Below are 227,471 nucleotides of genomic sequence, written 5' to 3' on the forward strand. Positions count from 1 at the left end.
TGCACCGGGAGCGCCTGGAGGAGCTGGCCCCCGCGGGCTTCTCGCTGGCCACCGACATCGCCGAGTGGCTGGTGAAGCAGGGCGTGCCGTTCCGGGTCGCGCACGAGGTCGCCGGCGCCTGCGTCAAGGCCTGCGAGCAGCAGGGCATCGAGCTCGGCGACCTGACGGACGAGCAGTTCGCCGCGATCTCCGCGCACCTGACGCCCGAGGTCCGCTCGGTGCTCAGCGTGCACGGCGCCATCGCCTCCCGCAACGGCCGCGGCGGCACCGCGCCGAGCGCCGTCGCCGTGCAGCTCGCCGAGGTCAAGGCCGACCTCGCGGTCCAGCAGGAGTGGGCGCAGGGCTGATCCGTCCCGGACGGACGGGGGCGCGCCGGGTGACCCGGCGCGCCCCGCGTCGTTGCGGCGGGTATGACCGACGTCCGTCCCGTCGCCGCACCCCCCGCGGCGGCCGGCCCCGCCGCCCGCCCGCTGCCCGTGGCCGCACCGCCGCCGGAGGGGCGGGCCGCCGCCCGGGCGGCCGTCGCCGGCCTGCCCGTGGCCGAGCTGCGCGGCGACCTCGTGCCCTTCGTGGCCGCCCTCGCCGGCGACCGGCTTGACGCCCAGGAGCTCGAACAGCAGGTCTGGCTGCACGCCGTCGAACGCGCCGCCGGGCCCGGCCTCCCGCCCGACCCGCGCGACTGGCTGCGCGGCGTCGCCGTCCGCGAGGCCAGGGCCGCCCGCCGCCGGGCCGCGCTGGAGACGCCCGTGCCGCGTCCCGGGCGCCCGCGGCGCGAGCCGTACGAGGAGCTGGCCGCCGCCGAGCTGGGCCGGGCGGTGCGGCGGGCCCTGGCGGAGCTGCCGGGCCGCTGCCCGGAGCTGCTGCGCTGCCTCGCGGAGTCGCCCGAGCTCACCTACACCGAGCTGGCCGCCCGGATGGGTGTGCCGCGCGGCAGCATCGGACCGACGCGGTCGCGCTGCCTGGCGGGCCTGCGGGCCCTGCTGGCGGCCCGCAGGGCGGACTGGACGGGCTCTCCCGGCCCGGCCGGCGGCGGCCCGCCGGGAACGTGACGCTCACCACGTCCGGGAGGCGGAAGGTTGAGAGCGGGCGACGCCTGGGTAGAGCGCTGGCGAACGTCTCTCCCGAAGGCGGCACGGCTGCCCGGAGCACCGGCGCGAGCGCAGGTGCGGCCGCGCCGTGCGCCGCGCCGCCCGACGGGTCGTTCGACCGTTCTCCCGGCCGGGCCGATCCCCGTCCGGGACCTCAGGCCGGGCACCGGTGCGCACCCTCGCACAGCACCGGGCACTAACGATGGGGAGACCCCGTACATGGGCATGAGTGTGATCATCTCGCCGGCCACGCCGGACGATGCCGAGCAGATTCTCAAGCTGCAGTACCTCGGCTACCAGCAGGAGGCGGAGCTCTACTCGGACTGGTCGCTGGCACCGCTGACCCAGACCCTGGAGAGCCTCCGCGCCGAGCTGGCCGAGCAGGAGTTCCTGGTGGCGCGCCTCGGCGACGAGGTCGTCGGCACCGTACGCGGCCGGGTCGATCCGGACGGCGTCGGCCGCATCGGCCGTCTGGTCGTCCATCCGCGGATGCAGCGTCACGGCCTCGGCGGCCGGCTGCTGGAGGCCGTGGAGGAACGCCTGGCCGAGCGGCAGCCGGTGTACGGCTTCGAGCTGTCCACCGGCCACCGCAGCCTCGGCAACCTGCGCCTCTACGCCCGGCTCGGCTACCGGCAGACCTCCGTCCGCGAGGTCTCCGGCCGGCTGTCCCTGGTGACCCTCGCCAAGACGGTCGCGGCCCCGCTGGCCGCCTCCGCCTGATCCGTCCCGCACGCCCGACGGCGCCCTTCCCGCACGGGGAGGGCGTCGTCGGGCTTGTGCGGCAAGGGTCGTGTCCGTATTTCGGACCAGGAGTCCTGATTATTGGGATCGTGTCCGATCTTCTGCTTAACTGGATCCCATGACTGCGACCACGCCATGCACCCCCACCGGCCTCATGCCGGGCGGCGCGCGCCGCATGTGCTGTCGCACGTGTCACCGCTGAGGGCCCTCGTCACCCTTCCTCGCGCCCCGAAGCGAGCACCCGCGCCGCCCCGCCGGCGCCCCTCCCCGGCCGTCCGTCGCCGATGACTCGTCAGGGCCACGCCCGCGGGCGTCACCGCCCCCCGGCGGCCATGATCGACCTACGGCACCGGTGACATCCCCTTCCTCAGGCGTGCCCCCGTGCGCCGCCGTCCCCACCGGCGCGCCGACGGCCCGCCGCGCCCCCGACCAACGGAAAGCAGCCGTGATCACCACCCAGGGCCTCACGAAGGTCTACCGCTCACGCGGCCGAGAGATCACCGCCCTCGACGGCGTCGACCTCCACGTCCGCCCGGGCGAGGTCTACGGAGTCGTCGGCACCAGCGGCGCCGGCAAGTCCACCCTCATCCGCTGCGTGAACATGCTGGAGCGGCCCACGGCCGGCAGCGTCACGGTGGACGGCGTCGACCTGACGGCCCTGACCGGCGGCGAGAACCGCGCCGGCCGCGAACTCCGCGAGGCGCGCCGCCGGATCGGCATGGTCTTCCAGCACTTCAACCTGCTCTCCTCGCGCACCGTGCAGCAGAACGTCGAGCTGCCCCTGGAGATCATCGGCCTCGACCGCACCGGGCGACGCCGCAAGGCCGCGGAACTGCTCGACCTCGTCGGCCTCGCCGACAAGGCCCGCGCCTACCCCGCCCAGCTCTCCGGCGGCCAGAAGCAGCGCGTCGGCATCGCCCGCGCCCTCGCCGGCGACCCCAAGGTGCTGCTCTCCGACGAGGCCACCAGCGCCCTCGACCCCGAGACCACCCGCTCGATCCTCGCCCTGCTGCGCGACCTCAACCAGCAGCTCGGCCTGACCGTCCTGCTGATCACGCACGAGATGGACGTCATCAAGTCGATCTGCGACTCCGCCGCCCTCATGCGCGACGGCCGGATCGTCGAGCAGGGCGTGCTCACCGAACTCCTCGCCACCGGAGGGTCGCAGCTCGCCCGCGACCTCTTCCCGCTCGGCGAGTTCGCCTCCGGCCACAGCGGCCACACCGTCGTCGAGATCACCTTCCAGGGCGACACCCCGGCGCAGCCGTTCGTCTCCCAGCTCGCGCGGACCTACCAGATCGACATCAACATCCTCGGCGCCGCCGTCGAGACCGTCTCCGGCCGCATGGTCGGCCGCATGCGCGTCGAACTCCCCGGCAGGCACGAGGACAACGTCGTACCGATCGGCTTCCTGCGCGAGCAGGGCCTCCAGGTCGACGTGCTCGACGGGGCGGGGGCCGCCGCATGACCTGGGACCAGATGCAGGAACTGCTGTGGCCCGCCACCTGGGAGACCCTCCAGATGGTCGGCGTCTCCTCGGTCGCCACCGTGCTGCTCGGCCTGCCGCTCGGCGTGCTGCTCGTCCTCACCGACAAGGGCGGGCTGCTGCACCACCCCGCCGTCAACCGGGTGCTCGGCGCCGCCGTGAACATCGGCCGCTCGCTGCCGTTCATCATCCTCATGGTGGCGCTGCAGGGCTTCACCAAGTCGATCGCCGGCACCACCATCGGCTGGCAGGCCGCGACCGTGCCGCTCACCATCGGCGCCATCCCGTTCTTCGCCCGGCTCGTCGAGACGGCCGTCCGCGAGGTCGACGGCGGACTCGTCGAGGCCGTCCAGTCGATGGGCGGCTCCACCGCCACCATCGTGCGCAAGACCCTGCTGCCCGAGTCGCTGCCCGCCCTCGTCGCCTCCGTGACGACCACCGTCATCACGCTCATCGGCTACTCCGCGATGGCCGGCGTCGTCGGCGGCGGCGGACTCGGCGACCTCGCCGTCCGCTACGGCTACCTGCGCTTCGAGACCGGCTTCATGTGGGTGATCATCGCCGAGCTGATCGTGATCGTCACGGCCATCCAGCTCCTCGGCGACTTCACCGCCCGCCGCCTCGGCCACCGCGGCACCACCGGCCGCCGGTTCCGCCCCGAGGCCGTCGACCTCCCCGGCGAGGAGAAAGCGGCGGAACCCGTCCGCTGACCCCCGCCCCACCAGCCCCGGCCGGAGCTCCCACCAGGACCCGGCCGATCCCACCGCACCACGGAGAAAGGCACTTTTCGTGCGTAACGTCCTGAAGTACACCAGCGTCCTCGTCACCGCCGGCCTCGCCCTCTCGGTCGCCGCCTGCTCCAGCAGCGGCTCCTCCACCACCGGGGCGAGCGCGGACCCGGACAAGGCCCTGGTCGTCATCGCCAGCCCCACCCCGCACGCGCAGATCCTCGACTACGTCAAGAAGAACCTCGCCGACAAGGCCGGGCTCAAGCTCGACGTCAAGGTGGTCACCGACTACGTGACCCCCAACACCGCGGTGCAGGACGGCTCGGCCGACGCCAACTACTTCCAGCACGTTCCGTACCTGGAGGACTTCAACAAGAAGAACGGCACCGACATCGTCTCCGTCGAGTCCGTCCACCTGGAGCCGCTCGGCGTCTACTCCAAGAAGGTCAAGTCGGTCGCCGAGCTCCAGGACGGCGCCGAGGTCGGCGTGCCCAACGACGCCACCAACGAGGGCCGCGCGCTCAAGCTGCTCGCCGACAACGGCGTCATCACCCTCAAGTCCGGCGCCGGCACCACCGCGACCGTCCAGGACATCGCCTCCAACCCCAAGAACCTCAAGTTCAAGGAGCTGGAGGCCGCCCAGCTGCCGCGCTCCCTCGGCGACCTCGACGCCGCCGTCGTCAACGGCAACTACGCCCTCGACTCCGGCCTCAAGCCCGCCACCGACGCCATCGTCCTGGAGAAGGCCGAGGGCAACCCGTACGCCAACATCCTCGCCGTCAAGAAGGGCGGCGAGGACGACCCGCGCGTCAAGAAGCTCGCCGAGCTCCTGCACTCCGCCGAGGTCAAGAAGTACATCGACGACACCTTCGACGGCTCGGTGATCCCGGCCTTCTGAGCCGCGCACCACGCCGCCCGGCCGGGCCCCGCCGCACCCCGCGGCGGGGCCCGGCCGCGCAGTATGCGCCGTGCGCACCCCTCCCGGCAGCCGAACTGACGGGCCGTCGCCGGAATGCCGGTACCCTGGCACGCCCGGAGAAAGGCGGGGCGTACGGTGTGTCCACGACCCGGCGAGGAGAGACGGCATGGCAGCGAGCTTCCCCGAGACAGCCATCAGCACCGAACGGCTGTTGCTGCGCCCGCTGGACGACGGCGACACCGCGGGCCTGGTCGCCCTCGCGGCCGACGAGCAGGTGCAGACCTGGACCGCCCTGCCCGTGCCGTTCACCGAGACGCACGCCCGCCACCTCGTCCGCGTCCTCGCCCCCGGCCGGCGCGCCGACGGCGGCGGCATCGTCTTCGCCGTCGCCGAACACCTCACCCAGCGCCTCGTCGGCCTCGTCGACCTGCGCGCCACCGACTGGCGGCTGCGCGCCACCGAGATCGGCTTCATCACCGCCGCCTGGGCCCGCGGCGAGGGCTACGCCCCCGAGGCCGTCCTCGGCGTCGCCCAGTGGCTCTTCGAGGACCGCGGCTTCCTCCGCCTCGAACTCCGCACCGCCGCGGGCAACATCGCCGCCCAGCAGGTCGCCCAGAAGACCGGCGCCATCAGCGAGGGCGTCCTGCGCAGCGCCGGCATAGTCCGCGGCGAGGAGACGGACCGACGCGGCGCACCCGACACCCGCACCGACCTCATCCTGTGGAGCCTCCTCCCCGAGGACCTCGACACCCCGCAGACCGACGGCTGGGCCGAGCAGCGCTACGTGCTCCACGACTGACCGCGCCCGCCCGCACCACCGCGGTGCCCGGCCCGCCGCCCCCACCGGGTACCCTCTGCACCGGGACGCGCGAGCCGCACGGCGCACGCCGTCCGACATCGGGGCGGACACGGGGCGTAGGGAGAACAGCCGCAGATGGCTGACCGGATCACGGTCATCGGGTGGGACGGCACGCCGCTGACCGAGGCGGCCGCGTCCGCGCTCGCCGGGGCCACCCTGGTGGCGGGCGCACCCTTCCAACTGGCCGCACTGCCGGTGCCGCCGGGCGCCGAGCGCATCGCGCTCGGGAGCGTCCGGGCCGCCGCCCGCCGCATCGTCGAACACCGCGGCACCGCCGTCGTCGTCGCCGAGGGCGACCCCGGCTTCTTCGGCGTCGTCCGCACCCTGCGCCGCCCCGAGTACGGGCTCGAACTCGAAGTCCTGCCGGCCGTCTCCTCCGTCGCCGCCGCGTTCGCGCGCGCCGGCATGGCCTGGGAGGACGCCCAGGTCGTCTCCGCCCACGGCGGACGGCTGCGCCGCGCCGCCAACGTCTGCCGCGCCCACACCAAGGTCGCGGTCCTCACCACCGCCGACGCCGGCCCCAGCGAACTCGCCCTCATGCTCCGCGGCGTCCACCGCACCTTCGTCGTCTGCGAGGCCCTCGGCACCCCCGAGGAGGACGTCACCGTCCTCACCTCCGACCGGGTGCCCGACCACGACTGGCGCGACCCCAGCGTCGTCCTCGTCATCGGCGGCACCCCGCCCGCCGTCGACGAGGCCGCCGGCTGGCTCGCCGGCCGGCCCGTGGCCTTCCCCGGCGGCGACCGCGGCTGGGCGCTGCCCGCCGACGCGTACGCGGGCGCCGGCACCCCCGCCGGCCCGGCCGACGGCGACACCGCGCTGCCCCCGCACGTCCGCGCCCTCGCCCTCGCGCGGCTCGGCCCCGTCCCCGGCGACCTCGTCTGGACGGTCGGGGCCGGCAGCGGCGCCCTCGCCGTGGAGACGGCCCGGTTCGGTGCCGCCGTGGTCGCCGTCGAGTCCGACCGCGCCGCCTGCGCCCGGATCGGCGTCAACGCGCGCCGGTACGGCGTCGAGGTCGACGTGGTGCACGGTGCCGTCCCCGACATCCTCGGCGGACTGCCCGAACCCGACGCCGTCGCCGTGGAGCGAGGGGGCGTACGGGTGGTGAGCGCGGTGCTCGCGCGCCGACCCGAGCGCCTGGTCGCCGTCGCGCACACCCTGGCGGAGGCCGAGGCGATCCACGGGGCCGTCGCCGCCGCCGGGTACCGCGTCGACGGCACGCTGCTCCAGTCCGCACCCCTGACCGCGGCACCCGGGGCGTCCTCCGGCCTCACCCTCGGACCGGGGGAGCACACCGCGGTGCTCTGGGGCGAACTCCCTTCCTGACGTTCCGTGCACCGGACACCGGCCCGGACCGGCACGGGTGATCCCCGTCCCATCCGGACACCGATTCGAGAGGCCGTCGGCGCCGAACGATAGGGTGGCGTCATGGTTGCGCACGGCGATCGGTGCACGTGCCCATCAGGCACGGACGCCCTTTCCGCCGCGCCGCAACCGCCAGGGGCGGATTCGCGGGCATTCGACGTGGCGCTCGCCGGGCCGGGAGAATGCCGAAGGGCCCGGAGCGGTCGTGCCGGATGCCCCGGCTAGTCGTTATTTCTGATGGCGTGCCACCCGGGACGGGTGGCACGCAGGGGTGGCTGCGGTCCGCGATCGCGTCGCCGAGGACGCGAAAGCGGCCTGGAAGGAGCTTTGGACATGACCGATGGTGGCCACCTCCCGAGCGATGGCTCCCTCGTACCTCCGGGCGGCCACGCCACGGGGGCACCGGAACACCTGACCGCGCCCGACCCGCTCACCGCGCCGTTCGAGGCCGTCGCGCCCGGCCTGGCCGCGGCCGCGCCCTTCACCGCCGAGCCCTGGCAGGGCGAGCGGCGTCCGGCGTACACCTTCCTCGACCAGCCGGACCCGCTGGACGAGGAGGAGGACGAGCTGCTCATGCCCGGCCCGCAGACCACCTGGGGCAACCCCGTGCACGGCGCCCTGGAGACCGTCCACGTGGACTCCGTCGAGGTGCCAGCCGCGCCCGCCGCGATGCCGCCCGTGGTCGACACCATGGCGCTGCGCACCCTCGACGAGCCCCAGGCCGCCGCCGCGGACGATGCGGAGCAGCCGCCCGGCGTGCCCGTCGAGCCGTCCTGGCCGCCGCTCACGCCGCCGCTGACGGCCCTCGGCACGGACGCGCCCGAGCCGTCCGCCGGAACGCAGGCCGCCGGGGTGCAGGCCGTCGAGGTCCGGTCCGTCGAGGTCCGGTCCGTCGAGGTGCAGTCCGGGTCCATCGGTCAGGTGCCCGTCCCGGAGGCCGCCCCGGCGCCGCAGGGCGTGCCGCAGCCGGCCCGCCGCCCGCTCCACGCGGGTCCGCCGATCCCCGACCCGTCCCTGATGACCGGTCAGGTGCCCGTGCGCTCGCTGGCCGACCGCGGCCCGTCCGGTGCCCCCGGCCAGGGCAGCACGCCCGCGCACGGTGTGCCGATCGCGGTCGCGCCCGTCGCGGCACCCGAGCCCGCGGCGCTCCGGACGGCCGTGCCTCAGCAGGCCGCCCCCCTGTCGGCCGCCGCCGAGCCGCAGGCGGTGCAGTCCGCCGTGGAGCAGTTCACCGTGGACCACGGCGTGCTGGAGGCGGAGCAGGCCGTCGTCGGCCTGCCCGTCCCGGCGCAGCACGAGCAGCAGCAGACCGTCCAGGGCGCCGCGCAGCCCGTGCAGCCGGTCGCACCGGCCGTGGCCGCACCGGTCGTCGTCGAGGTCCCCGCGCCCGAGCCGGTCCCGGCCGAGGCCGTCGCGGTGGGCACTGCCGGGCCCGCGGTGCCCGAGCAGGCCGTGGTGCCCGAGCAGGCCGTGGTGCCTGCGGAGCCCGCCGCCGAGCAGGTCCCGCAGTTCGCCGTTCCGGCCGAGGTCCCCGTGGAGGCCGTTCCGGTCGCCGTTCCCGCGCAACCCGTCGCGCAGCCGCGCCGGATCGCCGCGTTCCTCGCCGACCCGGCCCCGCAGCACGGTCTCCCGGTCATCCCGCGGGAGGAGCCCCTGGCTGCCCCCGCCGAGGTGCCGGTCCTCGCCGAGCCCGTCGTCGCCGAGCCGGCCGTGGTCGAGGCGATCGCGGTGGTCGCGCCGGTGGCGGAGCCCGCCGCCGAGCAGCCCACCGCAGAGCAGGCCGTTGCCGACCAGCCCGCCGCAGAGCAGGCCGTTGCCGAGCAGGCCGCCGTCGGAGTGCCGGCGGAGGAGCAGCCCGCCGTCGAGGTGCCGGTCGTGGAGCCGGAGGCCGCCGCGCAGCCGGTGACCGAGGCCGTGGCCGAGGCCGTGCCGGCCGCCGTCGAGGCGCCGGTCGCGGTGACGGACGTACCGGTTGCCGACGAGGCCCCCGCCGTCCCGCCGGTCGCCGCCGAGCCGGTCGCCGCCGACGTGCCGTCCGTGACGGCGTCCCCCGTCGAGCCGGTCGCGATCGAGCAGGCCGAGCCCGCCGTCGCAGAGCCGCCCACCGAGCCGCCCACCGAGCAGTCGGCCGAGCAGTCGGCCGAGCCCGTCCCTGCCGAGCCCGTCCTCGTCGAGCCGGCTGTCGCCGGGCAGCCGGCGGCGGAGGAGCCCGTCGTGGCCGGCGAAGCGGTGGAGGAGACGGCCGGGGAGCCCGTGGAGGAGCCCGAGCCCGTCGCCGTCGACCGTCCGGCTGCCGCGCCCGGGTTCGACGAGGTCGGCCGGGAGGCCGTCCACCAGGTCATCCGCGAGCGCCGCGACATCCGCAACGGCTTCCGCCCCGACCCGATCCCGCACGAGGTGCTGCTCCGGGTCCTGGAGGCCGCGCACACGGCGCCGAGCGTGGGCTACTCCCAGCCGTGGGACTTCGTCGTCATCCGCTCGCGCAAGACCCGCCGCACGATGCACGAGCTCGCCGAGCGCCAGCGCGACGCGTACGCGGCCTCGCTGCCGAAGGGCCGCGCCAAGCAGTTCAAGGAAATCAAGATCGAGGCCATCCTCGAAACGCCGGTCAACATCGTGGTGACCGCCGACCGCACCCGCGGCGGCCGGCACACCCTGGGCCGGCACACCCAGCCGCAGATGGCGCCGTACTCGGCCGCGCTGGCCGTCGAGAACCTCTGGCTCGCCGCCCGCGCGGAGGGCCTGGGCGTCGGCTGGGTGAGCTTCTTCGACGAGGACGAGATGGTCCGCGAGCTCGGCCTGCCCGAGCACCTGGAGGTCGTCGCCTACCTGTGCGTCGGGTACGTCGACGCGTTCCCCGACGAGCCCGAGCTGCAGCAGCAGGGCTGGGCGAAGAAGCGGCCGCTCTCCTGGGTCGTCCACGAGGAGCAGTACGGCAACCGCGCGCTGCCCGGCGAGGAGCCGCACAGCCTGCTCGCCGACACGCTGCGCGGCATCCGCCCGCTCGACGCGAAGTCGCTGGGCGACGCGTGGGACCGCCAGAAGCGGATGACCAAGCCGGCCGGTTCGCTGGGCATGCTGGAGATCATCGGGGCCCAGCTCAGCGGTCTGGCCCGCAAGTGCCCGCCGCCGATCCCGGAGCCGGCCTGCGTGGCGATCTTCGCCGGCGACCACGGCGTGCACGCCCAGGGCGTCACCCCGTGGCCGCAGGAGGTCACCGGCCAGATGGTGGCGAACTTCCTCGCCGGGGGCGCGGTGGTCAACGCCTTCGCCGCGCAGGTCGGCGCGGAGGTCTGCGTGGTCGACGTCGGGGTGAAGTCCGACCTGCCGGACGCCATCCAGCAGGGCCGCACCACCGGCCTGCTGCCGCGCAAGGTCAAGCCCGGCACCGACGACATGACGCAGGGCCCGGCGATGACCCGCGAGGAGGCCGTGCAGGCCGTCGAGGTCGGCATCGAGACCGCGCGCGACCTCGTCGCGGCCGGCAACAAGGTGCTGATCACCGGCGACATGGGCATCGCGAACACCACGGCGTCCGCCGCACTGATCTCGGTCTTCACCGGCGTCGACCCGGCCGAGGTCACCGGGCGCGGCACCGGCATCGACGACGCCACGCACGCCCGCAAGGTCGAGGTCGTCCGGGCGGCCCTGGCCCTGCACCAGCCCGACCCGGCCGACCCGATCGGCGTCCTCGCCGCCGTCGGCGGTCTGGAGCACGCGGCGATCGCCGGGTTCCTGCTCGGTGCGGCCTCGCTGCGCACCCCGGTCATCCTGGACGGCGTCATCGCGGGGTCGGCGGCGCTGGCGGCGAAGGCCGTGGCCCCGGAGGCGCTGGCCGCCTGCATCGCGGGCCACCGCTCGGCCGAGCCGGGCCACCAGGCCGCGCTCGCCAAGCTCGGTCTGCGGCCGCTGATCGACCTCGACCTGCGTCTCGGCGAGGGCACCGGCGCCCTGCTGGCGCTCCCGCTGGTGCAGAGCGCGGCCCGCGCGATGCACGATGTAGCCACCTTCGACTCCGCCGGGGTCACCGAGAAGGCCTGAGTCAACCCGGCCTCTCCCGTACCGGCCCGAGGGCGCGCCGGTACGGGAGAGGCGCGCGCCGATCCTGTTCCTCCCCACCCAGGAGCTCCGCCCATGAACGCGCCCGCACCCCACCCCACCACCGAGGGGCTGACCCCGTACCCGGTCGGACTGCTCCTCGCAGGCCGGCGTGTCGTCGTGGTCGGCGGCGGCCAGGTCGCGCAGCGCCGGCTGCCGGCGCTGATCGCCTCCGGCGCCGACATCCACCTGATATCCCCGCACACCACGCCCGCCGTGCACGCCATGGCGGACGCGGGCGAGATCACCTGGCACGAGCGCCCCTACGCCGAGGGCGACCTCGCCGACACCTGGTACGCGCTGGTGGCCACCGACTCCCCGGCCGTCAACACGGCCGTCTCCGCGGAGGCCGAGCGGCTGCGGGTCTTCTGCGCCCGCAGCGACGACGCGTCCGCGGCCACCGCCTGGACGCCCGCCAGCGGCCGTGACGGCGGTGCGACGGTGGCCGTGCTCACGGGCGACCCCCGGCACTCGGCGGGCCTGCGCAACGCCATCGTCGACGCCCTGCGGGACGGCTCCCTCACCGCCCGCCAGTACCGCGAGCGCACGCCGGGCGTGGCCCTGGTGGGCGGTGGCCCCGGCGACCCGGACCTGATCACCGTCCGCGGCCGCCGGCTGCTGGCCGACGCCGACGTGGTGGTCGCCGACCGGCTCGCCCCGCGCGAGCTGCTCGCCGAGCTGCCGCCGCACGTCGAGGTGATCGACGCCTCCAAGATCCCGTACGGCCGCTACATGGCGCAGGAGGCGATCAACCGGACGCTGATCGACCACGCCAAGGCCGGCAGGTTCGTGGTCCGTCTCAAGGGCGGCGACCCGTACGTCTTCGGGCGCGGCGGCGAGGAACTGCTGGCCTGCCTGGAGGCCGGGCTGCCGGTCACCGTCGTGCCGGGCATCTCCAGCTCGATCAGCGTCCCGGCGGCGGTGGGCATCCCGGTCACGCACCGCGGCATGACGCACGAGTTCACCGTGATCTCCGGCCACGTCGGCCCGGACGAGCGCTCCCTCACGAACTGGGACGCCGCGGCGCGGATGACCGGCACCCTGGTGCTGCTGATGGCCGTCGACAAGATCGGTGCCATCGCGGCGAAGCTGATCGAGTGCGGCCGCTCCGCGGACACCCCGGTCGCCGTCGTCCAGGAGGGCACGACCGCGGCCCAGCGCCGCGTCGACGCCACCCTCGCCACGGTCGGCGCGGTCGTGGCAGCCGAGCAGATCAAGCCCCCGGCCGTGATCGTCGTCGGCGACGTGGTGAACGTGCTCGCGCACGGCTGACCTGCGCCGCACCGTGCGGGGGGCGTCGGGCGGTCGGCCCGGCGCCCCCGGCACGTCCGGGTCCGTCCGGGTTTGGAGTCGCGGGCACCGACCGGGCAGGATCGACCCCGTGTCCGAACCGCGTACCGTCACCGACCCCGCCGACCCCCGGCTCGCCGACTACACCGGCCTGACCGACGTCGAGCTCCGCCGCCGCCGCGAGCCCGCCGAGGGCCTGTTCATCGCGGAGGGGGAGAAGGTCATCCGCCGCGCGGTCGACGCGGGCTACCGGATGCGGTCCATGCTCCTCACCCCGAAGTGGCTCGACGTGATGGGCGACGTCATCGCCGCCGCGGACGCCCCCGTGCACGTCGTCGAGCCCGCCCTCGCCGAGGAGGTCACCGGCTACCACGTGCACCGCGGCGCGCTCGCGTCGATGCAGCGCAGGCCGCTGCCCGGTGCGGCCGACCTGCTCCGGGGGAGCACGGTGCGGCGGGTCGCCGTCTTCGAGGACATCGTCGACCACGCCAACATCGGCGCCGCCTTCCGGAACGCGGCGGCCCTCGGCGTCGACGCCGTCCTCCTCACGCCCCGCTGCGCGGATCCCTTCTACCGGCGTGCGGTGAAGGTGTCGATGGGCGCCGTGTTCCAGGTGCCGTGGACCCGCCTGGAGTCCTGGCCCGCCGACATCGCGACCATCCGCGGGGCCGGGTTCACCGTCGCGGCACTGTGCCTGAGCGACCGGGCGATCACCCTCGACGCCCTGGCGGCACGGGAGGACGAGCGGCTCGCCCTGGTCTTCGGCACCGAGGGCGACGGCCTGGCCGCGCGCACCCTGGCGGCGGCGGACGAGCACGTCCGCATCCCGATGGACGGCGGCGTCGACTCCCTCAACGTGGCGGCGGCGTCGGCCGTCGCCTTCTACGCGACCCGGCCCCGGCCCGCCTGATCCGGCTCCCCGCGGCGGGCTGCCCGCGGCGTCGCCCCCGGAGGGCCCGCGGCGGTCTCAGCGGCCGCCGGAGACCCCGGCGCCCGGCCAGGACTCCTCCAGCCCGCCGTCGCTCCGCACCGTGTACCGGGTGGAGGAGACCGCGCCGGTCAGGGAGACCTTCTCCTCCCGGACGAGGGCGCCGCTCTCGACCCGCCAGACCGCGGCGGCCTGGGGGTCGGCGGCGGAGGCGCGCGAGGACACCGGCACGGCCGCGTCGCCGTCGAAGGCGAACAGCGAGACGAGGTCGACGGGCACGGCCCCCTCGGCCCGGCGCAGCACGACGAGCGCGGCCGGTGCGCCGCGGTAGCGGACGGGCAGCACGGTGCTGAGCGCGATCCGGGCGCCGTCGGCGCCGCCCCGGCCGTCGTGCAGCCGGATCGCGGGGCCGCCGGCCGGGTCGGTGTAGCCGCGGTTCGCCCAGTCGACGGCCGGCAGCGGTCCGTCGGCCGGTGCGAAACCGGTCGTGGCGGGGGCGGGGGCGGAGCCTGCGCCGGTGGTGGGCGCACCGTCCAGCGAGAGGCCGGGTGCGGACGCGGCGGGGGAGACGCGTGCGGGGCCGCGGCCGTCGGTGCTGCGGTTCTCGCAGCCCTGCGCGGCGGCGATGGCCAGGGCCACGCCGAGGGTGACGGTCACGAAGACCACCACCCGCTGGCGCAGCAGTCGCCGCCGGGGGCCGACGGCGGGGCGCCCGGGGGCGGGGGTGTGCTGGCGGTCGCGGGGCCGGCCCGGTGCGGGCGTGTGAGGGCGGTCCCGCAGGGTGTCGTGGGTGTCGGGGCGGGGCATCGCGCTGGTGGGCGGCTGCCCGGGGGCCCTCCGCGGGCGGGCGGCGGGCGGGCCGCCCGGGCGCGGCGCGTGGCCGGGGGCGGCCGGTGCGGGTGCGGCGGGCCGCCCGCGGACCGGGCCGCCGGCGCCTCGGGAGGCGAGTTCGGTCAGCCGCTCGTGCAGTGCGGCGGCCGCGGGCCGTTCGGCGGGTTCCTTGGCGAGGCAGGCCTTGATCAGCGGGGCGAGGACGGGCGGCACCGCCGAGATGTCCGGCTCCTCGTGCACGACGCGGTAGAGCATGACCTCGGAGGACGCGCCGGAGCCGAACGGCGAGTCGCCGGTGAGGGCGAAGGCGAGGGTGGCGCCGAAGGCGAAGACGTCCGTGGCCGGGGTCACCGCGGCGCCGCGCACCTGCTCGGGCGCGAGGAAGCCGGGCGAGCCGACGGCCGTGCCGACGTGGGTGAGCGTGGAGGCGCCGCGCGACCAGGCGATGCCGAAGTCGATGATCCGCGGGCCGCGGGGCGAGAGCAGGATGTTGGACGGCTTGAGGTCGCGGTGGACGACGCCGGCCTCGTGCACCTTGACGAGGCCGTCGGCGAGCGCGGCGCCGATCCGGGCCGCCTCCGGCCAGGGCAGCGAGCCCTCGTCGCTGACCCGCTTGTACAGCGAGGGGCCGGGGACGTACGCGGTGGCGAGCCACGGCCGGTCGGCCTCCAGGTCGGAGCCGACGACCCGGGCCGTGCAGCCGCCGCGGATCTTCGAGGCGGCGGCGACCTCGCGGGCGAAGCGGGTGCGGAACTCGACGTCCTCGGCGAGTTCGGAGCGGATCAGCTTGAGGGCGACCCGCTGGCCGCGCCGGTCGGAGCCGAGGTAGACCACGCCCATGCCGCCGGCGCCCAGCCGCCGGTGGAGCCGGAACGGTCCGACGATGCGGGGGTCCTCACGCCTCAGCCGCATCAACGCCATACCCGTTCCCGTCAGCCCGTGGGGTGAGGCCCCGTCCGGTGGGGCATCGTCAGATCCTGTCCGGGACAGCTTACGGACTGGTCGCAGTGGTGTGCTGACACGCAACACCTGAAGCGCCGGTCGGATTGTCCGATCTCCGTCGAACGCGCGGGCGGAGGCTGCCGCAGGGCCCCGGAACGGCCTTTCCGGAGTACCCCTGGGGGGCTTTCTCAGGGTTGCCTCGGGGATGCGATCGGTTCCTTCTCCCTCTCCGGTAGTACGCGGTGCCGCGTCCTCTCATCCTCGGGGAGGCCCACCGAACGGTACGCGGGCATGACGACCGGAAGGACGCCCGCACCTACCGTTGATCCCAGCGGCGGGCAGTACTCGTCCCCCGAGGTCACGGCCCGCCGCGCCCACCATCCACGCGCGGCCGCCCGGCGGCCGCGGGGCACGAGCAGGAGCGGACGACCATGGCCACGCACCTCACCGGTACCCGGCGCCGCCGCAGGCCGTTTGCGGGCACGTCGCCGACCGCGGACCGGCACCCGGCGGTGGCGCTCGCCATCGCGGTGCCGTGCGCGATCATCCTGCTCGCGCTGTTCGGAGGCTGGGAACAGCTGGCGACCCAGGCCGAGGCCGTCGCCGATCTGATCGGGCGCTGACCCCAGGGGAGGGGTCCGCGCCGGCCGGGGCACGACACCGCCGACCACGTGGACGGGCGAGGCGGTACGGGACCGGCAAGGAGAAGGGGCCGGGTATGCGACGTCGGTGAGGACGTCCGTACCCGGCGCCTGCTTCTCCGTCTCGAATCCGTGTCGAACTGCGCCGGGCTGCGTCGGACTGTGCCGGACTGCAGGCGGACGCACCGAGGGCCGTGATCCTGGTCGGATCACGGCCCTCGGTCTGCGGTGCGCGATACTGGGATTGAACCAGTGACCCCTACCGTGTCAAGGTAGTGCTCTCCCGCTGAGCTAATCGCGCCGGGTTGCCGATCCCCGAAGGGTTCGAGTGCGCGATACTGGGATTGAACCAGTGACCCCTACCGTGTCAAGGTAGTGCTCTCCCGCTGAGCTAATCGCGCTGGGATGCCGATCCCCGAAGGGTTCGAGTGCGCGATACTGGGATTGAACCAGTGACCCCTACCGTGTCAAGGTAGTGCTCTCCCGCTGAGCTAATCGCGCGGGGAGGGCTCCTGGCGAACCAGGGGCACCTCTTGGAGGTGGAGACGGGATTTGAACCCGTGTACACGGCTTTGCAGGCCGTTGCCTCGCCTCTCGGCCACTCCACCAGGCAACTTCGAAAGACGATCTTACCCTGTCTTCCATCGAGCGGACGACGAGATTCGAACTCGCGACCCTCACCTTGGCAAGGTGATGCTCTACCACTGAGCCACGTCCGCCTGTCTCCCGGCTGCTTCCCCGCTTTTCTTCGGCTCCGCGTCCCGGCGACGTGTTGAACTCTAGCGGATTCCCGGGCCAGCTAAAAATCCGTTCCCGCAGCGTGGCGCGGGGTGGCCGGAGGGTGCTGCTCCGTCAGCGCTCCGGCCCGGTCCCGGACGCCCCCGACCAGCGCCGCCGCAGCCTCCCCGGCCGCCGGGGCGCGGCGGCCAGGGAGCCGCGCCGACCTACACTTCTGGCACCGAGCCCGCCCCACCCGCGCCGCACCCGCGCGGCGCAGCACCTAGTCCGCGCAGGAGAACCGTGTCCGGCCGCACCACCCCCCTCCGTACCGACCAGCCGCTCGCCCGCTTCGGCGGACGGCTCGCGACCGGTCTGCGCGAGGTGTCCTCGGACCCGGCCGTGCTGCACACCGCCGGCTTCTGGGCCGTCGCCCACGACTTCGAGGGCCGCCTCACCTGCGCCCGCTTCGACGACGTGCGTCCGGACCCGGCACCGCCGGCCACCGGCGGCTGGTGCGGGCCCGACCCCGCGGCCTGGCGGAGCTCGCTCGACCGCGACGCGTACACCGCCGGCGTGCGGCGGATCCGGGAGCACATCGCGGCGGGCGAGGTCTACCAGGCCAACCTCTGCCGCGTGCTGAGCGCGCCGCTCCCCGACCCGTCCCGGTGCGACGTCGACGCCCTCACCGGGCTGCTCGCCCGGGGCAATCCCGCGCCGTACGCAGGAACGATTCGCCTTCCGGAGCACGGCGTGGAGATCGCGACGGCCTCCCCGGAGCTCTACCTGCGCCGCCGGGGACGGACGGTCTCCTCCGGCCCGATCAAGGGCACCGGCCGCACCGAGGCCGACCTGCTCGACAAGGACCACGCCGAGAACGTGATGATCGTCGACCTGGTCCGCAACGACCTCGGCCGGGTCTGCGACACCGGCACCGTCACCGTGCCCGACCTGTGCGCGGTGGAGAAGCACCCCGGCCTGGTCCACCTGGTCTCCACCGTCGAGGGCACCCTGCGGCCCGGCGCCGGATGGCCGGAGCTGCTCGCCGCGACCTTCCCGCCCGGCTCGGTGACCGGCGCCCCCAAGTCCAGCGCCCTGCGGATCATCGAGGCCCTGGAGACCGCCCCCCGCGGCCCCTACTGCGGCGCCGTCGGCTGGGTGGACGCCGACCGCGGCGAGGCCGAACTCGCCGTCGGCATCCGCACCTTCTGGATCCACCGGACCCCGGCCGGGCCCGAGCTGCGGTTCGGCACCGGCGCCGGCATCACCTGGGGCTCGGACCCGGACCGCGAATGGGACGAGACCGAACTCAAGGCCGCCCGCCTGATCGCGATAGCGTCGGGCCCGAGCACCCTCTGACCGCCAGGAGCAGCCCCGATGATCTGGGTCAACGGAAACCTCGTCGACGACGCCACGGCCGCCGTCTCCGTCCTCGACCACGGCCTCACGGTCGGCGACGGCGTCTTCGAGACGGTGAAGTCCGTCCACGGACAGGCCTTCGCCCTCACCCGCCACCTCGACCGGCTCACCCGCTCCGCCCGGGGGCTCGGCCTGCCGGACCCGGACCACGACGAGGTCCGCGCCGCCTGCGGGGCCGTCCTCGCGGCCAACCCGATGCCGCTCGGCCGCCTCCGCCTCACGTACACCGGCGGCACCTCGCCGCTCGGCTCCGAGCGCGGCGACGGCCGGCCCACCCTCGTCGCGGCCCTCGGCACCGCCGCGCGCCGCCCGGACACCACCGCCGTGGTGACCGTGCCCTGGCGCCGCAACGAGCACAGCGCCGTCGCCGGCCTCAAGACCACCTCGTACGCGGAGAACGTCGTCGCGCTCGCCGCCGCGCACCGGGCCGGCGCCTCCGAGGCGCTCTTCGCCAACACCGCGGGCCGGCTCTGCGAGGGCACCGGCTCCAACGTCTTCGTCGTCCTGGACGGCCGGCTGCTCACCCCGCGCCTGGAGTCCGGCTGCCTCGCGGGCATCACCCGGCAGCTGGTCGTCGACTGGAGCGGCGCCGAGGAGGCCGACCTGCCGCTCGACGCCCTGGAGCACGCCGAGGAGGTCTTCCTCACCTCCACCCTGCGCGACGTCCAGGCCGTCACCCGGGTCGACGGCCGCGACCTCGCGGGGCCGGGGCCCGTCACGCTCAAGGCCGCGCGGCAGTTCGCCGAGCGCGGCGCCGACGACCTCGACCCCTGAGCCCAGGCGTAGTTCCGCCGCTGCGGGGGCAGGGAGGCGGTATGACGACCACCCTGCGTCCCGAGAGTGCCGAGGAGACCCTGCCGGGCGGCGGGCGCACGCGGCGGTGGCAGATCCGCGTGAACGGCCGCCCGGTCGGCGGCCTGCGCACCCTCGCGTTCCCGCGGGGCGACGAGTGGTGGGGGGAGATCTCCGAGCTGGAGGTGCGCGAGGGGCACCGCCGCGGCCGGGCCACGGTCGGCGCCCTCGCCGCCGAGGAGGTGCTGCGCGGCTGGGGCTGTACGCGGGTCGACGTCACCGTCCCCGCGGAGTCGGAGGGCGGTCGGGCCCTCGCCCGGGCGCTCGGCTACACCGAGCGGATGCGCAACCTCGCCAAGCGGATCGGGGCGCCGGCCGCCCTGCCGCCCGGGCTGACGCTCCGCCCGCTCGGCGCGGACGCCTACCCGGCCTGGCTGGCCTCGGCGCGGGACGGCTACCTCCGCGACCTGCTCGGCTCCGGCCTCACGCCCCGGCAGGCGGAGGCCAGGGCGGACGCCGACCACCGGAACGTCCTCGCGCAGGGCCCGGCCACCCCGGGCGTCGCGCTGCGCCGGCTCACCGACGCGGACGACCGGGAGCTCGGCACCTTCTGGCTGAACCTGCGCCAGGAGGTCCTGCCGGACGGCAGCCCGCTCGCCTGGCTGATGGTGGTGGAGGTGGCCGAGGCGGAACGCGGGCACGGCCACGGCCGCACGCTGATGCACGCCGTGGAGCGCGAGTGCCTCGCCGCCGGGGTCCGCGACCTCGGCCTGAACGTGTTCAGCGGCAACACGGTGGCCGTCGCGCTGTACGCGTCGCTCGGCTACCGCGTCACGCGGCGCGTCCTCGGCAAGCCGCTGCTCTGACCGCGGGCGCGGGCGCGGCCGCCGGTGCGGGAGGGGTCAGCCGCGGTGCCGGTCGATCAGCGCGACGATCCGCTCGCGCAGCCCGTCCTGGCTCTGCCCGCCGTCCAGCCGCTGTCCGGCGACGACGTAGGTCGGCGTGCCCTTGATCCCGATGGCCTTGCCCTCGGCCTGGTCGGCGTCGACCAGCAGGGTGTGCCGGCCGTCGACCAGGGCGGTGTCGATCTCGTCGGCGTCCAGCCCGAGCCCGGCGGCGACCGCGAGCAGCACCTTCTCGCCGTCCCGGGCGAGGTCGGCGGTGCGCTCCAGCAGCGCCTCGACGTACGGCCAGCCCTGGCCCTGCGCGAAGGCCTCCTCGGCGGCCTGGGCCGCGGCGTACGCGTGCTTGTTCTTCTCCAGCGGGAAGTGCCGCAGCTCGACGGTGAGCGCGTCGCCGTACTGCGCCCGCAGGGCCCGGACGTCGTCGAGGGCGGTGCGGCAGTCGGGGCACTGGAGGTCGCACCAGTACTCGAGTCGGGGGAGGGAGGCGTCGGTCATGGCCCCCAGTGTTCCATCCGCGGGCGGGTCAGCCCGCCGTCACGGCCTCCGCGGACCGCTGGCGGGCCCGGTAGGCGGCCACGTGGAGGCGGTTGCCGCACGTCCGGCTGTCGCAGTACCGGCGGGAGCGGTTGCGGGAGAGGTCGACGAAGACCCGGGCGCAGTCCGGTGCCTCGCAGCGGCGCAGCCGCTCGCGCTCGCCGGCCATGACGATGAACGCCAGCGCCATGCCGAGCTCGGCCGCGAGGTGGTCGCCGATCGAGGCGTGCGGGGCGAAGTAGTGGATGTGCCAGCCGTGGTGGTCGTGGTTGGTGAGCCGGGGGGTGGTGCCGGCGGCGGCCACGACGGCGTTGACGAGCTCCGCGGCCCGTTCGGTGGAGTCCGCGGAGAACACCGCGCGCAGCCGGCCGCGGAGGTCCTGCACGGCGGTCAGGTCGGCGGCGGTGAGCGAGTCGATCTCGCTGATCTCCTGCCCGACGACGAAGGTGTCGAGCGCGGCCACGTCCGGCAGCTGTTCCGAGCCGCAGGCCTCGGGGGCCGTGTTGAGCAGCTCGACCAGAATGCTCAGCGCGCACTCGGTGTCATGGGTGATCAGCACGTCGGCTCCTCGCGCGGCGGGGGCGCACGGCGGGCCCCTCGTCGGTCGTCATCCGCGACTCTACCGGGACGGGCTCCCGTGCCGGGCGGAACGGGCGCGGCAGAACGGCCGGCCACCCCGTGGAGCGGGTGGCCGGCCGTCAGGCCGGGCGTCGCCGCCGGCGCGCCTCACCGGCGCGGCGGCGACCCCGGGACCGCCGGGCGTGCATGGCGGTGTGTGCGACCGTGCCCCCGAGTAGGACGGACGCGCTGGGGCGTGGACCGCCGTGGCGGACCAGCCGGTGCGGGGTCAGCTTTCGGCGAGGATGTGGGACAGCTCCCGATCGAGGTCGAAGTGACGGTGCTCGGTGCCGGGGGGAACGGCGGCGTCCGTGCGCTTGAGGAACGACTCGAGCGCGCGTGCCGGGGCCTCCAGCAGGGCTTCTCCTTCCGGAGAGCTCAGGGCGATGCAGACGACTCCCTGCCCGTGACTGCGCGAGGGCCACACCCGGACGTCGCCGGTTCCGGTGGGTCGGTGCAGCCCCTCCGCGAGGAGATCACGGGCGAACACCCACTCGACGGTCTCGTCGGCGCCGGTGTGGAACGTGGCATGCACGGCATAGGGGTCCGCAGTGTCGTAGCGCAGGCCCGCGGGGACGGGCAGTGAGGACTCGCTGGACACGATGAGGCGCAGGTGCAGCTCGCAGCTGACCGTGGTGTTCATAAGCGCCAGGGCCTTTCGCTCAGTGTGCGCTCGGGGATTCGCACGTCGGCGAACGGACCATCCCACCCGATAGCCCGGTGTAAACCCGTCTGTCCCGATTCGCCGTGCAGTCGTACCCCTTCCGGCGCATTGAAGAATCGGCGCGGAGGGGGCGTCGGGGCCCGTACGGGGCGGTATCTCCGGTACTTTTCCCGCATGGCTGTACGAAGCGACAATCCTGAGCAGGCCGAGGACGGTGCACCCATGGCGTCGGACGGTGACGGAGGCGGTCCGGGCACGGAGGGTGACGGGGGGCGCCCGCTGGGCTCGCGGGCCCCGCACTTCATCCGCCGCTCGCGCCCGCTGCACCTGAGCTGGCAGGTGGTGATCTTCCTGGCGGGTCTGGCCGTGGTCGGGCTCGGCGTGGTGCTGCTCCCGCTGCCCGGGCCGGGCTGGGTCGTCATCTTCCTGGGCATGGGCATCTGGGCGACCGAGTTCGTCTGGGCCCAGCTGGTGCTGCGGTGGACGCGGCGCAAGGTGACGGAGGCGGCCGAGCGGGCGCTCGACCCGCGGGTGCGCCGGCGCAACATCGCGCTCACCGTGATCGGCCTGGCGGTGATCGGCGGCGTCGCGGCCTGGTACCTGTGGCGGTACGGACTCGTCCTGCCGTGGAAGCTGCACTGACCCCGGGGGGTGGTCCGGGCGCCACCGCGGATGGGGTAATGTTTTCCCTGCAGCCGGGCGATTAGCTCAGCGGGAGAGCACTTCGTTCACACCGAAGGGGTCACTGGTTCGATCCCAGTATCGCCCACCGGAATGCATTGCAGGATATGAGGCCCGGACCATTACTGGTCCGGGCCTCATATCGTTTTGTCGGTGCATTCCTGGGGCTGACGGTCATTCACCGGGGTTGCGGGGCCGGTGATCTGAGGATCGGTGATCCGGGGGCCGTCCGGTCCGGCGGCCCGGAACGGATTAGGGCGGCCGGGCCACCTGGTGCTACTGTTCTTCTCGTTGCCCGGGCGATTAGCTCAGCGGGAGAGCACTTCGTTCACACCGAAGGGGTCACTGGTTCGATCCCAGTATCGCCCACCGAGCAGCAGGCCCCGGTCGCCAAGTGCGACCGGGGCTTCTGTCGTTGGCGGGACCTCCCGCGGGGGAGGGCGTCAGGCGGCCGCCTCGCAGCGGTGGTCGGCGGAGAGCCGGTGACCGCAGGTGCAGCGGACGGGGCGCAGCGGCCAGGAGAGGTCGACCCGCTCGGCGGTGCCCTCCCGGTCGAACCAGTGCTGCAGGCCCCGGGCCTGGGCGGCGTGCCAGACGGCCTGCCGGAGGTGGAGCTCGGCGCCGGTCAGCCCGCCGAGCCGCTCCGGGTGCCGGGCGCCCAGGGTCCGGACGAGGTCGAGCGCGGCGGTGGCGTCGGCGGTGGCGTCGTGCGCACCGGTGAGCCGCACCCCGTAGTGGGCGCAGAGGTCGGTGAGCGTGCGGCGGCCCTTCCGGTAGCGGTCGACATGCTTGTCGATCACGCGCGGGTCCAGCACCAGGAGTTCGGTGCCGCCGAGGGCGTCGGCGAGCGTGGTGCCCCGGTGCCGGCGCAGCTCGCGGTCGAGCAGGGTGAGGTCGTACGGGGCGTTCATGACGACCAGCGGCGTGCCGGCGTGGGCGTGTTCGGCCAGGGCGCGGGCGATCTCGCCGACCACGGTGCGCGGTGCGCGGCCGTACGTGCGGACCTGCTCGTCGCTGATGCCGTGCACCGCCCGGGCGCCGTCCGGGATGGGAACTCCCGGGTCGGCCAGCCAGGTTGTGGACCGCGTGGCCGTGCCGGGGGCCGGCTGGAGGACGAGGGCGGCGGAGACGATGCGGTCGTGCTCCACGTCCACGCCGGTGGTCTCGGTGTCGAAGGACGCCAGGGGGCCCTCGTACCAGGGCCGGAGCTTCTCCATGACTGCCCCCCTCGTGTGCCGTCGGGCCGTTGCCCGGCGCGCCGCCGAGGACCGGGGGCGCGCCGTGCTCTGCACTGGTGATACCGCAGTTGACGGGCGCTCAACCGTGGCCGCCGCGGTGCCGTGCGCGGGACGCCCGACGGGGTGTCCGGCGGGGGGCCCGGCCGGGTGTCCGGTGGCGGACTCCCCGCGCCGGAGGGGCCCGCGGGACGCACGGGGCGCGACGGTGAGCGCGGTGCGCATCCGGCCTGCCGCTCTCGGTACCATCGAGGGACGCAGCAGAGTGCCGCGGACCACAGATGTCAGGAGAGACCGGTGACCGACGTCCGGATCATCATCAACCGCGAACCCGATCGGGAAGAGCGCGTGGTGACCACGGGCACCACGGCCGCCGAGCTCTTCGCCGACGACCGTGCGATCATCGCCGCCCGTGTCGGCGGCGCGCTGAAGGACCTCGCCTACGCGGTGCAGGACGGCGACGAGGTCGAGCCGGTCGCGATCTCCAGCAAGGACGGCCTCGACATCCTGCGGCACTCGACCGCACACGTCATGGCGCAGGCCGTGCAGGAGGTCTTCCCCGACGCCAAGCTCGGCATCGGCCCGCCGATCAAGGACGGCTTCTACTACGACTTCGACGTCGAGAAGCCGTTCCACCCCGACGACCTCAAGGCCGTCGAGAAGAAGATGCAGGAGATCATCAAGCGGGGGCAGAAGTTCTCCCGCCGGGTGGTCACCGACGAGGCCGCCCGCGAGGAGCTGGCCGCGGAGCCGTTCAAGCTGGAGCTGATCGGCCTCAAGGGCTCCGCCGCCACCGCCGGCGAGGGCGCGAGCGTCGAGGTCGGTGCCGGCGAGCTCACCATCTACGACAACCTGGACGCCAAGACCGGCGACCACTGCTGGGGCGACCTCTGTCGCGGCCCGCACCTGCCGAGCACCCGGCACATCCCGGCGTTCAAGATCATGCGCTCGGCCGCCGCGTACTGGCGCGGCAGCGAGAAGAACCCGCAGCTGCAGCGGCTCTACGGCACCGCCTGGCCGACCCGGGACGAGCTGAAGGCGCACCTGGAGTTCCTGGAGGAGGCCGCCAAGCGCGACCACCGCAAGCTCGGCAGCGAGCTCGACCTCTTCTCCATCCCCGAGGAGATCGGCTCCGGCCTCGCCGTCTTCCACCCCAAGGGCGGCATCATGCGCCGGGTCATGGAGGACTACTCGCGCAAGCGCCACGAGGAGTCGGGCTACGAGTTCGTCTACTCGCCGCACGCCACCAAGGGCACGCTCTTCGAGCTCTCCGGGCACCTCGACTGGTACGCCGACGGCATGTACCCGCCCATGAAGCTCGACGGCGAGACGGATTACTACCTCAAGCCGATGAACTGCCCGATGCACAACCTGATCTACCGCTCCCGCGGCCGGTCGTACCGCGAACTTCCCCTGCGGCTCTTCGAGTTCGGCACGGTCTACCGGTACGAGAAGTCCGGCGTGGTGCACGGTCTGACCCGCGCCCGCGGCTTCACCCAGGACGACGCGCACATCTACTGCACCCGCGAGCAGATGGCGGACGAGCTCGACTCGCTGCTCACCTTCGTGCTCGACCTGCTGCGCGACTACGGCCTGAACGACTTCTACCTGGAGCTCTCCACCAAGGACCCGGAGAAGTTCATCGGCTCCGACGAGGACTGGGAGGAGGCGACCGAGACCCTGCGCGCCGCCGCCGAGAAGCAGGGCCTGGAGCTCGTCCTCGACCCGGCCGGTGCCGCCTTCTACGGCCCGAAGATCTCCGTGCAGGCGAAGGACGCCATCGGCCGCACCTGGCAGATGTCGACCATCCAGGTCGACTTCCAGCTGCCGCAGCGCTTCGAGCTGGAGTACCAGAGCGGCGACGGCAACCGCCAGCGCCCGGTCATGATCCACCGTGCGCTGTTCGGCTCGATCGAGCGGTTCTTCGCGGTGCTGCTGGAGCACTACGCCGGCGCCATGCCGCCGTGGCTCGCCCCGGTCACCGTGGTCGGCATCCCGATCACCGACGAGCACATCCCGTACCTGCGCGAGGTCGCGGCCGAGCTGAGGAAGCACGGCGTCCGCGTCGAGGTCGACTCCTCCGACGACCGCATGCAGAAGAAGATCCGCAACGCGCAGAAGCAGAAGATCCCCTTCATGCTGATCGCGGGCAACGACGACGTCGAGGCCGGCGCGGTGTCCTTCCGCTACCGCAGCGGCGAGCAGAAGAACGGCGTGCCGATCGCCGACGCGGTCGCCGAGATCGTCGACGCCGTGCAGCGCCGCATCCAGGTCTGATCCGGGGCTCGGCCGACCGGCACACCAGGGGCGGGCCCGGAAGAGCCCGCCCCTGGCTGCTTGGCACGCGCAGCAGGCCGAATATGCTGGCCGGCATGACGAGTGAGCCCGAAGTGCAGCGGGGCGTGGGTGAGCCGGACGGCTTCCGCCGCCTGTGGACCCCCCATCGGATGGCGTACATCCAGGGCGAGAACAAGCCCACCGGCCCGGCGCCCGACGACGGCTGCCCGTTCTGCAGCATCCCCTCGCTGAGCGACGAGGACGGCCTGGTCATCGCCCGCGGCAGCGCGGTCTTCGCGGTGCTCAACCTGTACCCGTACAACGGCGGCCACCTCATGGTCGTCCCGTACCGGCACGTCGCCGACTACACCGGGCTGGACGACGCCGAGACGGCCGAGCTCGCGGTCTTCACGAAGCGGGCGATGACCGCGCTGCGGGCCGCCTCGGGCGCCCACGGCTTCAACATCGGCATGAACCAGGGCGCCGCGGCCGGGGCCGGCATCGCCGCGCACCTGCACCAGCACGTGGTGCCGCGGTGGGGCGGCGACACCAACTTCATGCCGGTCGTCGGCCACACCAAGGTGCTGCCGCAGCTGCTCGCGGACACCCGCAAGATGCTGGCGGACGCCTGGCCGCAGGGCTGACCCGGAACGACGGCGAGGGCCCGCGCCCCCCGGTGGACGGGTGGCGCGGGCCCTCGCGTGCGCGTCCTAGCCGGCGTCGTAGGCGTCGGCCCGGAACGGGCGGACGGCCTGGTTCTCCGAACGGCTGATGTTGGACCGGTTGGTGAACCGGTCGACGTCCACGTCGTGGTCGGCGAGGAACTCGATGGTCGCCGCCTGCACCGCGTTGAAGAGCGGCTGCGCGGTGTAGAGCACCGAGTCCGACATCGCGCGGCGGTTCCAGGTCGGGTCCGTCCACGCCTGCCGCAGGCAGAAGGGCTCCGGCAGGGCGAGCGAGCCGCCGAGCCAGGTGAGCAGGCCGGGGATCCGCATCAGCGGAGCCCGTACCGCCTGGCGCACCACCTCGTCGTCGTCGACCAGCGGGTGGACGATCGTGCGCTCCTCCCAGAACTTGCCGGTCTTCGGGACCTTCGTCTCCCTGGGCTTCGGCTTGCCCGTGAAGAGGCCGTTGATCGGACCGAGCGCGTGCCCGTAGGCGGAGACCCGCAGGTTGCGGCCCAGGATGGTGATCTTGACGGTCACGGTGGCCACGACCTGGCCGTTGTGCAGCACGAGCTGGGCGGCGACCAGGGCGTCGGTGTCGGTGCCGATGGTCTGCCGGTTCGCTATCTGCTGGATGCCGAAGTCGCGCATCCGGTAGCCGTCCATCTCCGGCGTGCCGGGCCGGCCGATCTCGTCGGCGCCCTCCGGGAGGTCCTGCACCACCCAGTGGTGCACCGAGACATGGGGCATCGTGCCGCCCGGCACCTCGCTGGCCGCGACGCCGCCGAGCCGCTCGGCGATCTTCCGGGCGAGGTCCCAGCGGTGGAACGTGCGGAAGTCGGCCTGGCCGTCGGCCGGGCGCAGGTCCTCGTTCATCTCCACGGTGACCCAGCGCATCCCCGCCCCGAGGATGCCCTTCTTGCCCGCGTAGTGCTGGATGTTGGTCTCCTGCTCGGCCGTGAGCCGCTCCAGGCTCGCGCGCAGGTCGGTCGCCTTGCGGTCCAGGTCGTCCCGCGGGACGGCCTTCGGCACGGTGGCCGCGACCACGCCGCCGTCGAGCAGCCCGCCCCAGCGGGACCGCAGTTCGACGGTGCTGCGCAGGCAGATCCGCTTGGCGACGAACCAGCCCACCACCGGCGCCAGCATCATCAGCCGGAAGTACAGCGTCCACGGCCCGGCGAACGGCGGCCGCACCACGAAGAGCACCGCGAGCGCCGCCGCGGCCAGCAGCGCGAGCGTGCCGTAGAAGCCCTCCCGTGCCGGATGGCTCTTCTTCACCACCGCCCGCGCCTGGAACGCCGCCAGCCAGACCAGCGCACCGGGCAGGAAGAGCACGCCGCACACCAGGGTGACCAGGGTCAGCTGCCGGTCGCGGGCGTTGCGCAGCTCCTGCGCGGCCAGGCAGTGCTCGACGACCATGCGCACGTCGGTGCCGAACGACGGGACCAGCGGATTGCGCTTCGCCGGCAGCGTCCGGTCGATCACGGCCCGGCTGAACGCCTCGCCGACGCTCGGCCGGAACAGCTCGAACTTGCCGTTCTTGAGCGTGGCGCCGAGCTTGTCGCCGAGCTCGCGGAAACTGCCGTCGCGGTAGGCGGCCGAGGACAGCGCCTGGGTGGCGGCGGTCTGCGGGCCGACGTCCGTACGGGGTATCTGCGCGCCCGGGGTCATGTCGAGCTGGGTCACGGCGGCTGCCCCTCCATCCCCTGGTCTGCCCTTGTCAGCGGCAGGTTACCGTGCTGCGGAGCACGTTCGGGCGTGATCGTCCGAACAGGCGTCAGCACCGGTCCGCCGCACGTCACGGGGGATCATGCCCACTCCGCGGCCGGTTCGATCCTCCGGCGTGCGGCAGCCGCCGGACGCCCCCCGGATGAGGGAGGATTCCGGACATGGCCGACCGCACCGACCTCCCCGCGCACGACCCGCTGCTCGTCTTCGACGGCGACTGCGCCTTCTGCACCACCTGCGTCGACTGGGCCGCGCGCTACCCGCGGGCGAGCCTGTCCTCGGGCGGCTGGGAGGCGGTGCCGTACCAGCGCGCCGACCTTGCCGCGCTCGACCGCCGCGTCGGCGGCCGGGGCCTGGTGACCGCCGGCCGGACCGGGCAGGAGGTGCTCTGGCTGACGCCCGGCGGGCAGGTGTACGGCGGGGCGCAGGCGGTCGCCCGGCTCCTGATGCGCTCCGGCGGCGCCTGGGCGTACGCCGGTGCGCTCCTCGCGCTGCCGCCGGTGCGGCCGCTCGCCGCGGCCGTGTACCGGGCGGTGGCCCGCCACCGGCACCGGATGCCCGGCGGCACCCCGGCCTGTGCGCTGCCCGGCCGGCGGGCGGTGCCGTAGGCGGGCGCGCGGCGGCCGGTCAGGACGCGTGCTCGTACCGGGCGGCGAGGCCGGCCGGCATCGGGGCGTGCCGCAGGTAGCTGCGGGAGAACTGCCCCGTGCCGTGCGAGATCGACCGCAACTCGACCGGGTAGCGGGTGAGTTCGAGTTCCGGCACCTCGGCGCGCACCAGGCTGAGACCGGGGCCGCCCGGCTCGGTGCCGAGCACGTGCCCGCGGCGGGCGGACAGGTCGCTCAGGACGGCGCCCTGGTACTCGTCGGGCAGCAGCACGTGGACCTCGTCGACGGGTTCGAGCAGCTGGATGCGGCCCTGCGCCGCGGCCTCCCGCAGCGCCAGCGCGCCGGCGGTCTGGAACGCCGCGTCGGAGGAGTCGACCGAGTGCGCCTTGCCGTCGGTCAGCGTCACGCGGACGTCGACCAGCGGGTAGCCGGCGAGGACGCCGTGCGCGAGCTGCGCGCGCACGCCCTTCTCGACCGACGGGATGAAGTTGCGCGGCACCGACCCGCCGACCACCTTGTCGACGAACTCGAAGCCGCCGCCGGGCAGCGGCTCCACGGTGAGGTCGCAGATCGCGTACTGCCCGTGGCCGCCCGACTGCTTGACGTGCCGGCCGTGCCCGCTGGAGCTCGCGGCGAAGGTCTCGCGCAGTGCCACCCTGTAGTCGACCGTGTCGACGTGCACGCCGTACCGGCTGCGCAGCCGGTCGAGGACGACCGCCTGGTGGGCCTCGCCGGTGCACCACAGGACGAGCTGGTGGGTGTCGGGGTTCTGCTCGACCCGCAGCGCCGGGTCCTGCGCGGAGAGCCGGGCGAGGGCCTGGGAGAGCTTGTCCTCGTCGGCCTTGCTGTGGGCCTCCACGGCCGCCGGGAGCAGCGCCTCGGGCTGCGGCCACGGCGGCAGGGCCTCCAGGCCGTCCGCCGCCAGGGTGTCGCCGGTGCGGGCGGTGGTGAGCTTGGCCAGGCAGACGAGGTCGCCGGGCAGCGCGTGCGGCACCGGCCGCTGCTGTCTGCCGAACGGGCAGCTCAGGCCGGTGACCTTCTCGTCCGCGCCGCCGGGCACGTGCACGGCGGTGTCCGGGCGCAGCGTGCCGCCGAAGACGCGGGCGAGGCTGAGGCGGCCTACGTACGGGTCCTCGCCGGTGTGCACGATCTGCGCGACGAGCGGGGCGTCCGGGTCGCACGGCGGCAGGTCGTCACGGCGGTCGAGCGGGGAGGGGAAGGCGGCGGCGATCAGGTCGAGGAGCTCGGCGGCGCCCGGGGCGGTGCCGGTCGGCCCGTCCGGCGGCGCGGTCGCCACGACGGGGTGGACCGTGCCCGCGAGGAACTCGCGGCGGAGCGCCTCGGCGAGCGCGGGTGCGTCGAGCTCCTCGCCGGCGACGTAGCGCTCCAGCAGGGCGTCGTCCTCGCCGGCGATGGCCTCGACGAGGTGGCCGCGGTCCGCGTCGAGCTCCGGGAGGTCGCCGGGCTCGCCGTACCGGCGGCCGCTCAGGAGCTCGACGGAGCCCAGCAGCCGCCCGTTGCTCAGCGTGCTGTCGTGCAGTTGGAGGACGGTGTCGGGGTGGCCCTCGCCGAGGGCGTCCCGCAGGGCGGCGAGCACCTCGTCCAGGCGGACGCGGACGGCGTTGACGTGCGTCAGCACGATCGCCGTCGGCAGACCGGCCGCCCGGCACTCGCGCCACAGGGCGAGCGTGGGGGCGGAGACCGGGTCGGTGGCGGAGACCACCAGCAGGGCGGCCTCGGCCGCGCGGACGGCGGCCTGCCGCTCGCCGGCGAAGTCGGCGTAGCCGGGCGCGTCCAGCAGGTTGATCTTGCAGTCCTGCCAGGCCAGCGGGACGAGCGCCAGCTGGACGGAGCGCTGCTGCTGGTGCTCGATCTCCTCGTGGTCGGCGACGGTGGTGCCCTCGGGCACGCTGCCGACCCGGGTCAGGGCGCCGGCGGTGAGCGCCAGCGACTCGACGAGGGTGGTCTTGCCGGCTCCGGTGCCGCCGAGGAGGACGACGTTGCGGAGCCGGTCGGGTCGTTCGACGGTGGGGGCCGCGGTGTGGGTGGCTGCTCGGTCCGCCATGGCTGCTCTCCTGCGGTTCGCGGGTGGCTGCGGCGCGCTCGCGCGGGTGGCGTGCGGTGCCCGGTCACGGGCGGGGCTCTCCCGTGGGGTGCGTCACGTGCGGTGCTCACGGTCCGCGGCGGTGCCGCGGGGCGGTGCGTGGTGGGCCGGCCGGGCCGGCGGGGCGGTCGGCGGGCTCCCGGGACGCGGGCCGGAGGTGCGGGGAGGTGGCTCGGGGCGTGGGGCGGCGGAGCCCGCGATCAGCGTGGATACCATTGTCCAGCCGGGCGGGCCGATCCGCTCGGCCGCCCGGCGGCACAGGGGCCGCGGGCGGATGCCGGTGAGAGACGGAGCGGTCCGGAAGGCCATGCTCAACAAATACGCGCGTGCCTTCTTCACACGTGTCCTGACGCCGTTCGCCGCGATGCTCCTGCGCTGGGGCGTCAGCCCGGACGCGGTGACGCTGATCGGTACGGCAGGGTCGGTCGCCGGTGCCCTGGTGTTCTTCCCCCGCGGGGAGTTCTTCTGGGGCACGATCACGATCACCCTGTTCATCTTCTCCGACCTGGTCGACGGCAACATGGCCCGCCAGGCGGGACGCTCCTCGAAGTGGGGGGCGTTCCTGGACTCCACGCTGGACCGGGTCGCCGACGCGGCGATCTTCGGCGGCCTCGCGCTCTGGTACTCCGGGACGGGGAACAACGACCTGCTCTGCGCCGTTGCGGTCTTCTGCCTGGCGAGCGGCCAGGTGGTGTCGTACACGAAGGCGCGGGGCGAGAGCCTCGGATTCCCGGTGGACGTGTCCGGGCTGGTGGAGCGGGCCGAGCGGCTGGTGATCACGCTCGTCGCGGCGGGCGTCGCCGGCCTGCACGGCTTCGGACTGCCGTACGTGGAGTGGCTGCTGCCGTTCGCCCTCTGGGTGGTCGCGGCGGGCAGCCTGGTGACGGTGATGCAGCGCATCCTCACGGTGCGCCGGGAGGCCCGGGAGGCCGACCGCGAGACGGCGGGAGTCGAGGGGGCGGCGTGAAGGAGCGGTTGACCGACGGGCTGTACGCGTTCGGCTGGGCGGCGGTGAAGCTGCTGCCCGAGCGGGTGGCGCAGGCGCTGTTCCGCCGGATCGCGGACCGGGTGTGGCGCGGGCGGGGCAAGGGCGTGCTGCAGCTGGAGGCCAACCTGCGCCGGGTGCACCCGGAGGCGGACGAGGCGCGGCTGCGCGAGCTGTCCCGGGCGGGCATGCGGTCCTACCTGCGGTACTGGATGGAGTCGTTCCGGCTGCCCACCTGGAGCGCGGAGCGGATCGCCGACGCGATGACCCTCAAGGGCATCGAGCAGCTCAACGCGGCGATGGCGTCCGGTCGCGGCGCCGTGATGGCGCTGCCGCACATGGGCAACTGGGACCTCGCGGGCGCGTGGATCGCCTCCGCCGGCGGGTACCCGTTCACGACGGTCGCCGAGCGGCTGAAGCCGGAGTCGCTGTTCGACCGGTTCGTGGCGTACCGCGAGGGCCTGGGCATGGAGGTGCTGGCGCTGACCGGCTCCGACGTGTCGGTGGTCGGCACGCTCGCCCGGCGGCTGCGCCACGGCGGGATGGTCTGCCTGCTCGGCGACCGCGACCTGTCGGAGGCCGGCACCCCGGTGGACTTCTTCGGCGAGCCGACCCGGATGCCGGCCGGCCCCGCGGCGCTCGCCCTGCGCACCGGGGCGGCGCTGTTCCCGGTGACGCTCTGGTACGACGGCCCCGTGATGCGGGCCGAGATCCACCCGGAGATCCTCCCGCCCGCCGGGGGCGACCGCCGCGAGCAGGGCGCCGCGATGGTGCAGGCGCTCGCCGACGTGTGGGCGCAGGGCATCCGGGAGCACGCCGAGGACTGGCACATGCTGCAGAAGCTGTGGCTGTCCGACCTGACGAACGACCGGGGGACCGCAGCATGAAGATCGGCATCGTCTGCCCGTACGACTGGGACGTGCCCGGCGGGGTGCAGTTCCACATCCGCGACCTCGCCGAGCACCTGATCCGCACGGGCCACGAGGTGTCCGTGCTGGCGCCGGCCGAGGACGAGTCGGCGCTGCCGCCGTACGTCGTTTCGGCGGGCCGTGCCGTCGCGGTGCCCTACAACGGCTCGGTGGCGCGGCTCAGTTTCGGCATCCTGTCGGCGGCCCGGGTGCGGCGCTGGCTCAACGACGGCCGCTTCGACATCCTGCACGTCCACGAGCCGAACTCGCCGAGCCTGTCGATGCTGGCCGCGTGGTCGGCGTCGGGGCCGATGGTCGGCACCTTCCACACGTCCAACCCGCGGTCGCGGGCGATGATCGCGGCCTCGCCGATCCTGCAGCCGGGCCTGGAGAAGATGTCCGCGCGGATCGCCGTCAGCGAGTACGCCCGGCGCACCCTGGTCGAGCACCTGGGCGGGGACGCCGTGGTCATCCCGAACGGCGTCGACGTGCGGTTCTTCGCCGACGCCGAGCCGGACCCGCGCTGGCAGGGCGGGGCCGCCGAGGGCGGGGCCGGGACGATCGGCTTCATCGGCCGGATCAACGAGCCGCGCAAGGGCCTGCCGACGCTGCTGGCCGCCCTGCCGCGGATCCTCGCGGAGCGCCCGGGGGTGCGGCTGCTGGTCGCCGGCAAGGGCGACGAGGAGGAGGCCGTCGAGGGCCTGGCGCCGGAGGTGCGCGCGCAGGTGGAGTTCCTCGGCATGGTCAGCGACGCCGAGAAGGCGAGCCTGCTGCGGAGCGTCGACCTCTACGCCGCGCCCAACACCGGCGGCGAGAGCTTCGGCATCATCCTCGTCGAGGCGATGTCGGCCGGTGCGCCGGTGCTGGCGAGCGACCTCGACGCGTTCCGCCAGGTGCTGGACGGCGGCGCGGCGGGCGAGCTCTTCCCGGTCGAGGACGCCGACGCGCTGGCCGCGGCCGCCGTCAAGCTGCTCGGCAGCCCCGACCGGCTGCGCGAGCTCCGGGAGGCCGCCTCCCGGCACGTCCGGCGGTTCGACTGGGAGACGGTCGGCGCGGACATCCTTTCGGTGTACGAGACGGTCACGGACGGCATGCCGCCGGTGGCCGAGGACGAACGCATGGGGTGGCGGGAGCGCTTCGGCCTCGCCGCCCGGGACTAGGAGGCCTGTCGTGCCGCAGATTTTCGTCGACCACTCGTCCGGGACCGCCCTCGACCGGCGCGCTTTCGCCGCCGAGCTGCACCCGCTGGTGGCCGCTGTGATCAACACCACGGTGGAGGCGTGCAAGACCCGGTTCCGGGTCGCCGAGGAGGAGTTCCTCGGCGACGGCGGCGCCGGCCGCTCCGCCGTGTACGTGGAGCTGAAGGTGCTGGCCGGGCGCAGCCCGCAGACCCGCGCCGAGCTGAGCGAGGCGGTGCTGGGCCTGCTCAAGCGGTACGTCACCGGTGAGCGGGTGCACCTGGCCGTCAACGTGGTGGAGCTCGACCCGGCCGTCTACCGGGCGGCCTCCCTGTAGCGTTTCCGCCCGTGACTACCTGGATCTGGGCCGTTGCGGCCGTCGTCGTGTCCGCCGTCTACCTGAGCTGGACGGCCGGCCGGCTGGACCGGCTGCACGCGCGGATCGACGCGGCCCGGGCCTCGCTCGACGCCCAACTCCTGCGCCGGGCCTCGGTGGCGCAGGAGTTGGCGACCTCCGCGCTGCTGGACCCCGCGGCCTCCCTGCTGCTGTACGAGGCCTCGCACGCCGCCCGGCAGACCGAGGACGAGCACCGGGAGGTCGCGGAGAGCGAGTTGAGCCTCGCCCTGCGCGCGGTGTTCGCCGAGCCGGAGCAGGTGGAGGTGCTGCTGCGGGCACCCGGCGGCGAGGAGGCGGTGCGTGATCTGACCGCCGCGGTGCGGCGGGTGCCGATGGCGCGGCGGTTCCACAACGACGCGGTGCGCGCGGCCCGTGCGGTGCGCGAGCACCGTCTGGTGCGGTACTTCCGCCTGGCGGGGCGCGCGCCCTTCCCGATGGCGTTCGAGATGGACGACGAGCCCCCGGCGGTGTTCACCCCGGAGGGCGCCCCCGCCTGAACGGTTACTGTTTGTCGTACCCGGGCGTTCCGGCTGGACTGTATGGCGCATCGGTAAGGGGCGTCCCGGGCCTACGATTAGTCGATAGCACTGGTTCATCTTCGAGTGAGGTCTTACGTGTCCACCCTCCCCATCACCGCAGACCAGCCGCAGATCGGCACCGCCCGCGTCAAGCGCGGCATGGCCGAGCAGCTCAAGGGCGGTGTGATCATGGACGTGGTCAACGCCGAGCAGGCGAAGATCGCCGAGGACGCCGGTGCTGTCGCCGTCATGGCGCTGGAGCGGGTGCCCGCGGACATCCGCAAGGACGGCGGCGTCGCCCGCATGTCGGACCCGAACATGATCGAGGAGATCATCGCCGCGGTCTCCATCCCGGTCATGGCGAAGTCCCGCATCGGCCACTTCGTCGAGGCACAGGTCCTGCAGTCGCTCGGTGTCGACTACATCGACGAGTCCGAGGTGCTGACCCCGGCCGACGAGGTCAACCACTCCGACAAGTTCGCGTTCACCACGCCGTTCGTCTGCGGCGCCACCAACCTCGGTGAGGCGCTGCGCCGCATCGCCGAGGGCGCGGCGATGATCCGCTCGAAGGGCGAGGCCGGCACCGGCAACGTCGTCGAGGCCGTCCGCCACCTGCGCCAGATCAAGAACGAGATCGCCAAGCTGCGCGGCTTCGACAACAACGAGCTGTACGCCGCCGCCAAGGAGCTGCGCGCGCCGTACGAGCTCGTCAAGGAGGTCTCCGAGCTCGGCAAGCTGCCGGTCGTGCTGTTCTCCGCCGGCGGTGTGGCCACCCCGGCCGACGCCGCGCTCATGCGCCAGCTCGGCGCCGAGGGCGTCTTCGTCGGCTCCGGCATCTTCAAGTCCGGTGACCCGGCCAAGCGCGCCGCCGCCATCGTGAAGGCCACCACCTTCTTCGACGACCCGAAGATCATCGCCGACGCCTCCCGCAACCTGGGCGAGGCCATGGTCGGCATCAACTGCGACACCCTGCCGGAGACCGAGCGCTACGCCAACCGCGGCTGGTAACACCCGCGCCGGGCCGGTGCATGCCCCCCCCGAGCAACGACCGAAGAGGAAAAGACCGTGTCCAGCAGCACCCCCACCATCGGCGTCCTGGCCCTCCAGGGCGACGTCCGCGAGCACCTGATAGCGCTGGCCGCCGCCGACGCGGTGGCCCGCCCGGTGCGGCGTGCCGAGGAACTGGCCGAGGTGGACGCCCTGGTGATCCCCGGCGGCGAGTCCACCACGATGTCCAAGCTGGCGCTGCTCTTCGGCGTGATGGACCCGCTGCGCGCGCGCGTCGCGGCGGGCATGCCGGTCTACGGCACGTGCGCGGGCATGATCATGCTGGCCGACAAGATCCTCGACGGCCGGGACGACCAGGAGACGGTCGGCGGCATCGACATGACCGTGCGCCGCAACGCCTTCGGCCGGCAGAACGAGTCGTTCGAGTCGGGGGTCTCCTTCCGCGGCCTGGAGGGTGCGCCGGTCAACGGCGTGTTCATCCGCGCCCCCTGGGTGGAGGCGGTCGGCGAGGGCGTCGAGGTGCTGGCCGAGGTGCCCGCCGCCGACGGCCCGGACAGCCGGATCGTGGCCGTCCGGCAGGGCCACCTGCTGGCGACCTCGTTCCACCCCGAGCTCACCGGCGACCACCGGGTGCACGAGTACTTCGTGCGCATGGTCGAGGGTGCCTGAATCCCGCGCGGTGGCGCGCTGACCGTGTGCCACCCGCCGGTGACGGCACCGGTAGGATCTCCTCTGTTCATTTCTCTTCGGCGACGTAAAGGAGCTGGCGATGTCCGGCCACTCTAAGTGGGCTACCACCAAGCACAAGAAGGCCGTGATCGACGCCAAGCGCGGCAAGCTCTTCGCCAAGATGATCAAGAACATCGAGGTGGCGGCGCGCACCGGCGGCGGCGACCCGACCGGCAACCCCACGCTCTACGACGCCATCCAGAAGGCCAAGAAGAGCTCGGTCCCGATCGACAACATCAACCGCGCCGTCAAGCGCGGCTCGGGTGCCGAGGCCGGCGGCGCCGACTACTCGACGATCATGTACGAGGGCTACGGCCCCAACGGCGTGGCCGTCCTCATCGAGTGCCTCACCGACAACCGCAACCGCGCGGCCTCCGACGTGCGCGTCGCGATGACCCGCAACGGCGGCTCGATGGCCGACCCGAACTCGGTGTCGTACCTGTTCAACCGCAAGGGCGTCGTGATCGTCCCCAAGGCCGACGGCGTCGACGAGGACAAGGTCTTCGAGGTCGTCCTGGAGGCCGGCGCCGAGGAGGTCAACGACCTCGGCGAGTCCTTCGAGATCCTCTCCGAGGCCACGGACATGGTCGCGGTGCGCACCGCGCTGGTGGACGCCGGCATCGACTACGACTCGGCCGACGCCAACTTCGTCCCGAGCATGCAGGTCGAGCTGGACGTCGACGGCGCCCGCAAGATCCTCAAGCTCATCGACGCCCTGGAGGACAGCGACGACGTGCAGAACGTCTTCGCCAACTTCGACATCAGCGACGAGGTCGGTGCCCAGCTCGACGCCGAGTGAGCCGACACCCCTTCCGGCCCGGCGGTCCCCCACGGGACCGCCGGGCCGGTGTCGTCGGCGGCGCTGTCGGAGGCGACCGGTAGCCTTCGCAGGTCACCGGCCGCAGGCCGCCGGACCGGCCCACCGCCGGCCGGCACCCGCAGGACCCCCGGCCGGGCGGCGCAACACGGAGAGGCGGTGCCGTCAGGTGCGAGTGCTGGGCGTGGACCCTGGGCTGACCAGGTGCGGCGTGGGCGTGGTCGACGGCGCCCCGGGCCGCCCGCTGCGCATGGTCGGCGTCGGTGTCGTCCGCACCCCGGCCGACGCCGACATCGGCCACCGGCTGCTGCAGATCGAGCAGGGCCTGGAGCAGTGGCTGGACGAGCACCGGCCCGACCTGGTCGCCGTCGAGCGGGTCTTCGCCCAGCACAACGTCCGCACCGTGATGGGCACCGCGCAGGCCAGCGCGGTCGCCATGCTCTGCGCCACCCGGCGCGGCATCCCCGTCACCCTGCACACCCCGAGCGAGGTCAAGGCCGCCGTGACCGGCTCGGGCCGCGCCGACAAGGCGCAGGTCACCGCGATGGTGCAGCGCCTGCTGCGGCTGGACGCCCCGCCCAAGCCCGCCGACGCCGCCGACGCGCTGGCCCTGGCCATCTGCCACATCTGGCGCGGCGGCGCCCAGGACCGCATCGCCGCCGCCCTCGCCAAGGCACCCCGCGCACGTCAGGAGCACGTCCGATGATCGCGTTCGTCCAGGGGCCGGTGGCCCACATCGCGGCCGGCACCGCCGTCGTCGAGGTCGGCGGGGTGGGCATGGCCGTCCAGTGCACCCCCGCCACGCTCGCCGGGCTCCGCCTCGGCGAGAGCGCCCGGCTCGCCACCTCCCTCGTCGTGCGCGAGGACTCGCTCACCCTGTTCGGCTTCGCGGACGACGACGAGCGGGCGCTCTTCGAGGTCCTGCAGGCCGCCCCCGGTGTCGGCCCCCGGCTGGCGCAGGCCATGCTCGGCGTGCACAGCCCGGACGCGCTGCGCGCCGCCGTCGCCGGCGGCGACGAGAAGGCACTGATCGCGGTGCCCGGCATCGGCAAGGCCAAGGCGGCCAAGCTGCTCCTGGAGTACAAGGACAAGCTCGGGGCGCCGCGCGGCTCCGTCCCCGCGCAGAAGCCCGTCGCGACCGGCCCCGCACCGTGGCACGAACAGCTGCACGCCGCGCTCGTCGGCCTCGGTTACGCACCGCGCGAGGCGGACGACGCGGTGGCCGCCGTCACCCCGGAGGCCGAGGCGCAGACCACCCCGGACGTCGGCGCGCTGCTCCGCTCCGCACTGCGCGGCCTCAACCGCAGCCGCTGACGCCCCACCCGCCTGACGACCTGTCACCTTGTCGACATTGGAGCCCGCCCCGATGAGCCCGTACGACTCCGACCCCGCCGACCACCCGGCCGGCGACCGCCTGGTCGCGGCGGCCGCCGACGGCGAGGACCAGGCGGTCGAGGCGGCCCTGCGCCCCAAGCTGCTCGACGAGTTCATCGGCCAGGAGCGCGTCCGCGAGCAGCTCTCACTGGTGCTGCAGGCCGCCCGCAAGCGCGGCGCCGCCCCCGACCACGTGCTGCTCAGCGGCCCGCCCGGGCTCGGCAAGACCACCCTCTCCATGATCATCGCCGCCGAGCTGGGCGCCCCGATCCGCATCACCTCCGGCCCCGCCATCCAGCACGCCGGCGACCTCGCCGCCATCCTCTCCTCGCTCACCGAGGGCGAGGTGCTCTTCCTCGACGAGATCCACCGGATGTCCCGCCCCGCCGAGGAGATGCTCTACATGGCGATGGAGGACTTCCGGGTCGACGTGATCGTCGGCAAGGGCCCCGGCGCCACCGCGATCCCGCTGGAACTCCCGCCCTTCACCCTGGTCGGCGCCACCACCCGGGCCGGCCTCCTGCCCCCGCCGCTGCGCGACCGCTTCGGCTTCACCGGCCACATGGAGTTCTACGCCGCCGCCGAACTCGAACGGGTCGTGCACCGCTCCGCCTCGCTGCTCGACGTCACCATCGACCCGGCGGGCGCCGCCGAGATCGCCGGCCGCTCCCGGGGCACCCCCCGCATCGCCAACCGCCTCCTGCGCCGTGTCCGCGACTACGCGCAGGTCAGGCACGACGGCCGGGTCTCCCGGGAGATCGCCACCCGGGCGCTCGACGTCTACGAGGTCGACGCCCGCGGGCTCGACCGGCTCGACCGGGCCGTGCTGACCGCCCTGCTGCGCCTCTTCGGCGGCGGCCCGGTGGGCCTGTCGACCCTGGCCGTCGCGGTGGGGGAGGAGTCCGAGACGGTCGAGGAGGTCGCCGAGCCCTTCCTCGTCCGGGAGGGCCTGCTCGCCCGCACCCCGCGCGGGCGGATCGCCACCGCGGCGGCGTGGCAGCACCTCGGGATGACCCCGCCGATCGCGGGGGCCGGACCCGGGACGTCCGGACAGGCTTCTTTGTTCCCGGACGGCCGGTAGCCCGCAGCCGAAAAACGGGGGCATGCCAAGGGTCGCCACTTTCGGCGGCAGGATGCGATGCTTGGCGTTGTCCGATCAGTGCGGGTCGCCTAGACTCCGCCGGACCGCCCCTCTCGACCGACGGGCCGACGTATACCAGGCCGCCGGGCAAGGCGGCCCGCAAAGGACCCTGGCTGTGGCTAATCTCATCATCCTTCTCCTCCCGATCGTTGCGATCTTCCTGATGTTCCGCTCGCAGAAGAAGCGCCAGTCGCAGCAGCAGTCGATGCAGGCGACGCTCCAGCCCGGTGCCGGCGTGCGGACGATCGGTGGCCTGTACGCCCAGGTCAAGGCGGTCAACGAGGAGACCGTCGAGCTCGAGATCGCCCCCGGTGTGGTCACGTACTTCACCAAGGGCGCCATCGCCGCCGTGCTGGAGCCGCTCGAGTACGACGCGATCATCAACGGCCGCCCCGTCGAGGAGCCGGCCGACGAGACGCCCGCCGAGGACGCCGTCGAGGCCGAGGCCGGGTCGCTCAGCCTCACCAAGGACGACTCGGACAGCGTCACGGCCGACCGAGAGACCCCCGGGACCAAGTAGTACGGTCGGGCTCTGCCAGGCCGTGCGGCATCCGGCCGCCGGCCCCACATGATCTCAGGGCCGCCCAGCGCCGCCTTCCCCCTTCCCGTCGAGAGCCGGACCGGGGTGCGGCCCGCGGCGGCATGGACAGGGAGAAACGAGCAAGGTGGCAACACCCAAGTCGCGCCAGCGCGACGGTTACCCGGGGCGGGCGCTGGCCCTGATCCTGGTGGTCACCGTCGGACTGGTCGCCCTCATGTTCGGGACGGGCAGCAAGACGCCGCGTCTCGGGATCGATCTCGCCGGCGGCACCAGCGTCACCCTGACCGCGAAGTCGGACGACAAGGCCGCGATCAACAAGTCCAACATGGACATCGCGGTCGGCATCATCCAGAAGCGCGTCAACGGCATGGGCGTCTCCGAGGCGGAGGTCCAGACCCAGGGCGACAGCAACATCATCGTCAACATTCCCAACGGCGGTGACAAGCAGGCTGCGATCGCCCAGATCGGCACGACTGCCAAGCTCTACTTCCGTCCGGTGCTCGCCCTCGCGCCGACCGGGGTCAACCCGGCCGACGTGACCGGTTCGCCGAGCCCCTCCGGCAGCGCGAGCAGCAGCGCCAGCCCGTCGGCGACCGCCTCCGGTGCCGCGGCCGCTCCCGCCGGCAGCGCCTCCCCGTCCGGCAAGGCCACCGCCTCCGCGAGCGCCAGCAAGGCCGGTCGCGCGGTCAGCGACGCGCTGAAGGCCGACCCGTCGGCCTCGGCGTCGCCCTCCGCGAAGGCCTCCGGCTCCGCGTCGGCCGCCGCCGCCGCGAGCAGCAGCGCCACGCCGACCGCCGCCCCCAGCAGCATGAGCCCGGCCGAGCTGAGCGCCGCCCTCACCCAGGGCACCGTCCCGGCCGACCTGCAGGCGCAGTTCGCCGCGCTGGACTGCTCGGACCAGACCAAGCGCACCGACTACCAGTCGGACGCCGCCAAGAACGCCGTCGCGTGCTCCTACGACGACGAGCAGGGCGTCTGGTACAAGTTCGCCCTCGGCCCGGTCGCCGTGAACGGCTCGGACGTCTCCAAGGCGCAGGCCGGCTACGACACCCAGCGCGCCAACGGCTGGCAGGTCGACCTGACCTTCAGCGACGCCGGCTCCAAGGCGTTCGCCACCACCACCGCCGCCCTGGCCGCGCAGGCCTCCCCGGCGAACCAGTTCGCGATCGTGCTCGACGGCAAGGTGGTCTCCCACCCGTACGTCAGCCAGTCCATCACCGGCGGCTCCGCGACGATCTCCGGCAGCTTCTCGCAGGACGACGCCAAGAGCCTCGGCAACGTCCTGAGCTACGGCGCCCTGCCGCTGACCTTCGCCACCAGCGACGTCACGACCGTGTCGCCCCAGCTCGGCGGCGACCAGCTGCACGCCGGCCTGATCGCCGGTGCGATCGGCCTGATCCTGGTGATCATCTACTCGCTGGTCTACTACCGCGGCCTCGGCCTGGTCTCCATCGCCGGTCTGCTCGTCTCGGCGATCCTGACCTACGCCATCATGTGCCTCCTCGGCAACGGCATCGGCTTCGCGCTCAACCTGCCGGCGGTCTGCGGCGCCATCGTGGCGATCGGCATCACCGCGGACTCGTTCATCGTGTACTTCGAGCGCATCCGCGACGAGGTCCGCGACGGCGCCCCGCTGCGCCCGGCGGTCCAGCGCGCCTGGCCGCGCGCCCGGCGCACCATCCTGGTGTCCGACTTCGTGTCGTTCCTCTGTGCCGCCGTGCTCTACGTCGTGTCGGTGGGCAAGGTGCAGGGCTTCGCGTTCACCCTGGGCCTGACCACGCTGCTCGACATCGTGGTGATCTTCCTCTTCACCAAGCCGCTGATCACGCTGCTGGCGCGGCGGAAGTTCTTCTCGGACGGCCACCCGATGTCCGGTCTGGACCCGAAGCGCCTCGGCGCCCGTCCGCCGATCCGTGGCAGCCGTCGCCGTCCCGCCGCCCCCGCGGCCCCCAAGGAGGCCTGACGCCATGTCCCTTCGGAACATCGGCCACCGGCTGTACCAGGGCGAGGTCAGCTTCGACTTCGTCGGCAGGCGCAAGCTCTGGTACTCCATCTCCGGCGTCATCGTCCTCGTCGCGGCGGTCGGCCTCGCCATGGGCCTGCACCTGGGCATCGAGTTCAAGGGCGGCTCGGTCTACACCGTCCAGAAGCAGGGCCTGACCATCGAGCAGGCGCAGGGCGTCGCCAACGACATCACCGGCGGCACGACCGCGCAGGTGCAGCAGCTCGGCGACGGCAAGATCCGCATCCAGGTCAGCTCCGAGGAGAAGGTCAGCGGCCCGGCGTTCGTCGAGGAGCTCTCCAAGGACCTCGGCGTCCAGGCCAAGGACATCGACGCCCAGGTCATCGGCCCCTCCTGGGGCGAGCAGATCTCCGAGAAGGCCCTCCTCGGCCTGGTGATCTTCATGGTGCTCGTCACCGTGTACCTCGCCATCGCCTTCGAGTGGCGGATGGCGCTGGCCGCCCTGGTCGCGCTCATCCACGACCTCCTGATCACCATCGGCGTCTACGCCCTGGTCGGCTTCGAGGTCACCCCGGGCACCGTGATCGGCTTCCTGACGATCCTCGGCTACTCGCTCTACGACACGGTCGTCGTCTTCGACACCGTGAAGGAGAACACCCGGGGCATCACGAAGCAGAACCGGCGCACCTACAGCGAGGCCGCCAACCACGCGCTCAACCAGACGCTGGTCCGCTCGATCAACACCACCGTGGTGGCCCTTCTCCCGGTCGCGGCGCTGCTGTTCATCGGTGGCGGCCTGCTGGGCGCGGGCACCCTGAACGACATCTCGCTCGCCCTGTTCATCGGCCTCGCGGCCGGTGCCTACTCCTCCATCTGCGTCGCCACCCCGCTGCTCGCGCAGCTGAAGGAGCAGACGCCGGAGATGAAGGCGCTCGCCAAGCGGGTCGCCCAGCGCCGGGCCGCCGACGCCAAGGCCGCCGAGGCGGCCGAGGCGGCGGGGGAGACCCCGGAGGGCGCCGAGGGCGCAGAGGACGGCGAGGACGTGCCGGCGGGTATGGTCGGACAGCGCCACCAGCCGGTCAACCGGTCCCGCACCAAGGGCCGTCCGTCCGGCAAGCGCTGAGATCCGCAGACCGAAGGAACCCACGTGACCTCCCCCGACACCGCCCTCTCCGCGCTGCTCACCAGCCGGATCAAGGACGTACCGGACTACCCGAAGCCCGGCGTGCTGTTCAAGGACATCGCGCCGCTGCTCGCCGACGCCGAGGCCTTCGGCGCCCTCACCCGGGCGCTCGCCGACCGGGCGAAGGAGCTCGGGGCGACCAAGGTGGTCGGGCTGGAGGCACGCGGGTTCGTCCTCGCGGCGCCCGCGGCGTTCGCGGCCGGGCTCGGCTTCGTGCCGATCCGCAAGAAGGGCAAGCTGCCCGGCGACGTCTTCTCCCGGTCGTACGACCTGGAGTACGGCTCCGCCACGCTGGAGGTGCAGTGCGACGCCTTCACCCCGGGTGAGCGCGTCCTGGTCGTCGACGACGTCCTCGCCACCGGCGGCACCATCGGGGCCTCCCTGGACCTCGTCCAGGAGGCCGGTGCGGAGCTGGCCGGGGTGGTCGTGCTCATGGAGCTCGGCTTCCTCGACGGCCGGGCGCGGCTCGCCCCGCACCTGGACGGGGCACCGCTGGAGACCCTCGTCACCGTCTGAGACGGACGGATCGGAGCGGCGGCCGGGGTGACCCGGCCGCCGCTCCGTCGTCTCCGCACGCCGGGCGGCCGACCGGGCGGGCCGCACTCTCGGTACCATGAAGATTCATCCCCTTCCGGTTGTGCGACCGGCGGGTGCGACCGATGGCGCGACCGCCCGTCCGTGGGGAGAAGGCCCTGCCCCCCGAGGAGTGTCCTTGCCCGACGAGGTTGTGCCCACGGCCGAGGCCGCCGGTCCCGAGAGCCGCCCGACACCCGCCGGTGCCGGTCCGGCGCGTCCGGCCCCGCCGTCCTCCGCCCACCGCCCCTCGCCGGGCGGCATGCGCGCGCGCCTGGCCCGCCTCGGCGGCCAGCGCAGCACCGCGGTCAACCCCGTCCTGGAGCCGTTGTTCCGTACGATCCGGGCGCAGGACCCGAAGGCCGACCCCGCCCTGCTCAAGGACATCGAGCGGGCGTACGCCGTCGCCGAGAAGTGGCACCGCGGGCAGAAGCGCAAGAGCGGCGACCCGTACATCACCCACCCGCTGGCGGTGGCGACGATCCTGGCCGAGCTCGGCATGGACGCACCGACGCTGATGGCGGGCCTGCTGCACGACACCGTCGAGGACACCGACTACGGCCTGGAGACGCTCCGCCGCGACTTCGGCGACTCCGTGGCGCTGCTCGTCGACGGCGTCACCAAGCTCGACCGGGTCAAGTTCGGCGAGGCCGCGCAGGCCGAGACCGTGCGCAAGATGGTCGTCGCGATGGCCAAGGACCCGCGCGTCCTGGTGATCAAGCTCGCCGACCGGCTGCACAACATGCGCACCATGCGGTACCTCAAGCGGGAGAAGCAGGAGAAGAAGGCCCGCGAGACGCTGGAGATCTACGCCCCGCTGGCGCACCGGCTGGGCATGAACACCATCAAGTGGGAGCTGGAGGACCTCGCCTTCGCGATCCTCTACCCCAAGATGTACGACGAGATCGTGCGCCTGGTCGCCGAACGCGCGCCCAAGCGCGACGAGTACCTCGCCACCGTCATCGACCAGGTGCAGGGCGACCTGCGGGGCGCCCGGATCACCGCGCAGACCACCGGCCGGCCGAAGCACTACTACTCGGTCTACCAGAAGATGATCGTGCGGGGCCGCGACTTCGCCGAGATCTACGACCTGGTGGGCATCCGCGTCCTGGTCGACACCGTCCGCGACTGCTACGCGGCGCTGGGCACCATCCACGCACGGTGGAACCCGGTGCCGGGGCGGTTCAAGGACTACATCGCGATGCCCAAGTTCAACATGTACCAGTCGCTGCACACGACGGTCATCGGGCCCGGCGGCAAGCCGGTCGAGCTGCAGATCCGCACCTTCGACATGCACCGCCGCGCCGAGTACGGCATCGCCGCGCACTGGAAGTACAAGCAGCGCGCCGTGGCCGGCACCTCCAAGGTGCGCACCGACACCCCGGCGTCCGCCCGCAAGCACGACAAGGCCGACGCGGTCAACGAGATGGCCTGGCTGCGGCAGCTCCTCGACTGGCAGAAGGAGACCGAGGACCCGAGCGAGTTCCTGGAGTCGCTGCGCTTCGACCTCTCCAGCAACGAGGTCTTCGTCTTCACCCCCAAGGGCGACGTCATAGCGCTGCCCGCGAAGGCCACCCCGGTGGACTTCGCGTTCGCCGTGCACACGGAGGTCGGCTACCGCTGCATCGGCGCCCGGGTCAACGGGCGCCTCGTGCCGCTGGAGTCGGAGCTGGAGAACGGCGACGCCGTCGAGGTGTTCACCTCCAAGGCGGAGAACGCCGGGCCGTCCCGCGACTGGCTGACCTTCGTCAAGTCGCCCCGGGCCCGCAACAAGATCCGCGCGTGGTTCTCCAAGGAGCGCCGCGAGGAGGCCATCGAGCAGGGCAAGGAGGCCATCGCCCGCGCGATGCGCAAGCAGGGCCTGCCGATCCAGCGGATCCTCACCGGCGACTCCCTCGTCACGCTCGCGCACGAGATGCGCTACCCGGACATCTCCTCGCTGTACGCGGCGATCGGTGAGGGCCACGTCGCCGCGCAGTCGATCGTGCAGAAGCTCGTCCAGGCGCTGGGCGGCGAGGAGGGCGCCACCGAGGACCTCGCCGAGACGGCCACCCCGACCCACCAGAGCCGCTCGCTGCGCCGGCACGCCAAGGGCGACCCGGGCGTCATCGTCAAGGGCGTGGAGGACCTCTGGGTCAAGCTCGCCCGGTGCTGCACGCCCGTCCCGGGAGACCCGATCGTGGGCTTCGTGACCCGCGGCAACGGCGTCTCGATCCACCGGTCGGACTGCGTGAACGTCGAGGACCTCTCCCAGCAGCCCGAGCGCATGATCGAGGTGGAGTGGGCGGCGACGCAGTCGTCGGTCTTCCTGGTCGCGATCCAGGTCGAGGCGCTGGACCGCTCCCGGCTGCTCTCGGACGTCACCCGCGTGCTCTCCGACCAGCACGTCAACATCCTGTCGGCGGCGGTGCAGACCTCCCGCGACCGGGTGGCGATGAGCCGCTTCACCTTCGAGATGGGCGACCCGAAGCACCTGGGCCACGTCCTGAAGGCCGTCCGCGGCGTCGAGGGCGTGTACGACGTCTACCGGGTGACCTCCGCCAAGAAGTAGGCGGCGGGCCGGAGCACGCGGAAGGGCCCCCTCACCGAGGGGGCCCTTCCGTGCGTACCGGGGGAGAGGCGTCAGCCGCCGAACTCCTCCAGGCTCTTCTGCGCCTGGTCGAGCAGCGACTGACGGCCCGCCAGCTCGGCCTCCAGCTTGGCGACGCGGTTCGCGTTGCCGGCCGCCCGCGCCTTCGCGAGGTCACCCTCCAGGCGCTCGACGGCCTGCTGCAGCAGCCCCGTCATGCCGGCCGCGCGGGCCTTGGCCTCCGGGTTGGTGCGCTGCCACTCGGCCTCCTCCGCCTCGCGGACCGCCCGCTCGACGGTGTTCAGCCGGGCGTCGAGCCCGCCGCGAGAGGTCCGCGGCACGTGGCCGACGGCCTCCCACCGCTCGTTCACGTCCCGCAGCGCGGCCTTGGCCGCCCTGAGGTCGGTGATCGGGAGGATCGCCTCGGCCTCGACGAGGAGCGCCTCCTTGAGCTTCTGGTTCTCGCCCTGCTCGGCGTCGCGCTCGCTGAACGCGGCGGAACGCGCCTGGAAGAAGACGTCCTGGGCGCCGCGGAACCGCGCCCACAGCTCCTCCTCGGCATCCCGCTGGGCGCGCCCGGCGGACTTCCACTGCGTCATGAGATCGCGGTACGCGGCCGCGGTGTCACCCCACTCGGTGGAGCCGGACAGCGCCTCCGCCTCGGCGACGAGCTTCTCCTTGGCCGCCCGCGCGTGCTCACGCTCACTGTCGAGCGCCGCGAAGTGCGACTTGCGGTGCTTGGAGAACACCGAGCGGGCGTGCGAGAAGCGGTGCCACAACTCGTCGTCGCTCTTGCGGTCCAGCCGGGGCAGGCCCTTCCAGGTGTCGACCAGCGCGCGCAGCCGGTCCCCGGCCTCCCGCCACTGGGTCGACTCGGCGAGCTGCTCGGCCTCGGTGACCAGCGCCTCCTTCGCGGACCTGGTCTCCTCCTGGGCCTTCGCGCGGGCGGCCCGGCGCTCGGTCTGGCGGGTCTCGATCTCGCCGCTCAGGGTTTCGAGGCGCTTGTCGAGCGCGGCCAGGTCACCGACCGCGTGCGCCTCCGTCACCTGGGCCTTCAGGTGGTCCAGCGCGACCTGGGCCTCCTTGGCGGCGAGGTCGGTCTTGCGGACGCGGTGCTCCAGGAGGCCGATCTCGGCCTCCAGGCCCTGGTACTTGCGCTCGAAGTAGGCGAGGGCCTCCTCGGGCGAGCCCGCCTGCCAGGAACCGACGACGCGTTCGCCCTCCGCCGTCCTCACGTAGACGGTCCCCTGCTCGTCGACACGGCCCCACGGGTCGCTGCTCACAGCGCCTCCTCCACATGACGTCCCGCACCCGCCGCGGCGGGCCGGGACGTCGTCCACAGATGAATGTGCGGCGGACCGATGGAGCCCGCCGTTCTGCCGCCGTACGCTGCCGAGGGTGACGGCCGACGGTCAGGGCACCCTATACAACAGCAACATAGGCGACCAGTGTCGGTGCTGTCCGCATCCGGGGAGGGTGATTTCCCGGCGGCGCCGCGGCCCGGGCCGCGGTCGGCGGCCCGGGTCACGGAACGGGTCGGTCAACCCTTGGTCGTCGTCACCGAGTTGAGGACGATGTCGGCCACCGGGGCGCCGTCGCCGCCGCCACCCTGCACACCGCCGGCCGCGATGTTCTGGACGACGTCGAGGCCGGCCGTCACCTTGCCGAACGGCGTGTAGTTCGGCGGCAGCTGGGTGTCCTTGTAGACCAGGAAGAACTGGCTGCCGTTGGTGCCCGCGCCCGCGTTGGCCATCGCGACGGTGCCCGCGGGGTAGGTCGCCCCGGTCAGGTTCTCGTCCGCGAACTGGTAGCCCGGGCCGCCGGAGCCGGAGCCGGTCGGGTCGCCGCACTGGAGCACGAAGATGCCCTCGGTGGTGAGGCGGTGGCACTTGGTGTGGTCGAAGTACTTCTCGCCGGACAGGAAGGCGAAGGAGTTCACGGTGTGCGGGGCCTTGGCGGCGTCCAGCGCGATCGTGACCTTGCCGCAGCTGGTGTCCAGCGCCATGGTGTAGGCGGCCTTGGTGTCGACCGACATCGCCGGCTCGGTCTTGAACTGCTTGCCGTTCGGCTGGCCCGCGGCGGGCGTCGTGCAGCCCTTGACCGGAGCCGCCGCCGGGGTGGCACTGGCCTGCGGCGAAGCCGTGTCGGCCTTCTTCGGGTCGGAGTCGAACGCACCGCCCGTCCAGAGGCCGACGCCCGCGACCACGACGACCGCGACCGCGGCACCGACGATCGCGTTGCGGCGCTTGCGCGCCTTCCGGGACGCCTCGCGGCGCTCAATCTGCCGCTCGTACTTCTCGCGGGCGAGCTGCCGCCGCCGCTGTTCGCTGCTGACCACCGGCCGTGTCTCCTACTGCTGATGCGCGGGTTGGTGTGTTCCGGTGCGGATCATCGCATCCGCAGGCGGCCAAGTGTAAGGACCCCGTGCGTAAGTACGAGATCAAACGGTGCCGCGGCCGTGCTATCTGGTTCGCTCCCGGTGCCGTGGCGCCGGTAGGCTGCGGTGTGACCAGGCGGTGACATCACGGGCCCCGCCTCCTGAACCGACCGAAGGAATCACGTGTTCGTCGCCGGATTTCCCGCCGGAGCCTGGGGCACCAACTGCTACCTCGTCGCTCCGGCCGCCGGCGAGGAGTGCGTGATCGTCGACCCCGGCCACCAGGCCGCGCAGGGCGTCGAGGACCTGATCCGCGAGCACCGGCTGAAGCCCGTCGCCGTGCTGCTCACCCACGGCCACATCGACCACATCGCCTCCGTCGTGCCGGTCTGCGGCGCACAGGGCGTGCCGGCCTGGATCCACCCCGAGGACCGCTACATGATGGCCGACCCGGCCCGCGGCCTCGGCCGTGCGCTCGGGCAGCAGATCATGGGCTCCATCACCGTCGGCGAGCCGGACGACGTCCGCGAGCTGACCGACGGCGCCCTCCTGGAACTGGCGGGCCTGCAGCTCACCGTCGACCACGCGCCCGGCCATACCAAGGGGTCGGTGACCTTCCGGACGCCCTCAGCCGCCGACGTCCCGCCGGTGCTGTTCTCGGGCGACCTGCTGTTCGCCGGCTCCATCGGGCGCACGGACCTCCCCGGCGGCGACAGCAAGGCGATCATGGATTCGCTGGCCCGGGTGTGCCTGCCCCTCGACGACGCCACCGTGGTCCTCTCCGGCCACGGATCCCAGACCACCATCGGCCGTGAGCGCGCCACCAACCCCTACCTCCAGCAGGCGGCGGGCGCCGGCTCCGCCGGGAGCGCAGCCGCTCCGCGACGAGGAATGTGACGGAAGAGACGTTGAGCACCTTCTCCGCCCCCAAGGGCACCTACGACCTGCTGCCGCCCAGCTCCGCCACCTTCCTGGCGATCCGCGAGCGGCTCTCCGCGCCCGCCCGCCGGGCCGGCTACGGCTACATCGAGACCCCGGTCTTCGAGGACGTGAAGCTCTTCTCCCGCGGTGTCGGCGAGTCCACCGACATCGTCACCAAGGAGATGTACACCCTCACCACCAAGGGCGGCGACGAGCTCGCGCTGCGCCCCGAGGGCACCGCCTCGGTCGTGCGCGCCGCCCTCCAGGCCAACCTGCACAAGCAGGGCAACCTCCCCGTCAAGCTCTGGTACTCCGGCTCGTTCTACCGCTACGAGCGGGCGCAGAAGGGCCGCTACCGCCAGTTCGCCCAGGTCGGCGCCGAGGCGATCGGCGCGGAGGACCCGGCGCTGGACGCCGAGCTGATCATCCTGGCCGACGACGCCTTCCGCTCGCTCGGCCTGAGCAACTACACGCTGCTGCTCAACAGCCTCGGCGACAAGCAGTGCCGCCCGGTCTACCGCGCCGCCCTGGTCGAGTTCCTGGACGGCCTCGACCTCGACGAGGACACCCGTCGCCGCGCGGGGATCAACCCGCTGCGCGTCCTCGACGACAAGCGCGAGTCCGTGCAGGCCCAGCTCACCGACGCGCCCAAGCTGCGCGACTTCCTCTGCGAGGACTGCAAGGCGTACGACGAGGCCGTCCGCTCGCTGCTGACCGCCGCCGGCGTGTCCTTCACCGACGACCCCAAGCTCGTCCGCGGCCTCGACTACTACACCCGCACCACCTTCGAGTTCGTGCACGACGGCCTCGGCGCGCAGTCCGCGATCGGCGGCGGGGGCCGCTACGACGGCCTCTCCGAGATGCTCGGCGGCCCGGCGCTGCCCTCCGTCGGCTGGGGCCTCGGGGTGGACCGCACCTTCCTCGCGCTGGAGGCCGAGGGCGTCGTCCTCGACCTGCCCGCCGCGACCTCCGTCTACGCCGTCGCGCTCGGCGAGGAGGCCAAGAACGTGCTCTTCACCAAGGTGGTCGAGCTGCGCCGGGCCGGCGTCGCCACCGACCTCGCCTTCGGGGTGAAGGGGATCAAGAACGCCATGAAGTCCGCCGACCGCTCGGGCGCCCGCTTCGCCCTGGTCGCCGGGGACCGAGATCTCGCCGCCGGGGTCGTCCAGCTCAAGGACATGACCACCGGCGAGCAGGTCCCCGTCGCCCTGGAAGCACTCGTATCCACCCTGAAGGAGAAGCAGCTGTGATCCGCACGCACGACGCGGGCACGCTCCGCGCGGAGCACGCCGGAACGACCGTCACCCTGGCCGGCTGGGTCGCCCGCCGCCGCGACCACGGCGGCGTGGCCTTCATCGACCTGCGCGACGCCTCCGGCACCGTGCAGATCGTCGTCCGCGACCTCGACTCCGTGCACGGCCTGCGCGCCGAGTACTGCGTCAAGGTCACCGGCGACGTCCGCGTCCGCCCCGAGGGCAACGAGAACCCCGACATCGCCACCGGCGCCGTCGAGGTCGTCGTGAGCGCGATCGACGTGCTCTCCGAGGCCGCCCCCGTCCCGTTCCCGGTCGCCGAGTACGAGCCCGGCACGGTCAACGAGGAGGTGCGCCTGCGCTACCGCTACCTGGACCTCCGCCGCGAGGGCCCGGCCCGCGCGCTGCGCCTGCGCTCCAAGGTCAGCAACATCATCCGCCGGGTGATGGAGGAGAACGACTACCTCGACATCGAGACGCCGTACCTCACCCGCTCCACCCCCGAGGGCGCCCGCGACTTCCTCGTGCCCGTCCGCCTGCAGCCGGGCTCCTGGTACGCCCTGCCGCAGTCGCCGCAGCTCTTCAAGCAGCTGCTCATGGTCGCCGGCATGGAGCGCTACTACCAGATCGCCCGCTGCTTCCGCGACGAGGACTTCCGCGCCGACCGGCAGCCGGAGTTCACCCAGCTCGACATCGAGGCCTCGTTCGTCGACCAGGAGGACATCCTGGCCCTCGGCGAGAAGGTCGTCGGCGCGATCTGGCGCGAGGTGCACGGCTACGAGATCCCGAACCCGCTGCCGCGCATGAGCTACGCGGACGCGATGTCCCGCTACGGCTCGGACAAGCCGGACGTCCGCTTCGGCCAGGAGCTGACCGACCTCACCGAGTACTTCAAGGGCACCGAGTTCCGCGTGTTCCAGGCGCCCTACGTCGGCGCGGTCGTCATGCCCGGCGGCGCCTCGCAGCCGCGCAAGCAGCTCGACGCCTGGCAGGACTGGGCCAAGGCGCGCGGCGCCCGCGGTCTCGCGTACGTCCTCGTGGACGCCGAGACCGGCGAGCTGCGCGGCCCGGTCGCCAAGAACCTCTCCGAGGAGCACCTGGCGGGTCTCGCCGCCGCGGCCGGCGCCAAGCCGGGCGACGCGGTGTTCTTCGCGGCCGGCAAGAAGGCCCCCTCGCAGGAGCTGCTCGGCGCGGCCCGCCTGGAGATCGGCCGCCGCTGCGACCTGATCGACACGTCGAAGTGGGCGTTCCTCTGGGTCGTCGACTTCCCGATGTTCGAGCCGATCGAGGACGACAAGGGCGAGTTCCAGGGCTGGCACGCGGTGCACCACCCGTTCACCGCGCCCACCGCGGAGTCGCTCGCGACCTTCGACTCCGACCCGGGCGCCGCGCTCTCCAACGCGTACGACCTGGTGCTCAACGGCTCGGAGCTGGGCGGCGGTTCGATCCGTATCCACCAGCGGGACGTGCAGAAGCGGGCGTTCGACGCGATCGGCCTCTCCGAGGAGGAGGCGCAGTCGCAGTTCGGCTTCCTCCTGGACGCGTTCAACTACGGCCCGCCGCCGCACGGCGGTGTCGCGTTCGGCCTGGACCGCGTCGTGACGCTGCTCGGCGGGTACGACACGATCCGGGACGTCATCGCCTTCCCGAAGACCTCCACCGGCGGCGACCCGCTGACCGGCGCCCCGACGCCGATCACCCCGGCGCAGCGCCGCGAGGCCGGCGTGGACGCCAAGCCGAAGTCCGAGGCGAAGTCGGAGACCGAGCCCAAGGCCTGACCCCGGTCGGCTAACCTTTCACGGCCCCGGACGGTGCACCTGCACCGTCCGGGGCCGGTCCCACAACGGCGTGCGACGACAGAAGGGTCACCCTCAACCATGGCCGTGCGTACAAGAATCGAGCTGCCGTCGGATGCCCCGGCCACCAGGCGGGTGCACATGGCGGCGTTCCCCGGGCCCGACGAGGCCGACCTGGTGGACTCGCTCCGCCGCGACCCGTCCTGGCTGCCCGAGCTCTCCGTCGTCGCCGTCGAGGACGACGGGCGCGAACTCGTCCTCGCCCACGCACTCCTGACGCGCCTCCAGGTCGGCGACGGCTGGGCGCTCGCGCTCGCGCCGGTCGCCGTCGCCCCCGAATGGCAGGGCAAGGGCGTCGGCGCCCAGGTCGTCCGCGCCGCGCTCGCCGCCGCCGAACAGTCCGGCGAGCGGCTGGTGGTCGTCCTCGGCGACCCGGCGTACTACGGCCGGTTCGGCTTCACCCCGGCCTCCCGCCACGAGGTCACCGGCCCGTACGACGTCCCGGACGAGTGCTTCATGGCCCTGCCGCTGACCGGCTACGAGGGCGTGCCGCGCGGGCTGTGTCGCTACGCCGCGCCGTTCGACGCCCTCTGAGCCGCCGGGCCCCGGCGTTCCGGGGCCCGCACCCGCCCGCCTGCCGCCACCGTCTCCCGGCAGCTGCGCACGAACGCGGCGGCCGCCGGGCCGGGCGCCCGGTCGGCCCGCCAGTAGAGTCCGGCCCGGCTGGGCCCCAGCCCGCGGACCGGCCGGAAGACCACGTCGGAACGCCCCGCCAGCCCGCTCAGCGACGCCGGGGCGAAGCCGATGCCCTGACCGCAGGCGACGGCGGCGAGCCACTCGTCCGTGCTGTGCGCCACCAGACCGATCCGCACCGGCGCGCCCTGCCGTCCGTCGGTGCCGAGCCAGTGGTCGCGCCAGAGCCCGGCCGCGGCGGGGACGGCCACGACCTCCTCGTCCAGCAGCTCCGCGATGTCGAGCTCCGCGCGGTCCGCGAGCCGGTGGCCGGCCGGCAGCACCGCCCAGCGCTCGTCCAGGCCCAGCGGCGCGCAGCCGTAGCGGCCGTCCGGCGTCCGGTCGCCGACGTGCGGCGGGGCGTGCCAGAGGGCGAGGTCGAGCTCGCCGGAGTCCAGCCCGCCCGCGGAGTCGAACCACCGGTACTCCCGCAGCCGCACCTGCCAGCCGGGCATCCGGCGGGCGAACTCCTCCACCGTCGCCCGGCCGACCAGGTTGATGGTGCCGCCCTCGAACCCGACGTGGAGGGTGCCGGGGTCGGTGGTCGCGGCGCCCCGGACGGCCCGCAGCGCCGTCGACACGTCGGCGAGCAGAGCGGGCGCGCGGCCGGCGAGCTCCCGCCCGGCGGCGGTCGGCGCCATGCCGGCCCGGGAGCGGTCGAACAGCCGGACGCCCAGCTCGGCCTCCAGCTGCCGGATGCGCTTGGTCAGCGTCGGCTGCGAGAGCGACAGCCGCGATGCCGCGGCGGTCAGCTGGCCCTCCTCCACCACCGTCGTGAAGTAGCGCAGCAGCCGGGTGTCGATGTCCATGCAGAAAGGGTATGGATCGCGGAATTGGACCCGGAGGGCGGGGCTGCGGAAGAGTCGATCACTCACGGGGGAGCGGTACCGGCAGCACAGGGGAGTGCCGGTGCCGTCCCCCGTGGCCCGCCCGGCGGTCCTGCGGACGGCGCCGATCGGCCGTAGCGTGAGGGCTCGTCGGCGATCGGAGGGCACCCGTGGCCAGACCTGCACCCCGGCACGAACGGCTCGCGAAGAAGCCGTACGAGCGCGAGCTGCTGCGGCTGCAGCAGGAACTCGTCCGCCTCCAGGAGTGGGTGCGGGTCGAGGGCGTCCGGCTGGTGGTGGTGTTCGAGGGCCGGGACGCCGCCGGCAAGGGCGGGGCCGTCAAGCGGGTCACCGAGTACCTCAACCCCCGGATCGCCCGGATCGCGGCACTGCCCGCGCCGACCGAGCGCCAGCGCGGCCAGTGGTACTTCCAGCGCTACGTCGAGCAGCTCCCGGCCGCGGGCGAGATCGTGCTGTTCGACCGCAGCTGGTACAACCGCGCCGGGGTCGAGCGGGTGATGGGCTTCTGCACCGACGAGGAGTACCTGCAGTTCCTGCACCAGGCGCCGCTGTTCGAACGGATGCTGTCCGAGGCGGGCATCCTGCTGCGCAAGTACTGGTTCTCGGTGAGCGACACCGAGCAGGAGGCGCGCTTCCGGGCACGGCTGGCCGATCCGATGCGCCGGTGGAAGCTCTCGCCGATGGACGTCGAGTCGATCACCCGCTGGGAGGACTACTCCCGCGCCAAGGACGTGATGTTCACCCACACGGACACGCCCCACTCGCCCTGGAACGTCGTGGAGAGCGACGACAAGCGGCGCGCCCGGATCAACATGATCGCCCACCTGCTGTCCACCGTGCCGTACCTCGCGATCGAGCCGCCGCGGGTGGAGCTGCCGCCGCGACCGCCGTCCAGCGGCTACCGGCGGCCGCCGCGCGACCTGCAGAGGTACGTGCCGGACCACGCCGCGGGCCTGTGACCCGCGGCGCCGCCCGTCAGGTCGCGGAGCCGGCGGCCGCGCCGGTGGCGAGGTCCTGGCCCCAGCGGTCGATCGCGGCCTGCAGGTCGAGCGGGCCGGGGCGCAGGCCCGCCTCCGGGGCGGGCCAGTCGGCCCGCGGCACCCGCCACATCAGCTCGAACTCGTTGCCGTCCGGGTCCTTGGCGTAGTAGGACTTCGACACCAGGTGGTCGGTGGAGCCGACCAGGGCGTCCAGCTCGACCAGCCGGGCGCCGATCCCGGCGAGCTCGCCGAGCGTGCCGACCTCCCAGGCCAGGTGGTAGAGGCCGATCCGGCCCTGCTCGGGGCCGGGCGCGTCGGCGCCGACCGCGAACAGCCCGAGGTCGTGGTCGTTGCTGCTGCCGGGCGCGGACAGGAACGCCGCCCGGCCCGGGATCACGTGGTCGACCCGGAAGCCGAGCGCGTCGGCGTAGAACGCGACCGAGCGGTCGACGTCGCGGATCCAGAGCACCGCGTGGTTGAGACGGCGGACGGGCATGGCGGTACTCCTCGTAGGGGCGGGCAGGCGTCCAGCGTACGCGGAAGGTTCAAATTAGAACTATCCGGCCCCGGTGTCCGTCCGCTCGCATACCCTTGCGCCCGTGGACGAACCGGACCTCTTCACCGCAGCAGCCGAGGAACGCCAGGCCAGGGAGCCCGGCCGGGCCCCGCTCGCCGTACGGATGCGCCCCCGCACCCTGGACGAGGTCGCCGGGCAGCGCCGCCTCCTGCGCGACGGCTCGCCGCTGCGCCGCCTCGTCGCCGGCGCCAAGGGGCCCGCCGCCACCAGCTCGGTCATCCTCTGGGGCCCGCCCGGCACCGGCAAGACCACCCTGGCGCACGTCATCAGCCAGGCCGTGGAGGGCCGCTTCGTCGAACTCTCCGCCATCACGGCCGGCGTCAAGGAGGTCCGCGCGGTCATCGAGGGCGCCCGCCGGGCCGTCGGCATGAGCGGCCGCGAGACGGTGCTCTTCCTCGACGAGATCCACCGCTTCTCCAAGGCCCAGCAGGACTCGCTGCTGCCCGCCGTGGAGAACCGCTGGGTCACCCTCATCGCCGCCACCACCGAGAACCCGTACTTCTCGGTGATCTCCCCGCTGCTCTCCCGCTCGCTGCTGCTCACGCTGGAGTCGCTCACCGACGACGACCTGCGCTCCCTGCTGCGCCGCGCCGTCGTCGACGAGCGCGGCCTGCAGGGCGCCGTCGACCTCACCCCGGAGGCCGAGGACCACCTCGTGCGGCTCGCCGGGGGGGACGCCCGGCGGGCCCTGACGATCCTGGAGGCCGCCGCGGGCGCGGCGCTGGAGCAGGGGCACCGGGAGATCACGCCGGCGACCACCGAGACCGCCGTCGACCAGGCGGCCGTCCGCTACGACAAGGACGGCGACCAGCACTACGACGTCGCCAGCGCCCTGATCAAGTCGATCCGCGGCAGCGACGTCGACGCCGCGCTGCACTACCTGGCCCGGATGATCGAGGCGGGGGAGGACCCGCGGTTCATCGCCCGGCGGCTGATGATCTCCGCGAGCGAGGACGTCGGCCTGGCCGACCCGGCCGCCCTCGCCACCGCGGTCGCCGCCGCGCAGGCCGTCGCCATGATCGGCTTCCCCGAGGCCCGGATCATCCTGGCGGAGGCCGCCATCGCGCTGGCGCTCGCGCCCAAGTCCAACGCGGCCTACCTGGCGATCGACGCGGCCCTCGCCGACGTCCGGCAGGGCCTGGCCGGCAGCGTCCCCCCGCACCTGCGCGACGCCCACTACGGCGGCGCGGGCAAGCTCGGCCACGGCCAGGGCTACCAGTACCCGCACGACCGCCCCGAGGGCATCGCCGCCCAGCAGTACGCACCGGACACCGTGCACGGCCGGGAGTACTACAAGCCCACCCGGCGCGGCGGCGAGGCCCGCTACGCGGACACCGTGGAGTGGACCCGGGCCCGGCTCAGGGGCGAGTGATCGGGCGGTATACTCGTCCGGAGTGCCATGTCCCGGGCACGGCGGCGGGTGAGAGCCCACCGACCGTCCGCACCAGCGGGGCACCGGCCATGAGGCACCCCTCCGGGGGTCCTCCAGGAGCGTCGCGCACCGGTTCCGGTGTCGCGGGCAGCCCACCACCCCCGCGGTCGGTGGGCCACTCGTGTGCAAGCACACAGTGCCCGGCTCGGAGAGCGGCTGACCACCCCGGTGGTTATTCTCCGGGTCGCGACGAGCGGCCTCCGTCAACACCTGGTGAAGCCGTATTCGCACACCGAAAGAGGTAATGGTTCCATGGCGAACCAGAAGCGCCCCAAGGTCAAGATCGCTCGCGCCCTGGGCATCCCGCTGACCCCGAAGTCCGTCAAGTACTTCGAGGCCCGCCCGTACCCGCCCGGCCAGCACGGCCGCGGCCGCAAGCAGAACTCTGACTACAAGGTCCGTCTGACCGAGAAGCAGCGTCTGCGCGCCCAGTACGACCTGAGCGAGAAGCAGATGGCCCGCGCCTTCGACCGCGCCAAGAAGGTCGAGGGCAAGACCGGTGAGGCGCTCATCGCCGAGCTGGAGGTCCGTCTGGACGCCCTGGTCATGCGTTCGGGCATCGCCCGCACCATCTACCAGGCCCGTCAGATGGTCGTGCACGGCCACATCGAGGTCAACGGCGGCAAGGTCAACAAGCCGTCGTTCCAGATGAAGCCGGGCTACGTCGTCACGGTCAAGGAGAAGTCGAAGGAGAAGGTCCCCTTCCAGGTGGCTCGTGAGGGCGGCAACGCCGGCGAGGGCCAGACCCCGAAGTACCTCGAGGTCAACCTGAAGGCCCTGGCCTTCCGCCTGGACCGCACGCCGCAGCGTCGCGAGGTCCCGGTGATCTGCGACGAGCAGCTCGTCGTCGAGTACTACTCGCGCTGACCCGCGAGCAGTACCACCGCAGCACCCGAGCCCCCGCAGCCCCACCGGCCGCGGGGGCTCACCCCTTCTCCGGGCCCCAGCCCGCCGACACGGGGGACGGCGGCGCCGGGCACGGGTCGGGCGGCAGCCCCTCCGGACCCGCCGGCGCCTCCGCCGGGCCCCCGCCGCCGCCCAGCGCCCGCCGCACCGCCGCGTCGAGGTCGAGGCCCGCCCCGCGCACGAACGCCTCCGCGAACTCGTCCTCCGTCAGCCCCGACCGGGCCCGCTGCTCGCCCTCCCGGTGCGGACCGGTGAAGCTCCGGGAACCGAAGAACGGCCGGCCCACCCCCAGCCACATCCGGTGCGCCGCGCCCTGCAGCACCCGCGCCTCCCGCAGGTCCGCCTCCGGGCCCTCCGTCTCCAGCACCGCCAGCAGCTCCATCCCCAGCACCACGCCCAGCAGGTCGCGGAACCGGTGGTTGAGCCGCACGCACTCGCGCGCGTACGCCCGTGCCTGCCGCAGGTCGCCCGTCGTCCAGAGGACGTGCGCGTGGGCGTACAGCCCGTAGGCGTACGCCCACTGCTCGCCGTGCTCCTCGCAGATCTCCCGCACCCGGTCGATCCAGGCCGCGCCGCCGTCCGCGTCCCCCTGGAACAACTGCGCCAGGCCCAGCTCGAACATCGCCATCAGCACGTTGCTGTTCAGCTCGCCCAGCGCGTTGTAGTGCCAGAGCGCCTCCTCGAAGAGCTCCGCCGCCCGCACCGGGTCGTCGCCGATCAGCGCCGCGCAGCCCTGCCGGTGCACCGCGTACGCGAGCGCCCGGTCGTCGCCCGTCTCCAGCGCCTGGCGGCGGCACTCCTCCAGCGCGGGCTCGGCCCGCATCAGGTCGCCCTGGAGGGTGGCCATGTACCCGGTCACCCAGAGCGCCTTCGCGCGGGCCGCCGTCGCCTCCGGTGCGAGCGCCAGCGCCCGGTCGAGCCAGTGCCGCCCCTCGCCGAGGTGGCCGGAGCCGACCCAGTAGAACCAGAGCGTGCCCGCGAGCAGCAGGGCGAGCTGCTCCTCGCCCGGCTCGGCGAGGCAGAACTCCAGCGCCGCCCGCAGGTTGGGGTGGGCGAGCCGGGTGCGCTCGGCCGTCTCGGCCTGCCGGGGGCCGAACCACTCGACCTCGCCCCAGGTGGCGACGCCCAGGTACCAGTCGCGGTGGCGGCGCAGCAGCCGCTGGTCCTCGCCGGCGGAGTGCAGCCACCGGGCGCCGTACTCGCGCAGGGTGTCGAGCATCCGGAACCGCACGGCGTCACCGCCGTCGACGCGCAGCAGCACGGACTTGTCGACGAGCTCCCCGATCAGCTCCAGCACCGACTCCGGGTCGACGCCGTCGCCCGCGCAGACGTACTCGGCGGCCTCCAGGTCGAAGCCGCCGGCGAAGACGGAGAGCCGGGCCCAGAGCAAACGTTCCTGCGGCGTGCAGAGTTCATGGCTCCAGCCGATCGTCGTCCGGAGCGTCTGATGGCGCGGCGGTGCCGTCCTGGCACCCCCGGTGAGCAGCCGGAACCGGTCGTCCAGGCGCACGCCGATCTGCTCGACCGACAGCGTCCGCAGCCGGCCGGCCGCCAGCTCCACGGCCAGCGGGATGCCGTCCAGGCGGCGGCAGAGCACCGCCACGTCGGCGGAGTTGGCCGCGGTCAGTTCGAAGCCGGGCACCACCGCCGCCGCGCGCGCCGCGAACAGCCGCACCGCGTCCGGCCGGTGGCCCTCCGCCGCCTCGACCGGCAGCGGGGCCAGCGGCATCAGGTGCTCGCCGTCCACCCGCAGCGACTGCCGGCTCGTGGCCAGCACCCGCAGGCCCGGGGCCCCCCGCAGCAGGGTGTCGACGAGGTCGGCGCAGGCGTGGACCAGGTGCTCGCAGCCGTCGAGGACGAGCAGCATCCGGCGGTCGGCGAGCTGTTCCACCAGGACGTCCAGCGGGGGGCGCGCCGTCGAGTCGGTGAGCGCCAGCGCCTCCAGCACGGCGTGGCCGAGCAGCAGCGGATCCTGGACGGGGCCGATCTCGGCGAACCGCACGCCGTGCGGGAAGGCCCCGCCGCCCGTGGGGCCGTCCGCCGCCGCCGCGGCGGCGCGCAGCGCCAGCCGCGACTTGCCGACCCCGCCCGGCCCGGTCACCGTGACCAGCCGTGACGTGCGCAGCATCCGCGCCAGGGAGGAGAGTTCGGCGCGACGGCCGACGAAGCACGTGACCTCCGCGGGCAGCCGCCCGCCCGTCGGCCGGGCCGGGCCGACGCCCGGCCCCGGTTCGCTGGACACCCGAAGCCCCTGTCGTCGCCGGAACGTGCCGCACGGGCCGGTGCCCGCCTCCCGCCCAACGAGGTGACCGGCCGGTAGGTCACGCGCGCCGGCGCCCGGCGCGGGCCTTATCCGGTCGGGAAACCCCCCGTGGTCACGATAGGGTTCCCTCCTGGGGAAAGCCGCAAGCGAGGGAGCGCGCAAGGTGTCCGTGGGAGAGCTGGCCGGTCTGCTCGTGGCCGTGTTCTGGGCGGTCCTGGTCACCCTGCTCGCCGTGGTGCTCGTCCGCCTCTCCGCGGTGCTCCGGGAGGCCACCGGTCTCGTGTCGGCGGTGACCGAGCAGGCCGTGCCGCTGCTGGTCGACGCGGGCGCCGCCGTGCGCAGCGCCAACGAGCAGCTGGAGCGGGTCGACGAGATCACCGCCAACGTGCAGGACGCCGCCGCCAACGCCAACGCGCTCTCCTCCACCGTCGCCGCCACCATCGGCGGGCCGCTGGTCAAGGTCGCCGCGTTCAGCTACGGCGTCCGCAAGGCCGCGGGCCGTCGGCAGGCCGGCGTCACCGTCCCCGAGCAGGCGGCGGAGCGCGAGGCGCTCGCCCGGCTGGTCCGGGCCGAGGTACGGGCGGCGACCACGCCGCGCACCGGCGGGCTGCTGGCCCGCGTCCGGCGAGCGGTGAGGGGCTGACCGTCGTGGTGCGACGCATCTTCTGGATGGCGGTCGGCGCCGGCGCCGCCGTCTGGGCCATGGGCAAGGCGAACGAGGCCGTGCACCGGCTCACCCCCGACAGCCTCTCCGGCACGGCCGCCCGCGGCGCCCTCCACCTCGGTGACGCCGCCAAGCGCTTCGCCCTGGACGTGAAGGCCGGGATGGCCGAGCGCGAGGACCAGCTCCGCGCGGACCTCGGCCTGGACGGCACCGCCGTCGTCGAGCCCCCGCGCGCCCGCCGGGCGCTGCGCCCGGAGCCGGGCCACCGAGCTATCTCGGCGGCCCCGGGCTCCCCGGCCGCCGCCCTGCCCCCGACGCGCAGCACCACCACCCACCGCATTGCCGAGTCCCGCCAGCGCCGTGCGCTGCCGGGCAGCAACCAAACCGGAAGGACCCCTGATGGAGTCGGCTGAGATCCGCCGCCGCTGGCTGCGCTTCTTCGAGGAGCGCGGCCACACCGTCGTACCGTCGGCCTCGCTGGTCGCCGACGACCCCACCCTGCTGCTGGTCAACGCCGGCATGGTGCCGTTCAAGCCCTACTTCCTGGGCGAGGTCAAGCCGCCGTTCTCCCGCGCCACCTCCGTCCAGAAGTGCGTCCGCACGCTGGACATCGAGGAGGTCGGCAAGACCACCCGGCACGGCTCGTTCTTCCAGATGTGCGGCAACTTCTCCTTCGGTGACTACTTCAAGGAAGGAGCCATCAAGTCCGCGTGGGAGCTGCTCACCTCGCCCGTCGCGGACGGCGGCTACGGCCTGGAGAAGGAGAAGCTCTGGATCACCGTCTACAAGGACGACGACGAGGCCGAGCAGATCTGGCGCGACGTCATCGGCGTGCCGTCCGAGCGCATCCAGCGCCTCGGCATGAAGGACAACTTCTGGTCGATGGGCGTGCCCGGCCCGTGCGGCCCGTGCTCGGAGATCAACTACGACCGCGGTCCCGCCTACGGCGAGGAGGGCGGCCCGGCGGTCAACGGCGAGCGCTACCTGGAGATCTGGAACCTGGTCTTCATGCAGTACGAGCGCGGCCACGGCGACGGCAAGGACGGCTTCGAGATCCTCGGCGACCTGCCGAGCAAGAACATCGACACCGGCCTCGGCCTGGAGCGCCTCGCCGCGATCCTCCAGGGCGTCGACAACCTCTTCGAGATCGACACCAGCCGCCTCATCCTCGACCGCGCCGCCGAGCTGACCGGCCACACCTACGGCGCCGACCACAAGTCGGACGTCTCGCTGCGCGTGGTCACCGACCACTTCCGCACCGCGGTCATGCTGATCGGCGACGGCGTCACCCCCGGCAACGAGGGCCGCGGCTACGTGCTGCGCCGCATCCTGCGCCGCGCGATCCGCAACATGCGCCTGCTGGGCGCCACCGAGCCGGTGGCCAAGGAGCTGACGGACGTCACCATCAAGGCGATGGGGCCGCAGTACCCGGAGCTGGAGAGCGACCGCAAGCGCATCGAGACGGTCGCGGTCGCCGAGGAGACCTCCTTCCTCCAGACCCTGCGCACCGGCACCAACCTGCTGGACACCGCGGTCACCGAGACCAAGCAGGCCGGCTCCGCCGTCCTCTCGGGTGCGCAGGCCTTCAAGCTGCACGACACCTACGGCTTCCCGATCGACCTCACCCTGGAGATGGCCGAGGAGCAGGGCCTCCAGGTCGACGAGGCCGGCTTCCGCCGCCTGATGCAGGAGCAGCGCGACGCGGCGAAGGCCGACGCCCGGGCCAAGAAGATGGGCCACGCCGACGTCACCGCGTACCGCGAGGTCGCCGACAAGGCCGGCGCCAGCGTCTTCACCGGCTACGGCGCCACCGAGGGCGAGGCCACCGTCGTCGGCCTGCTCGTGGACGGCGTGCCCGCCCCGGCCGCGACCGAGGGCGACGAGGTCGAGATCATCCTCGACCGCACCCCGTTCTACGCCGAGGGCGGCGGCCAGCTCGCCGACCACGGCCGGATCCGCCTGGACTCGGGCGCGGTCGTGGAGATCCGCGACGTCCAGCAGCCGGTGCCGGGTGTCACCGTGCACTCCGGCGGCGTGCTGTTCGGCGAGGTCGTGCTCGGTGCCTCCGCGTACGCGAGCATCGACACCGACCGCCGCCGCGCGGTCTCCCGCGCGCACTCGGCGACCCACCTGACCCACCAGGCGCTGCGCGACGCGCTCGGCCCGACGGCCGCCCAGGCCGGCTCCGAGAACGCCCCGGGCCGCTTCCGCTTCGACTTCGGCTCGCCCGCCGCCGTGCCCGGCAGCGTGCTCGCCGACGTCGAGCAGAAGATCAACGAGGTGCTGGTCCGCGAGCTCGACGTCACCGCCGAGGTCATGACGATGGACCAGGCCCGCAAGGCCGGCGCCATCGCGATGTTCGGCGAGAAGTACGGCGACTCGGTGCGCGTCGTCACCATCGGCGACTTCTCCAAGGAGCTGTGCGGCGGTACGCACGTCGGCAACACCGCCCAGCTGGGCCTGGTGAAGCTGCTCGGCGAGTCGTCGATCGGCTCCGGCGTGCGCCGGGTCGAGGCGCTGGTCGGCGTCGACGCGTACAAGTTCCTGGCCCGTGAGCACACCGTGGTGTCCCAGCTGACCGACCTGGTCAAGGGCCGCCCGGAGGAGCTGCCGGAGAAGATCTCCGGGATGCTCGCCAAGCTCAAGGACGCCGAGAAGGAGATCGAGCGCTTCCGCGCGGAGAAGGTCCTCGCGGCCGCCGCGGGGCTGGCCGAGTCCGCCGAGGACGTCCGGGGCGTGGCGCTGGTCGCGGCCCGGGTCGCCGACGGCGTGGGCGCGGACGAGCTGCGCAAGCTCGTCCTCGACGTGCGGACGCGGCTCGGCTCGCGCCCGGCCGTGGTCGCGGCCTTCACCGTGGCCAACGACCGCCCGCTGACGGTCATCGCGACCAACGAGGACGCCCGCGCCCGCGGCGTCAAGGCCGGCGAGCTGGTCCGCACCGCGGCCAAGACGCTCGGCGGCGGCGGTGGCGGCAAGGACGACGTCGCGCAGGGCGGCGGCTCGAACCCGGCCGCGGTCGGCGAGGCGATCGACGCCGTCCGGGCGCTGGTCGCGGAGCGCGCGTCCTGATGCCGGACGTTTCCGGTCTGCCGGAGGAGAAGGTCTTCCGCCGTGGCCGGCGGATCGCCGTCGACGTCGGTGACGCCCGGATCGGGGTCGCCTCGTGCGACCCCGACGGGCTGATCGCCACGCCGGTGGAGACCGTGCCGGCGGGCGGCCGCTCGCAGGCACGGCTGAAGGCGATCGTCGAGGAGTACGACGCGATCGAGGTCGTCGTCGGCCTCCCCCGCTCGCTGAGCGGCAAGGAGGGCCCGGCGGCGGCCAAGGTCCGCGCGTACGCGGGCCGGCTGGCCGGGCTCGTGGCGCCGGTGGGCGTGCGGCTGGTCGACGAGCGGATGACGACGGTGACGGCGGCCCAGGGCCTGCGGGCCTCGGGGCGCTCCTCGAAGAAGGGCCGTTCGGTGATCGACCAGGCGGCGGCCGTGGTGATCCTCCAGGCCGCGCTGGAGACCGAACGGGTGAGCGGTCGGGCGCCCGGCGAGAGCGTCGAGCCGACGGGCTGAGCAGGTTGTATTAACGTCCCACAGGGGGTCCGCGCGGCGATGTCCGCACGGGCCCCCTGCCGTTGACCACGCAGCCCGGCCCCCGGCCGGCTGCCGGCGGAGGGGCTGCCGTGACCGACCCGTACACCGCGCCCGGCATGGCGCCCGGCGTCACCCCCGGCCACCTCGGAGCCCCCGCGCAGGAACCCGAGGGCCGGCCGCCGGGCAGCCCGTTCGCGGTGGAACCGCCCGACCCGGACAAGGTCCGCTCCGGCGCCGCCTGCTGCCTGAGCGTGCTGGCACTCTTCGGCGTGGCCTGCGCGCTCGCCCTCGTCGTGTACCTGGCCTGGCCCGACCCGGCGCCCAGGGCCGCCGACTACGCCGGCAACGGCACCGGCACCGTCGAGGTCTCCGTGCCCAGGGGCGCCACCCTCACCGTCATCGGCCAGGCCCTCGTCAAGAGCGGCGTCGTCGCCAGCACCAAGGCCTTCACCGACGCGGCCACCAGCCACCCCGCCGGCAACAGTATCCAGCCCGGCACCTACACCCTGCGCGAGAAGATGTCGGTCGCGGCCGCGCTCGGCGTCCTGCTCGACCCGGCCAACGCCAACGCGCTCACCGTGCCCGAGGGCCGCCGCGCCGAACAGGTCTACACGGCGATCGACGAACGCCTGAAACTGGCCGCGGGCACCACCAGGGGCATCGCCGAGGAGCACGCCGACGAGCTCGGCCTCCCCGAGGGCACCGACGGCAACCCGGAGGGCTACCTCTACCCCGCCACCTATCCCGTCACCGGGGAGACCACCCCGCTCGACCTGCTCAGGCAGATGGTCACCGAGGCCGGCCACGCCTTCGCCGACGACGGGCTGGACGCCGCCGCCACGGCATTCGCCAAAACCCCCTACGAGATCCTCACCGTCGCCAGCCTCGTCCAGGGCGAGGCCGACAACCCCGAGGACATGGCCAAGGTGGCCCGCGTCATCTACAACCGGCTCGCCAAGAACATGGCCCTGCAGCTCGACTCGTCCATCAACTACGCGCTCGGGCGCTCCACCCTCACCACCACCACCACCGACACCAAGCTGGACTCGCCGTTCAACACCTACCTGCACACCGGCCTGCCGCCCACGCCGATCTCCAACCCCGGTCGCGACGCCCTGAACGCCGCCGCCACCCCGGCCGAGGGTGACTGGCTGTACTTCGTCACCGTGCGCCCCGGTGACACCAGGTTCACCGACAGTTTCGAACAGCAGGAGAAGAACGTCGCGGAATTCAACGCAAACCAGGCGCAGGGGAGTTCGCCGCCTGCGGAGGGTGATCACTGATCGTGTGCATGCGGGGAATCGCCCTGGCTGCGGTACGGTAACGTCTCCCTCCGGATGATGCCGTAGCACGCCGGTTCGAGTTGGCGGGACGCATAAGGGGTTCGATGACCGATCCGGGTGGGGGCTACCGTCCTCAGGAAGACCAGCCGTGGCCCCCGGGCGATCCCGGGTACGGCATCCCGCAGCAGCAACAGCAGCCCGTCGACCAGACCGGCGCCTGGCAGCAGCAGAACGCGTACGGCCAGCAGCAGTACGGCCAGCAGGGCTACCCCCAGCAGCCGCAGGGCCAGCAGGGCTGGCAGCAGCAGCCCTCGTACGGCCAGCAGGGCTACCCGCAGCAGGCGCAGCAGCAGGCGTCGATGCCGCAGCAGCAGGGCTGGCAGCAGCAGCCCGGTTACGGCCAGCAGGCGCAGCCGCAGCAGCAGCACGGCTACGCCGGTCAGCAGACCGGGTCGTGGCAGCAGGTGCCGCAGGGCGGGCAGGGCTTCCCGCAGCAGGCGGCCCAGCAGCAGGGGCAGCAGATGCCCCAGCAGATGTCCCAGCAGGGATATCCGCAGCAGGCCCGGATGCCGCAGCAGGGCTTCCCGCAGCAGGCGCCCCAGCAGCAAGGCCAGCAGCAGGGTCAGCAGCAGTTCGGCCCGCAGGGCGGACAGCCGGGCGGTCCGCAGGCCGGACAGCAGGCAGGACAGCAGGCCGGACAGCCGGCGGGGCAGCAGCCCGGTCGGCCGTACCCGCCGCAGGCCCGGACGCCGCAGGCCGGCGCCCCCGTGCCGCCGCCCCGCCGTGCCCAGCCGCGGCCCGCGGGCCCCGGACCGGACGGCATCGACTGGGAGGCCGAAGCCGCCGCCCTCGACGGCCCCGCCGTGACCGAGCCCGAGGACGACTGGGCCGACGACTGGGCGGACGACGCCGCCGACGGCCGCGCCGGGGACGACCCCGAGCGGGACGGCTTCTTCGCCGACGAGGCGGACCCCTCCCGCGACGCCGAGCGCAAGCGCAAGGAGAAGGGCAAGAAGGCCGGCCGCCGCAACCGCGGCGCCTGCCTGGTCGTCGCCCTCGTGCTCCTCGGCGGCATGGGCGGCGCCGGCTGGTGGGGCTACGGCGTCTACCAGACCCACTTCGGCCCGCCCCCGGACTACGTGGGCGCGGGCGCCGGATCCGTGCACGTGGAGATCACGGCAGGCTCCAGCGGCGCCGCGATGGGCAGCACGCTGTTCAAGTCCGGCGTGGTGAAGAGCGTGGACGCCTTCGTGACGGCCTTCAACAAGAACGCGAAGGCCGGCACCATCCAGCCGGGCTTCTACACGATGGCCCGGCAGATGTCCGGCACGGAGGCCGTGAAGTTCCTGGTCGACTCGGCCGGCGGCAACTTCCTGATCCTGCCGGAGGGGCTCAGGGCGACCGACATCTACACCAGGATCGACACCAAGCTGAAGCTGGCGTCGGGCACCACGGCCACCGTCGCCAAGGACCAGCTCGGCAGCCTCGGCCTGCCCGCCTACGCCAACGGCAACGTCGAAGGCTTCCTCTTCCCGACCCGCTACCCGATCAGCAACGGGATGAAGCCCGAGGACCTGCTCAAGCAGATGGTCTCCACCGCCGTGAAGCGGTACGACGACCTCGGGCTGGAGGAGGGCGCCAAGAAGCTCAACCTCAAGAGCGCCTACGAGGTCATCACCGAGGCCAGCATCCTGCAGGCCGAGGGCAACAACGACGAGGACTTCGGCAAGATGGCGCGGGCGATGTACAACCGCCTCAACACCAACGCCACCCAGCACCGGCTCGGCCTGGACACCACGCTGCAGTACCAGCTGGGGCGCAAGCAGCTGTCCGAGAAGGAGATCCGGGACGGATCGCTGAAGTACAACTCGTACATCAACCCCGGCCTGCCGCCGACCCCGATCGGCAACCCGGGCGAAGGGGCGATCAGGGCCGTCCTGGACCCGCCCCCCGGCGACTGGGTCTTCTGGCTCGCGATCTCGCCCCAGGAGACCAAGTTCGCGGCCACCGGCGCGGAGCACGCGGAGAACACCAAGGAGTGGTGCATCTCGCGCGGGCTTGGATTCAACGCGGCGAACGTCACCTGCAAGTAGCACCACTCCCGCGCCCGGTCGGCCCGCCCCCCCGCACGGGGGCGTCGCGGACCGGGCGCGGTCGTGTCCCGTCCCGCGGGCCCGGTGAGCGGTGCGGGGCGGGCGGGTCGTGCGGATCCGGCGGGTCAGGCAGGCGGGTCCTGTGCGGATCCGGCGGGTCAGGTGGGCGGTGCGGATCCGGCGGGTCGTGCGGGTCCGGCGGTCCGGGAGGTCCGGTCGCTGGGCAGGCGGCCGTACTGCGGACGGCCGCGGCGGACCGGCCCCGGCGTGCGTACGATGCGGGCACCGGCACGCCCCCGCGGGCGGTGGGACCGGACCCGGGGTCCCGGCGTCCCCCGCCCACGGCGGCGTGGCCCGGCCTGTCTGGTGGACGACTCGGATGGTGGGACTCACGTGACGACCCAACTGCGTGCGGCCGTGCTCGGCTCGCCGATCGCGCACTCGCTCTCGCCGGTGCTGCACCGCGCCGCCTACGCGGCGCTCGGCATGACGGAACGGCGCTACGACCGGTTCGACGTGGACGAGGCGGGGCTGCCGGAGTTCATCGAAAGGATCGATCCCGCCGAGTGGGCCGGCCTGTCGCTGACGATGCCGCTGAAGCGCGCGATCATCCCGCTGGTGGACGAGGTGAGCGAGACCGCGCTCGCCGTCGACGCCGTCAACACGGTGGTCTTCCGGGCGGACGGGCACCGCAGCGGTGACAACACGGACGTCCCCGGACTGGTCAACGCCCTGCGCGAGCGCGGGATCGGGCGGGTCCGGGCCGCGTCCGTGCTGGGCGCGGGGGCGACCGCCTCGTCCGCACTCGCCGCACTCGCCCAGATCTGCGACGGCGAGGTCACGGTGTACGTGCGCAGCGCCGGGCGGGCGGCGGAGATGCAGGCGCTCGGGGAGCGGCTGGGGCTGCGGCTCCGCACCGCGGCGTGGGACCGGGGGGTGGAGGCGCTGGCCGCGCCGTTGACGATCTCGACCACCCCGGTCGGTGCCACGGACGGCTTCGCGGGTGCCCTGACGGACGCGCCGGGGGCGCTGTTCGACGTGCTGTACCACCCGTGGCCGACGAAGCTCGCCGAGGCGTGCGCCGAGCGCGGCGCGACGGTGCTGGGCGGGCTCGACCTGCTGCTGCACCAGGCGGTGCTGCAGTTCGAGGCGTTCACCGGCGCGGAGGCCGCGCCGCTCGCGGCGATGCGCGAAGCGGGCGAGGCGGCGCTGGCCGGGAGCTGAGGAGGCTACCCGCGAGGCCCTCCGGCAAAACATCGGCCCTCCCCGAACATGTCCATCAGATGTCCGGTCGGCGGACCCCGCTCCGGACGGTGCCCTCGGCATGAAAGGATCGGGAGCAGAGCGGGCCCCAGGGCCTGTCGCCCGAGGGCGGGTCCGCCGGACGAGAATCCCGGCCGGTCCGTGCCGCGCGGGCCGGGCCGCTGACGAAGGAGCTCCGTTGGGTACGTTGCGCTGGCTGACGGCGGGGGAGTCCCACGGCCCCGCACTGGTCGCGACGCTGGAGGGCCTGCCGGCCGGTGTGCCGGTCACCACCGCGATGGTGGCCGACGCGCTGGCCAGGCGCCGGCTGGGCTACGGCCGCGGGGCCCGGATGAAGTTCGAGCAGGACGAGGTCACGTTCCTCGGCGGCATCCGGCACGGCCTGTCGATGGGCAGCCCGGTCGCGGTCATGGTGGGGAACACCGAGTGGCCGAAGTGGGAACAGGTCATGTCGGCCGACCCGATCGACGAGGACATCCTCGCGGGCCTCGCCCGCAACGAGCCGCTGACCCGGCCTCGCCCCGGCCACGCCGACCTCGCCGGCATGCAGAAGTACTCCATCGAGGAGGCCCGCCCGATCCTGGAGCGCGCCTCCGCCCGTGAGACGGCCGCCCGCGTGGCGATCGGCACGGTCGCGCGCTCCTACCTGAAGGAGACCTGCGGCATCGAGCTGGTCTCGCACGTGATCGAGCTGGGCGCCGCCAAGGCCCCGCTCGGCGTGTACCCGCTGCCCGCCGACGAGGCGCGCCTCGACGAGGACCCGGTGCGCTGCCTGGACGCCGACGCCTCGAAGCGCATGGTCGCCGAGATCGACCAGGCCCACAAGGACGGCGACACGCTCGGCGGCGTCGTCGAGGTGCTGGCGTACGGCGTGCCCGTCGGCCTCGGCTCGCACGTGCACTGGGACCGCCGGCTGGACGCCCGCCTGGCCGCCGCCCTCATGGGCATCCAGGCGATCAAGGGCGTCGAGCTCGGCGACGGCTTCGACCTGGCCCGGGTGCCCGGTTCGCAGGCCCACGACGAGATCGTGCCGACCGCCGACGGCGTGAAGCGCACCTCCGGCCGCTCCGGCGGCACCGAGGGCGGCCTCTCCACCGGCGAGGTGCTGCGGGTGCGGGCCGCGATGAAGCCGATCGCGACCGTGCCGCGGGCGCTGCAGACGCTCGACGTGCGCACCGGCGAGCCGGCCAAGGCGCACCACCAGCGTTCCGACGTCTGCGCCGTGCCGGCCGCCGGCATCGTCGCCGAGGCGATGGTGGCGCTGGTGCTGGCGGACGCGGTGGCGGAGAAGTTCGGCGGCGACCACGTCGCGGAGACCCGCCGCAACGTGCAGTCCTACCTCGATCACCTGATCGTCCGATGAGCGACCGCAACGGGTCGGCCGTCAGGGGGCGCGCGCTGCGGTCGCTCCCGACGGACACGGCGAGGAGGGCCGCATGAGCGCGCCGGCCGTCGTGCTCGTGGGCCCGCCCGGAGCCGGCAAGTCCACGGTCGGCCGGCTGCTCGCCGAGCGGCTCGGCGTCTCCTTCCGGGACACCGACGCCGACATCGAGGAGCAGGCCGGCAAGCCGATCCCGGAGATCTTCATCGACGAGGGCGAGCCGCACTTCCGAGCCCTGGAGGTGCAGGCCGTCCGTGCGGCCGCCGAGAGCCACACCGGCGTGCTCGCCCTCGGCGGCGGCGCCGTCATGGCCGCGGAGACCCGGGCCGTGCTCGCCGGCCTGCCCGTGGTGTTCCTGGAGGTCGCCCTCGGCGACGCGGTCAAGCGGGTCGGCCTGGACGCGCCGCGCCCGCTGCTCGCCGTCAACCCGCGCGCCCGCTGGCGCGAGCTGATGGACGCCCGCCGCCCCCTCTACCTGGAGGTGGCCAAGGCCGTCGTCGACACCGAGGGACGCGCCCCCGAGCAGGTCGCGGACGCCGTACTGGAAGCACTGGAGCTGAAGCAGGCATGACCGACACCGTCACCATCCACGTCGGCGGCAGCGCCGGCCACGACCCGTACGACGTGCTGATCGGGCACCGTCTGCTCGGCGAACTCGCACCGCTCATCGGCCCGAAGGCCAAGCGGGTGGCGATCATCCACCCCGAGGCGCTCTCCGCGACCGGCGACGCGATCCGCGAGGACCTCGCCGCCGAGGGCTACGAGGCGATCGCCCTCCAGGTGCCCAACGCCGAGGACGCCAAGAGCGCCGAGGTCGCGGCCTACTGCTGGTCGGTGCTCGGCCAGACCGGCTTCACCCGCAGCGACGTCGTCGTCGGACTCGGCGGCGGCGCCACCACCGACCTCGCGGGCTTCGTCGCGGCCACCTGGCTGCGCGGCGTGCGCTGGATCTCCATGCCCACCACGCTCCTCGGCATGGTCGACGCGGCGGTCGGCGGAAAGACCGGCATCAACATCGCCGAGGGCAAGAACATGGTCGGCGCCTTCCACCCGCCGGTCGGCGTGCTCGCCGACCTCGCGACGCTGGAGACCGTGCCGAAGCACGACTACATCTCCGGCCTGGCCGAGGTGATCAAGGCCGGATTCATCGCCGACCCCGTCATCCTCGACCTCATCGAGTCCGACCCGGAAGGCGCGGCGACCCCCGCAGGACCGCACACCCTGGAGCTCATCCGGCGGGCCATCCAGGTCAAGGCCGACGTCGTCTCCGGTGACCTCAAGGAAGCCGGCCGCCGCGAGATCCTCAACTACGGCCACACCCTCGGCCACGCCATCGAGCGCAACGAGCGCTACAAGTGGCGGCACGGCGCGGCGATCTCCATCGGCATGGTCTTCGCCGCGGAACTCGGCCGCCTCGCCGGTAGGCTGGACGACGAGACGGCCGACCGCCACCGCTCGGTGCTGGCCTCCGTGGGCCTCCCGCTGACGTACCGCGCCGACGCCTGGCCCAAGCTGCTCGACGCCATGAAGATCGACAAGAAGTCCCGCGGCGACCTGCTGCGCTTCGTCGTCCTGGACGGCCTCGCCAAGACCGCCATCCTGGAAGGACCCGACCCGTCCCTGCTGGTCGCCGCCTACGCGGAGGTGTCCGGATGACCACACGGGTGCTCGTCCTCAACGGGCCCAACCTCGGACGGCTCGGCAGCCGCGAGCCCGACGTCTACGGCGCCACCTCCTACACGGGGCTCGTCGACCGCTGCACCAAGCTCGGCGCCGAACTCGGCCTCGACGTCGAGGTGCGGGAGACCAACTCCGAGCTGCAGATGGTCGAGTGGCTCCACCAGGCGGCCGACGCGAAGACGCCGATCGTCATCAACCCCGGCGCCTTCACGCACTACTCGTACGCGATGCGCGACGCCGCGGCCCAGCGCACCGCACCGCTCATCGAGGTGCACATCTCCAACCCGTACGCCCGCGAGACGTTCCGGCACAACTCGGTGATCGCCTCGATCGCCTCCGGCACCATCGCAGGCTTCGGGCTCGGCTCGTACGAGCTCGCGCTGCGCGCCCTCGCCGAGCAGCTCACCTCGCGCTGACGCGTGATCACCAGGCCCGGTGGCGGACTGTGCCCGCCACCGGGCCTGCGTGTAGTGTCCCGGTCGGGAGGTGGCGATGTCGCAGTACACAGGGGGAGGACCGGTGCCTCCGCGACCCCTGCCGCCCCGTCCCGCCGCGCCGCCGCACCCGATGCGGCCCGGCGGCGTGCAGCAGCCCCCCTACCCGCAGCCCCCCTCCAGGCAGCCGCACCCGCAGCCCGCTGCGCCGGGGCCGCAGCCGACGATGCCGGGCTCGCCGCCGGCCCGGCCGGGTCCGGCCGGTGCGCCGGGTGGACCTGGCGTTCCTGGTGTGCCCGGTGTGCCCGGTACGTCGCCGCGACCGGGCCAGCCCGGCCGACCCGCCCATCCCGTCCATCCCGCTGGTCAGGGCGGCCAGCCCGGTCAGCACGCGATGGCGGTGCCGCCCGGTGCCACCGGCCACTTCGTCCTGCCGGCCGGAGCGCCCGTCCAGTTGCCGGCGCACCCTCCGCAGCAGCAGATGCCGAGCGGGCCGATAGCCGTGCTGTTGATCGGCCCGGCGGGTGCGGGAAAGACCACGGTCGCCCGCCACTGGGCCGAGAGGCAGCCCATGCCGACCGCCCACATCAGCCTCGACGACGTCCGTGAATGGGTGCAGTCCGGATTCGCCAACCCGCAGTCCGGCTGGAACAACGCCTCCGAGGCACAGTACCGGCTCGCTCGCCGCACCTGCGGATTCGCGTGCCGCAACTACCTTGCCAACGGCATCTCCTGCATCATCGACGACGCCGTCTTCCCCGACCGGCCCGCCATCGGCCTCGGCGGCTGGAAGCGCCACATCGGCCCCGGCATGATCCCCGTCGTCCTGCTGCCCGGGCTCGACTCGGTGCTCGCCCGCAACGCCCGGCGCAGCGGCAACCGCCGTCTCAGCGACGAAGAGGTCGCCCGCATCCACGGCCGGATGGCCGGGTGGCGGACATCCGGACTGCCGATCATCGACAACTCCCAACTCGATGTCGACGCCACCGCCGCCGCTCTCGACCGGGCGATCATGTCCCGTCTCGCCGGGCGCCAGTAGCAGCCCGGCCCGGTCCGTCCATCGGATCACGCAGATCGACCCCGCGGGCCGTGATGGGCCGGGTGTCCGTCACCCGGTGTTCGCGAGCCGGGTGTCCGTCACCCGGTGTTCGCCGGCCGCCGTCGGGTGGAGTGGCCAGGCCGTACTGCCGCTGGTGGGACACGCGGTGACCGTGACCATGGCCATGGCCCGTGCCCTGCGGTTGTTCGGTACGTTCGCCCGGATCGCGCCCGGTGTCGAGGGACTGGTGCTGAGTGGCTGGTGCCGTGGGGTTGGTGTTCGGTGCGCTCGGCCTTGTGCGGGCTGCTTCCCGGGCGGCCGGTGGGAGGGGCGTGCGGGTCGTATCGGCGGTGTCAGGCTGCTGCTGCGCGGACGCCCAGACCGATCAGGATCAGCCCGGTGACACGGTTGAGGGCGGCTCGTGCCCCGGCGGCCCGGAGAGCTCGGGAAGCCGGGCCCAGCAGGGCCGTCCAGACCGCGAGCCAGCCCGTGACCAGGACCGCGTGGGCTCCGGCGAGGATCGCGATCTGTGGGACGACCGATCGGTGCGGGTCGATGAACTGGGGAAGGACGGTCAGGTAGATCGAGGCCGCCTTCGGGTTCAGGACGTTGCCCAGGAACGCCTGTCCGTAGGCGCTCCGGCCCATCCGGTGCGGGGGAGCAGGCCTTGTGCGGCGGTGGCCGGAGCGGAGGCACCACAGGCCGAGCCCCACCAGGTAGAGGGCCCCGGCCAGCCGGACGGCGGTGAAGGCCTCGGCGGAGTGCATCACGACGGCCGAGAGGCCGGCGACTGCGAGGGAGGCGTGGACGACGAGGCCGCCCGCCGTGCCGAGCATCACGTCGGCCGCCCGCCGCCGCCCGCCGACCGTGACGTGCCGCACGAGCAGGGCCAGGCTGGCTCCGGGCGTGGCCACCAGGGGAAGGACGGCGGCCAGGAAGCCGATGACGGAGGTGGTCACGGCACGACGCGGAAGTGCGTGGTGAGCGCACCGTTCTCGACGACGTGGAAGGCGAGACCGGGCGGCTGGCTCCGGTCGATCAGCTCCGTTCCCTGCCAGGGCAGTTGCAGTGTCCAGGTGGTTGCCGGCGCCACCACGAGCGGACGGCCGGCGAAGGCCGAGGCTGCCGCGGTGTGGGCGTGGCCGGTGAGGACGGCGATCACCTCGGGGTGGTTCTGCAGCAGTTCGTCGAGGCGCTCGCTCTGCTGCAGGCGGCTCGCGTCCGGCAGCGGGTGGTGCACGGCGACCGGTGGCTGATGAAAGGCGATGAGCGCATGCGTGCCGTCCGGCAGGTCGGTCAGGCGGTCGGCGATCCAGTGCAGGGTCTCGTCGTCGAGAAGGCCTTCGTCCCGCCCCGGAACGGTGGCGTCGCACATGAGGACGGCGAGTCCGTCGAGCAGGTGGAAGCTGTTGATCGGGCCGTCCGTGGGCGGTTCTCCGAGCAGGGCCTTGCGGTAGGCGGCGCGCGCGTCGTGGTTGCCGGGACAGGTGAGTACCGGGAAGGGGGCCGCCAGGATCCGCGCGGCCTCCTCGTACTCGGCGACGCTGCCATGGTCGGCGATGTCCCCGGTGACCAGGAGGGCGTCGACGGGGGTGGGCAGCGCGCGAAGGTGATCCATCACGCGGGTGGCGCGTTCCGCGGTGCGGTCGCTGCCGTCGAGGTGGAGATCGCTGATGTGTGCGAGCAGAGGCATGGCACGGCCTGTCCTAATGGATGTAACCGGTTTTGACGTTAGAAAGGTAGACTGTGTTGGACCGGGTGATCAAGAGCCCGGACCGGATACGGGGAGGAGGCGGTCGGCGTGGAGCATCTGCTCGCCCTTGAGTTCGCCGGCACGATTCGTCACGACGGGCACGGCGGAGTGGCAGACGACCTGACGACCCCGCAGGAGTTGTCCGTCTGGGTCGCGGAGCGGTGCGAACCCACGGTGGCCGACGGCTTCACCGCCGACCGGGCGGCCCTCGACGAGGTCCTGGCGCTGCGGGCCGCCGTCCGCGCACTGTTCGCGCGGGCCGTCCGTCCCGCTCCGCCGAGCCCCGCCGACGCTCACCGTCTGCTTCCGGACGCCGAGGCCCTGGCCCGCATCAACCGGGCGGCCGCCCGGCACCCGGTTGCCGACCTGCTCGACTGGCCTGCCGACGGTGACCCTTCGGCGCGTCCCCTGGGCGCCGACGCGGATCCGCTCGTCCGGCTGACGGCCGCTCTCGCCAGGGCGACCGTCGACTTCCTCACCGGCCCGCACCGGGAACAGCTTCGGGCCTGCACCGCTCCCCGCTGCGTCCGGTACTTCGTGAAGGGGCACGGCCGCCAGGAGTACTGCAAGCCGTCCTGCAGCAACCGGGCCCGCGTGGCCCGCCATTACGAGCGGACCAGGTCGGCGGCCGGGGCTGTCGGTGCCGACTGGAATGATGAACAGGTCGCCACAGACCCTACGAGGAGCTGACGCCTGTGCCCGAGGGCCACATCATCCATCGCCTCGCCGGCGAGAACCACCGCGCCTTCGGCGGGCGCCCCGTCCGGGTCGCGAGCCCGCAGGGCCGGTTCGCAGACGGTGCCGAGCGGCTCGACGGGCGGCCCCTCGACGAGGCCGAGGCCCATGGCAAACACCTCTTTCTGGGATTCGGTGAGGACTGGCTGCACATCCACCTCGGCCTCTACGGCGGCTTCACCTTCGGCACGGGGCGGGCTCCCGCGCCCACCGGCCTGGTCCGCCTGCGGATGGCCAACGACGAGGGATACGCCGACTTGCGCGGCCCCAACACCTGCGAGCTCCTCGGACCCGGCGAGAAGAAGGCCGTGCACGACCGCCTCGGCCCGGATCCGCTGCGCCCCGACGCCGACCCCGATGCCGCCTGGCGCCGGATCTCGCGGAGTTCCACCACCGTCGCAGCCCTGCTGATGGACCAGAAGGTGCTCGCCGGCGTGGGCAACGTCTACCGCGCCGAGGTGCTCTTCCGCCTCGGCATCAACCCCCACCGGGCCGGCCGTGACGTCACCCGCAGGGAGTGGGACGCCATCTGGTCCGACCTGGTGTCGCTCATGACGGACGGCGTCGGGGCCGGCCGCATCGACACCGTCCGCCCCGAGCACACCCCGGAGGCCATGGGGCGCCCGCCACGTGTCGACGACCACGGTGGCGAGGTGTACGTCTACCGGCGCACCGCGATGCCGTGCCTGGTCTGCAGGACCCCGGTGCGTACCGAGTCGCATGCTGCGCGGAACCTCTTCTGGTGTCCGTCCTGCCAGCAGCGGTGACTACTCCTTCACCAGCCACCATGCGGCGCCGGCACAGGCAGCGCAGAGCGGTGTGTACAGCAGCAGGTTGAGCAACCGGAACGCCGAGCCGTCGACCGTGCCGGCGCCGGTCGCCCAGATGAGCCCTGCCACGGCACGTATGGTCGTCCCGGATGCGACGGCTGCCGTCGCCAGCCTGGGGACCGTCGGCGGGAGCGGCAGCCTGATCGCCCCTCCGCGTGCCAGGAGCAGCAGAGCCGCGCCGACCAGCACCGCAGCGAGGGGGAGCACGACGACCGGCGTGAACGGCACCTGGGTGTTGAGCACGGCCATCGACAGGGATTCGGCATCCCGGGCGGGCCACGTGGTGCCGGTGGCCCAGTAGAGGTGCCATCCTGCGTCGACTCCGAGGACGCCGGCCAGGGCGACGGCGGTGGTGCGCCGCCGCGCGCTGCGGCTTGCGAGCGGGGTCGCCCGGGTGCTGCTGTCTGCGGCCGACGAGGCCTCCATCCGGGTCGTGCCGTGGCTCGTGCGATCGCTCATGGGGCTCTCCTCCTACGGTAGGTGACGGACCGACAGCATGAAGAGTCGCCGTTTCGGCCATTCGTTCCCGTGGCCGGTGTCACACGATCGAGTGGGGAACGTTCCGGCTTTCCGCGCCCTCTCCTCCCATGACCGGAAGGAGACCGCCGTGGAAGCATCGCCCGCCTGCACCGCCGAGCTGGTGCTCGCCGCCCAGCGCGGCGACCGGCTGGCGCTCGGCCGGCTGCTGGAACTGATCACCCCCTACGTCCGAAGGCTGTGCGGCCCGATCGCGCTCGACGACGGCGCCGATGCAACCCAGGAGGCGCTGATCGCGGTGTTCCGTAAGCTGCCGCAACTCCAGGAGCCGGCTGCGCTGTTCGGCTGGGTCAGAGCGATCGCCGTACGTGAGGCCGTGCGACACGTCCGCCGCCATGCGCGGTGCGAGCCTGCGGAACTGGCAGAACTGCCCGCCCCGGGCGATCCGCACCTGGCGGCTGACATCCAGGACGTCCTCGGTCGGCTCTCCCCGGAGCACCGCGCCGTCCTGGTCCTCCGTGACGTGGAGGGCCTCGATGAGCGGCAGACCGCCGAACTGCTCGGTGTGGCCGCAGGCACCGTGAAGTCCCGTCTCTCCCGCGCCCGGCTCGGCTTCCGAAAGGCATGGCAGTCATGAACGCAGAACCGCGTCCGCACCACGATGGCTGGCCGGTGGCCGATTTCGACTCCGTCCGGGCCCTGCGCGTACTCGCCACCACCGTGCCGGGTGCGGCGGTGCACGAGACGCTGCTGCCCACATCCCTGGAGGACGTGTGGGCGGTGGCGGCCGACCTGGCCGGCGCCATGCCCCAGTGGTTGCCCGACATCCGTACCGTCAGCGTCTCGCCGGACGGCGGCGAGGCGGTGGTCGTGGGCCATTCGCGGCTCCGGGCCCGCTTCGACATCGAGCTGCGGCCCGGATGGTGCCTGATGCAGAGCCGCTACCTGTTGGGCGGCATGGCTGCGGTCGAGGAGGCGGACGGCACCCGGTTCGCCTTTCTCGGCGCATTCCGGGTACCGGCCGCGGGTGTTCTCGGTGCCGCGCTGCGGCCACTGACCAGGCGGACGGCCAAGCGGTCGCTGAGCCGGTTCGAGGCGCTGGTCCAGGGTGCGCGGCCGCCAGAGGGCGGCGCGCCATGACGCGTACGATCCTGGCCGGGCTGCCAAGGCGCGGGCGGTGCGGGCCCCTTGCCGCTCCGCGGCCCGGTCGGCCCGGTCAGCCCGGCCCGGTGCGTCGCGATCACGGAGGGTCGGCTTTCGGCGCCTGATCACGATGGCTCCCGGTGCACGGGCGGAGTCCGAGCCGGGCCCTCGCGGGCCCGTGCGCCTTGCCCGTGCGCCTTGCCCGTGCGCCGGGAGGCTGTTGGTTGGGGCGTTGCTGTGTCAGCCCCGGGACAGCACGAGTGCCTGTACCTCGGGCAGGCTCCGCCAGTCGCTGGAGACGATGCTGGCGTGCGCGGCGGCGAGCTGGGTGACCCGGCTACGGGCCTGCTCTGCTGTCGGGCTGGTGGCGCTGATCGCGGGTGCGACGTTGTGGGCGTCGGTCATGACCAACAGATAGTGGCGGCTGTCGTACCAGGACGTGTCGATGCCACCGACGTAGGCGGACGCGTCGCCGTCGAAGACCACGAACCACGGCCGGATGCTGGTCTCGCTGTATGCGGAGCGCGGGTCGCCGGAGGCGGCTCCGTGGACGACCGGGAACACCTGCGCCTGGCCCACCTTGCCGGCAGCGGCGAGGTCCCGCAGGTAGCGCGCGTACTCGACGTCGGTGTGCAGGGTGTCGAAGGGGTTGCCCTCCTCGACGGTGCCGGGGATGACGTCCACGAGTACGCGACCGGACAGCGCGCTGCGCGTCGGCCAGTTGCCCGCCTTGGCGGCGTCGTCGAGGGTGGCGTAGGTGCCGCCGCCGGGCTTGGCGAGCAGGTCGGCCGGGCGGAAGACGGCACTGCCGAGGTGGGCGGCTATGAGGCTGTCGAGCTGGGCGGCACCCATGCCGCGGTTGCCCGCAAAGCCGCCCTTGAGCTCCAGCTTGACGACCAGCGGGCCACTGGAGGGGTGGGCGCCCAGCCAGATGCGGATGTCGTCGAGGCAGTACTCGAGGTTCTTGTTGGTGCCGCCGCTGTAGAGCTGCGCAGCGCTGGTCGCCGCCACACAGTTGTTGGCGTTGCCGAGCGGGTTGGAGTGGCTGACCTTCCACTCGGTGGTGACGGTGTCCGTCCAGACGTCCAGCTCGATCATGCCCGTGCCGGTGTCCAGGCCCTGGGCGAGGAAGGGGAAGGAAGCCGTGTCGTAGGTGTTGTGGATGCCGACTGCGGTGGCCGAGCCGAACGGCAGGCTGCCGCCGGTGGAGGCGCCGGACTGCTGGGCCGGAAGCAGGCAGGTGGCGGCGGCCAGCAGCGTGACGGCGAAGGTACGGCGAAGCTTCACGGTGTCTCCTCGTCAGGAGCATGAGGGCGGCGGCTCGGACGAGCCGCCTCCGGAAGCATGGGGTACCAGGACTGCTTCAAGGTGACATGACAAGAAAACTTGGCTGAAGGGATCTGCTCAATGACCATCCGTCAGGACATGCCGGTCATGTGCGTGTTCAGTCCGCGCGGCCGAGCACCCCGTGTTCGAGGAGCTCCGCGATCACGGCGTCGGTGAGCCGGTAGCGCACGATGCGTCCGTCCCGTTCGCCGGCCACCGTGCCCGCGGCCCGCAGGAGCCGCAGCGCCTGCGACACGGCGGGGTCACGCATGCCGGAGGCGACGGCCAGGTCGCTGACGGCCATCGGCCCGGTCTGGTGCAGGGCGAGCAGGAGGGCGAGGCGGCCGGGATCGGCGAGCAGCGCGAAGCGGTCGGCCCAGGCCCGGACATGGCCGGCGTCACCGATCGCGGCGATGGCTTCGCAGACCTGGTGTCCGTCGATGGTGCGGTGGTGTGCGCGGTCCGCGGGGACGAGGTGCATGCCGGGCATTCTCGCAGTCCGCCCTGCCGTGATCTTCGACACCTGCGCAGGTGTGCAGGCTTGCAGCTGTCGTGCCGTCACCCCTACGGTGGAGCCGCCGTGGTGTTCGGGAAGACCGGTGTCGGACCTCTGAGGTCCCAGTCCGGAGCGGCCCTCGCCACTGTGAACGGGGAGTCAATCCGTACCCCACGTGTGTCACTGGGCGCCTTGGCGCGCCCGGGAAGGCCGGGTACGGGCACCGTCGGATCCTCCCCGTGAGCCAGGAGACCGGCCACGGCATCTCACGACGACTTTCCACGAGGTGCTGGAGCGTGATCCGCAGATGACCCTGCCCGAAACCGGTACGGCCCCCGGGCCGACAGCCCCCGCTGCTGCGGCATTCCGCTGGCGGCGGGAGGACACGGTCCGTACCGCCGCCCTGATGGCGGTGATCCTGGCGATGCACGTGGTGGCGTTCGGCACGCTGTTCCTCCTCGTGGTGCCCGAGAAGTACGAGGTCGGCACGCAGGTGTTCGGTGCGGGCCTCGGCATCACCGCGTACACCCTCGGCATGCGGCACGCCTTCGACGCCGACCACATCGCCGTGATCGACAACACCACCCGCAAGCTCATGGCCGACGGTCGTCGGCCCGTCTCGGTGGGCTTCTGGTTCGCGCTGGGACATTCGTCGATGGTCGTGCTGATGGCGGCCCTGGTCGCCGGCGGTGCGCAGCTCGCGGGCACGTTGATGGACGACGGCTCCACCACGCACCAGGTGCTCGGCACCATCGGCACCACCGCGTCGGGCGCCTTCCTCTATCTCATCGCCGCGTTGAACCTCGTCGCCCTGCTCGGCATCCTGCGGGTCTTCCGCGCGATGCGGGCGGGGACGTTCGACGAGGCCGAGCTGGAGCGCCGACTCGCGTCGCGGGGCCTGATGAACCGGGTGCTCGGCCGTGCCACGCGTTCGATCACCCGGCCCGGGCAGATGTTCCCGGTCGGCCTGGTGCTCGGGCTCGGCTTCGACACGGCCACCGAGGTCGCGCTGATGGTGATGGCGGGCTCCGGCGCGGCCGCCGGGCTCCCCTGGTACGCGATCGTCTGCCTGCCGTTGCTCTTCGCCGCCGGCATGAGCCTGTTCGACACGCTGGACGGCACGTTCATGAACTTTGCGTACCAGTGGGCCTTCTCCAACCCGGTGCGGAAGGTCTTCTACAACCTGACCATCACGGGCCTGTCGATCGCGGTGGCGTTCGTCATCGGCACCATCGAGTTGGTGGCGGTCCTGCACGAGAAGTTGGACCTCGGCGACCCGCTGACCGGGTGGATCGCCGGGCTGAGCCTCGACAACGTCGGCTTCGTGATCGTCGGGCTCTTCGTGGTGGTCTGGGCCGCGGCGATCGGCTACTGGCGGTTCGCCAGGGTCGAGCAGCGCTGGGCTGCCGGGCCGACGGTCTGATCGTGGAGCGCGGGGGAGCGTGCGGTGCGCCGACCGGCTGCAGGGCTCCGGGCCCGGAGAGCCGTCCCGTTCCTGCGGGGGTCCGGGCGGCCGCGATCAGGTCAGCCCGCAGCCAGCAGCAGTGTGCCGGCCACGGCCAGGCCCGCGCCGATCACCTGCACCGGGCGCAGCCGCTCCTTCAGAACGCCACGCGCCATGAGTGCGGTGACCACGGGGTACAGCGAGGCGAGCACGGAGGCCACTGCCACGGATCCGCTGTGGGCGGCCGCCGCGTAGCTCGCGTTCGCCGCCACGTCCGCGATGCCGACGGCGGTGAGCGTGGGCAGGCTCCGTCGCAGTGCGCCGGTTTCGCCGGGCGCGGATGCCCGGGGGAGGGCCAGGAGTGCCGCGCCGCCCACCGCGACGTTGCACAGCCGCTGCACGCAGAGCGAGAGGAGCAGTCCGCCGTCGACGGTGGCCTGGGCGACGAGGGCCATGACGGCGCCGAAGCCGAAGGCCGCGCCGAGGGTGAGCAGCAGGACGGGCGCGCCGACGGCGCCGCCCCGTCGCTCGGGTCCGCCGGCGAGCGCGATACCCAGGACGGCGACGGCGATCCCGGCCAGTTGACCCGTCCCGGGACGGTCGCCGAGCAGCAGCCCGAGACCGACGGGGACCGCCACCCCGACGGTGGCGAGGGGCGAGACCACGCCCATCGGCCCGAGTGCGAGGGCGCGGTAGAAGGCGAGCATCGCGAACGGGCCGATGACGCCCGCGACGGCTGCGTACCAGAGCCCGGCGGAGGCCTCGGTCCAGCCTGCGGTGGCCGCCACGCAGACCACCAGCAGGGCTGCCGCGAGCGCTTGGGAGGCGACGACGACCCGCAGGGCGGATATGCGCTTCGTCAGCGCGCCGCCGCCGAAGTCGGCCATCCCCCAGAGGGCGCTGGCGGAGAGGGCGAGCAGGTGGGACACCACAGTGGACTCCGGAGTACAGTCGGGTGGATTTTGTGGGCTCGCGCAGCATAGATCAGTAAAACGAACTGAACGAATCAATTTATTGGACTGGCATGCCTGATCCCGAGCTCGTCACCCAGGCCCTCGCGCGCAACCTGAAGAGGCTGCGGAACGACCGCGGCCACACGCTCGACGCCCTCGCCGCCAGGTCGGGGGTGAGCCGCGGCATGATCGTCCAGATCGAGCAGGGGCGGACCAACCCCAGCGTGGGCACGGTCGTCCGGCTGGCCGACGCGCTGGGCGTGTCCATCGCCCGCCTCCTCGACTACGACGAGGTCTCGACGGTGCGGATCGTCTCCGGCGACGAGGCCGTCCAGCTGTGGGCCGGCGCCAAGGGCGGCAGTGGTGTGCTGCTCAACGGCATCGAGGCGCCCGGCCCGCTGGAACTGTGGGAGTGGGTCATCATGCCGGGCGAGGCGCACGGTTCCGATCCGCACCCGGCGGGCACCGTGGAGATCGCGCGGGTCGACGAGGGTGAACTCACCCTCACCCTCGACGGCCGTGACCACCTCGTCCGCGCCGGCTCGACCGCTTCCTACGAGGCGGGCTGGGCCCACGGCTACCGCAACGAGGGCGACGTCCCGGTCCGCCTCACCCTCGTGGTCTCCGTACCGCTACCCGCACGCTGACGCCGTGCCCGCACGCTGACGCCGTACCGGCAGGCGGCCGCCCGGCCCCGGTCGGCGGTCAGCGGCTTCTCCCGTCGGGGCGGCAACTCCCCTCGACGGGCGGCGACCGGCCGCCCTCCGTACGCTCGGAGCATGTCCGATGCGTATGCGGTCCGGCGTGAGCGCCTCAGGGAGCACTGCAGTGCGTCGGGGGTCGACGCGGTGCTGATCACCCGTGCAGCCAATGTCCGCTACCTCACCGGCTGCCCGCCCTGCGGTGCCAGCCTGTTGCTGACCCGGGAGCGGGCGCTGCTCGCGCTGCCGGAGGGCCTGCCGCCGGACGACACCGGCGAGCACTTCCTCGGGCCCGATGTCGCGCAGTTGATCGTGCCCTCCGAGACCGACACCGCCCTGGCGGCCGCCGAGGCGGCCGGCCGGCTGAAGGTCATGGACCTCGCGGTCGAGGAGCACGATCTCACCGTGCGCCGCCACCACGAGCTCGGTGCGGTCGCCGGGGGTGTGCGGCTGGCCGACCTCGGTTCGGCGGTCGAACGCATGCGGGTCGTCAAGGACGAGCACGAGATCGCGGATCTGCGGATCGCTGCGGAGATCGCCGACCAGGCGCTCAGCGAGCTGCTGGAGTCGATCCTCGTGGGCCGGACCGAGCGCCACCTGGCGATGGAGCTGGAGCGCCGGATGATCGACCACGGTGCCGACCGTGCCGCGTTCCCCGTCTCCGTCGGCACCGGCAGCCACTCAGGCCTGGAGTCGCACCAGCCGACCGACCGCCGGGTGGAGGAGGGCGACTTCCTCACCGTCGTGCTCGGTGCCCGCTACCGCGGCTACGGCGTCTCGACCGCGCGGACGTTCGTCATCGGGGCCGCCCCGGCGTCCTGGCAGGTCGACCTGCACCGGCTGGTCTTCCGGGCGCAGCGGGCGGGCCGGGAGGCGCTCGGTCCGGGGGTGTCCGAGTCCGCGCCCGACCTGGCTGCGCGGGAGGTGCTGCAGTCCGCGGGGCACACCGAGCACCCGGTGCACCCTCTCGGACACGGAATCGGTCTGGAGATCCGGGAGGCGCCGCGCCTGGGCCCCGCCGACATGGGTAAACTGGACAGTCGCGTGCCGGTCACCGTCGGCCCGGGGGTCCACCTCCCGGGGCGGGGCGGAGTCCGGATCGAGGACACGCTCGTGGTGCGCCCCCTTGAAGAGGGCGGGCCGGAGCTGCTCACCATCACCACCAAGGAGCTCCTCGCCCTGTAGCCGCCTCCGGCGGGTGCAGCATGCGGCCCTTGGTTCCTTGACAGCTATATCAGGAGTTAGTGCGCCCGTGGCTTCCACGAACGATCTCAAGAACGGCATGGTCCTCAAGCTGGACGGCGGCAAGCTGTGGTCCGTCGTCGAGTTCCAGCACGTGAAGCCCGGCAAGGGCCCGGCCTTCGTGCGCACCAAGCTCAAGGAGGTCCTGACCGGCAAGGTCGTCGAGAAGACCTTCAACGCCGGCATCAAGGTCGAGACGGCCAACGTCGACAAGCGGACCATGCAGTACTCCTACCGTGACGGTGACTCGTTCATCTTCATGGACATGGACACCTACGACCAGATCCCGGTCAGCTCGGCGGTCGTCGGCGACTCCGCCAAGTACCTGCTGGAGGGCTTCGAGGCCTTGGTGGCGCAGAACGACGGCGCCCCGCTGTACGTCGAGCTCCCGGCCGCGGTCGAGCTGGTCATCTCCGAGACCGAGCCGGGCCTGCAGGGTGACCGCTCGACCGGCGGCACCAAGCCGGCCACCCTGGAGACCGGCGCCGAGATCCAGGTCCCGCTCTTCGTCACCACCGGCGAGAAGGTCAAGGTCGACACCCGCGACGGCAGCTACCTCGGCCGGGTCAAGTAATCGTGTCCAACGCGCGCACCAAGGCCCGCACGCGGGCTTTCCAGATCCTGTTCGAGGCCGACCACCGAGGCGTTCCCCCGCAGCGGGTGCTCGCCGAGTGGGTGGGCCGGGCTCGGGAGGCCAAGCCGGGTGACACCACCCCGCAGGTCGCCGAGTACACGATGGAGCTGGTCGAGGGCTACAGCGAGTACGCCCGACGCATCGACGAGTTGATCTCCACGTACGCCGTGGGCTGGACGCTCGACCGCATGCCGATCGCGGACCGCAACGTGCTGCGGATCGGTGCCTACGAGCTGATCTGGGAGGACAGCGTCCCGGACGCGGTCGTCCTGGACGAGGCCGTGGAGATCGCCAAGGAGTACTCGACCGACGATTCCCCGGCGTTCGTCAACGGTCTGCTCGCCCGCTTCATGGAGCTCAAGCCGTCGATCCGTCGTAGCTGAGCGGCCCCGCACAACGCTGTGAAAGGCCGTCGGACCACTTGGTCCGGCGGCCTTCGCGCTGTCCGGCGGAGGCGTAGGCTACCCGTGAGTAGTGTCTGAGGCGAAGGGCGTACCCCCCATGACCACCGCGATACGCAGCGAGTTCGACCAGGGCATCGCCCTGACCCCGCATCCCGACGAGCCCGGCCGCTACGAGGCCGAGCTCGGTGCCGGCTGGCAGATCGGCGGCGGGGTCAACGGCGGTCTGCTGCTCGCCGTCGCCGGGCACGCGATCTCGCTCGCGAACAGCGCGGACAACGTGAACGGCACGGACAACGAGCGCAGCGCGGACGCCGCGAACGGCGCGGCCGCCCACCGCCACCCGCTCTCGATCACCGGCCACTACCTCTCCGCCTCCCGCCCCGGCCCCGCCTCCGTGCTCACCGGGACGGTCCGCCGCGGCCGCACGCTCACCACGGGCACCGCCTCGCTCGTGCAGGACGGTGAGGAGCGGCTGCGCGTCCTCGCCACCTACGGCGACCTGACCACCCTGGACGGCGAGGTCGCCACCAGCGCCGAGCCGCCGGTGATGCCGGTGCCCGATGCGTGCATCGGTGTCGAGCACGCCCCGCCGCAGCTCATCGAACAGGCCGCCCTGCTGGAGCGCTTCGACCTCCGCCTCGACCCGGCCACCGTGGGCTGGGCCCTCGGTCAGCCTTCGAGGAACGGCCGCATCCAGGGCTGGTTCCGGCTCGCCGACGGCCGCCAGCCCGATCCGCTGCTCCTCCTGCTCGTGGCCGACGCCCTGCCGCCGGTCACCTTCGACCTCGGCATGCCCGGCTGGGCGCCCACCATCGAACTGACCGTGCACCTGCGGGCCGTGCCCGCGCCGGGCTGGCTGCGCGTCAGCCACGCCACCCGCAATCTGGCCGGCGGGTACTTCGAGGAGGACTGCGAGATCTGGGACGAGGCCGGCCGCCTGGTCGCCCAGTCGCGCCAGCTCGCCCGCGCCCCGCGCCCCGCGTAGGACGGCCCGTCCCCCGTCCCCCGTCCCCCGTCCCCCGTCCCCTGCCTCCCGGCCCCTGCCTCCCGCGCCCTGCTCCCGACCCCAGCCTCGGCCCCGGCCACGGCCCCACCCCTGAGCAACCCCCCGCTCCCGGTGCCAGGCCTCCGCGGAGGCCCGGCGACCCTGACGCACCGTCACGCTGCGGCACCACCGGCTCCGGTGGTGCCGCTTCCGCGCGACTGCTGACGCTCGGTTACAAGGCTGTGACACCGGGTGCGTGTGCGCCCCGGGGAGGCGGGGATGAACCCCGGCAGCGGCAGAACCGCCGCCCACCGCACCACCCGCAGGAGCTCACGATGTCCCGCAACAGCCGCTCCCCCCGCCCTTCCCGCTGCACCGCCCACACCCCGGCAGGGCGTCCGCGCAGCGAGGAGACGTTCGTGACGGGCATCCTGACCAGCCCCGAGGACTTCGAGCTGGCCCGCCCGTGGCGGCTGGCCGACGCCGCCGACTGGGACAGCTACCTGCTCGACACCGCGGTCCTGCTGGCGGACGCGCGCCGCACCTACGGTGCCGTCCAGGCCCGGATGTTCCACCCCGAGGACTTCGTCGACTTCTGCCTCCTGCACCGCCTCGACCCGGCCGAGCCCGCCGCCCGCGACCGCTACCTCGTCAACCCGCCGCTGCAGACCCAGCTGCTTCCCTACCAGGGGGAGGACCTCTCCGGCGATTTCGTTCCCCGTCTCGTGCGGGCCCGCGAGAGCGGCCTGACGCTGCGCCACATCGAGCTGCTGCTCGACAACGGCGACCCGGCGGAGGACGTCGCGCCGCGGGTGCGGCGCGCCCACCAGCGAGGGTCCGAACTGTTCCGGCGGATGCTGGTGGGCGCCGGTTTCGGCGCGTACCGCTTCCTGTGCGCGGTGGAGGCGCCGGGCGGCCGGCTGGAGGCGGAGGCGCGGATCCTGCACTGGGAGGACGGCGTGGTGCGCGTCAACGACGAGGATCTCGACCTGGTCTGCGCGGTGCTCTGTGCGGGTCTCTACCGCGAGCTCCCCGGTGCGGCGCTGATGCACGGGTCGCAGGGGTCGGCGGGTGCCTGCGGCGAGTACCGGCAGGTGGCCTGGGCCTGGCAGAGCGACGGCCTGGGCTACGCCCCGGCGGCCGTCCGGCTGGACGACGTGGCGGCCGAGCCCGGTTTCAGCCTGGGCTCGGTGTGCTGACCGTAGGCGGTCGGGACACGCCGCGGCGGGGCCCGCAGCACCCGCTGCGCGCCCCGCCGTGACGTTTCTGCTGGGACCGGCTCAGCCGGCGTCCTCCTCGCGGACGGCGCGGCGCGCGTCCGGGTTCAGCACGCCCCAGCTGATGAGCTGCTCGGTGAGGATCGACGGTGACTGGTCGTAGATCACGGCCAGGGTGCGCAGGTCGTCCTGGCGGATCGAGAGCACCTTGCCGTTGTAGTCGCCGCGCTGGCTCTGGATGGTCGCCGCGTACCGCTGGAGCGGGCCGGCCTTCTCGGACGGCACCTGGGTCAGTCTCTCCAGGTCGAGGACCAGACGCGGCGGCGGCTCGGCCGCGCCGCCCGGGGTGCCGCCGGGCAGCAGCTCCTGCACCGGCACGCCGTAGAACTCGGCGAGCTCGGCGAGGCGCTGTACCGTCACCGCGCGGTCGCCGCGCTCGTACGAGCCGACGACGACGGCCTTCCAGCGACCCTGGGACTTCTCTTCGACGCCGTGCAGGGAGAGACCCTGCTGAGTGCGGATGGCCCGGAGCTTGGCCCCGAGCTGCTTCGCGTAGTCGCTGGACATTGATCTCCCCGGACAATATTGCTTCGCGTGCAGTGAAGAGCCACGAGAGCGCGGGTGGTGACCGCGGGCCGTTCGCCCGAACCGGTGGGTGAGGCGTCGGCCCCGTAACTCACTGTGAGGTTACGTAGAGTGAGGTAGTCGCGTCAAGCCGAATGGGGCAGTCGTGCGAATAGTGCGGGGCCGTGGCGCGCCCCGGCCGGCGGCGCGCGGGTTGACCTGCGGCGACGCCAAGCGGAGCGGCTGCTTCCCGGGGGCCGGTGATCGCACTGGTAGCATGGGTGCGGCCCCGGTGCGCCGGACGCCAATCCCAGACATCCTTTAAGACCCGTCCTGTGAGGCGGGGAAGGAGGTCCGCTTCGGCATGACCACAGACACGCATTCGACGCCGCGTCCCCCGCACCAGGTGCTGGACGCCACCGACATCGCCCGGGTCGTCACCCGGATCGCCCACGAGATCGTGGAACGCGCCAAGGGCGCGGAGGACGTCGTCCTGCTCGGCATCCACACCCGCGGTGTCCACCTGGCCCGCCGCCTGCACACCAGGCTCACCCAGATCACCGGGCGCGACATCCCGCTCGGCACCCTGGACATCACCATGTACCGGGACGACCTGCGGCTGAAGCCCGCCCGCGCCCTGGAGCACACCGAGATCCCCGCCGCCGGCATCGACGGCAAGCTGGTGATCCTGGTCGACGACGTGCTGTTCTCCGGCCGCACCATCCGCGCCGCACTCGACGCGCTCAGCGACATCGGCCGCCCGCGCGCCGTGCAGCTGGCCGTCCTGGTCGACCGCGGCCACCGGGAACTGCCCATCCGCGCCGACTACGTGGGGAAGAACCTGCCCACCTCGCTGCGCGAGGCCGTGCAGGTGCAGCTCGCCGACGCCGACGGCCGGGACGCCGTCCTGGTCGGCGACCGCGACTACGCGGCCCGTTCGTCCCAGGCCCTCGCCGCCGACCCGCACCTCCCGGAGTGACCGCGTGAAGCGCCATCTCGTCTCCACCGCCGGCCTGAGCCGCGACGACGCCCTGCTGATCCTGGACACCGCCGAGGAGCTCGCCCAGCTCTCCGGCCGTGCCGTCAAGAAGCTCCCCACCCTGCGCGGCCGCACCGTCGTCAACCTCTTCTTCGAGGACTCGACCCGCACCAAGACCTCCTTCGAGGTCGCGGAGAAGCGGCTCTCCGCCGACGTCATCAACTTCTCGGCCAAGGGCTCCTCGGTCTCCAAGGGCGAGAGCCTCAAGGACACCGCGCTGACCCTGCAGGCCATGGGCGCCGACGCGGTCGTCATCCGCCACCACGCCTCCGGCGCGCCCGCCCGGCTCGCCGACTCCGAGTGGCTGCACGGCAGCGTCATCAACGCGGGCGACGGCACCCACGAGCACCCCACCCAGGCCCTGCTCGACGCCTTCACGATGCGCCGCCACCTCAACCCCGGCCTCGGCCGCGACCTCGCGGGCCGCCGGATCACCATCGTCGGCGACATCCTGCACAGCCGGGTGGCCCGCTCCAACGTGCACCTGCTCACCACGCTGGGGGCGGAGGTCACGTTCGTCGCACCGCCCACGCTCGTCCCGATCGGCATCGAGAACTGGCCCTGCCAGGTGTCGTACGACCTCGACACCGTGCTGCCGAAGACGGACGCGCTGATGATGCTGCGGGTGCAGCGCGAGCGGATGAACGCCGCGTTCTTCCCGACCGAGCGGGAGTACTCGCGCCGGTACGGCATGGACGGCATCCGGATGGCGCAGCTGCCCGAGCACGCGATCGTCATGCACCCCGGCCCGATGGTCCGCGGGATGGAGATCACGGCCGAGGTCGCCGACTCGCCGCGCTGCACCGTGGTCGAGCAGGTCGCCAACGGCGTCTCCGTGCGGATGGCCGTGCTCTACCTCCTCCTCGGCGGAGCCACCCTCGCCGACGCACCTCGTACCGACTCCTCGGAGGCCGCCCTGTGACCAGCTACCTGATCCGCAACGCCCAGATCCTGGGCGGCGCCGCCAAGGACATCCACATCGCCGACGGCGTCATCGCGGCGATCGGCGACGACCTGACCGTCGAGGCGGACGTCGACCTCGACGCGCACGGCCTCATCGCGCTGCCCGGCCTGGTCGACCTGCACACCCACCTGCGCGAGCCCGGCCGGGAGGACGCCGAGACCGTCCTCACCGGCACCCAGGCCGCGGCCAAGGGCGGCTACACCACCGTCCACGCGATGGCGAACACCTTCCCGGTGGCCGACACCGCGGGCGTCGTCGAGCAGGTCTGGCGGCTCGGCCAGGAGTCCGGCTACTGCGACGTGCAGCCGGTCGGCGCCGTCACGGTGGGGCTGGAGGGCAAGAAGCTCGCCGAGCTCGGCGCCATGCACGACTCCGCCGCCGGCGTCCGGGTCTTCTCCGACGACGGCAAGTGCGTCGACGACGCGGTGATCATGCGCCGCGCCCTGGAGTACGTGAAGGCCTTCGACGGCGTCGTCGCCCAGCACGCCCAGGAGCCGCGCCTCACCGAGGGCGCCCAGATGAACGAGGGCCAGGTCTCCGGCGAGCTCGGGCTCGGCGGCTGGCCGGCCGTCGCCGAGGAGTCGATCATCGCCCGCGACGTGCTGCTCGCCGCGCACGTCGGCTCCCGCCTGCACGTCTGCCACGTCTCCACGGCCGGCTCGGTCGAGATCATCCGGTGGGCCAAGGCCAAGGGCTGGAACGTCACCGCCGAGGTCACCCCGCACCACCTGCTGCTCACCGACGAGCTCGTCCGCAGCTACGACCCGGTCTACAAGGTCAACCCGCCGCTGCGCACCGCCGCCGACGTGGAGGCGCTGCGCGCCGCGCTCGCCGACGGCACCATCGACGCCGTCGCCACCGACCACGCCCCCCATCCGGCGGAGGACAAGGACTGCGAGTGGGCCGTCGCCGCGATGGGCATGGTGGGCCTGGAGACCGCGCTGTCGGTCGTGCAGCAGACGATGGTCGACACGGGCCTGCTGAACTGGGAGGGCGTCGCCGACCGCATGTCGCACCGCCCGGCGCGGATCGGCCGTCTCACCGGGCAGGGACGGCCCGTCTCGGTCGGTGAGCCGGCGAACCTGGTGCTCTTCGATCCCGCGTACCGTGGTGCCGTGGATCCCGACACCTTCGCCACCCGCAGCCGCAACACCCCCTACCGCGGTCTCGACCTGCCCGGACGCGTCCACGCGACGTTCCTGCGCGGCCGGGCCACGGTGCTCGCCGGAGAGCTCGCCGACCGGGACGGGCTCGCGTGACGCCGCTCGCCACCGGGTACGCCGCGGGGCAGCTCGCCACCGAGAAGGCCAGGGTCACCGACTGGCCCGGGTACATCGGGTGGACCGTCGGCCTGCTGATCCTGATCGCGCTGGTGTACTGGCTGATGCGGCAGGGCTGGAACTGGCGCCGCACGCTGCAGTCCGACCTGCCGCCGCTGCCCGCCGTGCCGGACGACCCGGGCACGGCGCTCCTGGAGAGCAGCGGCCGCTACCACGGCTCCACGACCGCCGGGAACTGGCTGGACCGCGTCGTGGCCCACGGCCTCGGCACGCGCAGCCTCGCGGGGCTGACGCTCACCGAGCGGGGCCTGCTGGTCCGCCGTCCCGGCGACGCCGACCTGTGGATCCCCGCCGAGGCGCTCACCGCCGCGCGCCGCGACTCGGGGATCGCCGGCAAGGTCGTCCCCTCCGGGCTGCTGGTCGTGACCTGGGACCTCCGGGGCACCGCCCTGGACTCCGGGTTCCGGGCCGACCACCCCGACGAGCACACCGCCTGGGTCGAGGCGGTCGAGGCTCTTGTGACACGCACGAAGACGAAGAAGACGGAAGAGGCCGCCCCATGACCGCACCTGCCCCCACCACGCCTCGCACCAGGCGGGAGCGAGTGCCCGCCGTGCTCATCCTGGAGGACGGCCGGACGTTCCGCGGCCAGGCGTACGGCGCCGTCGGCGAGACCTTCGGCGAGGCGGTCTTCAACACCGGCATGTCCGGTTACCAGGAGACGCTGACCGACCCGTCGTACCACCGCCAGGTGGTCGTGATGACCGCCCCGCAGATCGGCAACACCGGCTGGAACGACGAGGACGACGAGTCCAAGCAGATCTGGGTCGCCGGGTACGTCGTCCGCGACCCCGCCCGGGTGCCGTCCAACTGGCGCTCGCGCCGCTCGCTCGACGACGAGCTCGTCGCGCAGGGCGTCGTCGGCATCAGCGGCATCGACACCCGCGCGCTCACCCGCCACCTGCGCGAGCGCGGTGCGATGCGCGTCGGCATCTTCTCCGGCCCGGCGCTCGCGGACGAGCAGGCGCTGCTCGCCCGGGTGCTGGAGGCGCCCGAGATGAAGGGCGCCGACCTGTGCGCCGAGGTGGCCACCACCGAGCCCTACGTGGTGCCGGCCGTCGGTGAGAAGCGCTTCACCGTCGCCGCCCTCGACCTCGGCATCAAGGCGATGACCCCGCAGCGGATGGCCGAGCGCGGGATCGAGGTGCACGTGCTGCCCGCGAACTCCACCCTGGAGGACGTCTACGCCGTGAACCCGGACGGCGTGTTCTTCTCCAACGGCCCCGGCGACCCGGCCACCGCCGACCACCAGGTGGCGGTCGCCCGCGGCGTGCTGGAGCGGAAGACCCCGTTCTTCGGCATCTGCTTCGGCAACCAGATCCTCGGCCGCGCCCTGGGCTTCGGCACCTACAAGCTCAAGTACGGCCACCGCGGCATCAACCAGCCGGTGCAGGACCGCACCACCGGCAAGGTCGAGGTGACCGCGCACAACCACGGCTTCGCCGTGAACGCGCCGCTGGACACGGTCAGCGAGACCCCGTTCGGCCGCGTCGAGGTCTCCCACGTCTGCCTCAACGACGACGTGGTCGAGGGCCTGCAGGCGCTGGACGTGCCCGCCTTCTCGGTGCAGTACCACCCGGAGGCGGCCGCCGGCCCGCACGACGCCGCGTACCTCTTCGACCGCTTTGTCGACCTGATGGCCGGCGCCCCGGCCCGCACCGCCACCGCAGGGAGCTGACCCGTGCCGAAGCGCACCGACATCAAGTCCGTCCTGGTCATCGGGTCCGGCCCGATCGTGATCGGCCAGGCGGCGGAGTTCGACTACTCGGGCACCCAGGCCTGCCGCGTGCTCAAGGCCGAGGGCCTGCGCGTGATCCTGGTCAACTCCAACCCGGCCACGATCATGACCGACCCGGAGATCGCCGACGCCACGTACGTCGAGCCGATCACCCCGGCCTTCGTCGAGAAGATCATCGCCAAGGAGCGCCCCGACGCGCTGCTGCCCACCCTCGGTGGCCAGACCGCGCTCAACACCGCGATCTCCCTGCACGCCGACGGCACGCTGGAGAAGTACGGCGTCGAGCTCATCGGCGCCGACGTCGAGGCGATCAACAAGGGCGAGGACCGCCAGCTCTTCAAGGGCGTCGTCGAGGCCGTCCACGCCAAGATCGGCCACGGCGAGTCCGCCCGCTCGGTGATCTGCCACTCGATGGACGACGTGCTCAAGGGCGTCGACGTCCTCGGCGGCTACCCGGTCGTCGTGCGCCCGTCCTTCACCATGGGCGGCGCCGGCTCCGGCTTCGCGCACGACGAGGAGGACCTGCGCCGCATCGCCGGTCAGGGCCTGACCCTCTCGCCGACCACCGAGGTGCTCCTGGAGGAGTCCATCCTCGGCTGGAAGGAGTACGAGCTGGAGCTGATGCGCGACAAGCACGACAACGTCGTGGTCGTCTGCTCCATCGAGAACTTCGACCCGATGGGCGTGCACACCGGCGACTCCATCACCGTCGCCCCGGCGATGACGCTGACCGACCGCGAGTACCAGATCCTGCGTGACATCGGCATCGCCGTCATCCGCGAGGTCGGCGTCGACACCGGTGGCTGCAACATCCAGTTCGCCGTCAACCCCGACGACGGCCGGATCATCGTCATCGAGATGAACCCGCGCGTCTCCCGCTCCTCGGCGCTCGCGTCGAAGGCCACCGGCTTCCCGATCGCCAAGATCGCCGCCAAGCTGGCCGTCGGCTACACGCTGGACGAGATCCCCAACGACATCACCGAGCAGACCCCGGCGTCCTTCGAGCCGACGCTCGACTACGTCGTCGTGAAGGTGCCGCGTTTCGCGTTCGAGAAGTTCCCGTCCGCCGACGCCACCCTCACCACGACCATGAAGTCGGTCGGCGAGGCCATGGCCATGGGCCGCAACTTCCCCGAGGCGCTCAACAAGGCGCTGCGCTCGCTGGAGAAGAAGGGCAGCCAGTTCACCTGGGCCGGCCCGGTCGGCGACAAGGCCGCGCTGCTGGAGAAGGCCGTCGTGCCGACCGACGGCCGGATCAACACCGTCATGGAGGCCATCCGCGCGGGCGCCACCCCCGAGGAGGTGTTCGACGCCACCAGGATCGACCCGTGGTTCGTCGACCAGCTCTTCCTGCTCGACGAGATCGCCGCCGAGCTGGCCGAGGCCGAGAAGCTCACCCCCGAGCTGCTCCGCCACGCCAAGCGGCACGGCTTCTCCGACCAGCAGGTCGGCGAGATCCGCGGCCTCAAGGCGGACGTCGTCCGTGAGGTCCGGCACGCACTCGGCATCCGTCCGGTCTTCAAGACCGTCGACACCTGCGCCGCCGAGTTCGCCGCCAAGACTCCGTACTTCTACTCGTCCTACGACGAGGAGAGCGAGGTCGCACCGCGGACCAAGCCCGCCGTGATCATCCTCGGCTCGGGCCCGAACCGCATCGGCCAAGGGATCGAGTTCGACTACTCCTGCGTGCACGCCTCCTTCGCGCTCGCCGACGCCGGGTACGAGACCGTCATGGTCAACTGCAACCCGGAGACCGTCTCCACCGACTACGACACCTCCGACCGGCTCTACTTCGAGCCGCTCACCCTGGAGGACGTCCTGGAGATCGTGCACGCCGAGCGGCAGGCGGGCCCGCTCGCCGGCGTCATCGTGCAGCTCGGCGGCCAGACCCCGCTCGGCCTCGCCCAGGCGCTCAAGGACAACGGCGTGCCGATCGTCGGCACCCAGCCCGAGGCGATCGACCTCGCCGAGGAGCGCGGCGCCTTCGGCCGCGTCCTGCGCGACGCCGGCCTGCCCGCGCCCAAGCACGGCACCGCCTTCTCCTTCGACGAGGCCAAGGCCATCGCCGACGAGATCGGCTACCCCGTGCTCGCCCGCCCGTCCTACGTGCTCGGCGGCCGCGGCATGGAGATCGTCTACGACGAGCCCTCGCTGGCCTCCTACCTGGAGCGGCACGCCGGCCTGATCTCCGAGCACCCCGTGCTCATCGACCGCTTCCTCGACGACGCGGTGGAGATCGACGTCGACGCGCTCTACGACGGCACCGAGCTCTACCTCGGCGGCGTCATGGAGCACATCGAGGAGGCCGGCATCCACTCCGGCGACTCCGCCTGCGCCCTGCCGCCGATCACCCTCGGCAACTCCGACGTCAAGCGGCTGCGCGCCTCCACCGAGGCGATCGCCAAGGGCGTCGGCGTGCGCGGCCTGATCAACATCCAGTTCGCGATGGCCGGCGACATCCTCTACGTGCTGGAGGCCAACCCGCGCGCCTCCCGCACGGTGCCCTTCACCTCCAAGGCGACGGCCGTGCCGCTGGCCAAGGCCGCCGCCCGGATCTCGCTCGGCGCGACCGTCGCCGAGCTGCGCCGCGAGGGCATGCTCCCGGCCGAGGGCGACGGCGGCACCCTGCCCGCCGACGCGCCGATCTCCGTCAAGGAGGCCGTCATGCCGTGGTCGCGCTTCCGCGACGTGCACGGCCGCGGCGTCGACACCGTGCTCGGCCCGGAGATGCGCTCCACCGGCGAGGTGATGGGCATCGACACGGTCTTCGGCACGGCGTACGCCAAGTCGCAGACCGGGGCCTACGGCGCCCTGCCCACCAAGGGCAAGGTCTTCGTCTCGGTGGCCAACCGCGACAAGCGCAACCTGGTCTTCCCGGCCCGCGCGCTCGCCGAGCTCGGCTTCGAGCTGCTCGCCACCGCGGGCACCGCCGAGGTGCTGCAGCGCGGCGGCATCCCCGCCACCGTCGTGCGCAAGCACAGCGAGGGCGAGGGCCCGAACGGCGAGCAGACGATCGTCCAGCTGATCCACGAGGGCGCCGTCGACCTGATCATCAACACCCCGTACGGCACCGGCGGCCGCCTCGACGGTTACGAGATCCGCACCGCCGCCGTCTCGCGCGGGGTGCCGTGCCTGACCACCGTCCAGGCGATGGGTGCGGCCGTGCAGGGCATCGACGCGCTGCTGCGCGGCGAGGTCGGCGTGCGGTCGCTGCAGGAGCACGCGGCCCAGATCAACGCCGGCCGCAAGTAGTCCGATCCCGTGGGGGGCACCGTACGACGGGTGCCCCCCACGGCCATGCTCAGGAAAGGGCGCACCCCGCCGTGTACAAGCTCCTGTTCGACCTGGTCTTCAAGAAGATGGACCCGGAGAAGGCCCACCACCTGGGCTTCTTCTGGATCCGGCTGGCCGCCTCCGTGCCCGGTCTGCGACAGCTCGTGCGGCGTGTCCTGGCCCCGCGCGACCCGGCGCTGCGGACGACGGCGCTCGGGCTCGACCTGCCGGGGCCGTTCGGGCTCGGCGCGGGCTTCGACAAGAACGGCATCGGCATCGACGGCCTGGCGATGATCGGCTTCGACTTCGTCGAGATCGGCACGATCACCGGTGAGCCGCAGCCGGGCAACCCGCAGCCGCGGCTGTTCCGGCTCGTCGAGGACCGCGCCCTGATCAACCGGATGGGCTTCAACAACCAGGGCTCCGCCCGGGTCGCGGCCCGCCTCGCCGGCCGGGTGCGCACCGGTTCCACCCCGGTCGTCGGCATCAACATCGGCAAGACCAAGGTCGTGGAGGAGGCCGACGCCACCGAGGACTACCTGAAGTCGACCCGGCGGCTCGCCCCGCACGCCGACTACCTCGTCGTCAACGTCTCCTCGCCGAACACCCCGGGCCTGCGCAACCTCCAGGCGGTGCAGATCCTCGGCCCGCTGCTGTGGGACGTCCGCAAGGCCGCCGACGAGGTCACCTCGCACCACGTGCCGCTCCTGGTGAAGATCGCACCCGACCTCGCCGACGAGGACATCGACGAGATCGCCGACATGGCCCTCACCCTGGGCCTCGACGGCATCATCGCCACCAACACCACCATCGGCCGCGAGGGCCTGGCCACCGACGCCGCCCGGGTCGGGGAGATCGGCATGGGCGGCCTCTCCGGCGCCCCGCTCAAGGCGCGCTCCCTGGCGGTCCTGCAGCGGCTGCGCGCCCGGACCGAGGGCCGGCTGACGATCGTGTCGGTCGGCGGCATCGAGACCGCCGAGGACGCCTGGCAGCGCATCGTGCACGGCGCCGACCTGGTGCAGGGCTACAGCGCCTTCATCTACGAGGGGCCGTTCTGGATGCGCCGGGTGCACAAGGGCCTGGCGGCCCGGCTGCGGGCCGGCGGCCACAGGAGCATCGCCGACGCCGTGGGCTCCGCCGCGCGCTGACCCGCAGGCCGTCCGGGCACCGCCGTGACCCGGACCCCGACCGGCCCGTTGCACACCGGGCGGCCGCGCCCCGGGGCGCGGCCGCGGACACCCAGAGAGGCGGACGAGAGATGGCCCATCCGGTCAGGTCCCGGGCGGAGGTGCTCTCCACCACCCCCGAGGGCACCCGCCACCGCCTCGTGCTGCGGGCCGCCCGGGCCGCACCCCGGGTGCGTCCGGGCCACCTCGCGTCCCTCGCGGCCGACGGCGGCGACGGGGTGCTGCGGGAGTGCGTGCCGATCGTGCGGGCGGACGCCGCCGCCGGCACGATCGAACTCGTCGTCGACCGGGCGCCGACCGGCGGCGCGGTCGACCTGATCGCGCCGCTGGGCACGCCCTTCCCGGTGCCCGAGCAGGCCGTCAGCGCCCTGCTGGTCGGCCACGCCGGGCATGCCGCGCCGCTGCCGGCGCTCGCCGGGGAGATCCGGGCCCGCGGCGGGCAGGTCGGCTTCCTCCTCGGCGCGCCGACCGCCGCCGCGCTGCACGGCGTCGAGCAGGCCCGTGCGCTCACCCAGGACGTGCTGGTGGTCACCGAGGACGGGTCGGCCGGGCTGCCCGGGCCGCTCGCCGACCCGGTGCCGCAGGCCGTCCGGGCGATCGGTGCCACGGTGGTCCACGCCGCCGGTCCGCCCGCCGTGCTGGCGGCGGTCGCACGTGCCGCGGCCGGCGCCGGTGCGCGCTGCTGGACGATGACGGACACCCCGATGCCCTGCGGCACGGGGCTGTGCGCGGCCTGTGTCCTGCCCGTGGACGGCGCCGACGGCGTCACCCGCTTCGCCCGGGCGTGCACCGAGGGCCCGGTGTTCGACGGGGCCCGGGTCCGCTGGGACGACCTCGGCGGTGTCCCGGACGGGCTGGTGGGCGGCTGATGGACCCCCAGGACGTCGACCTCACCGCGCCGTTCGGCCCGGTGCTGCTGCCCAACCCGCTGGTGACGGCGGCCGGCTGCGGCGGTACGGGCCGCGAGCTCGCCCGGTTCGTCCCGCTGGACGCGCTGGGCGCCGTCACCACCCGCACGGTCATGCCCGAGCCGCGGGCCGGCCACCCGGCCCCGCGCGCCGTCGCGGTGCCCGCGGGCGTGCTGACCGCGCTCGGCCTGCCCGGGCCCGGCATCGACGCCTTCGTCGAGCACGAGCTGCCCTGGCTCGCCGAGCGCGGCGCCCGGGTCGTGGTGTCCGTCGCCGGGCAGCGGATCGAGGAGTTCGCCACGCTCGCCGCCCGGCTCGGCGGCCTGCCCGGCGTCGTCGGCCTGGAGCTCAACATCGGCGGCCCCGCCCACGCCGACCTGGGCCTGGTCTTCGCCGCCAACCCGGCGATCTCCTACGACCTGGTGCGCGCGGTGCGCCGGGCCGCCCCCGCCGACCTGCCGGTCTACGCGAAGCTCGCACCGGACGTGCTGTCGATCACCGACATCGCCGCGGCCTGCGTCCAGGCCGGCGCGGACGGCCTCTCAATGATCAACACGCTGCCCGGCCTGGAGATCGACCCGGTGACCCTGCGTCCCGCGCTCGCCGCCGGGCCCGGCGGCCTCTCCGGACCCGCCGTCCGCCCGGTCGCGCTGCGGTGCGTGCACCAGGTGCGCGCGGCGATGCTCGCCGGCCGGGTGCCCGAGGTGCCCGTCCTCGGCATGGGCGGCATCCGCACCGGCCGCGACGCCCTCGCCTTCGCGGCGGCCGGCGCGAGCGCCTTCGCGGTCGGCTCCGCACTCCTGCACGACCCCACGGCGCCGCTGCGCATCCTCGACGAGCTGCGCACCGAGCTCGCCGCCCGCGGCCTCGCCGCCTTCACCGACGCGGTGGGCCTGGCCCACCGCACCGATCCACCGAGAGGACCCCGATGACCACCCTCGCCCCGTTCGGCGCCCGCCTGCGCGCATCCCTCGACAGCCGCGGGCAGCTCTGCGTCGGCATCGACCCGCACGCCTCGCTGCTGGCCGCGTGGGGCCTCGGCGACGACGTCGCCGGCCTGGAGTCGTTCTCCCGCACGGTCGTCGAGGCGCTCGCCGACCGGGTGGCCGTGCTCAAGCCGCAGGCCGCCTTCTTCGAGCGCTTCGGCTCCCGCGGCATCGCCGTGCTGGAGGCCTGCGTGGCGGAGGCCCGGGCCGCCGGTGCCCTCGTCGTGATGGACGCCAAGCGCGGCGACATCGGCTCGACCATGGCGGCGTACGCGGAGACCTTCCTCTCGCCGGGGAGCCCGCTCTTCTCGGACGCGCTCACCGTCAGCCCGTACCTCGGCTTCGGCTCGCTGCAGCCCGCCGTCGACCTGGCCCGCGCGAACGGCTGCGGCCTCTTCGCCCTGGCGCTCACCTCCAACCCGGAGGGGGCGGAGGTGCAGCGTGCGGTGGGCGCCGACGGCGTGACCGTGGCGCAGGGCGTGCTGAGCCGGCTCGCGGCGGAGAACGCGGGCGAGGAGCCGCTCGGTTCGTTCGGTGCGGTCGTCGGTGCGACGCTCGCCGAGGCGGGGGTCGATCTCGCGATCAACGGCCCGCTGCTCGCCCCCGGCGTGGGCGCCCAGGGTGCCACCGCCGCCGACCTGCCGAGGGTCTTCGGCGCCTCGGTGCGCAACGTGCTGCCGAGCGTGAGCCGTGACGTGCTGAAGCACGGGCCGTCCGTGCAGGCGCTGCGGGACGCCGCCCAGGTCTTCGCCGACGATGTGAGCGCCGTCACAAAGGGCTGACCGGCAGCCGCACGCAGCGGCGGGTTTGCCCGGAAAAGTCCTGTGTCCGCCCCGGCTGACCAGGACTTTTCGTGTTCTTTTCCTGACGTGGCGGCCTAAGTTGGGTAGTGTCCGGCGGTAGGTCACCGGAAGGCGGCGGAAAATCCGCCGCCGTGCAGGTCAGAGCCTGCTCTCCGGGGGCCGGGCACCACCAGTCATAGCTCATCCCTTCCATCCACACCTGAGGTGAACGGCGTGGCTCTTCCGCCCCTTACCCCCGAACAGCGCGCCGCTGCGCTCGCCAAGGCCGCCGAGGCTCGGCGGAAGCGCGCCGACGTGAAGAACAAGCTCAAGCACTCCGGTGCCTCGCTGCACGACGTGATCAAGGCCGGCAAGGCCGACGACGAGGTCATCGGCAAGATGAAGGTTTCTGCACTGCTGGAGAGCCTTCCCGGCGTCGGCAAGGTGCGGGCCAAGCAGATCATGGAGCGCCTCGGCATCTCCGAGAGCCGCCGCGTGCGCGGCCTCGGTACGAACCAGATCGCCTCGCTGGAGCGGGAGTTCGGCTCCGCCGCCTCCTGAACCGGGGTGCTGGTCCCCGGAACGTCCGCGATCCGGGATAATCGGTGCATGAGTGAGCGTCCGCGGCTGACCGTGCTCTCCGGCCCTTCGGGGGTCGGCAAGAGCACGGTCGTCGCTCATATGAGGAAGATGCATCCCGAGGTCTGGCTCTCGGTGTCGGCCACCACCCGGCACCCGAGGCCCGGCGAGCGTGACGGGGTCCAGTACCACTTCGTCGACCACGACCAGTTCGACAAGCTGGTCGCCAACGGCGAACTGCTGGAGTGGGCGGTGTTCGCGGGGAACCGCTACGGCACCCCCCGGCAGGCCGTCCAGGACAAGCTCGACCGCGGCGAGCCGGTCCTGCTGGAGATCGACCTGCAGGGCGCCCGGCAGGTGCGGGAGTCGATGCCCGAGGCCCAGCTCGTGTTCCTGGCTCCGCCGAGCTGGGACGAGCTGGTCCGCCGGCTCACGGGCCGGGGCACCGAGCCGCAGCACGTGATCGATCAGCGGCTCGATGCGGCCAAGGTCGAGCTGGCCGCCGAGAAGGAGTTCGACACGACCCTTGTCAACACCTCCGTCGAGCAGGTAGCAGCCGAACTGCTAGCCTTGCTCGGTGTAGTCTGACCGGATCGACCTGGTCGTACGGTCGGAAAATCCACTTTCGGAAGGTTTTCGCGTGTCCTCTTCGATGACAGCGCCCGAGGGCATCATCAACCCGCCGATCGACGAGCTGCTCGAGGCGACCGACTCCAAGTACAGCCTGGTGATCTACGCGGCCAAGCGCGCCCGCCAGATCAACGCGTACTACTCGCAGCTCGGTGAGGGCCTGCTGGAGTACGTCGGCCCGCTGGTCGACACCCACGTGCACGAGAAGCCGCTGTCGATCGCGCTGCGCGAGATCAACGCCGGCATGCTCACCGCGGAGCCGATCGAGGCCGCCTGAGCACCACGCACGACAGTCGTACGGAAGGGCCCGCCGGAGACGCTCCGGCGAGCCCTTCCGCTGTGCGCGGGGTCATGCTGCACGGGCCGTCGGAGGCGCCGTAGGGTGAGGCGAGCGTGAGGCCGGGCCCACCCGGCCGGCGGCCGTAGAAGGAGACACCCTCACCATGAACGCACCGCGCGTCGTCCTCGGCGTCAGCGGCGGCATCGCCGCGTACAAGGCCTGTGAGCTGCTGCGACGGTTCACCGAGTCGGGCCACCAGGTCACCGTGGTGCCGACCGCCGCGGCCCTGCACTTCGTCGGCGAGGCGACCTGGGCGGCGCTCTCCGGCCGGCCCGCCGCCACGGAGACCTGGGAGAGCGTCCACGAGGTGCCGCACGTGCGGATCGGCCAGCAGGCCGACCTCGTGGTGGTCGCCCCCGCCACCGCCGACCTCCTCGCCAAGGCCGCCCACGGGCTGGCCGACGACCTGCTCACCAACACCCTGCTCACCGCCCGGTGCCCGGTCGTGCTCGCCCCCGCGATGCACACCGAGATGTGGGAGCACCCGGCGACCCAGGAGAACGTCGCCACGCTGCGCCGCCGCGGCACGGTCGTGATCGAGCCCGCGGTGGGCCGCCTCACCGGCGCGGACACCGGCCGGGGCCGGCTGCCCGACCCCGGCGCGATCTTCGAGGCCTGCCGCCGGGTGCTCGCCCGCGGCACGGCGGCGCAGGACCTCGCCGGCCGGCACGTGGTGGTCTCCGCCGGCGGCACCCGTGAGCCGCTCGACCCGGTGCGCTTCCTCGGCAACCGCTCGTCCGGCAAGCAGGGCTACGCGCTGGCGGCCACCGCCGCGGCCCGCGGCGCCCGGGTCACCCTGCTGGCCGCCAACGTCGAGCTGCCCGACCCGGCCGGTGTCGACGTGGTGCGCGTCTCGACCGCGCTGGAGCTGCGCGAGGCGGTGCACGAGACCGTCGCCGGCGCGGACGCCGTGGTGATGGCGGCGGCCGTGGCGGACTTCCGCCCGGCGGAGTACGCCACCGGGAAGATCAAGAAGGTCGACGGCGTCGACCCGGCGCCGGTCGTGCTCGTCCGCAACCCCGACATCCTGGCCGAGCTGTCCGCGCAGCGGGCCCGCCCCGGGCAGCTGGTCGTCGGCTTCGCCGCCGAGACGGACGACGTGCTCGCGAACGGCCGGGCCAAGCTGGCCCGCAAGGGCTGCGACCTGCTCGTGGTGAACGAGGTCGGCGACGGCAAGGCGTTCGGCCGTGACACCAATGCCGCAACCGTGCTCGCCGCCGACGGCGGCGAGACCGTGGTGCCGGACGGGCCCAAGGAGGCCCTGGCGGACGCGGTGTGGGACGCCGTGGTGCCGCGTCTCGCAGTGTTGCCGCAATAGGACGGTCACACGACTGCCGTACCGGGGGAGTGCCGGGTGACGGTGCCTGGCCGTTACACTCCAGGAATCAGAGTCTTTCCGGATGCCCTGACCACCAGGGCATTCAGTCAGCAGCCGCTGCAACCCCAGGGAGCGCTGTGTCTCGCCGCCTGTTCACCTCGGAGTCCGTGACCGAGGGACACCCCGACAAGATCGCTGACCAGATCAGCGACACCATCCTGGACGCCCTCCTCAAGGAGGACCCCACCTCGCGCGTCGCCGTGGAGACGCTGATCACCACCGGCCTGGTCCACATCGCCGGTGAGGTCACCACGAAGGCCTACGTGCCGATCGCGCAGCTCGTCCGGGACAAGATCCTCGAGATCGGCTACGACAGCTCGAAGAAGGGCTTCGACGGCGCCTCCTGCGGCGTGTCGGTGTCCATCGGCTCGCAGTCCCCGGACATCGCCCAGGGCGTGGACACCGCGCACGAGCACCGGGTCGAGGGCGAGGACGACGAGCTCGACAAGCAGGGTGCCGGCGACCAGGGCCTGATGTTCGGTTACGCGTGCGACGACACGCCGGAGCTGATGCCGCTGCCGATCACCCTCGCGCACCGCCTCTCGCGCCGCCTGTCCGAGGTCCGCAAGAACGGCACGATCCCGTACCTGCGCCCCGACGGCAAGACCCAGGTCACCATCGAGTACGACGGTGACAAGGCCGTCCGCCTCGACACCGTGGTCGTCTCCTCGCAGCACGCGAGCGACATCGACCTGGAGTCGCTGCTCACCCCGGACATCCGCGAGTTCGTCGTGGAGCCCGAGCTCCGCGCGCTCGCCGACGAGGGCATCAAGCTCGTCACCGACGGCTACCGCCTGCTCGTCAACCCGACCGGCCGCTTCGAGATCGGCGGCCCGATGGGCGACGCCGGCCTGACCGGACGCAAGATCATCATCGACACCTACGGCGGCTACGCCCGCCACGGCGGCGGTGCCTTCTCCGGCAAGGACCCGTCCAAGGTCGACCGCTCCGCCGCGTACGCCATGCGATGGGTGGCGAAGAACATCGTCGCCGCGGGCCTCGCGACCCGCGCCGAGGTGCAGGTCGCGTACGCGATCGGCAAGGCCGAGCCGGTGGGCCTGTTCGTCGAGACCTTCGGCACCGAGACCGTCCCGGTCCTGAAGATCCAGGAAGCCGTCACCCAGGTCTTCGACCTGCGCCCGGCCGCGATCATCCGCGACCTGGACCTGCTGCGCCCGATCTACGGTCAGACCGCCGCGTACGGTCACTTCGGCCGTGAGCTGCCGGACTTCACCTGGGAGCGCACGGACCGCGTCGAGGCGCTGAAGAAGGCCGTCAGCGCCTGACCGGCTCCACCACCGGCACCGCCCAGGCGGCGGCCACCCCCACCGGGGGCGGCCGCCGCCTGCGGCGTTCTGTCGGCGCCGTCTGATAACAAGGGTGACGATGAGCAGCGCAGACGGGGCCGGCGAGCAGCTGGCCCTCATCCGGGAGACCGTCCGCCGGTCGAAGCCGAAGGCCGCCCAGGGCGTGAAACCGGCCGACGAGCTGCCGGTCGCCCGGGTGCTGGTCGACAAGGGCGTGCTCAGCCTCGACCAGTACTTCGACTACGCGGTGCCCGCCACGATGGCCGACGACGCGCAGCCGGGCGTCCGCGTGCGGGTGAGGTTCGGCGCCCGGGTCGGCCCGTCCGGGCGGCGGCAGGGCGGCGCCCTGCACGACGGGTACATCGTCGACCGGCTCGCCGCGTCCGACTACCCCGGGCCGCTCGCCCCGCTCGCACGGGTGCTCTCACCGGAGCGCGTGCTCACCCCCGCGCTCCTCAGGCTCTGCCGCGCCGTCGCCGACCGGTACGCCGGCACCCTCGCGGACGTCCTGCAGCTCGCGGTGCCGCCGCGGCACGCCCGCGCCGAGGCCGAGCCCTCACCCGCACCGCTGCCCCCGCCCGCAGCCCCCGGGCCGGGCACCTGGACCCGCTACCCGCAGGGGCCCGCCTTCCTCGCCTCGCTCGCCGCCGGACACGCCCCCCGGGCGGTCTGGACGGCCCTGCCCGGCCCCGACTGGCCGCACGAGATCGCCCGCGCGGTGGCCGCCACGCTCGCCGCCGGCCGCGGCGCGCTCGTCGTCCTGCCGGACGGCCGCGCCGTCGCCCGGGCCGACGCCGCCCTCACCGCACTGCTCGGCCCCGGCCTGCACACCGTGCTCGCCGCGGAGGCCGGCCCCGAGGAGCGGTACCGGCACTGGCTGGCCGTGAGCCGGGGCTCGGTACGGGCCGTGGTCGGCACCCGCGCCACCGTCTTCGCGCCCGTCCGCCCGCTCGGCCTGCTCGTCGTCTGGTCGGACGGCGACAGCAGCCACAGCGACCCCAACGCGCCCCACCCGCACGTCCGCGAGGTCGCGCTGCTGCGGGCCGCCGAGGAGGGCGCGGGCGTGCTGCTCGGCGGCCTGTCGACGACCGTCGAGGCCGCGCAGCTGCTCCGCACCGGATGGGCCAGACCGCTCGCCGCCGAACGCGCCACCGTCCGCGACCTCGCCCCGCGGGTGCGCACCGTCACCGACCTCGACCAGGCCAGGGACGCCGCCGCGCAGGCCGCCCGGCTGCCGTCCGTCGCCTGGGAGACCGCCCGCGACGCCCTCACCCGCGGCCCCGTCCTCGTGCAGGTGCCCCGGCGCGGCTACCTGCCACGGCTCGCCTGCGGCCGGTGCCGCACACCCGCCCGCTGCCGGCGGTGCGCAGGCCCCCTGGAGGCCGGCTCCGCCGCCGCCCCGCCCCTGTGCACGTGGTGCGGCACCACCGAGCCGGAGTGGCACTGCGTCGAGTGCGGCTCGTTCCGGCTGCGGGCCCAGATCGTCGGTGCCCGCCGCACCGCGGAGGAGCTCGGCAAGGCCTTCCCCCGCGTGCCGGTGCGCACCTCCGGCCGCGACGCGGTGCTCGCCACCGTGCCTCCGGGGCCGGGCCTCGTGATCGCCACCCCCGGCGCCGAACCGCTCGCCGAGGACGGCTACGCCGCCGCCCTGCTCCTGGACGGCTGGGCCCTGCTCACCCGCCCCGACCTGCGGGCCGGCGAGGAGGCGCTGCGCCGCTGGCTCACCGCCGCGGCCCTCGTCCGCCCGGCCGGGGAGGGCGGCACGGTGGTGGTGGTCGCCGAGCCGTCCGCGCGGCCCGTCCAGGCGCTGGTGCGCTGGGATCCGGCGGGCCACGCCGCCACCGAGCTCGACGAACGCGCCCAGCTGCACTTCCCGCCGGTCTCCCGGATGGCCTCCGTGACCGGGCCGCCGCAGGCCGTCGCCGACCTGCTCGGGCTCGTCCGGCTGCCCGAGGGCGCCGACGTGCTCGGCCCGGTGCCGGTGCCCGCCGCCCGCGGCGAGGAGATCGAGCGGGCCCTCCTGCGGGTCGCCCCCGGACAGGGGGCCGCCCTCGCCTCGGCGCTGAAGGCCGCGCAGATCGCCCGCATCGCGCTGCGCACCGGAGCGCCCGTCCGGATCAGGATCGACCCGCCCGACATCGGCTGAGCACCCGCGGCGCGGGGGCGGTGCCGCTCAGCGGATGAGCCGTGCCGTCTCCTGCGGGCTGCCGAGGCCGCCCTGCCGCGCCTGCGGCACCGTCCGCGCCAGCGCGGCGGCGGACGCGGGCTCGGGCCGGTCCGGGTGCTCCTCGGCGGCCCGCTCGTCCCGCAGGTCGCCCGGGACCGGTACCGACACCGCGGGGAGGAGCTCGCCGGCGGGCCGGCGCATGCCGTACCGGCGGTGCACCGCCTGCTTGGTCACCCCCAGCGCGGACCCCACCGAATCCCAGGAGAAGCCGAGCGCGCGGTCGAACTCGACCGCCGCCGCGACCAGCGTCTCCACGCTCTCCCGCAGCTCCTGTGCGAGGCGCACGGTGGGCGCGGGCGCCCGCCCGTACACGACGAAACCCGCGGAGGTGCTGGGCCGGCGGGGCCGGTAGACGTTGCCCAGCTGGGCGGTCAGCGTGCGGAGGGCGTCCACCTGGCGCCTGACCCGCTCGATGTCCCGGACCAGCAGGTGCAGGCTCGCCCGTGCCCGGGCATCGTGATTGATCTGCTCGGCCATGGCCTGGGTGCCACCTCTCCGTTCGGTCGGCTCGGACCGCGACGCGTGCGTCCGGTCAATTCCACTTGACCAACGCCCGACCCCTGGCCCGGGTAACGCGCCCGGTGGGGACGGGTTGTGCGGGAAACCGCGATCGGCACCGGCCGGGCGGGACCGTCCGGCACCCGGGCCGGGCCGCCGCCGCCGATTGCATAGACTCTCCGGGTACGTTTCCGACCGCCGCCGACCCCCAGGGAGCCCGCAGCCATGGCGATCCAGCCGATCAGGATCTTCGGCGACCCGGTGCTCCGCTCCACCGCGCGCCCCGTCACGACCTTCGACAAGGAGCTGCGGCGGCTCGTGAAGGACCTCACCGACACCATGCTCGACGCCCCCGGCGCCGGCCTGGCCGCCCCCCAGCTCGGCGTCTCGCTGCGGGTCTTCACCTACAACGTGGACGGCGTCGTCGGCCACCTCGTCAACCCCGACCTCACGCTCACCGACGAGGAGCAGGAGGGCCCCGAGGGCTGCCTCTCGCTGCCCGGCCTGCAGTACGACACCAGGCGCGCCCACGGCGTCGTCGCCAGGGGCCTCGACATGCACGGCGAACCGGTCGAGATCGAGGGCACCCGGCTGCTCGCCCGCTGCATCCAGCACGAGACCGACCACCTCGACGGCATCATCTTCATCGACCGCCTCGACCGCGAGGCGCGCAAGGCCGCGCTCAAGGCCATCCGCGAGGCCGAGTGGGGCGACGGGCCGGCACCGACCGTCCGGGTCTCCCCGCACTCGACCTTCGGCTCCGCGCGCTGACCCCGTCCCCTTCCCGAAAGGCACCCATGCGCCTCGTCTTCGCCGGCACCCCCGAGGTCGCCGTCCCCGCGCTCGACGCCCTGCTGACCTCCGACCGGCACGAGGTCGTCGCGGTGGTGACCCGCCCCGACGCCGTCGCCGGCCGCGGCCGCCGACTGGTCGCCAGCCCGGTCGCCCAGCGCGCCGAGGAGGCCGGCATCGAGGTGCTCAAGCCCGCGAAGCCGAGCGACCCGGACTTCCTCGCCCGCCTCACCGAACTCGCCCCGGACTGCTGCCCGGTCGTCGCGTACGGCGCACTGCTGCGCCCGGGCGCCCTGGAGGTGCCGAAGCACGGCTGGGTCAACCTGCACTTCTCGCTGCTGCCCGCCTGGCGCGGTGCGGCGCCCGTGCAGCACGCCGTGATGGCCGGCGACGAGGTCACCGGCGCCTCGACCTTCCTCATCGAGGAGGGCCTCGACTCCGGCCCGGTCTTCGGCGTCGTCACCGAGGAGATCCGCCCCGCCGACACCAGCGGCGACCTGCTCACCCGGCTCTCGCACTCCGGCGCCCGGCTGCTCGCCGCCACGATGGACGGCATCGCCGACGGCGCGCTGCACGCCGTGCCGCAGCCCGCCGACGGCATCACCCTCGCCCCCAAGATCAGCGTCGAGGACGCCCGCATCGACTGGAACCACCCCGCGCTGCGCGTCGACCGCCTCGTCCGCGGCTGCGCCCCCGCGCCCGGCGCCTGGACGGTCTTCCGCGGGGAGCGCCTCAAGCTCACCGGCCCGGTGAAGCTGCTGCCCGGCGAGACGGCCCTCGCCCCCGGCGAACTCGCCGTCGCCAAGAACAGCGTGCGCGCCGGTACCGGCAGCCACGACGTCGAACTCGGCGAGGTCCAGCCGCAGGGCAAGAAGCCGATGCGCGCGGCAGACTGGGCCCGAGGGGTCCGGATCGAGTCCGGCGAGCAGCTCGACGGCTAGGCCCGCCCCGGCCGGGCCACGACGCCCGGCCACCCACCACCGCCCTTCCCGTACGGATAACTCCGCAGCACCTTCGAGGCACCTGTGACCACCCCCAGCGCCCAGCGCGCCCCCCGCCCGCACCGCCGTCCCAAGAAGGACCCCGCACGGATCGTCGCGTTCCGCGCGCTGCGCGCCGTCGACGAGCGCGACGCCTACGCCAACCTGATCATGCCCTCGCTGCTCCGCGAGGCCGAGCAGAAGGGCATGGAACGCCGCGACGCCGCCCTCGCCACCGAGCTCGTCTACGGCACGCTGCGCCTCCGGGGCACCTACGACGCGATCATCGCCGCCTGCGTCGACCGCCCGCTGCGCGAGGTCGACCCGCCCGTGCTGGACGTCCTCTCCCTCGGCGCCCACCAGCTCCTCGCCACCCGCATCCCCACCCACGCCGCGGTCTCGGCCACCGTGGAGCTGGCCCGCGCCGTGCTCGGGGACGGCCGCGCGAAGTTCGTCAACGCCGTCCTGCGCCGCATCAGCGCCCAGGACCTCGACGCCTGGATCGCCCAGGTCGCCCCGCCCTACGACGAGGACGCCGAGGACCACCTCGCCGTCGTGCACTCCCACCCGCGCTGGGTGGTCTCCTCGCTGTGGGACGCCCTCGGCCGCTGGCAGCCGGACGCCGCCCGCCGCGCCGACGTCGAGGACCTCCTGCGCGCCGACAACGAGCGGCCCGAGGTCACCCTGGTGGCCCGTCCCGGCCGCGCCACGGTCGACGAGCTCCGCGAGGCCCTGCCCGAGGCCGGGGACGGCCGCTGGTCGCCGTACGCGCTGCGGCTCGCCGAGGGCGGCGACCCGGCCGGCGTCGCCGCCGTCCGCGAGAACCGCGCCGGCGTGCAGGACGAGGGCAGCCAGCTCGTGGCCCTCGCGCTGGCCGCGGCCCCCCTCGACGGCCCCGACCGCGTCTGGCTCGACGGCTGCGCGGGCCCCGGCGGCAAGGCCGCCCTGCTCGCCGCCCTCGCCGCCGACCGCGGCGCCGCGCTGGTCGCCTCCGAGAAGCAGCCGCACCGCGCCCGGCTGGTCGCCCGCACCCTGGCCGGCAACCCCGGCCCGTACACGGTGATCGCCGCCGACGGCACCCGGCCGGCCTGGCGGCCCGGCAGCTTCGACCGGGTGCTCGTCGACGTGCCGTGCTCCGGCCTCGGCGCGCTGCGCCGCCGCCCGGAGGCCCGCTGGCGCCGCCGCCCCGAGGACATCGCCGGCTTCGGCCCGCTCCAGCGCGACCTGCTGCGCGACGCGATCCAGGCCACCCGGGTGGGCGGCGTCATCGGGTACGCCACGTGCTCGCCCCACCTGGCCGAGACCCGCGCCGTCGTCGACGACGTGCTGCGCGGCGAGCAGGGCGTCGAGTGGATCGACGCCCGGCCGCTGCTGCCGGGCGTGCCCGCACTCGGCGACGGCCCCGACGTGCAACTCTTCCCGCACCTGCACGGCACCGACGCGATGTACCTCGCACTGCTGCGCCGTACCACCTGACGCGGCCCGGGCAGGTCGGCCTGTGGACGGATGGCACCCGGCGGGGGTTTGTCCACAGGCCGAGAGAAAAACTGGACAGCGAAGCCGGTCTGACGGAGGGTGGGCCGCATGGAGTTCACCCACCTCGGCCGCACCGGCCTCACCGTCTCCCGCCTCTGCCTCGGCACGATGAACTTCGGTCCGCACACCGAGGAGACCGACGCGCACGAGATCATGGACACGGCCCACGAGCTCGGCATCAACTTCTTCGACACCGCCGACGTCTACGGCTGGGGTGAGAACCGGGGCCGCACCGAGGAGATCATCGGCAACTGGTTCGCCCGGGGCGGCGGCCGCCGCGAGAAGACCGTGATCGCCACCAAGCTGTACGGCGACATGGGGGACTGGCCCAACGAGGGCAAGCTCTCGGCGCTCCACATCCGCCGCGCCGTCGACGCGAGCCTCAAGCGGCTGCAGACCGACCACATCGACCTCTACCAGATGCACCACGTCGACCGGGCCACTCCGTGGGAGGAGATCTGGCAGGCGATGGAGGTGCTGACCGCACAGGGCAAGATCGTCTACGTCGGCTCCAGCAACTTCGCCGGCTGGCACATCGCCCAGGCCCAGGAGACCGCGAAGGCCCGCAACTTCCTCGGCCTCACCAGCGAGCAGTCGCTCTACAACCTGCTGGAGCGCAGCGTCGAGCTGGAGGTCGCCCCGGCGGCCCAGCACTACGGCCTCGGGCTGATCCCGTGGTCCCCGCTGCACGGCGGCCTCCTCGGCGGCGTGCTGCGCAAGGAGCGCGAGGGCGTGCGGCGCACCGAGGGCCGCGCCGCGGAGACGCTCGCGAAGCACCGTGAGCAGATCGGGGACTTCGAGGACCTCGCCGCCGAACTCGGCCACGAGCCGGGCGACGTGGCCCTCGCGTGGCTGCTCACCCGTCCCGCGGTCACCGCCCCGATCGTCGGGCCGCGCACGCTGGAGCAACTGCACGCCGCCGTCCGGTCGTTCGACGTGACGCTGGACCGGAAGACGCTCGACCGGCTGGACGAGATCTTCCCCGGCCACCGCACCGCACCGGAGGACTACGCCTGGTAGGAGACCCGGGTCCTGCCCGGGCGCACGGCCCGGGCAGGACGGGCGGCGGGCCGTCCCGCCGCGTGAACGGGCCGGCGAGGGCGGCCGCGGGGTCGTCGGCGGCCCGGGCGCCGGCCCCGTGGGCGGTGCCCGCTGCCGGGGCCGGCGTTGCCGTCCGCCCGCCCGCCGGAAAGGCACTTGAGATGGAGTGCACTCCAACTCCTAGAGTGCGCACACGGCCTGACTCCGCAGGCCGCGCACCCGAAGGAGTACGACCATGCGCTACCGCGTCCTCGGCGGCACCGGCATCGAGGTGAGTGTCCACTGCCTGGGCACGATGATGTTCGGCGCCGTCGGCAACCCCGACCACGACGCGTGCGCCCGCATCGTGCACGCGGCGCTCGACGCGGGCGTCAACTTCGTGGACACCGCGGACATGTACTCCGCCGGGGAGTCCGAGGAGATCGTCGGCAAGGCCCTGGAAGGCCGGCGCGACGACGTCGTGCTCGCCACCAAGGTGCACTTCCCGATGGGGGCCGGCCCCAACCGCGGTGGCAACTCCCGGCGCTGGATCGTCCAGGAGGTCGAGGCGAGCCTCCGGCGGCTGCGGACCGATTGGATCGACCTCTACCAGGTGCACCGGCCCGACCCCCGCACCGACATCGAGGAGACGCTCGGCGTGCTGGGCGACCTCGTGCGGGAGGGCAAGATCCGCGCCTTCGGCTGCTCGACCTTCCCGGCGGAGGAGATCGTCGAGGCGCAGCACGTCGCGGAGCGCCGGGGCCTGCAGCGGTTCCGCACCGAGCAGCCGCCGTACTCGCTGCTGGCGCGCGGAGCCGAGACCTCGGTGCTGCCGGTCGCCCGGCGGTACGGCATGGGGGTGCTCACGTGGAGCCCGCTGGCGTCCGGCTTCCTCACCGGCCGGTACCGGAAGGACCGGCCGATCGACCTGTCGAGCGGCCGGGCGGCGCTGACCCCGGCCCGCTTCGACCTGGCGATCCCCGGGAACGCGGCGAAGCTCGACGCGGTGGAGGAGTTCGTCCGGCTCGCCGACGACCTGGGGTGCACGCTGCCGGAGCTCGCGGTGGCGTTCCCCGCGGCGCACCCGGCGGTCACCTCGGTGATCATCGGGCCGCGGACGTCCGATCAGCTGGAGTCGCTGCTGAAGGGTGCCTCGCTGGTGCTGGACGACGCGGCGCTCGACCGGATCGATGCCGTCGTGCCGCCCGGGACGGACCTCTACCGGGCGGACGGCGTCTGGCGGCCGCAGGCGCTCACCGATCCGGCGCTGCGCCGCCGCCCGGTCGGTGAGCGGGCCGCCGGGTAGGCGCCGGGGGAAGGGGGCCCGCCGGGTGCGGCGGCGGGCCCCCTTTCCGCCCATCTTATTGACGCGGCGTCTAATACCTTCTACGGTCTCGCCAGAGCCCCCACTCCGAGCGACCGAGGAGCCACCCTCATGGCGACGACCGCGCGCAAGGCCACCACCGCCGTCCTGGAAGAGCGCGACCGGCAGCGCCGCCGCACGGCCGAACGCCTGCTGGCGTCCTCCGTCAAGCTCTCCTTCGACCCCCTCACCGAGGTCGACTGGGACGCCGAACCCGTGCCCGGCGCCTACTACATCGCCCCGCGCCGCATCTCCCTCTACGGCACCGCGCTCTGGCAGGGCCTCACCGAGGAGCAGCGCATCGAGCTGAGCAAGCACGAGGTGGCGAGCGTCGCCAGCGTCGGCATCTGGTTCGAGGAGATCCTCATGCAGATGCTGCTGCGGCACGCCTTCGACCGTGACCCGACCACCGCCCACGTGCAGTACGCGCTCACCGAGATCGCCGACGAGTGCCGGCACTCCGTGATGTTCGCCCGCATGATCGCCAAGATGGGGGCGCCCGCGTACGGCGCCGGGCGGGTGGCGCACAACCTCGGCCGGGTGTTCAAGGCCGTCTCCACGCACAGCCAGACCTTCGGCGGCACGATGTACGTCGAGGAGATCCTCGACTCCTTCCAGCGCGAGATGATGAACGACGAGTCGCTGCAGCCGCTCGTCCGCCAGGTGTCCCGGATCCACGTGATCGAGGAGGCCCGGCACATCACGTACGCCCGCGAGGAACTGCAGCGCAAGGACCTCGGCCTCGTGCGACGGCGCGCCGAACAGCTCCTGATGGGCGTGGTCATCTACTTCGCGACCACCCGGCTGATCCACCCGCGGGTCTACGCCTCCGTCGGCATCGACCCGGCCGAGGGCAGCCGCGCGGCCCGGGCGAACCCGCACTGGCGGGCGGCGAAGGTCGAGATGGCGGCCAAGGTCGTCGGCGTCCTCGACCGGGCCGGGCTCGTCGGCCGCACCAACCGGTGGCTGCTGCGGGCGGCCGGCGTCGTGTGAGCGGGGGCCGCAGCGCGCGCCGCGCCGGCATGCGTCAGAATGATCATGTGCAGCCGATCAGCCACCCGGTTCCCTACTACGCGCAGTGGGAATCCCCCGAACTCGTCGCCGACATCATCGCGGGCACCGCCGAGGCGGAGGACGACCCGCGCTGGGAGCAGTCCGGCGCCCCCGACCCCGTCGAGTACGCCTTCTGGTCCTGGCGGGCCTGCGGCATGGCCTGCCTGCGGATGGCGCTCGACCACTGGTGGGGCGTCGCCCCGCCGATCGTCCGCCTCGCCCGGGAGAGCACGGAGGCCGGCGGCTACGTCCGGCACCCCGACGGACGGCTGGACGGCCTGGTCCACGCCCCCTTCGCCGCCTACGTCCGGAGCCGCTGGGGCCTGTACGCCGAGGCCAGGTCCCCCCTGCCCGCCGAGGAACTGCCCGGCCACCTCGCCGCCGGGCGGCTCGCCATGATCTCCGTCCACCCGTCGATCCGCACCCTCGAACCCGCCCCGCCGCGCACCGGCGGGCACCTCGTGCTCGCCGTCGGCGCGGACGACGACGGTCTCCTCGTGCACAACCCGTCGGGCTTCGCGGGGGAGTCCCAGCAGCACGCCAGGGTGCCCTGGGCCGACCTCGGGCGCTTCTACGCGGGGCGCGGCATCCTGCTCGGCCCGCCGCAGCTCGGACGCGGCGAGTAGCTCCCGGGCCGACCCGACCCGACCCGACCCGCCCCGGGGCGGTCCGGGGCGGTCCGGATCCCGAACGGGCCGGCCGACACCGCCGCGCGGGCTGTTAGCGTGGCCGTCGAGTGATCACCCGCACCCGCCCGGAGGCCGCCGTGACCCCGACCGAGCCCCTGCCGGACGAGGCGCTGCTGCGCACCGTCGGCGTCGACGTCGTCCGCGACGGCCGCTACCTCCTGCGCGACATCTCGCTCGCCGTCGGGCCCGGCCAGCACTGGGCCCTGCTCGGGGCGAACGGCGCCGGCAAGTCCACCCTGCTCGCGCTGCTCGGCGCCGTCTCCCACCCCACCCACGGCGAGGTGCACGTGCTCGGCCGGCAGCTCGGCCGGGTCGACATCCGCGAGCTGCGCGCCCACCTCGGGCACGTCAACCCGCGGCACCCGCTGCGCTCGCCGCTCGGCGTGCGTGACGTCGTGCTCACCGGCCTCACCAACAGCATCGAACCCGACCTGTGGCACAAGCCCGACGCGGACGCGGTCGCGCACGCCGACCACCTCCTCGACCTGATGGGCATGGCCGACCGGGCCGACGCCGTCTGGCCCAAGCTCTCCCAGGGCGAGCGCGGCCGCACGCTCATCGCCCGCGCCCTCATGCCCCGCCCCCGGCTGCTCCTGCTCGACGAGCCCGCCACGGGGCTCGACCTGACCGCCCGCGAGATCCTGCTCTCCGCGCTGGACGAGCTCCGCGCGGAGCACCCGCAGCTCGCCAGCGTGCTCGTCACCCACCACCTGGAGGAGCTCCCGGAGACCACCACCCACGCCCTGCTGCTGCGCGACGGCGAGACCGTCGCGGCCGGCCCGGTCGACGAGGTGCTGACCACCGACCTCGTCAGCGCCTGCTTCGGGCACCCCGTCAGCATTGCCCGCCACGACGGCCGCTGGACGGCGCGCGCGGCCCGGACGGCGCCGACCGCGCTCTGAGGTGCCGCCGGCGCGGCCGTGCGCCTGCCGTGCGCTGGACGCCCGCCCGCCGGACGCCCGCCCGCCGGAGGTCAGCCCGCACGCCCCCCGTACGGCGGCCTGACGTGCGGCCGCCGCGGGCCGGGGCCGGTCACCCGCCGTTCGGCAGGCCGATCGGGTTGTACTGCGGGAGTTCGGCGCGGCACGCCGTCGACAGCGGCCGCAGGGCGGCGGCGAGTTCGTCGAGCTCCTCGCGGTGGAAGTCGTCCCACACCCGGGCCGCCGCCAGGTCGGTGGCCGCCTCCAGCGCGCGGTGCCGCGAGCGGCCCTCGGCGGTGACGGCGCCGTCGGCGGTCAGCCAGCCGCGCCCGGTGAGGCGCCCGGTGGCGTCGTCCCACTCCGCGTCCGTCCAGCCGCGGTACGGCTGCAGCACCTCGCGGCGGGTGTCGAGCGCGCAGCGCAGCACGAGGGCCTCGCAGCCGTCGAGGCCCTCGGCGACCAGCGCCGCCACGTGGCCGTCGCCGCGGTGCTCGCGCAGCACGGTGGTGGCCTGCCAGAGCCGCGCCAGCCGGCCCTCCGGCCGCGGCAGTGCCGCGTTGGCGGCGGCCAGCACGCGGCCGCAACAGTCGAGGCCGTCCACGGCGCGCTCCAGCAGCTCCACCGAGCGGTCGATCAGGTGCGGCTTGACGGTCTCCAGCACCCGGGCCAGCGCCGCGGTCGCGCCCTCGACCCGGGCCGTCAGCGCGGCCTCCGGGGTGGCGCGCGACCAGACGTCCGGCAGGGCCCGTTCGACCATGGAGGGCGCGAAGTTGAAGAACGCGGCGACCACCGGTGCCGCGTCCACCGGGCCGAGCGGCGCCGAGCGCCCGCCGAAGTAGCCGCGCCAGTAGCCGCGCAGGCCGACCGCCTCGTACGCGGCCCGCCCCTCGGGGGAGAAGTAGGTGAGGGCGTGCACCGGCTCGAAGAGCCACCAGAGGGCACGGGCGGGATGGGCGAGTTCAGCCACGGGGGGACAGCCTCTCCGGAACCTTCGGCTCCCGGTACGGACCGGGGCGTCCACGGCGGTGGGGCGCCCCTGCTGTGATGCGGGTCACCCGTGGACGGCGGCGTTCACCCCCCGTCGCCGCTTCGCGCGATGATGGGAGAAGGTGGCCGCAGACGACCGCCCGCACCGAGCTGTGAAGGTACCCGGATATGGCGCAGATCAACCCCAGCATCCTCTCCGCCGACTTCGCCCGACTGGCGGCCGAGGCCGAGGCCGTCCGCGGCGCGGACTGGCTGCACGTCGATGTGATGGACAACCACTTCGTGCCCAACCTGACGCTGGGCGTGCCGGTCGTCGAGTCGCTCGCCCGTGCCACCGACACGCCGCTCGACTGCCACCTGATGATCGAACAGCCCGACCGCTGGGCCCCGCAGTACGTCGAGGCCGGCGCCGGCTCCGTCACCTTCCACGTGGAGGCCGCCGCCGCGCCCGTCCGGCTCGCCCGCGAGATCCGCGCCAAGGGCGCGCGCGCCTCGATGGCGCTGCGCCCGGCCACCCCGATCGAGCCGTACGAGGACCTGCTCCCCGAGCTCGACATGGTGCTCATCATGACCGTGGAGCCCGGCTTCGGCGGCCAGGCGTTCCTGGACATCATGCTGCCCAAGATCCGCCGTACCCGGGAGCTCATCTCCAAGCACGGGCTCGACCTGTGGCTGCAGGTCGACGGCGGCGTGTCGGCGTCCACCGTCGAGCGCTGCGCCGAGGCCGGCGCCGACGTGTTCGTGGCGGGGTCCGCCGTCTACTCCGCGGACGACCCGGCCGAGGCCGTCCGTGCCCTGCGCGCGCAGGCTGAGGCGGCCACCGCGGGCGCCGCGTGGGCCTGCCGGCACTGAGGCCCGCCCGTCAGGGGTGGTCCGCGCGGCGCATCTGACGGGCCGTAGAGTGTCTCCCCAAGATCGAACGGGGGAGTGGTCTTGGAACAGAGCGGAGAGCAGCGGGCACGGTCGGCGGGGGCCGGCCGGCGGACGTTCCTGCGGGCCCTGGCGGTCGCCGGGGCCGGTGCCGCGGTCGTCGGCACGGCGGTGGTCGAGGACGTCCTGCCGGGCGGTCCGCGGCTGCGCCGCGCCGTCGGCATGACCGGCCCGGACGGCACCGTGCCGGACGCGGTGCCCGGGACGGTCCGGACCTACCGGGTGTCCTCCGCCGCCCGCAGCAGCAGGGTGCAGCTCAGCATCATGACGCCGCCGCACGCCGCCCGTCCGTCGGAGCTGCCCGTCTGCCTGGTGCTGCACGGCCGCGGCGGGTCCGCGCAGGCCGTGCTCGACCTGGGCCTTCCGGAGTTCCTCGCGGACGCGACCGCCCGTGGCGTGCCGCCGCACCACCTGGTGGCGGTGGACGGCGGCGATGCCACGTACTGGCACCGCCGCAGCGCCGGGGACGACCCGATGGCGATGCTGCTGGACGAGCTGCCGGGCTGGCTCACCACCCGGGGCCTCGCCGTGCCCACCGGCGTGCTCGGCATATCGATGGGCGGTTCCGGGGCGCTGCAGTACGCCCGTGCCCGCAACGGCGGGCTCGGCGCCGTGGCCCTGCTCAGCCCGGCGCTGTTCCGCACCTGGAGCGACGCCCGGACGGTCGACGGTTACGAGGACGAGGCGGACTGGCTCGAACGCGAGCCGCTGCTCCACCTCGACCGGCCGCTGACCCGGCGGCTGGCGGTGTGGTGCGGCACGGAGGACCCGTTCTGCCCGGCCGCCCGGCGGCTCGCCGACCGCGCTGCCGAGATGCACCTGCCGCGGGGCGCGCACACCGACGGCTTCTGGCGGCGGGTGCTGCCGGACGCCACCGCGTTCCTCGGGCACGCGCTGGCCGCGCCCGCCTGACACCCGGCCGGCCACCGGACGCCGGTGGTCCGGTGGCCGGTGGCCGGTGGTGTCCAGGGCCGGGGGCGGGGCCGCCGTCCGCGGGTCACTCCGGGGCGTAGCCCGGTACGAGCTTCGCGGCCTCGGCGGCGACGGCGTCCAGGCCGGCGCGGGTGCTCTCCCCGCCGGAGAGGATCCGGTCGAGCCCTTCGCCGAGGGGGGTGTAGAGCAGGGTGTACTCCGGGAGTGCGGGCCGCGGCCGGCCGGCGGCCAGCACCTTGCGGAATCCGGCGATGCCGAGGTTGGTGGTGACGTCGGGGCTGTAGGCGTCGGAGCGGGTCGGCAGGGTGGAGTTCTTGATCGCGGTGTAGATCTGCGCGTTGGCGGAGGTCATGAAGGCCATGAACTTCTGGGCGGCGGCTCGGTGCGCGGCGTCCGAGCCCGCGTACGACACGAGGTTGTGGCCGCCCAGCGGTGCGCCGGGGTGTCCGGAGCTGCCCGCCGGGACGGTGGCGATCCCGAGGTTGGCGTTGTCGAGGAAGGCCTTGCCCGCAAAGACGTTCGCGTTCTCCCAGGGGCCCTGGATGATGGAGGCGACCCTGCCCTCGACGAAGTCCTGCATGATGTTGGCGTAGGCGTCCTTGCTGGTGTCCAGCGGTGCGACGCCCGGTGCGGCGAGGAGTTCCCTGATGGTGTCGATGCCCTTGACCGCGGCCGGGGAGTTGACGGTGATCCGCTTCTCGGCGGTGTCGACCATGTCGGTGTCCTCGCCGTAGAGGAACGGCATGGCGTAGTAGTCCTGCGGGTTGAAGGCGAAGCCGTGGGCGCCCGTCCGCTGCTTGATCCGGGCGGCGTCGGTCTTCAGCTCGCTCCAGGTGGTGGGGGCCTTGGAGATGCCGGCCTTCGCGAACAGCTCCTTGTTGTACATCAGGGCGAGCGTGTCGGTGACCTGCGGGAGGGCGTACAGCTTGCCGTCGTAGGTGGCCTGCTCGATGAGCTCGGGCTGGAACGCGGCGGTGTCGGCGGCGGCGGGGGTGCCGTCCAGTGGCGCGAGGTAGCCCGCCGCGGCGAAGCCCGGGGTCCAGCCGACGTCGGCGCGCAGGACGTCGGGGGCGCCCTTGTGGTCCGCCGCGGCGGCGCGGAACTTCTCCCGGGCCTCGGCGAACGGCACGTTGACGTACGTCACCGTGATGCCGGGGTTGGCCTTCTGGAAGTTGGAGGCCAGGACCTTGAAGGTGGAGGACTCGTTCGCCGCGTCCGAGGTGTCCCACCAGGTGATGGTGACGGGCCCGGCGGAGTCGGCGTCTCCGGGGCCGGCCGGGCCTTCGGAGCCGCAGGCGGTCATGGAGACGGTGATCGCGGCGGCCAGCGCGAGGGCCGCGGTGCCACGGCGCATGGTGACTCCTTGAAGCTGGTGGGGGTGCCCGGGCCGCCGCCGCCCGGGCAGGGTCGCGTGCGGCGCGGCGTGCGCCGGAGGCGGAGGGAGGCAGGCCGGGCAGGCCGGGCAGGCCGGTCCGGGGGGATCCGGCGGGTCCGGGGTGGAGGGCCGGCGTGGGTGGTGCCGACAGCTGAGGACGATGCCGTGGGAGCGGGGAGGCCGTCAAGGTTTCCGGGCGACCAACTGAAAATTTCTGCAAGATTTCTCAGGCCGGTCCGGTATCTGCGCCCGACGGTCCTGGCCTGGGACGGTTCCGGATGGCCTCTGCAGGGAGGGCGTGCGCCCGAAGGCCCGGTAAATGGGGCTTTCTCATGCATCGGACCCGGACTGCTTCGCTGACGGATCTTGCGGTAAGTTGCACCACCTCGGAGTTCTGCGGCCCCTCGGCCGGGTGCGGGCCGGGCCGCGGCACGCGGAAGGCCGCCGCCCCGGGACGGATCCCCGGGGCGGCGGCCTTCGTGCGGCGACCTCCGTGCAGCGGTCTTCGTACGGTGGCGTGCGGTGTGCGTGTCAGACGATGCTGCAGGTCGCGCCGTTGAGGGTGAAGGTGGACGGCACGCCGTTGGTGCCGGGCGTCGAGGAGGCGTTGAAGCCGAAGTTCACGCTGCCTCCGGCCGGGATGGTCTGGGTCCAGGCCTCGTTGGTGACGTGCACGGCCTGTCCGGTCTGGGTGCCCTTGGCGTTCCAGAGGGAGTTGATGTGCTGCGCGGCGGGGAAGGCGAAGTCCAGGCTCCAGCCGGAGACCGCGGCGGTGCCGAGGTTGCGGATGGTGACGTCGCCGTTGAACGAGGTGCCCCAGTCGCTGAGGCGGTAGGCGACCGAGCACGCCCCTGCGGGGGTGGCGCCGGTGGTCACCGCGACGGTGCCCGAGCGGGTGGAGCGGTTGCCCGCGGCGTCGCGGGCGTACACTGCGAAGTCGTAACGGGTGGAAGCGGTCAGCCCGGTGAGCGTGGCGGTCGTGCCGGCGACGGTGGTGACGGCGCTCTCGCCGGTGGAGGTGACGCGGACGACGTCGTACGCGGTGACGGCCGTGTTGTCGGTGGCGGCGGCCCATCCGAGCGTGGCGCCGGACGAGGTGACCGCGGTGGCGGCCGGGGTGCCGGGCGCCGTCGGGGCCTGCGTGTCGGCGGTCGTACCGCCGAACACCGCCGCCTCGCGCGAGGTGGCGCGGATGCCGTTGGCGCCGTCGATCAGGCGCGTGCCCCAGGCGCTGGGACGGGTCGCGTCGAAGCCCGTCACGAGGTCGAGGTACTCGACGCCGCCGCCGTTCCCGCTCCACGACCAGCCCATGTAGCCGATGCCCAGCTGCTGGGCGGTGGCCATGATGGCGTCCTCGTCGGGGTTGCCGTCGGAGTGCATGTTGCCGAACTCGCCGACCACGATCGGGAGCTTCGCCTGGACGAACCGGCCGAGGTAGTCGCTGACCTCGGCCGCGGTGTCGAAGACGCCGTACATGTGGATGGAGAAGACGGTGTTGCGCTGCGGGTCGCTCGCGAAGACGGCGGCCGCGTTGTCGCGCATGGTGAACGCCCAGTCCTGGCCCCAGTTGGGGGCGTCGGTCATCAGCGTGTGCTGGAACCCGGCGGTGCGCAGCCGCTGGATCGCCGCGGTGGTGTCGGCCGTCCAGGCGGCGTAACCGGTGTTGCCGTACGGCTCGTTGCCGATGTTCAGGACGACGTACTTCTCCTGGCCGGCGAGGGCGCTCTGCACGCTGATCCAGTAGTCGACCGCGCGGGAGAGCGAGACCGCGGCGCTCTGCTCGCCGTAGCCGGTCGTGTCGTGCGCCTCCAGCACGCAGACGAGGCGGTTGGCCTTGCACTGGCTCACGACGTTCGCCACGTCGGCGGTGTCGTTCTTCGTCCACTGGTCGCCGGTGGCGAGCACCACGCGGACCGTGTTCGAGCCGGTGGCCTTGATGTCCTTCAGGGCCTGCGTGGTGCGGGTGGGGTACCAGGCGTGCGCGTGGTTGATGCCGCGCATCACGAAGTCCTGTTCGCCGGCCTCCAGGAGGCGGCCGTTGCTGACGTGGAAGCCCGTCGTGGCGGCCTGGGCGGGCGGGGTGGCGGCGAACATCGAGGCGACGACCGCCGCGAGGCCCACTGCGGCGGTGGCGAGTCTGCTTCTCATCCCTTGCTCCAAACGTGGTGCGCGCACGGCGGATTGGCCGTCGGCGACGGGTCCGGTGCGGCTGCCGGGCAGTGCGTGCGGTCCCCGGGGGCGCGACCGCCCGCGGCCGGCCGCCGGGCGGCGGGGCGTGCGGTGCGGTGCGACGGGGGGCCGCGGCCCGGGGAGGGGAGCGGCGCGGCCCGGGCAGGGTGGAGCGGCCGCAGGCGGGTCGGACGGCGTCGCCGTCAGGGGTGACCGGGCGGCGCGCGTCCGGCGTGCTCCGTCGGCGGCGGCATCAGGTTAGGGGCGTGCGGATCCGGAACACAACCGTCAGGACAGAACCGGTTAAGTCTTCTTTCCCATGCCGGACTTGTGCGGATCCGAGCTGACTGCTCGTCGCTCTGGGTCGTCAACTCGGCTGAAACCGCAGGTCGGTAGTCGTTCCTGGGTGCCGTCGTCCGGGGCGTGAGGGGCGCCCGGCATGCTCATGGCCGAGGCTGCGCGGGTCTGCCCGGCTTGACCGGCTTGACCGGTTGAGTGCGGACTGTCCGGCTGCTCCGGTCGCGGCCCCGGCGGCCGCCGCAGGCCCGGCCGGCCGGTCGTCCCGGCGCGCGTTGTCGGGGTGCCCCCGGCACCGCTACGGTGTGCGCCATGGGGTTGGGATCTTGGTGGCGCGGCGGGTCCGCAGCCGACCGCAGGCAGCAGCAGAACGACGGCGCACCGCTCTCCGAGCAGGCCGTACTGGCCATCGTGGCACAACAGTTGACGGAGCTCGGCGGAGAACGCTGGACCGTCGAGGGTGCGCTCGCCAAGGGGCCGGGCAGCGCCGCGGTGGCGCTCGCCGCGCCGCACGGTGACGGGCCCTCCCACCTGGACCTTTCCTTCCTGCTGGACGCCGGGCGTCCGCAGGAGACGGCCGTCACCGACTGCGTGGCCGGTTTCGGCGCGGACTCCGAGGCGGCCGTGCGCCGCGCGGTGGAGATCTGGGCCTCCACCACCGGCGTCACCATGCTCGAACTCCTCGCCCACAACGGCCGGTTCGCCGGGCACATCCACCCGGCCGACGCCGATGCACTGCCGGGCTGGCACGCCATCCACGGCGGCATCGTCGCGTGGGGTGCCGGCGACCGCCACAACGCCGTCCAGGACTGGACCGTCGCCCACCCACTGCTGCCCCAGCTCGCCCCGGCGTTCGCCGACGGCTTCGGCAGGGATGCGCTGATCGGCGTCAAGGTCTTCCTCGGCGGCCGGGCCGGCGAGGAGACCGCCGAGGTGCGGGTCGACGGCGTGGTGCACGAGCAGGCGTCGAAGCTGCTGCTCGGCCTGGACTGGCCGCGCGTCACCGAAGGCACCGCCTACGCACGGACGTTCGTCCTGCTCGTGCACCCGGAGGGCTGAGCGCGCGTACCGGTCACGGGCCCCGGGGTCAGCGCACCACGGTGTACGCGTGGGCGCCGCCCGGCCCCGGGTAGCCGGGCAGCCAGCGGGCCAGGACCAGCCCGGACGGGTGGAACACCGGCGACGGCAGGGCGTCGACGGCGAAGCGTTCCCAGCCGCCGCAGCTGTGCGGCTCGGTGACGTACGCGGGGGCGTCGCAGGGCGGGGCGAGCACCGCGGCGGTCAGCCGGGGCCGGCCGAGTTCGTGGTCGAGCAGCACGGCCAGCACCCGCATCTCCGCGGCGGGGAGCACGATGCCGGTCTCCTCGGCGAGTTCGCGGGCGGCGGCCTCCTCGAAGGACTCGCCGGGCGCGTCGGCCTTGCCGCCGGGCAGGCTCCAGGTGGGGCTCTCCCCGGCGGTGGTCCGGCGGCCGAGCAGCACCCGGCCGTCGGCGGTGGGCACGATGACGCCCGCGCCGATGACGGGTGCGCCGGCCGCCGGGGCGGTCACCAGGCGGCCTTGGCGTAGTCCTTGAGGAAGCAGCCGTACAGGTCCTCGCCGAGTTCGCCGCGGACGATCGGGTCGTAGACCCGGGCCGCGCCGTCGACGAGGTCGAGGGGGGCGTGGAAACCCTCCTCGTGGAGGCGCATCTTGTCGGGGTGCGGCCGTTCGTCGGTGATCCAGCCGGTGTCGACGGCGGTCATGAGGATGCCGTCGGTCTCGAACATCTCGTCCGCGCTGGTGCGGGTGAGCATGTTGAGCGCGGCCTTGGCCATGTTGGTGTGGGGGTGGCCGGCGCCCTTGTACCCGCGGTTGAAGACGCCCTCCATCGCGGAGACGTTGACCACGTACTTGCGCCGGGCGGAGGAGGCGGCCATCGCCGGGCGGAGCCGGCTGATGAGGATGAACGGCGCCGTGGAGTTGCAGAGCTGCACCTCCAGCAGCTCCATCGGGCCGACCTCGCTCACGGTCTGCACCCAGCTGTTGGTGGGGGCGAGGTCGGGCACCAGGCCGCCGGCGTCGATGGCGGTGCCCGCCTCGATGCGGGCCGGGGTGGCGGAGCCGGTGACGAGGGCGAGGGAGGTGACCTCGGCGGCCGCGATGCGCTCGCTGCCGGACCCGGCCTGGCCGGGCAGGGCGGGCACGTCGACGCTGCCGCTGCCGAAGCGGCCGATCACGACGGCCGGGGGCAGCGCGCCCGCGGGCAGCGGCGCCGACTCGGCCGCGACGAGCTCGCGGTAGGACTCGGGGGAGCGGCGCACGGTCTGCGCGGCGTTGTTGATGAGGATGTCGAGCGGGCCGTCGGCGGCGACCTCGTCGGCGAGGGCGACCACCTGGGCGGGGTCGCGCAGGTCGATGCCGACGATCTTGAGCCGGTGGATCCACCGGTCGCTGTCGGGCATCGCGGTGAAGCGGCGGATCGCGTCGTTGGGGAAGCGCGTGGTGATGGTGGTGTGGGCGCCGTCCCGCAGCAGGCAGAGCGCGATGTACATGCCGATCTTCGCGCGGCCTCCGGTGAGCAGGGCGCGCTTGCCGGTGAGGTCGGCGCGGGCGGCGCGGCGGTCGCGGTTGAGGGCCGCGCAGGACCGGCAGAGCTGGTGGTAGAACGCGTCGACCTCGACGTACCGCTGCTTGCAGGTGTAGCAGGAACGCGGGCGCTCCAGGATGCCGGCGATCTCCGTGGTGGTCTCGGTCGAGAGGCCGAAGACGCCCGCGGTCTCGTCGTCGATCCGCCCGGGCGCGCCGGTGGCGGTGCGGGAGGTGACCGCGCGGTCGTTCGCCGTCTTGCGCGCGCGGGTCTCCTGGCGGCGGCGCTGCTTCAGCGTGCGGAAGAGGCCGCCGACGGCCAGCCGCACGGTGATCGCGTCCGGGTGGTCGACGTGCAGCGTGTCGAGCTCGGCGAGCACGTCGAGGCAGAGCGCGAGGCGCTCCGGGTCGAGGCCCGGTCCGTAGTCCGTCTGCTGCTCGTCCGTGATCTCGGTCTTGGTGTCCGGGCCCGCCGTCATGCCTGTTGCTGCTTCTCTCTTCGCGCCGCCTGTGTCCGCCGAATGGTACGGGAGCGGCGTGGAGCGATGCGAAGGTAAGTGTCTCTTATGTATATGGGCCATTACTGTGGGCCGATGGTGCAAGGTCGACGGCATCCGCACCCGCGCCGCGCCGTCGGTGACCCCCTCATCGCGGTGGTGCGCCGACCGGCAGCCGGGTCAGCGTGATGCCGAAGTGCACGCGGTACGCCGCGAGCGCCTCCTCCTCCGACAGCTGTTCCTCGGTGCGGGCGCCGTCCGGCCCGGTGCGGATCAGCCGGGTGCCGCTCAGCGTGATCCGGCCGTCCGCGGTGAGCCGTGAGCAGGTGGACGATCGGGTGAAGTGCGACTGCGGCGAGGTCGTCTGCCACCAGCACGTCGGCACGAAGTCGGCGAGCGCGTACGGGCGCGGGTCCAGCCGGTACTGCGGCTCGCCGTCCATCAGGACGTCCAGGGCCCCCATGCCCTCCGGGACCTCCGGGGCACCGGGGGCGGCCGGCCCGTCCTCCGCCGGGGTGACGCGGAACACCCCGCCCGGGTCGGACTGGTCGCCGCGGGCCGCCAGCCGCAGCGGGTGGTGGCCGAAGCGGCCGAAGCCGACGTCGACGAGCCACGGCTCGTCCAGCTCCACCCGCAGGGCCATGTGGTCGAAGGGCGGGCCCGGACGGCCGTCCGCGCCGAACGTCCGCGCGGCCAGCAGGTCGACCCGGTAGCCGAGCGCCCGCAGCAGGCCGGCGAACGCGCCGTTGAGCTCGTAGCAGAAGCCGCCGCGCCGCCGGTCGACGATCTTCGCCAGCAGTGCCTCCTCCTCCAGCACCACCGGTTCGCCCAGCCCGACGGCCAGGTTCTCGAACGGCACCGCCTCCAGGTGCGCCGACTGCAGGGCGCGCAGCCCCGCCGCGTCGGGCCGCTCCGGGCGCTCCGCACCGATCCGCCCGAGGTACGCCGCCGCCTGCTGCTCGTCCACCGCTGCTCCTGTTCTGTGCCCGTCCGCCGCCGTGCCCCGGACGGTCCGTCAGCCGACCCGTCCTGAGCTGGGGTGATGCCCTGTCCGAAGGGAACCTCGAAAAAATGTTTGGGATTCCTGTTATCCCCATCCGTCCCACAGATCTCCCATGTGTCGGCAGCAGCACACACCACCGAAGGCCGACGAGGGAGACAGCATGTCGTCGCACCGGAAGGCGTCGCACCGTCGGCGCAGCCGTCGTGGACTGATGTTCACCGCCACAGCAGTGACCGCGGGACTCATCGTCGGAGCCGTCACCATCGGCTCCGTGATGGAGGGGGAGCGGCCGGTCCGCACATCCGCGGACGCCGCGCTCGTCCAGGAGGTCGAGCTCAGCCCGGCCGCCGGTCCGCTCCACAAGGACGATCCCGCGCCGGTCACCTCCATACCGAAGGACGACCCCGCGCGCGGCCTCGTCTACGGCGGCCTGGTGCCCGCCGCGGGCGGCGACCGGTGCGTCGGCGTGTACAAGGTCGACGACAACGGCCTGTGCACGCACGGCCCGGACGCGCCGCCGAAGGGCGTCGACGTGCACAAGGACACCGCGCCGGTCGTCGCCGCGGCGGCCCGGCCCGCCGACCCCGCCGCCTCCGCGGCCGTCGCCCCGCCGTCCGCGACCGACCTGCTGAGCGACGCACCTGCCGTGCTCGACGCCGGCAACGGCCGCGCCCTCGGCGGCGGTTCGGCGCCCGCCGCCAGTCCGTCGGCCGGCGCGGGGGCCGCGGCCGCCGGGTCGAAGGTCGTCTGCGAGGGCGACGGGTCGACCGGCAACCGCGTCCAGGTGCTCTACGTGCACGCGCCCGGCAAGGACCGCTTCGGCGAGTACCTGCCGTCCTTCAAGAAGTGGGCGGCGGACACCGACGTCATCTACAACGCGAGTGCCCAGGAGACCGGCGGTGTCCGGCACATCCGCTTCGTCACCGAGGCCGACTGCACCGCCTCGGTGCTCGACGTGGAGCTCTCCGCGGCCTCGCTCCAGGAGTTCGGTGCGAGCAACAAGGCCTTGGCCGCGCAGGGCTTCAACCGCAAGGACCGCAAGTACATGATCTTCGCCGACGCGAACGTGTACTGCGGCATCGGTACGTTCAACGGTGACGAGCGCCCCGGGCAGGACAACCTCAGCAACTTCGGTCCGTCCTACGGACGCACCGACAACGGCTGCTGGAGCGGCTCCACCGCCGCCCACGAGCTCGGCCACAACCTCGGCGCCGTCAACAACAGCGCCCCGCACACCAGCAAGGGCGCGCACTGCGTCGACGAGTGGGACATCATGTGCTACTCCGACTCGCCGTACTACCCCAAGATGGAGGTCCGGTGCGCCAACCGGGCCGAGGACGAGCGGCTCGACTGCAACCACGACGACTACTTCAACACGGCTCCCTCGCCGGGTAGTTACCTGAGCACGCACTGGAACGTCGCCGACAACCGGTTCCTCTTCTCCGGCGGCGGCACCACGCCCGACCCGACGCCGACCCCCACCCCGAGCCCCACCCGGCCGACCCCGACCTCGTCGCCCAGCCCGAAGCCGCCGACGCCGACCCCCACCCCCACCCCCACACCGAGCCCCACCTCCAGCGGCAGCACCACCGGGCCCAAGGTGACCGCCGGGCAGATCACTCCGAACTCCGCGGTGCTGAGCTGGCCGGCCGTGTCCGGCGCGACCGGCTACGACCTCCGGCTGGGCGGCCGCTCCCTGGCGACCGTGACCTCCACCGTCGTGCGGCTCGTCAACCTGAAGGCCGACACCGAGTACCGGGTCGCGGTCGCCGCCCGTGACGCGGCCGGGCGGACGGGCACGCCCGGCCGCACCACCGCCTTCCGCACCGCCAAGGCCGCCGGTCCCGCGCCGACCACGCCCGGCACCCGGTACCTGATGCTCAACACCCTGACCGGCCAGGCGGCCGACATGTGGGGCGGCTCCACCGCCGACGGCGCCGTGCTGATCGGTTACCAGCGCCACGGCTACTCCAACCAGCAGTGGACCTTCGAGGACGCCGGCGACGGCTACCTGGCGATCCGCTCCGTGCGCTCCGGCAAGTGCCTGCAGACCGGCGGCCGTGCCGTCGCCGGCCAGTACGTGATGCAGCAGCCGTGCTCGGGCGCCGACACCCAGAAGTGGCGGACCGGCGCGACGGGCAGCGCGTACACGCTCACCGCGAAGGGCTCCTCGCTCGTGCTCGGCACCGGATCGCGCTCGTACTACGGCGGTCGCCTGCTCGAACTCCAGCAGCCCAACGGTCAGTCCTACCAGAGCTGGACGATCCAGCCCGCCTCCTGACGAGGCCGCCATGCCCCGGTGGGGCGGGAACCGACCCTCCCGCCCCACCGGGCTTTTCCGCCCCCGGGCCCGGACCCCGGCAGGCCGACGAGGAGCACCACCACCCATGCGCACCAGCACCAGCGTCCGTCCCCGCCGCCGTACCCGACGCCTCGGCGCCGCCGCCCTGCTGGCGGGCCTGGCCGTGCTCGGCGCGGCCGGCCCGGCGGGCGCCCACGGCGACACCATCGCGTTCGCGGTGTCCACCCTGGCCGACGGGCACCTCACCGCCGTCGCCACCTGGGAGAACGACCACGACCCGGTCACCGACAAGGTCGCCGGCACCCTCAGCGCCGTGGCCGCGGACGGCCGTTCGGTCGGCCCCTGGCCGCTCGTCGCCGTCGCCGACCGGCCCGGCACCTACACCACGGCGCTGCAACTCCCGCCCGGTCACTGGAAGGTGACCGTCGAGTCGGGCTTCCCGGCGCTCGGCCGGAGCGAGGCCGAGCTGGACGTCACGGCCGTGCCGGGCACGGCCCCGAGCGGGAGCGCCGGTCCGCCGGCCTCCGCCGGACCGTCGACCGCAGAGCCGACCGCCGGGCCCTCGGCGGCGCCGTCCGCCGCTGCGCCGTCCGCGTCCGCGTCCGCGGCCGACCCGGCCGGGCAGGGCTCCGGGCTGCCGGTGGTCCTGGCGGTGGCGGCGGTGGTGCTGGCCGCGGCCGCGGGCGCCGTTCTCGTCGTCCGCCGCCGCGCGGCCCGCTGAGGCGCGGGCCCTGCCGGTCTGCCGGCCCTGCCGCGGGCGCGACGATCACGGCGGGGCCGGGCCGGGCAGGCGGTGGTCCGCCGCCAAAAAGTGTCGTGAGCACGCCACTGGGACGGGTTGTGCTCCACCCGCCACCGTGGGCCACCATGAACCCATGGACATCGACACGGTCGTCCGCACCCGGAAGGCCCTGCACGCCGTCGCCGAGACGGTGCTCGCCGGGCCGCAGTACCGGGCCCGCGGCACCATCCGCCTGCGCGCCTACCCCGGCGGCTTCGCCACCAGCGCGGAGCCCTTCCTCCAGGTCATCGGGGACGAACTGATGGCACCCGGGCAGCGGCTCCTGCTGCACGGCACCACCTGCGCGGCCCTCGCCGCCGCGGTCGGTGTCGAGCCCGGACCGCCCGCCGGCCTCTACGCGGACGGCTCCGGCGCGGCTCCCGGCGACCCGGTCGACGCCGACCCGCAGGCCGCCCAGTGGATCGCCCACTGCCTCGGCGTCGGCGACACCGCGCTGCGCCGCCTCGCCCCGGACGCCGACCCCGTGCTCTGGCCGGAGCACTTCGACATCGGCATCACCCTGGACGGCGTCAACTACGGAGTCTCCGCAGGCGACGCGTACCAGCCGGAGCCGTACGCCTACATCGGCCCGCACACCCCGCGCAGCGGCCCGTTCTGGGACGCGCCGTTCGGCGCCGCCCGCACCGTGCGCGAACTAGGAGGGGCGGACGCCGTCACCCGCTACTTCGCCGAGGGGCGCCGGCTCGCCGCGGTGTGACCGGTGCGGACCTGCCGGCGGTAGCCGTCGAGGACGTCCTGCCGGAGCAGCAGCCCGAACCCGGCGGACTCCAGCCGCAGGCCCAGCCGGGCCTCGGTGGAACCGAGCGCCTCGGCCGCCCGTCCGAGGTGCCAGTCGTGCGCGGCGAGGGTGTCCAGCAGGTGGCCGCGCCGGATCTGCGCCTCCGACAGCCGGAAGGTCTTCAGGTAGGCGATCCGTCCGGCGCCGTCGGTGACGGTCTCGCCGATGTGGTTCTCCTCCCCGGGGCGGAACCGCGGGAGGAACCGGTCGAGGGTGAAGGGCCCCAGCCGTTGCACGGTGGAGGGCCGCACCTCGGCGGCGAGCAGGCCCGCCGCCATCGTCGAGTCGTGGAACTCCGCCCACGCCCGCTCCTGCCCGTCCGCCGCCGCCCGCAGGTCGGCGAGCGAACCGATGCCCGGTCCGGGGATCCTGGCGCGGAAGTCCGGCAGCGGCATCATCAGCGTCGCGGCGTGGTGGATCGGCTCGCCGAAGAGGTCGTGCACCAGGGTCGGGTGCAGCGCGCGGTAGTCGTCCGGGTGCGGTACGGCGAAGGCGGCCGCCAGGGTGTCCGCCACGTACAGCACCAGGCCGCACTGGCCGGGGTGGATCTCGAACACCTTCAGCGCGTCGGCCAGCCCGCGCACCGCGGCGCCGCTGTACGCCTCCTCGGCGCGCGGCGACAGCCCGGACCGGACCGCACGCTGCGACCACTGCTCCCACAGCACCGTGGGCCCGCCGAAGTGCAGGGAGAGGTAGCTCTCCAGCGCCAGGTGCAGCGGCAGGAAGCGCAGCCGGTCCCGCCCCTCGCGACGGGCCGTCCGCCGGTGCGCGCGGACGGGCATGCTGCGCGGCCGGTCCTCGCCTAGGGCGGTGCCGTACGCGGCGGCCGCCCCGTCGGCCGCCCCGTCGGCCGCCCACTCCGCGACGAGGCCGTGCGGGATGTACGAGACGTACGTGCGGCGGTCGCCGAGGTCGACGGTGCCGAGGGTCTCCTCGTACACGCGGCGGTGCAGGCGCAGGCCGTCGACGGGCTCCTCCCGGACGAGCGGGACCAGCCGCACCCCGCCCCACACCTGGGCCGGACGGGTGGCCAGGCCGGTCAGGTCGAGCCGGGTCACCGGTCCCCCTCCGGTGCGGCGGCCGGGCGCGGCCCGGTGCCGGCGGCCAGGAACGCCTCGGTGCGGGCGGCCAGATGGGCCGTCAGCTCGGCCGGGCCGGTGCGGCCCTCCGCGAACCGGGCGATCTCCGCCAGCGGGGCGAGGTCCTCGGCGTCGCGGATCCCGGCGGTCGGCACGCCGGGGGCGAGCCGCCGCACGTCGAAGCCGCCCGCGTCGTACACCGGGTTGAGGTGCACGACGCGGGTCGCGCCGTGCGGGTCGAGCCGGGTCCGCCAGACCTGCAGCACCTCCGCCGCGAGGCCGGGCGGCGCGTTGTCCCAGCCGTCCGAGACGATCACCAGCCGCTCGGGCCCGGTCTCCAGCGCGTCGACGATCCGGTGCCCGAGCGGCGTCGCCCCGTACGGGCGGACGAGCAGCGCGTCCGTCCGGCCGGACGTCCACAGCGCGGTGTACTCGCCCGCGAGCGCAGCGAGCAGGTGGTGGCAGGCGAGGGCGACGGCCAGCGGGCGGCGCCGCTTCGCCCCGGAGCCCACGGTCGAGAAGCTGTCGTCGAGCACGGCCGTCACCCGGCCCCAACAGCCCTGCTGCGCACCGGCGGTACGCCGGGCGGAGGCCTCCAGGGCGGCCGTCAGCTCGCCCCGGCGGGCGACCCGCTCGGTGACCGGCAGGCCGAGGACGTACCCGGCCAGCCGGGTCAGCGGCATCCGGGCCAGGTCGGCCCGCACGGCACCTGCCCCCGCCTCGCGCGCCGACTCCTGCGTGCGCAGCCGCTCCAGCCGGGTCATCCGCGGCGCGATGCGCTCCAGGAAGGCCTTCCGCGGGATGCCGTGCTTCGCCGCGAAACCCTCGGCCACCGTGTACGGGAGCTCGTAGACGGCGGCCCGCTCGTAGTGGGCGCGCCGCCAGGCGTCCAGCAGCGGCGTCCGGTAGGAGAGCCCGCGGGCCGCCGGTCCGTGGAACGCGAAGTCACCCACCTCGTCGGTGGGCGGGGCGAGATGGGCGTGCCGCAGGGCGGTGCGGAAGCCGCCGCGGTACTTGACGGCGTCCAGGGCGGGGTCCGGCCGGGCCGCGATCCAGTCGCGGATCAGCGCGCGGGTGCGGCGGTTGTTCACCCCGGCCCGGCGCAGCGCGTCGAACAGCCGGTACACCCGCTGCGGCGGCAGCAGCTCCAGCCGGCGGGCGATGAGCAGGCCCTCGGTGCGGCGCTGCGCACCGGTCGCCTCGCGTGAGGTCTCCAGCAGCCGCCGCACGATCAGCGCGGCGTTGTGGTCGTTGATGTCGAGCGCCAGCACCCCCGCGTACAGCTCGCGGTAGTTGCCGAGCATGTACGCGTGCAGGAAGTCGAGCGAGAGCTGCTGCTCGGCGGCGTCGGAGTGGAACTCGCGCTGCCCGGTCGCCGTCACGGCGGCGTTGACGAACAGCAGTACGTCCTCGGCGGCGACCAGATCGCCCAAGGATTCCATGGTCGGGCTCCCGGTCAGGTAGGGATGCCGGCCGGGGAATGGGGGCGCGAACTGCGAATCATCGCTTTAGAGGCACGTTCCGGAAGTCGCACCGGAGTCCCGCGGCCGGCCGGTCGACCGTAGCAGAGCCGCCCTGCCGCCCACCTCCGGGTTTCCGCCCGGCCCCGGCCGTGCGGCGCGGCGCCGGTGCAGTGCAGTGCAGTGCAGTGCAGTGCGGTTCGGCGGTGCTGCGCGGCGCCGGTCAGTCCGCGGCGCCGTTGCGCCCGCCGGCCCGGCCCGTCCAGGTCGGCTCGACCACCGCCCAGTCGTCCTGCCACTCGTCCTCGGCCCGGCACTCCAGCCGGCTGCGCCGCAGCCCGTACGCCACCGCGCAGACCAGGGCCGCCGTGGCCCAGCCGCCCAGGACGAGGAACCCCGTCGTCGCCACGATGTCCGCGGTGGAGCGCGGCCCGGCGGCGGCCCGGCCCGCGCCGTCCACCCACACCTGCACCCGGTCGCCGGCCGACGCCGTGCTCGGCACCGGGGCCTCGTCCGTCACGGTGTGCCCGGCCGGGTACGTCCACGTGGCCTGCGCCCGGTAGCCGCCCGCGGGGCTGCCCGCCGACGTCAGGTCCGCCTGGACGGGCTCGCTGCGCACCACCGCCGCCACGTGGTGCAGCCGCGTCGCCGTCCGCCCGGCCTCGGCCGCCGCGGAGCCGTACAGCAGCACCGCGGCCAGGCCCGCGCCGGCCGTGCAGAGCACCATCGCCAGCCAGGCCGCCACCAGGGCCCGGCTCCGGCAGCGGTCCACACGCCGCCTCAGCGGGCCGGCGTCCAGGCCGGCCGCGAGCCGTAGGTGCACCAGCATGCGCCGCCGACGGGATGACCCGCGACGGTCGGGGGAGTCGCTGCGCATGGTACGCCTCCTGCCGCCGGCCGAGACCTCCAGAATCCTCCCAACCGCCGGACCCGGCACCTCCTCGCGCCCGCCCGCGCCGGGCCGGGCCCGCCGGTGCATCCTGGAGGGATCGGGTCACCGCCGCGACCCCGGCCGGAAGCGGGCCCGCCCCGGAGGGGGTGCGCGGCGGCGTGCCGGTCCGCGCCGGCGTCCTCCGACGGGAACCGGGAGACCGTACGCACGCGTCCGAAGGTCCGTCACCCTTCTGTCGATCATGGGGAGCGGGCCGCGTGGTGGCTGTGCTGTGTGTGCTGGTGGTCGCCGTGCCGCTCGGCTGCTGGGCCGTGCTGGCCCGGACGGCCGTGGTGGGTGCGGTGGTCGGGCTGTTGCTGGCCGGTGGCGCGGGCGTGCTGCTCGCGGCCGGGGCGGGCCTGCTGGACCTCCGCGGGCTGTTCGAGCTCTTCCTTTGGTACCCGCTCGCCGCCGCCCTGCTGGTCGGTGCCGGGCTGCGGGTGGAGCGGCGGCTGCGAGGGGTGCAGCCGGATGCGCCGCGCGCGCCGCGGACGGTGCTGCGGGTGCACGCCGTGGTGGTGACGGCCGTGGCGCCGCTGTGCGCGCTCGTGGCCTTCACCGCGGCGGACGTCCCGCCGGCCGCGGCGGTGCCGTCGCTGCCGCCGGGGTTCACGCTGGGTGAGCAGACCGCGGGCTGCGGTTCGGGCGACTGCTGGCGGGAGATGTCCGTCGCGGGGCCGGAGGGCATGCCGTCGGAGGAGGTCGTCCGGCGGCTCGGCCTGCCGGACGACCACTGCCACGCGAACGGCTGGCTGCTCGACCGGCGCCCGCTCTGCACCCGTGCGGAGGTCAACGGCGGCAGCATCCGGCTGTACGTCTCGCTGGGCGACCTGATCGGCTGAAGGGCGGGGGAGGACCCTCCGGACGACCCCTGCCCCGCCCCGCCGCCGAACCCGCCCCCGCCCTCGCCCCCGCGCCCGGCCTTACCGGCAGCCGCCGACCGGCGACCGGCGACCGGCGACCGGCGACCGGCGACCGGCGGCCGGCGGCCGCCGGTCCGTCACCACCGGCCGGTCGTCCGGCAGGTCCCGTCCGCCGTCAGGAGCTCGTGAGCACCACGAGCTGACGGGTCGCCCGGGTCATCGCGACGTACCGGTCGACGGCGCCCTCGACGCCCGTGCCGAACGACTCCGGGTCGACGAGCACGACCAGGTCGAACTCCAGGCCCTTCGACAGCTCCGGGGTCAGCGACCGCACCCGGGACGTCGCCCGGAACGAGGGGTCGCCGATGACGCACGCGATCCCGTCGGTGTGCTCGGCGAGCCAGGTGTCGAGGATCGCGTCCAGGTCCCCGGTGGACCCGTGGACGACGGGCAGGCCGCTGCTGCGCACGGAGGTCGGCACGTTGGCGTCCGGGAGCACGGCGCGGACGACCGGTTCGGCCTCCGCCATGACCTCCTCCGGCGTCCGGTAGTTGATGCTCAGGGAGGCCACCTCGATCCGTCCGAGCCCGATCCGCCCGAGCCGTTCCCGCCACGACTCGGTGAACCCGTGCCGGGCCTGGGCGCGGTCGCCGACGATGGTGAAGCTGCGGGACGGGCAGCGGAGCAGCAGCATCTGCCACTCCGCGTCGGTCAGCTCCTGGGCCTCGTCCACCACGACGTGTGCGAACGGGCCGGCCAGCCGGTCCGGGTCGGCGGCGGGCAGCGCGGTGTCGTCGACCAGGCTGTCCTGCAGGTCCTGCCCGCGCAGCATGGTCACCGCGCCCTCGCCGTCGTCGTCGGCCTGGAGCAGCCGGTCGATGACGTCGGCCATGCGGTCGCGTTCCGCGGCGACGGCGGCCCTGTGCCGGACCTTCCGCCGGGCCGCCTCCGGGTCGCCGAGCCGCTGCCGTGCCGCGTCGAGGAGCGGCAGGTCGGACACCGTCCAGGCCCGGGGGTCCTCGCGCCGCAGCTTCCGCACCTCGTCGGGGCTCAGCCAGGGCGCGCACATCCGCAGGTAGGCGGGTACCTCCCAGAGGTCCCCGACGAGGTCGGCCGCGTCGAGCAGCGGCCACGCGCGCTTCAGCGTCGTGACCAGTTCCGCGTCCCGCCGCAGCGACCTCCGGAACTCCTCGGGCGAGTCGTCGCCGTCGTACCTGTCCTGCAGGATCGTGACCAGTTCCTCCCAGATCTGCTCGCGCGCCTCGTTGTGCGGGGTGCCCGGCTCCGGTGCGTCGAACGCCTCGGCCCAGTCGTCGGCGCTCAGCCTGATGTCGGACCGGTCCGTCGAGACCGTCATCCCCTTGGTGGGCGGCTCCTCGTAGATCCTGACGGCCGCCTCGATCGCCTTCACCATGGCCGCGGACGACTTCAGGCGGGCCACCTCCGGGTCGGTCTCGACCGCTGCTCCGGCGCCCTCGGCGACGAGGTCGCGCACGGTGCAGGTCTGCACGCCCTCCTCCCCGAGGCTCGGGAGGACGTCGGCGACGTACGCCAGGTAGGGCTGGTGCGGACCGACGAACAGCACGCCGCCCCGGCGGTGCCCGAGGCGCGGGTCGGAGTAGAGGAGGTAGGCGGAGCGGTGCAGGGCGACGACCGTCTTGCCCGTGCCCGGACCGCCGTCGACGACCAGGGCGCCGCGCGATCCGGCCCGGATGATGGCGTCCTGGTCGGCCTGGATGGTGCCGAGCACGTCCCGCATCCGGGACGACCGGGTGGTGCCCAGGCTCGCGATGAAGGCCGACTGGTCGTCGAGCGCGGCGTGGCCCGCGAGCGCGTCGGTGGTGAAGACTTCGTCCCAGTAGTCGCCGATCCGGCCGCGGGTCCAGCGGTACCTGCGGCGGCTCGTCAGGCCCATCGGGTCGGCGTGGGTCGCCGCGAAGAACGGCTCGGCGGCGGGCGAGCGCCAGTCGACGAGCAGCCGGCGGCCCGTGCTGTCGGTGAGGCCGAGCCGTCCGACGTACAGGGGCTCGGGGTCGTCCGCGCCGACGATGTGCCCGAGGCACAGGTCCAGGCCGAAGCGGTGCAGTGCGCGCAGCCGGGTGGTCAGCCGGTGGATCTCCACGTCCCGGTCCATCGCCGCCCGGCCGAGGCCGCCGGGTGTCCTGCGCACCTCGTCGAGGCGGTCGGACAGCTCGGCGATCGTCTGCTCCAGGCTCTCCGCGACGGCCGCGAAGTGCCGCTCGTCGCCGCCGATCAGCGCGGGGTCGGCCTTGGCGGCGAGACGGTCGGGCAGGTCGAACGCACTGGTGGTCAGGGGGTTCATGCCATCGGATCCGGACAGACGTGCATGCAATTCGTGAATCTCCCATTTCGGCTGCTGCTGGCCTCGGGCAGTGATTCTGGAGCACCACGGGGGCCTTGCCGCAAGCCCCCCGGTGCGCTATACCTTAGAAGTGGCAAGAGGTGGGTTCTTCCCTCATGCCCTCCCCCCGCCCGCTCAGGACACCCTCTCACGGGCCGGCGGGACGACACCGCCCCGGCCTCCGCGCCCCGCCTGCCGCACTCGATGCCGCCGTCCCGCCTGCCGGCCCGCGAGCGGCACTCCCTCGCGCCCCCACTCGTCCCCCCGCTCGCCCTCCGCTCATTCCTCCGCTCGTCCCCGTCCGTCCTCTCGCCGGGCGCCGCCGCGGCTCACCGGGGATGCCGCCCGCGAGCGGGTTTGGACGTTCCTCCAGGCCTCGCCGCGGCCCCGCGCCCCGGGCTTGTGCGGACCGTCAACAATGTGAGGCGGGCTGGCTTCCGTCGTGCGGATCGGTGAACATTGACGGTTGGGTGCGGGGCGCCCGACCTGAGCCCCGCGGCCTCGCCGCAACCACGCCCGAGGTGTACCCGCCGCCCAGCCAGAGAGCCCATTCCATGCGTTTCCTGAACGACCTCAAGCCCGCGTACGACCTCACGTACGACGACGTCTTCATGGTCCCCAGCCGCTCCGCCGTGGGCTCCCGGCAGGGCGTCGACCTGTCCTCGCAGGACGGCACCGGTACGACCGTGCCGCTGGTCGTGGCCAACATGACGGCCATCGCCGGGCGCCGGATGGCCGAGACGGTCGCCCGCCGCGGCGGCTTGGTGGCCATCCCGCAGGACATCCCGATCGACGTCGTCTCCGAGGTCGTCGGCTGGGTCAAGCAGCGCCACCTGGTGCACGACACCGCGCTCACCCTGAGCCCCGGCCACACCGTCGCCGACGCGCTGTCGCTGCTGCCCAAGCGCGCCCACGGCGCCCTCGTCGTGGTCGAGGACGGCCGCCCGGTCGGCGTCGTCACCGAGAGCGACTGCCACGCGGTCGACCGCTTCACGAGCCTCGCCGACGTGATGTCGCGCGACCTCCTGCTCCTCGACGAGGCCGTCGAGCCGCGCGCCGCCTTCGACAGGCTCAACGAGGCGCACCGCAAGCTCGCCCCGGTCGTCGCCGCGGACGGCTCGCTGGTCGGCATCCTGACCCGCCGCAACGCGCTGCGCGCCACGCTCTACACGCCGGCCGTCGACGCCGCGGGCCGTCTGCGGGTCGCGGCGACCGTCGGCATCAACGGCGACGTCGCCGGGCGCGCCAAGGCCCTGCTGGAGGCCGGTGCCGACGTCCTCGTCGTCGACACCGCGCACGGCCACCAGGAGTCGATGATCAGTGCCCTGCAGGCCGTCCGCGGTCTCGACCCGCAGGTGCCGATCGTGGCGGGCAACGTCGTCTCCGCCGCGGGCGTCCGCGACCTGGTCGCCGCCGGCGCGGACATCCTCAAGGTCGGTGTCGGCCCCGGCGCGATGTGTACCACCCGCATGATGACCGGCGTCGGCCGGCCGCAGTTCTCCGCCGTGCTGGAGTGCGCCGCCGAGGCGCGCCTGCTCGGGAAGCACGTCTGGGCCGACGGCGGGGTCCGGCACCCGCGCGACGTCGCGATGGCGCTCGCCGCCGGCGCGTCCAACGTGATGATCGGCTCCTGGTTCGCCGGCACCTACGAGTCGCCCGGCGACCTGCAGACCACCGCCGACGGGCGCCAGTACAAGGAGAGCTTCGGCATGGCCTCGGCGCGCGCCGTGCGCAACCGCACCTCCGAGGAGTCCGCGTACGACCGCGCCCGCAAGGCGCTCTTCGAGGAGGGCATCTCGACCTCGCGGATGTTCCTCGACCCGGCCCGCCCGGGCGTCGAGGACCTGATCGACTCGATCGTCGCGGGTGTCCGCAGCTCCTGCACCTACGCGGGCGCCTCCTCGCTGGAGGAGTTCCACGAGAAGGCCATCGTCGGCGTGCAGAGCGCGGCCGGCTACGCCGAGGGCAAGCCGCTGCACTCCAGCTGGTGACGGTGCGCGGCCCGCTGTCCGTCCGCCCGGTCCGCCCCCCGCCCGCGCCCCTGCGCGAGGGCGGGGGGCGGGTCCGTTCCGGCCGGGCGCCGGGTGCTCACCCCACCGGGGTGAGCAGGGCCCGGCTCACCATGCCGACCGACCGCGACAGCGCCGCGGCGACCGCGTCCTCCACCGCGGGTGCGTGCCGCAGCTCCCACAGGGCGAGCACGGAGGCCCAGGCGGCGTCGCGGGCGCGGTCGATGCTCCAGGAGCCGGCCATGTGCAGCAGCGGCTCGGCGGCGTCCACCGCGTCCGGGCAGGGCAGCAGCTCCTCCCGTACCTCGGCCTCCACCTGGGCGAGCAGGTCGTTGATCCGGTGGTAGTCGCCGCGGACGTCCTCCGGGGTGCGGCCGAGGAGGACGCAGGCGTCCAGCACGGCGAGCGGCAGGTCGTGCTCGATGTGGGCGTTCATCCCGGCGAGGGCGTACTGCAGCGGGTGGATGCCCGGGCGGCCGCGCAGCTCGAAGAGCGGGCGCCAGCAGTGCGCGGGGCGGCGGCCCTCGGCGACCGCCGCGACGGCGTCGAGGTAGCGGGCGGCGAAGACGGCGTCCAGCTCGGCCATGCCGTCCGGGTCGGCGAAGTGCCCCTCGGTGAGCCGCTCGCGGACGAGCAGGGTCACCCGCAGGTACATCCGGTTGAAGACGGCGACGCCGTCCGCGGGCGGGAGGGTGCCCTGCAGCGCCTCCATCCGGTCGATGACCTGGTCGACCGTCAGGGCCTCACTGATCGTCATGGGCGTACGCAGCCTTCCACGGCGGGCCGGGCGGATCGTCCGATGATAGGTCGGTATGCGGTTGATGCCGGCACGGCGCGCAGATGTCGTGGTGGTCGGCCCGGCCGGGCGTGCGGTGAGCGGCGGGCCGGCCCGCCCCGCGGCTCCGGCCCCTACGTCCCCGCCCCGCCCGTCGTACCGCCCCAGGAGCGGTAGGAGGCCACGGCCGCAGCCAGGGTGGGGAAGATCCGCTCCTCCCCGACGGAGGCGGTCAGCCCGTACGCGTCCAGCTCCGACCGCAGGTCCTGCTTGACCCTCGCCAGGGCGAACACGCAGCCGAGGCCGACCAGTTCGTCCCGCAGCGCCTCCACCGAGTCCAGTGCGGTGATGTCCACCTCGACGTTGGCCTCGGTGTTGAGGACGAACCAGCGCACCGGCTCCGGCTGCTCGGCCACCGCAGCCAGGGCCCGCCGGCGGAAGTCCTCGGCGTTCGCGAAGAACAGCGGCGAGTCGTAGCGGTAGATCAGTAGCCCGGGGATGGTCCGCGCCTCGGGGTAGTCGTCGACGTCGTGCATGCCGGGCACCCCCGGGACCAGGCCCAGCACCGCATCGTGCGGCCGGGCCACCCGGCTGAGCAGCTCGGCCACCGACAGCGCCACGGCCACCAGCACCCCGTAGAGGATGTCCAGGGCCAGGACGCCGACCAGGCACCCGAGCGCCAGCAGCAGCTCCCGGCGCCGGAACGACGAGAGCCGCCGGAAACCCGCGACGTCGATCATCCGGACGGCGGCGAAGACGACCAGGCATCCCAGGACCGCCGACGGCGTGAGCGCGAGCGCCGGGCCGAGGAACAGCAGCACGGCGACGACGAGCACGTCCGCCGTCAGCCCGTACACCTGGGTGTGCCCGCCGGCCGACTTCGCCAGCGTGGTGCGGCTGGCGCTGCTGCTCACCGGGAAGCCGTGCAGCACGCCGGCGCCGAGGTTGACCACGCCCAGCGCCAGCAGCTCCTGGTTGGCGTCCAGGCGTTCGCCGCTGTCGCGGGACTCGAAGGCGCGGGCCGTCAGGATCACGTCGGTGTATCCCACGAGGAGCACGCCGACGGCGGGCAGCACCAGCTCCCGGAAGTCGTCCAGCGACGGGAACGAGGGCCGCGGGAGCCCGGTGGGGATGTCCCCGATCACCAGGATGCCGTACTGCTCCAGGTCGAACACCGCGACGACCGCGGTGCCCAGGACCAGCGCGAGCAGGGTGACCGGCACGCTGCGCGGCAGGAACGCGGCCGCCACGAAGAGGAAGAGCAGCGTGCCCGCGCTCAGGACCACCGTGGCGACGTGCGCCTCCGGGAGGTTCCGGAAGAAGGAGACCAGCTGCGGGAAGAAACCCGAACCCTCCGTCTCGACACCGGTGAGCTTCGTCAGCTGGTCCACCCCCATGATCAGGGCGACCCCGGCGAGGTAGCCGATCAGGACGGGCTGGGACAGCAGATCGGCGACGAAGCCCAGCCGGGCGATCCGGGCGACCAGGAACATCATGCCGACCACGACCGCGAGCGCCGCCGTGAGCACGGCGTAGCGGTCCGCGTCCCCCGCCGCCAGCGGTCCCACCACGCCGGCCGTCATCAGCGCGGTCGTCGACTCCGGGCCGACCGACAGCAGGCGCGACGAACCGAGGAAGGCGTAGACGGCGAGCGCGGGCAGGATCGCCCAGAGCCCCGCGACGGGCTGCAGACCCGCCACGCTCGCGTACGCCATGACCTGCGGCACCAGGTAGGCGGCGACGGTGACGCCGGCCAGCAGGTCGCCGCGCACCCAGCTGCGGCGGTACGACCGGAGCACGCCGAGCCCCGGGACGAGCCCGGTGACGCGGCGCCGGAGACCGCCGGCCGGGTCGGTTGACTGTCCCATCGGTCTCCTTCCGCAGGGCCGACGGCAGCCGGAACCGGCCCACCGCGTCCGGCGGGATCGTGCCGGGAGCGGAACGCGGGGCCGTGCGGGACGTCGGATCCCATCGTCGGGGAGCCCCCGGGCCGCCGCCAGACGTCCCGGCCGAAAGGGTGAACCGAAGGACGGAGCCCCTGCGGCGGTCGCGTAGGGTGCGCCTCGGCCGCGACCGTCGACGCGGCCGGGAGGAGCCCCGTGGAACGTGACGGGGCCCGGGAGCGTATCCAGCTCCCGAGCCCCTGAAGTGCCACCCAATTGCGCACACCGGCACGTTGAAGGGTGCGGATCATTCTGAGATCGACGTGTTCTCCCGTTGAACTACCGTGCCGCGGTGAGAGGCACAGGCGGGACTTGAACCCGCATCCGTCGATGATCGTCCGCGCCCGGTCGATCCGGTGATCGGCGGCGGATACTGAGACTGGAGCGAGAATCTGAGATTCATGGGACGTGCCTCTGCCGCTTGGGCCACCCCGGCACGGTGTGGTGCCGGGGGAGGGATTCGAACCCCCACCGTCGTCCCGTGGTCAGCTTCAACATCAGTTTCAGCTTGCGCTCTTCAGCGCACCCCCCGCTCGCACGGGGGGCGATCATGGGGCTACCGGAACAGGTAGCCGAACACCGCGTCGCCGACCCGCTCGTCGGTGACCTCGGCGCTGTTGGCCTCCTCGCGGGCGAACTTGACGGCCTGCTGGAGCTTCTCCAGCCGCTCCGTCAGCTCGTTGACCCGCCGGGCGGGCAGTGCGCCGGAGAACTTCACGGTCGTCCAGTAGCCGACCGGGACGTCCTCGTAGTAGACCTCGACCTGGGCCGGGTGCTTCTCGGTGGCCTCGGCCTTCACGTGGTTGCGCGGCACCTTCTTGGTGCGGATGGTGCGGACCGCGTCGGTCTTCCAGGAGTCCGTGGACGGGTCCAGGTTCCACGACTCGGCGGCGTCCAGCACCGGCAGCTTGCGGACGAAGGTGTACAGGTCGGTGAGCTGCTTCTCCAGGAAGAGCAGGTACGGCACCGGGACGTCGGCCAGCAGGACGGTGCCGTCCACGACCACGTCCGCGGCAGCCGTCCGGTTAGCCCGGTCCTTGGTGGCGGTCACGTCGAACAGGCGGGTCAGCGTCGCGGCGGTGCTGCGCAGGATGTCCTCGGCCTTCACCTGCACCCGGGTGGACTCGGGCGGCAGCTGCTCGCCCTCCTCGTCCTTCGGCTGGTAGGTCCGGGAGATGCCCGCGAGCAGCGCGGGCTTCTGGAGGTCCTGGTGAGCCTGGGTCAGCTCCTGGAACGACTTGGACTTGACGCCCTTTTCGACGGCGATGATCTGGTTCAGCTTCGGCACGACACGGAAGCTACCAGCAATTGTTCGAACGTTCCGTCGATTATTCGCGACGGCCCGCCGCGGCCGTCGGCCGGGCACGGGCCTGCGGCCGCCGCCGCAGGCCCGCCCGTGCGCCCCGGCGGGTCAGTCCTCCTCGCCGTCGAAGCCGTCCAGGTCGTCCTCGTCGAGGCCGTGGTCGGCCATCACCGCGGCGGCCTCGTCGTCGGCGCCGCGGGCCTGCAGGGCGCGGACCAGCACCAGGGCCTCCTCCCAGGCCTCCTCGGGGTCGTCCAGCAGCGCGAGGCCGGCGCGGGCCGCCTCCTCGGCGGCCGCAGGGTCGCCGAGCCGCAGGTGCAGCAGGCCGAGTTGGGTGAGCACCTCGCCGAGCTGCGGGGCGACCTCGTCGGACTCCTGCTGCTCCAGCAGCGCGCGGGCGGTCAGCAGCCGTGCGACGGCGGCCCCGGCCTCGCCGGACGACCGCAGGTGGCTCGCGTAGCCGTGCAGGACGTCGGCGGTCGCCGTGCCGAGCGCACCCCTGCCGGACGGCAGCCCGGCCCCGAGGAGCTCGTCCAGGGCGCTGCGGGCCTCGGCCAGCAGGTCCGGGAGGACGTCGGCCGCGGCGGCGCCGTGCGCGGACGCGGCGCCGCCGCGAGGGTGGCGCCGCAGGGCCTGGCCGAGCGCGGACATCCGGTCGGCGGCCCGGCCCTCGGCGGCGAAACCGCGCGCCGCCGCGAGGTACCGGGCGGCCGCCTCGGGGCCGTGGCCGAGCCATCCGCCGAGGCGGGCCTCCAGTTCGGCGCGCGGCGGCAGCGACGCCGCGGGGGCGCCCGGCTTCCACGCCTCCAGCAGTTCGGCGAGGGCGGCGTTCGCGCGACGCCACTCGCCGTCCCCGCGGTAGGCGCGGGCCAGCACCCAGCGGGCGGTGGCGGCCTCCTCCTCCAGGCCGAGGCGGTCCAGCTCGCGGACCGCCTCCTCGGAGGCCTCCACCGCGTCGGCGAAGCGTTCGTCGGCCAGCAGTGCGTCGGCCGCCTCGGCCCGGCTGCGGGCCGCACCGGCCCGGTTGCCGGCCGCGGTCAGCGCCGCGACCCGGTCGACCAGCCGCCGCACCTGCTCGCCCGCGCGGGACTCCAGGTCGCGCTCGAACACCGACAGCGGGGCGGGCTCGCCGATCGGCCCCGCGCCCGACCACCCCCGCATCCGGGTGCTCTGGTAGGTGTTGCCGTTGCGCCCGTCGAAGCGGGCCGCGATGCCGAGCGCCCGTTCCCGCAGCTCCCGGGCGAGCCCGGCCACCCGGGCGTCCGGGCGGCGGACGCCGTCCGCGGCGGGGAAGCGGAGGAGCCGCTCGCCCTCGCCGCGGGCCTCCACCGCGGAGAGGACGGCCGCTGCGGCCGCGGCGAACTCCATCTCCGTCAGCGGGGTGCGCGGCCGGTCCAGCCACGACAGGTGCCGCTCGATCAGGTCGAGCCCGCGTCCGAGGTTGCCGCTGTGCACGCAGAACAGCAGGTTCGAGGCCAGCTCGCCCAGGTGGTGCGGGTTGTCGCGGATGCGGCGGTACGCGGCGCGGTGCGCCTCGACGGCCTGCTCGCCGCGGCCGGTCCGCACGTACGGCAGCAGCAGCTCGGAGTTGATCCACTGCGGCTGCTCGGTGCACCCGGAGCGCATCGCCGGCTCGCCGATCCGGATCGCCTCCTCGTCCCGGCCGAGCGCCACGAGCGTCCGCACCTGGCTGCTGGGGACGCAGCCGGAGCAGTCGGAGAGCCCGTCGCGGCGGGTGACGGCCATCTGCTCGTAGAAGTCCTGCGCCTGCTCCAGCTCGCCGGTGCTCTCGGCCACCAGGCCGCGGTGCTGGAGGACGGCGTGCAGGCTGTGGCCGCCGCGCCGGTAGCGGCGCTCCATGTCGGCCAGCAGGTCCGTCGCCCGCTGCAGCGGGATCTCCGGGAACTGGTAGACGCTGTAGATCATCCACTTGAACTGCCACAGCAGCGTGTGGTCGTGCCGGCCGCCGAAGCGGTCCGGTTCGCGGTCGTACGCGGCCAGGCACCAGGAGAAGGTGAGGAACGCCTTCGCCGGCACCCAGCTGTGCTGGAACACCGAGGTGGCCGACATCCGCACGTCGAAGGCGAACTCGACCAGCCCCAGGGCGTCGGCGTGGCGGATCACCTCCTCCAGGGCGGCGAACTTCGCCGGCCCCGACGGCATGCCGTGGCTGCTGCGGTAGAGGTCGCGGACCTCCTGCTCGGTACGGCTCACTGCGCGGCCCCGGAGACGGCCCGGCCGATCAGGCCGAGGAAGGACTGGTTGAGTGCGGCCGTGTCGGCCGGGCGGAGCGGGTGGTGGCCGAGCAGCAGGGCCTGGACGTAGAGGCCCTCCAGGCACGTCGCCTGCAGGTCGGGGTCGTCGAGGGAGAGCACCTGCCGGGCCAGCGGGTTGCGGTGGTTGAGCACCAGGCGGGGCCGGGGCTCGGCGGCGGCCTGGAAGCTGCCGAGGATCGCCGACCACGTGTCGTCCACCTGGTCGCGGGTGCCGCGGAGGTCGAGCTGGAAGGCGGTGTCGTCGTCCAGCAGGTACAGGGAGGGCAGCCCGGAGGGCTCGAAGGAGCGGACCAGCAGGTCGCAGCCCAGCCGCGCCAGCACCCGGTCGGCCACGGCCAGGAACGGTGCGAGCGCCAGCTCGTCGGCCGTCTCCAGCCGCTGGAGGTGGGTGGTGAGGTCCGCCGCGCGCAGCTGCTCGACCTCCAACTGCCGCTCCACCGTGGCGAACCGGTCGATCAGCTCGGCGTCGTAGACGTAACCCGCGTTGACGACGGCGAGTCCCTGCGCGGCGGCCACCGGCGCCAGTTGCCGGAACTCGTCGAGCAGCGGGGTGAACCTCAGCAGCCCGTAGCGGTCGGTGAACTCGGCGAGGGTGAGCGGTCCGACGTTGGTCTCCATCGGCCAGAAGTCGGCGACCAGCCGCAGCATGTCGTCGTCGTGCAGGGCCAGCGCCTTCACGCCCAGGTGGTGCACCCGCAGGAAGGCCCGCAGGCGGGCCGGATCCTGCACGCTCAACCGGACCAGCCAGCCGCGCAGCTGGTCGCCCAGGGCGTCGCGGGTCGCCTCCAGCAGCGAGTCCTCGTAGAGGGCCTCGCGGCTCGCGGTGGGGCGCAGCTCCGCGGTGTCCACGACGCAGCGCACGAAGAACGCCCACTCGGGCAGCAGCCGTTCGGCCCCTTCGGACAGCAGCATCTGCTTGAGGTAGACCCGGTGGGCCGCCGGGACGGCCGGGTTGGCCGGCATCGGCAGCACGAAGGCGACCCCGCGCAGGCCCGCCTCGGCGGTGGCGACGTCGACGACGTCGAACGGCGCGAAGCCGAACACCTCTTCGCAGTACGCCTCCAGGCGGGCCCGGCGCTCGGCCGCGCCCTCCCCGTCGGGGCGGTCCCACGGTGCGGGGCCGCCGGTGACGGGCTCGCCGTCCACGGTGACCGGGTGCGGCAGCCGGGCGCCGTAGTGGGTGACCAGGCCGGTCACCGCACGGCGGGTGAGGAGGTGTTCGCAGCCCGGGCGCGGGCGCAGGGTGACGGTGGTGCCGGTCTCCTCGCGCTGTGCGTCGGCGGGTGCGGGCTCCACCGTGTAGCTGCCGTCCGCGCGGCCGCGCCACAGCACGGTGGGCTCGCCGGCCCGGCGGGTGGTCACCTCGATGGCGTCGGAGACCATGAAGCAGGACAGCAGGCCGATGCCGAACTGGCCCATGAACTCGTGCCGGGCGAAGCCCAGGTCGTCGCGCTTCGAGCTGCGCCCGATGGTGGCCAGCAGCTCGTGGACCTGGGTCTCGCTCAGGCCGATCCCGTTGTCGCCGATGGTCAGCGAGCCGTCGCCGTTCGCCTCGCCCGAGGAGATCTCGATCCGCGGGGTGCGCGGCTCCGCCGCCCCGTCCTGGTGCAGCGCGGTGATCGCGTCGACCGCGTTCTGCAGCAGCTCGCGGGCGTACACCTGCGGGCTGGTGTACAGGTGATGGCTCAGCAGGTCGACGATGCCGCGCAGATCGACGCGGAAGGTTTGGTTCACGGGGTCTCCCAGATCGTGCATGGCAGGCACCCTAGAACGTGAGTCCGACACGTGGCGGTGAATATCGGCCGCAGGGCCCGCGGGCCGGGGCGGCAAGCCCGCCGCCGTCCGCCGTCCGCCCGCCGCCGTACGTCCGGGGGCGGAGGGCCGCAGCCGTAGGGCCGGCGCCGTAGGGCCAAGGGCCCCGTGCCGCACCGGCCGCAGGCCGATCCGCCGGGCCGGTGCGCGGCGCCAGGGTGGACCCATGGACACCACTCCGCAGCACCCCGGGGTCGCCGTCGTCACCGGCGCCTCCCGCGGCCTCGGCCTCGAACTCGCCCGCGCCCTCGCCCTGGAGGGCCGGCCCCTGGTGATCACCGCCCGCGACGCGGCCGGGCTCGCCGCCGCCGAGGCCGAACTCGCCGCGCTCACCACGGTCGCCGCACCCGCCGGTTCGGTGGTCGACGACGCGCACCGGGAGCGTCTCGCCGCGGCGGCCGCGGCCCTCGGCGGCGCCACCCTGCTCGTGCACAACGCCTCGACCCTCACCGGCTACGACCTGGCCGGCGCACCACTGCCCGCGCTCGCCGACTTCCCGTTGCCCGGCCTGCTGGAGACCTTCGAGGTCAACGTGCTCGCCCCGATCGCCCTCACCCAGCTCCTCCTGCCGCAGCTGCGGGCCCGCCGCGGCGCGGTCCTCGCCGTCAGCTCCGACGCCGCCGTCGAGGCGTACGCCGGCTGGGGCGGCTACGGCGCCTCGAAGGCCGCGCTCGACCACGCTGCCGCCGTCCTCGCCGCGGAGGAGCCGGACCTCGCCGTGTGGTCGGTCGACCCCGGCGACATGCGCACCCGCATGCACCAGGAGGCCTTCCCCGGCGAGGACATCTCCGACCGGCCGCTGCCCGCCACCGTCGTGCCGGCGCTCCTCGCCCTGCTGCACGACCGCCCCGCCTCCGGCCGCTACCGGGCCGCCGACCTGCAGGCCGCCGACCTGCGCGACGCCGCACGGGCGGGGGTCTGAGATGACGACGGCCGTGGACCCCGGCTACGACTTCACCGTGCCGCCCGAACTCTCCGCCCGTGCCCCGGCCGAGGCACGCGGCCTCGCCCGGGACGGCGTCCGCCTGCTCGTCGGCCACCGGGACGGTCCCACCGTCGCCCACCACCGGTTCACCGACCTGCCGGACCTGCTGGAGCCCGGCGACCTGCTGGTGGTCAACAACTCCGCCACCCTGCCCGCCGCGCTCACCGGCACCCTGCCCGACGGCGGCTCCGTGGCGGTGCACCTCTCCTCCGCGCAGCCCGACCCGCGCGGCCGGCACCTGGTGGAGCTGCGCCGCCCGGGCACGGGCGCGGCCGAGCCGTACCCGCCCGGGGCGTCGCCGGCCCGTGCAGGCCTGCGGGTGGCGCTGCCGGGCGGGGCGGCCGCCGAGCTGACCGCGGCGTTCACCCCCCGTCTGTGGCACGCCCGCCTCACCCTGCCGGAGGAGCTGACCGGGTACCTCGCCCGCCACGGCCGCGCGATCCGCTACGGCTACGTCGACCGGGACTGGCCGATCGAGGCCTACCGGACGGTCTTCGCCGCGGTGCCCGGCAGCAGCGAGATGCCCAGCGCCGCACGGCCGTTCACCGCCGAGACGGTGGCCCGGCTGGTCGCCCGCGGCGTGCTGCTGGCGCCGGTCACCCTGCACACCGGTGTGGCCTCGCCGGAGGCGCACGAGGCGCCCTACGCCGAGCGCTACCGGGTGCCCGGGGCGACCGCCCGGCTGGTCGGGCACGTGCGGGCGGGCGGGGGCCGGGTGATCGCGGTCGGCACGACCGTCGTCCGTGCGCTGGAGTCGGCGGCCGACGGGTCGGGCGGGGTGCACGCGGCCGACGGCTGGACGGACCTCGTCGTCACGCCCGGTCGCGGTGTGCGTGCCGTCGACGGCCTGCTCACCGGCTGGCACGAGCCGGAGGCCTCCCACCTGCTCATGCTGGAGGCCGTCGCGGGGCGTCCGCTGCTCGCCCGCTGCTACGCCGAGGCGCTCGAACACCGCTACCTGTGGCACGAGTTCGGCGACGTCAACCTGCTGCTGGCCCGCTGACCGCCGGGGTCCTCGGCGCCCGCCACCAGGGGTAGGGCAGGCCCGCCAGCCGGTTGACCAGGAGTCCCTGGGCCGCGAGCAGCGCCACCGCGAGCATCATCACGGCCAGTTGGCCGGGCGTGCGGAGCAGTCCCAGCGCGACGATGAGCGTGGTCGCCGCGGCGGGCGGGTGCGCGACGCCCAGCAGCGGCATCAGTCCGCAGGTCAGGCCGAGGGCGATCGCGGACGCGGCGAGGCGGGCCCAGGTGATGTCGGTGAGGTCCGGCGGGGCGTCGAGCAGGCCGGTGGCGGCGAGCGCCACGTAGCCGGAGACGCAGCCGACGAGGTGCCCGAGGACGGTGTTGCGCGGCGAGGCCGGCGCGGTGAGCGGCGTGTAGAACAGCAGGAAGGCGGTCGGTCCGAGGGACGGGAAGAGGAACGGCAGCCCGCTGAGGTGCGCGACCAGGGCCATCACGGCCAGGGAGACGAAGGAGTTGACGGCCGAGTACGCGGCCTTCACCAGGCTCGGGTCGTGCGTCTCGACCAGCTGCGGCAGCGCGACCCGGTCGAGGAGCCGGGTCACGGGCCTCACCGCACGTCCGAGGGCACGGTCACGACGGGGCATTCGGCGTGCCGCAGCAGCCCGTGCGGCACCGAGCCGAGCCGTAGCCCGGTGAACCCGCCCCGGCCGCGCCGCCCGACGACGACCGCCAGCGCCCCGGCCGAAGCCTGGGCCAGCTGTTCCACCGGGTGTCCGAGCACGACGTCGTGGGTGAGCGGCACGTCGGGGTGGCGCGCGGTGCGCCCGGCGGTGGCCTCGTGGAGCTGGCGGCGGACCTCCTGCACCGCGGTGTGTTCGTCGATCGGCAGGATCATCGGCGCCTGCCAGACCCACACGGCCCGCAGGGCGGCACCGCGCCGGTCGGCGGTGTCGAAGGCGTGGTCGACGGCGGCCACCGACCCGGCGCTGCCGTCCACGCCGACCACCACGTACGGCGGCCGGTCGGTGGCGGGTTCCTGCCGCCGCACGACCACGACCGGGCAGTCCGCCTGGGCGCTGACCGGCACGATCACCGAGTACGCGCTGAGCACCTCCTCCACGCGGGAGAGGTGGCGCGAGCCGAGCACGATCATCTCCGCACCGGCGCCGCGCCGGCACAGCACCTGCCCGGGGTGCCCGTCGGCGAGCACGAGCGTGGTCTCCAGCCCGGGATGGCGCTTCTCGACGGCGAGCCGGGCCTCGCCGAGGACGGCGTCACCGAGCTCGTGCAGGGAGGTCCGGTACCTGCCCTCGTCGAATCCGCGCAGGTCGCGGGCGGTGGGAGGGACGGCGTGCACCAGGCGCAGCGGCAGCCCGCGGCGGGCCGCCTCGTCGCCGGCCCAGGTGAGCGCGAGCGAGGCGGGATCCTGGGCGTCGATGCCGACCACGATGGCGCGGCGTCCGTCGGCTGACGTCATGGCTCCTCCACGGCGGCCCCGAACAGGGCCCTCGGCCCGGTCGCGGGCTCCGCGCCCTGCGGCGCGCCGGACCGGCAGGGTACGGACGTGCGGGGACGGGAAGGGGCTACCCGCTTCTCGCGGATCCTGATTGCGCGGTGCACGGTCCTGCGACCGCTGCTCCGCGTCTTCCTGGGGCCCTTCCCGTCCCCTCCAGCAGACCACCGCCGGCGTCGTTCCGCGAGCCGCCACGCCCGGTCCCGCAGGGGACGGCCGCGGCGTAGCCTCACGGGCATGGCGACGGAACGGGACGCGGAGCGTGACCGGCAGGACCCGGGGGAGAGCGGACCGCCGGCGGCGGGGCCGCCCGAGGAGGGCGGCGAGCCGGCCTGCCTGCTGGCGATGCTGTGCCCGTCCTGCGACGCGGTGCTCGGGGCGCGTGCTCCCGCACCGTGCCCGCGGTGCGGGGCCGCGCCGGAGGCCTAGCGGCCCCGTCGCGCGGGCCGGGGGCGGGCCGGGCGGGCCGGGGGCGAAAAGCGCTGGCCCGCGGGCGGTCGGGCCCCTAGGTTCGGTCCGGCCGGACACGGCCCGGCGTGCCGTCGGGCCGGCGGCACGAGGAGTCGGGCACGAGGAGTCCCGTCCGAGGACTTCGAGGGGGAGCGATGACGATCCATCTGGTGGGCGGCGGCCGCGACGCGACGGTCCACGCCGAGCTGTACGGCCCGTTCCTGGCGGAGGCCGGCCCCGATCCGGTGGTGGCCTGCCTGCTGCTCGACGAGGGCGAGCTGCCCGAGCAGTCCGAGCGCTGGACCTCCGCCCTGCGCGCGGCCGCGCCCTGCCGCCCGCGGGTGCTGCCGGTGGTGCCGGGGGAGGCCTTCGACCCGGCGGGGATCGACGGCGCGGACGCCGTCTTCGTCGGGGGCGGACTCACCCCCGCCTACGCCGCGGCCCTGGCCGGCCCGCTCGGCCGGCGGCTGGCGGAGCGGCCGCTGCCGTACGCGGGCTTCTCGGCGGGTGCGGCGATCGCCGCCGAACGGGCGCTGGTCGGCGGCTGGCTCTCCGAGGGCGTGCCGGTCTGCCCGGAGGACGCCGCCGAGGACCTCGACGAGCTCGGCGTCGTGCCCGGACTCGGACTGCTGGGCGCCGCGGTCGACGTGCACGCCGCCCAGTGGGGCACCCTGCCGCGGCTGGCCGAGGCGGTCGCGCGCGGCGCGGTGCCGTACGGGCTGGCGATCGACGAGAACACCGCGCTGGCCGTCGACGGGCGGACGGCGGCGGTGCGCGGCGCGGGCCGGGTGCACCTCGTCCGTCCGGACGGCGACGGGGTCGTGCTCCGCTCCTACCGGGCAGGTGCGGTGCTCACGCTGTGACGCACCTGCTGCACGGCACCCGAGCATCCGGCACCCCGGCGCCGGGGTGCGCGGGTGTCGTGCGGCGGGTTCAGGGGAGGGCGATGCGGCGTTCGTCCGCGGTGATCGCGAGGTCGTTGATGCTGGCGAAGCGGCGGCGCATCAGCCCGTACGCGTCGAACTCCCAGTTCTCGTTCCCGTAGGCGCGGAACCACCGGCCGTCCTCGTCGTGGTACTCGTACTCGAAGCGGACGGCGATCCGGTCGCCGGTGTAGGCCCAGAGCTCCTTGCGGAGGCGGTAGCCGAGCTCGCGGCGCCACTTGGCGGTGAGGAAGTCGACGATCGCGGGCCGGCCGGTGAGGAAGACGTCGCGGTTGCGCCACTCGGAGTCCTCCGTGTAGGCGAGGGCGACGCGGTGCGGGTCGCGGGTGTTCCAGGCGTCCTCGGCGGCCTGGACCTTCTGCCGGGCGGTCTCCTCGGTGAACGGCGGGACGGGCGGCCGGGTACCGGACATCGGGGCTCCTCGCGACAGATGGAGAACGGTCGTTCTCTGCTTGTCCGCTACGATAGGAGAACGATGGTTCTCGCGCAAGGAGGCAGCGTGCCCGTGGAAACCGACGAGGTGGCGCGCGTCCGTGCGCTGGACGCCGCCGAACAGCTCTTCTACGGCCACGGCGTGCAGGCCGTCGGCATGGACGCCGTCCGCACCGCCTCCGGGCTCCCGCTCAAACGCCTCTACCGGCTCTTCCCCTCCAAGGGGGAGCTCGTCGAGGCCTACCTCCGGCGCCGCGACACCCGCTGGCGCGCCGACCTCGCCGCGTACGTCGCGACGGCCACCACCGACCCCGAGGAACGCCTGCTCGCCGTCTTCGACTGGCTGCGGCAGTGGTTCGAGGAGCCCGGGTTCCGCGGCTGCGCCTTCGTCAACGCCTACGGCGAGCTGGGCGCGGACTCACCCGCCGTCGCCGCGGCCGCCCGCCACCACAAGGCCGAGTTCGGGCACTACCTGGCCGGCCTCACCGGCGCCGCACGGCTGCCCGCGCCGCTCGCCGGGCACCTGCTGCTGCTCGCCGAGGGGGCGATCACCACGGCCGCCGTCACCGGCGGCCCCGCCCCCGCCGACGGTGCCCGCGAGGCCGCCGCCGTCCTGCTCGCGGCGGCCGGCGGCCGGGCCGCTCACTCGTAGCGGTGCAGCAGCGACTCCCGCTCCGCCTGCTCGATGTGGGCGATCGTCAGCTCCGGGTCCTGCAGGTGCGAGAGGGTCACCTGGGCCGAGCTCGGCTGGGCGTCCCGGGCGAGCCACTGCTCGGGCTTCCACGCGCCGCCGCGCAGGAACGCCTTCGGGCAGTGCCCGTACACCTCGTCGACCTCGACCACGATCGCGCTGCGCGGCGGCTTGCCGACGGCGGTGAGCTGCTCCAGCAGGTGCTCGTCGGTGGAGATGCAGGCCCGACCGTTCACCCGCAGGGTCGTGTCGCGCCCGGGCACCACGAACAGCAGGCCGACGCGGCCCGTCTCGACGATGTTGTGCAGGCTGTCGAGCCGCTTGTTGCCGGTGGCGTCCGGGATCGCCAGCGTCAGCTCGTCCAGCACGGCCACGAAGCCGGGCGGCCCGCCGCGGGGTGAGACGTCGCACCGGCCGTCGGCCCCCGCGCTGGCGACGAGCACCAGCGACGAGCAGCCGATGAGCTGCCGTGCCACGTCGTGGATGCGGTCCACCTGCTTGCGGACGACGAGGTCCGAGGGCTGCTCGTAGAGCTCGCGCAACCCGGACACCTCCCGCACCGCGGTGGCGTTCAGGGCGTCGAAGAGGCGGCCGGGCGCCTCGGATGGGGTGATCACGTACCAGGAACCTAGCCCAGCCGGACGCCCGGCGGAACGCCTTTTCCCCGCCGCGTACGGGCCCCCGGGCGGGGCGGAGGGCCGCCGGGCGGGCCTGGACGGCGCCCGGTCCGCGGACGGTGCCGAACGGGCAAGCTTACGTCCCGCTCCGGAGGGTGGTGCTCCCGTGCAGGCTCCGTATCGTTCTCGGCACGGGACGGATGCGGACCCCGCCCGCCCGGGTCCGATCTCCTCCTCCCTCCCCTGCTGAGTCACCATCCGTGCATTGATTTGTTTTTTGCGTTACATGGTGGATTTCTTGCGCAACATTCGTATGCTTGGCAGCAATCGACGGTCGCCGTCGCTGATCGGAGTTACGTCATGACGCTGGGACTCACGCCTTTCGTTGCGGCCCCGGGTGCCGCGAAGCCCGCGCTGCCCGTACGGACCGGGCCCTCCGCGATGTCCACGAGGTCCGCGGTGCCGGGGCCGCCGGCGGGTGCAGCACCCCGTGCGGTCGCCGGGTTCGCCGCCTTCCCGCCCGTCGAGGCGCCCCTGTGGCTGGTGTCGGCCCCCACCGTCGCGCCCGACGGCCGCGCGGGCGAGCAGTCCTTCGTCGTCCCGGCCGTCACGCTCGGCGAGGCCCTCGCCACGGCCGGGCAGCGCGCGGCGACCCCGGCCGCCGCCGGTCGGCGCCGCGGGGCCCGCATCGACCTGGACCGCGCCACGGCCGTCCGTCACCGCTGAGCCGCCGGACCCGGGTCGGCGGGCCGCCTCCGGGCGGACGCGGGCGTACCGGAGCAGCACGACGCCGTTGCCGAAGGTGCGGTTCTCCACCGGCTCCGGCATCCCCCGCCGGATCCGGGCGAACTCCCGGACGGTGGCCGGGCTCGCCGGGTCGGCGTCGGCGGTCGGCCGGTGCGCCGCCATCGGCTCGTGAACGACCCGCCCCTCCAGGAACGCCCCGGCGGTGGCGAGGTGTTCGTCGGGGTGGTGGTGCAGCTCGTCGTCCACGAGATGCCGGCACGACCGGCGGTGACGTGGCGTCAGGCGCGGCCGGAGGTCTCCGCGCGGAGCCACTCCAGGTAGGCGGCGGATCCGGTGACCACGGGCACGGCGACGATCTCCGGGAGGTCGTAGCCGTGGCGTTCGCCGATGAAGGCGACGAGCCGCTCGGCCAGCGCGGCACGGGTCTTGAGGTCGACCCGCCACTCCGCGTCGGACCGCACCTCGCCCTCCCACCGGTACACCGAGCTGACGGGGTGGACCTGTGCGCACGCGGCGAGGCGCTCCCCGACGGCCGCCTCGGCGAGGGCGCGGGCCTGCTGCTCGTCGTCGTAGGTCGTCGTCACCACGAGGAATTCGGCGTGCGTCATGGGCGCCGAGCGTACGGGACCTCCGTCGGCCCCGGGGCGCAGTCGCCCCGGCCCGCCGCGGTGTTGTCGCCCTGATCCGTCACGGTGCCGTCGCGTCGCCCCGCGGTGTTGCCGTTCGCGCCGGCCGTCGGTGCGGCCCGTCCGGCCGTGCGCATGCGGAGTTCCGCTATTCCCCGTGATCGGCCGGTGGCGGAGTGAAACAGGCCACAGGGAGGCCCTCTGCTCAACGGCGGCCGATCATGGCAGAATGACGGCAGAAGTAGTGACGTTCAGCGCACTCCGGGGTCGGTGAAAATCCGAACCGGCGGTTACAGTCCGCGACCCGTCCGCAGCCAGCGGGCGGTTGACCAGGTGAAATTCCTGGACCGACGGTTAAAGTCCGGATGGGAGGCGTGCGCGGCGGACGAGCAGTTTCATGACCCGGTGACGGGTCGTGGTGTGCAGGCACAGGAGAACCCTCTTCGGCGACGGCGCCGGGGCGGGATCCCCCGGGCCGTGCTGTCCGCGTCATCTCCCCTGCCGCCCCGGAGTCCGCGCCCCAAGCGCGAGGAGAACCCGGGTGTTCACCGGCATCATCGAAGAGCTCGGCGAGGTCGTCTCCATCGAGGAGATCGGCGACTCGTCGCGGATGCGCCTGCGCGGCCCGGTGGTCTGTTCCGGTGCGAAGCACGGCGACTCCATCGCGGTCAACGGCGTCTGCCTGACCGTGGTCGACAGCCCCGAGGAACTCGCCGCCGACACGGGTGAGTTCAGCGCCGACGTGATGGCGGAGACACTGCACCGCTCCAGCCTCGGCGCGCTCGCGCCCGGCTCGACGGTCAACCTGGAACGCGCGATGGCGCTCGGCGCCCGCCTCGGCGGCCACCTCGTGCAGGGCCACGTCGACGCCACCGGTGAACTCCTCTCCCGCGAGCCCGGCGACCTCGACGCCGAGGGCCGGCCCCGCTGGGAGGTGCTGCGCTTCTCGCTCCCGCAGTCCATCACCCGCTACCTGGTGGAGAAGGGCTCGATCACGGTCGACGGCGTCAGCCTCACCGTCGTCGACGCCGCCCTCGACTCCTTCAGCGTCTCGCTGATCCCCGCGACGCTCGCCCTGACCACGCTCGGCGCCAAGACCGTCGGCGACCCGGTCAACCTGGAGGTCGACGTCCTCGCCAAGTACGTCGAGCGGCTGCTCGACACCCGCACCCTGCCCGACCACCTCACGAAGGACGTCTCGTGAACGCACTGACCGGGGTGGCCTTCACCGCCTTCGGCGAGCCGGTGAAGTGGGCCGACATGATCGGCAACCTGCTCGGCCTCACCGCCCTCGCCCTGGGCTGGCGGCGCTCGGTGCTCAGCTGGCCCGTCCAGCTCCTCTCCGGCGCCGTCCTCGTCACCGCCTACCTCGGCGGCCACGTGCCCGGCCTGATCGGCAAGCAGTTGATCGTGATCGTCGCCGCGGCCTGGGGCTGGACGCAGTGGCAGCGTGGCCGCCGCGCCACCGGCGGGATCACCGTCCGCTTCGCGACCTGGCCCGAGCGGGCCGTCCTCGTCGCGGCCACCGCCGCCGGCACCACCGCCCTCGCCCTGCTCTTCCGGGCCTACCCGGAACTCTCCTGGAGCCCCTGGTCGGACGCGTACATCTTCGTCGGCACGCTCGCCGCGATGTACGCCCAGGCCCGCGGCTGGCTGGAGTTCTGGTTCGCCTGGATCGCCGTCGACGTGGTCGGCGTGCCGCTCGCCTTCAACAGCGGCTACGCCTTCTCCGGCCTCACCTACAGCATCTACTTCGTGCTCGTGCTGCTCGGCCTGCGCTCCTGGTGGCTCAGTACCCGCACCGCCCGCCCCTCGCTCACCAAGAACCCCCAGGGAGTCACGGCATGACGATCCAGCACTCCGACACCGGCACCGACCTCGTCCTCGACCCGGTCGAGCGTGCCATCGCCGACATCGCCCTCGGCCGCGCCGTGATCGTGGTCGACGACGAGGACCGCGAGAACGAGGGCGACATCGTCTTCGCCGCGTCCGCCGCCACCCCCGAGCTGCTCGCCTTCACCATCCGCTACAGCTCCGGCGTGATCTGCGCCCCGCTGACCGGCGAGGAGCTCGACCGGCTCAAGCTGCCCCCGATGACCGCGATCAACGAGGACCGCAAGGGCACCGCGTACAGCATCTCGGTGGACGCCCGCGACGGCGTCGACACCGGCATCTCGGCCGCCGACCGCGCCCGCACCATCCGGCTGCTGGCCTCGGCGGGCACCGAGCCCGGCGACCTGACCCGCCCCGGCCACGTCTTCCCGCTGCGCGCCGTCGACGGGGGCGTCCTCGTGCGCCCCGGCCACACCGAGGCCGCCGTCGACCTGGCGCGGCTGGCCGGCCTCACCCCGGCCGGTGCCATCGCCGAGGTCGTCAACGACGACGGCACCATGGCCCGGCTGCCCGAGCTGGTCGCCTTCGCCCGCGAGCACGGCCTCGCGATCATCTCCATCGAGGACCTGATCGCCTACCGCCGCCGCACCGAGCTGCACGTCGGCCGCGCCGCCGTCACCGCGCTGCCCACGGAGTACGGCGACTTCACGGCGGTCGGCTACAAGGGCACCATCGACGGCGTCGAGCACCTCGCGCTGGTCGCCGGCGGCCTCGACGCGGACGGCCGCCTCCCCGAGGGCGAGGACGTCCTCGTGCGCCTGCACTCCGAGTGCCTCACCGGCGACGTCCTCGGCTCGCTGCGCTGCGACTGCGGCCCCCAGCTGCAGGCCTCGCTGCGGCAGGTCGCCGAGGCCGGCCGCGGTGTCGTCCTCTACCTGCGCGGGCACGAGGGCCGCGGCATCGGCCTCGCCCACAAGCTGCGCGCGTACGAGCTGCAGGAGCAGGGCCGCGACACCGTCGACGCCAACCTCGACCTCGGCCTGCCCGCGGACGCCCGCGACTACTCGATCGGCGCCCAGATGCTCGCCGACCTCGGTGTGCGCTCGCTGACGCTGCTCACCAACAACCCGCACAAGCAGGCCGCGCTCACCGAGCACGGCCTCAAGGTCAAGGGCCGCCTCCCCGTGGAGGTGCAGGTCGGCGAGCACAACGAGCGCTACCTGCGCACCAAGCGCGACCGGATGGGCCACGACCTGCCGTGGCTCGGCACCGACTCCTGACCACCACCCCCTTCCACCCGCACGACCCACCCGCACGACCCAGAGACGAAGGAAGTACGCACGTGAGCGGCCACGGAGCCCCCGAGCTGACCATCGAGACCCCCGCCGGCCTGAAGGTCGCGGTGATCGCCGCGCAGTGGCACGAGCAGGTGATGAACGGCCTCCTCGACGGCGCCGACCGCGCCCTCAAGGAGCTCGGCATCGACGGTGCCACCGTGCTGCGGGTGCCCGGCACCTTCGAGCTGCCGGTCGCGGCCAAGCGCCTCGCCGAGGCCGGCTACGACGCCGTCGTCGCCCTCGGCGTGGTCATCCGCGGCGGCACCCCGCACTTCGACTACGTGTGCCAGGCCGCCACCGTCGGCCTCACCCAGGTCAGCGTCGACACCGGTGTGCCGGTCGGCTTCGGCGTGCTCACCTGCGACGACGAGCAGCAGGCGCTCGACCGGGCCGGTCTGCCCGGCTCCGCCGAGGACAAGGGCCACGAGGCCGTCACCGCCGCGGTCGCGACCGCGGCCGTGCTGCGCGCCGTCGCCGGGGCCGGCGCCTGACGGTGTCCCACCGGACTGTCCACGGTCCGGAATCGTTTACCGCCGGTCAGCCCGCACACCGTAAGGTGAGGTCATCATGGCTTCGAAGACATTCGAGGAGCTGTTCACCGAGCTCCAGCAGAAGGCCGCCACCGGCGACCCCTCGTCCTCCCGCACCGCGCAGCTCGTCCAGCAGGGCGTCCATGCGATCGGCAAGAAGGTCGTCGAGGAGGCCGCCGAGGTCTGGATGGCCGCCGAGTTCCAGTCGGACGACCAGACGGCCGAGGAGATCTCGCAACTCCTCTACCACCTCCAGGTGATGATGATCGCCCGCGGGCTGACGCTCGACGACGTGTACGCGTACCTCTGACCGCCCGGCCGGCCGCCCCCGTGTCAGCCACCCCTCCCACAGCGAAGGAAACGTCCTCCATGCTCCGCATCGCCGTTCCCAACAAGGGTTCTCTCTCGGGTCCGGCGGCGGAGATGCTGCATGAGGCCGGCTACCGCCAGCGCAAGGACCCCAAGGAACTCGTGCTGGTCGACCCGGAGAACCAGGTCGAGTTCTTCTTCCTCCGCCCGCGCGACATCGCCGTCTACGTCGGCTCCGGCCGCCTCGACGTCGGCATCACCGGCCGTGACCTGCTGCTCGACTCCGGTGCGGACGCCGAGGAGGTGCTGGCCCTCGGATTCGGCGGCTCCACCTTCCGCTTCGCCCGTCCGGTCGGCGTCGGGGTCGACGACGTGCAGGGCCTCGAAGGCATGCGGATCGCCACCTCGTACACCGGTCTCGTCGAGCAGCACCTCGCCGAGCACGGCGTGAAGGCCACGGTCACCAAGCTCGACGGCGCCGTCGAGACGGCCGTCCAGCTCGGCGTCGCCGACGTGATCGCGGACGTCGTCGAGACCGGCACCAGCCTGCGCAACGCCGGCCTGGAGGTCTTCGGCGACCCGATCCTGGTCTCGGACTCGGTGGTCGTCCGTCCGAAGGGCGCCGGCGAGGACGCGCGGGTCGAGCAGTTCCTGCGCCGCCTCCAGGGCGTCCTGGTGGCCCGCCGGTACGTGCTGATGGACTACGACATCCGGGCCGAGCGGGTCGGCGACGCCGTGTCGCTCACCCCCGGCCTGGAGTCGCCGACCGTCTCGCCGCTGCACACCGAGGGCTGGGTCGCCGTCCGGGCGATGGTGCTCCGCAAGGAGGCCCAGCGGATCATGGACGACCTGTGGGGCATCGGCGCCCGCGCCATCCTGGTCACCAACATCCACGCCTGCCGCCTCTGACGCCTCCGGCGTCCCCGGCGGCACCTGCCGCGTACGACCGATCCCGAGGGCGGGGGCCTGCCGGCCCCCGCCCCCCGCACTGGAGCCACCCGTTGTCGACCTCCGCCCCGCCGCCGGCGCCCGTCCTGCCGCTCACCTGGTCGCCGCGCCGCAACCGGTACGTGCTGCTGCCGCTCTGCGGCGTGATGGTGATCGTCTTCACGGTGCTCGCGTTCGCGCTGCCGCCCAACTGGCACGCCAACGACCGGGCCGCGATGGTCGTCAGCGGTCTGGTCTTCGCGGGTCTCGCGCTGATGCTCGCCCGGCCGCGGGTGAGCGCCGACGAGACCGGCGTCACCGTCGTCAACTTCGTGCGCAGCCGCCGGCTCGCCTGGGCCGAGATCGTCCGGGTCAACCTGCGCGCGGGTGACCCCTGGGTGATCCTCGACCTCGCCGACGGCACCTCGCTCGCCGCGGTCGGCATCCAGCCCGGCGCCGGCCGCGCGCAGGCGGTCACCGCCGCGCGGGCGCTGCGCGACCTCGTCGACGAGCGTGGCACGGCGCGTCGCTGACCCCGCCGCCGGAGCAAGATCCCTACACTCGTTCGGTATCGTCTACGCTGGTGACGGCTGGTAAAGCCGGGGCAAAGGGCCCGAGAACCCCCGTACCGACCTGAGGAGTGACTCTCCCCGTCCATGGACGATCCGTCCGGTAGTACCTGCGCCGCCTCGCATCCGACCCTCGGAAGGCAGGCGGCACCGTGATCACCGCCTGGCTGCTGCTGCTTGCGGCCGTGCTTCTCATCCTCGCCAACGGCCTCTTCGTGGCCGCCGAGTTCGCCTTCGTGACCGTGGAGCGCGGCAGCGTCGAACGCGCCGCCAAGGCCGGTGACCGCCGCGCGGAGGGCCTGCTCACGGCACTGCGCCACCTCTCCTTCCAGCTCTCCGGTGCCCAGCTCGGCATCACGATCACCTCGCTGGTGGTCGGCATGCTCGCCGAGCCCGCCCTGTCGGTGCTGCTCGCCCCGCTCTTCGAAGCGGTCGGCCTCTCCGCCTCCGCCGCCCGCGGCACCGCCCTCATCACCGGCATGGTCGCCGCCACGGTGCTGCAGATGGTGATCGGCGAGCTCGTCCCCAAGAACTGGGCGATCTCCCGGCCGCTGCAGGTCGCGTACGCGGTCGTCGGACCGCAGCGGGCCTTCTCCGCCGCGTGCCGCCCGCTCATCAGCTTCCTCAACGGCTCCGCCGACCGCATGGTCCGCGCGCTGGGCATCGAACCGCAGGAGGAGCTGGGGCACGCCCGCACCCCCGCCGAACTCGTCTCGCTGGCCCGGCACTCCGCCCGCGAGGGCGCCATAGACCAGCAGTCCGCCGCGCTGTTCGTGCGGACCTTCGGCCTCGGCCGGCTCACCGCGGAGAGCGTCATGACGCCGCGGGTCGACGTCGTCGCCCTGCACCACGATGCCACCGCCGCGGACGTCCTCAACCTCGCCCGCGCCACCGGCCTCTCCCGCTTCCCGGTGTACGTGCACAACCTCGACGAGATCACCGGCACCGTCACGCTGAAGGACGCCCTCGCGGTGCCCGACGACCGGCGCGGCGGCACCCGGGTCGCCCGCCTCGCCGTCGACCCGCTGCTCGTGCCCGAGACCCTGCCCGCCGAACAGCTCCTCGACCGGCTCCGCCGGCAGCAGCCGATGGCCATCGTCGTCGACGAGTACGGCGGCACCGCCGGCGTCGTCACCGTCGAGGACATCGTCGAGGAGATCGTCGGCGAGGTGCAGGACGAGCACGACCCCGACGACGTGCCCGACCTGCGGCCCATGCCCCCGGAGCGCGGCCTCCCGGTGTGGGACGCCGACGGCCTCACCCGCATCGGCCAGCTGGAGGCCATCGGCCTCCAGGCCCCCGACGGCCCGTACGAGACCCTCGGCGGCCTGCTCGCCGACCTGCTCGGCAAGCTGCCCGCCGTGGGCGAGCAGGCCGAGCTGCCCGGCTGGCGCTTCACCGTGCTCGCGGTCGACCGCCACCGCACCGGCCGGGTCCGCATCCAGCGCACCGACCCCGGCCTGGCCGGCGACGAGGAGACCGGACCGATGACCACGGAGGAAGGCCGATGACCGCCCTCCAGCTCGCCGCCGCCGTCCTGCTGCTGCTCGGCAACGGCTTCTTCGTCGGCGCCGAGTTCGCCGTGATCTCCGTACGCCGCAGCCAGATCGAACCGCTCGCCGAGGCCGGCAACAAGCGGGCCCGCACCGTGCTCCACGCGCTGTCCAACGTGTCCGCGATGCTCGCCGCCGCGCAGCTCGGCATCACCGTCTGCTCGCTGCTGCTCGGCGCGCTCGCCGAGCCGACCATCGCCCACCTGCTGGAAGGCCCCTTCCACGCCCTCGGCGTGCCCGAGTCGCTGATGCACCTGCTCAGCTATGTGGTGGCGCTGGCCGTGGTGGTCTTCCTGCACATGGTGGTGGGCGAGATGGTGCCGAAGAACATCGCCCTGGCCGGCCCCGAGAAGGCCGCGCTCTGGCTGGGCCCGCCGCTGGACCGCCTCGCCCGCGTGCTCTCGCCGGTGATCGCCTTCCTCAACGCCTTCGCCAACGCCGTGCTGCGGCTCTTCAAGGTCGACGCCAAGGACGAGGTCGAGTCGGTCTTCGACAGCGAGCAACTGCTCCACCTGCTCGCCGACTCCGCCGACGCCGGACTGCTCGACGAGCAGCGCCAGGAGCGGCTGGAGGACGCGCTGGAGCTCGGCCGGCGCCCGGTCACCGAGGTCCTGCTGCCGCCCGAGCAGCTCGTCACCGTGCCCGCCGGGGTGACGGCCCGGGAGATCGAACGGCTCGCCGTCCGTACGGGCTTCTCGCGCTTCCCGGTGGTCGACGGGGAGGGCGTCGTCCAGTGCTACCTCCACGTCAAGGACATCCTCGACCTGGAGGACCAGGACGCGCCGATGCCGGAGCGGCTCCGCCGCCCGATCCCCGTGCTGCGCCCGGGCCTGCCGCTGGACGACGCGCTCGGGGCGATGCGCCGCGCGGCCGCCCACCTGGCGGCGGTGGCCGACGCCGACGGCCGCCAGCTCGGCCTGGTCGCCCTGGAGGACGTCCTGGAGGAACTGGTCGGCGAGGTGCACGACCCCGACCACCGGCGGGCCGCGCTGCAGTAGCCCGCCCGTCACGACGCCTGTCCGTCACGACGCCCGTCCGCACCGGCACCTGCTGCCGCCGCGGGCGGGCGTTCGCGCGTTCCCGGCCGCCCGCCCCTCCGCCGTCCGGCCCGTTCCCCGGCTGCGGCGGGGAGTCCGGGTGGCGGCGGTCCGTGCCCCGGCGGCTAGGGCCGGTGGTCGCCGTCGGGGCCCCGGGACACGGCGGGGCGGGCGGCCTCCCGCCGGAAGAGTTCCGCCGAGAGCAGTTCGGCCGCGGCCGCGACGAGCAGCGGCACGGCGGGCCGCAGGTGCAGCAGCAGGGCGCCGGCGATCGCCCCGGCGGTCATCGCCACTGCTGCGGCGAGCTGGCGTTCGCGGGAGTCGAGGGCGGCGTGCACCCTGAAGAGGCCGGTGAAGCCGCGGGTGAGCACCGTGGTGGGCAGGCCGGGCACGGCCAGCCGCAGGGTGGTGGCGTTGCGCCAGCCCATGGCGAGCGCCAGGACGGCGATCACGAGCAGGTCGCGGCCGGTGGGGGCGCCGTACTGCCGCGGCAGCCCGAGTGCGGTCAGCGCGGCGGCCAGCAGCAGGACGGCGACCCCGGCCACCGCGACGGGTGTCCAGCGCACGCCGTGCCGTTCGACGAGGCGGAGGTTGACGTGGTGCCCGCCGAGCGCGCCGAGCGCGAAGGCGACGACGGCGGTGCCCGACCCCACGACCGACAGGTCCTCGCCGGCGAGGCCGAAGCCGAGGAAGAGCACGTTCCCGGTCATCACGGCGGTGAAGACGTGGCCCAGCCCGAGGAGGCTCGCGGCCTCGACGATGCCGGTGACCACGGTCATGAGCAGCAGGGGGACCGTCTGCGGATCGGGCCGCCGGAAGGTGGGGGTCACCCTTGTTGGTAGCAGCCCGGGCGGGGCGGGTGCCCGCGACCGGGCCGTACGGCGGCCCGCCCCTCACCGGGACGGGTCAGCCGGTGCGTCCGTCGATGAGCTCGCCGTAGGCCTGCAGCAGGTCGGGCAGGCGGAGCGTGGCGAGGTCCTCGCGGCTGGGCGGCTCGCGGTGGGTGCTGAGGCGCAGGTCGCGGTAGGCGCAGGACTTCTCGTACAGGGTGCGGACGAAGCGGCCGTTGCCGAGGTCGTCTATCCAGCCCTCGGTGACGACGTGCCCGCAGATCGACGCGAGTTCGTCGCCGGCGTCGTCGTCCCAGCCGTCGCCGCCGGCGAGGGCCAGGCTGCGGCCGATCGCGGTGAGTTCGGCGGGCCGGTAGCTGGGGAAGTCGACGCGGGTGGTGAACCGCGAGTTGAGTCCGGGGTTGGCGGCCAGCAGCCGGTTCATGCCCTCGGGGTAGCCGGCGAGGATGACGACCAGCCGGTCGCGGTTGTCCTCGGCGCGTTTGAGCAGCACCTGCAGCGCCTCGTCGCCGTACGCGTCGCCCTTGCTGTAGCCGGAGTTGGAGAGGCTGTAGGCCTCGTCGATGAAGAGCACGCCGTCGAGGGCGGAGTCGATCAGCTCGTTCGCCTTGACGGCCGTCTGGCCGAGGAACTCGCCGACCAGGTCGGCCCGCTGGGCCTCCACCAGGTGGTCGCCGGAGAGCAGCCCGAGGGCGTGGAAGACCTGTCCGAGGATGCGGGCCACGGTGGTCTTGCCGGTGCCGGAGGGCCCGGAGAAGACGAAGTGCCGTTTCGGCGGCTGCAGCGGGAGGCCGCGCTCGGCCCGCAGCCGGGACATCCGCAGTTGCGCGGAGAGCGCCCTGACCTGCCGTTTGACCGGTTCGAGGCCGACCATGCGCTCCAGTTGGCCGAGAGCGGCGTCGAGTTCGTCCTGCAGGCCGGGGCCCGGCGGTGCGGGGGAGGGCGCGGTGCCGCCGGCCCCGGCGGCGGCGCGCGGGGGAGCGGCCGCGCCGGTCTCCCCGGCGGCGGAGCGCTCCGCGAGCGGTTCGGCGGGCGGCTGGGCGGCGGTGCCGGGCGTGCCCGCGGGTGCCGTCCGCCCGGTCGGCGCCGCGAAGTCGTAGGGCGCCGCCAGGTCGTACGGGCCGGGGAGCTCGCAGGAGCCGGGCAGGTCGTACGGCTCGGTGAGGTCGGCGAGGTCGTAGGGCTCGTCGGGGGCGGGCCCGGACGGCGGCTGGAGGGCGGGCGGACCGGGGTCCGCGCCGGGGGTGAGGTCGGGGGCGACGTCCGGCACCAGGTCGGCGAGGAGACCGGGGAGGGGGTCGCCGATCGGGCCCGGCAGGAGGTCGCCCGGCAGGAGGTCGCCCAGCAGGTCGGTCGTCGCCGGTCCGGTGAGGGCGGTGTCCTGCCGGGTGTCGCCGTCGAGGAGTTCGTCGAGCACGCCGTCCTCGGCGGTGATCGCGGCGAGCCGGGCGGCGGTGTCCATGAAGGCGGGGTCGGCCCGGTGCACGGAGCGGTAGAGCGGCAGGGCGGCGGCGGAGCGTCCGGCGCCCTCGTAGGCCCGGGCGAGCCAGTAGCGGAGCTCCTTGCGCTGGGGCTGCTCGGAGCGGCAGCGGGCGAGGGAGGCGGCGAGCGGGGCCTGGGCCTGGGCGCACATGTCGAGGCGCACCCGGGCCATGCCGCCGAACAGCCCGGCCTCGATGCCGAGCAGCGGGTCGTCGAGCAGCCGGTCGGTGTCGCGGATCAGCTGTTCCCAGTCCTTGACGAGGTAGGAGCGGCAGGCGTGCAGGAAGCGGACGGACGGGTCCTCGTCGGCGGGCGGGCAGGCGGCGAGGGCGCGGTCGAGCTCGGCGAGGTGGCGCCCGTCGAGCCAGTGCGAGGCGTGGGCGAGGGCGAGGTCGCGGGCGTCCTCCAGGACGGGCTGCACCCACCAGCCGAGCCAGTACCAGGAACTGAGGGGGCGTCGGTGACGCAGGCGCTGCTCGCCGAAGCGGTGGCGGTGCCGCTGCATGGCGAGCAGGGCGGCGGAGGTGTCGCAGCGCAGGGCGTGCAGGCCGAGCCAGGCGTCGGCCATGCCCGGGTCGAGCCGGACGGCGGCCCGGAACTCCTCCTCGGCGCCGCTGTAGGAGCCTGCCGCGTAGGCGTCCATCGCCCGCTGCCAGGCGCGGTCGGCCTGCCTGTGCGGTCCTGTGCTGCCGGAACCGTTGCCGCTGTCCACCGTCACCCCACGCCCCCCGCAGTGTGCATCGAGGCCCGGTCGGCCGACGGATCGCCGGACGGACCGTCCGTCAGTTCGCGCAGCCCCCGGGGCGCATATGCGCCTGCAAGGAATCGTACCGGGGAGGAGCTGATCCGGAAGGGTGCCGCGCCGGGTCAAATATCCGCGGGCGCCGGGGCGTTGGGCCGGGGCTCGGGCGGCGCGCGCGGCGGGGGAGGAGAGGCGGCATCTCCGGCTCACGGGGGAACAAGTCGGAGATGCCGCGTCTGTTGTTGCGTGATCAACAGATCTCGCGACGCCGAGAAACCTAAATCCTTGAGACACCCCAGGTCAAGAGCGTGGTGAGGGCTCACCGTGGGTGCTGCGGAGGATTCGTCCGGTGATCCCGTCGACGGCCAGATCCGCGTGCGGGCGGCTCGGATCGGCGGCGAAGTGCGCCCGCTCCGCACGGATCCAGCCCTGCCAGAAGGAGGCCAGTTCCGGGCCGTCGCGCAGGAGTCCGCGCTCGTTGGCCGACACGGCGTCGAGCTCCATCCACAGCAGGTGGGCGAGGACCGGGCGCACCGCCCGCCGCCCCGCGCCCACGCCCTCGACGAGCACCACGGGCGCGGCGGGCACCGTCCGCGGCGCGCCGAAGCGGTGGAGCGTCCAGTCGTAGACGCGGTAGGCGCCGTCCTCGCCGCGGGCGAACGGTGCCAGCACCTGGTCGTGCAGCCGGCCCGTCCAGCCGAACGGCTCCTCGTGGGTGGCCAGGTCGTCCAGGTGGACGACCGGCGCGCCCCCGAGTGCCGCCGCCAGCCGGTCGGCGAAGGTGGTCTTGCCGGAGCCGGCGTGCCCGTCCACGGCCACCAGCCGGACCGGCCCCACCGACGGCGGCAGCGCGGTGAGGAGCGCCGCCAGGTCGCCGAGTTCCGTCATGGCGACAGCCTACGGCCGTGCAGGTGGCGGTGACGGGAGGCCGCGTTTCGGGCATACTCGCATCGCCGGATGTGAACGGCCGTTCACCGAGACCCGGTGGCGACCTGCCCGACCGGCACTTTTCCCACGTGCCGCCCGCAGACCCGGGCCGGACCCGACCGAGGAGACGCCCGCCATGAGCCTTCCCGCCACCGAGCCGGTGGACCGCCAGCTGCCCAGCGACGAGGCGCGCGAGCTGCTGACCCTCACCCGCGACCTGGTGCAGCGCGAACTCCTGCCGCGCGCCGCCGCCGACGAGGCGGCCGACCGGTTCCCGCGCGAGGTCTTCACCACCCTCGGCAAGGCCGGGCTGCTCTCCCTCCCCTACGGCGAGCAGTACGGCGGCGGCGAGCAGCCGTACGAGGTCTACCTGCAGGTGCTGGAGGAACTCGCCGCCGGCTGGCTCGCCGTGGGCCTCGGCGTCAGCGTGCACACCCTCTCCTGCCACGCGCTCGCCTCCTTCGGCGCCGAGGAGCAGCGCGAGCGCTGGCTGCCCGCCATGCTCGGCGGCGACCAGCTCGGCGCGTACTGCCTCTCCGAGCCGCAGTCCGGCTCGGACGCCGCCGCCCTGCGCACCCGCGCCGACCTCGACGGCGACCGGTACGTCGTCAGCGGCACGAAGGCGTGGATCACCCACGGCGGGCACGCCGACTTCTACAGCGCCCTCGTGCGCACCGGCGAGGACGGCGCCCGCGGCATCAGCTGCCTGCTCGTCCCGGGGGACGCGGCGGGCCTGACCGCCGCGCCCGCCGAGCACAAGATGGGCATGCGCTCCTCGCCCACCGCCCAGCTGCACTTCGACGGGGTGCTGGTCGACGGCGACCGGCTGATCGGCCACGAGGGCCAGGGCTTCCAGATCGCGCTGTCCGCGCTCGACTCCGGCCGCCTCGGCATCGCCGCCTGCGCGATCGGCGTGGCCCGCGCCGCCCTCGACCTCGCGGTCGGGTACGCGGGCACCCGGCAGCAGTTCGGCCGCCCGATCGCCGACTTCCAGGGCCTGTCGTTCATGCTGGCCGACATGGCCACCCGGATCGAGGCCGGACGCGCCCTCTACCTGGCGGCGGCCCGCCGCCGCGACGCCGGGCTCGCCTTCTCGAAGGAGGCGGCGATGGCGAAGCTCTTCTGCACCGACACGGCGATGCAGGTCACCGTCGACGCCGTCCAGGTGCTCGGCGGCTACGGGTACACCCAGGACTTCCCCGCCGAGCGCTACATGCGGGAGGCGAAGGTGCTGCAGATCGTGGAGGGCACCAACCAGATCCAGCGGATGGTCATCGGACGCCACCTCACCGGGCGGTAGCGCCGGACCGGACCGTCCGGCGCTGCCCCTCCCCGGGCCGTCAGCGCCGGGCGGAGCGGGCGCGCTGCGCCGGGATCCGCGGGGCCTGCCCCTCGGCGGGGGCTCCGGCGTGCGAGAACGGCTGCCGGCGCCAGTCGAGCTCGGCGGGCAGGAAGAGCAGGGCCGCGAGGCCGGCCCCCGCGTCCTCGGCGGGCTCCTCGCACTCGGCGAGCTCGTCGGTCAGGGCGCCGGTGCCGGGGCACAGCGCCGCGGAGAAGGGGTGCCAGGCGGTGGGCAGCACCGCGTGCTGCGGCAGCCGCTCCTCGTCGCCGATCAGGGCGATCGGGCGGTCGCAGTCCGGGCAGTGCACCCGGACGATCTCCCACGTGTCGGCCTCGCCCGGGTCGGCCCCCAGGCTGTACTCGGGCTCGGTGCGTTCCTCGTCCTCGCTGCGCGGACGCCGGTCAGTAGCAGGCATGTGATCCCCCTCGGATCCGGCCCGGCCTTCGTCGGCCCGGCCAACAGCAGCACTTCCCTGCCCAGGGGGGTCATAACCCTGCGGACCGGCGCACAGTGATGCACGGACTGTGGCCTTCGCCACATTCCCCGGGCATGTGCCCGGCGGGCTGCGCCCGTGCGCCCTTGACGGCCCCGCCCGGAGCGCCCCCTGAGCCGGTGGCGCAGACGCCGCCCCGCGGATCGAGTAGGTTTGCGCGTTGTGGAGGATCTCGACCAGCGCATCGTCCAGCTGCTCCTTGAGGACGGCCGGATGAGCTACACGGACCTGGGCAAGGCCACCGGCCTGTCCACCTCGGCGGTGCACCAGCGCGTGCGCCGCCTCGAACAGCGCGGGGTGATCCGGGGCTACACCGCGATCGTCGACCCGGAGAGCGTCGACCTGGCGCTGACCGCGTTCATCTCGGTCAAGCCCTTCGACCCGAGCGCCCCCGACGACACCCCGGAGCGCCTGGTCGGCCTGCCCGAGATCGAGGCCTGCCACAGCGTCGCCGGCGACGAGAACTACATCCTCAAGGTGCGCGTCGGCGCCCCCGGCGACCTGGAGGACCTCCTCGCCCGGATCCGCACCGCCGCCGGAGTCTCCACCCGCACCACGGTCGTGCTGTCCACCCCCTACGAGGCGCGCCCCCCGAAGCTCTGACCTGCCCCTCCCGGGGTGCAGACTTGCCCCCATGACCGAACGCACCGACCGGACCGTGCTGCTCAGAGGCGGCAACGTCTACAGCCCCGCCGACCCCTTCGCCACCGCGATGCTGGTCGAGGGCGCCCACATCGCCTGGGTGGGCAGCGACGGCGCGGCGGAGGCGTACGCCGCCACCGCCGACGAGGTGGTCGACCTGAACGGCGCGCTGGTCACCCCGGCCTTCGTCGACGCCCACGCGCACGCCACCTCGGCCGGCCTCGCCCTGACCGGGCTCGACCTCACCGGCTGCCCCTCGCTGGCCGACGCGCTGGACCGCATCGCCGGGGCGGCCCGCACCGCCGACGGCGTGCTCATCGGCCACGGCTGGGACGAGACCGGCTGGCCCGAGGGCCGCCCGCCGACCCTCGCCGAGCTCGACACCGCCGCCGGCGGCGCCGCCGCCTACCTGTCCCGCACCGACGTGCACTCCGCGCTCGCCACGACCGCGCTGCGCACCCTCGCCGACGGGCTCGCCGCGCAGCCCGGCTTCGACCCCGACGGCCCGCTCTCCCAGGACGCCCACCACGCCGTACGCCGCGCCGCCCTCGCGCACCTGACGGCCGCCCAGCGCCGGGCCGCCCAGCAGGCGACCCTCGCCCGCGCCGCCGAGCTCGGCATCGGCGCGCTGCACGAGTGCGCGGGCCCCGCCATCTCCTCCGAGGAGGACCTCACCGAGCTGCTCGCCCTCGCCGCCGAGGGCACCGGCCCCGAGGTCTTCGGCTACTGGGGCGAACTCGGCGCGGTCGACACCGCGCTGCGGCTCGGCGCGGTCGGCGCCGGCGGCGACCTCTTCGCCGACGGGGCGCTCGGCTCGCACACCGCCTGCCTGCACGCCCCCTACGAGGACGCCGGGCACACCGGCGCCGCCTACCTGACGGCCGCGCAGATCGCCGACCACGTCGCCGCCTGCACCGAGGCCGGCCTCCAGGCCGGGTTCCACGCCATCGGCGACGCCGCGGTCGACGCCGTCGTCGAGGGCGTCCGCGCCGCCGCCGACCGGGTCGGCCTGCCGGCCGTCCGGGCGCTGCGCCACCGTGTCGAGCACGCCGAGGCCCTCGACGAGGAGTCGATCGCCGCCTTCGCGGAGCTCGGCCTCACCGCCTCCGTGCAGCCCGCGTTCGACGCCGCCTGGGGCGGCCCGGACGGCATGTACGTGCAGCGGCTCGGCGCGAAGCGGGCGGCCGCCCTGAACCCGTACGCCGCGCTGCTGCGCGCCGGCGTGCCGCTGGCCTTCGGCTCCGACGCCCCGGTCACCCCGCTCGACCCGTGGGGCACCGTGCGGGCGGCCGCCTTCCACCGCACCCCCGAGCACCGGATCTCGGTGCGGGCCGCGTTCACCGCCCACACCCGCGGAGGATGGCGCGCCCTCGGCCGCGACGCGGACGGCGTGCTCGTGCCCGGCGCGGTCGCCAGCTACGCCGTGTGGGCCGTCGAGGAGCTCGTCGTCCAGGCGCCGGACTCCCGGGTGGCCGGCTGGTCCACCGACCCGCGCTCGGGCACGCCCGGGCTGCCCGACCTCACCCCGGGGAACCCGCTGCCGGCCTGCCTGCGCACGGTCGTCCGCGGCCGCACCGTCCACCTGGCCTGACCGGGCGCGACCGCCCGTCGCGCCACCACCGGACCCCGGAACGGACGCACCTCCTCCGTTCCGGGGTCCGGTGCGTGCACGGCCGACGACCGGCGTAGTGTGCGTACGAAACCGTTTCGTTCAGCACCGTTCGCCGGGAGGTCGCCGCCATGACACCGGACACCGCACCCGCAGCCCGCCGCGGCAGGCTCACGGAGGACCGCGAGGCGCTCCTGCACGCCGCCGTCATCGACCTCCTCCGCGAAGCCGGCTACGACGCCCTCACCATGGACGCCATCGCGGCCCGCGCCCGCGCCAGCAAGGCCACCCTCTACCGGCAGTGGGGCGGCAAGGCCGAGCTCGTCGCCGCCGCCCTGCGCAGCAGCCGCCGCGGCGCGGCCGAGATCGACACCGGCACGCTCCGCGGCGACCTGCACGAACTCGTCCGCCGGCGGTGCGGCAGCTCCGTCCACGACGCCGGCCTGCTGCGCGCCCTCGGCCAGACCCTGCACAAGGACCCGGCGCTGATGCGGGCCTTCCGCACCCAGGTCGTCGAACCGGAGAACGCCGCGCTCGCCGCGATGATCCGGCGCGGCGCCGACCGCGGCGAGATCGACCCGGACCGCCCCGCCGCCCGCTTCGTGCCCCACATGGTGCTGGGCGCGCTGGTCGCCCGTCCACTGATGGAGGACGCCGAGGCCGACCCCGCGTACCTCACCACCTACGTCGACGCGGTGGTCCTCCCCGCCCTCGGCCTCTGAGCGCCCCGCGCCCCATGACCCCGCCCGACAGGACACCCATGCCCGCCGACCCGCCCGTCCCCGCGGCGCCCGCCGCGCCGGACGGATCCGCCGCCCGCCCGCCGCTGCTGCGCGAACTCCTCCTCGTGGGCGCGCTCTACACCGTCTACCGGCTCGGACGGACCGCCGCCGAGGGCCACGTGCCGCGGGCGTTCCGCAACGCCTCCGACGTGTGGCACCTCGAACGCCTCCTGCACCTGCCCTCGGAGGGCGACATCCAGCGGGTGCTCCTGCACAGCGACGTCCTGGTGCACGCCGCCAACGCGTTCTACGCGACCGTGCACTTCCCCGCCACCGTCGCCTTCCTGGTGTGGACGTACTGGCGCCGCCCGGCGCACTACGTGTGGATACGCCGCGTCCTGACCGCCCTCACCGGCGCCGGCCTCGCCCTCCACCTGCTGCTGCCGCTCGCGCCGCCCCGCATGCTGGAGGCCACCGGCCTCGTCGACACCGCCCGCGTCTACGGCCCCGCCGTCTACGGCGACCCGGCCACCGACAGCCTCTCCAACCAGTTCGCCGCGATGCCCTCCCTGCACGTCGGCTGGGCGCTCACCGTGGCCGTCGGCCTGATCGCCGCCACCCGGTCCCGCGGCCGGTGGCTCTGGCTGCTGCACCCCCTCGTGACCTTCCTCGTGGTCGTCGGCACCGCCAACCACTACTGGCTGGACGGCATCGTCGCGATCGCCCTCACCGGCGCGGCCCTGCTGCTGCTCCGCCCGCCGGCCCGCACCCCGGCGCCCCCGCAGGGCCGCCCGCCCGCCGTGCCGGGCCCGCGCAGCCCGCTGGGCGTGCAGGCGCCCGCCCACTGACCGGAGCCGCACCGGCAGAGGCCCCCCAGGCCCGCCGAGCAGGGCCGATCGCGGCCCGACCCCGTCGCCCGCCCGGCCGCCGATCCGGGGTACCGTCTTCGCACGGCACCCGAACACGGGCGGCCCGACGACGTGGGCGGCACAGCCAGAGAGATGGTGCGCAGGTGGCACTGCCGGTGGAACAGGAGCGGCCGGTGGCTGACGGGGCCCGGACGGAGGACCGCGCCAGGCCGGGACTCCCGGCCCGGATCAGGGCCGGTCTGCCGCGGACGGGACTCGCCCTGCTCGGCGGCCTCCTCATGGTCGCCGCCTTCCCCCCGTACGACCTGTGGCCGCTGTCGGTCGCCGGTGTCGCCGCCCTCTCCCTCCTCACCCGCGGACGCACCCTCCGGCAGGGCGCCTGGACGGGCTTCGCCTTCGGCCTGCCCTTCTTCCTGGGCCTGCTCGCCTGGCTGCGCGTGGTCGGCTGGGACGCCACCGTCGGGCTCTCCGTCGTCGAGGCGCTGTTCGTCGCCGCCCTCGGCGCCGGTCTCGCCGCGACCTCCCGGCTGCGGGCGTGGCCGCTGTGGGCGGCCTGCCTCTGGGTGACCCAGGAGTGGGCCCGCGACCGGCTGCCGCTCGGCGGCTTCCCGTGGGGGCGCCTCGCCTTCGCCAACACCGCCAGCCCCTTCACCCCGCTCGCCGCGCTCGGCGGGGCGCCGCTGGTGACGTTCGCCGTCGCGCTGTGCGGCACCCTGCTCGCGTGGGCGCTGCTGCGGCTGCGGCGGGGCCCCCGCCGCTCGCCGCGCGCCGCCGCCCTGGCCGGGCTGGCGGCGGTGGCCGCGCTGCTCGCCGGGCTGCTCGTGCCGGTGCCCACGAAGGGCGACGACACCGTGCAGGTCGCCCTCGTCCAGGGCAACGTGGCCCGGCCCGGGATGGACTTCCTCGGCCGCCCGATGCAGGTGCTCGACAACCACGCCCGCGTCACCGAGCAGCTCGCCGCCGACGTCGCGGCGGGCCGCGCCCCGAAGCCGGACGTCGTCATCTGGCCCGAGAACGCCTCCGACCTCGACCCCTTCACCGAGCCCGAGGCCTACGCCCGGATCGACCAGGCGGTCCGCGCCGTCGGCGTGCCCACCCTGGTCGGCGCGCTCGTCGACGGGCCGGACCCGCAGCACGTGCAGAACGAGGGCATCGTCTGGACCCCGGGGACGGGCCCCGGCGCCTCCTACACCAAGCAGCACCCGGTGCCCTTCGGCGAGTACGTGCCGTTCCGCGCCGAGCTCTCGAAGGTCGTCGAACGCCTCCAGCGGGTCGCCCGCGACTTCTACCCCGGCGACCACAACGGCGTGATGCAGCTCGGCCCGGCCCGCATCGGCGACGTGATCTGCTTCGAGGTGGCCTACGACGAGATCGTCCGCGACACGGTCAACGGCGGCGGGCGCGTCATCGTCGTCCAGACGAACAACGCCACCTACAACCGCACGGGCCAGACCGAGCAGCAGCTCGCGATGAGCCGGCTGCGGGCCGTCGAGCACGGCCGGGCCGTCCTGATCGCCGCGACCAGCGGCATCAGCGCCGTCGTCGCCCCCGACGGCTCGGTGGTCTCCCGCACGAAGGAGCTCACCCCCGCCGTGCTGAACGCCGCCGTGCCGCTGCGCGACGCCCGCACCGTCGCCGACCGGGCCGGTGCGGCCCCGGAGTGGGTGCTGGCCCTCGCGGGCCTCCTGGCCTGCGGTGCCGTCGCCGTGGGCGCCGTCCGCCGCCGCCGTCCCGGCGGAACACCGGCCGCCGCCGAACCGTTGGACCGTACGGTGCCGTAGTCGCGGCCGGAACGGCCGGCCGGCGGAGAGCACCCCTGGAGGCCCCCGCCGTGACCGAGCAAGCGACCCCGGCCCGACCCGCCCGCCGCAGCACGCTGCGCCGCGTGCTGCCCCTGCTGATCGCCGGCTGGCTGGTGCTGGAGATCTGGCTGCTGATCGTCGTCGCCGGGGCCGTCGGCTGGTTCGCCGTCCTGGTGCTGCTGCTGGCCGGCGTCCTCCTCGGCGGCTCGCTGGTCAAGCGCGCCGGGATGAAGGCCTTCTCGGCGGCGGTCGAGCAGAGCCGCGACCCGAAGCCGCAGCAGACCGGGACGGCCACCAGCCTGACCGTCCTCGCGGGCGTGCTGCTGATCCTCCCGGGCTTCCTCTCGGACGCCCTGGCCGTGACGCTGCTCCTCCCGCCGACCCGCGCGCTGTGGCGGGCCGGCGCCCGCCGGCTGACCGCGGGCGTGCTGCGGTCCACCGCGCCGGTGGGCGCGGACCCGTTCGCCGACGCCGCCCGCCTCCAGGAGCAGTTCCGCATCCACCGCCCGGACGGCAAGGTCATCCAGGGCGAGGTCGTGGAGCCCGGTGCGGGGCCGCGCCCCGACACCGGGTACCGGCCGCCGATCGGCGGCTGACAGGCCCGTAAGGCCCGCCGTACGGCGGGCCTTACGGGCACGGGCCTTACGGGCCTTGCGGGACGCGCCGGGAACGCCGAAGGGCCCGGGCGTGACGCCCGGGCCCTTTCGGTCACCGTCCCGGCCGCACCGGGGACGGTGTCACGCGCTCTTGCGGCTGTCCCGAGGGTGGACCGCCAGGTTCATCCCGCCGGATCGGAGCACGGCCAGTCGTTCGGCCAGCACCTCCTCCAGCTCCTCACGTGTCCGGCGCTCCATCAGCATGTCCCAATGGGTACGCGTCGGCTTGGTCTTCTTCTCCTCCGGCTCCTCGCCGTCGAGCAGCACGGCCTCCTGGCCGCAGAAGCGGCATTCCCACACCGAGGGGATCTCCGCCTCGACGGAGAAGGGAACCTCGAATCGGTGTCCGTTCTGACATGCGTACTCGACGGTCTGGCGGGGAGCCAGATCGATTCCACGGTCGGTCTCGTAGCTAGTGGCCCCGAGTCGCGTGCCGCGGAGAGCTCGCTCGCTCATGAATCGTGCCTCCCGGGCTTATGGCCCACAGGACTAGTGGTCGCTGTCTTCGTCGTCCGGTCAACGCTCGGCCGTCGACGATGATTCCCGTCCGAGGACATGCGTCGCCTGTCGTGCCGCCCATGTTTGTACCCATAGGCGCCCGATTTGTCACATCTGATCGGGGATGTCACCCTCCGTGCCACTCCTGGAGCGCACAGCGATCGGCCGAACGCCACATTCCGGGCACCCGTCCGGGTGTTCACCCCACCGGGCGCGGGCGGGCGCCGCCGGGCTCCTTGCTCAGCCGGTCGCCGAGTTCGGCGACCAGCTCCTCCGCGCGGTCGACGGGGGAGAGCGGCACGGCGGGCGCGGCCGCCTCCGTCCGGGTGTCGCGGTGCGGCAGCAGGGCGATCACGGCGTCGCGCAGCGGGGCCGGCGCGTCCTCGTCGAGCGGGTCGACCGTGGCGGGCACCTGCAGGCGGACGGGCGCGGCCGTGCCGATCCGGGCGTAGCCGCGTCCGGCCGGGGTGTGGGCGGCGGGCGTGATGTCCAGCGCGGCGCCGAGCGCGGCCCGGCCCAGGTCGGAGCTGGTGGGGCCGAGCACGACCTTCGCCCGGGCCGCGGCGCGCACGACGGGCCGGAGGCGGTCCAGCGCCTCGACGTCCTCGGCGACGACCACGGTCACCCGGGCGGCGCGGCCGTGGCGCAGCGGCACCTCCAGGAGGTCCTGCGGGTCGGTCCGGCCCTCGGCCTGGGCGAGCTCGCTCAGCTCGGTGGGGTGGTCGAGCAGCAGCCACAGCGGCCGGGTGGTGTCCTCGGGGGCGGCGATGCCGGACTGCCGGGCGGCCGTCAGCAGGGCCAGCCGCCGCTCGGTCTCCTTGGCCGCCCACTCCAGCGCGGCCACCGCGCCGTGCAGGCTGGTCTCGACGGTGTGCACGCCGGGCCGGTTCACCAGGCAGGCGTGCTCGCCGGTGCCGGCGCCGTCGATCACCACGAGGTCGCCCAGCTGCAGGGCCTGCAGGGCGATCGAGCGCAGCAGCGTGGAGGTGCCGGAGCCGCCGGAGCCGAGTGCGAGCAGGTGCGGCTCGGCCGAGCGCGGTCCGACCCGCCACACCACGGGCGGCTGCTGGGCGGTGCTGCCCGCCTGGGTGACCGGGATGGTGCGGCTGCTGCCGAGCGCGTCGGTGAAGCCGAGCACGATCTCGCCGGGCGCGGTGACGAAGAGCTGCGCGGCGATGTCGGTGGCCAGCGGGGCGAGGGCGGTGACCCGCAGGCGGTTCGACTCCTCGTCCCAGTCGAAGCGGTACTCGCGGGCGCGGCCGGCCTTGCCCTGCACGACCTGCTCGATCCGGGCGCGGGCGGCCGGCTCGGTGTCGGTGAAGTACGGCGGGTACGCGATCTCCAGGGCGGCCAGGCGGCCGTCGGCGTCGAACTCCCACCCGGCGAAGGCGGTCTTGTACTGCCCGTCGAAGCTGTAGAGCGGGCTCATGTCGTCCGGCCCGGCGAGGTAGGGCGTCAGGGCCGCGTAGAGCGCGGACAGCTTGACGTCGGCGACGTCCGGCTCGGGGTCGGCGGCGGCCTTGGTGCGGCGTCCCGCCCAGGCGGCGCTGGCCATCAGGGCGATCAGGGCGAACAGCAGGCCGTGCGGCAGCAGGAAGACCCCGAGGACGACGGCGGCGGTCAGGAAGAGCGTGGGGCCGCGCCGTTCCCGGGGGGTGGCGGCCCACTGCTTCCTGGCCCAGTCGGCGTGGTGCCGGAGCCCGCGCCCCAGGAGCGTGAGCGGGGCGAACATGTCGGCGGCGTGGTCGCCTGCGGTCCGGGCGAGGTCACGGCCGCGGCTGAGATGGCGGGTGAGGGACAAGGCGGGCTCCCCGAGCGTGGGACGGCGGGCGGTGGAGGGGGGGAAGGCCCGGGGGCGGTGGGATCCGCGCCCGGGCCGTGGAGGTGCGGGCGGATCAGAAGTTGATGCCTCCGATGAGTCCGGCGAGACTCGCGCCGCCCGCCGTGATGCTGGGGGCGATCGAGGAACCTGCGACGTAGAAGCCGAACAGTGCGCAGACCAGGGCGTGCGAGACCTTGAGTCCGTCCCGGCGGAAGAAGAGGAAGGCGATGGTGCCGAAGAGGACGATGCCGGAAATGGAGAGGATCACGTGGTCAGCTCCTCGTGGAGGGGTGCGGGGGACAGTGTGACGGAAAGCGTCATCATCGTGACAAAAAGTAAAAGATGATGGAGTGTGGCAAACGGGTGGATCTGCTCCGGACCGACACATCGGAGGTATGCGCACCGAGCCTCGGCCGTGCGCTCACAGGCGTCCCCCCACGGAGTGATCGCGTTCGGCGCACACGGGAAATTCGCTCGAACGGATGCGTGACCATCCGGCCCCGGCCTCGTCCGCTACCGTGCGTACGACACACCCGCGCAAGATCGGCACCCGCCGGTGACCCAGGGAGGCTGCTCATGGCCGACGACAGCAGGACGACGCCCGACGCCGGGGTCGTCGCCCTCGCGGGCAGGCTCTTCGACGCCGCGCGGGCCGGCGACGCCGGCCTGCTGGCCGCCTACCTCGACGCCGGGGCCCCCGCCGACCTCACCAACGACCGCGGCGACACCCTGCTCATGCTCGCCGCGTACCACGGCCACGCCCCGGCGGTGGAGGCCCTGCTGGCGCGCGGCGCCGAGGCGGACCGCGCCAACGACCGCGGCCAGACCCCGCTCGCCGGCGCGGTCTTCAAGGGCCACGACGACGTGTGCGCGGCCCTGCTGGCCGGCGGGGCCGACCCGGCCGCGGGCACCCCCTCGGCGCTCGACACCGCCCGGATGTTCGGCAAGGACGAGCTGGTGGCCCGGTTCGAGGAGCGCTGACCTGCACCCCGTACGCTTGGTGACCATGTCGAACATGTCGGGCATCGAGATACGGACCACCGGCTACGGGCACCCCGACGCCGCGAAGCTCGCTGCCGAGGTGCAGCAGGAGTACGTCCGCCGCTACGGGGACATCGACCACACGTCGATGCACGAGGACCACTTCGACCCGCCGTACGGCCTCTTCGTGGTGGGCTACCTCGACGACGGCCCGGTCGCGTGCGGCGGCTGGCGGGCCAAGGAGGGCGACGCGGACGGCCTGCGCGACGGCGACGCCGAACTGAAGCGGATGTACGTCGTCGAGCACGCCCGCGGGCGCGGCCTCGCCCGGGCGGTCCTGCGGCACCTGGAGTCGGCCGCCGTCGGGGCCGGCCGCACCCGGCTCGTCCTGGAGACCGGCACCGAGCAGCCCGAGGCGATCGCTCTCTACACGTCGGAGGGCTACCGGCCGATCACGAAGTTCGGCTACTACAAGGACTCCCCGCAGAGCGTCTGCCTGGGAAAGACGCTCGACGCCTGACGCCGCGGCGGTCCAGCACGGGCGGGTGACCGAGCCCCTCCCCGTGACGCCCGACATCCATCCCGCCGTCCGCGCCCTCGCCGGGCGGCTCGCCGCCGTCGACGGGCGCACCACGGGCCGGCCGGTCGGCGTCACCGAGCCCGGGGCCCGGTGCGCCCGAGCGCTTCGCCGGCCGGGCGCACGGACTCTTCCGCGCGGAGCCCGGCACCGCCCTGACGGACGCGGCCCGGCCGGCCGACGAAGCACTCGGGCCCGCGGTCACTTGAACCAGTAGCGGACGCCGCCGTGGTGCGAACAGGTGCCGGAGAAGCTCGTCGAGTACGAGACCGTGCCGTCCTTGCACTCGGCCATCTCGGAGGGGGACACCGGGGTGAGGCCCGCGTCCCAGCCGCAGGAGCCCACCGTGTGGTGCGCGCAGGAGCCCGCGGCCTTCGTCGTGACCGGGGCCGCGGGCCGGGTGGTGCGGGCCGGGGCCGTCGTCCTGGCCGGCGCCGTGGTGCGGGCGGGCGCGGCGGTGCGGGTCGCGGGAGGAGCGGTGGTGGGCGGCGGCGGGGCCGTGGACGGGGAGGCCGGGGCCGGCGAGGGCGACGCCTCCGCGGAGGACTCCGCCGGAGCCGGCGCGGAGGGGGTGGGCGTGGGGCTCGCCGCTGCCGCCGTCGTGGCGGTGCGGGCCGGGGCGGCGCCGGTGGTCGGGGCGGCGTTCGGGTCGCAGGCCGCGGTGAGGAGGGCGAGGGTCAGCAGGGCAGCAGCGGGCAGCAGTCGCCGGCCGGATCTGGGGGTGGTCACGGCCGGTCAACCTAGGGCACGCAAAGAGTGATACGGACGGGTAATCGGATATCCGTACCGAACTGCGATCCGGGTGCCGACCGCGGTCTCCCGTCGCGTCCCGTCGTCTCCCGGTGCCGCCGAACGGCGGAGATCCGCCCCCGGCCGGAGCGCCGTACGGACCGGGCCGCGGCCGGACCGGGCATGGTCGGCGGGTGCATCCCCTCCTCGGCCACCCCCTTTTCGGCCGCCTCCTCCGCGGCCTGGCCTGCGGGCTGGCCGCGTACGGCTGCAGCGCCGGGTTCGTCCCGCCGGCAGCCCCGGCCCCCGCGCCGCCGGACGGCCCCGGGCCCGGCCACCCCGAGCGGTTCCGCCCGGACGTACCGCTGACGGCCGTCGAGGCGGCGCTGGACCGCCGGCTGTCGGGCAGGTTGGCGAGGTCCGGGAGGTCCGGGAAGTCCGGGAGCAGAACGTGACATGACGGGACCACCGCCGAAACGGGGCCGGTCCGGAGGCAACCCGATCGGGTAGCGGATCGGCGGACCGCGCCACGCAGGACCGGCCGTCGGGAGATGATCCGTACGTGACAGACGACTGGTGGGCCGGACGGCGCAACGACCTCCTCGCCACCATCTCCGCCGAGCTCCGGTTATGGGGCGAGGACGACCTCGACGACCCTGGTACGAGTGAACTCGCCCGCCTCACCGCGGTCATCGGCGTCGAGGCCGCCGCCGACCACCGCTGCCCCGCCCTCGCCGAGGCGGGCCTGCTGATCACCGCGGCGTCCGCCGAACTCGGCTGCGCGGACCGCTTCCTGGGCACGTTCCTGCCGCAGGTCGTCCGCCACCTGCGGGCCGCGCACACGCTGCTCCGGCAGGCGCGCGACCGGCTGGCGGACCAGCCCGGCCCGCTGCCCGCGGCCCGGCGGGCGGAGCGCTGCCCGGCGCCGGACTGACCGCCGCGGTCCGGCTCCCGGAGCGACGCCAAGGGGCGCCACGGGACGCCACCGGTCAGTCCGTGGGCCGCAGTTGGGGGCGGCCGGCGTCCTGGTCGGCGTCACCGAGGGAGAGGTGCGAGACGATGCGGTAGCGGTCGCCGCGGTAGAGCGAGTGCACGTACTCGACCGGGCGGCCGGTGCGGTCGGTGGTGAGGCGTTCGACGTGGAGGGCGGGGGAGAGGACGGGCACGGTGAGCAGCCGGGCCTCCTTCTCGCTGACGACGGTCGGCTCCATGGACTGCTCGGCCTCGTGCACCCGCACGTCGTAGGCGTCGCGGAGGAGTTCGTAGAAGTCGCCGCTCTCCATGTCGGTGGACTGCAGCCCGCTGACGAGTGCGGCCGGGATGTGCAGGTACTCGATGGCCATCGGTTCGCCGTCGACGAGGCGCAGCCGGGCGATGTAGACGATCTCGACGGCGGGGGAGATGCGCAGCTTGCGGCCGACCCGGGCGCCGGCCTGCACCACGGAGAACTCCAGGACGCGGCTGGCCCAGATGCCCGCGGCGCGGGGGAGGACGAAGGTGTGGTCGTCGGTGGCCGCGGCGAGCTGCTGGGTGATCTTCGCGGGGGCGACGAACATGCCGCGGCCGTGCTCGCGGACGATCAGGCCGGTGGAGACGAGCTCGTCGACGGCGGAGCGCAACGTGGGCCGGGAGACGGCGAGTTGCTCGCAGAGGGTGCGTTCGGAGGGGATCGGGTCTCCGGGCGACCGGGCCTCGACCAGATCGCGCAGGTAGTCGCGGACCCGGGTGCGCTTGTACGCGGGACCGGCGGTCTCCCCAGCCATGTCCACCTCTTCCTGTACTGGTGCCGGCGGGGCTTGGCCAGCTGTTGACCAGTCTGCACCAATCTCCCCGTACGAAGCAAAGTATTCGCGTTACCAGGTGGTTTCGAGCCTTGACGGCCCGACTGGTCTATGCCACCTTCTCTTACCAGTAGCAGGCCAGTCCGCAAGTGGTAAGTTTTCGCTCCCTTCCCCGAGGTGACCCCCTCCGTGAGACCTCCCATGTCCTTCCGCGCATTCGCCGCCGTCGCCGCCCTCTCGCTCGCCGGGCTCACCGCGTGCAGCTCCTCCGACGGAACCACCACCGGCGGCGACGCCGCCGCCCCCGCCGAACTCACCGTCTGGATCATGCGCGACAGCGTCTCCGACGGCTTCCTCAAGCGCTTCGAGGCCGACTTCGAGGCCACCCACGCCGGCACCACCCTGAACATCCAGATCCAGGAGTGGGACGGCATCGGCCAGAAGATCACCAGCGCCCTGGCCAGCAAGGACGCCCCCGACGTCATCGAGGTCGGCAACACCCAGGTCGCCCAGTACGCGGCCAGCGGCGGCGTCAAGGACCTCAGCGACAAGGTCGCCGACCTCCAGGGCGCCGACTGGATCCCCGGCCTCGCCGAGCCCGGCAAGATCGACGGCAAGCAGTACGGCATCCCGTGGTACGCCGCCAACCGCGTCGTCATCTACCACAAGGACCTCTTCGCCCAGGCCGGCATCACCGCCCCGCCGAAGACCCGCGACGAGTGGCTCGCCGACACCGCCAAGCTCAACACCGGCGGCAACGACGGCATCTACCTCACCGGCCAGACCTGGTACGCCCTCGCGGGCTTCGTCTGGGACGAGGGCGGCGACCTCGCCACCAAGGGCGCCGACGGGAAGTGGGCCGGTGCCCTCGACACCCCGCAGGCGCAGGCCGGCATCGACTTCTACAAGAAGCTCCAGGCGCTCGGCAAGGGCCCCAAGGACTCCGACGAGGCCAAGCCGCTGCAGGCCGAGGTCTTCGCCAAGGGCCACAGCGCGCAGGTCATCTCCACCCCCGGCGGCGCCAACGCCATCATCAAGGCCAACCCGGCGCTCAAGGACAAGCTCGGCTTCTTCCCCATCCCCGGCAAGACCGCCGACAAGCCCGGCGCGGTCTTCACCGGCGGCTCCGACCTCGTCATCCCCGAGGCCTCGCAGCACCAGGCCGCGGCCTACGAGGTGGTCAAGGCGCTGGCCGGCGAGAAGTGGCAGAGCGACATGGCCAAGGAGATGAGCTACGTGCCCAACCGCACGTCGCTCGCCGGGGTGCTCGCCGGCAACGACGGTGCGGTCGCCATGGCCGCGGGCGCCGTCAACGGCCACGCCACCCCCAACTCGCCCAACTGGGCGGCGGTCGAGGCCAACAACCCGATCAAGCAGTACATGACCCAGGTGCTCACCGGCGCCGACCCGGCCACCGCCGGCAAGGCCGCCTCCGACGCCATCACCAAGGCCCTCAACAGCACGTCCTGACGGGAGTACCACGCCGTGCCCACCGCCCCCCTGGCCCCGCTGCGCCGGGTCTGGCCGTATCTGCTCGTCGCCCCCACCCTGGTGGGCGCGGCGTACCTCCTGGTCTACCCGCTCGTCCGCAACCTGCTGATGTCGTTCCAGCACTTCCGGCTCGCCGAACTCATCCGCGGCGGTGCGCCGTTCGTCGGCACCGACAACTACGCCGAGGTGCTGTCCGACCCCGAGTTCTGGACCGTGGTGCGCCGCACCCTCGTCTGGACGGCCCTCAACACCGTGCTGATCACCGGGATCGGCACCCTCATAGCCCTCATGCTCGTACGCCTCGGGCGGCGGATGCGGCTCGCGGTGATGAGCGCGCTCGTCCTCGCCTGGGCCACCCCGGTGATCGCCGCGACCACCATCTTCCAGTGGCTGTTCCAGTCCCGCTTCGGAGTGGTCAACTGGCTACTTGACCAGTTGGGGCTGCACGGGTACCGCGAGTACGCCTGGTTCGCCCACAGCAACGCGACCTTCGCCATCCTCGTGATGCTGATCGTCTGGCAGTCCGTGCCGTTCGCCGCCCTCACGCTCTACGGCGGGCTCACCACCATCCCCGGCGAGCTCTACGAGTCCGCCACCATCGACGGCGCCGGCCCCTGGCAGACGTTCCGGCTCGTCACCTTCCCCACCCTGCGGCCGCTCTTCGCCCTCGTCACCTCGCTGGAGGTGATCTGGACCTTCAAGTGCTTCGCCCAGATCTGGGTGGTCAGCCAGGGCGGCCCGTACGGCGCCACCACCACCCTGCCCGTGTACGCCTTCCAGATCGCCCAGTCGCTGCACAAGTACGACCTCGGGTCGGCGGTCTCCACGCTCACCGTGCTGATCCTGCTCGCCGCCCTCGTCTTCAACCTGCGCCGCATGTTCCGCCAGGAAGGGGAAGCCCTGTGACCGCGCCCGCCGTCCCGGCCGCTCCCGCCGCACCGCCCGCCCCGGCCCCGCGGCCCGCCCGCGAAGCCCGTACCGCCAGGACCTCCGCGACCGCCCGCACCGTGCGCCGCGCCCTGCGCAGGCTGCCGCTCAACCTCGCCGCCCTCGCGGTGCTCGCGGTCTCGGCCTTCCCGGTCTACTGGATGGTCACCACCGCGTTCAAGCCGACCGCGGAGATCCAGGCGGACACCCCGACCTTCCTGCCGCTCCACCCGACGGTCGCGCACTTCCGCACCGCCGTCGACGCCGAGGGCTTCGGCACCTTCTGGCGCAACAGCCTCGCCGTCACCCTCGGGGCCGTGCTGCTCGCCCTCGTGGTGGCGCTCCTCGCCGCGTTCGCCGTCGGCCGGATGCGCTGGCGCGGCCGCCGGGCCTTCATCCTGCTCGTCTTCACCGCCCAGATGGCGCCCTGGGAAGCCCTGCTCATCCCGATGTACGTCATCGCCCGCGACACCGACATGCTCGACAGCCTGAGCATGCTCACCCTCGTCTACTTCATGACGACCCTGCCCTTCACCATCGTCACGCTGCGCGGCTTCCTCGCCTCCATCCCCGCCGAACTGGAGGAGGCCGCACTCGTCGACGGCTGCACCCGGCCGACCGCCTTCCGCCGCGTCACGCTGCCGCTGCTCGCCCCCGGCCTGCTCGCCACCTCGCTCTTCGGCTTCATCACCGCCTGGAACGAGTTCGCCTTCGCCAACACGCTCATCATCAAGAACCAGGACGCCCGCACCCTGCCCGTCTGGCTCTCCTCCTTCGCCAACGTCTTCGGCACCGACTGGGGCGCCACCATGGCCGCCTCCTCGCTCTTCATGCTGCCCGTCCTGCTGGTCTTCCTCGTCCTGCAGAAGAACGTCACCACCGGAATGACCGCCGGCGCCGTCAAGGGCTGACCGCGTCCGAACCCTCCCGGAGAGACCCGAACCCGTGATCATTCCGACTCCCGTCCACCTCGCCGCCGGCACCGGCCGGCTCACCCTCGACGCCCGCACCACCCTGAGCGCCGACGCCGCCGCCGAGGACGCCGCCCGCCTGCTGCGCACCCTGCTCGCCCCCGCCACCGGCCTCCCGTTCGTCCCCGCGGTCGAGGGCACCGTCGACCTCGCCGTCGACCCGGCCCTCGCCCCGGAGTGCGGAGAGGAGGGCTACCGGCTCACCGTCACCCCCGAGCGGGCCGTCCTGCGGGCCGCCCGGCCCGGCGGGCTCCTCAACGCCGTCCAGACCCTGCGCCAGCTCCTCCCCGCCGAGGCGCTCGCCGACCACCCGGTCACCGGCACCGCCTGGACACTGCCCTGCGTCACGATCACCGACCGCCCCCGCTACCCGTGGCGCGGCCTCATGGTCGACGCCGCCCGCCACTTCCAGCCGCTCGCGCACCTCCTGCGCACCGTCGACCGGATGGCCCTGCACCGGCTCAACGTCCTGCACCTGCACCTGACGGACGACCAGGGCTGGCGGATGCCCGTCGACGCGTACCCGCTGCTCACCGAGGTCGGGTCCGTGCGGGCCCGGTCGATGATCGGCCACGCCGGCTCCACCCGCTACGACGACACCCCGCACGGCGGCGCCTACACCAAGGACGAGCTGCGCACCCTCGTGCGGTACGCCGCCGAACGCGGCGTCACCGTGATGCCCGAGATCGAGATGCCCGGCCACGCCCGCGCGGCCCTCGCCGCCTACCCGCACCTGGGCAACCGGCCCGAGCAGCGGCTCGACGTCTGGACGGAGTGGGGCGTCTGCCCCACCGTCCTCGGCGTGCACGACGCGGTGCTCGACTTCTGCCGCACCGTGCTCGACGAGGTGATGGAGATCTTCCCCTCCCCGTACGTGCACCTCGGCGGCGACGAGTGCCCCACCGAGGAGTGGGAGAACGGCCCCGCCGCCCTGGCGCGCACGGCCGAACTCGGCCTGCCCGCACCGAAGGCGCTGCACGGGTGGTTCCTCCGCCAGGTCGGCGCCCACCTGCTCGCCGCAGGGCGCCGCCCGGTCGTCTGGGCGGAGGACAGCACCTCCACCCTGCCGCCCGAGTTCACCGTGATGCCCTGGCGCGACGGCGACCACGGGCTGGCCGCCGCCCGCGCCGGCCACGACGTGGTGATGACCCCGCACCGCTCGACGTACCTCGACTACCCGCAGTCCGACCGTGCCGACGAACCGCTCGGGCAGGCCGGCGCCGTCGTCGACCTGCACACCGTGCACGCCAACGAGCCCGGCCCCGGGCACTGGACGGACGCCGAACGCGCCCGCGTGCTCGGCACCCAGGCCCAGCTGTGGAGCGAGTTCGTCGCCACCCCCGACCAGTTCGACTACCTGGCGTTCCCGCGGCTCCTGGCCCTCGCCGACCGCGCCTGGAACCCGGCCAGCGACTGGACCACCGACTTCCTGCCGACCCTGCGCGGCCACGCATCCCGCCTGGCCGCGCTGGGGATCCACCGCACCGCCCTGCTGTAAGCCCTGCACCGTGCAGCAGGTAGTCCCGTACCGCCCCCACAGGAAAGGGATCCACCGTGTCAGGAAAGCTCCGCATCCCGCGCCGCACCCGCGCTGCGCTGGCCGTCTGCACCGCCGCCGGCCTCGCCGGCGCGGCGCTGGTCACCGCCCCCACCGCGTCCGCGGCCGAGGCCCTGAGCGTGCAGTACCGCACCAGCGCCACCGGTGCCACCGCCGACCAGGTCGAGCCGTGGTTCGAGGTGGTCAACACCGGCTCCACCACCGTGCCGCTCTCCGACCTGAAGCTGCGCTACTACTTCAAGTCGGACGGTCCGTCGGTCTCCTACCGCTTCGCCTGCTCGTGGGCGGTCAAGGGTTGTGGGAACATCACCGGCACGTTCGGCACCCTGGCCAGCCCCACGGCCACCGCCGACCGCTACCTGGAGATCGGCTTCACCTCCGGCGCAGGCTCGCTCGCCCCCGGTCAGAACACCGGCGACATGCAGCTGCGCTTCTACCGCGCCGACTGGCAGACCCTGACCCAGTCGGACGACTACTCGTTCAGCGGCACGCAGACCGCGTACGCGAACTGGAACAAGGTCACGCTGCAGCGTGCGGGCGCGCTCGTCTGGGGCACCGCCCCGGCCGGGAACAACCCCACCACGCCGCCCACCACGCCCCCGACCAACCCGCCCACCACGCCGCCGACCGACCCCAACGCCCCGGCGCTGTTCGACGACTTCAGCTACACCAGCAGCACCGAGCCGGCCGTGCAGCAGCACGGCTGGACGGTGAAGTCGGGCCAGGGCGGCCCGGGTGTGCCCGGCGCGACGTGGTCGCCGGCCGACATCACCTTCAGCAACTCGATCATGAACCTGCGGCTCACCACCAACGGCACCGCGGCGGGTACCAAGGAGACCGAACTCCAGACCACCGCACAGAAGTTCAAGTTCGGCACGTACGCGGCCCGGGTGAAGTTCGACGACACCCCGACCGGCGGCCCCGACGGCGACCACGTCAACCAGACGTTCTTCGCCTTCACGCCGCTCAACGCGCCGATGGACCCCAACTACGGCGAGCAGGACTTCGAGTACCTGCCGAACGGCGGCTGGGGCGAGCAGGGCAACATCATGTACGCCACGTCCTGGGAGACCTACAACCCGGACCCGTGGAACGCCGTCAACGCCCACACCGAGAGCCGCATCTCCTACGACGGCTGGCACGACCTGCAGATCACCATCGACTCCAACGCCATCACCTACTACATCGACGGCCAGGTCTTCGGCACCCACGGCGAGCCGTACCTGCCCGAGACCGGGCAGTTCATCGACTTCAACCACTGGCTGATCGACCTCAACGGCCAGACCAGCACCACCGCACGGTCGTACGACCAGCAGGTCGACTACGTGTACTTCGTCAAGGACCAGGTGCTCACCCCCGCCCAGGTGGCGGCGAAGGTCACCGGCTACCGCACGGCCGGCACGACGTTCACCGACACCGTTCCCGGTAGCTGACCCCCCGGCGGCGCCGTGCCGCCGGCAGCAGCTCCCCCAGGCCCGCCCGGCCTCCCTGCACCGCCGGGCGGGCCCCGGTGCGTCCGGGGCCGGCTGCGTTCCGTGCGGGGCGGGTGCGGGGCCGGCGCGGGGTGGGGTTCAGGCGGCCCGGTGGTACGCGGCGCCGTCCCGGGTGCGGACGAGCAGACCCGCCTCCACCAGGTAGCGGCGCAGCGCCGGGTGGTCGTCGTGGACCGTGCGCAGCACCTCGTTGACCTCCGCCTCGCGGTACGTCCGGCCGGGCTCGAAGAGCGTCCCGGCGAGGTGGGCGAGCAACTGCTCCCGGCGGGCCGCCCGGCGGGGCACGGCCGTCAGGCGCCCGTGCGAGAAGAGGGCCGCGATCTGCGGAGGAGCGGTGGAGAGGTGGTCGGGCATGCCGCCGAGCGTGCCCCGGCCGCCCGCCCGTGGGCAAGGGGTTTTCCGCGGTCGGCGCGCCCGTGCGCCCGGCACGGGGCAGCCACCCGGGCGACACGCTCCGCACACGGGCCGGTAACGCTTCCGCAAACCGTTCGGTCTACCGGCAGGTACCTCGGTAGACCTGCTCCTCGTCCGCTCTGCCCGCAGAGGACCCCGCCGGCGCGGGTGGCAGGACGAGGACCCGCAGCCGCTTCCCTCCGGCCGTCCTGCCGCCGCGCCACCACCTACCCAGGAGCACCCGTGCGCCGCGCCCTCGCCCTCACCCTCGTCCTCCTCGCCGGTGCCACCGGCTGTGCCGGAGGCCCGGCCGGTGCCGCCGCGCCGGTCGCGGCGTCCCCCGCGCAGGGCGGGGCGGGCGGGGCGGGCGTGTCCCGTGCACCGGCGTCGGGCGGTGCGGTGGCACCGGGCATCCTGCCGGAGCCCGACGCCGCCACCGCGGCGGCGTACGTCGCCGCGCTGGACGCGATCGATCCGGAGATCGTCGGCGGTCAGGCCGGCAAGGCCGTCGACCGGGGGCTGAACCAGTGCAGTTCGATCAGGCAGTACCCCGGCAACCGTCCGCGGCTGGTGGAGCTCACGCAGGTGCGCTTCACCGGCCCCGCCCACCCGGACGGCTTCGGGCCGGACACCGCCGCCAGAATCCTGGACGTCGTGCACGCCGGCCTCTGTCCGGCCTTCTGACCGGGGACGGCCCGCCTGCGGGCTCGGGCGCGGGCGCGGCGGGTCAGCGGATCAGCCCGCCGGGCGGGGCGGCGGGTCAGGCCACCCAGCCGGCGGTCAGACCGGTGACCGCGGAGCCGTCGAGGTCGGCGAGCTTGAGGCCGGTGAAGGCGCGGGCCCGCTCCGAGGTCTGCACCCGCAGCGGCGGGCGGTCCGCGCCGAGCACGCCGACGATCACGGCCGCCGCGTCGGCCGCCGACTGGGCCGAGGCGAACGCCTCCGCCGTACGGGCCAGGTAGGCGCGCAGGGCGGGCCCGTACGGCCCGGACTGCTCGGCGCGCTCCTCCAGGCCGTCACCCGCCCCCGCGGTGCGGGCGAACTCGCTGGCGACGGCGCCGGGCTCGACGACGGTCACGGCCACGCCGAGTCCGGCGGCGACGGGGTGCAGCGACTCCATGAAGCCCTCGACGGCGAACTTCGCCGCGCAGTACGCCTCGTTGAACGGCTGGCCGACGACGCCGCCCACGCTCGTGACCGTGACGAGCCGCCCGCGGGCGGCCCGCAGGTGCGGCATCGCGGCCTCGGTGACGGTCAGCACGCCGAAGAAGTTGACCTCCATGACCTCGCGGGCCCGGGCGACACCGTCCAGCTCCAGGGTGCCGACCCGGCCGGCCCCGGCGTTGTTGACGACGGCGTCGAGCCGTCCGTGGTCGGCGGCGACGGCCGCGACGCACGCCCGCGCCGACGCCGCGTCGGTGACGTCCAGCGGCCGGACCTCGATCCGTCCGGCCACCCCGGCCTCCTCCGCGGCGCGGCGCAGGGCCGTGCCGCGGCCGGGGTCGCGCATCGTCGCGACGACGTGCAGGCCGGCGCGGGCGGCGCCGATCGCGGTCTCCAGGCCGATGCCGCTGGAGGTGCCGGTGATCAGGACGACAGGGAGGTCGGTGGTCATGGGTGTGCCGCTCCGTACGGTCGGTGCGGGCCGGTCCGGCGGGGGCGGCCACGCGGTTTCGGGGTGCCCTCATCGTCGGTGCTGGAGTGCACTTCATGGCAAGTCGTCGTGCCGTGGAGGCCACTGGTGCAGCCGTCCGGAGGTGCCTGCACCGGGCGGGACGGGCCGGGGGCTACGGCGTGAGCCGGGCGGCGAGGACGGTGACGTCGTCGCGCTGCCAGTCGATGCCGTGCCGGTCGACGGCGAGGTAGAGGCCGGTGATGGCGCTCGCCGGGTCGTCGGCCCCCGGATCCTGCAGCACCCGCGCCACCCGGTCGGCGCCGAACTCCTCGCCGCGCGGTCCGCGCGCCTCGGTCAGGCCGTCGGTGGCGAGCACCAGCAGGTCGCCGGCGCCGAGCGAGGTCCGGGCGGTCCGCCACGGGCGGTCCGCGGGGTCGACCACCGCGCCGACCAGCGGTCCGGTGCCCCCCAGGTACTCCACCGTGCCGTCGGCCCGCCGCAGCACGGGCGGCTCGTGGCCGGCGTTGACCCACTCGACCGTGCCCGCGGCCGGGTCGACCACGACGACGGCGAGCGTGACGAACCGCTCGGCCTCCTCCGCCACCGCTCCCCACGCGGACTCCACCGCGACCCGGGGCCCGTGGCCGAGGCGCAGCGCCGAGGAGGCCCTCGCCTTGGCGGCCGCCCCGAGCAGCCCCGCCTGCACGCCGTGACCGGAGACGTCGCCCTGGACGAGGCCGGTGGCGCCGCCCGGCAGCGGCAGGACGTCCCAGAAGTCGCCGGCGACGAGGCCCTCCGCCGCGACCAGGTGCCCGGCGGCGTCGACCCCGGGGCCGGGGCCGGTGTGCGAGACGAGGAACTCGAAGACGCCGAGCGCCGCCTCGCCGTGCTGCACGAGCGCCTCGCGGTGACGGCGGGCGTCCCACCGCAGTTCCTTCATCCGGGTGTGGACCTGCTCCACCTCGGCGAAGACGCCGCCGAACCAGCCCGCGTGGGCGTGCGACCCGCCGCCGGTGTCGCCGCGCGCCGCCTCCTGCACCCGCCGCTCCAGGGCGGTCAGCGGCGTCACGAACCGCCGGGAGCCCAGCACGAACAGCAGGGCCACCGCGGTCAGCAGCACGGCCGTCAGCAGGGTGACGACCAGCAGCATGCTGCGGTGCTCCGACGAGGTGGCCGACTGGAGGGACCGCTGCTCCTCGATCAGCCGTTCGGTCATGTGCCCGGTGGTCGCGAGCAGCCGGTGCGGATCCCCCGCGTGGAGGGCCGCCGCGCTCACCCGGTCCGGTCCGGCGTACGCCGCCGGTGCGCCGGCCGGGTCCAGGCCGCTCAGCCAGGTGGCCAGTTCGTGCTCCAGCTGCGCGAGGTCGAGGTGGAGGCCGGGTACGGCGGTGGCCCGGCTGTTGAGCTCGGCGAACGTCTCGGCGGCGTCCGCGGTGCCGGCGTTCAGCTCGGCGAGGTAGAGCGGGTCGCCGGTCAGCAGGTAGCCGCGCTGCGAGGCGGCCTGCCCGTTGACCAGGCTGCCGAGGTGCCGGGCCGCGGTGGTGGCCGGATCCAGGCGTTCCCGGATCACCTCCACCGTCCTGGCGCTGCTGGCGTGCAGGTCGGCGAAGACGAGGCTGCCCACGGCGGGCGGGACGGCCAGCACGGCTGCGCCGAGCACGATCGCGGCCCGTGGCGAGAGGCCCGCCGAGGGGTTTCCCGACGGGCTGCGGCCGATCCGCATGGCACTTCTCCTGTCCTGACCGGCCGGAGCTGCGTCCCTGTGCTCCGTCGGTGTGTCGATGCTCCTTCGTCCCTCCGCGTCCGGGCGGGGCCCTCTTCCACCATGCGGGGTGCCGCCCCGGCGGTGCAGGGGCCGAAGGTCACCTGTGCCCGGGCACCGCCGGTGGCCGCGGGCCGCGCCGGGCGTCCCTCAGCCGGCGGACTCCGGTGCGTGGCGGCCGAGGGCCAGGCCGACGACGGCGCGCCAGCCCGCGGCCGGGGCGGCCGCCCGGGTGCCCGGCCGGTGCACCGGGACCAGGACCCGCAGGGCCCCCGGCCGGACGGTGCACGTGACGGGCGTGGGCAGGTGCAGGGCCTCGCCGTCGACGGCCACCGGGATGGTGGGTGCGGCGGAGCCGACGGTGACCTCCGGGGCGGTGAGCACGTGCAGGCCGTCCGCGCGGGTGCCGAGCACGGCGAGCTCGGCCGCCGCGGCGGCGCTGCCGACCCGCACGCCCACGACGCCCAGGACGCCCAGGTCGAGCCGGAGTCGCCGCCCGCCCGCGCCCGTCGGGCCCGGCAGGGTGTACGGGTTGTTGCTGATCAGCAGCGCCTGCTGGGACTCCAGCCGGGTGGTGCCCGCCGAGGCGTCGAGCGGGTGGCCGGTGTAGCCGAGCAGGAGGTCGGGCAGGGCGGCCAGGATCGTGCCGGTCTTGGCCCCGCGGTACTCCGGGCGCTGCACGATCTGCGCGTAGACGCCGAACGAGACGGTGTTGACGAAGGCCCGCCCGCCGGCCGTGCCCAGGTCGACCCGGAGCTCCTCGCCCTCGGTCAGCGCCTTCAGGGCGCGGGAGGGGTCGTCCCGGTCGAGGCCGAGGTCCATGGCGAAGTGGTTCCGGGTGCCGGCCGGGAGGGCGAGGAACAGCAGGCCGTGCTCGGCCGCGACCTCGGCCACCTGCGCGATCGTGCCGTCGCCGCCCGCGACGCCGAGCAGGTCGGCGCCCCCGGCCACCGCCCGGCGGGCGAGTTCGGCGACGTCCGTCTCCACGGTGGTGTCCAGCAGGACCACCCGGGCACCCAGCGCCTCGGCCTTGCCCACCAGGCCGAAGCGGCCGACCTTGCCGCCGCCGGACTTCGGGTTCATGATCAGCACCGGATGCCGCGGCGGGGCGCACGCCCGTGCGGGCATGCCGGACGGTGCCTCCACCCGGCGCACCGCGGCCTGACCGCAGGCCGTCGCCGCCGCCAGGAGGAGCAGCGCCGCCAGCGAGACCGGCCACAGGCCCGCACGGGCGTAGAGCACCACCACGGCCAGCGGCGCGCCCACCGCGAGCACCCCGCCGGCCACGCGGACGGCACCGCGGTGCGCGAGCGCCCACCAGGCCCCGGCACCGGCGAGGGCCAGCGCCGCCAGACCGAGGGCGGCGATCAGCAGGCCGGCCGCACCGGACTCCGCGGCCAGCACCACCACGGCGGCGGCCGCGCAGACCAGGGCGAGCCGGGCGAGCCGCCGGGCGGGCGCCGGTGCACGGGAGGGGGAGGGTGCCATCGCGCTCCTTCGGTCCACCCCGATGATGACTCCTCGCCCGCCCCCGCGCGTGTCCACCACGCGGGCGGGGCCGCACGCCGCGGCCCCCCGCACCGGCCCGGGGCGGGGGGCCGCGGCGGGCCGGCCGGTCCCGGGCAGGAGTCCGCCGGGACGTGGCCGCGCATGCCGAGCTGCGCGCACAGGGCGGCGACCAGGCCGACCACCCCGCACAGCAGCCAGATGCCGTTGTGGAACGCACCCCAGGCGAGCACCCCCAGGGTCGGGCCGAGGGCCATGCCGAGACCGAAGGTGGCCTGGTGCGCGGCGACGTACCGGGCCCGGACCGGGGCCGGATGGGTGGACGGGTGGGCGAACATCGTCGGGCCGCTGACCATCACCCCGGACACGAAGACGGCGGTGCAGAGGATGAGCACCACGCCGGAGCCCGCCTCCAGCCCGTACCCGGCCGCGCCGAGCGCCATCAGCGCGGTGCCGACCGCGCCCGCCAGGTACGGCTTCCAGTGCCGCACGTAGCTGGTGATCTTCAGCTCGCAGGTGATGAGGATCAGGGAGGAGGCGGTGAGCACCATGCTGTACAGGCCGGTGGAGTGGCCGTCGGCGGTGATCTTCAGCGGCAGGGCGACGGTGCACTGCACGTAGATCACCGAACCCAGCAGCACCGACGCCAGGAAGAGCAGGTACTTGTGGTCCCGGGCGAGCACCGCGTACGCGGAGCCCCGGGACGGCACGGGCCTGGCGTCGGCCGGCTCGTCGGCGCCGCCGGCCGTGGCGGCCTCCGCCGGCGGCTCGGCGGGCAGCCGGGGCAGCAGGGCGAACGCCAGCGCGGCGTAGGCGATCGCGGTCGCCGCGTCCAGCCAGAACAGCAGGTCCCAGTCGACGAGGATCAGCCCGGCGGCGATCAGCGGGCTGATCGCCGCACCGATGTTGAGCGCGATCCGCAGCATGGAGAACGCCATCACCCGGAACTCCTGCGGCATCAGCTCGCTCAGCATGAGCGCCGCCGCCGGGCGGTACGCCTGGGTGGCCAGGCCCGCGGCGGCGACCGCGGCCAGCAGCAGCCCGAACATCGCGGGCCTGCTCAGGAAGGGGATGAGGCCGAGGATGGCCGCGGAGGCCGCCATCGCCCCGCCGATGGTGGTCCGCGGGCCCAGCCGGTGCGTCAGCTCGCCACCGAGCAGCGTGCCGAGCACCGCGCCCGCGCTGTACGCCGTGAGGGCCAGCCCGGCCCGGCCGAACGACATGCCGCGCGCCGTCAGGTACAGCACCAGGAAGGTCTGGACGAAGGCGCCCATCTGGTTCACGAGCACGCCGCCCAGCAGGTACCGGACCGGCGCGGGCGTCGCCCGGAGCGCCGCGAGGACGCCGGGCGGGCGGGCCTCCGGCTCGGTCTTCGTCGCAGTCGTCACACTCACAGCTCTGCCCTCGTCTCCTCGGATCCCGTATGCGGCCTCGCCTCTGACGGAGCGGCGCGGAGCGCCACCGGGCACCCCGCGCCGCCGTCCGTCCCATTGCAGCCCGCCGGCCGGTTGATCGACACCGCCGGGCGGAACCGCCGATCAATCAGTCCGCGAACACGCCGTTGAGGGTGCCGAAGTCCAGCGCGCCCTCCAGCGCGCCGTAGCCGCCCTCGGTGAGGAGCTCGACGGCAGCCCGGTGCACGGCGGAGTACGCGGCCTGGGTGACGGCCGTGCCCACGCTGACCCGGCGCACGCCGGCCGCGGCGAGCGCGGCGACCCCGGGCCCGCCCGGCCCCGCCATCGCGTTGACCGGCAGCGGCGACCGCCCGGCCAGCACGGCGAGGGTGTCGAGGTCGAGCAGGCCGGGCACGAACAGCGAGTCGGCGCCCGCCTCGGCGTACACCTTCGCCCGGGCCAGCACGTCGTCCAGCCGGCCCTCGGGCGCGCCGATCCCGAACAGGAACACGTCGGTCCGCACGTTGACCACCAGCTCCGGCAGGCCCGCACGGGCGGCCGCCTCGCGGGCCGCCCGCAGCCGCGCCGCCTGCTCCTCCGGGCCGAACAGCCCGCCACCGGGAGCCCCGGAGTCCTCCAGGTTCACCCCGACCGCGCCCGCCGCCACGACCGCCTCCACGGTCGCCGCGACATCCTCCGGCGCGGGGCCGTACCCGCCCTCGACGTCGGCGGTCACCGGCACGTCGACGGCGGCGGCGATCCGCCGCACCTGCTCGACCATCTCGTCCCGGGTCAGCCGCTCCCCGTCGGGGCGGCCGAGCGACCACGAGACACCGCCGCTGGTCGTGGCGACGGCCCTGGCCCCGGCCCGGGCGATCAGCACGGCGCTGCCCGCGTCCCACGCGTTGGGGAGGACGAGCACCCCGTCGGCGTGCAGGGCGCGGAGGGTGTCCGCCTTGGCCTTCTGGTTCTGCATTGCGTCAGTTCTCTCTTCTCGATGGTGTGTGTCCGCAGGCCCGCGCCGACCTGGGGCGGACCGCGTCCTGCGGACGATGGCATGCACAACGGCCCGGCACGGCGTCACGTGTCCGTCGGTTCGGTCATTCCGATGGGCGCTCGGCGGTCACCACCTTGATGGCGTTCAATGCCTCCTCGGCGACCGCCATCGCCGCACCGGAGGTCGCACCGCGGGCCGTCACCGAGCCGACCCTGTCCCAGGAGCTGCGGAACTCGCCCACGGTGTCGCCGGGCCCGTAGCCGACCGAGGCGTGCAGGACGCCCGGCAGCGCCCCGGCCGCCTCCACCCCCTCGACCCGGATCACCACGCCGGGGTCGGTCCGCAGGAAGCGCACCGCTGCGCCCCCCTCCGCCCGCTGCGGCAGCGGTGGGGGCTGCTCGCCCCGCATCACCGTGTAGTAGTGGGTCGCCAGGTCGACCGGGTACGCCTGCTCGATCAGCATCGGGATGCCGTCGCCGGGGAACCGCCCGGCGCACTCGACCAGGTACGGCAGGCCGTCGCTGACGATCCACTCGCAGTGCACGATGCCGCTGCCGAACCCGACCGCCCGCAGCACGGCGGCGGTGCCGTCGGTCAGCCGCCCGCCCAGCTCGTCGGAGACCTCGGCCGGGACGAGGTGCCCGAGCTCGATCGGCCGGGGGCCGGGGAACAGCACCTTGGCGGTGATGTTGGTGAACAGCGGGACGCCGTCGCGCACGAGCATCTCGACGCTGTACTCGTCGCCCCGCACGTACCGTTCGACCAGCATCCGCAGCTGGACGTCGCGGTCCGGCACGAGGTAGCCCTCGTCCTGGGCCACGCACTCCGCCCAGGCCAGGTCGGTCCCGGCCGGGTCGTGCAGGATCTTCGTGCCCACCGAGGCCTGCCGGTTGGCGGGCTTGAGCACGACGGAACCGGGGTGCTCGGCCATGAACGCCCGGACCTCCGCCGGGCCGTCCACGGCCCGGGACTCCGGGTTGCGGACGCCGGCGGCGGCGGTGACCCTGCGCAGCAGGGCCTTGTCGCGCAGGATCCGGGCGGCCCCGGCCCCCGCGCCCGGCACGCCGTACCGCTCGGCGAGGCGCGCCGCGAACGGTGTCGCGTACTCCAGCAGCGGGACCACCGAGAGCGGGTCGAGGTCCGGGTGGGTGTTGAAGAACTCGTCGGCCGAGCCGTCGAGCTGGTACTCCCAGGCGATGAGTTCGCGCAGCATCGGGGCGCCCTCCAGGGCGTCCGCGAGGTGGCGCTTGCGGATCACGTCGGGCTCGTCGACGAGGATCACCGAACCGGGCTCGAAGTGCGGCACCGAGCGCAGCACGTTCACGTACCCGACGATGATCAGTGGTCGTTGCGTCATGTCGTCACTCCGGTCGCGGGGGTGTCACGGGCGGTCGGCGGGCGCCGGACGCAGTTCGAGCGTGCAGCACTTGGCGCTGCCGCCGGCCTTCAGCAGTTCCGAGAGGTCGACGCCGACCGGTTCGAAGCCGCGCTCGCGCAGCTCGGCGGCCAGGCCGGTGGCGGCCTCCGGCAGGACGACGTGCAGGCCGTCCGAGACGGCGTTGAGGCCGAAGACCGCGGCGTCCCGGTCGTCGGCGAGGATCGCGTCGGGGAACAGGCCGAGCAGCACGGCCCGGCTCTCCGGCGTGAACGCCGCCGGGTGGTACATGATCTCGTCGTCGTCGAGCACGGCGAGGGCGGTGTCGAGGTGGTAGTAGCGGGGGTCGACCAGGTCGAGGCGGATCACCGGCCGGTCGAACAGCTCCTCGGCCTCGGCGTGCGCGCGCGGGTCGGAGCGGAAGCCGGTGCCGGCCAGGATCGCCCGGCGGGTGGTCAGGTAGTCGCCCTCGCCCTCGTTGGGCCAGGTGGCCTGGACGGCCGATTCGAAGCCGTTCGCGCGGAACCAGTCGAGGTAGTGGGCGGATTCGCCGTCCCGCTGGGGGTGGCGGAACCGGGCGACGAGCGCCTTGCCGTCGATCACGGTGGCGCCGTTGGCGGCGAAGACCATGTCGGGCAGGCCGGGGCCGGGAGCGATGACGTCGACCCGGTGGCCGAACGAGACCAGCAGGTCGTGCAGCACCTCCCACTGGGCCAGCGCGAGGGCGGTGGACGTCGGCTTGGCCGGGTCCATCCAGGGGTTGATGGAGTACCGCACGTCGTAGTGCGCGGGCGCGCACATCAGGTAGTGGCGGAGCCGGACCCGGCGCCGGGCTGCGACGGGGACGACCGGGACGAGGAGGTCGGTCATGGGGGTTTCTCCCTCTTCGGAGTGGTCGGGCGGACGGGACGGGTCAGCCGGTGATGCCGAGGCTCAGCGCGAACTCCGGCCTGCCGCCGAGGAGATGGGCACCGGCGGACTGCAGGATGCGGTCCTGGGCGACGATGTGCTGGCACATGGTGGTGGTGTCGCGCAGCCAGCGGTCCAGCGGCGACGGGCGGTAGACGGAGGCGGTCTGCATCAGGTCGTACAGGCGGGTGACGATCGAGCGGGCGGTGCGGAAGGCGTGCAGGCGCGACAGCGGGAGGGCGGCCCGCTCGTCCGGGGTCAGGTCGGCGAGGGTGCCGCCGGCGGCGAGCACCTCCCACTGGCGGTGCAGCGCCCCGTACACCGCGGCGCGGGTGGCGTTGAAGTCCGCCTCGCACGCGGCGAGGGTGGTCTGGGCGCGCCAGTCGTCGGTCCACCGGCCGCCCTCGGTGATGGCCGCGCGGACGTGGTCGAGGGCCGCGCGGGCCACGCCGAGCGGCACGCCCGGCATGTTGCGCATGTGCACCTCGGGCTGCGCGAGCGGCCCGGCCCCGCCGTGCACGGTGTCGAAGGTGAGCGCGTGCTCCTCGGGTACGAACACGTCGGTGATCCGGTAGTCGCAACTCCCGCTGCCGGCCAGGCCGGTGGTGTGCCAGGTGTCGAGGATCTCGACCTCGCCGCGGGGCACCATCAGCAGCCGGGAGTCCTGCGGGCCCTCGGCGGGCTCGGGCCGGCCGTCGGCGAAGATGAACGCGCCGGAGATGACCCAGTCGCTGTGGGTGATGCCGCTGCCGAACTGCCAGTGCCCGGTGAGCCGGTAGCCGCCGGGGACGCGGTCGGCCCGGCCGGACGGGAAGAGCAGCCCCGCCGTGATCATGTCGAGGTGGGGGAACATCTCCTTGGCGGTGGTCTCGTCCAGGAACGAGGCGTACAGCCCGGTGTCCATGCCGATCATCGCGCACCAGCCGGCCGAGGTGTCCCCGTACGCCAGGGCCTCGACCACGGCGGTCTGCTCCATCGAGGTGAGCTCGGGACCGCCCCAGCGGCGGCCGAAGCCCATCCGGAACACCCCGGTGGCGCGCAGGAGTTCGACCACGTCGGCGGGCAGCCGGCGCGCGCGTTCGATCTCCTCGGAGCGCTCGCGCAGCGCGGGGGCGAGCGCCCTGGCCCGGGCGAGGATCCCGGCTCCGTCCGGCGTACTGGTCATGTCGCTGTCCCTCTCTCGGGTTCGGGCGTGCGGGGGGTGCCGGGCTGTGGTGCCGGTGCTGTGGTGCCGGTCGTCCGGTGCCGGTGGGGCCGTTGGTGCCGGTGCCGTTGGGGCCGTTGGGCGGCGGCCCGGTCAGGGGGCCTGCGGGAAGTCGAAGAAGCGGTCCGGGTCGTAGCGGTGCTTGATCTCGCGCAGCCGCCGGAGGTTGGGGCCGTGGTAGGCCGGCCCCCAGTCCTGCAGGTCAGGGTCGGCGAAGTTGAGGTAGGCGCCGCTCCCGGCGAAGTCGCCCATGGAGTCGTAGAGTCCGGTCAGCCAGTCGAGGTTCGCGCGGACCGTCGAGGCGCTGTCGCCGACGCCCCAGGACGTGTCCATGGAGACCAGGAAGAGCACGTCCCGGTGCGGGAAGGCCGTTGCGGTGGCGGGCACGCGGTTCATCGCCCCGCCCCAGGTGAACAGCGCCACGCCGGCACCGTCCGGGTTGCTGCTGCCGGGCCACTTGTCGAGGGCGGTGAGGACCGCGCTGACCGCCTCGGCGCCGAGCGGTTCGGTGACCGTCCTGGTGCGGACCGCGAACGGGTCGCCGGAGGTGTTGTGGTGCAGGTAGTCCTTGGCCTCCCAGTACGTGCGGTCCTCGATGTCCGCCCTGTACGGGGCGGCGACGGCCAGGGCGGGGGCCAGCATCCGGCGCAGTTCGCCGGCCGGGCCGAGGTGCTGGCCGATCACCGAGACGACGGTGGGCCCGTCGGTGGTCCGGTTGACGCCGATCCGGGCGGAGAAGGCGTCCGGGGCGTCGCGCATGACCTCCTGCATCCGGGCGAGCACCGGGGCGGCGTCCTCGCCGTGCCACAGCAGCAGGCAGGTGGAGCTCGGCCGGGTCGGGCGGGTGCGGAAGGTGAAGGAGGTGTTGACGCCGAAGACACCGCCGCCGCCGCCCCGGCAGGCCCAGAACAGGTCGGCGTTGCGCTCCTCGTCGCAGGTGAGCACGGTGCCGTCGGCGAGCACGATCTCGGTCTCCACCAGGGAGTCGCAGGTCGCACCGAAGGCCCGGGAGACGGCCGCGACGCCGCCGCCGAGCGTCAGCCCGGCCACCGACACGTCGTCGGAGTTGCCCAGCGGGATCGCCAGGTCGTGTTCCTGGAGCACGGCGTACAGCGCGTTCATCCGGGTGCCGCCGCCGGCGGTGACCAGCCCGGTGGCGGGGTCGACCGTGATCGTGTCGAGCGCCCGCAGGTCCAGGACCAGGCCGGTGGTGACGGAGGTCCCGGCGTAGCCGTGCCCGCCGCCGCGGGCGACCAGCGGCACGCCGTGGGTACGGGCCCAGCCGATCGCGGCGACGACGTCGGCGGTGTCGGCGGCGGAGACGACGAGGGCGGGGGCGGTGGTGGCGAAACGCTTGTTGAAGGGGGCGCTGGCCTCGGCGAAGCCGTCCTCGCCGGGGCGGCGGACGCGGCCGCGGACACGGCTCTCCAGGTCGGCGGTCTGCCGGTCGGTCGGTGACATCTCAGCGCACTTCCTCGAGGTAGGAGACCCCGCTGGCCGTGTGGCGGCCGTAGCGCTCCCACTCCTCGCGGAGCACCAGCCGTCCGTCCGGGGCGGGTTCGGGGGTGTTGACCGTCGCGCCGGAGATCACCGCGCCGTCGGCCATGACCAGGGTGTAGGCGAGGTGGAGGCGGCCCTCGGGGTCGACGGTGCCGTTGACGGTGCCCCGGCGGACCGGTCCGCCGGTGAAGTCCGCCCAGACGAGGTCGCCCTCCTGGTGGTAGCAGGCGACGACGCCGTCGCCGCCGCCGGCCTTGCGGAAGCGCCGACCGTCGTAGTCGATGCTCATGCGTCCACGTCCAGGAGTCCGGCGGGCATCTCCAGGGCCGTGCCGGCCTGCTTGGCGGTCAGCGGCTCGGCGTCGAGGACGACGAGCGCGGCGGCGGCCTCCAGCTGCTCGGCGCACTCCTCCGGGGTGTCGGCCGCGCAGACGACGTACGAGTGGCGGGCGATGTAGCCGCCGGGCGGCAGCCGGAGTTCGGTGCCGGGCCCGGCCATGACGGCCGCGTCGACCAGCCCCGGCGCCTCGTCGGGCAGGGTGACCGAGCGGACGGTGGAGTCCTCGGCCGGGTAGCCGAAGCGGATGCCCGCGACGGTCTGCCGGAGCTGCTCGACCTCGGGCCGGCGGCCGAGGGCGAGGTCGACGAGGACCTCGCCCGGGTCGATGCCGGTGGCGGTGCGGCCGAGGAGGGGGATGAGGTCGCCGCCGAGGCGGCCGTTGATCTCGATGATGACCGGTCCGCGGTCGGTGAGCTTCACCTCGGTGTGGGTGATGCCGTTCTCGACCCCGATCACCCGGTGGGCGCGGGCGAGGGTGTCGATCAGCACGTCGTCGGCGAGCAGCGGGTCCGCGGCGTCGACGATGTGGCCGACCTCCTCGAAGTACGGGTGGTGGCCGGTCCGTTTGCGGGCGACGAACATCGGCAGGTACTCGCCCTTGAAGACGGCGGCGTCGACGCTGATCTCCGGTCCGTCGGCGAAGCCCTCCACGATGGCGCCGCCCCGGTAGGGCTCGTCGCCGACGAGGCTGGCGCCGGACGCCGTCCGGTAGGCCGCGTCGAGCGCGGCCGCGTCGGCGGCGAGGACGACGCCCATGCTGGCGCCGAGCGCCCGGGGCTTGACCACCACGGGGTAGCCGATCCGGGCGGCGGCGGCGCGGGCCTCGTCCGGGGTGGCGGTCATCGTGAACCCGGGCTGCGGGAGGCCGGCGGCGGTGAGCAGCGAGCGGGTGCGGTACTTGTCGCGGCAGCCCTGCACGCCGGCGGTGCCGAGGCCCGGCACGCCGAACTCGGCGGCGAGTTCGGCGGCGGGCATGACCAGCGGCTCGTCCCAGCAGAGCACGCCCGCGATGCTGCTGCGGGCGGCGATCTCCCGCGCGGTCGCGGCCAGCAGGCCGTGGTCGAAGACGTTGACCACGGTGATCTCGTCGACGTACTCCTGCTGCCAGGTCGGTCTGATGTTGTTGATCAGCACCAGGCGCAGTCCGGCCGCCCGGGCCCGGGCCGAGACCGATCTGACGAGGTATTCGCGGTAGACCCTCAGCCCGCTGCCGATGATCAGCAGCACGTTGTCGGTGTCGCTCATGGTGGATCTCCTCTCCGGTTCCAGGTGTTCAGTCGGGCAGTCCGTCGGCGGCCCGGACGATGCGGTCGGCGACCAGCGGGGCGGTGCGGAAGCCGTCGCCGCCGCTGGCGGACCGGGCCCACACGGCGGGGCCGATCTGCTTGAGGTGGGCCTCGCCGGTGCCGGCGTCGACCAGGTAGTGGCAGCGCCTGACGTCCATCACCCGGTAGCGCTCGGGGTCGGTCACCATGGACTCCGCCATGATCAGGTCGGCGAACGGCGCCTCCTCCTCGTCGGGCCGGTCGGTGAGGCCGTCGACCTCCCGGCAGACCGTGTGGGTGCTGACCTTCAGCAGGGCGCCCCCGCCGGGCGGGAGCAGCCAGCCGCGGCCCGCGGTGCCCATCTGGCCCGCGCTGGGGGCGTTGTTCCACCAGGAGGCCAGGTCGGGCGGCGGTTTGAGGTAGAGCATGGTCTGCCGGAGCATCACCATGGGCAGTTCGACGAGCTCCTTGGACCACGGCCCGGCGGCGACGAGCACCAGGTCGCCGCCCAGCACCTCGCCGTCGGCCAGCACCACCTTGGCGGCGTCGGCCTGGACCTCGGTCACCTCCTGCCAGGGCCGCAGGGTGACCCCGGGCTGGCGGACCAGCCACTGGGCGACCGCCCACAGCACGTGGTCGGCCAGCAGGACGCCCGCGTCGTGCTCCAGCACGCCCACCGAGTCGGCGGGGAACCGGATGTGCGGGAAGTCGGCCGGATCGACCACGGTGATCGGCAGGTTGGCGGTCGCGGCCACCCGGGTGACCGTCTCGGCGCGGGCGGCCGGCCATGCGGTGAGCGCGCCGACCCGGCGGTAGATGGTGCTGCCGAGCAGTTCCTCCAGTTCGAGCCAGCGCCAGTGGGCGCCGGCGAGCCGGCGGCTGGTGTCGAGGTCGTCCGGGTCGAGGGAGCGGATCGCCCGGTGCTGGTCGTACGAGGTGGACTCCGGGTTGGGGACGGCCCCGCGGTCCACCACCGTCACCCGGTGGCCGGCCCGGGCGCACCGGACCGCGGTGAGCAGTCCGGTGACGCCGGCGCCGACGATCAGAACGTGCCGTGGGTCGGCCTTCATGTCATCCTGCCCGGCCGATCAGTCGGGGCAGGCGACGGGGGACGATCGTGGCGGCCTCCGCCGCGGCCCGGAACGCGGTGTCCGGCAGGGCCTGTTCGGCGAGGTCGGGCAGGATCGGGGCGGCGCAGCGCAGGACGGCTTCCACCTGGTGGCAGTAGTCGCCGGCCTGGTCCGGCAGGGGCTCCCAGTCGGCGAGCCTGGCGAGCTGGTCGGCGAGCGTCTCGGTGGCCCGGACGAGGCTGAAGCCGGGCAGCTCGTACGTGGCGGCGAACCGTTCGGCGATCCGGGCGGCGGCCTTGCGGGAGCGTTCGGAGACCGGCAGTTCGCCGGCCTCCGCCCAGCGGTCGACGCGGGCGGCGATCCGGTTCCAGGGTTCGACGAGCCGGGTGCCGGTGACGCGTTCGAGTGCGCCGCGGCTGAAGTCGCTGCGCTGGAACTCGGGGCTGGTCGCGGCGAGATGGAAGCGGATGAGGTCGCGGGGCACCTCGGCGGCGAGTTCCCGGCCGCCGATCGTGTGGCCGCGGCTGGTGGAGAACTTGAGGTTGTCGAGCTCGTAGAACTCGTTGGTGACGAACCGGTCGGGCAGCCGGTAGCGGCCGTCGTACGCCAGCAGCATCGCGACCCCGGCCACCGCGAACGGGAAGGTGTTGTCGAAGCCGAGGAAGTAGACCACCTCGGAGTCGGCCGCGGGCAGCCAGAGTTCGTCGATCGAGCCGAGTACCGCCCCGCGGGCCTCGGCGGAGCGGGCGGTGACGTAGATGCTCCACGCCATCGTCTCGGCGTTGGAGTTGACGGTCTGTCCCGGCATGGCGGGGAAGGGGATCCCCCAGGCGATCGGGTAGGTGATCTGGAAGTCCGGCAGCGGCCGGGAGAGCAGGTCCTCGACGGCCTGGGCCATGTGCGGGCGCATCGCCGCCGCGTGCTGCGTGTAGTAGGCCCGCAGCCGGTCGCGGTACTCCTCCAGCGGCAGCACCAGGACGGTGGCCTCGCGCCGCTCCAGCACGTCGTCGGGGTGCAGGGTGGAGCGCGGGTCGATGAGTTCGCCGGCGGCGATGGGGTGCCCGCAGCTCTCGCACAGGCCGGCGCAGCCGTCGGCCAGGCAGTGCGGGCAGCCGCCGCGGACGTGGCCGTCGACGAGGTACTCGCCGGTGCGCGGCGAGTACGGCAGCTGCACGGTGCGCTCGGTGAGCCGGCCGGCCTCGTGCAGCCCGGTCATGAAGTCCACCACGAAGCCGGTGAACCGCGGCTCGTCGCCGGTGTACCCGTCGACCGCGATGCCGAGCGCCGCCAGCGACTTGTCGACGTCGCCCGCCGAACGCGCCGCCAGTTCCTGCGGGGTGATGCCCAGCCGGTGCGCGGTGGTGACCACGTACGTCTGGGTGTCCTGGACCCCGGTGCCGAAGAGCACCTCCCGGCCGACGGCGCGGGCGTAGCGGGTGTGCACGTCGGCAGCGAGGAACGGGCCGGCCAGGTGGCCCAGGTGGAGGTCGCCGTTGGCGGTGGGGGCGGGCGAGATCACCACGGTGCGCCTGCTCATGTCGTCTCCTCCTCGTGGCGGGCCAGGAACCGCTGCGACATGTCGGTGTCCCACCAGACGGAGTAGAACTCGAAGTCCTCGGCGGACTCGTTGACCACCTTGTGGTGGCTGCCGGGGAACAGGTGGGCGATGTCGCCGGCGGCGAACGGACGGGTCTCCCCGTCGCTGACGAGGACCGAGGTGCCCGTCATGGCGACGAAGATCTCGTACTCGTGGTGGGAGTGCGCGGTGGACTCCTCGCCGGGTGCCACCACGCACCACGCCCCCTCGAAGGGTGCGTTGAGGGCCGGCCAGGGCAGCAGCCGCTCCGAGGCGAGGCCGTACGCGCGGGTCAGCCCGGCGCGGTCGAGTCGGCGGATCTCCATCAGGCGGCCCTCGCCATGGTGACGGTCCGGCGGTCGAGCATGTCGGCGAGGATGTCGCCGGAGCGGTGCGCGAGGACGCTGAGCAGGGAGTCGGCGATGCCGTGGGTCGCCTCGTTGACGCCCTGGAGGTAGAGCGCGGCGTGCGCGGACTCGCCGAGGTCCACCCGGTAGCGGCGGTCGACGGCGATGTCGTCGAGGCCGAGGCGCCCGGCGAGGTCGCGCACCAGGGCGGGCATCGCCGGCTCGTAGCCGGTGCCGAGCAGGACGAGGTCGCAGCGGAGCGGCTCGGTCTTGCCCGTCCGGCGGTCGCGGAGCTCCAGCACGATCTCGTCGCCGTCGACGGCCGCCGCGAGGATCTCGGTCATCGGCCGGACGGAGGAGCGGTCGACGCCGTCGAGGCGCTGGCGGTAGAGCATGGAGTACAGCTCGTCGAGGAAGGGCGCGGCCAGGCCCGCGTAGTTGGTCTGCCGCATCTCCTCCAGGATCTGCGCCCGCTCCTCGGGGGCCGTGGAGTAGAACTCGTCGATGAAGGACGGGAAGAACAGCTCGTTGGTGAACTTGCTGGTCTGGTAGTTCTGCAGGCCGATGGAGCGGACCAGCAGGGTCGGCCGGCTGCGCGGCAGGTCGTGGTGGACGGCCATGAACATCTCGGCCGCGCTCTGCGCCCCGCCGATCACGACCACCCGGGTGTCCCGGTCGGTGGGCTGGCGGGCGATGCGCGAGGCGTACTGGGTGCTGTGGATCACCTTGTCGGCGGGCAGGCCCCGGAAGACCTCCGGCACCCGGGCGTCGCGTCCGGCGCCGACGACCAGGTCGCGGCAGCTGACGGTGTCACCGCCGGCCAGGGTGACCGTCCAGCCGGTGAGGGTGCCGTCGGCGGCGCGCCGGGGCTCGATCCGCTCGCTGCGGGCGTTGCACCGCACTCCCACGTGCTCCAGGGAGGCGGCCACCCAGGCGAGGTAGTCGGAGATCTCCTGCCGGTAGGGGTTGAAGGTGCCCTGGTTGACGAATTCGTCGAGCCGGCCCTTGCTGCCGAGATAGCTCAGGAAGGAGAAACGGCTCTGCGGGTTCCGCAGCGTCACCAGGTCCTTGAGGAAGGAGACCTGGCTGCGTGCCCAGGGCAGCAGCAGGTTGCGCTGCCATCTGATGTCCTCGTGCTGCTCCAGCACCAGCGTGTTCCTGGCCAGCCCGTGGGGGCCCGACTCCTCGATCGCCACCGCCAGCGCCAGATTCGACGGGCCGGCCCCGATCGCCAGGACCTCGACCTCGTGGTCGGTCATATCCACCCCGATTCTCGCGAACTGCTCCGGTATTTCCTATGACGAGAAGTCAATCCGACGGGATTGTTGATCGACAGGACCGGTCAACGGAGACAATCAAATGACCGGCACCATCTGGTCGGCGTAGCGCGTCCGGTGGTCCGCGGTGTGCCGCCGCCCGGCCCAGGACGGCCCGCCCGGCGCGGCCGGCAGCCGGTACGGCGCCGGGTCCGCCACCAGCGCCCGGACCAGCGGATCCATCCGGTACACCCCGGAGCCACGGCCCCGGCGCAGCATCCCGGCGTCGGCGAGCTCCTCCAGCAGCTCGTCCTCGACCAGCACCGCCGAACCGCCCGCCTGCGGCCCCGGACGCTCGGGGGCGGGCCCGGCCAGCCGGTCGAGCAGGTCCCTCGCCCGGTCGTCCAGCCCGAAGTACGCCGAGAGCAGCGAGTCACGCACCGACAGGTCGCCGATCCGCAGCCAGTCCAGCGCCGCGCCCGGCTCGCGCAGCCACCCGGTGACCAGGCGCAGCGGCAGACCGGGCCGGGCGGCGAGCCGGCGCGTCGCGATGTCCAGGGCCAGCGGGAGATCGCCGCAGAGGGCCGCGAGCCGGTCGCACTCCCCGGGCTCGGCCTCCGCCCGGTCCGGCACCCCCGCGGTGATCATGGCGATCGAGTCGGCCCTGGGCAGCACGTCCAGCCGCAGCCGCCGGACCCCGCGCAGCCCCAGCAGCGCGGCCCGGCCCACCACGACGGTGACACTGCTCCGCGCGTCGGCCAGCAGCGGCCGCACCTGCTGCTCGCAGCTCACGTTCTCCAGCAGCACCACCAGCCGGCGCTCGGCGAGCAGCGAACGGTACAGCCCCGCCCGCTGGTCCGCGCCGAACGGCAGCTGCCCGTCGGGCACGCCGAGCGCCCGCAGGAAGCCGTCGATCACCGTCCGGGCGGCCGAGCCGTCCGGGCCGAGCAGCCCGAAGTCCGCGTACAGCTGGCCGTCGGCCGCCGCCACGTCGTGCGCGTGGTGCAGGGCGAGTTCGCTCTTGCCGACCCCGGCCGGCCCGCTGATCACCACCGGGGCGGTGGACGCGGCGCCCAGCCGGCGCAGCTCCCCGGTGCGGCTCACGAACCCGAACGGCCGGATCGGCAGCTGCGCGGGCCGCGGCAGCGACGGCCGGACCACCGCCAGCGGCTTCGCCGTGCCGTGCTGTTCGCCGGCCACCTGCTGCCACCGCCGCTGCCAGCCCTCGCGGTCGCCGCCGCAGGCGGCCACGTAGGCGAGGGCGACCTGCAGGGTCGGCAGCCGGTGGCCGCTCGCCGCGCTCGACAGCACCGAGGCGGAGTACATCGCGGCCCTGGCCATGTCACGGTAGGTGGGGTTGCCCGCCCGCACCCTGAGCAGGCGGAGCTCGCTCGCGAATTCGGCGACCGCCCCGCCGGAGGCGTCGACAGGTCTCTCCGGTCTTCCCATGATGGGCCCCTCGAATCGATCGTCCGGGAACTGGGATGAAAGGCATCGGCACCACCGCGGGACTGCCGGCGGAGGGCGGGTGCGGCCGGGTCACGCACCCGGCAGGTGGTCGTCCTGAGGATCGAAGGGCGTGCACGCCGCGACCGTCCAGCCGGCCAGCAACGGCGCCGTGCGGCTCACGCGTTCACAGAGGCCGCGGGTCGCACGCAGCGCCTGCCGGCCGTCGGTCGAGGCGACGAACAGGACCAGCCCGATCCCCCGCGGGCCGACCCGGGCCCGCAGGTGCTCCAGCCGGTCCTCGCTGCGGGCCAGCGGCCAGAAGACCTCCTGGACGAGCGTGGCGGTGGGCCACGGCGCCGTGACCCCGGCCGTCGGCAGCAACTCGGCCTCGATGATGTACAACGCTCCTCCTCCCCGGGCACCTCGATCGGCCGGCGGTCGCCGGGGCCGGTCAGCCCCAGGAGAAGCCGTCGTTCGAGGACGGCGACGCCGAGACGGCCGGGGCGGCGGTCGCCGGGGCCTGCACGGGCACCGCGTCGCCGGCGTGCAGGCTGTGCGCCGGGCCGCCCGTGCCGGCGAGCGCCGCACCGAAGGTCAGGACGGCGGCGGCGAGACCGACGGCCGGGGCGATGCGAAAGGCACGGCTCATGACAGACTCCTTCTGCGGAACGGAAAACAGGGAATTCGGACGGGGTTTCTGCGGGGAATTCCCGGGACTTTCCCGGGACTTTCTCCGCCGGGTTCCTCGTACATCCCCATGATCTGTCCGCCCGACATCGGTGTCACCACGTCACGGGTGGCGCGAACCGTCCTGGCGCGATGGTGCACCGCCGCCGGACCCGCGGCACGCCCACGGCCTGCACGGACGCCGGGCTGGCACGGAGTGTCCAGGCACCCTCAGGCCAGCTCCGGCCGCGGCGCGGCCGCACCATGCACATCCGCGACCCGGTTATGGAAGGCCCGCGCCCGGACGCCCCGGGCCGCTTGTGGCGCCGTCGCACCGTCCGGCAAGATTTTCGGAGCGTGAGGCATCGCCCGCTCATCCCGTCGCAGACCCTGGAGGGACTCGGTGCTCGAAGCTCTGGGCCTGCAGCCCTCGACCGAGACCGTCTACCGTCTCGTGCTCGACGAACCCACCTGGGGCGTCGGACAACTGGCCGCCCACCTGTCCTGGACCGAGGAGGCCGTCCGCGAGGCCCTGGACGAGCTGGCCGACCTGCGCCTGCTCCGGCCCGGCCGGGAGAACCCGCCCCAGCTCCGGCCGGTCAGACCCGAGTTGGCACTCTCGGCCCTGCTCTCGCGCAGCGAGACCGAACTCCTCAGGCAGCAGCGGCAGATCGAGGCCACCCGCGCCGCCGTCGCCGAGTTCGCCGCCCGCTACGCCCCGCGCCGCGAGTACGTCGCCGACCTCGTCGAACGGCACGAGGGCCTGGAGGCCGTCCGCCGCCGCCTGGAGGAACTCGCCCAGTCGGCCTGCCGGGAATGCCTCTCCTTCCTGCCCGGCGGCGCCCAGAGCCCCGACACCATGGACGCCAGCAAACCGCTCGACCAGCAGGCCCTCGAACGCGGCGTCGTCCTGCGCAGCATCTACCAGGACAGCTTCCGCAACGACCCGTCCACCATGCAGTACGTGCAGTGGCTCGCCGGCCTCGGCGGCGAGACCCGCACCGTGCCCTCCCTGCCCATGCTGATGGTCGTCGTCGACCGGGAGGCCGCACTGATCCCCCTCGACCCCGCCGACGGCCGGGCGGGCGCGCTGGAGATGCGCAGCCCGGGCGCCGTCGCCGCGATGACCGCACTCTTCGAGCAGTTCTGGTCGATCGGCGTGCCCTGGGGCCGCACCATGCCCCGCAACGACCGCGGACTCTCCCCGCAGGAACAGGAACTGCTGCGCCTGCTGGCCGCCGGCAACACCGACGAGATCGCCAGCCGGCGGCTCGGGGTGTCGCTGCGCACCGTCCGCCGGATGGCCTCCGACCTGATGGCCCGGCTCGGCGCCCGCAGCCGCTTCGAGGCCGGCGTCCGCGCGGCCCGGCAGGGCTGGCTCTGAGCCCGGCCCCGGCTCCGGCTCCGGCTCCGGCCCCGGCTCCGGCTCCGGCCCCGGCTCCGGCTCCGGCCCTGGCTCCGGCACCTACGCACGCGGGCCGGTGCCGGTGCTCCCGGCCGCCCGGCGCCAGGACGGGACGGCCGGCGGGCAGAGCGTGACCAGGAGGTACGCCCCGCCGAGGACGACGAGGGCCGTCGTCAGCCCGGCCCGGTCCACCAGGTAGCCGCAGGCGAGGCCGCCGAGCGGCGCCGCCGTCAGCACGCCGGCTGCCAGGACACCCGTCACCCGGCTGCGCAGGGCGTCGGGCACGAGCTCGTACAGCACGGTCGAGACGATCGGGTTGAGGATCCCGGCGGCGACGCCCGCGACCGCCAGCGTCACGCCCAGGGGCAGCAGGCCGGGCGCGAACGCCGCGACCAGCATCCGTGGACATCCGCCGACGATCAGACAGCAGATGCAGAGCGGTCGTCGGGGAAGCCGCTCGCCCAGCGCCGCGTGCAGCAGCGCGCCGGTGAGCGCACCGGCCGCGAAGAGGCCGGCGAGCAGGCCCAGGTCGATCGGTCCTCCGAGATCGCGCTCGGCGTGCACGGGCAGCAGGACGGCGCTCCAGGCCTGGTCCAGGCCGTTGGTGACCATCAGCAGCACGGTGACGCCGAGCAGAAGCCGCTGACGGAGCAGGAAGACCAGGCCTTCGCGCAGTTCGTCGCGGTACGTCCGCAGGCTGGTCGGGAGCGCGTTCCGCCGGGGCGCGGCAGCGGGGACGCGCCGGACGCCGAGGGCGATCAGCAGCGCCGAGACGCCGAAGGTCGCCGTGTCCAGGAGCAGGACCGGCCCCGCCCCGAACAGCGAGATCAGCACGCCTGCGGCCGAGGCGCCGAGCAGCCTGGCGCCCCGGGAGGCGCCGGTGCACAGGCTCATGGCCCGGGAGAGCGGGACGCCGCCGTGGTCGGCGAGATCGGGGGCGAGGGCCTGACGCGCGGTCTCCCCTGGCGCCTGGCAGAACCCGTTGACCGCCATGATCAGACACAGCTGCCAGAACCGGAGGGCCCCGGCCCGGTGGAGCAGCGGGATCAGCCCGACGGCCGTCCCGCACAGCACGTCCGACAGCACCGATGCGCGCAGGCGTCCGATCCTGTCGATCGCCGGGCCGCAGGTGATCGCCGACACCGCCAGCGGCAGCATCCCGCAGAAGGCCACCACACCGGCCCGGGAGGCGCTGCCGGTGGTCTGCAGGACGAACCACGGCACGCCGATGCCGGCGAGGGCGTTACCGGTGATCGAGACCAGGTTCGCGGCCAGCAGGGCGCCCAGGGGCCGGCGGTCCGGGGTGGCGCGGGCCTTGCCGGAGAGGTCGGGGGCGGCGACGGTCACGGGCGTGCCTCCGGGCGGTTGTCGGGACGTCAGTTCTTCGGCAGGGGAAAGGCGTGCAGGTGGATGCGGACCGGGACGGCCTGTGCCTCGTCGGCGTCGGCGTCGGCGTCGTTGTCGGAGGCGGTCCGGTCGCGGAAGCTCTGCACGAGTTCGTGTGCCCGGCCGGCCAGCTCCCGTGCGAGTTCGGGCGTCAGCCGGACGGTGAAGTCGCTCATGTCCCAGCTGCGGCGCCACTCCTCGGGCCAGTCGCCGGTGCCGGCGAGCCAGCCGCTCAGCTCCCGCGCGTGGACGGCGGCCACCTCGTTCAGGAACACCCCCATGGCGCCGCGCACTTCGGGGTCGGGATGCTCCGTGAATTCCTCAAGGCTGTCGAACCGGTGGCCGCGGTGCTCGGCCCGCCACCACCGTTCACGGCGGGTGCCGCGGTCCGGATCCTCTGCGATGAAGCCGTGCACGCCGAGTTGTCGCAGGTGGTAGCTGACCGACGCGGACGACTCGCCGAGCCGGGCCGCCAGCTTCGTCGCCGTGGCCGGGCCGTGCTCCCGCAGCGCGGCGAGCAGACGCATCCGCAGGGGGTGGGCGAGACCGCGCAGCGAGCGCGCGTCCAGACTGCGTACCGCGGGCCGGGGTTCCGTCACGGCCGGCAGGCTAGCGGGTGCCACCGTTTCGTTGCAAAGAAGTCTTTGCACTCATGGAGGCCGCGTGGACCGCGCCACGCGGACGGCCCGGCCCGTCGCCCTCACGCACGAGCCCGGGGGAGCGACGGGCGGGTGCGGGCGGTGATCGGCGATGTACTGCGCGAGTTCCGCCCCACGCCCGCTCGTGGCCGTCCCGGGCGTGCACGACCGGCGGGGCCGGCGTGCCGACCCTCCGCGGATCACCGGCCCGGACCGCCGCCGATCAGATCAGCGTGCGCCAGCGGAACCAGGAGTGACACGCCGCCGACCTGATCGGCAGCGTCACAACCAGGAGCTGTGACGACCTGCGGAAACTCGTCGTCGACCGTCAAGGTCGAGTGCCGCCGAGCACCCTTGCGCGGCCCACAGGCGGCTCAGAGCGGGCGGCTTTACAGACCGCTTCACAATCCGAGCGAACACGTCGGCTGAGCTGCGACGCTGTGAACCTACGGGGTTGCACTCCCGCCCTCGGTCCGTGACTGGTCCGGATCTTGGCCAGCGAGACTGGCCCCCACTTGCAGCCTCGGCGCGCGGCGCAGCTCTCGCGCCTCTTCTTCCGTGCGGACAAAGCTCTGCACGGCATCATGGAGCGCACGCCCTGCCTCTTGAAGCGATCGCTGTCGCCTCGTCGCCCCCTCCCGGACCTCAGCGCTCCAACCCACAACGGGGCCGTTGGACCTGACAAAGCCGGCCATCGCAGCCTGAGCCTGGTAGGCCGATCGCTTAAGAGCCACGAGTTCGTCCGGCGCCTGCATGCCGGCATCGTGGCCGCACGGCATTCGGTTCCGCGCGCACTGGCCCCCTCGATGCGAGCTGCCAGCGAGGCGGTCGCTGGAGTCCGCATGCGCTAGTTAACGCGGTCAGGACATCTCTCCACGCGAACGTGACAGGCGTTCAGTCTCGTTCTGAACTAATCGCCAACCTGGCCCACCGGGGCGCTCAACCGCTATCGCCGGTAGCGGTTTTCCGTGTCACAACCTGACCTGTTACGAATACGCCGGCCACTCCAACTACATCGATCCCTGCAATTGCTGCCGCCCATGATGCTTGCCCGAGACTTGCCACATAGCCAGCCAAAACCATTACTAACAGGACTGCAAGAAAACCGAGATGCTGTCCTCTTCGAGCAGTGTCATCCGCCCGGCGTACAATTTCTATTCCGTCATTCTGCTCCTTCTCGGCCAAATTCATGAGCCGCGTCCGCAAATCGCCCTCTGCGGCTAGCGCAGCGTCTGCAAACTGCATGGCCGGAAGCTTTCGCGCCGGACTTGCGGGGCGCCTCCTTGGCGCGGCGGCTCCTACAGTCTTTCCGCTCGGGGAGGTCATTGCTCTCCCTCCGTGTCATCCCAGGTGTCATATCCTCGATCTGTATATAAATCTTCCGTATCGACCCCGCGTGCGCGATTGTACGCGTATGCCAAGCCCTGAGCCGTGGCACTGGCATGCAGATCCAGCAGTCCCCCAATTGCCAGAACGCCAGCCATCTTCCGCCAGTACCGCTGCCTGCGCTCACCGATTTGACTGGCCGAGGAGTCGGCATATGAATCGACCGACTCTTCGCCTTGAATTTCCCCGTCGCCCGCGCCGGGGAATTCTTCCGACTTGACTTTCCTTGATGGTTCCTGAGCGTGGAAGTCGGCCTGAAAACTTGCATCTACCGCAAGCCGTGAAACCACTTCAGTCAAAGCGTGGACGGTTGCGGAAAGCTGAGGCAATGTTTGACCAGGGGGCTCCCCTTCTCCAGTCAAAAGCCGACTCACGGCCTCCTCTGCATGATCTCTCATCAGTGAGTTTTCTGCCCGCGCTCGCGCCAATTGCAATTCAAGATCTTCAAGGCGCCGCTTAAGCCGTCCGGATTCAGCGGCAAGCGTGGCGTCGTAGCCGATCGAATATCCCGTAATCTCTCTCGGCATGGGTGGCATCTCCCATCTTCGGGGTCACGTTTATCTTGGCGTGGGAGTCTCTTGCGCCAGCAGGTTCGTATGCCAACTTCAAGCTTAGGATGCTTCGCCAGAGCCGTACAGTCAGCAGAAGAAACACTCAGAGTGATATGCCCGAAGGCCTGTGCCTGTCGCCTGACTGGAACATGGTGGAGACAGTGAACACGTCTGCCAGGACGGAGAAGGTGCGCATCGTCGCTGAGTTGTGGCCCGCCCCCAGCCACGCTCAGGTTTGGACAGGTCCTCCTCCTGCCTATCCGACGCCCGACGCGGCCGGCTGCCGCCGAAGCGAGGCGAAGGCAGGAGCGGCGGCGATCCTTTGATGAAGTAACGAAACTTGTAACAGCCCCGCTTGCCAAGGTCAGAGGTCGCCTGAGCACTCACAGCGGGTTCGCGCACCCCCGACGCTGGCCCTATTGGGGCTGTAAGTTGCAGCCTCGGCTGGAGCAGTCTGTGCGTTTCGGCGAGGACACCGGGACAGGACAGGACACCCGACCTGCCCGGGCCCTGTCCGGTTGACCTTCGAAGGTCAGGGCCCACGCCAGGACAGCCGGACAGCCCGGCCAGCAACCCCCTGCCATTGGCTGTCCGGGTTACTGGCCGGCCCCGCTCAGGGCGTTCAAGTGCTCCAGGGTGCACCCGCGTTCCGGGCTCGCTGCCGTACTGCTTGCTGACGAGGCCCGCCAGTTCACGGCTCACGGCCAGTAGCGACGGGAGTGGCTGCCGCTCGCCCCGCAGGGCCCATTCGCCGTAGTCCAGGGCGCTGTCCAGGTCGCCGTCCCGGGTAGCAACGACGCCCAGTGTCAGCCGTGCTTCCGCGATGCGCATGGGAGAGCGTTCCGTGCCGTCGTAGTCGGTGCTGGCCCGGATGACTTCCTCCGCGAGGGTGGTGGCGAGTCTGTTCTCACCGAGCATCCGGTAGCAGTCCATGGCGTAGAAGTCGTACTTCGGCGGGTCCACCACGAAGTGGTTGTCCAGGTTCTCGGGGTACGGCATGCCTTCGAGCAGGCGGCGCCCACGGTCGAGCGCGACCTCGGCCTGCCGGCGGTCGCCGAGGCGGGCCCACGCCTTGGCCTCCTGAGCGGCGAGCTGCACCGCGACGCCCTGGTGCGCCGCAACCTCGGCACCCGCCCTGGACGCGGCAATGACACCCCGGTAGTCGCCGGTCGTCAGCGCGAACCAGGCCCGCATCTCGTTCGCCCAGCCCTGGATACCGGCGTGCCCGGCTTCGGCCCCGAGCGAAAGCGCTGCCCGACGGGTGGACTCGGCCGCCCGCTTGTCACCCATGTCGTACTCGACACAGCCCACCAGCAGAGCCAGCCAACCGGACATGGCCAGCACCTCCCGGTGCTGCGCAAGCGTCAGCCGCTGCGCCTGGAGCCCGACCACCCGCTTGAGCCACTGCCGCCCTTCTACGGCGAGCTGCGCGCTCGGGAGCAGGGCGTACTCCGAGCAGAGCCGGTCGGTGGTGATGCGGAGCGCGTCCATCGTCGCGTTGTCCACGTCGGAGGCTTGCAGGCGGCTGATGATGTCGAGCGTCTCCATCCCGCTCGCCGCGGCGATCACCCTCCGGACCTGCGCACACCTCATGCCGAGCAGTCCGGGCAGGACCCGTCGGGCCGTGGACGCCCTCCACAGGAGCCCGGGCGATCGCCCGGACGGCCCGTAGACGGCCCGGCGGTGACGCCCTGATGGCTCCCACCTCGGAAACCGCAGGTGGGAGCCGTCAGGGATGGTGCGTCAGATCAGGGTGCGCCAGTAGAACCAGAAGCGGTTCAGCACCAGCAGGGTGATGCCGAGGTACCAGAGCGCCGGGCCCGACCAGGGGAAGCGGGCGGGCCCGGCCCACCGGCGCGGGGCCGGCAGCACGCCGGTGCGCAGGTTGTGCAGGGTGACGTACCAGGCCAGTGGTCCGACGACGGCCCACACCACCATGCAGTACGGGCAGAGCGCGCCGATCACGTACAGCGCCTGGCCGATCAGCCACACCACGAAGGCGAGTCCGGCGAGGCTGCCCGCCTGCAGGCCGAGCCAGAACCAGCGGCGGTAGCGGGCCCCGGCGAGCAGGCCCGCGCCGACGGCCGTCAGGGCACCGAAGGCGACCAGGCCGATCAGCGGGTTCGGGAAGCCGAACACCGCGGCCTGGCCGGTGCGCATCACCGAGCCGCAGCTGATCACCGGGTTGATGCTGCAGCTCGGCCGGTAGGCCGGGTTCTCCAGCAGGCGGAGCTTGTCGAACGTCAGGACGGCGGACGCGGCGAGGCCGATCAGGCCGCCGGCGAGGAGCAGCCGCGCGAGGCCGCGCCCGGCGCCGACCGGGGCGGTGGTGGTCACGGCTCAGCCCCCCGTGGCCTGGCGGACCAGGGTGGTGAAGCGGTCGCCGGTCACGGGGCTGCCGTCGCCGCCGATCACGTTCAGCGCCTTGCCGTCGAGCAGCACCGTCGGGGTGCCCTGCGCCCCGGAGGCGGAGAACGCCGCGTCGACCTTCGCGGCCCACGGCCGGTAGGTGCCCTCGGTGACGGCCTTGGTGAAGGCGGCGGTCCGCAGGCCGGGCACCCGGCCGGCGAGGTCGAGGATGCGGTTGACGTCACCGAAGCCGTCCGTGCTCTCCGCGGGCTGGGCGGCGTAGAGCACGTCGTGGAACTTCTTGAAGGCCTCGGGGCCGCCCTGGTCGAGCGCGGCGCCGGCGGCGGCCAGCGCGGTGTGCGAGCCGCTGCCGCCGAGGTTGCGGTCGAGGAACGCCGCGAGGTGGTACTCGATCCTGTACGTGCCGTCGTCGGCGAGCTGCTGCACGGCCCGGCCCGCCGAGGTCTCGAACGCCTTGCAGACCGGGCAGCGGAAGTCCTCGTAGACCTGCAGGGTGTGCGGGGCGTCGGCCCGGCCGTACACGACGACGGTGCCGCCGCCGCCCGAGGCGTGCGCCGGGGTGACGACCGCGGCGCCGGCCGCCGGGTCGGAGCCGGGCGCCGTGGCGATCGCCACGGCGGTGCCCGCCACCACGGCGACCGCGGCGACGACACCCACCGCCACGGCGGTGCGCCGCCGGGTGGTGGCGGCCTTCTGCTCGCGCCGGTGCGCCTCGCGCAGGCGCTCGCGGGCCGGGCCGGCGGAGGGCCGGGGGGACTGCTGGTGCGGAGTGGTCATGGTCGGGTGCGTCCTCGCATGCGGGCACGCCACCGGGCCGAAGGCCGCGCGGTGGCACACCGGAAGGAAAAGGGGTCCGTGCTCGGGCCCGCCGGCCGCCCGTGGGCGTCAGCGGGCGAGGGCGTACCCGGGCGGGCCCCGCCGCGGCGCGGGCGTGGGCACCACGGACACCGGCCGGGGCGGCACGCCCACCGCACCCGGCGACGGCGCCAGCACGGCCGGGCAGGCCGGCAGCGGCGCGAGGAGCAGCAGCAGGAGGCGGCGGCACGCGCTGCCCGCCACCGCACGGGCGGTGCGCAGCACCGCGGCGGCGCCGCCGACCGCGGCCTCGCCGAGCCGCAGCCAGAGTGCCGCGGCGAGGGCCAGGCCGAGATGGACGAGCAGCACGGTCACGCGTACCGTGCCGCCGCCGGGCCCGACCGGGCCGGACAGCAGCGGGCCGGACGGCACCGAGCCGCCCCCGCAGACCAGCAGGTCCATGCCGTGCGCGCGGGCGGAGGCCGGGGCGCAGCCCGCCTGCCCGAGGTTGAACGCGGTGGTGAGCAGCAGTTGCACCGGCAGCATGAGGGCGGCGGCACGCCACGGGCCGGGCCGCCCGTCGCACAGCGCGAGGCCGAGCAGCAGCACGGCGGCGGTGCAGCCGAGCAGCAGGAAGGCCGGCAGGGGACGCCCGGTCAGCACGACCTGGCCCAGGGCGGCGAGCGGCACGGCGAGCGCGGTGAACACCGCTGCCCGCAGGGCCCTCGTCGCCGGACTGCCGATCATGGGCACCGATTGTGGCAGGCCGCCGGTCGGTGCCGCGTAAGTGCCCGCGGCGGGCTGACGGCCCGTCTGCCGCGCCGCGACGGGCGGTCCCGGCCTACCCTGGGAGGTCCGGGGGACGTACGCCGGAGGAGGCTGGTCAGGGTGCCGCACACCGCCGACCCGCCCGGCCCCGCCACCACGCGGGCCGCCACCACGAAGGACGCCGTCCCGCGGGCCGCCACCACGAAGGCCGCCACCACACAGGCCGCCGTCGCGCGGCCCGGAGAGCCGGCCTCCCCGGGCCGGGACGGACCCGGCCCGACCGCGGCGGACGTGCTGGGCGCGTGGATCGCCGCGCAGACCGCCACCCTCGCCGGGCTCGCCGCCGACGTCCGCGCGGACCGGCCCGACGCGGTGCACCGGATGCGGGTCACCTGCCGGCGGCTGCGCAGCACCCTGCAGGCGTACCGGCCGCTGATCGGTGCCGACACCACCGCGCTGATCTCCGCCCTCCGGGCGCTGGCGGCCGCTCTCGGCACCGCCCGCGACACCGAGGTGATCGCCGAGCGGCTCACCACCGCGGCGCGCGCCCTGCCGCCCGAGTGCGGGCCGCAGGAGGTCGTCGCGGCGATGGAGCACTGGGCGGCCGGGCGGACGGCGCAGGCCCGGCCCGAGACGCTGGCGGCGCTGGACGGCCCGGCCTTCCCGGCCCTGCTGGCGGCGCTGCGCTCCCTCGCCGGGCAGCCGCGGTTCACGGCCCGCGCCGAGGGGCCGGCCCTCCCCGTCCTCGCCCGGACGGCCCGCCGCCAGCAGCGGCGGGTGGCGCGCCGGCTCGACGCGGCCGGCACGGCCGAGCCGGGGGAGGCCGTCGCGGCGGCCCTGCACGAGGCACGGAAGGCCGCCAAGCGGGCCCGGTACGCGGGCGAGCCGGCGGGCGTTGCCGCGGAGCGCTTCACCCGCGGCATGAAGGCGTTGCAGGACATCCTCGGCGCGCACCAGGACGCGGTCGTGGCCTGCGGCACGCTGCGCGGCCTGGCCGCGGACGACCCGGCGCACGCCTTCGCGTACGGGGTGCTCCACGGGGGGCAGTCCGACGCCGCGGCGCAGGAGCGGGCCCGGCTGCCGGAGGTGTGGCGGGAGGCGGGCCGGAAGCCCCGGTTCCGGGGGCCGGTGCCGGCCGCGGCGGTCACCGCAGGCCCGCGGACTCCGCGGCGGTCGCGAGGAGGTCGCGCAGCATCGCCGGGGTGAGCCGGCCGGTGTACGTGTTGCGCGGGCTCACGTGGTAGCAGCCGAGGAGTTCCAGCGGGGCACCGCCGTCGGCGGCCGGCAGGGTCACCCGGGCGCCGTGCCCGAAGACCGGCCGGGGACGCGGGATCCGCCAGTGGGCGGCCAGCACGGGCAGTGCGGCCTGCCAGGCGAAGCCGCCGAGTGCGACGACGGTGCGCACGGTGGGGCGCAGGTGGTCGAACTCGCGGGCGATCCACGGGCCGCAGGTGTCGCGCTCCTCCGGGGTGGGCCGGTTCTCCGGCGGGCAGCAGCGCACCGGGTCGGTGATGCGGACGCCGTGCAGCACCATGCCGTCGTCGCGCCACGTCGCGTGCGGCCGGGAGGCGAGGCCGAGCTCGTGCAGGGCGGCGTAGAGCAGGTCGCCGGAGGGGTCGCCGGTGAAGATCCGTCCGGTGCGGTTCGCGCCGTGCGCCGCGGGTGCGAGGCCGAGCAGGACGAGCGGCGCGTCGGCGGGGCCGAACCCGGGGATCGGCCGGGCCCAGTAGTCGTCGGCGAGGAAGGCCCGGCGCTTGGTGCGCGCCGCCTCCTCGCGCCAGGCGACCAGGCGGGGGCAGGCCCGGCAGTGGGTGACGCGTTCGTCGAGGCCGGCGAGCGTGGTGCAGGCCGCCGCGGCGGCGGCGGGGTGGCCGGGGTGCTGCGGGTCGGTCCGGGCGGTGTCGTCGGCGTGCGGCTGGCGCTCCATGCCGCAGATCGTAGGCGCCGGAGTAGCGTGGACGGTGGGGGTCACTGGGGTGCCCGAGGTGACGAGATGATCCTTCTCGACGTGGTTCTGGGGGCGCTGGTCGTCCTGGCGGTGTGGGCCGGGCTGAGCGCACGGGTGGTGCAGCAGTTCCAGCGCGGTGTGGTGTTCCGGTTCGGCCGGGTGCGCGAGGAGGTGCGCGGCCCCGGGCTGGCGGTGATCCTGCCGGTGGCCGACCGGATGAAACGGGTCAACGTGCAGATCGTGACGATGCCGATCCCCGCGCAGGAGGGCATCACGCGGGACAACGTGACCGTGCGGGTCGACGCCGTCGTGTACTACCGGGTGGTCGACCCGGTGCGCGCCACCGTCAACGTGCAGGACTACAACTTCGCGATCTCGCAGGTCGCGCAGACGTCGCTGCGGTCGATCATCGGCAAGAGCGAGCTCGACGACCTGCTGGCCAACCGCGAGCCGATCAACCAGGGGCTGGAACTCATGCTCGACAGCCCGGCGTTGGGCTGGGGCGTCGAGATCGACCGGGTGGAGATCAAGGACGTCGCGCTGCCCGAGTCGATGAAGCGCTCGATGTCGCGGCAGGCGGAGGCCGAACGGGAGCGCCGGGCGCGGATCATCACCGCGGACGGCGAGTACCAGGCGTCGTCCCGGCTCTCCGAGGCCGCCGCGATCATGAGCACGACCCCGGCCGCCCTCCAACTGCGGCTGCTGCAGACGGTGGTGGAGGTCGCGGCGGAGAAGAACTCGACCTTGGTGCTGCCGTTCCCGGTGGAACTGCTGCGCTTCCTGGAGAGTGCCACGGAGAAGGCGCAGGGCGCCGCCCCGTCGGAGGCGCCCGCCGCCGCACCGGTCGACCTGGCGGATCTCCCGCCGCTGGAAGAGGTGTTGGCGCAGTCGCCGCTCGCCCCGGTGGACGGCGCGCCGGACGGCGAGCGGCCCGAGGTGGCGTCGCCGCGTGCCGGGGACCACGATGGAGGGGCGGGGGTCTGAGGCACGGCGGGAGGCCTGACCATGACCACAGCCAGAGAGATCATGCACCCGGGGGCGGAGTGCGTCGGCGAGTTCGAGACCCTGGCCGACGCGGCCCGCATCATGAAGGACCGAGGGGTGGGCGCCCTGCCGATCTGCGGGGAGAACCAGAAGCTGCTGGGCATCCTCACCGACCGTGACATCGTCCTGAAGTGCGTCGCCGAGGGCCTCGACCCGTCCATGGTCAAGGCCGTCGACCTGGCCGTCGGACGTCCGACGGTCATCGAGGAGGACGAGGACGCCGAGCAGGTCCTGCGCATCATGGAGCAGCACCTGGTCCGGCGGCTGCCGGTGATCAACCATCCCGACCACAAGCTGGTCGGGATGATCAGCGAGGCGGACATCGCCCGCCACATGCCGCAGGAGCGGGTCGCCGAGTTCGTCTCGGTGATCTGCGCCGACGACGAGTAGCCGGGTCCTGGCCGGTCGCGCTGCGCCGGGGTCGGTCCGGCCCGGTGGCGGGTCCGGCCGGGCGGGTGCCACCGCCCGGCCGGACCCGTCGCCGTGGGGTCAGGGCCGCGGGGTCGGAGCCGCCGGGGTCAGAGCAGCGCCAGGAAGGTGTCGGCGATGACCTGGTAGCCGGCGTCGTTCGCGTGGATGTCGCCGCGCGCCATGGCCGTCCACTGCAGGATGCGGGCGACGTTGGCGGGCACCTTCGTGTCGCCGAGGGGCACCATCGGCAGGAAGGTGTTGGTGCCGAAGGCCCGGGCGACGTCCGCGGTGGGCACGCCGTGCGCGGCGTCGGTCAGTGCGATGACGGCGTTCAGCGCGTTGGAGAGCGGCACCGAGGCGAGGGCCGTGGCGCGGCCCTGCTCGCCGGTCGGCCATGCGGCGAGGAACGGGTCGTAGAGGTTCATGCCGATGATCCGGGTGCGCGGCCCGGCGGCGTCCCGCAGCTGGGTGAGGATCCCGGACAGGCCGCGGCCGGCGGTGGCGATGCCGGCGAGGGTGCAGGGGACGTCGATCGAGCCGCCGGCCGCGCAGCGGTTCACGTCGTTCGCGCCGATGTCCAGGGTGACCAGCACGCGTTCGTCGCGGTGCTCGCGCAGGAAGCGGACGGCGGCGGCGAGTTGGGAGTCGGCGTACGGATGCGGGTAGGGGCATCCGCCGCCGGCCATCGTGCCGGTGGTCTCGCCGGGGCAGCCGAGGTCGGTGAAGTCGAAGGCCCGGCCCCGGGTCGCGGCGCGGTCGGCGAGAGTCCTCGCGATGTCCTGGGCGTAGCCGCGGCCGACCACGTGGCCGCCGTCGGGGGTGGACTGGTAGCCGGCGGCGAGCGAGTCGCCGAGGGCGAGGTAGTGCCGTGGGACGTCGTCACGTCCGGCGGTCGCGGTCGCGGCCGTGGCCGGGGCGGTGCCCAGGCCGAGCACGGTGGCGGTCAACAGGGCTGCGGCGACGGCGAGTCGGCTGCGTCCGGGCATGAGGGTGCGCATCGGGCCTCCGGTGGTGGGGGCTGCACGTGGGGGTGCGGCCCGGCGAGGCTACTGCGCGGTAGGACCGGTGGGTAGGGGTCGGGCGCGACGAACCGCCCGGCGGGCGGGGCCGGTTGGGCCGGGCGGCCGGGGCGATGGGTGCAGGGTCGGCCGGGTCGGCTGGGGAAGGCGTACACGGCGGTCGCGTGGGCGGCGGGCTCCGGCCCGCCCCCGGCGTCATCACCCCGACGGGTGGCAGTGCCTGACCTGCCGTGCGGAGTCCGGGCCGGGCCGGGCCACCGACCGGCGGCCCGGCCCGGCGTACGGGTTCAGCGGCGGCCGGTCACCGCGCCGCGGGCGATGTGGGTGAGCTTGGCGACCTCGAAGGCCGCGTAGGCCCCGCTCGCGAGCAGCGAGAACTTGACGCCCTCGCGGCCGTCGGGCCGGCGGTAGCCCTCCGGGAGGTGGCTGCGGTAGTGCTCGGAGGCCCGCTGGAAGAACTGCGGACGCTCGGCGCGGTCGACGCACCCGGCGAGGTCGAAGACGAAGAGCAGGTGCCGGATCATCCGGGTGAAGAGGTGGGGGCGCAGCACGTCGGCGGCCGGTGCGGCGCCGAGGAGGTCGAAGCTGCGGGCGTACTGGTCGAAGAGGTCGAACTGGCTGGCGCCCGGTGAGCCCGCCGGGTGCAGCGTGTGGCGGCGGCGGATGGTCACGCAGGACCGCGGCAGCACGGCGATGCGGTCGGCGGCGACGAGGGTGCCGTGCGCGACGGGGATCTCGTCGTAGTGGCCGTCCGGGAACGGCGGCACCGTGCCGCGGCGCAGCAGGCGGTCCCAGATCAGCGGCGGGGTGCCGATCAGGGCGGGGCGGTCGGCGGCCGGGCCGACCTGCGGACCGGCCTCGGCGAGGACGGCGGTGCCGGCGCCGGGCCAGAGCCGGTCGCGGTGGAGCCGCTCGTGGCCGAAGAGCAGGACGTCGACCTCGCCGGTCTCGGAGAGACGCTCGGCGAGGGCGCCGAAGGCGTCGGGGTCGACGAGGTGGTCGCTGTCGAGGAACAGCAGGTAGTCGCCGCGCGCCCGGGCGGCCCCGGCGTTGCGGGCCCGGCCGATGCCGACGGCGGCGTTGAGGCTCAGCACGGTGATCCGCGGGTCGCGCATGCCGTACGCCTCCGCGGTGCGCTCGGGGCAGTCGGGCGAGGGGTCGACGACCAGGACGACCTCGAAGTCGCGGAACGACTGGGCGAGCAGTGCGTCGAGGCACTCCTTCAGCTGGCCGTTCCGATCGTGGGAGGGGAGCACGACGGAGATCAGGGGTGGAGCCATGGCGGGAGGCTAAAGGTGTGTACAGGCGCACGCAATGGCCTGAACCGCAGTAAATCGGATGATTGTCGGACCAAAGCTTCGGATCGTACGCGAAATCTCCACGTTTCCTCCGTCGAACACCGACAATCGGTCACTGTCCGCCACTCCGGGTTACCTGCTGGTACGCGCCCCGGCCGGCCGCGTGCCGCCGCGTGCCGGGCGCGGTGCGCCGGGCCGGTCAGTACCAGTGGTGCGCCTGCCAGAACGACCAGGCGCCGCAGGGGCTGCCGTAGCGCTCGTTCATGTAGTTCAGGCCCCACCTGATCTGGGTGGTCGCGCTGGTCCGCCAGTCGGCACCGGCCGAGGCCATCTTGGTGCCCGGCAGGGCCTGCACCAGACCGTACGCGCCGGACGACGGGTTGACCGCGCGCACGTTCCAGCTGCTCTCGTGGGCCACGATGTTGCTGAAGCACTGCAGCTGGTTCGCGGGCACCAGCTGTGCCGCGATCCGGCGCGGGCTGCCGGAGGGCGCGGACTCGACGGCCTTGCGCTGCTGGGAGCGGGAGGCCGCCTCGGCCTTCGCCCTGGCGTCGGCCTGGGCACGGGTGTCCGCCTCGGCCTTCGCCCTCGCGTCGGCCGCCGCCTTCGCCTCGGCCGCGGCCTTGGCGTCCGCCTCGGCCTTGGCCTTGGCCTCTGCGTCGGCCTTCGCCCTGGCCTCCGCCTCGGCCTGCGCCTGCGCCTGGTCGGCGGCCGGCCGGGTCATGGCGTCGGCCCGGTCCTTCGCCGTGGCGAGCTGCTCCGCGACGGTCGGGCCGGTGCTGGCGCTGCTGCCGGTGCTGGCGGCGGCCGAGAGGGGGGCGGGGGCGTCGGCCACGGCCGCCGAGGTGGTGTCCTGCGGGATGGCCAGCGCGAGGGTCGCCGTGCCGGTGATCGCGAGCGTGGCGAGGCCCGTCACGAGGGCGTGCCGGCGGTGCCGCAGCGGCACGTTCTTCAGCGGCAGGCCCGCGAACCGCAGACGCACGGACGGCAGACGTACGAACGGCAGGCGCGCGAGCGGCCGGTCGGGGCGCGGTGGGTTCGGGCGTGGCGTGGTCTTCGGCAGCTGCGGCATGAAGCGGGACAACCTCTCCGTCGGGCGGGGCCGATTCCGGGCACACGGGTGTCGCGGAGCGTGTTCGGGAAGAACAGCCCGCAGGCCGTGCGGACCGGCCTGGGCGCACCGGCGACGGCGGAGCGGGCGGGGGATGCGCGGCGGAATCGGACCGCGCTCCGTGGTGACCGGCTCATTCTTCGCAGACGTGCCCGGCGGCGGCAACGACCTCCACTACGACGCGCGATCGTAGACGCGGCGGGGCGTGCGGGTCCGGCCCGGCCGCCCCGGAGCCGTTCACCCTCCGTCCACGGCGTGGACGCGCGGAGCCGCGGACCGGCCGCGGCACGGGGCCCGACCAGCGCCGTCGCCTGCCCGGGAGGGCGGCGGTCCGCCCGCGCGGGCGCGTACGACAGCGGCCCGGCCGTGGTGGCCGGGCCGCGACGACTACGCGGGGCAGTAGGTCGGTGGATCCGTGTGGGGCGCTTCACAGCCCCTGCGGTCCGTCGTCGGCGCTCCGCGACGGTGCGGTCACTCGCCGGTGGTCCCGGCGCCCGTGGCGGGGCCGGATCCGGTGGCGGACCCGTCAGAGCCGCCCGGCGCCCGCGCGGGCGCCGACGACCCAGGGGAGGGCGACGGTCGGGGTGACCTCGCGGCGCAGTGTCGGCGTCCAGCCCGCCGAGGTGCCGAGCGGGGTGGCGGGGTTGGCCGTGTTGAAGGCGCCGATCAGGTCGCCCGGGCGGCCGTTGACGAGGTTGTCCGCGGCGGTGAGCCCGGTGCCGCCCCAGTTGTAGAGGACCTTCGAGGCGGGCACGCCGGACGGCAGCCTGACGTAGTTGTGCTCGGCGACGATCTGCGAGCCCTTGCCGACGCCGATGCTGTACTCGTACGCCCCGGTGCCGACCGCGTACACGTTGTTGTAGACGTCGACCTGGCCGAAGCGGACGCGCGGCGCGCGCTGCCCGGTGTTCTGCCACAGGTTGTGGTGGAAGGTGACGCGCAGGTGCCCGGGGTCCGTGGTGGAGCTGTTGCTGCTGCCGACGAGGTTGGTCTTGTCGTGGTCCTTGAAGACGTTCCACGACGCGGTGACGTAGTCGGAGGCGTTGGTGATGTCGAGCTGGCCGTCGTGCACCTGGTAGGGGCGGTCGAAGTACAGCGGCTGGTCGGCGTCCTGGTTGGCGCCGTCGGTGAAGGTGCTGTGGTCGACCCAGACGTGGGTGGCCGTGTAGAGGGTGATGCTGTCGTACTCGGAGTTCCAGTTGCCGACGGCGGTGTCGGTCGGATCCCACTGGGGGAAGCAGTCGGCCGCGTCCTCCAGGGTGAGGTTGCGGACGATGACGTTGTCCGCCTTCTTCACCAGGAGGTTGCCGCCGAGCAGGCGGGCGTTGCGGCCGAGGCCGACCAGGGTGGTGTTGGAGCCGACGGCGATCTGGATCTGCCGGGCCTGGGCCTTCTGTGCGGCGACCCGGGCGGTCTCCAGCTCGCCGGTGGGCTCGGCGGTGCGGCCCCAGACCGCGGGGTCGTAGGCGGCGAGGTAGGCGTCCAGGGTGTAGCCGGTGCCGGCGGCGTAGTCGTCGCAGCCGAGCGCGTGGCCGGAGTCGTCGGTGTTGAG

Annotated in this window: 214 protein-coding genes, 7 tRNA genes, 1 pseudogene and 2 riboswitches (2 of these 224 cut by a window edge); of the genes and pseudogenes, 136 read left to right on the plus strand and 86 right to left on the minus strand. The window is 73.8% G+C overall.

Annotated elements, in window-relative coordinates; all coding sequences use genetic code 11:
- From argH to SNE206_RS01155, 11 genes are all read left to right on the plus strand, one after another.
- A protein-coding gene (gene argH / locus SNE206_RS01105) for an argininosuccinate lyase (protein ID WP_405010447.1) crosses the window boundary here: on the plus strand, positions 1-347 show its 3' end. Its footprint begins 1,078 nt before the window's first position; the window shows 347 of its 1,425 coding nt (coding positions 1,079-1,425); the start codon falls outside the window, past its left edge; the stop codon is at positions 345-347.
- 63 nt (positions 348-410) lie between these two features.
- Positions 411-1,049: an RNA polymerase sigma factor gene (locus SNE206_RS01110; RefSeq protein WP_407911399.1), complete on the plus strand. Its 639-nt coding sequence runs from the start codon at positions 411-413 to the stop codon at positions 1,047-1,049.
- 258 nt (positions 1,050-1,307) lie between these two features.
- The gene (locus SNE206_RS01115) at positions 1,308-1,808 is read left to right on the plus strand and encodes a GNAT family N-acetyltransferase (protein ID WP_407911400.1); all 501 of its coding nucleotides are present in this window, start codon (positions 1,308-1,310) and stop codon (positions 1,806-1,808) included.
- A gap of 466 nt (positions 1,809-2,274) precedes the next feature.
- Complete coding sequence (locus SNE206_RS01120) at positions 2,275-3,297, plus strand: methionine ABC transporter ATP-binding protein (protein ID WP_407911401.1); 1,023 nt, start codon at positions 2,275-2,277, stop codon at positions 3,295-3,297.
- Positions 3,294-4,025, plus strand: a complete 732-nt coding sequence (locus SNE206_RS01125) for a methionine ABC transporter permease (protein ID WP_407911402.1) — start codon at positions 3,294-3,296, stop codon at positions 4,023-4,025. The genes SNE206_RS01120 and SNE206_RS01125 overlap by 4 nt, the downstream gene beginning before the upstream one ends.
- 79 nt (positions 4,026-4,104) lie before the next feature.
- Positions 4,105-4,941 carry a MetQ/NlpA family ABC transporter substrate-binding protein gene (locus tag SNE206_RS01130; RefSeq protein WP_407911403.1) on the plus strand — a complete coding sequence of 279 codons (837 nt, stop codon included), beginning with the start codon at positions 4,105-4,107 and terminating at the stop codon, positions 4,939-4,941.
- A gap of 187 nt (positions 4,942-5,128) precedes the next feature.
- Positions 5,129-5,761 (plus strand): GNAT family N-acetyltransferase, encoded by a 633-nt coding sequence (locus tag SNE206_RS01135; RefSeq protein WP_407911404.1) that lies wholly within the window; start codon positions 5,129-5,131, stop codon positions 5,759-5,761.
- Between the two features lie 135 nt (positions 5,762-5,896).
- Positions 5,897-7,147: a precorrin-6y C5,15-methyltransferase (decarboxylating) subunit CbiE gene (cbiE, locus tag SNE206_RS01140; protein WP_407911405.1), complete on the plus strand. Its 1,251-nt coding sequence runs from the start codon at positions 5,897-5,899 to the stop codon at positions 7,145-7,147.
- 372 nt (positions 7,148-7,519) lie between these two features.
- Entirely contained in the window at positions 7,520-11,227 is a 3,708-nt protein-coding gene (gene cobT / locus SNE206_RS01145) for a nicotinate-nucleotide--dimethylbenzimidazole phosphoribosyltransferase (protein WP_407911406.1), read from the plus strand.
- Between the two features lie 93 nt (positions 11,228-11,320).
- Positions 11,321-12,556 (plus strand): uroporphyrinogen-III C-methyltransferase, encoded by a 1,236-nt coding sequence (cobA, locus tag SNE206_RS01150; RefSeq protein ID WP_407911407.1) that lies wholly within the window; start codon positions 11,321-11,323, stop codon positions 12,554-12,556.
- A 109-nt stretch (positions 12,557-12,665) separates the two neighbouring features.
- Positions 12,666-13,484, plus strand: a complete 819-nt coding sequence (locus SNE206_RS01155) for a TrmH family RNA methyltransferase (protein ID WP_407911408.1) — start codon at positions 12,666-12,668, stop codon at positions 13,482-13,484.
- Between the two features lie 537 nt (positions 13,485-14,021).
- Here SNE206_RS01155 and SNE206_RS01160 read toward each other — a convergent pair.
- Positions 14,022-15,254, minus strand: a pseudogene (locus tag SNE206_RS01160) (serine/threonine-protein kinase); the annotation flags it as partial.
- 452 nt (positions 15,255-15,706) lie between these two features.
- Between SNE206_RS01160 and SNE206_RS01165 the strand changes: the two are divergent.
- Positions 15,707-15,898: a hypothetical protein gene (locus SNE206_RS01165; protein WP_405010436.1), complete on the plus strand. Its 192-nt coding sequence runs from the start codon at positions 15,707-15,709 to the stop codon at positions 15,896-15,898.
- A gap of 247 nt (positions 15,899-16,145) precedes the next feature.
- Here SNE206_RS01165 and SNE206_RS01170 read toward each other — a convergent pair.
- From SNE206_RS01170 to SNE206_RS01190, 5 genes are all read right to left on the minus strand, one after another.
- Positions 16,146-16,217, minus strand: a tRNA-Val gene (locus SNE206_RS01170).
- A gap of 28 nt (positions 16,218-16,245) precedes the next feature.
- Positions 16,246-16,317 (minus strand) — tRNA-Val (locus SNE206_RS01175).
- 28 nt (positions 16,318-16,345) lie between these two features.
- A tRNA-Val gene (locus tag SNE206_RS01180) sits at positions 16,346-16,417 on the minus strand.
- 33 nt (positions 16,418-16,450) lie between these two features.
- Positions 16,451-16,524 (minus strand) — tRNA-Cys (locus SNE206_RS01185).
- 39 nt (positions 16,525-16,563) lie between these two features.
- A tRNA-Gly gene (locus tag SNE206_RS01190) sits at positions 16,564-16,635 on the minus strand.
- Positions 16,636-16,936: 301 nt separating this feature from the next.
- Here SNE206_RS01190 and SNE206_RS01195 point away from each other — a divergent pair.
- Genes SNE206_RS01195 through SNE206_RS01205 form a run of 3 tightly spaced genes read left to right on the plus strand, consistent with a single transcriptional unit; the run spans position 16,937 to position 19,710 of the window.
- Positions 16,937-17,992, plus strand: coding sequence for a chorismate-binding protein (locus tag SNE206_RS01195; protein ID WP_407911409.1), 1,056 nt, complete (start codon positions 16,937-16,939; stop codon positions 17,990-17,992).
- Positions 17,993-18,010: 18 nt separating this feature from the next.
- Positions 18,011-18,826, plus strand: coding sequence for an aminotransferase class IV (locus SNE206_RS01200; protein WP_407911410.1), 816 nt, complete (start codon positions 18,011-18,013; stop codon positions 18,824-18,826).
- A gap of 41 nt (positions 18,827-18,867) precedes the next feature.
- On the plus strand, positions 18,868-19,710 hold the full coding sequence (locus SNE206_RS01205; RefSeq protein WP_407911411.1) for a GNAT family N-acetyltransferase: 843 nt from the start codon (positions 18,868-18,870) through the stop codon (positions 19,708-19,710).
- A 36-nt stretch (positions 19,711-19,746) separates the two neighbouring features.
- Here the strand turns inward: SNE206_RS01205 and SNE206_RS01210 are convergent, their stop codons facing one another.
- From SNE206_RS01210 to SNE206_RS01220, 3 genes are all read right to left on the minus strand, one after another.
- Entirely contained in the window at positions 19,747-20,244 is a 498-nt protein-coding gene (locus tag SNE206_RS01210; RefSeq protein ID WP_407911412.1) for a DsbA family protein, read from the minus strand.
- Positions 20,245-20,272: 28 nt separating this feature from the next.
- Positions 20,273-20,842 (minus strand): CGNR zinc finger domain-containing protein, encoded by a 570-nt coding sequence (locus SNE206_RS01215; protein ID WP_407911413.1) that lies wholly within the window; start codon positions 20,840-20,842, stop codon positions 20,273-20,275.
- A gap of 288 nt (positions 20,843-21,130) precedes the next feature.
- The gene (locus SNE206_RS01220; protein WP_030056266.1) at positions 21,131-21,544 is read right to left on the minus strand and encodes an SsgA family sporulation/cell division regulator; all 414 of its coding nucleotides are present in this window, start codon (positions 21,542-21,544) and stop codon (positions 21,131-21,133) included.
- Between the two features lie 243 nt (positions 21,545-21,787).
- On the opposite strand from SNE206_RS01220, the gene SNE206_RS01225 reads away from it, so the two are divergent.
- The 3 genes from SNE206_RS01225 to SNE206_RS01235 all read left to right on the plus strand — a co-directional run bounded on the left by SNE206_RS01225 (position 21,788) and on the right by SNE206_RS01235 (position 22,615).
- Positions 21,788-22,207, plus strand: a complete 420-nt coding sequence (locus SNE206_RS01225) for a TIGR02611 family protein (protein ID WP_407911611.1) — start codon at positions 21,788-21,790, stop codon at positions 22,205-22,207.
- A gap of 55 nt (positions 22,208-22,262) precedes the next feature.
- Positions 22,263-22,334: transfer RNA gene (locus SNE206_RS01230), tRNA-Val, on the plus strand.
- Positions 22,335-22,543: 209 nt separating this feature from the next.
- Positions 22,544-22,615, plus strand: a tRNA-Val gene (locus tag SNE206_RS01235).
- A 74-nt stretch (positions 22,616-22,689) separates the two neighbouring features.
- Here the strand turns inward: SNE206_RS01235 and SNE206_RS01240 are convergent.
- Complete coding sequence (locus tag SNE206_RS01240; protein ID WP_407911414.1) at positions 22,690-23,463, minus strand: exonuclease domain-containing protein; 774 nt, start codon at positions 23,461-23,463, stop codon at positions 22,690-22,692.
- A gap of 315 nt (positions 23,464-23,778) precedes the next feature.
- Between SNE206_RS01240 and thrS the strand changes: the two genes are divergently transcribed.
- Together thrS and SNE206_RS01250 are read left to right on the plus strand one after the other, a co-directional pair.
- On the plus strand, positions 23,779-25,758 hold the full coding sequence (gene thrS / locus SNE206_RS01245) for a threonine--tRNA ligase (RefSeq protein WP_407911415.1): 1,980 nt from the start codon (positions 23,779-23,781) through the stop codon (positions 25,756-25,758).
- A gap of 83 nt (positions 25,759-25,841) precedes the next feature.
- Positions 25,842-26,402 carry an HIT family protein gene (locus SNE206_RS01250; protein ID WP_407911416.1) on the plus strand — a complete coding sequence of 187 codons (561 nt, stop codon included), beginning with the start codon at positions 25,842-25,844 and terminating at the stop codon, positions 26,400-26,402.
- A 66-nt stretch (positions 26,403-26,468) separates the two neighbouring features.
- Here SNE206_RS01250 and SNE206_RS01255 read toward each other — a convergent pair whose 3' ends face one another.
- On the minus strand, positions 26,469-28,109 hold the full coding sequence (locus tag SNE206_RS01255; RefSeq protein ID WP_407911417.1) for a hypothetical protein: 1,641 nt from the start codon (positions 28,107-28,109) through the stop codon (positions 26,469-26,471).
- Positions 28,110-28,312: 203 nt separating this feature from the next.
- On the opposite strand from SNE206_RS01255, the gene SNE206_RS01260 reads away from it, so the two are divergent.
- On the plus strand, positions 28,313-28,759 hold the full coding sequence (locus SNE206_RS01260; protein WP_407911418.1) for a thiol-disulfide oxidoreductase DCC family protein: 447 nt from the start codon (positions 28,313-28,315) through the stop codon (positions 28,757-28,759).
- Positions 28,760-28,778: 19 nt separating this feature from the next.
- On the opposite strand, the gene SNE206_RS01265 is transcribed toward SNE206_RS01260, so the two are convergent.
- Positions 28,779-30,824 (minus strand): elongation factor G, encoded by a 2,046-nt coding sequence (locus SNE206_RS01265; protein WP_407911419.1) that lies wholly within the window; start codon positions 30,822-30,824, stop codon positions 28,779-28,781.
- A 346-nt stretch (positions 30,825-31,170) separates the two neighbouring features.
- On the opposite strand from SNE206_RS01265, the gene pgsA reads away from it, so the two are divergent.
- The 16 genes from pgsA to SNE206_RS01345 all read left to right on the plus strand — a co-directional run bounded on the left by pgsA (position 31,171) and on the right by SNE206_RS01345 (position 46,729).
- Positions 31,171-31,830: a phosphatidylinositol phosphate synthase gene (pgsA, locus tag SNE206_RS01270; RefSeq protein ID WP_407911420.1), complete on the plus strand. Its 660-nt coding sequence runs from the start codon at positions 31,171-31,173 to the stop codon at positions 31,828-31,830.
- Positions 31,827-32,735 carry a phosphatidylinositol mannoside acyltransferase gene (locus tag SNE206_RS01275; protein ID WP_407911421.1) on the plus strand — a complete coding sequence of 303 codons (909 nt, stop codon included), beginning with the start codon at positions 31,827-31,829 and terminating at the stop codon, positions 32,733-32,735. The genes pgsA and SNE206_RS01275 overlap by 4 nt, the downstream gene beginning before the upstream one ends.
- Positions 32,732-33,916 (plus strand): glycosyltransferase family 4 protein, encoded by a 1,185-nt coding sequence (locus SNE206_RS01280; RefSeq protein WP_407911422.1) that lies wholly within the window; start codon positions 32,732-32,734, stop codon positions 33,914-33,916. The genes SNE206_RS01275 and SNE206_RS01280 overlap by 4 nt, the downstream gene beginning before the upstream one ends.
- 10 nt (positions 33,917-33,926) lie before the next feature.
- Entirely contained in the window at positions 33,927-34,271 is a 345-nt protein-coding gene (locus tag SNE206_RS01285; RefSeq protein ID WP_407911423.1) for a 5-carboxymethyl-2-hydroxymuconate Delta-isomerase, read from the plus strand.
- 11 nt (positions 34,272-34,282) lie between these two features.
- The gene (locus SNE206_RS01290; protein WP_407911424.1) at positions 34,283-34,828 is read left to right on the plus strand and encodes a hypothetical protein; all 546 of its coding nucleotides are present in this window, start codon (positions 34,283-34,285) and stop codon (positions 34,826-34,828) included.
- Positions 34,829-34,945: 117 nt separating this feature from the next.
- The gene (gene pdxS / locus SNE206_RS01295; protein WP_407911425.1) at positions 34,946-35,857 is read left to right on the plus strand and encodes a pyridoxal 5'-phosphate synthase lyase subunit PdxS; all 912 of its coding nucleotides are present in this window, start codon (positions 34,946-34,948) and stop codon (positions 35,855-35,857) included.
- 57 nt (positions 35,858-35,914) lie between these two features.
- Positions 35,915-36,526, plus strand: coding sequence for a pyridoxal 5'-phosphate synthase glutaminase subunit PdxT (pdxT, locus tag SNE206_RS01300; RefSeq protein WP_405010417.1), 612 nt, complete (start codon positions 35,915-35,917; stop codon positions 36,524-36,526).
- A gap of 100 nt (positions 36,527-36,626) precedes the next feature.
- On the plus strand, positions 36,627-37,385 hold the full coding sequence (locus tag SNE206_RS01305; protein WP_407911426.1) for a YebC/PmpR family DNA-binding transcriptional regulator: 759 nt from the start codon (positions 36,627-36,629) through the stop codon (positions 37,383-37,385).
- A gap of 187 nt (positions 37,386-37,572) precedes the next feature.
- Positions 37,573-38,109: a crossover junction endodeoxyribonuclease RuvC gene (gene ruvC, locus SNE206_RS01310; protein ID WP_407911427.1), complete on the plus strand. Its 537-nt coding sequence runs from the start codon at positions 37,573-37,575 to the stop codon at positions 38,107-38,109.
- Positions 38,106-38,717 carry a Holliday junction branch migration protein RuvA gene (gene ruvA / locus SNE206_RS01315; RefSeq protein WP_407911428.1) on the plus strand — a complete coding sequence of 204 codons (612 nt, stop codon included), beginning with the start codon at positions 38,106-38,108 and terminating at the stop codon, positions 38,715-38,717. The genes ruvC and ruvA overlap by 4 nt, the downstream gene beginning before the upstream one ends.
- A gap of 52 nt (positions 38,718-38,769) precedes the next feature.
- On the plus strand, positions 38,770-39,858 hold the full coding sequence (gene ruvB, locus SNE206_RS01320; protein WP_407911429.1) for a Holliday junction branch migration DNA helicase RuvB: 1,089 nt from the start codon (positions 38,770-38,772) through the stop codon (positions 39,856-39,858).
- A gap of 175 nt (positions 39,859-40,033) precedes the next feature.
- Positions 40,034-40,438: a preprotein translocase subunit YajC gene (yajC, locus tag SNE206_RS01325; RefSeq protein ID WP_407911430.1), complete on the plus strand. Its 405-nt coding sequence runs from the start codon at positions 40,034-40,036 to the stop codon at positions 40,436-40,438.
- A 145-nt stretch (positions 40,439-40,583) separates the two neighbouring features.
- Positions 40,584-42,422, plus strand: a complete 1,839-nt coding sequence (gene secD / locus SNE206_RS01330; protein WP_407911431.1) for a protein translocase subunit SecD — start codon at positions 40,584-40,586, stop codon at positions 42,420-42,422.
- Between the two features lie 4 nt (positions 42,423-42,426).
- Positions 42,427-43,545 (plus strand): protein translocase subunit SecF, encoded by a 1,119-nt coding sequence (gene secF / locus SNE206_RS01335; protein ID WP_407911432.1) that lies wholly within the window; start codon positions 42,427-42,429, stop codon positions 43,543-43,545.
- 24 nt (positions 43,546-43,569) lie between these two features.
- The gene (locus tag SNE206_RS01340; protein WP_407911433.1) at positions 43,570-44,121 is read left to right on the plus strand and encodes an adenine phosphoribosyltransferase; all 552 of its coding nucleotides are present in this window, start codon (positions 43,570-43,572) and stop codon (positions 44,119-44,121) included.
- Positions 44,122-44,218: 97 nt separating this feature from the next.
- Complete coding sequence (locus SNE206_RS01345; RefSeq protein WP_407911434.1) at positions 44,219-46,729, plus strand: RelA/SpoT family protein; 2,511 nt, start codon at positions 44,219-44,221, stop codon at positions 46,727-46,729.
- A gap of 71 nt (positions 46,730-46,800) precedes the next feature.
- Here the strand turns inward: SNE206_RS01345 and SNE206_RS01350 are convergent, their stop codons facing one another.
- The gene (locus SNE206_RS01350; RefSeq protein ID WP_407911435.1) at positions 46,801-48,030 is read right to left on the minus strand and encodes a DUF349 domain-containing protein; all 1,230 of its coding nucleotides are present in this window, start codon (positions 48,028-48,030) and stop codon (positions 46,801-46,803) included.
- 257 nt (positions 48,031-48,287) lie between these two features.
- Positions 48,288-49,085 carry a peptidylprolyl isomerase gene (locus SNE206_RS01355; protein ID WP_407911436.1) on the minus strand — a complete coding sequence of 266 codons (798 nt, stop codon included), beginning with the start codon at positions 49,083-49,085 and terminating at the stop codon, positions 48,288-48,290.
- 222 nt (positions 49,086-49,307) lie between these two features.
- Between SNE206_RS01355 and SNE206_RS01360 the strand changes: the two genes are divergently transcribed.
- From SNE206_RS01360 to SNE206_RS01375, 4 genes are all read left to right on the plus strand, one after another.
- Entirely contained in the window at positions 49,308-50,021 is a 714-nt protein-coding gene (locus SNE206_RS01360; protein ID WP_407911437.1) for an MBL fold metallo-hydrolase, read from the plus strand.
- A gap of 11 nt (positions 50,022-50,032) precedes the next feature.
- Positions 50,033-51,295, plus strand: coding sequence for a histidine--tRNA ligase (gene hisS / locus SNE206_RS01365; RefSeq protein ID WP_407911438.1), 1,263 nt, complete (start codon positions 50,033-50,035; stop codon positions 51,293-51,295).
- Positions 51,292-53,076 (plus strand): aspartate--tRNA ligase, encoded by a 1,785-nt coding sequence (gene aspS / locus SNE206_RS01370; protein WP_407911439.1) that lies wholly within the window; start codon positions 51,292-51,294, stop codon positions 53,074-53,076. The genes hisS and aspS overlap by 4 nt, the downstream gene beginning before the upstream one ends.
- Before the next feature lie 99 nt (positions 53,077-53,175).
- Complete coding sequence (locus tag SNE206_RS01375; RefSeq protein WP_407911440.1) at positions 53,176-53,688, plus strand: GNAT family N-acetyltransferase; 513 nt, start codon at positions 53,176-53,178, stop codon at positions 53,686-53,688.
- Here the strand turns inward: SNE206_RS01375 and SNE206_RS01380 are convergent.
- Positions 53,661-54,635, minus strand: a complete 975-nt coding sequence (locus SNE206_RS01380) for a LysR family transcriptional regulator (RefSeq protein WP_407911441.1) — start codon at positions 54,633-54,635, stop codon at positions 53,661-53,663. The two genes, SNE206_RS01375 and SNE206_RS01380, sit on opposite strands and share 28 nt — an antisense overlap.
- A 188-nt stretch (positions 54,636-54,823) precedes the next feature.
- Here SNE206_RS01380 and ppk2 point away from each other — a divergent pair, with 188 nt between their 5' ends.
- A complete protein-coding gene (ppk2, locus tag SNE206_RS01385) occupies positions 54,824-55,633 on the plus strand; it encodes a polyphosphate kinase 2 (RefSeq protein WP_407911442.1) in 810 nt (269 codons plus the stop codon).
- Positions 55,634-55,649: 16 nt separating this feature from the next.
- On the opposite strand, the gene SNE206_RS01390 is transcribed toward ppk2, so the two are convergent.
- Positions 55,650-56,150 (minus strand): VOC family protein, encoded by a 501-nt coding sequence (locus SNE206_RS01390; protein WP_407911443.1) that lies wholly within the window; start codon positions 56,148-56,150, stop codon positions 55,650-55,652.
- A 103-nt stretch (positions 56,151-56,253) separates the two neighbouring features.
- On the opposite strand from SNE206_RS01390, the gene SNE206_RS01395 reads away from it, so the two are divergent.
- Together SNE206_RS01395 and rpsD are read left to right on the plus strand one after the other, a co-directional pair.
- Positions 56,254-57,603, plus strand: coding sequence for a replication-associated recombination protein A (locus SNE206_RS01395; protein WP_407911444.1), 1,350 nt, complete (start codon positions 56,254-56,256; stop codon positions 57,601-57,603).
- Between the two features lie 312 nt (positions 57,604-57,915).
- Positions 57,916-58,530, plus strand: coding sequence for a 30S ribosomal protein S4 (rpsD, locus tag SNE206_RS01400; RefSeq protein ID WP_405010397.1), 615 nt, complete (start codon positions 57,916-57,918; stop codon positions 58,528-58,530).
- 58 nt (positions 58,531-58,588) lie between these two features.
- Here the strand turns inward: rpsD and SNE206_RS01405 are convergent, their stop codons facing one another.
- On the minus strand, positions 58,589-60,811 hold the full coding sequence (locus SNE206_RS01405; protein ID WP_407911445.1) for an ATP-binding protein: 2,223 nt from the start codon (positions 60,809-60,811) through the stop codon (positions 58,589-58,591).
- A 184-nt stretch (positions 60,812-60,995) separates the two neighbouring features.
- Between SNE206_RS01405 and SNE206_RS01410 the strand changes: the two genes are divergently transcribed.
- The 12 genes from SNE206_RS01410 to SNE206_RS01465 all read left to right on the plus strand — a co-directional run bounded on the left by SNE206_RS01410 (position 60,996) and on the right by SNE206_RS01465 (position 74,253).
- Positions 60,996-61,475 carry a DUF948 domain-containing protein gene (locus SNE206_RS01410; protein ID WP_407911446.1) on the plus strand — a complete coding sequence of 160 codons (480 nt, stop codon included), beginning with the start codon at positions 60,996-60,998 and terminating at the stop codon, positions 61,473-61,475.
- Between the two features lie 5 nt (positions 61,476-61,480).
- Positions 61,481-61,909: a DUF6167 family protein gene (locus SNE206_RS01415; RefSeq protein ID WP_407911447.1), complete on the plus strand. Its 429-nt coding sequence runs from the start codon at positions 61,481-61,483 to the stop codon at positions 61,907-61,909.
- The gene (gene alaS, locus SNE206_RS01420) at positions 61,896-64,565 is read left to right on the plus strand and encodes an alanine--tRNA ligase (protein ID WP_407911448.1); all 2,670 of its coding nucleotides are present in this window, start codon (positions 61,896-61,898) and stop codon (positions 64,563-64,565) included. Before SNE206_RS01415 ends, alaS begins: the two co-directional genes overlap by 14 nt.
- Positions 64,565-65,059, plus strand: a complete 495-nt coding sequence (gene ruvX, locus SNE206_RS01425; protein ID WP_407911449.1) for a Holliday junction resolvase RuvX — start codon at positions 64,565-64,567, stop codon at positions 65,057-65,059. The genes alaS and ruvX overlap by 1 nt, the downstream gene beginning before the upstream one ends.
- A gap of 110 nt (positions 65,060-65,169) precedes the next feature.
- Positions 65,170-66,363 (plus strand): endolytic transglycosylase MltG, encoded by a 1,194-nt coding sequence (gene mltG / locus SNE206_RS01430; protein WP_407911450.1) that lies wholly within the window; start codon positions 65,170-65,172, stop codon positions 66,361-66,363.
- 104 nt (positions 66,364-66,467) lie between these two features.
- The gene (mltG, locus tag SNE206_RS01435) at positions 66,468-68,456 is read left to right on the plus strand and encodes an endolytic transglycosylase MltG (protein ID WP_407911451.1); all 1,989 of its coding nucleotides are present in this window, start codon (positions 66,468-66,470) and stop codon (positions 68,454-68,456) included.
- A gap of 393 nt (positions 68,457-68,849) precedes the next feature.
- On the plus strand, positions 68,850-69,680 hold the full coding sequence (locus tag SNE206_RS01440; protein WP_407911452.1) for a shikimate dehydrogenase: 831 nt from the start codon (positions 68,850-68,852) through the stop codon (positions 69,678-69,680).
- 217 nt (positions 69,681-69,897) lie between these two features.
- On the plus strand, positions 69,898-71,082 hold the full coding sequence (aroC, locus tag SNE206_RS01445; RefSeq protein ID WP_407911453.1) for a chorismate synthase: 1,185 nt from the start codon (positions 69,898-69,900) through the stop codon (positions 71,080-71,082).
- A gap of 73 nt (positions 71,083-71,155) precedes the next feature.
- Positions 71,156-71,671 carry a shikimate kinase gene (locus tag SNE206_RS01450; protein ID WP_407911454.1) on the plus strand — a complete coding sequence of 172 codons (516 nt, stop codon included), beginning with the start codon at positions 71,156-71,158 and terminating at the stop codon, positions 71,669-71,671.
- Complete coding sequence (gene aroB / locus SNE206_RS01455; RefSeq protein ID WP_407911455.1) at positions 71,668-72,756, plus strand: 3-dehydroquinate synthase; 1,089 nt, start codon at positions 71,668-71,670, stop codon at positions 72,754-72,756. The genes SNE206_RS01450 and aroB overlap by 4 nt, the downstream gene beginning before the upstream one ends.
- On the plus strand, positions 72,753-73,196 hold the full coding sequence (aroQ, locus tag SNE206_RS01460; RefSeq protein ID WP_407911456.1) for a type II 3-dehydroquinate dehydratase: 444 nt from the start codon (positions 72,753-72,755) through the stop codon (positions 73,194-73,196). The genes aroB and aroQ overlap by 4 nt, the downstream gene beginning before the upstream one ends.
- A 76-nt stretch (positions 73,197-73,272) precedes the next feature.
- Positions 73,273-74,253, plus strand: a complete 981-nt coding sequence (locus tag SNE206_RS01465; protein ID WP_407911457.1) for an AAA family ATPase — start codon at positions 73,273-73,275, stop codon at positions 74,251-74,253.
- A gap of 353 nt (positions 74,254-74,606) precedes the next feature.
- Here the strand turns inward: SNE206_RS01465 and SNE206_RS01470 are convergent, their stop codons facing one another.
- Positions 74,607-75,212, minus strand: coding sequence for a LysE family translocator (locus tag SNE206_RS01470; protein ID WP_407911458.1), 606 nt, complete (start codon positions 75,210-75,212; stop codon positions 74,607-74,609).
- The gene (locus SNE206_RS01475) at positions 75,209-75,946 is read right to left on the minus strand and encodes a metallophosphoesterase (protein WP_407911459.1); all 738 of its coding nucleotides are present in this window, start codon (positions 75,944-75,946) and stop codon (positions 75,209-75,211) included. Before SNE206_RS01475 ends, SNE206_RS01470 begins: the two co-directional genes overlap by 4 nt.
- A gap of 108 nt (positions 75,947-76,054) precedes the next feature.
- On the opposite strand from SNE206_RS01475, the gene SNE206_RS01480 reads away from it, so the two are divergent.
- A complete protein-coding gene (locus SNE206_RS01480) occupies positions 76,055-76,696 on the plus strand; it encodes a CGNR zinc finger domain-containing protein (RefSeq protein ID WP_407911460.1) in 642 nt (213 codons plus the stop codon).
- A 5-nt stretch (positions 76,697-76,701) separates the two neighbouring features.
- Positions 76,702-77,508, plus strand: a complete 807-nt coding sequence (locus tag SNE206_RS01485) for an Fpg/Nei family DNA glycosylase (protein WP_407911461.1) — start codon at positions 76,702-76,704, stop codon at positions 77,506-77,508.
- Here the strand turns inward: SNE206_RS01485 and SNE206_RS01490 are convergent, their stop codons facing one another.
- Positions 77,509-78,030 carry a DUF3995 domain-containing protein gene (locus tag SNE206_RS01490; RefSeq protein ID WP_407911462.1) on the minus strand — a complete coding sequence of 174 codons (522 nt, stop codon included), beginning with the start codon at positions 78,028-78,030 and terminating at the stop codon, positions 77,509-77,511. It lies immediately after the preceding gene.
- 148 nt (positions 78,031-78,178) lie between these two features.
- Here SNE206_RS01490 and SNE206_RS01495 point away from each other — a divergent pair, with 148 nt between their 5' ends.
- Both SNE206_RS01495 and SNE206_RS01500 read left to right on the plus strand, forming a co-directional pair.
- Positions 78,179-78,685: an RNA polymerase sigma factor gene (locus tag SNE206_RS01495; RefSeq protein ID WP_407911463.1), complete on the plus strand. Its 507-nt coding sequence runs from the start codon at positions 78,179-78,181 to the stop codon at positions 78,683-78,685.
- Entirely contained in the window at positions 78,682-79,188 is a 507-nt protein-coding gene (locus tag SNE206_RS01500; RefSeq protein ID WP_407911464.1) for a hypothetical protein, read from the plus strand. The genes SNE206_RS01495 and SNE206_RS01500 overlap by 4 nt, the downstream gene beginning before the upstream one ends.
- 243 nt (positions 79,189-79,431) lie before the next feature.
- On the opposite strand, the gene SNE206_RS01505 is transcribed toward SNE206_RS01500, so the two are convergent.
- Together SNE206_RS01505 and SNE206_RS01510 are read right to left on the minus strand one after the other, a co-directional pair.
- The gene (locus SNE206_RS01505; RefSeq protein WP_407911465.1) at positions 79,432-80,478 is read right to left on the minus strand and encodes a phosphatidylinositol-specific phospholipase C domain-containing protein; all 1,047 of its coding nucleotides are present in this window, start codon (positions 80,476-80,478) and stop codon (positions 79,432-79,434) included.
- A 157-nt stretch (positions 80,479-80,635) separates the two neighbouring features.
- The gene (locus tag SNE206_RS01510) at positions 80,636-80,998 is read right to left on the minus strand and encodes an ArsR/SmtB family transcription factor (protein ID WP_407911466.1); all 363 of its coding nucleotides are present in this window, start codon (positions 80,996-80,998) and stop codon (positions 80,636-80,638) included.
- Positions 80,999-81,081: 83 nt separating this feature from the next.
- Positions 81,082-81,289: riboswitch (cobalamin riboswitch) on the plus strand.
- A 31-nt stretch (positions 81,290-81,320) separates the two neighbouring features.
- Between SNE206_RS01510 and SNE206_RS01515 the strand changes: the two genes are divergently transcribed.
- Complete coding sequence (locus SNE206_RS01515; RefSeq protein ID WP_407911467.1) at positions 81,321-82,436, plus strand: HoxN/HupN/NixA family nickel/cobalt transporter; 1,116 nt, start codon at positions 81,321-81,323, stop codon at positions 82,434-82,436.
- Positions 82,437-82,537: 101 nt separating this feature from the next.
- Here SNE206_RS01515 and SNE206_RS01520 read toward each other — a convergent pair whose 3' ends face one another.
- Entirely contained in the window at positions 82,538-83,386 is an 849-nt protein-coding gene (locus tag SNE206_RS01520; protein ID WP_407911612.1) for an EamA family transporter, read from the minus strand.
- Positions 83,387-83,481: 95 nt separating this feature from the next.
- On the opposite strand from SNE206_RS01520, the gene SNE206_RS01525 reads away from it, so the two are divergent.
- From SNE206_RS01525 to SNE206_RS01550, 6 genes are all read left to right on the plus strand, one after another.
- Positions 83,482-84,057, plus strand: coding sequence for an XRE family transcriptional regulator (locus SNE206_RS01525; RefSeq protein ID WP_407911468.1), 576 nt, complete (start codon positions 83,482-83,484; stop codon positions 84,055-84,057).
- Positions 84,058-84,189: 132 nt separating this feature from the next.
- Positions 84,190-85,296 (plus strand): M24 family metallopeptidase, encoded by a 1,107-nt coding sequence (locus SNE206_RS01530; protein ID WP_407911469.1) that lies wholly within the window; start codon positions 84,190-84,192, stop codon positions 85,294-85,296.
- A gap of 67 nt (positions 85,297-85,363) precedes the next feature.
- Complete coding sequence (gene efp / locus SNE206_RS01535; RefSeq protein WP_407911470.1) at positions 85,364-85,927, plus strand: elongation factor P; 564 nt, start codon at positions 85,364-85,366, stop codon at positions 85,925-85,927.
- A 2-nt stretch (positions 85,928-85,929) separates the two neighbouring features.
- Positions 85,930-86,370: a transcription antitermination factor NusB gene (nusB, locus tag SNE206_RS01540; protein WP_407911471.1), complete on the plus strand. Its 441-nt coding sequence runs from the start codon at positions 85,930-85,932 to the stop codon at positions 86,368-86,370.
- Between the two features lie 118 nt (positions 86,371-86,488).
- Positions 86,489-87,376 carry a thioesterase family protein gene (locus SNE206_RS01545; RefSeq protein ID WP_407911472.1) on the plus strand — a complete coding sequence of 296 codons (888 nt, stop codon included), beginning with the start codon at positions 86,489-86,491 and terminating at the stop codon, positions 87,374-87,376.
- A 335-nt stretch (positions 87,377-87,711) separates the two neighbouring features.
- Positions 87,712-88,575, plus strand: a complete 864-nt coding sequence (locus SNE206_RS01550; protein ID WP_407911473.1) for a hypothetical protein — start codon at positions 87,712-87,714, stop codon at positions 88,573-88,575.
- 81 nt (positions 88,576-88,656) lie between these two features.
- On the opposite strand, the gene SNE206_RS01555 is transcribed toward SNE206_RS01550, so the two are convergent.
- Complete coding sequence (locus tag SNE206_RS01555) at positions 88,657-89,160, minus strand: transcriptional regulator (RefSeq protein ID WP_014134541.1); 504 nt, start codon at positions 89,158-89,160, stop codon at positions 88,657-88,659.
- Positions 89,161-89,521: 361 nt separating this feature from the next.
- Between SNE206_RS01555 and pyrR the strand changes: the two genes are divergently transcribed.
- The 16 genes from pyrR to SNE206_RS01635 all read left to right on the plus strand — a co-directional run bounded on the left by pyrR (position 89,522) and on the right by SNE206_RS01635 (position 107,754).
- A complete protein-coding gene (pyrR, locus tag SNE206_RS01560) occupies positions 89,522-90,136 on the plus strand; it encodes a bifunctional pyr operon transcriptional regulator/uracil phosphoribosyltransferase PyrR (protein ID WP_407911474.1) in 615 nt (204 codons plus the stop codon).
- Between the two features lie 4 nt (positions 90,137-90,140).
- A complete protein-coding gene (locus SNE206_RS01565; RefSeq protein ID WP_405010366.1) occupies positions 90,141-91,118 on the plus strand; it encodes an aspartate carbamoyltransferase catalytic subunit in 978 nt (325 codons plus the stop codon).
- Positions 91,115-92,419, plus strand: coding sequence for a dihydroorotase (locus SNE206_RS01570; protein ID WP_407911475.1), 1,305 nt, complete (start codon positions 91,115-91,117; stop codon positions 92,417-92,419). Before SNE206_RS01565 ends, SNE206_RS01570 begins: the two co-directional genes overlap by 4 nt.
- A complete protein-coding gene (locus SNE206_RS01575) occupies positions 92,416-93,003 on the plus strand; it encodes a hypothetical protein (protein WP_407911476.1) in 588 nt (195 codons plus the stop codon). The genes SNE206_RS01570 and SNE206_RS01575 overlap by 4 nt, the downstream gene beginning before the upstream one ends.
- Positions 93,000-94,178, plus strand: a complete 1,179-nt coding sequence (carA, locus tag SNE206_RS01580) for a glutamine-hydrolyzing carbamoyl-phosphate synthase small subunit (protein WP_407911477.1) — start codon at positions 93,000-93,002, stop codon at positions 94,176-94,178. The genes SNE206_RS01575 and carA overlap by 4 nt, the downstream gene beginning before the upstream one ends.
- Before the next feature lie 3 nt (positions 94,179-94,181).
- The gene (carB, locus tag SNE206_RS01585; RefSeq protein ID WP_407911478.1) at positions 94,182-97,490 is read left to right on the plus strand and encodes a carbamoyl-phosphate synthase large subunit; all 3,309 of its coding nucleotides are present in this window, start codon (positions 94,182-94,184) and stop codon (positions 97,488-97,490) included.
- Positions 97,491-97,561: 71 nt separating this feature from the next.
- Positions 97,562-98,659, plus strand: coding sequence for a quinone-dependent dihydroorotate dehydrogenase (locus SNE206_RS01590; RefSeq protein WP_407911479.1), 1,098 nt, complete (start codon positions 97,562-97,564; stop codon positions 98,657-98,659).
- 110 nt (positions 98,660-98,769) lie between these two features.
- Positions 98,770-99,567: a dihydroorotate dehydrogenase electron transfer subunit gene (locus SNE206_RS01595; RefSeq protein WP_407911480.1), complete on the plus strand. Its 798-nt coding sequence runs from the start codon at positions 98,770-98,772 to the stop codon at positions 99,565-99,567.
- Positions 99,567-100,538, plus strand: a complete 972-nt coding sequence (locus tag SNE206_RS01600) for a dihydroorotate dehydrogenase (protein WP_407911481.1) — start codon at positions 99,567-99,569, stop codon at positions 100,536-100,538. The genes SNE206_RS01595 and SNE206_RS01600 overlap by 1 nt, the downstream gene beginning before the upstream one ends.
- Positions 100,535-101,374, plus strand: a complete 840-nt coding sequence (pyrF, locus tag SNE206_RS01605) for an orotidine-5'-phosphate decarboxylase (RefSeq protein ID WP_407911482.1) — start codon at positions 100,535-100,537, stop codon at positions 101,372-101,374. Before SNE206_RS01600 ends, pyrF begins: the two co-directional genes overlap by 4 nt.
- A 234-nt stretch (positions 101,375-101,608) precedes the next feature.
- A complete protein-coding gene (gene mihF, locus SNE206_RS01610; RefSeq protein WP_100887384.1) occupies positions 101,609-101,935 on the plus strand; it encodes an integration host factor, actinobacterial type in 327 nt (108 codons plus the stop codon).
- 48 nt (positions 101,936-101,983) lie between these two features.
- Positions 101,984-102,541: a guanylate kinase gene (gene gmk / locus SNE206_RS01615; protein WP_405010357.1), complete on the plus strand. Its 558-nt coding sequence runs from the start codon at positions 101,984-101,986 to the stop codon at positions 102,539-102,541.
- A gap of 52 nt (positions 102,542-102,593) precedes the next feature.
- Entirely contained in the window at positions 102,594-102,860 is a 267-nt protein-coding gene (gene rpoZ, locus SNE206_RS01620) for a DNA-directed RNA polymerase subunit omega (RefSeq protein WP_405010356.1), read from the plus strand.
- 166 nt (positions 102,861-103,026) lie between these two features.
- The gene (gene coaBC, locus SNE206_RS01625; protein ID WP_407911483.1) at positions 103,027-104,241 is read left to right on the plus strand and encodes a bifunctional phosphopantothenoylcysteine decarboxylase/phosphopantothenate--cysteine ligase CoaBC; all 1,215 of its coding nucleotides are present in this window, start codon (positions 103,027-103,029) and stop codon (positions 104,239-104,241) included.
- A gap of 137 nt (positions 104,242-104,378) precedes the next feature.
- Positions 104,379-105,587 carry a methionine adenosyltransferase gene (metK, locus tag SNE206_RS01630; protein WP_405010354.1) on the plus strand — a complete coding sequence of 403 codons (1,209 nt, stop codon included), beginning with the start codon at positions 104,379-104,381 and terminating at the stop codon, positions 105,585-105,587.
- Positions 105,588-105,687: 100 nt separating this feature from the next.
- The gene (locus SNE206_RS01635; RefSeq protein ID WP_407911484.1) at positions 105,688-107,754 is read left to right on the plus strand and encodes a primosomal protein N'; all 2,067 of its coding nucleotides are present in this window, start codon (positions 105,688-105,690) and stop codon (positions 107,752-107,754) included.
- Positions 107,755-107,781: 27 nt separating this feature from the next.
- Here the strand turns inward: SNE206_RS01635 and SNE206_RS01640 are convergent, their stop codons facing one another.
- Complete coding sequence (locus tag SNE206_RS01640; protein WP_407911485.1) at positions 107,782-108,312, minus strand: hypothetical protein; 531 nt, start codon at positions 108,310-108,312, stop codon at positions 107,782-107,784.
- 246 nt (positions 108,313-108,558) lie between these two features.
- Here SNE206_RS01640 and def point away from each other — a divergent pair, with 246 nt between their 5' ends.
- The 8 genes from def to SNE206_RS01680 all read left to right on the plus strand — a co-directional run bounded on the left by def (position 108,559) and on the right by SNE206_RS01680 (position 116,668).
- On the plus strand, positions 108,559-109,104 hold the full coding sequence (gene def, locus SNE206_RS01645) for a peptide deformylase (protein ID WP_407911486.1): 546 nt from the start codon (positions 108,559-108,561) through the stop codon (positions 109,102-109,104).
- 26 nt (positions 109,105-109,130) lie between these two features.
- On the plus strand, positions 109,131-110,066 hold the full coding sequence (gene fmt / locus SNE206_RS01650; RefSeq protein ID WP_407911487.1) for a methionyl-tRNA formyltransferase: 936 nt from the start codon (positions 109,131-109,133) through the stop codon (positions 110,064-110,066).
- 84 nt (positions 110,067-110,150) lie between these two features.
- The gene (locus tag SNE206_RS01655; protein ID WP_407911488.1) at positions 110,151-111,581 is read left to right on the plus strand and encodes an RsmB/NOP family class I SAM-dependent RNA methyltransferase; all 1,431 of its coding nucleotides are present in this window, start codon (positions 110,151-110,153) and stop codon (positions 111,579-111,581) included.
- A 108-nt stretch (positions 111,582-111,689) separates the two neighbouring features.
- Complete coding sequence (locus tag SNE206_RS01660; RefSeq protein ID WP_407911489.1) at positions 111,690-112,661, plus strand: aldo/keto reductase; 972 nt, start codon at positions 111,690-111,692, stop codon at positions 112,659-112,661.
- 256 nt (positions 112,662-112,917) lie between these two features.
- Entirely contained in the window at positions 112,918-113,967 is a 1,050-nt protein-coding gene (locus SNE206_RS01665) for an aldo/keto reductase (RefSeq protein ID WP_407911490.1), read from the plus strand.
- 129 nt (positions 113,968-114,096) lie between these two features.
- The gene (locus SNE206_RS01670) at positions 114,097-115,017 is read left to right on the plus strand and encodes an AurF N-oxygenase family protein (protein ID WP_407911491.1); all 921 of its coding nucleotides are present in this window, start codon (positions 114,097-114,099) and stop codon (positions 115,015-115,017) included.
- 29 nt (positions 115,018-115,046) lie between these two features.
- Entirely contained in the window at positions 115,047-115,703 is a 657-nt protein-coding gene (locus tag SNE206_RS01675) for a C39 family peptidase (RefSeq protein ID WP_407911492.1), read from the plus strand.
- Positions 115,704-115,816: 113 nt separating this feature from the next.
- A complete protein-coding gene (locus SNE206_RS01680) occupies positions 115,817-116,668 on the plus strand; it encodes an ABC transporter ATP-binding protein (RefSeq protein WP_407911613.1) in 852 nt (283 codons plus the stop codon).
- 130 nt (positions 116,669-116,798) lie between these two features.
- Here SNE206_RS01680 and SNE206_RS01685 read toward each other — a convergent pair whose 3' ends face one another.
- Positions 116,799-117,653: an SCO6745 family protein gene (locus SNE206_RS01685; protein ID WP_407911493.1), complete on the minus strand. Its 855-nt coding sequence runs from the start codon at positions 117,651-117,653 to the stop codon at positions 116,799-116,801.
- Positions 117,654-117,841: 188 nt separating this feature from the next.
- On the opposite strand from SNE206_RS01685, the gene rpe reads away from it, so the two are divergent.
- Positions 117,842-118,525 carry a ribulose-phosphate 3-epimerase gene (gene rpe / locus SNE206_RS01690; RefSeq protein ID WP_407911494.1) on the plus strand — a complete coding sequence of 228 codons (684 nt, stop codon included), beginning with the start codon at positions 117,842-117,844 and terminating at the stop codon, positions 118,523-118,525.
- 81 nt (positions 118,526-118,606) lie between these two features.
- Positions 118,607-119,515, plus strand: a complete 909-nt coding sequence (locus SNE206_RS01695) for an alpha/beta hydrolase (protein ID WP_407911495.1) — start codon at positions 118,607-118,609, stop codon at positions 119,513-119,515.
- Between the two features lie 85 nt (positions 119,516-119,600).
- On the opposite strand, the gene SNE206_RS01700 is transcribed toward SNE206_RS01695, so the two are convergent.
- Complete coding sequence (locus tag SNE206_RS01700; protein WP_407911496.1) at positions 119,601-120,890, minus strand: extracellular solute-binding protein; 1,290 nt, start codon at positions 120,888-120,890, stop codon at positions 119,601-119,603.
- Between the two features lie 552 nt (positions 120,891-121,442).
- Positions 121,443-123,059 carry a cellulase family glycosylhydrolase gene (locus tag SNE206_RS01705; RefSeq protein ID WP_407911497.1) on the minus strand — a complete coding sequence of 539 codons (1,617 nt, stop codon included), beginning with the start codon at positions 123,057-123,059 and terminating at the stop codon, positions 121,443-121,445.
- A gap of 630 nt (positions 123,060-123,689) precedes the next feature.
- Between SNE206_RS01705 and SNE206_RS01710 the strand changes: the two genes are divergently transcribed.
- A complete protein-coding gene (locus tag SNE206_RS01710) occupies positions 123,690-124,436 on the plus strand; it encodes a DUF6348 family protein (protein WP_407911498.1) in 747 nt (248 codons plus the stop codon).
- Positions 124,437-124,464: 28 nt separating this feature from the next.
- Here SNE206_RS01710 and SNE206_RS01715 read toward each other — a convergent pair whose 3' ends face one another.
- The 3 genes from SNE206_RS01715 to SNE206_RS01725 all read right to left on the minus strand — a co-directional run bounded on the left by SNE206_RS01715 (position 124,465) and on the right by SNE206_RS01725 (position 127,407).
- Positions 124,465-124,926, minus strand: coding sequence for an NUDIX domain-containing protein (locus tag SNE206_RS01715; protein ID WP_407911499.1), 462 nt, complete (start codon positions 124,924-124,926; stop codon positions 124,465-124,467).
- A complete protein-coding gene (locus SNE206_RS01720; RefSeq protein ID WP_407911500.1) occupies positions 124,923-126,422 on the minus strand; it encodes an SDR family NAD(P)-dependent oxidoreductase in 1,500 nt (499 codons plus the stop codon). The genes SNE206_RS01715 and SNE206_RS01720 overlap by 4 nt, the downstream gene beginning before the upstream one ends.
- Before the next feature lie 166 nt (positions 126,423-126,588).
- Positions 126,589-127,407: an arylamine N-acetyltransferase family protein gene (locus SNE206_RS01725; RefSeq protein ID WP_407911501.1), complete on the minus strand. Its 819-nt coding sequence runs from the start codon at positions 127,405-127,407 to the stop codon at positions 126,589-126,591.
- 196 nt (positions 127,408-127,603) lie between these two features.
- Here SNE206_RS01725 and SNE206_RS01730 point away from each other — a divergent pair, with 196 nt between their 5' ends.
- From SNE206_RS01730 to SNE206_RS01740, 3 genes are all read left to right on the plus strand, one after another.
- Entirely contained in the window at positions 127,604-129,724 is a 2,121-nt protein-coding gene (locus SNE206_RS01730) for an RICIN domain-containing protein (RefSeq protein WP_407911502.1), read from the plus strand.
- A gap of 106 nt (positions 129,725-129,830) precedes the next feature.
- The gene (locus SNE206_RS01735) at positions 129,831-130,466 is read left to right on the plus strand and encodes a hypothetical protein (protein ID WP_407911503.1); all 636 of its coding nucleotides are present in this window, start codon (positions 129,831-129,833) and stop codon (positions 130,464-130,466) included.
- Between the two features lie 154 nt (positions 130,467-130,620).
- Positions 130,621-131,244 (plus strand): hypothetical protein, encoded by a 624-nt coding sequence (locus tag SNE206_RS01740; RefSeq protein WP_407911504.1) that lies wholly within the window; start codon positions 130,621-130,623, stop codon positions 131,242-131,244.
- Here SNE206_RS01740 and SNE206_RS01745 read toward each other — a convergent pair.
- The 3 genes from SNE206_RS01745 to SNE206_RS01755 form a co-directional block, all read right to left on the minus strand.
- On the minus strand, positions 131,208-132,383 hold the full coding sequence (locus SNE206_RS01745; protein ID WP_407911505.1) for an ARPP-2 domain-containing protein: 1,176 nt from the start codon (positions 132,381-132,383) through the stop codon (positions 131,208-131,210). The genes SNE206_RS01740 and SNE206_RS01745 overlap by 37 nt on opposite strands.
- Positions 132,380-133,846: a hypothetical protein gene (locus SNE206_RS01750; protein ID WP_407911506.1), complete on the minus strand. Its 1,467-nt coding sequence runs from the start codon at positions 133,844-133,846 to the stop codon at positions 132,380-132,382. The genes SNE206_RS01745 and SNE206_RS01750 overlap by 4 nt, the downstream gene beginning before the upstream one ends.
- A gap of 241 nt (positions 133,847-134,087) precedes the next feature.
- Positions 134,088-134,741: a hypothetical protein gene (locus SNE206_RS01755; protein WP_407911507.1), complete on the minus strand. Its 654-nt coding sequence runs from the start codon at positions 134,739-134,741 to the stop codon at positions 134,088-134,090.
- 272 nt (positions 134,742-135,013) lie between these two features.
- Here SNE206_RS01755 and SNE206_RS01760 point away from each other — a divergent pair, with 272 nt between their 5' ends.
- Entirely contained in the window at positions 135,014-135,637 is a 624-nt protein-coding gene (locus SNE206_RS01760; protein WP_407911508.1) for a hypothetical protein, read from the plus strand.
- A gap of 196 nt (positions 135,638-135,833) precedes the next feature.
- Here SNE206_RS01760 and helR read toward each other — a convergent pair whose 3' ends face one another.
- On the minus strand, positions 135,834-137,981 hold the full coding sequence (helR, locus tag SNE206_RS01765) for an RNA polymerase recycling motor ATPase HelR (RefSeq protein ID WP_407911509.1): 2,148 nt from the start codon (positions 137,979-137,981) through the stop codon (positions 135,834-135,836).
- A gap of 593 nt (positions 137,982-138,574) precedes the next feature.
- Here helR and SNE206_RS01770 point away from each other — a divergent pair.
- Positions 138,575-140,011 carry a GuaB1 family IMP dehydrogenase-related protein gene (locus SNE206_RS01770; protein WP_407911510.1) on the plus strand — a complete coding sequence of 479 codons (1,437 nt, stop codon included), beginning with the start codon at positions 138,575-138,577 and terminating at the stop codon, positions 140,009-140,011.
- A gap of 97 nt (positions 140,012-140,108) precedes the next feature.
- Here the strand turns inward: SNE206_RS01770 and SNE206_RS01775 are convergent, their stop codons facing one another.
- The 5 genes from SNE206_RS01775 to SNE206_RS01795 form a co-directional block, all read right to left on the minus strand.
- The gene (locus tag SNE206_RS01775) at positions 140,109-140,786 is read right to left on the minus strand and encodes a DUF5995 family protein (RefSeq protein WP_407911511.1); all 678 of its coding nucleotides are present in this window, start codon (positions 140,784-140,786) and stop codon (positions 140,109-140,111) included.
- A 152-nt stretch (positions 140,787-140,938) separates the two neighbouring features.
- Positions 140,939-142,672, minus strand: coding sequence for a sulfate permease (gene sulP / locus SNE206_RS01780; protein ID WP_407911512.1), 1,734 nt, complete (start codon positions 142,670-142,672; stop codon positions 140,939-140,941).
- Between the two features lie 631 nt (positions 142,673-143,303).
- Positions 143,304-144,035 (minus strand): hypothetical protein, encoded by a 732-nt coding sequence (locus SNE206_RS01785; RefSeq protein ID WP_407911513.1) that lies wholly within the window; start codon positions 144,033-144,035, stop codon positions 143,304-143,306.
- Positions 144,036-144,158: 123 nt separating this feature from the next.
- Complete coding sequence (locus tag SNE206_RS01790) at positions 144,159-146,264, minus strand: hypothetical protein (protein WP_407911514.1); 2,106 nt, start codon at positions 146,262-146,264, stop codon at positions 144,159-144,161.
- A complete protein-coding gene (locus SNE206_RS01795; RefSeq protein ID WP_407911515.1) occupies positions 146,261-148,081 on the minus strand; it encodes an HSP90 family protein in 1,821 nt (606 codons plus the stop codon). Before SNE206_RS01795 ends, SNE206_RS01790 begins: the two co-directional genes overlap by 4 nt.
- A 223-nt stretch (positions 148,082-148,304) precedes the next feature.
- On the opposite strand from SNE206_RS01795, the gene SNE206_RS01800 reads away from it, so the two are divergent.
- Both SNE206_RS01800 and SNE206_RS01805 read left to right on the plus strand, forming a co-directional pair.
- Complete coding sequence (locus tag SNE206_RS01800; RefSeq protein ID WP_407911516.1) at positions 148,305-149,060, plus strand: SDR family NAD(P)-dependent oxidoreductase; 756 nt, start codon at positions 148,305-148,307, stop codon at positions 149,058-149,060.
- 1 nt (position 149,061) lies between these two features.
- Entirely contained in the window at positions 149,062-150,126 is a 1,065-nt protein-coding gene (locus tag SNE206_RS01805) for an S-adenosylmethionine:tRNA ribosyltransferase-isomerase (RefSeq protein ID WP_407911517.1), read from the plus strand.
- On the opposite strand, the gene SNE206_RS01810 is transcribed toward SNE206_RS01805, so the two are convergent.
- Together SNE206_RS01810 and SNE206_RS01815 are read right to left on the minus strand one after the other, a co-directional pair.
- A complete protein-coding gene (locus SNE206_RS01810; RefSeq protein WP_407911518.1) occupies positions 150,104-150,688 on the minus strand; it encodes an HPP family protein in 585 nt (194 codons plus the stop codon). The two genes, SNE206_RS01805 and SNE206_RS01810, sit on opposite strands and share 23 nt — an antisense overlap.
- A gap of 5 nt (positions 150,689-150,693) precedes the next feature.
- Positions 150,694-151,563, minus strand: a complete 870-nt coding sequence (locus SNE206_RS01815) for a universal stress protein (RefSeq protein ID WP_407911519.1) — start codon at positions 151,561-151,563, stop codon at positions 150,694-150,696.
- 273 nt (positions 151,564-151,836) lie between these two features.
- Between SNE206_RS01815 and SNE206_RS01820 the strand changes: the two genes are divergently transcribed.
- The gene (locus tag SNE206_RS01820) at positions 151,837-152,028 is read left to right on the plus strand and encodes a hypothetical protein (protein WP_407911520.1); all 192 of its coding nucleotides are present in this window, start codon (positions 151,837-151,839) and stop codon (positions 152,026-152,028) included.
- Positions 152,029-152,204: 176 nt separating this feature from the next.
- Positions 152,205-152,912: a Type 1 glutamine amidotransferase-like domain-containing protein gene (locus SNE206_RS01825; RefSeq protein WP_407911521.1), complete on the plus strand. Its 708-nt coding sequence runs from the start codon at positions 152,205-152,207 to the stop codon at positions 152,910-152,912.
- A 70-nt stretch (positions 152,913-152,982) separates the two neighbouring features.
- Here SNE206_RS01825 and SNE206_RS01830 read toward each other — a convergent pair whose 3' ends face one another.
- Complete coding sequence (locus tag SNE206_RS01830) at positions 152,983-153,405, minus strand: nuclear transport factor 2 family protein (RefSeq protein WP_407911522.1); 423 nt, start codon at positions 153,403-153,405, stop codon at positions 152,983-152,985.
- 63 nt (positions 153,406-153,468) lie between these two features.
- Here SNE206_RS01830 and SNE206_RS01835 point away from each other — a divergent pair, with 63 nt between their 5' ends.
- The gene (locus SNE206_RS01835; RefSeq protein ID WP_407911523.1) at positions 153,469-154,077 is read left to right on the plus strand and encodes a TetR/AcrR family transcriptional regulator; all 609 of its coding nucleotides are present in this window, start codon (positions 153,469-153,471) and stop codon (positions 154,075-154,077) included.
- Here the strand turns inward: SNE206_RS01835 and SNE206_RS01840 are convergent.
- The gene (locus SNE206_RS01840) at positions 154,068-154,733 is read right to left on the minus strand and encodes an MSMEG_1061 family FMN-dependent PPOX-type flavoprotein (protein ID WP_407911524.1); all 666 of its coding nucleotides are present in this window, start codon (positions 154,731-154,733) and stop codon (positions 154,068-154,070) included. The genes SNE206_RS01835 and SNE206_RS01840 overlap by 10 nt on opposite strands.
- A gap of 360 nt (positions 154,734-155,093) precedes the next feature.
- On the opposite strand from SNE206_RS01840, the gene SNE206_RS01845 reads away from it, so the two are divergent.
- Positions 155,094-155,459, plus strand: coding sequence for a hypothetical protein (locus SNE206_RS01845; RefSeq protein WP_407911525.1), 366 nt, complete (start codon positions 155,094-155,096; stop codon positions 155,457-155,459).
- Between the two features lie 67 nt (positions 155,460-155,526).
- Entirely contained in the window at positions 155,527-155,652 is a 126-nt protein-coding gene (locus SNE206_RS01850) for a hypothetical protein (protein WP_407911526.1), read from the plus strand.
- Positions 155,653-155,758: 106 nt separating this feature from the next.
- Here the strand turns inward: SNE206_RS01850 and cutA are convergent, their stop codons facing one another.
- Entirely contained in the window at positions 155,759-156,088 is a 330-nt protein-coding gene (gene cutA, locus SNE206_RS01855) for a divalent-cation tolerance protein CutA (protein WP_407911527.1), read from the minus strand.
- Positions 156,089-156,359: 271 nt separating this feature from the next.
- A riboswitch (FMN riboswitch) is annotated at positions 156,360-156,487 on the plus strand.
- A 160-nt stretch (positions 156,488-156,647) separates the two neighbouring features.
- On the opposite strand from cutA, the gene SNE206_RS01860 reads away from it, so the two are divergent.
- The 9 genes from SNE206_RS01860 (at position 156,648) to SNE206_RS01900 (ending at position 164,162) form a co-directional block, all read left to right on the plus strand.
- The gene (locus SNE206_RS01860) at positions 156,648-157,310 is read left to right on the plus strand and encodes a riboflavin synthase (protein WP_407911528.1); all 663 of its coding nucleotides are present in this window, start codon (positions 156,648-156,650) and stop codon (positions 157,308-157,310) included.
- Between the two features lie 56 nt (positions 157,311-157,366).
- Positions 157,367-157,954: a nicotinamide riboside transporter PnuC gene (locus SNE206_RS01865; RefSeq protein WP_407911614.1), complete on the plus strand. Its 588-nt coding sequence runs from the start codon at positions 157,367-157,369 to the stop codon at positions 157,952-157,954.
- Positions 157,951-159,219: a bifunctional 3,4-dihydroxy-2-butanone-4-phosphate synthase/GTP cyclohydrolase II gene (locus SNE206_RS01870; RefSeq protein ID WP_407911529.1), complete on the plus strand. Its 1,269-nt coding sequence runs from the start codon at positions 157,951-157,953 to the stop codon at positions 159,217-159,219. Before SNE206_RS01865 ends, SNE206_RS01870 begins: the two co-directional genes overlap by 4 nt.
- A 62-nt stretch (positions 159,220-159,281) precedes the next feature.
- Positions 159,282-159,767 carry a 6,7-dimethyl-8-ribityllumazine synthase gene (gene ribH / locus SNE206_RS01875; RefSeq protein ID WP_407911530.1) on the plus strand — a complete coding sequence of 162 codons (486 nt, stop codon included), beginning with the start codon at positions 159,282-159,284 and terminating at the stop codon, positions 159,765-159,767.
- A 76-nt stretch (positions 159,768-159,843) separates the two neighbouring features.
- On the plus strand, positions 159,844-160,116 hold the full coding sequence (locus SNE206_RS01880; RefSeq protein WP_405010308.1) for a phosphoribosyl-ATP diphosphatase: 273 nt from the start codon (positions 159,844-159,846) through the stop codon (positions 160,114-160,116).
- 59 nt (positions 160,117-160,175) lie between these two features.
- Positions 160,176-161,024 (plus strand): ATP phosphoribosyltransferase, encoded by an 849-nt coding sequence (gene hisG / locus SNE206_RS01885; protein ID WP_407911531.1) that lies wholly within the window; start codon positions 160,176-160,178, stop codon positions 161,022-161,024.
- A 92-nt stretch (positions 161,025-161,116) separates the two neighbouring features.
- The gene (locus SNE206_RS01890) at positions 161,117-161,575 is read left to right on the plus strand and encodes a PH domain-containing protein (RefSeq protein ID WP_407911532.1); all 459 of its coding nucleotides are present in this window, start codon (positions 161,117-161,119) and stop codon (positions 161,573-161,575) included.
- A 188-nt stretch (positions 161,576-161,763) separates the two neighbouring features.
- Positions 161,764-163,122 carry a hemolysin family protein gene (locus SNE206_RS01895; protein WP_407911533.1) on the plus strand — a complete coding sequence of 453 codons (1,359 nt, stop codon included), beginning with the start codon at positions 161,764-161,766 and terminating at the stop codon, positions 163,120-163,122.
- Complete coding sequence (locus SNE206_RS01900) at positions 163,119-164,162, plus strand: hemolysin family protein (protein WP_407911534.1); 1,044 nt, start codon at positions 163,119-163,121, stop codon at positions 164,160-164,162. The genes SNE206_RS01895 and SNE206_RS01900 overlap by 4 nt, the downstream gene beginning before the upstream one ends.
- Positions 164,163-164,326: 164 nt before the next feature.
- On the opposite strand, the gene SNE206_RS01905 is transcribed toward SNE206_RS01900, so the two are convergent.
- The 3 genes from SNE206_RS01905 to SNE206_RS01915 all read right to left on the minus strand — a co-directional run bounded on the left by SNE206_RS01905 (position 164,327) and on the right by SNE206_RS01915 (position 168,164).
- Positions 164,327-165,031, minus strand: coding sequence for a YoaK family protein (locus tag SNE206_RS01905; RefSeq protein WP_407911535.1), 705 nt, complete (start codon positions 165,029-165,031; stop codon positions 164,327-164,329).
- A 76-nt stretch (positions 165,032-165,107) separates the two neighbouring features.
- Positions 165,108-167,177, minus strand: coding sequence for an AAA family ATPase (locus SNE206_RS01910; RefSeq protein ID WP_407911615.1), 2,070 nt, complete (start codon positions 167,175-167,177; stop codon positions 165,108-165,110).
- A 399-nt stretch (positions 167,178-167,576) separates the two neighbouring features.
- A complete protein-coding gene (locus SNE206_RS01915; protein ID WP_407911536.1) occupies positions 167,577-168,164 on the minus strand; it encodes a uridine kinase in 588 nt (195 codons plus the stop codon).
- Positions 168,165-168,339: 175 nt separating this feature from the next.
- Between SNE206_RS01915 and SNE206_RS01920 the strand changes: the two genes are divergently transcribed.
- Positions 168,340-169,503 (plus strand): acyl-CoA dehydrogenase family protein, encoded by a 1,164-nt coding sequence (locus tag SNE206_RS01920; RefSeq protein ID WP_407911537.1) that lies wholly within the window; start codon positions 168,340-168,342, stop codon positions 169,501-169,503.
- A gap of 40 nt (positions 169,504-169,543) precedes the next feature.
- Here the strand turns inward: SNE206_RS01920 and SNE206_RS01925 are convergent, their stop codons facing one another.
- Entirely contained in the window at positions 169,544-169,960 is a 417-nt protein-coding gene (locus SNE206_RS01925) for a hypothetical protein (RefSeq protein ID WP_407911538.1), read from the minus strand.
- A gap of 240 nt (positions 169,961-170,200) precedes the next feature.
- Between SNE206_RS01925 and SNE206_RS01930 the strand changes: the two genes are divergently transcribed.
- From SNE206_RS01930 to fxsA, 6 genes are all read left to right on the plus strand, one after another.
- Entirely contained in the window at positions 170,201-170,641 is a 441-nt protein-coding gene (locus tag SNE206_RS01930; RefSeq protein ID WP_405010299.1) for an Lrp/AsnC family transcriptional regulator, read from the plus strand.
- Between the two features lie 31 nt (positions 170,642-170,672).
- Positions 170,673-172,271 carry an amidohydrolase gene (locus SNE206_RS01935; RefSeq protein ID WP_407911539.1) on the plus strand — a complete coding sequence of 533 codons (1,599 nt, stop codon included), beginning with the start codon at positions 170,673-170,675 and terminating at the stop codon, positions 172,269-172,271.
- Between the two features lie 149 nt (positions 172,272-172,420).
- Positions 172,421-173,011 (plus strand): TetR/AcrR family transcriptional regulator, encoded by a 591-nt coding sequence (locus tag SNE206_RS01940; protein WP_407911540.1) that lies wholly within the window; start codon positions 172,421-172,423, stop codon positions 173,009-173,011.
- Positions 173,012-173,049: 38 nt separating this feature from the next.
- On the plus strand, positions 173,050-173,859 hold the full coding sequence (locus tag SNE206_RS01945) for a phosphatase PAP2 family protein (RefSeq protein ID WP_407911541.1): 810 nt from the start codon (positions 173,050-173,052) through the stop codon (positions 173,857-173,859).
- Positions 173,860-174,053: 194 nt separating this feature from the next.
- On the plus strand, positions 174,054-175,661 hold the full coding sequence (gene lnt / locus SNE206_RS01950) for an apolipoprotein N-acyltransferase (protein ID WP_407911542.1): 1,608 nt from the start codon (positions 174,054-174,056) through the stop codon (positions 175,659-175,661).
- A 50-nt stretch (positions 175,662-175,711) separates the two neighbouring features.
- Complete coding sequence (gene fxsA, locus SNE206_RS01955; RefSeq protein ID WP_407911543.1) at positions 175,712-176,278, plus strand: FxsA family membrane protein; 567 nt, start codon at positions 175,712-175,714, stop codon at positions 176,276-176,278.
- 141 nt (positions 176,279-176,419) lie between these two features.
- Here the strand turns inward: fxsA and SNE206_RS01960 are convergent, their stop codons facing one another.
- From SNE206_RS01960 to SNE206_RS01970, 3 genes are all read right to left on the minus strand, one after another.
- Positions 176,420-176,794, minus strand: coding sequence for an RNA polymerase-binding protein RbpA (locus SNE206_RS01960; protein WP_030276069.1), 375 nt, complete (start codon positions 176,792-176,794; stop codon positions 176,420-176,422).
- A 241-nt stretch (positions 176,795-177,035) separates the two neighbouring features.
- Positions 177,036-178,637, minus strand: a complete 1,602-nt coding sequence (locus SNE206_RS01965) for an FtsK/SpoIIIE domain-containing protein (protein WP_407911544.1) — start codon at positions 178,635-178,637, stop codon at positions 177,036-177,038.
- 94 nt (positions 178,638-178,731) lie between these two features.
- Complete coding sequence (locus SNE206_RS01970) at positions 178,732-178,926, minus strand: hypothetical protein (RefSeq protein ID WP_405010292.1); 195 nt, start codon at positions 178,924-178,926, stop codon at positions 178,732-178,734.
- Positions 178,927-179,234: 308 nt separating this feature from the next.
- Here SNE206_RS01970 and SNE206_RS01975 point away from each other — a divergent pair, with 308 nt between their 5' ends.
- Both SNE206_RS01975 and SNE206_RS01980 read left to right on the plus strand, forming a co-directional pair.
- Entirely contained in the window at positions 179,235-179,639 is a 405-nt protein-coding gene (locus SNE206_RS01975) for an ankyrin repeat domain-containing protein (RefSeq protein WP_407911545.1), read from the plus strand.
- A gap of 34 nt (positions 179,640-179,673) precedes the next feature.
- Positions 179,674-180,159 carry a GNAT family N-acetyltransferase gene (locus SNE206_RS01980; protein WP_407911616.1) on the plus strand — a complete coding sequence of 162 codons (486 nt, stop codon included), beginning with the start codon at positions 179,674-179,676 and terminating at the stop codon, positions 180,157-180,159.
- Positions 180,160-180,417: 258 nt separating this feature from the next.
- Here the strand turns inward: SNE206_RS01980 and SNE206_RS01985 are convergent, their stop codons facing one another.
- Positions 180,418-180,945, minus strand: coding sequence for a DUF3761 domain-containing protein (locus tag SNE206_RS01985; protein WP_407911546.1), 528 nt, complete (start codon positions 180,943-180,945; stop codon positions 180,418-180,420).
- A 194-nt stretch (positions 180,946-181,139) separates the two neighbouring features.
- On the opposite strand from SNE206_RS01985, the gene SNE206_RS01990 reads away from it, so the two are divergent.
- Complete coding sequence (locus SNE206_RS01990; protein WP_407911547.1) at positions 181,140-181,400, plus strand: DUF6059 family protein; 261 nt, start codon at positions 181,140-181,142, stop codon at positions 181,398-181,400.
- 107 nt (positions 181,401-181,507) lie between these two features.
- Positions 181,508-181,879, plus strand: coding sequence for a hypothetical protein (locus SNE206_RS01995; RefSeq protein WP_407911548.1), 372 nt, complete (start codon positions 181,508-181,510; stop codon positions 181,877-181,879).
- A gap of 55 nt (positions 181,880-181,934) precedes the next feature.
- Here SNE206_RS01995 and SNE206_RS02000 read toward each other — a convergent pair whose 3' ends face one another.
- The gene (locus tag SNE206_RS02000; protein ID WP_407911549.1) at positions 181,935-182,708 is read right to left on the minus strand and encodes a GntR family transcriptional regulator; all 774 of its coding nucleotides are present in this window, start codon (positions 182,706-182,708) and stop codon (positions 181,935-181,937) included.
- Positions 182,709-182,927: 219 nt separating this feature from the next.
- On the opposite strand from SNE206_RS02000, the gene SNE206_RS02005 reads away from it, so the two are divergent.
- Genes SNE206_RS02005 through SNE206_RS02025 form a run of 5 tightly spaced genes read left to right on the plus strand, consistent with a single transcriptional unit; the run spans position 182,928 to position 189,106 of the window.
- Complete coding sequence (locus tag SNE206_RS02005; protein ID WP_407911550.1) at positions 182,928-184,196, plus strand: extracellular solute-binding protein; 1,269 nt, start codon at positions 182,928-182,930, stop codon at positions 184,194-184,196.
- Between the two features lie 15 nt (positions 184,197-184,211).
- Positions 184,212-185,123: a carbohydrate ABC transporter permease gene (locus SNE206_RS02010; RefSeq protein ID WP_405010286.1), complete on the plus strand. Its 912-nt coding sequence runs from the start codon at positions 184,212-184,214 to the stop codon at positions 185,121-185,123.
- Entirely contained in the window at positions 185,120-186,055 is a 936-nt protein-coding gene (locus SNE206_RS02015) for a carbohydrate ABC transporter permease (RefSeq protein WP_407911551.1), read from the plus strand. Before SNE206_RS02010 ends, SNE206_RS02015 begins: the two co-directional genes overlap by 4 nt.
- 34 nt (positions 186,056-186,089) lie before the next feature.
- Complete coding sequence (locus tag SNE206_RS02020; RefSeq protein WP_407911552.1) at positions 186,090-187,613, plus strand: beta-N-acetylhexosaminidase; 1,524 nt, start codon at positions 186,090-186,092, stop codon at positions 187,611-187,613.
- Positions 187,614-187,669: 56 nt separating this feature from the next.
- A complete protein-coding gene (locus SNE206_RS02025; protein ID WP_407911553.1) occupies positions 187,670-189,106 on the plus strand; it encodes a cellulose binding domain-containing protein in 1,437 nt (478 codons plus the stop codon).
- A gap of 138 nt (positions 189,107-189,244) precedes the next feature.
- Here SNE206_RS02025 and SNE206_RS02030 read toward each other — a convergent pair whose 3' ends face one another.
- A complete protein-coding gene (locus SNE206_RS02030; RefSeq protein WP_407911554.1) occupies positions 189,245-189,520 on the minus strand; it encodes a DUF2087 domain-containing protein in 276 nt (91 codons plus the stop codon).
- Positions 189,521-189,802: 282 nt separating this feature from the next.
- On the opposite strand from SNE206_RS02030, the gene SNE206_RS02035 reads away from it, so the two are divergent.
- Positions 189,803-190,243 (plus strand): hypothetical protein, encoded by a 441-nt coding sequence (locus tag SNE206_RS02035; RefSeq protein WP_407911555.1) that lies wholly within the window; start codon positions 189,803-189,805, stop codon positions 190,241-190,243.
- A 76-nt stretch (positions 190,244-190,319) separates the two neighbouring features.
- Here SNE206_RS02035 and SNE206_RS02040 read toward each other — a convergent pair whose 3' ends face one another.
- From SNE206_RS02040 to SNE206_RS02125, 18 genes are all read right to left on the minus strand, one after another.
- Positions 190,320-191,174, minus strand: a complete 855-nt coding sequence (locus SNE206_RS02040; protein WP_407911556.1) for an SDR family NAD(P)-dependent oxidoreductase — start codon at positions 191,172-191,174, stop codon at positions 190,320-190,322.
- A 172-nt stretch (positions 191,175-191,346) separates the two neighbouring features.
- Complete coding sequence (locus SNE206_RS02045) at positions 191,347-192,897, minus strand: PP2C family protein-serine/threonine phosphatase (RefSeq protein ID WP_407911557.1); 1,551 nt, start codon at positions 192,895-192,897, stop codon at positions 191,347-191,349.
- A 189-nt stretch (positions 192,898-193,086) separates the two neighbouring features.
- A complete protein-coding gene (locus SNE206_RS02050; protein WP_407911617.1) occupies positions 193,087-194,346 on the minus strand; it encodes a diacylglycerol/lipid kinase family protein in 1,260 nt (419 codons plus the stop codon).
- Positions 194,304-195,836: an MFS transporter gene (locus SNE206_RS02055; protein WP_407911558.1), complete on the minus strand. Its 1,533-nt coding sequence runs from the start codon at positions 195,834-195,836 to the stop codon at positions 194,304-194,306. Before SNE206_RS02055 ends, SNE206_RS02050 begins: the two co-directional genes overlap by 43 nt.
- Positions 195,837-195,984: 148 nt before the next feature.
- Positions 195,985-196,812 carry an isocitrate lyase/phosphoenolpyruvate mutase family protein gene (locus SNE206_RS02060; protein ID WP_407911559.1) on the minus strand — a complete coding sequence of 276 codons (828 nt, stop codon included), beginning with the start codon at positions 196,810-196,812 and terminating at the stop codon, positions 195,985-195,987.
- A 124-nt stretch (positions 196,813-196,936) separates the two neighbouring features.
- Complete coding sequence (locus tag SNE206_RS02065) at positions 196,937-198,190, minus strand: ATP-grasp domain-containing protein (protein WP_407911560.1); 1,254 nt, start codon at positions 198,188-198,190, stop codon at positions 196,937-196,939.
- A gap of 24 nt (positions 198,191-198,214) precedes the next feature.
- Positions 198,215-199,078 (minus strand): dimethylargininase, encoded by an 864-nt coding sequence (gene ddaH / locus SNE206_RS02070; protein WP_407911561.1) that lies wholly within the window; start codon positions 199,076-199,078, stop codon positions 198,215-198,217.
- Positions 199,079-199,121: 43 nt separating this feature from the next.
- Positions 199,122-200,282, minus strand: coding sequence for an acyl-CoA dehydrogenase family protein (locus tag SNE206_RS02075; RefSeq protein WP_407911562.1), 1,161 nt, complete (start codon positions 200,280-200,282; stop codon positions 199,122-199,124).
- Between the two features lie 132 nt (positions 200,283-200,414).
- On the minus strand, positions 200,415-201,782 hold the full coding sequence (locus tag SNE206_RS02080) for an FAD-binding oxidoreductase (protein WP_407911563.1): 1,368 nt from the start codon (positions 201,780-201,782) through the stop codon (positions 200,415-200,417).
- Position 201,783: 1 nt separating this feature from the next.
- Complete coding sequence (locus SNE206_RS02085) at positions 201,784-202,110, minus strand: hypothetical protein (RefSeq protein WP_407911564.1); 327 nt, start codon at positions 202,108-202,110, stop codon at positions 201,784-201,786.
- Positions 202,107-203,405: an ATP-grasp domain-containing protein gene (locus tag SNE206_RS02090; protein WP_407911565.1), complete on the minus strand. Its 1,299-nt coding sequence runs from the start codon at positions 203,403-203,405 to the stop codon at positions 202,107-202,109. The genes SNE206_RS02085 and SNE206_RS02090 overlap by 4 nt, the downstream gene beginning before the upstream one ends.
- Before the next feature lie 28 nt (positions 203,406-203,433).
- Positions 203,434-204,495 carry an NAD(P)/FAD-dependent oxidoreductase gene (locus SNE206_RS02095; protein WP_407911566.1) on the minus strand — a complete coding sequence of 354 codons (1,062 nt, stop codon included), beginning with the start codon at positions 204,493-204,495 and terminating at the stop codon, positions 203,434-203,436.
- 1 nt (position 204,496) lies between these two features.
- The gene (locus tag SNE206_RS02100) at positions 204,497-206,032 is read right to left on the minus strand and encodes a class I tRNA ligase family protein (RefSeq protein ID WP_407911567.1); all 1,536 of its coding nucleotides are present in this window, start codon (positions 206,030-206,032) and stop codon (positions 204,497-204,499) included.
- Positions 206,029-206,397: a cupin domain-containing protein gene (locus tag SNE206_RS02105; protein WP_407911568.1), complete on the minus strand. Its 369-nt coding sequence runs from the start codon at positions 206,395-206,397 to the stop codon at positions 206,029-206,031. The genes SNE206_RS02100 and SNE206_RS02105 overlap by 4 nt, the downstream gene beginning before the upstream one ends.
- Entirely contained in the window at positions 206,397-207,677 is a 1,281-nt protein-coding gene (locus SNE206_RS02110; protein WP_407911569.1) for a lysine N(6)-hydroxylase/L-ornithine N(5)-oxygenase family protein, read from the minus strand. Before SNE206_RS02110 ends, SNE206_RS02105 begins: the two co-directional genes overlap by 1 nt.
- 96 nt (positions 207,678-207,773) lie before the next feature.
- On the minus strand, positions 207,774-209,123 hold the full coding sequence (locus tag SNE206_RS02115; protein WP_407911570.1) for an XRE family transcriptional regulator: 1,350 nt from the start codon (positions 209,121-209,123) through the stop codon (positions 207,774-207,776).
- Positions 209,124-209,213: 90 nt separating this feature from the next.
- Positions 209,214-209,525, minus strand: a complete 312-nt coding sequence (locus tag SNE206_RS02120) for a hypothetical protein (RefSeq protein ID WP_407911571.1) — start codon at positions 209,523-209,525, stop codon at positions 209,214-209,216.
- 49 nt (positions 209,526-209,574) lie between these two features.
- Positions 209,575-209,772, minus strand: coding sequence for a hypothetical protein (locus SNE206_RS02125; protein WP_407911572.1), 198 nt, complete (start codon positions 209,770-209,772; stop codon positions 209,575-209,577).
- Between the two features lie 420 nt (positions 209,773-210,192).
- Between SNE206_RS02125 and SNE206_RS02130 the strand changes: the two genes are divergently transcribed.
- Positions 210,193-211,173, plus strand: a complete 981-nt coding sequence (locus SNE206_RS02130) for a LuxR C-terminal-related transcriptional regulator (RefSeq protein WP_407911573.1) — start codon at positions 210,193-210,195, stop codon at positions 211,171-211,173.
- 81 nt (positions 211,174-211,254) lie between these two features.
- Here the strand turns inward: SNE206_RS02130 and SNE206_RS02135 are convergent, their stop codons facing one another.
- From SNE206_RS02135 to SNE206_RS02170, 8 genes are all read right to left on the minus strand, one after another.
- The gene (locus tag SNE206_RS02135) at positions 211,255-212,541 is read right to left on the minus strand and encodes an MFS transporter (protein ID WP_407911574.1); all 1,287 of its coding nucleotides are present in this window, start codon (positions 212,539-212,541) and stop codon (positions 211,255-211,257) included.
- A 29-nt stretch (positions 212,542-212,570) separates the two neighbouring features.
- Positions 212,571-213,179: a helix-turn-helix domain-containing protein gene (locus tag SNE206_RS02140; RefSeq protein ID WP_407911575.1), complete on the minus strand. Its 609-nt coding sequence runs from the start codon at positions 213,177-213,179 to the stop codon at positions 212,571-212,573.
- 978 nt (positions 213,180-214,157) lie between these two features.
- The gene (locus SNE206_RS02145; protein ID WP_407911576.1) at positions 214,158-214,463 is read right to left on the minus strand and encodes a hypothetical protein; all 306 of its coding nucleotides are present in this window, start codon (positions 214,461-214,463) and stop codon (positions 214,158-214,160) included.
- A gap of 77 nt (positions 214,464-214,540) precedes the next feature.
- On the minus strand, positions 214,541-215,131 hold the full coding sequence (locus SNE206_RS02150) for a hypothetical protein (protein WP_407911577.1): 591 nt from the start codon (positions 215,129-215,131) through the stop codon (positions 214,541-214,543).
- Positions 215,132-215,242: 111 nt separating this feature from the next.
- Positions 215,243-216,703, minus strand: a complete 1,461-nt coding sequence (locus SNE206_RS02155; RefSeq protein WP_407911578.1) for a tetratricopeptide repeat protein — start codon at positions 216,701-216,703, stop codon at positions 215,243-215,245.
- 195 nt (positions 216,704-216,898) lie between these two features.
- The gene (locus tag SNE206_RS02160) at positions 216,899-217,492 is read right to left on the minus strand and encodes a vitamin K epoxide reductase family protein (RefSeq protein ID WP_407911579.1); all 594 of its coding nucleotides are present in this window, start codon (positions 217,490-217,492) and stop codon (positions 216,899-216,901) included.
- 3 nt (positions 217,493-217,495) lie between these two features.
- On the minus strand, positions 217,496-218,302 hold the full coding sequence (locus tag SNE206_RS02165; RefSeq protein WP_407911580.1) for a DsbA family protein: 807 nt from the start codon (positions 218,300-218,302) through the stop codon (positions 217,496-217,498).
- 108 nt (positions 218,303-218,410) lie between these two features.
- The gene (locus SNE206_RS02170; RefSeq protein ID WP_407911581.1) at positions 218,411-219,067 is read right to left on the minus strand and encodes a hypothetical protein; all 657 of its coding nucleotides are present in this window, start codon (positions 219,065-219,067) and stop codon (positions 218,411-218,413) included.
- Positions 219,068-219,208: 141 nt separating this feature from the next.
- Here SNE206_RS02170 and SNE206_RS02175 point away from each other — a divergent pair, with 141 nt between their 5' ends.
- Positions 219,209-220,294 (plus strand): CHAD domain-containing protein, encoded by a 1,086-nt coding sequence (locus SNE206_RS02175; RefSeq protein WP_407911582.1) that lies wholly within the window; start codon positions 219,209-219,211, stop codon positions 220,292-220,294.
- Here the strand turns inward: SNE206_RS02175 and SNE206_RS02180 are convergent.
- Positions 220,233-221,015 carry a uracil-DNA glycosylase gene (locus SNE206_RS02180; protein ID WP_407911583.1) on the minus strand — a complete coding sequence of 261 codons (783 nt, stop codon included), beginning with the start codon at positions 221,013-221,015 and terminating at the stop codon, positions 220,233-220,235. The two genes, SNE206_RS02175 and SNE206_RS02180, sit on opposite strands and share 62 nt — an antisense overlap.
- A gap of 66 nt (positions 221,016-221,081) precedes the next feature.
- On the opposite strand from SNE206_RS02180, the gene SNE206_RS02185 reads away from it, so the two are divergent.
- On the plus strand, positions 221,082-222,020 hold the full coding sequence (locus SNE206_RS02185; RefSeq protein ID WP_407911584.1) for an SPFH domain-containing protein: 939 nt from the start codon (positions 221,082-221,084) through the stop codon (positions 222,018-222,020).
- Between the two features lie 21 nt (positions 222,021-222,041).
- The gene (locus SNE206_RS02190; protein ID WP_407911585.1) at positions 222,042-222,470 is read left to right on the plus strand and encodes a CBS domain-containing protein; all 429 of its coding nucleotides are present in this window, start codon (positions 222,042-222,044) and stop codon (positions 222,468-222,470) included.
- Positions 222,471-222,598: 128 nt separating this feature from the next.
- Here SNE206_RS02190 and SNE206_RS02195 read toward each other — a convergent pair whose 3' ends face one another.
- From SNE206_RS02195 to SNE206_RS02210, 4 genes are all read right to left on the minus strand, one after another.
- Entirely contained in the window at positions 222,599-223,489 is an 891-nt protein-coding gene (locus SNE206_RS02195; RefSeq protein ID WP_407911586.1) for an SGNH/GDSL hydrolase family protein, read from the minus strand.
- Between the two features lie 308 nt (positions 223,490-223,797).
- Entirely contained in the window at positions 223,798-224,790 is a 993-nt protein-coding gene (locus SNE206_RS02200) for a glycosyltransferase family 2 protein (protein WP_407911587.1), read from the minus strand.
- Positions 224,791-225,007: 217 nt separating this feature from the next.
- Positions 225,008-225,880: a transglycosylase SLT domain-containing protein gene (locus tag SNE206_RS02205; protein WP_407911588.1), complete on the minus strand. Its 873-nt coding sequence runs from the start codon at positions 225,878-225,880 to the stop codon at positions 225,008-225,010.
- A 565-nt stretch (positions 225,881-226,445) separates the two neighbouring features.
- Positions 226,446-227,471, minus strand: partial view of a polysaccharide lyase family 1 protein gene (locus SNE206_RS02210; protein ID WP_407911589.1) — the 3' portion only. The gene runs 315 nt beyond the window's last position; the window shows 1,026 of its 1,341 coding nt (coding positions 316-1,341); the start codon falls outside the window, past its right edge; its stop codon occupies positions 226,446-226,448.

The organism is Kitasatospora sp. NE20-6 (assembly GCF_045862635.1).

Coding starts and splice junctions, on each gene's coding strand:
- rpe (WP_407911494.1), top strand. CDS start 117,842: ATGGCGCAGATCAACCCCAGCATCCTCTCCGCCGACTTCGCCCGACTG.
- carA (WP_407911477.1), top strand. CDS start 93,000: ATGACCGCACCTGCCCCCACCACGCCTCGCACCAGGCGGGAGCGAGTG.
- SNE206_RS02180 (WP_407911583.1), bottom strand. CDS start 221,015: ATGGAGCGCCAGCCGCACGCCGACGACACCGCCCGGACCGACCCGCAG.
- SNE206_RS02045 (WP_407911557.1), bottom strand. CDS start 192,897: ATGCGGATCGGCCGCAGCCCGTCGGGAAACCCCTCGGCGGGCCTCTCG.
- SNE206_RS01125 (WP_407911402.1), top strand. CDS start 3,294: ATGACCTGGGACCAGATGCAGGAACTGCTGTGGCCCGCCACCTGGGAG.
- SNE206_RS01750 (WP_407911506.1), bottom strand. CDS start 133,846: ATGGAATCCTTGGGCGATCTGGTCGCCGCCGAGGACGTACTGCTGTTC.
- SNE206_RS01525 (WP_407911468.1), top strand. CDS start 83,482: ATGCCTGATCCCGAGCTCGTCACCCAGGCCCTCGCGCGCAACCTGAAG.
- SNE206_RS01660 (WP_407911489.1), top strand. CDS start 111,690: ATGGAGTTCACCCACCTCGGCCGCACCGGCCTCACCGTCTCCCGCCTC.
- SNE206_RS02155 (WP_407911578.1), bottom strand. CDS start 216,703: ATGGAGACGCTCGACATCATCAGCCGCCTGCAAGCCTCCGACGTGGAC.
- SNE206_RS01705 (WP_407911497.1), bottom strand. CDS start 123,059: ATGAGAAGCAGACTCGCCACCGCCGCAGTGGGCCTCGCGGCGGTCGTC.
- SNE206_RS02100 (WP_407911567.1), bottom strand. CDS start 206,032: ATGAGCAGGCGCACCGTGGTGATCTCGCCCGCCCCCACCGCCAACGGC.
- SNE206_RS01805 (WP_407911517.1), top strand. CDS start 149,062: ATGACGACGGCCGTGGACCCCGGCTACGACTTCACCGTGCCGCCCGAA.
- SNE206_RS01940 (WP_407911540.1), top strand. CDS start 172,421: ATGACACCGGACACCGCACCCGCAGCCCGCCGCGGCAGGCTCACGGAG.
- SNE206_RS01880 (WP_405010308.1), top strand. CDS start 159,844: ATGGCTTCGAAGACATTCGAGGAGCTGTTCACCGAGCTCCAGCAGAAG.
- SNE206_RS02110 (WP_407911569.1), bottom strand. CDS start 207,677: ATGACCGACCACGAGGTCGAGGTCCTGGCGATCGGGGCCGGCCCGTCG.
- aroQ (WP_407911456.1), top strand. CDS start 72,753: ATGACCACACGGGTGCTCGTCCTCAACGGGCCCAACCTCGGACGGCTC.
- SNE206_RS01380 (WP_407911441.1), bottom strand. CDS start 54,635: ATGGACATCGACACCCGGCTGCTGCGCTACTTCACGACGGTGGTGGAG.
- aroB (WP_407911455.1), top strand. CDS start 71,668: ATGACCGACACCGTCACCATCCACGTCGGCGGCAGCGCCGGCCACGAC.
- SNE206_RS02165 (WP_407911580.1), bottom strand. CDS start 218,302: ATGACCACTCCGCACCAGCAGTCCCCCCGGCCCTCCGCCGGCCCGGCC.
- SNE206_RS02075 (WP_407911562.1), bottom strand. CDS start 200,282: ATGACCAGTACGCCGGACGGAGCCGGGATCCTCGCCCGGGCCAGGGCG.
- SNE206_RS02145 (WP_407911576.1), bottom strand. CDS start 214,463: ATGCAGTTTGCAGACGCTGCGCTAGCCGCAGAGGGCGATTTGCGGACG.
- SNE206_RS01735 (WP_407911503.1), top strand. CDS start 129,831: ATGCGCACCAGCACCAGCGTCCGTCCCCGCCGCCGTACCCGACGCCTC.
- SNE206_RS01795 (WP_407911515.1), bottom strand. CDS start 148,081: ATGCACGATCTGGGAGACCCCGTGAACCAAACCTTCCGCGTCGATCTG.
- SNE206_RS01980 (WP_407911616.1), top strand. CDS start 179,674: ATGTCGGGCATCGAGATACGGACCACCGGCTACGGGCACCCCGACGCC.
- SNE206_RS01305 (WP_407911426.1), top strand. CDS start 36,627: ATGTCCGGCCACTCTAAGTGGGCTACCACCAAGCACAAGAAGGCCGTG.
- cobA (WP_407911407.1), top strand. CDS start 11,321: ATGAACGCGCCCGCACCCCACCCCACCACCGAGGGGCTGACCCCGTAC.
- SNE206_RS02000 (WP_407911549.1), bottom strand. CDS start 182,708: ATGGCTGGGGAGACCGCCGGTCCCGCGTACAAGCGCACCCGGGTCCGC.
- SNE206_RS02190 (WP_407911585.1), top strand. CDS start 222,042: ATGACCACAGCCAGAGAGATCATGCACCCGGGGGCGGAGTGCGTCGGC.
- SNE206_RS02150 (WP_407911577.1), bottom strand. CDS start 215,131: ATGCCGAGAGAGATTACGGGATATTCGATCGGCTACGACGCCACGCTT.
- SNE206_RS01375 (WP_407911440.1), top strand. CDS start 53,176: ATGGCCGTGCGTACAAGAATCGAGCTGCCGTCGGATGCCCCGGCCACC.
- SNE206_RS01960 (WP_030276069.1), bottom strand. CDS start 176,794: ATGAGCGAGCGAGCTCTCCGCGGCACGCGACTCGGGGCCACTAGCTAC.
- SNE206_RS01280 (WP_407911422.1), top strand. CDS start 32,732: ATGAAGATCGGCATCGTCTGCCCGTACGACTGGGACGTGCCCGGCGGG.
- hisG (WP_407911531.1), top strand. CDS start 160,176: ATGCTCCGCATCGCCGTTCCCAACAAGGGTTCTCTCTCGGGTCCGGCG.
- SNE206_RS01465 (WP_407911457.1), top strand. CDS start 73,273: ATGTCGCAGTACACAGGGGGAGGACCGGTGCCTCCGCGACCCCTGCCG.
- SNE206_RS01830 (WP_407911522.1), bottom strand. CDS start 153,405: ATGTCCGGTACCCGGCCGCCCGTCCCGCCGTTCACCGAGGAGACCGCC.
- ddaH (WP_407911561.1), bottom strand. CDS start 199,078: ATGACCGACCTCCTCGTCCCGGTCGTCCCCGTCGCAGCCCGGCGCCGG.
- SNE206_RS01475 (WP_407911459.1), bottom strand. CDS start 75,946: ATGCCTCTGCTCGCACACATCAGCGATCTCCACCTCGACGGCAGCGAC.
- SNE206_RS01260 (WP_407911418.1), top strand. CDS start 28,313: ATGGCCGACCGCACCGACCTCCCCGCGCACGACCCGCTGCTCGTCTTC.
- SNE206_RS01900 (WP_407911534.1), top strand. CDS start 163,119: ATGACCGCCCTCCAGCTCGCCGCCGCCGTCCTGCTGCTGCTCGGCAAC.
- SNE206_RS01815 (WP_407911519.1), bottom strand. CDS start 151,563: ATGACGTCAGCCGACGGACGCCGCGCCATCGTGGTCGGCATCGACGCC.
- SNE206_RS01825 (WP_407911521.1), top strand. CDS start 152,205: ATGACGATCCATCTGGTGGGCGGCGGCCGCGACGCGACGGTCCACGCC.
- SNE206_RS01200 (WP_407911410.1), top strand. CDS start 18,011: ATGATCTGGGTCAACGGAAACCTCGTCGACGACGCCACGGCCGCCGTC.
- SNE206_RS01640 (WP_407911485.1), bottom strand. CDS start 108,312: ATGGCCGAGCAGATCAATCACGATGCCCGGGCACGGGCGAGCCTGCAC.
- SNE206_RS01800 (WP_407911516.1), top strand. CDS start 148,305: ATGGACACCACTCCGCAGCACCCCGGGGTCGCCGTCGTCACCGGCGCC.
- SNE206_RS02105 (WP_407911568.1), bottom strand. CDS start 206,397: ATGGAGATCCGCCGACTCGACCGCGCCGGGCTGACCCGCGCGTACGGC.
- SNE206_RS02170 (WP_407911581.1), bottom strand. CDS start 219,067: ATGATCGGCAGTCCGGCGACGAGGGCCCTGCGGGCAGCGGTGTTCACC.
- fmt (WP_407911487.1), top strand. CDS start 109,131: ATGCGCCTCGTCTTCGCCGGCACCCCCGAGGTCGCCGTCCCCGCGCTC.
- cbiE (WP_407911405.1), top strand. CDS start 5,897: ATGGCTGACCGGATCACGGTCATCGGGTGGGACGGCACGCCGCTGACC.
- SNE206_RS01390 (WP_407911443.1), bottom strand. CDS start 56,150: ATGCCCGTCCGCCGTCTCAACCACGCGGTGCTCTGGATCCGCGACGTC.
- SNE206_RS01915 (WP_407911536.1), bottom strand. CDS start 168,164: ATGACGGAACTCGGCGACCTGGCGGCGCTCCTCACCGCGCTGCCGCCG.
- SNE206_RS02200 (WP_407911587.1), bottom strand. CDS start 224,790: ATGGCTCCACCCCTGATCTCCGTCGTGCTCCCCTCCCACGATCGGAAC.
- SNE206_RS01500 (WP_407911464.1), top strand. CDS start 78,682: ATGAACGCAGAACCGCGTCCGCACCACGATGGCTGGCCGGTGGCCGAT.
- SNE206_RS01910 (WP_407911615.1), bottom strand. CDS start 167,177: ATGGACGCCTACGCGGCAGGCTCCTACAGCGGCGCCGAGGAGGAGTTC.
- SNE206_RS01545 (WP_407911472.1), top strand. CDS start 86,489: ATGACCACCGCGATACGCAGCGAGTTCGACCAGGGCATCGCCCTGACC.
- SNE206_RS01550 (WP_407911473.1), top strand. CDS start 87,712: ATGTCCCGCAACAGCCGCTCCCCCCGCCCTTCCCGCTGCACCGCCCAC.
- pyrF (WP_407911482.1), top strand. CDS start 100,535: ATGACCACCCTCGCCCCGTTCGGCGCCCGCCTGCGCGCATCCCTCGAC.
- SNE206_RS02205 (WP_407911588.1), bottom strand. CDS start 225,880: ATGCCGCAGCTGCCGAAGACCACGCCACGCCCGAACCCACCGCGCCCC.
- SNE206_RS01730 (WP_407911502.1), top strand. CDS start 127,604: ATGTCGTCGCACCGGAAGGCGTCGCACCGTCGGCGCAGCCGTCGTGGA.
- SNE206_RS02030 (WP_407911554.1), bottom strand. CDS start 189,520: ATGCCCGACCACCTCTCCACCGCTCCTCCGCAGATCGCGGCCCTCTTC.
- SNE206_RS01865 (WP_407911614.1), top strand. CDS start 157,367: ATGATCGGCAACCTGCTCGGCCTCACCGCCCTCGCCCTGGGCTGGCGG.
- SNE206_RS01595 (WP_407911480.1), top strand. CDS start 98,770: ATGGCCCATCCGGTCAGGTCCCGGGCGGAGGTGCTCTCCACCACCCCC.
- SNE206_RS01220 (WP_030056266.1), bottom strand. CDS start 21,544: ATGAACACCACGGTCAGCTGCGAGCTGCACCTGCGCCTCATCGTGTCC.
- SNE206_RS01600 (WP_407911481.1), top strand. CDS start 99,567: ATGGACCCCCAGGACGTCGACCTCACCGCGCCGTTCGGCCCGGTGCTG.
- SNE206_RS01530 (WP_407911469.1), top strand. CDS start 84,190: ATGTCCGATGCGTATGCGGTCCGGCGTGAGCGCCTCAGGGAGCACTGC.
- SNE206_RS02125 (WP_407911572.1), bottom strand. CDS start 209,772: ATGAGCCGTGCCTTTCGCATCGCCCCGGCCGTCGGTCTCGCCGCCGCC.
- SNE206_RS01265 (WP_407911419.1), bottom strand. CDS start 30,824: ATGGCGGACCGAGCAGCCACCCACACCGCGGCCCCCACCGTCGAACGA.
- SNE206_RS02185 (WP_407911584.1), top strand. CDS start 221,082: ATGATCCTTCTCGACGTGGTTCTGGGGGCGCTGGTCGTCCTGGCGGTG.
- SNE206_RS01835 (WP_407911523.1), top strand. CDS start 153,469: ATGGTTCTCGCGCAAGGAGGCAGCGTGCCCGTGGAAACCGACGAGGTG.
- SNE206_RS01925 (WP_407911538.1), bottom strand. CDS start 169,960: ATGCCTGCTACTGACCGGCGTCCGCGCAGCGAGGACGAGGAACGCACC.
- pyrR (WP_407911474.1), top strand. CDS start 89,522: ATGACCACAGACACGCATTCGACGCCGCGTCCCCCGCACCAGGTGCTG.
- ruvX (WP_407911449.1), top strand. CDS start 64,565: ATGCCGGACGTTTCCGGTCTGCCGGAGGAGAAGGTCTTCCGCCGTGGC.
- gmk (WP_405010357.1), top strand. CDS start 101,984: ATGAGTGAGCGTCCGCGGCTGACCGTGCTCTCCGGCCCTTCGGGGGTC.
- SNE206_RS01945 (WP_407911541.1), top strand. CDS start 173,050: ATGCCCGCCGACCCGCCCGTCCCCGCGGCGCCCGCCGCGCCGGACGGA.
- SNE206_RS01110 (WP_407911399.1), top strand. CDS start 411: ATGACCGACGTCCGTCCCGTCGCCGCACCCCCCGCGGCGGCCGGCCCC.
- ruvA (WP_407911428.1), top strand. CDS start 38,106: ATGATCGCGTTCGTCCAGGGGCCGGTGGCCCACATCGCGGCCGGCACC.
- SNE206_RS01920 (WP_407911537.1), top strand. CDS start 168,340: ATGAGCCTTCCCGCCACCGAGCCGGTGGACCGCCAGCTGCCCAGCGAC.
- rpsD (WP_405010397.1), top strand. CDS start 57,916: ATGGCGAACCAGAAGCGCCCCAAGGTCAAGATCGCTCGCGCCCTGGGC.
- SNE206_RS02065 (WP_407911560.1), bottom strand. CDS start 198,190: ATGACGCAACGACCACTGATCATCGTCGGGTACGTGAACGTGCTGCGC.
- SNE206_RS01250 (WP_407911416.1), top strand. CDS start 25,842: ATGCTGGCCGGCATGACGAGTGAGCCCGAAGTGCAGCGGGGCGTGGGT.
- SNE206_RS01710 (WP_407911498.1), top strand. CDS start 123,690: ATGGGGTTGGGATCTTGGTGGCGCGGCGGGTCCGCAGCCGACCGCAGG.
- SNE206_RS02195 (WP_407911586.1), bottom strand. CDS start 223,489: ATGCGCACCCTCATGCCCGGACGCAGCCGACTCGCCGTCGCCGCAGCC.
- SNE206_RS02005 (WP_407911550.1), top strand. CDS start 182,928: ATGTCCTTCCGCGCATTCGCCGCCGTCGCCGCCCTCTCGCTCGCCGGG.
- SNE206_RS01665 (WP_407911490.1), top strand. CDS start 112,918: ATGCGCTACCGCGTCCTCGGCGGCACCGGCATCGAGGTGAGTGTCCAC.
- SNE206_RS02060 (WP_407911559.1), bottom strand. CDS start 196,812: ATGCAGAACCAGAAGGCCAAGGCGGACACCCTCCGCGCCCTGCACGCC.
- SNE206_RS01720 (WP_407911500.1), bottom strand. CDS start 126,422: ATGACGGCGGGCCCGGACACCAAGACCGAGATCACGGACGAGCAGCAG.
- SNE206_RS01775 (WP_407911511.1), bottom strand. CDS start 140,786: ATGACGATCAGTGAGGCCCTGACGGTCGACCAGGTCATCGACCGGATG.
- SNE206_RS01820 (WP_407911520.1), top strand. CDS start 151,837: ATGGCGACGGAACGGGACGCGGAGCGTGACCGGCAGGACCCGGGGGAG.
- SNE206_RS02085 (WP_407911564.1), bottom strand. CDS start 202,110: ATGAGCATCGACTACGACGGTCGGCGCTTCCGCAAGGCCGGCGGCGGC.
- SNE206_RS01670 (WP_407911491.1), top strand. CDS start 114,097: ATGGCGACGACCGCGCGCAAGGCCACCACCGCCGTCCTGGAAGAGCGC.
- SNE206_RS01210 (WP_407911412.1), bottom strand. CDS start 20,244: ATGACCGACGCCTCCCTCCCCCGACTCGAGTACTGGTGCGACCTCCAG.
- helR (WP_407911509.1), bottom strand. CDS start 137,981: ATGAACCCCCTGACCACCAGTGCGTTCGACCTGCCCGACCGTCTCGCC.
- SNE206_RS02080 (WP_407911563.1), bottom strand. CDS start 201,782: ATGTCACCGACCGACCGGCAGACCGCCGACCTGGAGAGCCGTGTCCGC.
- SNE206_RS02090 (WP_407911565.1), bottom strand. CDS start 203,405: ATGAGCGACACCGACAACGTGCTGCTGATCATCGGCAGCGGGCTGAGG.
- secF (WP_407911432.1), top strand. CDS start 42,427: ATGTCCCTTCGGAACATCGGCCACCGGCTGTACCAGGGCGAGGTCAGC.
- SNE206_RS01700 (WP_407911496.1), bottom strand. CDS start 120,890: ATGCGCCGTGGCACCGCGGCCCTCGCGCTGGCCGCCGCGATCACCGTC.
- SNE206_RS02040 (WP_407911556.1), bottom strand. CDS start 191,174: ATGACCACCGACCTCCCTGTCGTCCTGATCACCGGCACCTCCAGCGGC.
- SNE206_RS01345 (WP_407911434.1), top strand. CDS start 44,219: ATGAAGATTCATCCCCTTCCGGTTGTGCGACCGGCGGGTGCGACCGAT.
- SNE206_RS01510 (WP_407911466.1), bottom strand. CDS start 80,998: ATGCACCTCGTCCCCGCGGACCGCGCACACCACCGCACCATCGACGGA.
- SNE206_RS01870 (WP_407911529.1), top strand. CDS start 157,951: ATGACGATCCAGCACTCCGACACCGGCACCGACCTCGTCCTCGACCCG.
- SNE206_RS01240 (WP_407911414.1), bottom strand. CDS start 23,463: ATGGAGAAGCTCCGGCCCTGGTACGAGGGCCCCCTGGCGTCCTTCGAC.
- SNE206_RS01635 (WP_407911484.1), top strand. CDS start 105,688: ATGAGCAGCGCAGACGGGGCCGGCGAGCAGCTGGCCCTCATCCGGGAG.
- ruvB (WP_407911429.1), top strand. CDS start 38,770: ATGAGCCCGTACGACTCCGACCCCGCCGACCACCCGGCCGGCGACCGC.
- SNE206_RS01515 (WP_407911467.1), top strand. CDS start 81,321: ATGACCCTGCCCGAAACCGGTACGGCCCCCGGGCCGACAGCCCCCGCT.
- cutA (WP_407911527.1), bottom strand. CDS start 156,088: ATGACGCACGCCGAATTCCTCGTGGTGACGACGACCTACGACGACGAG.
- SNE206_RS01845 (WP_407911525.1), top strand. CDS start 155,094: ATGACGCTGGGACTCACGCCTTTCGTTGCGGCCCCGGGTGCCGCGAAG.
- SNE206_RS01935 (WP_407911539.1), top strand. CDS start 170,673: ATGACCGAACGCACCGACCGGACCGTGCTGCTCAGAGGCGGCAACGTC.
- alaS (WP_407911448.1), top strand. CDS start 61,896: ATGGAGTCGGCTGAGATCCGCCGCCGCTGGCTGCGCTTCTTCGAGGAG.
- SNE206_RS01555 (WP_014134541.1), bottom strand. CDS start 89,160: ATGTCCAGCGACTACGCGAAGCAGCTCGGGGCCAAGCTCCGGGCCATC.
- SNE206_RS01115 (WP_407911400.1), top strand. CDS start 1,308: ATGGGCATGAGTGTGATCATCTCGCCGGCCACGCCGGACGATGCCGAG.
- SNE206_RS01490 (WP_407911462.1), bottom strand. CDS start 78,030: ATGAGCGATCGCACGAGCCACGGCACGACCCGGATGGAGGCCTCGTCG.
- pgsA (WP_407911420.1), top strand. CDS start 31,171: ATGCTCAACAAATACGCGCGTGCCTTCTTCACACGTGTCCTGACGCCG.
- SNE206_RS01450 (WP_407911454.1), top strand. CDS start 71,156: ATGAGCGCGCCGGCCGTCGTGCTCGTGGGCCCGCCCGGAGCCGGCAAG.
- SNE206_RS02095 (WP_407911566.1), bottom strand. CDS start 204,495: ATGAAGGCCGACCCACGGCACGTTCTGATCGTCGGCGCCGGCGTCACC.
- cobT (WP_407911406.1), top strand. CDS start 7,520: ATGACCGATGGTGGCCACCTCCCGAGCGATGGCTCCCTCGTACCTCCG.
- SNE206_RS01755 (WP_407911507.1), bottom strand. CDS start 134,741: ATGCGCAGCGACTCCCCCGACCGTCGCGGGTCATCCCGTCGGCGGCGC.
- SNE206_RS01975 (WP_407911545.1), top strand. CDS start 179,235: ATGGCCGACGACAGCAGGACGACGCCCGACGCCGGGGTCGTCGCCCTC.
- SNE206_RS01770 (WP_407911510.1), top strand. CDS start 138,575: ATGCGTTTCCTGAACGACCTCAAGCCCGCGTACGACCTCACGTACGAC.
- SNE206_RS02115 (WP_407911570.1), bottom strand. CDS start 209,123: ATGGGAAGACCGGAGAGACCTGTCGACGCCTCCGGCGGGGCGGTCGCC.
- sulP (WP_407911512.1), bottom strand. CDS start 142,672: ATGGGACAGTCAACCGACCCGGCCGGCGGTCTCCGGCGCCGCGTCACC.
- SNE206_RS01675 (WP_407911492.1), top strand. CDS start 115,047: ATGCGTCAGAATGATCATGTGCAGCCGATCAGCCACCCGGTTCCCTAC.
- SNE206_RS01225 (WP_407911611.1), top strand. CDS start 21,788: ATGGCGTCGGACGGTGACGGAGGCGGTCCGGGCACGGAGGGTGACGGG.
- coaBC (WP_407911483.1), top strand. CDS start 103,027: ATGAACGCACCGCGCGTCGTCCTCGGCGTCAGCGGCGGCATCGCCGCG.
- def (WP_407911486.1), top strand. CDS start 108,559: ATGGCGATCCAGCCGATCAGGATCTTCGGCGACCCGGTGCTCCGCTCC.
- SNE206_RS01740 (WP_407911504.1), top strand. CDS start 130,621: ATGGACATCGACACGGTCGTCCGCACCCGGAAGGCCCTGCACGCCGTC.
- SNE206_RS01135 (WP_407911404.1), top strand. CDS start 5,129: ATGGCAGCGAGCTTCCCCGAGACAGCCATCAGCACCGAACGGCTGTTG.
- SNE206_RS01205 (WP_407911411.1), top strand. CDS start 18,868: ATGACGACCACCCTGCGTCCCGAGAGTGCCGAGGAGACCCTGCCGGGC.
- mltG (WP_407911451.1), top strand. CDS start 66,468: ATGACCGATCCGGGTGGGGGCTACCGTCCTCAGGAAGACCAGCCGTGG.
- SNE206_RS01165 (WP_405010436.1), top strand. CDS start 15,707: ATGGCCACGCACCTCACCGGTACCCGGCGCCGCCGCAGGCCGTTTGCG.